General features: G+C 66.6%; 234 protein-coding genes and 2 tRNA genes (1 of these 236 running past the window's edge). 96 read left to right on the top strand and 140 right to left on the bottom strand.

Annotated features, from left to right (window positions below):
- The 21 genes from cysG to KUV38_RS01080 form a co-directional block, all read right to left on the bottom strand.
- A protein-coding gene (gene cysG / locus KUV38_RS01180; protein WP_222468306.1) for a siroheme synthase CysG crosses the window boundary here: on the bottom strand, window positions 1-562 show its beginning. The gene continues 848 nt to the left of window position 1, outside the view; only the first 562 of its 1,410 coding nucleotides appear in the window; its start codon is at window positions 560-562; its stop codon lies beyond the left edge, outside the window.
- A 10-nt stretch (window positions 563-572) separates the two neighbouring features.
- Window positions 573-1,538 carry a glycosyl transferase family protein gene (locus KUV38_RS01175; RefSeq protein ID WP_222468305.1) on the bottom strand — a complete coding sequence of 322 codons (966 nt, stop codon included), beginning with the start codon at window positions 1,536-1,538 and terminating at the stop codon, window positions 573-575.
- Window positions 1,535-4,165, bottom strand: a complete 2,631-nt coding sequence (locus KUV38_RS01170; RefSeq protein WP_222468304.1) for a nitrate reductase — start codon at window positions 4,163-4,165, stop codon at window positions 1,535-1,537. Before KUV38_RS01170 ends, KUV38_RS01175 begins: the two co-directional genes overlap by 4 nt.
- Window positions 4,165-4,500, bottom strand: coding sequence for a nitrite reductase small subunit NirD (gene nirD, locus KUV38_RS01165; RefSeq protein ID WP_222468303.1), 336 nt, complete (start codon window positions 4,498-4,500; stop codon window positions 4,165-4,167). Before nirD ends, KUV38_RS01170 begins: the two co-directional genes overlap by 1 nt.
- Complete coding sequence (gene nirB / locus KUV38_RS01160) at window positions 4,497-6,932, bottom strand: nitrite reductase large subunit NirB (RefSeq protein ID WP_222468302.1); 2,436 nt, start codon at window positions 6,930-6,932, stop codon at window positions 4,497-4,499. Before nirB ends, nirD begins: the two co-directional genes overlap by 4 nt.
- Window positions 6,933-7,035: 103 nt before the next feature.
- Window positions 7,036-7,977, bottom strand: a complete 942-nt coding sequence (locus KUV38_RS01155) for a GAF domain-containing protein (RefSeq protein ID WP_222468301.1) — start codon at window positions 7,975-7,977, stop codon at window positions 7,036-7,038.
- 74 nt (window positions 7,978-8,051) lie between these two features.
- Window positions 8,052-9,743 (bottom strand): ABC transporter ATP-binding protein, encoded by a 1,692-nt coding sequence (locus KUV38_RS01150; RefSeq protein ID WP_222468300.1) that lies wholly within the window; start codon window positions 9,741-9,743, stop codon window positions 8,052-8,054.
- Window positions 9,744-9,748: 5 nt separating this feature from the next.
- Entirely contained in the window at window positions 9,749-10,834 is a 1,086-nt protein-coding gene (locus KUV38_RS01145; protein WP_222468299.1) for an ABC transporter permease, read from the bottom strand.
- Window positions 10,835-11,072: 238 nt separating this feature from the next.
- Window positions 11,073-12,443 (bottom strand): CmpA/NrtA family ABC transporter substrate-binding protein, encoded by a 1,371-nt coding sequence (locus KUV38_RS01140; protein ID WP_222468298.1) that lies wholly within the window; start codon window positions 12,441-12,443, stop codon window positions 11,073-11,075.
- A gap of 270 nt (window positions 12,444-12,713) precedes the next feature.
- Window positions 12,714-13,889 carry a CmpA/NrtA family ABC transporter substrate-binding protein gene (locus KUV38_RS01135; protein ID WP_222468297.1) on the bottom strand — a complete coding sequence of 392 codons (1,176 nt, stop codon included), beginning with the start codon at window positions 13,887-13,889 and terminating at the stop codon, window positions 12,714-12,716.
- Window positions 13,886-14,470, bottom strand: coding sequence for an ANTAR domain-containing response regulator (locus KUV38_RS01130; protein WP_222468296.1), 585 nt, complete (start codon window positions 14,468-14,470; stop codon window positions 13,886-13,888). Before KUV38_RS01130 ends, KUV38_RS01135 begins: the two co-directional genes overlap by 4 nt.
- A 213-nt stretch (window positions 14,471-14,683) precedes the next feature.
- Window positions 14,684-15,457: an ABC transporter ATP-binding protein gene (locus tag KUV38_RS01125; protein ID WP_261385110.1), complete on the bottom strand. Its 774-nt coding sequence runs from the start codon at window positions 15,455-15,457 to the stop codon at window positions 14,684-14,686.
- On the bottom strand, window positions 15,454-16,311 hold the full coding sequence (locus tag KUV38_RS01120; protein ID WP_222468295.1) for an ABC transporter ATP-binding protein: 858 nt from the start codon (window positions 16,309-16,311) through the stop codon (window positions 15,454-15,456). Before KUV38_RS01120 ends, KUV38_RS01125 begins: the two co-directional genes overlap by 4 nt.
- Window positions 16,308-17,240, bottom strand: coding sequence for an ABC transporter permease (locus KUV38_RS01115; protein ID WP_222468294.1), 933 nt, complete (start codon window positions 17,238-17,240; stop codon window positions 16,308-16,310). Before KUV38_RS01115 ends, KUV38_RS01120 begins: the two co-directional genes overlap by 4 nt.
- A complete protein-coding gene (locus KUV38_RS01110) occupies window positions 17,237-18,295 on the bottom strand; it encodes an ABC transporter permease (RefSeq protein ID WP_410001012.1) in 1,059 nt (352 codons plus the stop codon). Before KUV38_RS01110 ends, KUV38_RS01115 begins: the two co-directional genes overlap by 4 nt.
- Window positions 18,296-18,305: 10 nt before the next feature.
- Entirely contained in the window at window positions 18,306-19,907 is a 1,602-nt protein-coding gene (locus KUV38_RS01105) for an ABC transporter substrate-binding protein (RefSeq protein WP_222468293.1), read from the bottom strand.
- A gap of 60 nt (window positions 19,908-19,967) precedes the next feature.
- Window positions 19,968-21,026, bottom strand: a complete 1,059-nt coding sequence (locus KUV38_RS01100) for a dipeptidase (protein WP_222468292.1) — start codon at window positions 21,024-21,026, stop codon at window positions 19,968-19,970.
- A gap of 172 nt (window positions 21,027-21,198) precedes the next feature.
- Window positions 21,199-21,969 carry an SDR family oxidoreductase gene (locus KUV38_RS01095; RefSeq protein ID WP_222468291.1) on the bottom strand — a complete coding sequence of 257 codons (771 nt, stop codon included), beginning with the start codon at window positions 21,967-21,969 and terminating at the stop codon, window positions 21,199-21,201.
- Between the two features lie 91 nt (window positions 21,970-22,060).
- Window positions 22,061-23,092 (bottom strand): Gfo/Idh/MocA family protein, encoded by a 1,032-nt coding sequence (locus KUV38_RS01090; RefSeq protein ID WP_222468290.1) that lies wholly within the window; start codon window positions 23,090-23,092, stop codon window positions 22,061-22,063.
- Window positions 23,089-24,093 (bottom strand): inositol 2-dehydrogenase, encoded by a 1,005-nt coding sequence (gene iolG / locus KUV38_RS01085; RefSeq protein WP_222468289.1) that lies wholly within the window; start codon window positions 24,091-24,093, stop codon window positions 23,089-23,091. The genes KUV38_RS01090 and iolG overlap by 4 nt, the downstream gene beginning before the upstream one ends.
- A 36-nt stretch (window positions 24,094-24,129) precedes the next feature.
- Window positions 24,130-24,948: a 3-methyl-2-oxobutanoate hydroxymethyltransferase gene (locus tag KUV38_RS01080; protein ID WP_222468288.1), complete on the bottom strand. Its 819-nt coding sequence runs from the start codon at window positions 24,946-24,948 to the stop codon at window positions 24,130-24,132.
- 261 nt (window positions 24,949-25,209) lie between these two features.
- Here KUV38_RS01080 and KUV38_RS01075 point away from each other — a divergent pair, with 261 nt between their 5' ends.
- The 6 genes from KUV38_RS01075 (at window position 25,210) to argE (ending at window position 31,585) form a co-directional block, all read left to right on the top strand.
- Window positions 25,210-26,133 carry a TAXI family TRAP transporter solute-binding subunit gene (locus KUV38_RS01075; RefSeq protein ID WP_222468287.1) on the top strand — a complete coding sequence of 308 codons (924 nt, stop codon included), beginning with the start codon at window positions 25,210-25,212 and terminating at the stop codon, window positions 26,131-26,133.
- Between the two features lie 76 nt (window positions 26,134-26,209).
- Window positions 26,210-28,108: a TRAP transporter permease gene (locus tag KUV38_RS01070; RefSeq protein ID WP_222468286.1), complete on the top strand. Its 1,899-nt coding sequence runs from the start codon at window positions 26,210-26,212 to the stop codon at window positions 28,106-28,108.
- A gap of 83 nt (window positions 28,109-28,191) precedes the next feature.
- On the top strand, window positions 28,192-29,322 hold the full coding sequence (locus tag KUV38_RS01065) for an aromatic ring-hydroxylating oxygenase subunit alpha (RefSeq protein WP_222468285.1): 1,131 nt from the start codon (window positions 28,192-28,194) through the stop codon (window positions 29,320-29,322).
- A 1-nt stretch (window position 29,323) separates the two neighbouring features.
- Entirely contained in the window at window positions 29,324-29,752 is a 429-nt protein-coding gene (locus tag KUV38_RS01060; RefSeq protein WP_222468284.1) for a RidA family protein, read from the top strand.
- On the top strand, window positions 29,749-30,423 hold the full coding sequence (locus KUV38_RS01055) for a DUF1028 domain-containing protein (protein WP_222468283.1): 675 nt from the start codon (window positions 29,749-29,751) through the stop codon (window positions 30,421-30,423). Before KUV38_RS01060 ends, KUV38_RS01055 begins: the two co-directional genes overlap by 4 nt.
- Entirely contained in the window at window positions 30,416-31,585 is a 1,170-nt protein-coding gene (gene argE, locus KUV38_RS01050) for an acetylornithine deacetylase (protein ID WP_261385109.1), read from the top strand. The genes KUV38_RS01055 and argE overlap by 8 nt, the downstream gene beginning before the upstream one ends.
- Window positions 31,586-31,606: 21 nt before the next feature.
- Here the strand turns inward: argE and KUV38_RS01045 are convergent, their stop codons facing one another.
- From KUV38_RS01045 to KUV38_RS01010, 8 genes are all read right to left on the bottom strand, one after another.
- Window positions 31,607-32,380, bottom strand: a complete 774-nt coding sequence (locus KUV38_RS01045; protein ID WP_222468282.1) for a TIM barrel protein — start codon at window positions 32,378-32,380, stop codon at window positions 31,607-31,609.
- Window positions 32,381-32,383: 3 nt separating this feature from the next.
- Complete coding sequence (locus KUV38_RS01040; RefSeq protein WP_222468281.1) at window positions 32,384-32,695, bottom strand: MocE family 2Fe-2S type ferredoxin; 312 nt, start codon at window positions 32,693-32,695, stop codon at window positions 32,384-32,386.
- Between the two features lie 10 nt (window positions 32,696-32,705).
- Window positions 32,706-33,665 carry a sugar phosphate isomerase/epimerase family protein gene (locus KUV38_RS01035; RefSeq protein ID WP_222468280.1) on the bottom strand — a complete coding sequence of 320 codons (960 nt, stop codon included), beginning with the start codon at window positions 33,663-33,665 and terminating at the stop codon, window positions 32,706-32,708.
- Window positions 33,662-34,666: a Gfo/Idh/MocA family oxidoreductase gene (locus KUV38_RS01030; protein ID WP_222468279.1), complete on the bottom strand. Its 1,005-nt coding sequence runs from the start codon at window positions 34,664-34,666 to the stop codon at window positions 33,662-33,664. Before KUV38_RS01030 ends, KUV38_RS01035 begins: the two co-directional genes overlap by 4 nt.
- A gap of 60 nt (window positions 34,667-34,726) precedes the next feature.
- Window positions 34,727-35,557: an ATP-binding cassette domain-containing protein gene (locus tag KUV38_RS01025; RefSeq protein WP_222468278.1), complete on the bottom strand. Its 831-nt coding sequence runs from the start codon at window positions 35,555-35,557 to the stop codon at window positions 34,727-34,729.
- A gap of 11 nt (window positions 35,558-35,568) precedes the next feature.
- On the bottom strand, window positions 35,569-36,606 hold the full coding sequence (locus KUV38_RS01020) for an ABC transporter permease (RefSeq protein WP_222468277.1): 1,038 nt from the start codon (window positions 36,604-36,606) through the stop codon (window positions 35,569-35,571).
- A 97-nt stretch (window positions 36,607-36,703) separates the two neighbouring features.
- Window positions 36,704-37,663 (bottom strand): substrate-binding domain-containing protein, encoded by a 960-nt coding sequence (locus KUV38_RS01015; protein WP_222468276.1) that lies wholly within the window; start codon window positions 37,661-37,663, stop codon window positions 36,704-36,706.
- A 108-nt stretch (window positions 37,664-37,771) separates the two neighbouring features.
- Window positions 37,772-38,800, bottom strand: a complete 1,029-nt coding sequence (locus KUV38_RS01010; protein ID WP_222468275.1) for a sterol desaturase family protein — start codon at window positions 38,798-38,800, stop codon at window positions 37,772-37,774.
- Between the two features lie 171 nt (window positions 38,801-38,971).
- On the opposite strand from KUV38_RS01010, the gene KUV38_RS01005 reads away from it, so the two are divergent.
- A complete protein-coding gene (locus tag KUV38_RS01005; protein WP_222468274.1) occupies window positions 38,972-40,003 on the top strand; it encodes a LacI family DNA-binding transcriptional regulator in 1,032 nt (343 codons plus the stop codon).
- 28 nt (window positions 40,004-40,031) lie between these two features.
- On the opposite strand, the gene KUV38_RS01000 is transcribed toward KUV38_RS01005, so the two are convergent.
- From KUV38_RS01000 to KUV38_RS00920, 17 genes are all read right to left on the bottom strand, one after another.
- Complete coding sequence (locus KUV38_RS01000) at window positions 40,032-40,217, bottom strand: DNA gyrase inhibitor YacG (RefSeq protein WP_222468273.1); 186 nt, start codon at window positions 40,215-40,217, stop codon at window positions 40,032-40,034.
- Entirely contained in the window at window positions 40,214-41,242 is a 1,029-nt protein-coding gene (locus tag KUV38_RS00995; protein ID WP_222468272.1) for a ribonuclease E/G, read from the bottom strand. The genes KUV38_RS01000 and KUV38_RS00995 overlap by 4 nt, the downstream gene beginning before the upstream one ends.
- Before the next feature lie 27 nt (window positions 41,243-41,269).
- Window positions 41,270-41,845, bottom strand: a complete 576-nt coding sequence (locus tag KUV38_RS00990; RefSeq protein WP_222468271.1) for a Maf family protein — start codon at window positions 41,843-41,845, stop codon at window positions 41,270-41,272.
- A 1-nt stretch (window position 41,846) separates the two neighbouring features.
- Window positions 41,847-42,065 (bottom strand): translation initiation factor IF-1, encoded by a 219-nt coding sequence (gene infA / locus KUV38_RS00985; RefSeq protein WP_074254530.1) that lies wholly within the window; start codon window positions 42,063-42,065, stop codon window positions 41,847-41,849.
- 157 nt (window positions 42,066-42,222) lie between these two features.
- Window positions 42,223-42,684, bottom strand: coding sequence for a low molecular weight phosphatase family protein (locus tag KUV38_RS00980; protein ID WP_222468270.1), 462 nt, complete (start codon window positions 42,682-42,684; stop codon window positions 42,223-42,225).
- 4 nt (window positions 42,685-42,688) lie between these two features.
- The gene (locus KUV38_RS00975) at window positions 42,689-43,168 is read right to left on the bottom strand and encodes a UPF0262 family protein (protein ID WP_222468269.1); all 480 of its coding nucleotides are present in this window, start codon (window positions 43,166-43,168) and stop codon (window positions 42,689-42,691) included.
- A gap of 65 nt (window positions 43,169-43,233) precedes the next feature.
- Entirely contained in the window at window positions 43,234-43,929 is a 696-nt protein-coding gene (locus KUV38_RS00970; protein WP_222468268.1) for a DUF4272 domain-containing protein, read from the bottom strand.
- Window positions 43,926-45,227 carry a histidinol dehydrogenase gene (gene hisD / locus KUV38_RS00965; protein WP_222468267.1) on the bottom strand — a complete coding sequence of 434 codons (1,302 nt, stop codon included), beginning with the start codon at window positions 45,225-45,227 and terminating at the stop codon, window positions 43,926-43,928. Before hisD ends, KUV38_RS00970 begins: the two co-directional genes overlap by 4 nt.
- Window positions 45,228-45,248: 21 nt before the next feature.
- Window positions 45,249-45,767, bottom strand: coding sequence for a GNAT family N-acetyltransferase (locus KUV38_RS00960; RefSeq protein ID WP_222468266.1), 519 nt, complete (start codon window positions 45,765-45,767; stop codon window positions 45,249-45,251).
- Window positions 45,764-46,246 carry a DUF2948 family protein gene (locus KUV38_RS00955; RefSeq protein ID WP_315898575.1) on the bottom strand — a complete coding sequence of 161 codons (483 nt, stop codon included), beginning with the start codon at window positions 46,244-46,246 and terminating at the stop codon, window positions 45,764-45,766. The genes KUV38_RS00960 and KUV38_RS00955 overlap by 4 nt, the downstream gene beginning before the upstream one ends.
- Window positions 46,247-46,452: 206 nt before the next feature.
- On the bottom strand, window positions 46,453-47,487 hold the full coding sequence (locus KUV38_RS00950; RefSeq protein ID WP_222468265.1) for an acyltransferase family protein: 1,035 nt from the start codon (window positions 47,485-47,487) through the stop codon (window positions 46,453-46,455).
- Window positions 47,488-47,575: 88 nt separating this feature from the next.
- Window positions 47,576-49,225 carry a flavin monoamine oxidase family protein gene (locus tag KUV38_RS00945; RefSeq protein WP_222468264.1) on the bottom strand — a complete coding sequence of 550 codons (1,650 nt, stop codon included), beginning with the start codon at window positions 49,223-49,225 and terminating at the stop codon, window positions 47,576-47,578.
- Window positions 49,222-50,013, bottom strand: a complete 792-nt coding sequence (locus KUV38_RS00940; protein WP_222468263.1) for a carbon-nitrogen hydrolase family protein — start codon at window positions 50,011-50,013, stop codon at window positions 49,222-49,224. Before KUV38_RS00940 ends, KUV38_RS00945 begins: the two co-directional genes overlap by 4 nt.
- 26 nt (window positions 50,014-50,039) lie before the next feature.
- Complete coding sequence (gene murA / locus KUV38_RS00935) at window positions 50,040-51,314, bottom strand: UDP-N-acetylglucosamine 1-carboxyvinyltransferase (protein ID WP_222468262.1); 1,275 nt, start codon at window positions 51,312-51,314, stop codon at window positions 50,040-50,042.
- Window positions 51,307-51,465: a hypothetical protein gene (locus KUV38_RS00930; RefSeq protein WP_222468261.1), complete on the bottom strand. Its 159-nt coding sequence runs from the start codon at window positions 51,463-51,465 to the stop codon at window positions 51,307-51,309. The genes murA and KUV38_RS00930 overlap by 8 nt, the downstream gene beginning before the upstream one ends.
- Window positions 51,466-51,513: 48 nt before the next feature.
- Window positions 51,514-52,485 (bottom strand): aKG-HExxH-type peptide beta-hydroxylase, encoded by a 972-nt coding sequence (locus tag KUV38_RS00925; protein WP_222468260.1) that lies wholly within the window; start codon window positions 52,483-52,485, stop codon window positions 51,514-51,516.
- A gap of 9 nt (window positions 52,486-52,494) precedes the next feature.
- Window positions 52,495-52,692 carry a hypothetical protein gene (locus KUV38_RS00920; protein WP_222468259.1) on the bottom strand — a complete coding sequence of 66 codons (198 nt, stop codon included), beginning with the start codon at window positions 52,690-52,692 and terminating at the stop codon, window positions 52,495-52,497.
- A gap of 73 nt (window positions 52,693-52,765) precedes the next feature.
- Here KUV38_RS00920 and KUV38_RS00915 point away from each other — a divergent pair, with 73 nt between their 5' ends.
- The 3 genes from KUV38_RS00915 to KUV38_RS00905 all read left to right on the top strand — a co-directional run bounded on the left by KUV38_RS00915 (window position 52,766) and on the right by KUV38_RS00905 (window position 54,706).
- Window positions 52,766-53,737, top strand: a complete 972-nt coding sequence (locus KUV38_RS00915) for a hypothetical protein (RefSeq protein WP_222468258.1) — start codon at window positions 52,766-52,768, stop codon at window positions 53,735-53,737.
- Between the two features lie 88 nt (window positions 53,738-53,825).
- Window positions 53,826-53,900 (top strand) — tRNA-Thr (locus KUV38_RS00910).
- Between the two features lie 314 nt (window positions 53,901-54,214).
- Entirely contained in the window at window positions 54,215-54,706 is a 492-nt protein-coding gene (locus tag KUV38_RS00905) for a fasciclin domain-containing protein (protein WP_222468257.1), read from the top strand.
- Window positions 54,707-54,782: 76 nt separating this feature from the next.
- Here KUV38_RS00905 and fdhF read toward each other — a convergent pair whose 3' ends face one another.
- The gene (gene fdhF, locus KUV38_RS00900; protein WP_222468256.1) at window positions 54,783-57,575 is read right to left on the bottom strand and encodes a formate dehydrogenase subunit alpha; all 2,793 of its coding nucleotides are present in this window, start codon (window positions 57,573-57,575) and stop codon (window positions 54,783-54,785) included.
- Between the two features lie 58 nt (window positions 57,576-57,633).
- Window positions 57,634-59,310: an NAD(P)H-dependent oxidoreductase subunit E gene (locus KUV38_RS00895; RefSeq protein WP_222468255.1), complete on the bottom strand. Its 1,677-nt coding sequence runs from the start codon at window positions 59,308-59,310 to the stop codon at window positions 57,634-57,636.
- A gap of 517 nt (window positions 59,311-59,827) precedes the next feature.
- On the opposite strand from KUV38_RS00895, the gene carB reads away from it, so the two are divergent.
- On the top strand, window positions 59,828-63,181 hold the full coding sequence (gene carB / locus KUV38_RS00890) for a carbamoyl-phosphate synthase large subunit (RefSeq protein ID WP_222468254.1): 3,354 nt from the start codon (window positions 59,828-59,830) through the stop codon (window positions 63,179-63,181).
- A gap of 176 nt (window positions 63,182-63,357) precedes the next feature.
- On the opposite strand, the gene KUV38_RS00885 is transcribed toward carB, so the two are convergent.
- Window positions 63,358-63,756, bottom strand: coding sequence for a BrnA antitoxin family protein (locus tag KUV38_RS00885; RefSeq protein WP_222468253.1), 399 nt, complete (start codon window positions 63,754-63,756; stop codon window positions 63,358-63,360).
- A gap of 135 nt (window positions 63,757-63,891) precedes the next feature.
- Here KUV38_RS00885 and KUV38_RS00880 point away from each other — a divergent pair, with 135 nt between their 5' ends.
- On the top strand, window positions 63,892-64,470 hold the full coding sequence (locus tag KUV38_RS00880; RefSeq protein WP_222468252.1) for a thymidine kinase: 579 nt from the start codon (window positions 63,892-63,894) through the stop codon (window positions 64,468-64,470).
- Window positions 64,471-64,479: 9 nt separating this feature from the next.
- Here KUV38_RS00880 and KUV38_RS00875 read toward each other — a convergent pair whose 3' ends face one another.
- The 4 genes from KUV38_RS00875 to KUV38_RS00860 form a co-directional block, all read right to left on the bottom strand.
- Window positions 64,480-64,818, bottom strand: coding sequence for a tRNA-binding protein (locus KUV38_RS00875; RefSeq protein ID WP_222468251.1), 339 nt, complete (start codon window positions 64,816-64,818; stop codon window positions 64,480-64,482).
- Entirely contained in the window at window positions 64,815-65,615 is an 801-nt protein-coding gene (gene proC, locus KUV38_RS00870) for a pyrroline-5-carboxylate reductase (RefSeq protein WP_222468250.1), read from the bottom strand. Before proC ends, KUV38_RS00875 begins: the two co-directional genes overlap by 4 nt.
- Before the next feature lie 134 nt (window positions 65,616-65,749).
- Window positions 65,750-66,253: a YbjN domain-containing protein gene (locus tag KUV38_RS00865; RefSeq protein WP_222468249.1), complete on the bottom strand. Its 504-nt coding sequence runs from the start codon at window positions 66,251-66,253 to the stop codon at window positions 65,750-65,752.
- Window positions 66,254-66,545: 292 nt separating this feature from the next.
- On the bottom strand, window positions 66,546-66,797 hold the full coding sequence (locus tag KUV38_RS00860) for an accessory factor UbiK family protein (RefSeq protein ID WP_222468248.1): 252 nt from the start codon (window positions 66,795-66,797) through the stop codon (window positions 66,546-66,548).
- Window positions 66,798-66,910: 113 nt separating this feature from the next.
- Here KUV38_RS00860 and lgt point away from each other — a divergent pair, with 113 nt between their 5' ends.
- The 5 genes from lgt to KUV38_RS00835 all read left to right on the top strand — a co-directional run bounded on the left by lgt (window position 66,911) and on the right by KUV38_RS00835 (window position 71,253).
- Window positions 66,911-67,840 carry a prolipoprotein diacylglyceryl transferase gene (gene lgt, locus KUV38_RS00855; protein WP_222468247.1) on the top strand — a complete coding sequence of 310 codons (930 nt, stop codon included), beginning with the start codon at window positions 66,911-66,913 and terminating at the stop codon, window positions 67,838-67,840.
- Window positions 67,837-68,895, top strand: coding sequence for a class I SAM-dependent methyltransferase (locus KUV38_RS00850; RefSeq protein WP_222468246.1), 1,059 nt, complete (start codon window positions 67,837-67,839; stop codon window positions 68,893-68,895). Before lgt ends, KUV38_RS00850 begins: the two co-directional genes overlap by 4 nt.
- An 18-nt stretch (window positions 68,896-68,913) precedes the next feature.
- Window positions 68,914-69,672 (top strand): peptidoglycan editing factor PgeF, encoded by a 759-nt coding sequence (pgeF, locus tag KUV38_RS00845; protein WP_222468245.1) that lies wholly within the window; start codon window positions 68,914-68,916, stop codon window positions 69,670-69,672.
- Window positions 69,673-69,968: 296 nt separating this feature from the next.
- Window positions 69,969-70,112 (top strand): hypothetical protein, encoded by a 144-nt coding sequence (locus KUV38_RS00840; RefSeq protein ID WP_222468244.1) that lies wholly within the window; start codon window positions 69,969-69,971, stop codon window positions 70,110-70,112.
- 436 nt (window positions 70,113-70,548) lie between these two features.
- Window positions 70,549-71,253 (top strand): Hint domain-containing protein, encoded by a 705-nt coding sequence (locus KUV38_RS00835; RefSeq protein WP_222468243.1) that lies wholly within the window; start codon window positions 70,549-70,551, stop codon window positions 71,251-71,253.
- Window positions 71,254-71,337: 84 nt separating this feature from the next.
- Here the strand turns inward: KUV38_RS00835 and KUV38_RS00830 are convergent, their stop codons facing one another.
- Window positions 71,338-71,838 carry an Lrp/AsnC family transcriptional regulator gene (locus tag KUV38_RS00830; RefSeq protein WP_222468242.1) on the bottom strand — a complete coding sequence of 167 codons (501 nt, stop codon included), beginning with the start codon at window positions 71,836-71,838 and terminating at the stop codon, window positions 71,338-71,340.
- Window positions 71,839-72,014: 176 nt separating this feature from the next.
- Here KUV38_RS00830 and trxB point away from each other — a divergent pair, with 176 nt between their 5' ends.
- The 3 genes from trxB to KUV38_RS00815 all read left to right on the top strand — a co-directional run bounded on the left by trxB (window position 72,015) and on the right by KUV38_RS00815 (window position 77,113).
- Entirely contained in the window at window positions 72,015-73,004 is a 990-nt protein-coding gene (trxB, locus tag KUV38_RS00825; RefSeq protein ID WP_222468241.1) for a thioredoxin-disulfide reductase, read from the top strand.
- A 122-nt stretch (window positions 73,005-73,126) separates the two neighbouring features.
- Window positions 73,127-74,908 carry an SLC13 family permease gene (locus tag KUV38_RS00820; RefSeq protein ID WP_222468240.1) on the top strand — a complete coding sequence of 594 codons (1,782 nt, stop codon included), beginning with the start codon at window positions 73,127-73,129 and terminating at the stop codon, window positions 74,906-74,908.
- A gap of 126 nt (window positions 74,909-75,034) precedes the next feature.
- Complete coding sequence (locus KUV38_RS00815; RefSeq protein WP_222468239.1) at window positions 75,035-77,113, top strand: bifunctional sulfate adenylyltransferase/adenylylsulfate kinase; 2,079 nt, start codon at window positions 75,035-75,037, stop codon at window positions 77,111-77,113.
- A gap of 64 nt (window positions 77,114-77,177) precedes the next feature.
- Here KUV38_RS00815 and KUV38_RS00810 read toward each other — a convergent pair whose 3' ends face one another.
- Both KUV38_RS00810 and KUV38_RS00805 read right to left on the bottom strand, forming a co-directional pair.
- On the bottom strand, window positions 77,178-77,414 hold the full coding sequence (locus KUV38_RS00810; RefSeq protein ID WP_222468238.1) for a DUF1150 family protein: 237 nt from the start codon (window positions 77,412-77,414) through the stop codon (window positions 77,178-77,180).
- An 84-nt stretch (window positions 77,415-77,498) separates the two neighbouring features.
- Window positions 77,499-77,912, bottom strand: coding sequence for an Hsp20 family protein (locus tag KUV38_RS00805; protein WP_222468237.1), 414 nt, complete (start codon window positions 77,910-77,912; stop codon window positions 77,499-77,501).
- 165 nt (window positions 77,913-78,077) lie between these two features.
- Between KUV38_RS00805 and KUV38_RS00800 the strand changes: the two genes are divergently transcribed.
- From KUV38_RS00800 to KUV38_RS00790, 3 genes are all read left to right on the top strand, one after another.
- Entirely contained in the window at window positions 78,078-78,296 is a 219-nt protein-coding gene (locus KUV38_RS00800; RefSeq protein ID WP_222468236.1) for a YdcH family protein, read from the top strand.
- Between the two features lie 64 nt (window positions 78,297-78,360).
- The gene (gene purE / locus KUV38_RS00795) at window positions 78,361-78,849 is read left to right on the top strand and encodes a 5-(carboxyamino)imidazole ribonucleotide mutase (protein WP_222468235.1); all 489 of its coding nucleotides are present in this window, start codon (window positions 78,361-78,363) and stop codon (window positions 78,847-78,849) included.
- Complete coding sequence (locus KUV38_RS00790) at window positions 78,842-79,915, top strand: 5-(carboxyamino)imidazole ribonucleotide synthase (protein WP_222468234.1); 1,074 nt, start codon at window positions 78,842-78,844, stop codon at window positions 79,913-79,915. Before purE ends, KUV38_RS00790 begins: the two co-directional genes overlap by 8 nt.
- Here KUV38_RS00790 and KUV38_RS00785 read toward each other — a convergent pair.
- Window positions 79,905-80,639 (bottom strand): esterase/lipase family protein, encoded by a 735-nt coding sequence (locus tag KUV38_RS00785; protein ID WP_222468233.1) that lies wholly within the window; start codon window positions 80,637-80,639, stop codon window positions 79,905-79,907. The genes KUV38_RS00790 and KUV38_RS00785 overlap by 11 nt on opposite strands.
- A gap of 64 nt (window positions 80,640-80,703) precedes the next feature.
- Here KUV38_RS00785 and KUV38_RS00780 point away from each other — a divergent pair, with 64 nt between their 5' ends.
- Window positions 80,704-81,141 carry an NUDIX domain-containing protein gene (locus KUV38_RS00780; RefSeq protein ID WP_222468232.1) on the top strand — a complete coding sequence of 146 codons (438 nt, stop codon included), beginning with the start codon at window positions 80,704-80,706 and terminating at the stop codon, window positions 81,139-81,141.
- Here KUV38_RS00780 and KUV38_RS00775 read toward each other — a convergent pair.
- Window positions 81,095-81,952, bottom strand: coding sequence for a DMT family transporter (locus tag KUV38_RS00775; protein WP_222468231.1), 858 nt, complete (start codon window positions 81,950-81,952; stop codon window positions 81,095-81,097). The two genes, KUV38_RS00780 and KUV38_RS00775, sit on opposite strands and share 47 nt — an antisense overlap.
- A 343-nt stretch (window positions 81,953-82,295) precedes the next feature.
- Here KUV38_RS00775 and KUV38_RS00770 point away from each other — a divergent pair, with 343 nt between their 5' ends.
- Both KUV38_RS00770 and KUV38_RS00765 read left to right on the top strand, forming a co-directional pair.
- Complete coding sequence (locus KUV38_RS00770; protein ID WP_222468230.1) at window positions 82,296-83,243, top strand: hypothetical protein; 948 nt, start codon at window positions 82,296-82,298, stop codon at window positions 83,241-83,243.
- On the top strand, window positions 83,244-84,146 hold the full coding sequence (locus KUV38_RS00765) for a RimK family alpha-L-glutamate ligase (RefSeq protein ID WP_222468229.1): 903 nt from the start codon (window positions 83,244-83,246) through the stop codon (window positions 84,144-84,146).
- Window positions 84,147-84,221: 75 nt separating this feature from the next.
- Here KUV38_RS00765 and groL read toward each other — a convergent pair whose 3' ends face one another.
- The 3 genes from groL to KUV38_RS00750 form a co-directional block, all read right to left on the bottom strand.
- The gene (groL, locus tag KUV38_RS00760) at window positions 84,222-85,865 is read right to left on the bottom strand and encodes a chaperonin GroEL (protein ID WP_222468228.1); all 1,644 of its coding nucleotides are present in this window, start codon (window positions 85,863-85,865) and stop codon (window positions 84,222-84,224) included.
- Window positions 85,866-85,914: 49 nt separating this feature from the next.
- On the bottom strand, window positions 85,915-86,205 hold the full coding sequence (locus KUV38_RS00755) for a co-chaperone GroES (protein WP_222468227.1): 291 nt from the start codon (window positions 86,203-86,205) through the stop codon (window positions 85,915-85,917).
- Between the two features lie 170 nt (window positions 86,206-86,375).
- Complete coding sequence (locus tag KUV38_RS00750; RefSeq protein WP_222468226.1) at window positions 86,376-86,828, bottom strand: Lrp/AsnC family transcriptional regulator; 453 nt, start codon at window positions 86,826-86,828, stop codon at window positions 86,376-86,378.
- A gap of 73 nt (window positions 86,829-86,901) precedes the next feature.
- Here KUV38_RS00750 and KUV38_RS00745 point away from each other — a divergent pair, with 73 nt between their 5' ends.
- From KUV38_RS00745 to KUV38_RS00735, 3 genes are all read left to right on the top strand, one after another.
- On the top strand, window positions 86,902-87,504 hold the full coding sequence (locus KUV38_RS00745; protein WP_222468225.1) for a LysE family translocator: 603 nt from the start codon (window positions 86,902-86,904) through the stop codon (window positions 87,502-87,504).
- A 515-nt stretch (window positions 87,505-88,019) separates the two neighbouring features.
- The gene (locus tag KUV38_RS00740) at window positions 88,020-88,940 is read left to right on the top strand and encodes a manganese-dependent inorganic pyrophosphatase (RefSeq protein WP_222468224.1); all 921 of its coding nucleotides are present in this window, start codon (window positions 88,020-88,022) and stop codon (window positions 88,938-88,940) included.
- 4 nt (window positions 88,941-88,944) lie between these two features.
- Entirely contained in the window at window positions 88,945-89,820 is an 876-nt protein-coding gene (locus KUV38_RS00735; protein ID WP_222468223.1) for a TIGR01459 family HAD-type hydrolase, read from the top strand.
- Here KUV38_RS00735 and KUV38_RS00730 read toward each other — a convergent pair.
- The 3 genes from KUV38_RS00730 to gloB all read right to left on the bottom strand — a co-directional run bounded on the left by KUV38_RS00730 (window position 89,817) and on the right by gloB (window position 94,178).
- Window positions 89,817-90,833 carry a M23 family metallopeptidase gene (locus KUV38_RS00730; protein WP_222468222.1) on the bottom strand — a complete coding sequence of 339 codons (1,017 nt, stop codon included), beginning with the start codon at window positions 90,831-90,833 and terminating at the stop codon, window positions 89,817-89,819. The genes KUV38_RS00735 and KUV38_RS00730 overlap by 4 nt on opposite strands.
- Window positions 90,834-90,868: 35 nt before the next feature.
- Window positions 90,869-93,205, bottom strand: a complete 2,337-nt coding sequence (clpA, locus tag KUV38_RS00725; RefSeq protein WP_222468221.1) for an ATP-dependent Clp protease ATP-binding subunit ClpA — start codon at window positions 93,203-93,205, stop codon at window positions 90,869-90,871.
- A 211-nt stretch (window positions 93,206-93,416) separates the two neighbouring features.
- Window positions 93,417-94,178 carry a hydroxyacylglutathione hydrolase gene (gene gloB / locus KUV38_RS00720; RefSeq protein ID WP_222468220.1) on the bottom strand — a complete coding sequence of 254 codons (762 nt, stop codon included), beginning with the start codon at window positions 94,176-94,178 and terminating at the stop codon, window positions 93,417-93,419.
- A 65-nt stretch (window positions 94,179-94,243) separates the two neighbouring features.
- On the opposite strand from gloB, the gene KUV38_RS00715 reads away from it, so the two are divergent.
- The 8 genes from KUV38_RS00715 to KUV38_RS00680 all read left to right on the top strand — a co-directional run bounded on the left by KUV38_RS00715 (window position 94,244) and on the right by KUV38_RS00680 (window position 102,263).
- Window positions 94,244-94,990 (top strand): methyltransferase domain-containing protein, encoded by a 747-nt coding sequence (locus tag KUV38_RS00715; RefSeq protein WP_222468219.1) that lies wholly within the window; start codon window positions 94,244-94,246, stop codon window positions 94,988-94,990.
- Between the two features lie 461 nt (window positions 94,991-95,451).
- A complete protein-coding gene (locus KUV38_RS00710; protein ID WP_222468218.1) occupies window positions 95,452-96,012 on the top strand; it encodes a F0F1 ATP synthase subunit delta in 561 nt (186 codons plus the stop codon).
- On the top strand, window positions 96,012-97,550 hold the full coding sequence (gene atpA / locus KUV38_RS00705; RefSeq protein ID WP_222468217.1) for a F0F1 ATP synthase subunit alpha: 1,539 nt from the start codon (window positions 96,012-96,014) through the stop codon (window positions 97,548-97,550). Before KUV38_RS00710 ends, atpA begins: the two co-directional genes overlap by 1 nt.
- A 21-nt stretch (window positions 97,551-97,571) precedes the next feature.
- Complete coding sequence (locus tag KUV38_RS00700) at window positions 97,572-98,453, top strand: F0F1 ATP synthase subunit gamma (RefSeq protein WP_222468216.1); 882 nt, start codon at window positions 97,572-97,574, stop codon at window positions 98,451-98,453.
- Between the two features lie 16 nt (window positions 98,454-98,469).
- A complete protein-coding gene (gene atpD / locus KUV38_RS00695; protein ID WP_222468215.1) occupies window positions 98,470-99,894 on the top strand; it encodes a F0F1 ATP synthase subunit beta in 1,425 nt (474 codons plus the stop codon).
- A gap of 62 nt (window positions 99,895-99,956) precedes the next feature.
- Window positions 99,957-100,376: a F0F1 ATP synthase subunit epsilon gene (locus KUV38_RS00690; RefSeq protein ID WP_222468214.1), complete on the top strand. Its 420-nt coding sequence runs from the start codon at window positions 99,957-99,959 to the stop codon at window positions 100,374-100,376.
- A gap of 127 nt (window positions 100,377-100,503) precedes the next feature.
- The gene (locus KUV38_RS00685) at window positions 100,504-100,854 is read left to right on the top strand and encodes an H-type lectin domain-containing protein (protein ID WP_222468213.1); all 351 of its coding nucleotides are present in this window, start codon (window positions 100,504-100,506) and stop codon (window positions 100,852-100,854) included.
- A gap of 191 nt (window positions 100,855-101,045) precedes the next feature.
- A complete protein-coding gene (locus KUV38_RS00680; RefSeq protein WP_222468212.1) occupies window positions 101,046-102,263 on the top strand; it encodes an MFS transporter in 1,218 nt (405 codons plus the stop codon).
- Here the strand turns inward: KUV38_RS00680 and KUV38_RS00675 are convergent.
- Together KUV38_RS00675 and KUV38_RS00670 are read right to left on the bottom strand one after the other, a co-directional pair.
- A complete protein-coding gene (locus tag KUV38_RS00675; protein ID WP_222468211.1) occupies window positions 102,260-102,607 on the bottom strand; it encodes a hypothetical protein in 348 nt (115 codons plus the stop codon). The two genes, KUV38_RS00680 and KUV38_RS00675, sit on opposite strands and share 4 nt — an antisense overlap.
- A 152-nt stretch (window positions 102,608-102,759) precedes the next feature.
- Complete coding sequence (locus tag KUV38_RS00670) at window positions 102,760-103,782, bottom strand: ribose-phosphate pyrophosphokinase (protein WP_222468210.1); 1,023 nt, start codon at window positions 103,780-103,782, stop codon at window positions 102,760-102,762.
- Window positions 103,783-103,877: 95 nt separating this feature from the next.
- On the opposite strand from KUV38_RS00670, the gene KUV38_RS00665 reads away from it, so the two are divergent.
- A complete protein-coding gene (locus KUV38_RS00665) occupies window positions 103,878-104,471 on the top strand; it encodes a 2-hydroxychromene-2-carboxylate isomerase (protein WP_222468209.1) in 594 nt (197 codons plus the stop codon).
- Between the two features lie 214 nt (window positions 104,472-104,685).
- Here KUV38_RS00665 and KUV38_RS00660 read toward each other — a convergent pair whose 3' ends face one another.
- The 3 genes from KUV38_RS00660 to KUV38_RS00650 form a co-directional block, all read right to left on the bottom strand.
- Window positions 104,686-106,149, bottom strand: coding sequence for an ABC transporter substrate-binding protein (locus KUV38_RS00660; protein WP_222468208.1), 1,464 nt, complete (start codon window positions 106,147-106,149; stop codon window positions 104,686-104,688).
- 65 nt (window positions 106,150-106,214) lie between these two features.
- On the bottom strand, window positions 106,215-107,501 hold the full coding sequence (locus KUV38_RS00655) for an acetylornithine deacetylase/succinyl-diaminopimelate desuccinylase family protein (protein WP_222468207.1): 1,287 nt from the start codon (window positions 107,499-107,501) through the stop codon (window positions 106,215-106,217).
- Window positions 107,502-107,547: 46 nt separating this feature from the next.
- Window positions 107,548-109,233: a BCCT family transporter gene (locus tag KUV38_RS00650; protein WP_222468206.1), complete on the bottom strand. Its 1,686-nt coding sequence runs from the start codon at window positions 109,231-109,233 to the stop codon at window positions 107,548-107,550.
- Window positions 109,234-109,421: 188 nt separating this feature from the next.
- On the opposite strand from KUV38_RS00650, the gene KUV38_RS00645 reads away from it, so the two are divergent.
- From KUV38_RS00645 to KUV38_RS00600, 10 genes are all read left to right on the top strand, one after another.
- Window positions 109,422-110,501 (top strand): hypothetical protein, encoded by a 1,080-nt coding sequence (locus KUV38_RS00645; protein ID WP_222468205.1) that lies wholly within the window; start codon window positions 109,422-109,424, stop codon window positions 110,499-110,501.
- A gap of 63 nt (window positions 110,502-110,564) precedes the next feature.
- A complete protein-coding gene (locus KUV38_RS00640; protein WP_222468204.1) occupies window positions 110,565-110,807 on the top strand; it encodes a type II toxin-antitoxin system Phd/YefM family antitoxin in 243 nt (80 codons plus the stop codon).
- The gene (locus tag KUV38_RS00635; protein ID WP_222468203.1) at window positions 110,800-111,222 is read left to right on the top strand and encodes a hypothetical protein; all 423 of its coding nucleotides are present in this window, start codon (window positions 110,800-110,802) and stop codon (window positions 111,220-111,222) included. Before KUV38_RS00640 ends, KUV38_RS00635 begins: the two co-directional genes overlap by 8 nt.
- Window positions 111,219-112,349 carry a hypothetical protein gene (locus tag KUV38_RS00630; protein ID WP_222468202.1) on the top strand — a complete coding sequence of 377 codons (1,131 nt, stop codon included), beginning with the start codon at window positions 111,219-111,221 and terminating at the stop codon, window positions 112,347-112,349. The genes KUV38_RS00635 and KUV38_RS00630 overlap by 4 nt, the downstream gene beginning before the upstream one ends.
- 67 nt (window positions 112,350-112,416) lie before the next feature.
- Window positions 112,417-114,351: an ATP-binding protein gene (locus KUV38_RS00625; RefSeq protein WP_222468201.1), complete on the top strand. Its 1,935-nt coding sequence runs from the start codon at window positions 112,417-112,419 to the stop codon at window positions 114,349-114,351.
- Window positions 114,348-115,229 carry an exonuclease domain-containing protein gene (locus KUV38_RS21065; protein WP_222468200.1) on the top strand — a complete coding sequence of 294 codons (882 nt, stop codon included), beginning with the start codon at window positions 114,348-114,350 and terminating at the stop codon, window positions 115,227-115,229. Before KUV38_RS00625 ends, KUV38_RS21065 begins: the two co-directional genes overlap by 4 nt.
- Window positions 115,226-116,590: a DUF6638 family protein gene (locus KUV38_RS00615; RefSeq protein WP_222468199.1), complete on the top strand. Its 1,365-nt coding sequence runs from the start codon at window positions 115,226-115,228 to the stop codon at window positions 116,588-116,590. The genes KUV38_RS21065 and KUV38_RS00615 overlap by 4 nt, the downstream gene beginning before the upstream one ends.
- 3 nt (window positions 116,591-116,593) lie before the next feature.
- Window positions 116,594-116,869: a hypothetical protein gene (locus tag KUV38_RS00610; RefSeq protein ID WP_222468198.1), complete on the top strand. Its 276-nt coding sequence runs from the start codon at window positions 116,594-116,596 to the stop codon at window positions 116,867-116,869.
- An 8-nt stretch (window positions 116,870-116,877) separates the two neighbouring features.
- Complete coding sequence (locus KUV38_RS00605) at window positions 116,878-117,567, top strand: DUF1523 family protein (RefSeq protein WP_222468197.1); 690 nt, start codon at window positions 116,878-116,880, stop codon at window positions 117,565-117,567.
- 70 nt (window positions 117,568-117,637) lie between these two features.
- The gene (locus tag KUV38_RS00600; RefSeq protein WP_222468196.1) at window positions 117,638-118,513 is read left to right on the top strand and encodes a DUF5655 domain-containing protein; all 876 of its coding nucleotides are present in this window, start codon (window positions 117,638-117,640) and stop codon (window positions 118,511-118,513) included.
- A 72-nt stretch (window positions 118,514-118,585) separates the two neighbouring features.
- Here the strand turns inward: KUV38_RS00600 and KUV38_RS00595 are convergent, their stop codons facing one another.
- The 6 genes from KUV38_RS00595 to KUV38_RS00570 form a co-directional block, all read right to left on the bottom strand.
- Window positions 118,586-119,053, bottom strand: coding sequence for an Hsp20 family protein (locus KUV38_RS00595; RefSeq protein WP_222468195.1), 468 nt, complete (start codon window positions 119,051-119,053; stop codon window positions 118,586-118,588).
- Between the two features lie 188 nt (window positions 119,054-119,241).
- The gene (locus KUV38_RS00590) at window positions 119,242-120,075 is read right to left on the bottom strand and encodes a trypsin-like serine peptidase (protein ID WP_222468194.1); all 834 of its coding nucleotides are present in this window, start codon (window positions 120,073-120,075) and stop codon (window positions 119,242-119,244) included.
- Window positions 120,072-120,896 carry a trypsin-like serine peptidase gene (locus tag KUV38_RS00585; protein WP_222468193.1) on the bottom strand — a complete coding sequence of 275 codons (825 nt, stop codon included), beginning with the start codon at window positions 120,894-120,896 and terminating at the stop codon, window positions 120,072-120,074. The genes KUV38_RS00590 and KUV38_RS00585 overlap by 4 nt, the downstream gene beginning before the upstream one ends.
- 144 nt (window positions 120,897-121,040) lie before the next feature.
- Complete coding sequence (gene glcF / locus KUV38_RS00580; RefSeq protein WP_222468192.1) at window positions 121,041-122,390, bottom strand: glycolate oxidase subunit GlcF; 1,350 nt, start codon at window positions 122,388-122,390, stop codon at window positions 121,041-121,043.
- The gene (locus tag KUV38_RS00575; RefSeq protein ID WP_222470902.1) at window positions 122,387-123,490 is read right to left on the bottom strand and encodes an FAD-binding protein; all 1,104 of its coding nucleotides are present in this window, start codon (window positions 123,488-123,490) and stop codon (window positions 122,387-122,389) included. The genes glcF and KUV38_RS00575 overlap by 4 nt, the downstream gene beginning before the upstream one ends.
- 56 nt (window positions 123,491-123,546) lie before the next feature.
- The gene (locus KUV38_RS00570) at window positions 123,547-124,992 is read right to left on the bottom strand and encodes an FAD-linked oxidase C-terminal domain-containing protein (RefSeq protein ID WP_222468191.1); all 1,446 of its coding nucleotides are present in this window, start codon (window positions 124,990-124,992) and stop codon (window positions 123,547-123,549) included.
- A gap of 90 nt (window positions 124,993-125,082) precedes the next feature.
- Here KUV38_RS00570 and KUV38_RS00565 point away from each other — a divergent pair, with 90 nt between their 5' ends.
- Window positions 125,083-125,790, top strand: coding sequence for a DUF599 domain-containing protein (locus KUV38_RS00565; RefSeq protein WP_222468190.1), 708 nt, complete (start codon window positions 125,083-125,085; stop codon window positions 125,788-125,790).
- 60 nt (window positions 125,791-125,850) lie between these two features.
- The gene (locus KUV38_RS00560) at window positions 125,851-126,195 is read left to right on the top strand and encodes a hypothetical protein (RefSeq protein ID WP_222468189.1); all 345 of its coding nucleotides are present in this window, start codon (window positions 125,851-125,853) and stop codon (window positions 126,193-126,195) included.
- Between the two features lie 60 nt (window positions 126,196-126,255).
- On the opposite strand, the gene KUV38_RS00555 is transcribed toward KUV38_RS00560, so the two are convergent.
- Genes KUV38_RS00555 through KUV38_RS00540 form a run of 4 tightly spaced genes read right to left on the bottom strand, consistent with a single transcriptional unit; the run spans window position 126,256 to window position 133,092 of the window.
- The gene (locus KUV38_RS00555; RefSeq protein ID WP_222468188.1) at window positions 126,256-128,349 is read right to left on the bottom strand and encodes a hypothetical protein; all 2,094 of its coding nucleotides are present in this window, start codon (window positions 128,347-128,349) and stop codon (window positions 126,256-126,258) included.
- The gene (locus tag KUV38_RS00550) at window positions 128,346-131,159 is read right to left on the bottom strand and encodes a DUF4159 domain-containing protein (protein WP_222468187.1); all 2,814 of its coding nucleotides are present in this window, start codon (window positions 131,157-131,159) and stop codon (window positions 128,346-128,348) included. The genes KUV38_RS00555 and KUV38_RS00550 overlap by 4 nt, the downstream gene beginning before the upstream one ends.
- The gene (locus KUV38_RS00545; protein ID WP_261385107.1) at window positions 131,159-132,088 is read right to left on the bottom strand and encodes a DUF58 domain-containing protein; all 930 of its coding nucleotides are present in this window, start codon (window positions 132,086-132,088) and stop codon (window positions 131,159-131,161) included. Before KUV38_RS00545 ends, KUV38_RS00550 begins: the two co-directional genes overlap by 1 nt.
- Window positions 132,085-133,092 carry an AAA family ATPase gene (locus KUV38_RS00540; RefSeq protein ID WP_222468186.1) on the bottom strand — a complete coding sequence of 336 codons (1,008 nt, stop codon included), beginning with the start codon at window positions 133,090-133,092 and terminating at the stop codon, window positions 132,085-132,087. Before KUV38_RS00540 ends, KUV38_RS00545 begins: the two co-directional genes overlap by 4 nt.
- A gap of 61 nt (window positions 133,093-133,153) precedes the next feature.
- Here KUV38_RS00540 and KUV38_RS00535 point away from each other — a divergent pair, with 61 nt between their 5' ends.
- The 3 genes from KUV38_RS00535 (at window position 133,154) to KUV38_RS00525 (ending at window position 135,047) form a co-directional block, all read left to right on the top strand.
- Entirely contained in the window at window positions 133,154-133,744 is a 591-nt protein-coding gene (locus KUV38_RS00535) for a DUF1285 domain-containing protein (RefSeq protein WP_222468185.1), read from the top strand.
- A 173-nt stretch (window positions 133,745-133,917) separates the two neighbouring features.
- Window positions 133,918-134,331 carry a VOC family protein gene (locus KUV38_RS00530; RefSeq protein ID WP_261385106.1) on the top strand — a complete coding sequence of 138 codons (414 nt, stop codon included), beginning with the start codon at window positions 133,918-133,920 and terminating at the stop codon, window positions 134,329-134,331.
- Window positions 134,331-135,047, top strand: a complete 717-nt coding sequence (locus KUV38_RS00525) for a helix-turn-helix transcriptional regulator (RefSeq protein WP_222468184.1) — start codon at window positions 134,331-134,333, stop codon at window positions 135,045-135,047. The genes KUV38_RS00530 and KUV38_RS00525 overlap by 1 nt, the downstream gene beginning before the upstream one ends.
- Here the strand turns inward: KUV38_RS00525 and KUV38_RS00520 are convergent.
- The 9 genes from KUV38_RS00520 to KUV38_RS00480 all read right to left on the bottom strand — a co-directional run bounded on the left by KUV38_RS00520 (window position 135,044) and on the right by KUV38_RS00480 (window position 142,790).
- Entirely contained in the window at window positions 135,044-135,628 is a 585-nt protein-coding gene (locus KUV38_RS00520; RefSeq protein WP_222468183.1) for a pseudouridine synthase, read from the bottom strand. The two genes, KUV38_RS00525 and KUV38_RS00520, sit on opposite strands and share 4 nt — an antisense overlap.
- Window positions 135,629-135,678: 50 nt before the next feature.
- Window positions 135,679-138,504 carry a DNA polymerase I gene (polA, locus tag KUV38_RS00515; RefSeq protein ID WP_222468182.1) on the bottom strand — a complete coding sequence of 942 codons (2,826 nt, stop codon included), beginning with the start codon at window positions 138,502-138,504 and terminating at the stop codon, window positions 135,679-135,681.
- A gap of 82 nt (window positions 138,505-138,586) precedes the next feature.
- Window positions 138,587-139,255, bottom strand: coding sequence for a TIGR02117 family protein (locus KUV38_RS00510; RefSeq protein ID WP_222468181.1), 669 nt, complete (start codon window positions 139,253-139,255; stop codon window positions 138,587-138,589).
- Between the two features lie 108 nt (window positions 139,256-139,363).
- A complete protein-coding gene (gene trhA, locus KUV38_RS00505; RefSeq protein WP_222468180.1) occupies window positions 139,364-140,038 on the bottom strand; it encodes a PAQR family membrane homeostasis protein TrhA in 675 nt (224 codons plus the stop codon).
- 129 nt (window positions 140,039-140,167) lie between these two features.
- On the bottom strand, window positions 140,168-140,734 hold the full coding sequence (locus tag KUV38_RS00500) for a F0F1 ATP synthase subunit B (protein WP_222468179.1): 567 nt from the start codon (window positions 140,732-140,734) through the stop codon (window positions 140,168-140,170).
- Window positions 140,734-141,315: a F0F1 ATP synthase subunit B' gene (locus tag KUV38_RS00495; RefSeq protein WP_222468178.1), complete on the bottom strand. Its 582-nt coding sequence runs from the start codon at window positions 141,313-141,315 to the stop codon at window positions 140,734-140,736. Before KUV38_RS00495 ends, KUV38_RS00500 begins: the two co-directional genes overlap by 1 nt.
- A gap of 80 nt (window positions 141,316-141,395) precedes the next feature.
- A complete protein-coding gene (locus KUV38_RS00490; protein WP_140015448.1) occupies window positions 141,396-141,632 on the bottom strand; it encodes a F0F1 ATP synthase subunit C in 237 nt (78 codons plus the stop codon).
- A gap of 53 nt (window positions 141,633-141,685) precedes the next feature.
- Entirely contained in the window at window positions 141,686-142,462 is a 777-nt protein-coding gene (locus KUV38_RS00485) for a F0F1 ATP synthase subunit A (protein ID WP_222468177.1), read from the bottom strand.
- Entirely contained in the window at window positions 142,452-142,790 is a 339-nt protein-coding gene (locus tag KUV38_RS00480; protein ID WP_222468176.1) for an AtpZ/AtpI family protein, read from the bottom strand. The genes KUV38_RS00485 and KUV38_RS00480 overlap by 11 nt, the downstream gene beginning before the upstream one ends.
- 206 nt (window positions 142,791-142,996) lie before the next feature.
- Between KUV38_RS00480 and KUV38_RS00475 the strand changes: the two genes are divergently transcribed.
- Genes KUV38_RS00475 through KUV38_RS00465 form a run of 3 tightly spaced genes read left to right on the top strand, consistent with a single transcriptional unit; the run spans window position 142,997 to window position 143,927 of the window.
- Window positions 142,997-143,344, top strand: a complete 348-nt coding sequence (locus KUV38_RS00475) for an ArsR/SmtB family transcription factor (RefSeq protein ID WP_222468175.1) — start codon at window positions 142,997-142,999, stop codon at window positions 143,342-143,344.
- A 56-nt stretch (window positions 143,345-143,400) separates the two neighbouring features.
- A complete protein-coding gene (locus KUV38_RS00470; RefSeq protein ID WP_222468174.1) occupies window positions 143,401-143,628 on the top strand; it encodes a type II toxin-antitoxin system CcdA family antitoxin in 228 nt (75 codons plus the stop codon).
- Window positions 143,628-143,927, top strand: a complete 300-nt coding sequence (locus KUV38_RS00465; RefSeq protein WP_222468173.1) for a CcdB family protein — start codon at window positions 143,628-143,630, stop codon at window positions 143,925-143,927. Before KUV38_RS00470 ends, KUV38_RS00465 begins: the two co-directional genes overlap by 1 nt.
- Window positions 143,928-143,933: 6 nt before the next feature.
- Here KUV38_RS00465 and KUV38_RS00460 read toward each other — a convergent pair whose 3' ends face one another.
- Window positions 143,934-144,818 (bottom strand): LysR family transcriptional regulator, encoded by an 885-nt coding sequence (locus KUV38_RS00460; RefSeq protein WP_222468172.1) that lies wholly within the window; start codon window positions 144,816-144,818, stop codon window positions 143,934-143,936.
- Window positions 144,819-145,170: 352 nt separating this feature from the next.
- Between KUV38_RS00460 and KUV38_RS00455 the strand changes: the two genes are divergently transcribed.
- The 20 genes from KUV38_RS00455 to rpmE all read left to right on the top strand — a co-directional run bounded on the left by KUV38_RS00455 (window position 145,171) and on the right by rpmE (window position 156,854).
- Window positions 145,171-145,650, top strand: a complete 480-nt coding sequence (locus KUV38_RS00455; RefSeq protein ID WP_222468171.1) for a hypothetical protein — start codon at window positions 145,171-145,173, stop codon at window positions 145,648-145,650.
- A complete protein-coding gene (locus KUV38_RS00450) occupies window positions 145,647-146,120 on the top strand; it encodes a hypothetical protein (RefSeq protein WP_222468170.1) in 474 nt (157 codons plus the stop codon). Before KUV38_RS00455 ends, KUV38_RS00450 begins: the two co-directional genes overlap by 4 nt.
- Window positions 146,121-146,182: 62 nt before the next feature.
- On the top strand, window positions 146,183-146,686 hold the full coding sequence (locus KUV38_RS00445) for a hypothetical protein (RefSeq protein WP_222468169.1): 504 nt from the start codon (window positions 146,183-146,185) through the stop codon (window positions 146,684-146,686).
- A 174-nt stretch (window positions 146,687-146,860) separates the two neighbouring features.
- Window positions 146,861-148,381, top strand: a complete 1,521-nt coding sequence (gene ffh / locus KUV38_RS00440) for a signal recognition particle protein (RefSeq protein ID WP_222468168.1) — start codon at window positions 146,861-146,863, stop codon at window positions 148,379-148,381.
- 3 nt (window positions 148,382-148,384) lie between these two features.
- The gene (locus KUV38_RS00435) at window positions 148,385-148,906 is read left to right on the top strand and encodes a GNAT family N-acetyltransferase (RefSeq protein ID WP_222468167.1); all 522 of its coding nucleotides are present in this window, start codon (window positions 148,385-148,387) and stop codon (window positions 148,904-148,906) included.
- A 1-nt stretch (window position 148,907) separates the two neighbouring features.
- Window positions 148,908-149,462 (top strand): GNAT family N-acetyltransferase, encoded by a 555-nt coding sequence (locus tag KUV38_RS00430; protein ID WP_222468166.1) that lies wholly within the window; start codon window positions 148,908-148,910, stop codon window positions 149,460-149,462.
- Window positions 149,459-150,001, top strand: coding sequence for a GNAT family N-acetyltransferase (locus KUV38_RS00425; RefSeq protein ID WP_222468165.1), 543 nt, complete (start codon window positions 149,459-149,461; stop codon window positions 149,999-150,001). The genes KUV38_RS00430 and KUV38_RS00425 overlap by 4 nt, the downstream gene beginning before the upstream one ends.
- Window positions 149,998-150,528 (top strand): GNAT family N-acetyltransferase, encoded by a 531-nt coding sequence (locus tag KUV38_RS00420; RefSeq protein WP_222468164.1) that lies wholly within the window; start codon window positions 149,998-150,000, stop codon window positions 150,526-150,528. The genes KUV38_RS00425 and KUV38_RS00420 overlap by 4 nt, the downstream gene beginning before the upstream one ends.
- On the top strand, window positions 150,525-151,193 hold the full coding sequence (locus tag KUV38_RS00415; protein ID WP_222468163.1) for a GNAT family N-acetyltransferase: 669 nt from the start codon (window positions 150,525-150,527) through the stop codon (window positions 151,191-151,193). The genes KUV38_RS00420 and KUV38_RS00415 overlap by 4 nt, the downstream gene beginning before the upstream one ends.
- A complete protein-coding gene (locus KUV38_RS00410) occupies window positions 151,186-151,482 on the top strand; it encodes a chorismate mutase (RefSeq protein ID WP_222468162.1) in 297 nt (98 codons plus the stop codon). Before KUV38_RS00415 ends, KUV38_RS00410 begins: the two co-directional genes overlap by 8 nt.
- 55 nt (window positions 151,483-151,537) lie before the next feature.
- The gene (rpsP, locus tag KUV38_RS00405) at window positions 151,538-151,948 is read left to right on the top strand and encodes a 30S ribosomal protein S16 (RefSeq protein WP_222468161.1); all 411 of its coding nucleotides are present in this window, start codon (window positions 151,538-151,540) and stop codon (window positions 151,946-151,948) included.
- 7 nt (window positions 151,949-151,955) lie between these two features.
- Window positions 151,956-152,765 (top strand): hypothetical protein, encoded by an 810-nt coding sequence (locus KUV38_RS00400; RefSeq protein ID WP_222468160.1) that lies wholly within the window; start codon window positions 151,956-151,958, stop codon window positions 152,763-152,765.
- Window positions 152,766-152,852: 87 nt separating this feature from the next.
- Window positions 152,853-152,996, top strand: coding sequence for a hypothetical protein (locus tag KUV38_RS00395; RefSeq protein ID WP_222468159.1), 144 nt, complete (start codon window positions 152,853-152,855; stop codon window positions 152,994-152,996).
- Window positions 152,993-153,508, top strand: coding sequence for a ribosome maturation factor RimM (rimM, locus tag KUV38_RS00390; protein ID WP_222468158.1), 516 nt, complete (start codon window positions 152,993-152,995; stop codon window positions 153,506-153,508). Before KUV38_RS00395 ends, rimM begins: the two co-directional genes overlap by 4 nt.
- Before the next feature lie 4 nt (window positions 153,509-153,512).
- Complete coding sequence (locus tag KUV38_RS00385) at window positions 153,513-154,412, top strand: hypothetical protein (RefSeq protein ID WP_222468157.1); 900 nt, start codon at window positions 153,513-153,515, stop codon at window positions 154,410-154,412.
- Window positions 154,405-154,839 carry a bleomycin resistance protein gene (locus tag KUV38_RS00380; protein WP_222468156.1) on the top strand — a complete coding sequence of 145 codons (435 nt, stop codon included), beginning with the start codon at window positions 154,405-154,407 and terminating at the stop codon, window positions 154,837-154,839. The genes KUV38_RS00385 and KUV38_RS00380 overlap by 8 nt, the downstream gene beginning before the upstream one ends.
- The gene (trmD, locus tag KUV38_RS00375; protein ID WP_222468155.1) at window positions 154,836-155,651 is read left to right on the top strand and encodes a tRNA (guanosine(37)-N1)-methyltransferase TrmD; all 816 of its coding nucleotides are present in this window, start codon (window positions 154,836-154,838) and stop codon (window positions 155,649-155,651) included. Before KUV38_RS00380 ends, trmD begins: the two co-directional genes overlap by 4 nt.
- 141 nt (window positions 155,652-155,792) lie before the next feature.
- A complete protein-coding gene (locus KUV38_RS00370; RefSeq protein WP_222468154.1) occupies window positions 155,793-155,987 on the top strand; it encodes a hypothetical protein in 195 nt (64 codons plus the stop codon).
- Window positions 155,988-156,236: 249 nt separating this feature from the next.
- Window positions 156,237-156,620, top strand: a complete 384-nt coding sequence (rplS, locus tag KUV38_RS00365) for a 50S ribosomal protein L19 (protein ID WP_222468153.1) — start codon at window positions 156,237-156,239, stop codon at window positions 156,618-156,620.
- A 12-nt stretch (window positions 156,621-156,632) separates the two neighbouring features.
- Window positions 156,633-156,854 (top strand): 50S ribosomal protein L31, encoded by a 222-nt coding sequence (rpmE, locus tag KUV38_RS00360; RefSeq protein WP_222468152.1) that lies wholly within the window; start codon window positions 156,633-156,635, stop codon window positions 156,852-156,854.
- A 55-nt stretch (window positions 156,855-156,909) separates the two neighbouring features.
- Here rpmE and KUV38_RS00355 read toward each other — a convergent pair whose 3' ends face one another.
- Window positions 156,910-157,434, bottom strand: coding sequence for a MarR family winged helix-turn-helix transcriptional regulator (locus KUV38_RS00355; protein ID WP_222468151.1), 525 nt, complete (start codon window positions 157,432-157,434; stop codon window positions 156,910-156,912).
- Window positions 157,435-157,667: 233 nt separating this feature from the next.
- Between KUV38_RS00355 and KUV38_RS00350 the strand changes: the two genes are divergently transcribed.
- Both KUV38_RS00350 and KUV38_RS00345 read left to right on the top strand, forming a co-directional pair.
- A complete protein-coding gene (locus tag KUV38_RS00350) occupies window positions 157,668-159,038 on the top strand; it encodes a sensor histidine kinase (protein ID WP_222468150.1) in 1,371 nt (456 codons plus the stop codon).
- A 54-nt stretch (window positions 159,039-159,092) separates the two neighbouring features.
- Complete coding sequence (locus KUV38_RS00345; protein ID WP_222468149.1) at window positions 159,093-159,566, top strand: hypothetical protein; 474 nt, start codon at window positions 159,093-159,095, stop codon at window positions 159,564-159,566.
- Window positions 159,567-159,588: 22 nt separating this feature from the next.
- Here KUV38_RS00345 and ybgC read toward each other — a convergent pair whose 3' ends face one another.
- The 7 genes from ybgC to ruvC all read right to left on the bottom strand — a co-directional run bounded on the left by ybgC (window position 159,589) and on the right by ruvC (window position 164,129).
- Window positions 159,589-159,987 carry a tol-pal system-associated acyl-CoA thioesterase gene (gene ybgC / locus KUV38_RS00340; protein WP_222468148.1) on the bottom strand — a complete coding sequence of 133 codons (399 nt, stop codon included), beginning with the start codon at window positions 159,985-159,987 and terminating at the stop codon, window positions 159,589-159,591.
- Complete coding sequence (locus KUV38_RS00335; protein ID WP_222468147.1) at window positions 159,984-160,601, bottom strand: hypothetical protein; 618 nt, start codon at window positions 160,599-160,601, stop codon at window positions 159,984-159,986. Before KUV38_RS00335 ends, ybgC begins: the two co-directional genes overlap by 4 nt.
- A 43-nt stretch (window positions 160,602-160,644) precedes the next feature.
- Window positions 160,645-161,028 carry a hypothetical protein gene (locus tag KUV38_RS00330; protein WP_222468146.1) on the bottom strand — a complete coding sequence of 128 codons (384 nt, stop codon included), beginning with the start codon at window positions 161,026-161,028 and terminating at the stop codon, window positions 160,645-160,647.
- Window positions 161,029-161,078: 50 nt separating this feature from the next.
- A complete protein-coding gene (ruvB, locus tag KUV38_RS00325; RefSeq protein ID WP_222468145.1) occupies window positions 161,079-162,101 on the bottom strand; it encodes a Holliday junction branch migration DNA helicase RuvB in 1,023 nt (340 codons plus the stop codon).
- The gene (locus KUV38_RS00320; RefSeq protein ID WP_222468144.1) at window positions 162,098-162,649 is read right to left on the bottom strand and encodes a GIY-YIG nuclease family protein; all 552 of its coding nucleotides are present in this window, start codon (window positions 162,647-162,649) and stop codon (window positions 162,098-162,100) included. Before KUV38_RS00320 ends, ruvB begins: the two co-directional genes overlap by 4 nt.
- Before the next feature lie 305 nt (window positions 162,650-162,954).
- Window positions 162,955-163,623 carry a Holliday junction branch migration protein RuvA gene (ruvA, locus tag KUV38_RS00315; protein WP_222468143.1) on the bottom strand — a complete coding sequence of 223 codons (669 nt, stop codon included), beginning with the start codon at window positions 163,621-163,623 and terminating at the stop codon, window positions 162,955-162,957.
- On the bottom strand, window positions 163,620-164,129 hold the full coding sequence (ruvC, locus tag KUV38_RS00310; protein ID WP_222468142.1) for a crossover junction endodeoxyribonuclease RuvC: 510 nt from the start codon (window positions 164,127-164,129) through the stop codon (window positions 163,620-163,622). The genes ruvA and ruvC overlap by 4 nt, the downstream gene beginning before the upstream one ends.
- Before the next feature lie 334 nt (window positions 164,130-164,463).
- On the opposite strand from ruvC, the gene KUV38_RS00305 reads away from it, so the two are divergent.
- Window positions 164,464-164,658, top strand: a complete 195-nt coding sequence (locus KUV38_RS00305) for a DUF1127 domain-containing protein (protein ID WP_222468141.1) — start codon at window positions 164,464-164,466, stop codon at window positions 164,656-164,658.
- Between the two features lie 109 nt (window positions 164,659-164,767).
- Here KUV38_RS00305 and KUV38_RS00300 read toward each other — a convergent pair whose 3' ends face one another.
- Window positions 164,768-165,454 carry an adenylate kinase gene (locus KUV38_RS00300; RefSeq protein ID WP_261385105.1) on the bottom strand — a complete coding sequence of 229 codons (687 nt, stop codon included), beginning with the start codon at window positions 165,452-165,454 and terminating at the stop codon, window positions 164,768-164,770.
- 154 nt (window positions 165,455-165,608) lie between these two features.
- Window positions 165,609-166,040, bottom strand: a complete 432-nt coding sequence (gene mscL, locus KUV38_RS00295) for a large conductance mechanosensitive channel protein MscL (protein WP_222468139.1) — start codon at window positions 166,038-166,040, stop codon at window positions 165,609-165,611.
- A 153-nt stretch (window positions 166,041-166,193) separates the two neighbouring features.
- Here mscL and KUV38_RS00290 point away from each other — a divergent pair, with 153 nt between their 5' ends.
- Complete coding sequence (locus tag KUV38_RS00290; RefSeq protein WP_222468138.1) at window positions 166,194-166,895, top strand: glutathione S-transferase family protein; 702 nt, start codon at window positions 166,194-166,196, stop codon at window positions 166,893-166,895.
- Between the two features lie 45 nt (window positions 166,896-166,940).
- On the opposite strand, the gene KUV38_RS00285 is transcribed toward KUV38_RS00290, so the two are convergent.
- From KUV38_RS00285 to KUV38_RS00275, 3 genes are all read right to left on the bottom strand, one after another.
- A complete protein-coding gene (locus tag KUV38_RS00285; protein ID WP_222468137.1) occupies window positions 166,941-167,429 on the bottom strand; it encodes a hypothetical protein in 489 nt (162 codons plus the stop codon).
- Window positions 167,430-167,531: 102 nt separating this feature from the next.
- Window positions 167,532-169,925: a phenylalanine--tRNA ligase subunit beta gene (gene pheT, locus KUV38_RS00280; protein WP_222468136.1), complete on the bottom strand. Its 2,394-nt coding sequence runs from the start codon at window positions 169,923-169,925 to the stop codon at window positions 167,532-167,534.
- A gap of 112 nt (window positions 169,926-170,037) precedes the next feature.
- Complete coding sequence (locus tag KUV38_RS00275; RefSeq protein WP_222468135.1) at window positions 170,038-170,319, bottom strand: YrhK family protein; 282 nt, start codon at window positions 170,317-170,319, stop codon at window positions 170,038-170,040.
- A 211-nt stretch (window positions 170,320-170,530) separates the two neighbouring features.
- Here KUV38_RS00275 and KUV38_RS00270 point away from each other — a divergent pair, with 211 nt between their 5' ends.
- Both KUV38_RS00270 and KUV38_RS00265 read left to right on the top strand, forming a co-directional pair.
- The gene (locus KUV38_RS00270) at window positions 170,531-170,740 is read left to right on the top strand and encodes a hypothetical protein (protein ID WP_222468134.1); all 210 of its coding nucleotides are present in this window, start codon (window positions 170,531-170,533) and stop codon (window positions 170,738-170,740) included.
- Between the two features lie 269 nt (window positions 170,741-171,009).
- Window positions 171,010-171,201, top strand: a complete 192-nt coding sequence (locus KUV38_RS00265) for a hypothetical protein (RefSeq protein WP_222468133.1) — start codon at window positions 171,010-171,012, stop codon at window positions 171,199-171,201.
- A gap of 132 nt (window positions 171,202-171,333) precedes the next feature.
- On the opposite strand, the gene pheS is transcribed toward KUV38_RS00265, so the two are convergent.
- Window positions 171,334-172,404, bottom strand: a complete 1,071-nt coding sequence (gene pheS, locus KUV38_RS00260) for a phenylalanine--tRNA ligase subunit alpha (RefSeq protein WP_222468132.1) — start codon at window positions 172,402-172,404, stop codon at window positions 171,334-171,336.
- Window positions 172,405-172,779: 375 nt separating this feature from the next.
- On the opposite strand from pheS, the gene KUV38_RS00255 reads away from it, so the two are divergent.
- Window positions 172,780-173,604: a MauE/DoxX family redox-associated membrane protein gene (locus KUV38_RS00255; RefSeq protein ID WP_410001011.1), complete on the top strand. Its 825-nt coding sequence runs from the start codon at window positions 172,780-172,782 to the stop codon at window positions 173,602-173,604.
- On the opposite strand, the gene KUV38_RS00250 is transcribed toward KUV38_RS00255, so the two are convergent.
- The 3 genes from KUV38_RS00250 to rpmI all read right to left on the bottom strand — a co-directional run bounded on the left by KUV38_RS00250 (window position 173,577) and on the right by rpmI (window position 175,355).
- Window positions 173,577-174,539, bottom strand: a complete 963-nt coding sequence (locus KUV38_RS00250) for a Hint domain-containing protein (protein WP_222468131.1) — start codon at window positions 174,537-174,539, stop codon at window positions 173,577-173,579. The genes KUV38_RS00255 and KUV38_RS00250 overlap by 28 nt on opposite strands.
- A 240-nt stretch (window positions 174,540-174,779) precedes the next feature.
- Window positions 174,780-175,142 carry a 50S ribosomal protein L20 gene (gene rplT, locus KUV38_RS00245; RefSeq protein WP_222468130.1) on the bottom strand — a complete coding sequence of 121 codons (363 nt, stop codon included), beginning with the start codon at window positions 175,140-175,142 and terminating at the stop codon, window positions 174,780-174,782.
- Between the two features lie 12 nt (window positions 175,143-175,154).
- The gene (gene rpmI, locus KUV38_RS00240; RefSeq protein ID WP_213545856.1) at window positions 175,155-175,355 is read right to left on the bottom strand and encodes a 50S ribosomal protein L35; all 201 of its coding nucleotides are present in this window, start codon (window positions 175,353-175,355) and stop codon (window positions 175,155-175,157) included.
- Between the two features lie 175 nt (window positions 175,356-175,530).
- On the opposite strand from rpmI, the gene KUV38_RS00235 reads away from it, so the two are divergent.
- A complete protein-coding gene (locus tag KUV38_RS00235) occupies window positions 175,531-176,235 on the top strand; it encodes a dienelactone hydrolase family protein (RefSeq protein ID WP_222468129.1) in 705 nt (234 codons plus the stop codon).
- On the opposite strand, the gene KUV38_RS00230 is transcribed toward KUV38_RS00235, so the two are convergent.
- The 3 genes from KUV38_RS00230 to pyk form a co-directional block, all read right to left on the bottom strand.
- Complete coding sequence (locus KUV38_RS00230; protein WP_315898518.1) at window positions 176,232-176,462, bottom strand: hypothetical protein; 231 nt, start codon at window positions 176,460-176,462, stop codon at window positions 176,232-176,234. The two genes, KUV38_RS00235 and KUV38_RS00230, sit on opposite strands and share 4 nt — an antisense overlap.
- 147 nt (window positions 176,463-176,609) lie before the next feature.
- On the bottom strand, window positions 176,610-177,239 hold the full coding sequence (locus tag KUV38_RS00225) for a LysE family translocator (protein ID WP_222468128.1): 630 nt from the start codon (window positions 177,237-177,239) through the stop codon (window positions 176,610-176,612).
- Window positions 177,240-177,246: 7 nt separating this feature from the next.
- Window positions 177,247-178,692, bottom strand: a complete 1,446-nt coding sequence (gene pyk, locus KUV38_RS00220) for a pyruvate kinase (RefSeq protein WP_222468127.1) — start codon at window positions 178,690-178,692, stop codon at window positions 177,247-177,249.
- Window positions 178,693-178,806: 114 nt separating this feature from the next.
- Between pyk and KUV38_RS00215 the strand changes: the two genes are divergently transcribed.
- Window positions 178,807-179,574 (top strand): N-formylglutamate amidohydrolase, encoded by a 768-nt coding sequence (locus tag KUV38_RS00215; protein ID WP_410001010.1) that lies wholly within the window; start codon window positions 178,807-178,809, stop codon window positions 179,572-179,574.
- A gap of 30 nt (window positions 179,575-179,604) precedes the next feature.
- Window positions 179,605-179,916: a DUF1244 domain-containing protein gene (locus tag KUV38_RS00210; protein ID WP_222468126.1), complete on the top strand. Its 312-nt coding sequence runs from the start codon at window positions 179,605-179,607 to the stop codon at window positions 179,914-179,916.
- 275 nt (window positions 179,917-180,191) lie between these two features.
- On the opposite strand, the gene KUV38_RS00205 is transcribed toward KUV38_RS00210, so the two are convergent.
- The 6 genes from KUV38_RS00205 to dgcN form a co-directional block, all read right to left on the bottom strand.
- Window positions 180,192-180,932, bottom strand: coding sequence for a hypothetical protein (locus KUV38_RS00205; RefSeq protein ID WP_222468125.1), 741 nt, complete (start codon window positions 180,930-180,932; stop codon window positions 180,192-180,194).
- A 13-nt stretch (window positions 180,933-180,945) separates the two neighbouring features.
- Window positions 180,946-183,465 carry an OmpA family protein gene (locus KUV38_RS21060; RefSeq protein WP_222468124.1) on the bottom strand — a complete coding sequence of 840 codons (2,520 nt, stop codon included), beginning with the start codon at window positions 183,463-183,465 and terminating at the stop codon, window positions 180,946-180,948.
- Between the two features lie 149 nt (window positions 183,466-183,614).
- On the bottom strand, window positions 183,615-184,469 hold the full coding sequence (locus KUV38_RS00195) for a D-amino-acid transaminase (RefSeq protein ID WP_222468123.1): 855 nt from the start codon (window positions 184,467-184,469) through the stop codon (window positions 183,615-183,617).
- A 139-nt stretch (window positions 184,470-184,608) separates the two neighbouring features.
- Complete coding sequence (locus KUV38_RS00190) at window positions 184,609-185,385, bottom strand: metallophosphoesterase family protein (RefSeq protein ID WP_222468122.1); 777 nt, start codon at window positions 185,383-185,385, stop codon at window positions 184,609-184,611.
- Entirely contained in the window at window positions 185,382-186,347 is a 966-nt protein-coding gene (dgcA, locus tag KUV38_RS00185; protein WP_222468121.1) for an N-acetyl-D-Glu racemase DgcA, read from the bottom strand. The genes KUV38_RS00190 and dgcA overlap by 4 nt, the downstream gene beginning before the upstream one ends.
- 209 nt (window positions 186,348-186,556) lie before the next feature.
- Window positions 186,557-187,564 (bottom strand): N-acetyltransferase DgcN, encoded by a 1,008-nt coding sequence (dgcN, locus tag KUV38_RS00180; RefSeq protein WP_222468120.1) that lies wholly within the window; start codon window positions 187,562-187,564, stop codon window positions 186,557-186,559.
- A 268-nt stretch (window positions 187,565-187,832) separates the two neighbouring features.
- On the opposite strand from dgcN, the gene KUV38_RS00175 reads away from it, so the two are divergent.
- The gene (locus KUV38_RS00175; protein WP_222468119.1) at window positions 187,833-188,789 is read left to right on the top strand and encodes an HpcH/HpaI aldolase/citrate lyase family protein; all 957 of its coding nucleotides are present in this window, start codon (window positions 187,833-187,835) and stop codon (window positions 188,787-188,789) included.
- A gap of 24 nt (window positions 188,790-188,813) precedes the next feature.
- On the opposite strand, the gene KUV38_RS00170 is transcribed toward KUV38_RS00175, so the two are convergent.
- Window positions 188,814-189,650 (bottom strand): GyrI-like domain-containing protein, encoded by an 837-nt coding sequence (locus KUV38_RS00170; RefSeq protein ID WP_222468118.1) that lies wholly within the window; start codon window positions 189,648-189,650, stop codon window positions 188,814-188,816.
- 119 nt (window positions 189,651-189,769) lie between these two features.
- Between KUV38_RS00170 and KUV38_RS00165 the strand changes: the two genes are divergently transcribed.
- Complete coding sequence (locus tag KUV38_RS00165; RefSeq protein WP_222468117.1) at window positions 189,770-190,732, top strand: acetyl-CoA carboxylase carboxyltransferase subunit alpha; 963 nt, start codon at window positions 189,770-189,772, stop codon at window positions 190,730-190,732.
- Window positions 190,733-190,757: 25 nt separating this feature from the next.
- Here the strand turns inward: KUV38_RS00165 and KUV38_RS00160 are convergent, their stop codons facing one another.
- From KUV38_RS00160 to KUV38_RS00145, 4 genes are read right to left on the bottom strand one after another with little or no spacing between them, the layout of a single operon-like run.
- Window positions 190,758-191,360, bottom strand: coding sequence for a pyridoxamine 5'-phosphate oxidase family protein (locus KUV38_RS00160; RefSeq protein WP_222468116.1), 603 nt, complete (start codon window positions 191,358-191,360; stop codon window positions 190,758-190,760).
- On the bottom strand, window positions 191,357-192,112 hold the full coding sequence (locus KUV38_RS00155) for a lysophospholipid acyltransferase family protein (protein WP_222468115.1): 756 nt from the start codon (window positions 192,110-192,112) through the stop codon (window positions 191,357-191,359). The genes KUV38_RS00160 and KUV38_RS00155 overlap by 4 nt, the downstream gene beginning before the upstream one ends.
- A complete protein-coding gene (locus KUV38_RS00150) occupies window positions 192,109-193,011 on the bottom strand; it encodes a cell division protein FtsX (protein WP_410001034.1) in 903 nt (300 codons plus the stop codon). Before KUV38_RS00150 ends, KUV38_RS00155 begins: the two co-directional genes overlap by 4 nt.
- 38 nt (window positions 193,012-193,049) lie before the next feature.
- The gene (locus KUV38_RS00145) at window positions 193,050-193,727 is read right to left on the bottom strand and encodes a cell division ATP-binding protein FtsE (protein WP_222470895.1); all 678 of its coding nucleotides are present in this window, start codon (window positions 193,725-193,727) and stop codon (window positions 193,050-193,052) included.
- Window positions 193,728-193,900: 173 nt separating this feature from the next.
- Here KUV38_RS00145 and KUV38_RS00140 point away from each other — a divergent pair, with 173 nt between their 5' ends.
- Window positions 193,901-194,800, top strand: coding sequence for a zinc-ribbon domain-containing protein (locus tag KUV38_RS00140; protein ID WP_222468114.1), 900 nt, complete (start codon window positions 193,901-193,903; stop codon window positions 194,798-194,800).
- 104 nt (window positions 194,801-194,904) lie between these two features.
- Here the strand turns inward: KUV38_RS00140 and KUV38_RS00135 are convergent, their stop codons facing one another.
- From KUV38_RS00135 to argH, 7 genes are all read right to left on the bottom strand, one after another.
- Window positions 194,905-197,544 (bottom strand): TIGR02302 family protein, encoded by a 2,640-nt coding sequence (locus KUV38_RS00135; RefSeq protein WP_222468113.1) that lies wholly within the window; start codon window positions 197,542-197,544, stop codon window positions 194,905-194,907.
- A 48-nt stretch (window positions 197,545-197,592) separates the two neighbouring features.
- Window positions 197,593-198,858 (bottom strand): diaminopimelate decarboxylase, encoded by a 1,266-nt coding sequence (gene lysA / locus KUV38_RS00130; protein WP_222468112.1) that lies wholly within the window; start codon window positions 198,856-198,858, stop codon window positions 197,593-197,595.
- A gap of 64 nt (window positions 198,859-198,922) precedes the next feature.
- The gene (locus tag KUV38_RS00125; RefSeq protein ID WP_222468111.1) at window positions 198,923-199,753 is read right to left on the bottom strand and encodes a hypothetical protein; all 831 of its coding nucleotides are present in this window, start codon (window positions 199,751-199,753) and stop codon (window positions 198,923-198,925) included.
- A gap of 41 nt (window positions 199,754-199,794) precedes the next feature.
- Window positions 199,795-199,980, bottom strand: a complete 186-nt coding sequence (locus KUV38_RS00120) for a hypothetical protein (RefSeq protein WP_222468110.1) — start codon at window positions 199,978-199,980, stop codon at window positions 199,795-199,797.
- On the bottom strand, window positions 199,958-200,161 hold the full coding sequence (locus tag KUV38_RS00115; RefSeq protein ID WP_222468109.1) for a hypothetical protein: 204 nt from the start codon (window positions 200,159-200,161) through the stop codon (window positions 199,958-199,960). The genes KUV38_RS00120 and KUV38_RS00115 overlap by 23 nt, the downstream gene beginning before the upstream one ends.
- Complete coding sequence (locus KUV38_RS00110) at window positions 200,161-200,298, bottom strand: argininosuccinate lyase (RefSeq protein WP_222468108.1); 138 nt, start codon at window positions 200,296-200,298, stop codon at window positions 200,161-200,163. The genes KUV38_RS00115 and KUV38_RS00110 overlap by 1 nt, the downstream gene beginning before the upstream one ends.
- Window positions 200,295-201,695, bottom strand: coding sequence for an argininosuccinate lyase (gene argH, locus KUV38_RS00105; protein WP_222468107.1), 1,401 nt, complete (start codon window positions 201,693-201,695; stop codon window positions 200,295-200,297). Before argH ends, KUV38_RS00110 begins: the two co-directional genes overlap by 4 nt.
- Before the next feature lie 22 nt (window positions 201,696-201,717).
- On the opposite strand from argH, the gene KUV38_RS00100 reads away from it, so the two are divergent.
- Window positions 201,718-202,269, top strand: a complete 552-nt coding sequence (locus KUV38_RS00100) for a TlpA family protein disulfide reductase (RefSeq protein ID WP_222468106.1) — start codon at window positions 201,718-201,720, stop codon at window positions 202,267-202,269.
- 24 nt (window positions 202,270-202,293) lie between these two features.
- Here KUV38_RS00100 and KUV38_RS00095 read toward each other — a convergent pair whose 3' ends face one another.
- Window positions 202,294-202,875, bottom strand: coding sequence for a DNA-3-methyladenine glycosylase I (locus KUV38_RS00095; protein WP_222468105.1), 582 nt, complete (start codon window positions 202,873-202,875; stop codon window positions 202,294-202,296).
- 98 nt (window positions 202,876-202,973) lie between these two features.
- Here KUV38_RS00095 and KUV38_RS00090 point away from each other — a divergent pair, with 98 nt between their 5' ends.
- From KUV38_RS00090 to phbB, 3 genes are all read left to right on the top strand, one after another.
- Window positions 202,974-203,816: an EAL domain-containing protein gene (locus KUV38_RS00090; protein WP_222468104.1), complete on the top strand. Its 843-nt coding sequence runs from the start codon at window positions 202,974-202,976 to the stop codon at window positions 203,814-203,816.
- Window positions 203,817-204,092: 276 nt separating this feature from the next.
- On the top strand, window positions 204,093-205,268 hold the full coding sequence (locus KUV38_RS00085; RefSeq protein WP_222468103.1) for an acetyl-CoA C-acetyltransferase: 1,176 nt from the start codon (window positions 204,093-204,095) through the stop codon (window positions 205,266-205,268).
- A gap of 92 nt (window positions 205,269-205,360) precedes the next feature.
- On the top strand, window positions 205,361-206,083 hold the full coding sequence (gene phbB, locus KUV38_RS00080; protein WP_222468102.1) for an acetoacetyl-CoA reductase: 723 nt from the start codon (window positions 205,361-205,363) through the stop codon (window positions 206,081-206,083).
- Here phbB and KUV38_RS00075 read toward each other — a convergent pair.
- Complete coding sequence (locus KUV38_RS00075) at window positions 206,080-206,331, bottom strand: hypothetical protein (protein WP_222468101.1); 252 nt, start codon at window positions 206,329-206,331, stop codon at window positions 206,080-206,082. The genes phbB and KUV38_RS00075 overlap by 4 nt on opposite strands.
- A 21-nt stretch (window positions 206,332-206,352) precedes the next feature.
- Here KUV38_RS00075 and gcvA point away from each other — a divergent pair, with 21 nt between their 5' ends.
- Together gcvA and KUV38_RS00065 are read left to right on the top strand one after the other, a co-directional pair.
- Entirely contained in the window at window positions 206,353-207,294 is a 942-nt protein-coding gene (gene gcvA / locus KUV38_RS00070) for a transcriptional regulator GcvA (protein WP_222468100.1), read from the top strand.
- Complete coding sequence (locus tag KUV38_RS00065) at window positions 207,291-208,202, top strand: DMT family transporter (protein WP_315898574.1); 912 nt, start codon at window positions 207,291-207,293, stop codon at window positions 208,200-208,202. Before gcvA ends, KUV38_RS00065 begins: the two co-directional genes overlap by 4 nt.
- On the opposite strand, the gene KUV38_RS00060 is transcribed toward KUV38_RS00065, so the two are convergent.
- The 3 genes from KUV38_RS00060 to KUV38_RS00050 all read right to left on the bottom strand — a co-directional run bounded on the left by KUV38_RS00060 (window position 208,183) and on the right by KUV38_RS00050 (window position 209,455).
- Complete coding sequence (locus tag KUV38_RS00060; RefSeq protein ID WP_222468098.1) at window positions 208,183-208,347, bottom strand: YdcH family protein; 165 nt, start codon at window positions 208,345-208,347, stop codon at window positions 208,183-208,185. The two genes, KUV38_RS00065 and KUV38_RS00060, sit on opposite strands and share 20 nt — an antisense overlap.
- A gap of 138 nt (window positions 208,348-208,485) precedes the next feature.
- On the bottom strand, window positions 208,486-209,205 hold the full coding sequence (locus KUV38_RS00055) for a tRNA1(Val) (adenine(37)-N6)-methyltransferase (protein ID WP_315898573.1): 720 nt from the start codon (window positions 209,203-209,205) through the stop codon (window positions 208,486-208,488).
- Window positions 209,206-209,236: 31 nt separating this feature from the next.
- Window positions 209,237-209,455, bottom strand: a complete 219-nt coding sequence (locus tag KUV38_RS00050; protein ID WP_222468096.1) for a DUF2007 domain-containing protein — start codon at window positions 209,453-209,455, stop codon at window positions 209,237-209,239.
- 130 nt (window positions 209,456-209,585) lie between these two features.
- Here KUV38_RS00050 and KUV38_RS00045 point away from each other — a divergent pair, with 130 nt between their 5' ends.
- Window positions 209,586-210,524, top strand: a complete 939-nt coding sequence (locus KUV38_RS00045; protein WP_261385255.1) for a polyprenyl synthetase family protein — start codon at window positions 209,586-209,588, stop codon at window positions 210,522-210,524.
- Window positions 210,525-210,540: 16 nt separating this feature from the next.
- Here the strand turns inward: KUV38_RS00045 and KUV38_RS00040 are convergent, their stop codons facing one another.
- The 8 genes from KUV38_RS00040 to KUV38_RS00005 form a co-directional block, all read right to left on the bottom strand.
- On the bottom strand, window positions 210,541-211,398 hold the full coding sequence (locus KUV38_RS00040; protein ID WP_222468094.1) for a 4-(cytidine 5'-diphospho)-2-C-methyl-D-erythritol kinase: 858 nt from the start codon (window positions 211,396-211,398) through the stop codon (window positions 210,541-210,543).
- On the bottom strand, window positions 211,385-213,100 hold the full coding sequence (locus KUV38_RS00035) for a tetratricopeptide repeat protein (protein ID WP_222468093.1): 1,716 nt from the start codon (window positions 213,098-213,100) through the stop codon (window positions 211,385-211,387). Before KUV38_RS00035 ends, KUV38_RS00040 begins: the two co-directional genes overlap by 14 nt.
- A gap of 132 nt (window positions 213,101-213,232) precedes the next feature.
- Window positions 213,233-214,879, bottom strand: a complete 1,647-nt coding sequence (locus KUV38_RS00030) for an electron transfer flavoprotein-ubiquinone oxidoreductase (RefSeq protein ID WP_222468092.1) — start codon at window positions 214,877-214,879, stop codon at window positions 213,233-213,235.
- Between the two features lie 107 nt (window positions 214,880-214,986).
- Window positions 214,987-215,062 (bottom strand) — tRNA-Trp (locus KUV38_RS00025).
- A 104-nt stretch (window positions 215,063-215,166) separates the two neighbouring features.
- Entirely contained in the window at window positions 215,167-216,138 is a 972-nt protein-coding gene (locus KUV38_RS00020; protein ID WP_222468091.1) for a zinc transporter ZntB, read from the bottom strand.
- A gap of 222 nt (window positions 216,139-216,360) precedes the next feature.
- Window positions 216,361-218,517, bottom strand: a complete 2,157-nt coding sequence (locus tag KUV38_RS00015; RefSeq protein WP_222468090.1) for a xanthine dehydrogenase family protein molybdopterin-binding subunit — start codon at window positions 218,515-218,517, stop codon at window positions 216,361-216,363.
- Window positions 218,518-218,521: 4 nt separating this feature from the next.
- Window positions 218,522-218,983: a (2Fe-2S)-binding protein gene (locus KUV38_RS00010; protein ID WP_222468089.1), complete on the bottom strand. Its 462-nt coding sequence runs from the start codon at window positions 218,981-218,983 to the stop codon at window positions 218,522-218,524.
- A gap of 177 nt (window positions 218,984-219,160) precedes the next feature.
- The coding region (locus KUV38_RS00005; protein ID WP_222470894.1) for a hypothetical protein at window positions 219,161-219,278 on the bottom strand (118 nt) is incomplete at its 5' end.

The raw sequence follows: 219,278 nt of genomic DNA, 5'->3' as shown, positions 1-219,278 counted from the left end.
GGCGGGGGGCATCGGAGAAGGCCCAGCGCCAGAAAGCGCGGCGGGCGCGCTTTGGAACCCGGCGGGCCACGGCCTCGCGCATCCGGCCCGCCATGGCGGTGAAGTCGCCGAGGCGGGGTTCGAGCATGGTTTCGATCTTGGTTTTTACCTGCCGGGCCAGCACCGGGGCCGCGCCCTCGGTGCCGATCGCAACCACCAGCGGGTCACGGTCGACGATGGAGGGCGTGTAGGCATCGCAGAGATCGGGCTGATCGACCACGTTTGTCGTGCATCCCGCCGCCTGTGCCAGCGCCGCGATGGCCGCGTCCCGCGCCGGGCAGCCGGTGGCGATGAAGGCGAGCGCGGCATCGGCGAAGTGGCTGGCGGTGGGCGCTTCGAAGCAGTGGGTTGCGCGGCCGACGGCAACGAGAGCCTCCAGTTCATCGTCCAGCACATCGGCCAACAGCACGATCTTGGCCTCGGTCTTCAGCACCAGCCGGGCCTTCTGCGCGGCCTGCTCGCCGCCCCCCGCGATCACCACGGTGCGGCCGGTCATGCGGAGGAACATGGGGAAGGTTTTCATCGGATGCTCCTCAGGCTGCGCGGGCGGTGTGGCGGGCGGCCCAAGCCTCTTGCGCAAGGCTCGGGGCAAGGCCGCAGGTTTCGAGCGCCAGCTCGGCGGTGCCGAGCACGATGGCGGTGGCGAAGGGGTCGGTCAGTTCGCCGGACCAGAGGCGGGCGAGGTCTGCCGGGTCGGGGCTTTCGTCGGCGAGACGGCGGTGGTCATCTTCCAACGCAGGGGCGGAGGCCTCCCAGCGGGTGCCGCCCCGAGTGCCATAGAGGGCGATGTCCTTGGACGGATGCCGCTCGAACTCACCACCGCCGCCCTTGAGCACGGTCATGGCGGGCTGGCCGAGCAGGTCGCAGGCATCGGCCTGCAGCTCGCGGTAGGGCGGGTGAAAGACCCCCTGCACGGCAGCGTGCGCCACTGATGGGTTGAGCGCGCGGAGGACGGTGTTGATGGTGGAGCGGAGGCCAAGCACATCGCGCAGGCGAAGGAGTTCGAGCAGGCGGGGGGCGAAAGCCTCAAGCGGCAGGTAGGCGATGCCATCGCGGGCGATGAGATCGGCGGCCTCCTCCATTGAGCCTGCCTGCGCAATCCCGGCTGCGGGCAGCGCGGCCCGGACCGAGGCCGCGGCCTTCTGATGCGAGTTCCAGCCATGCAGAAGCACCGGCGCACCGGCCTGCGCCACGAGGCGGGCGGAGAGCAGGAACCACGGCAGCCCCCTCGTGCGGCCAGCGGCGTAGCTGGGCCAGTCGAGCGCGGGGGCAGCGCCGGGCCATGTGTGAAGCGTTGCGCGGGCGGCTTCGACGAAGCCTGCCACCTCGCCTGCCGTCTCGCCGCGGAACCGCATGAGCATCAGGAGCGCGCCCACGGCCTCGGGCGCCGCCTCGCCGGAGAGGATGAGCGCCATCGCCTCGCGGGCCTCGTCCTGCGTGAGCGAGCGGGAGCGGCCAGGGCCGCGGCCAAGGATGCGGACATAGGGCGCAAGGCTCATTCGGCGGCCTCCCGGCGGGTGGCCGAGGCAAGCAGCGCGGCAAGTTCGGGGCGGCAGGAGCCGCAGTTCGTGCCCGCTTGAAGTGCTGCGCCGATGGCCTCGACGGAGGCAAGCTGCTGGCTCTCGATGGCCGCGAGGATCGTATTCACGCCTACGTCGAAACAGGCGCAAACCACGGCGCCCGGATCGGGCATGTCCTGCCCCGGCTGGCCAGAGAGGTGAGCGGGTGCGGGCGCCGCGCCCAGCTGACCGGCCATGAAGCTGCGTGAGGCGGCGACGGGCTCGGCGGCAATGAAGAGGGCGGCTTGCAAGCGGCCCCCTTCCACGAAGGCCAGCCGCGCGCCGCCGCGCGCCTTGTCACTCACAACCATCGCCTCGGCATCGGGCCCGAGGCCGAAAACGGTGCGGCCCCAATCCTCCCAGCTCTCCGGTGCCTCCGCCCCGGCCAGCTCCAGCCGCCAGCCGTCGCGCGCCCGTGCGAGCGCCCAATAGGGGGCGTCGGGGCGGGGCTTGCGGGTGGAGACGGCAAAGCCGAACCAGTTGGCGGCATAGGGCGCGATGCCCACCACTGCGCCCTTGCTGTCGGGCTGGCCGGAGACCGGATCGGTGACCGAGGCCACCAGCGCATCGGCCCGCCCTAGCGAGGCGGTCTCCCCCGTCCAGTGCATCGGCACGAAGACCTCGCCGGGGCGCACCCGTTCAGACACGATGACCCGGGCGAGGGCGCGGCCGGTGCGGCTCTCGATGTCGGCAATACCCGCCGGGCGCAGGCCGAGGCGCGAGGCGTCATCGGGGTGAATCTCTACGTAGGGCTCGGCCATGTGCTGGCTGAGGCGCGGTGATTTTCCGGTGCGGGTCATGGTGTGCCAATGGTCGCGCACGCGGCCCGTGTTGAGCCGGAAGGGGTAGCGCCGGTCGGTCGCGGCCACGGGGGCCGCGTTGTGGACAGGCAGCATCCGCCCCCGCCCGTCCGGGGTGAAGAACTTGCCATCGCCAAAGAACCGCCCGCCGCTGCGGGTTGCGCTCACCGGCCATTGCACGGGGGCGAGGGCGGCGTAACCCGCATCGGAGATCCCGGCGAGGCCGGAGATATCGAAGTCCTTGCCCATGGCAGCGGCGATGCCCGAGAGCGTGGCGTACTCGCGGAAGATCTCGGCGGGGGAGGAGTAATCAAAGGCGGCACGCCAGCCCATCGCGGAGGCGACCTCGGCGATGATCTGCCAGTCGTGCTTCACCTGCCCCGGCGGGGGCAGGACTGCGCGCTGGCGGCTGATCCGGCGCTCGGAGTTGGTCACGGTGCCGTCCTTCTCGCCCCAGCCGGTGGCCGGCAGCAGCACGTGGGCGAGGCGGGCGGTGTCTGTCTCGGCGGTGATGTCGGAGACCACGACGAAGTCGCAGCCGGCGATGGCAGAGCGGACGCGGTCGGCCTCGGGCATGGAGACAGCGGGGTTGGTGGCCATGATCCAGAGCGCCTTGATCTGGCCGCGCTCGACCGCGTCGAACATGTCGACAGCCTTGAGGCCCTGCGCCTCGGGCATCCGGGGCGCCTGCCAGAACTCCCGCACGGCCATGCGGTGGGCAGCATTCTCGATATCGAGGTGACAGGCGAGCATATTGGCCAGCCCGCCGACCTCGCGCCCGCCCATCGCGTTGGGCTGGCCGGTCACCGAGAAAGGCCCCATGCCGGGCTTGCCGATGCGGCCCGTGGCGAGGTGGCAATTGAGGATGGCGTTCACCTTGTCGGTCCCCTGCGACGACTGGTTCACGCCTTGGGAATAGACGGTGACGACCTTCTCGGTGCGCAGCCAGAGGTCGTAGAACCGGGTCAGCAGATCATCCGGCAGGCCTGTTGCCTCGCTGGTCTGGGAGGAAGCGGCGGCGATAGCGTCATCGAAACCGTCGACATGGCTCCGGACGAAAGCCTCATCGGTCGCGCCCATGTCGCGAATGCGGCGCAGCAGGCCATTGAACAGAGCCACATCGCTGCCAGCGGCCAGCGGCAGGTGCATGTCGGCGGCATCACAGGTGGCGGTGCGGCGGGGGTCGATGACCACGATCTGCATGGAAGGGCGCGCGGTCTTGGCGGCGACGATGCGCTGGTAAAGTACCGGGTGGCACCATGCGAGGTTGGAGCCGGTGAGCACCACGAGATCGGCCTCTTCGAGGTCTTCGTAGGTGCCGGGCACGGTATCGGTGCCGAAGGCCCGCTTGTGGCCGGCGACGGAACTGGCCATGCAGAGGCGGGAGTTGGTGTCGATGTTCGCCGAGCCGATGAAGCCTTTCATCAGCTTGTTGGCGACGTAGTAATCTTCGGTGAGGAGCTGGCCGGAGACGTAGAAGGCCACGCTGTCCGGGCCATGCTGTGCGATGGTCTCTGAGAAACGGAGGGCGACTTCTGCCGTGGCTTCATCCCAGCCCGCCTCTTTGCCATTGATTTGGGGTGCCAAAAGGCGGCCCTCCAGCCCCACCGTCTCACCCAGCGCGGAGCCCTTAGAGCAGAGCCGCCCGAGGTTGGCCGGGTGGCTTTTGTCACCGGTCACACTGAGGCCCCCTGCCCCGTCGGGCGTGGCCAGCACGCCGCAGCCTACGCCGCAATAGGGGCAGGTGGTGCAGATGGGGGCGGACACTACGCGGCGCTCCGGGCAGCGGCAACGGCCCCGGCGTCGAGCAACACGCGGCCCGCCTCGATCCGCACCGGGTAAGTGGCAATGCGACCCTCGTCGGCGCCTTGGGCCTCTCCGGTTTCGAGCGAAAACACCCAGTTGTGCAGCGGGCAGGTCACCTTGCGGCCATGCACAATGCCTTCAGAGAGCGGGCCGCCCTTGTGGGGGCAGGTGTTGGAGGCGGCGAACACCTCTTCCGGCCCGGTGCGGAACACGGCGATGCAGCCGACCTCGGTTTTCACGATACGCGCACCGCGTTCGGCTATTTCGGTGACGGCGCAGATGTCGATCCAGCTCATTCGGCGGCCTCCTGGGTGAGATCGGCGACAAGCTGGAAGCTCTTCGCCTTTTCGGGACGGGCATGATCGGCCCATGGGTCCTTGCGGTAGACCGATTGCGAGATTTCGAAACGCTCGTTCAGGGCGGTGCGTTCGGCGGGGTCGGCTAGGGTTTCCTTCACCCAGTCGAGACCAACCTTGGCGACCCATTTGTAGGGCCGGTCGAGATACTTGGCGTTCTCGCGGTAGAGCTGGATGAAGGCGGTGGTCCACTCGATGGCTTCCTCCTCCGTCTTAACATCGACGAGGCGCTCGGTCTCCTTCACGTCCATCCCCGCAGCGCCGCCGACGCCGACCTGATAGCCGGAGTCCACGCAGATGATGCCCACGTCCTTGCAGGTCGCCTCGGCGCAGTTTCGCGGGCAGCCGGAGACGGCGAGCTTGACCTTGTGCGGCGTCCACGAGCCCCAGAGCTTCTTCTCGAGCTTGATGCCGAGGCCGGTGCTGTCTTGCGTGCCGAAGCGGCACCAATCGGAGCCGACGCAGGTTTTGACGGTCCGCAGGCCCTTGGAATAGGCGTGGCCCGAGACCATGCCGGCCTCGTTGAGGTCGTACCAGATACCCGGCAGATCCTCTTTCTTCACGCCAAGCAGGTCGATCCGCTGGCCGCCGGTCACTTTGACCGCCGCGCCATACTTGTCAGCGGCATCCGCAATGGCGCGCAGCTCGTTCGCGTCGGTCATCCCGCCCCACATGCGGGGCATCACGGAATAAGTGCCATCCTTCTGGATGTTGGCGTGGTTGCGCTCGTTCACGAAGCGGCTTTGTGGGTCGTCCTGATAGTCGAGCGGCCAGTCGGCCAGCAGGTAGAAGTTGATCGCCGGGCGGCAGACGTGGCAGCCGTTCGGCGTTGTCCACCCCAGCTCCTGCCAGACGGCGGGCTGGCTTTTCAGCTCTTTCGCCTTGATCAGCCGGCGCACGTCTTCATGAGAGAGATCGGTGCAGCCGCAGACGTTCTGCGCCGCCGGAATCTCGAAGCCATCGCCCAGCATGACGGCCATGACCTGCTCGACCAGGCCCGTGCAGGTGCCGCAGGAGGCGCTGGCCTTCGTGGTGGATTTGATGTCAGCGAGGCTGCTTGCTCCGCCCTCGATCGCCGCAACGATCTGGCCCTTGCATACGCCGTTGCAGCCGCAGATTTCTGCGTCAGCCGGTAAGGCTGCAACGGCCGCCATAGGGTCCACGGCGGCACCTCCTTGGAAGGCGGGGCCGAAGATCAGCGTCTCGCGCATCTCCTCCACATCCGTGCCGTCCTTGATCAGGCCGAAGAACCAGTTGCTGTCGGCGGTGTCGCCGTACATCACCGCGCCGACGAGCTTGTCGCCCTCGATGACGAGGCGCTTGTAGATGCCGCGCGCCGGGTCGCGGAAGACGATGTCTTCGCGGCCCTCGCCCTCGGCGAAGTCGCCTGCGGAAAACAGATCGCAGCCGGTCACCTTCAGCTTGGTGGAAAGCTCCTTGGGGGTGAAACTGTCCGCCTCACCGGTCAGGGTCTTGGCGAGCACTTTGGCTTGGTCGTAGAGCGGCGCGACGAGGCCGAAGAGGTTGCCCTCGAACTCCACGCATTCGCCCACCGCAAAGATCGCAGGGTCGGAGGTGCGCATCTGGGCGTCGACCTTAACGGCGCGGCCCATCTCCAGCCCAGCCTCGGCTGCGACCGAGACGGCGGGGCGGATGCCCACGGCCATCACGACAATATCGGCCTCCAGCACGGTGCCATCTTCCAGCACCACCTTTTCGACCTTGCCCTCGCCCTGGATCGCCTTGGTGGAGGCGCGCGTGAGCACGGTGATGCCCCGCTTCTCAAGGTCTTTTTGCAGCAGGTAGCCTGCGCTCTCATCAAGCTGGCGCTCCATGAGGTGGCCCGCGAGGTGCAGCACCGTCACCTCCATGCCGCGCAGGCGCAGGGCCGCGGCGGCTTCGAGGCCAAGGAGCCCGCCGCCGATGACCACGGCCTTGGAGCCGGGGGCGCCGGAAGCCTCCAGCATTGCGGTGGTGTCCTCCAGATCGCGGAAGGCGACGACGCCGGGCAGGTCATGGCCCGGGCAAGGGATGATGAAGGCGGAGGAGCCGGTGCCGAGCACGAGCTTGTCGTAGGGCACCTCGCCGTTCAGGGCGATCACGACCTTGCGGTCGCGGTCAATCGCAGTGACGCGCTCACCGAAGCGGCAGGTCACGCCGTGCTGCTCATACCATGCCGCGTCGTGGGTCACGATCTCCTCATAGCTCTTTTCGCCCGAGAGCACGGGGGAGAGCATGATGCGGTTGTAGTTGCCGCGCGGCTCGGCGTTGAAGAGGGTCACATCAAAGGCGTCGGGCGCCAGCTCGAAGAGGTTTTCGAGCATCCGGCCTGAGGCCATGCCCGCGCCGATCACGACGAGTTTCTCGGTCATTTCAGGCCTCCTTTACAGGGGGTTACGCGGGCCACGCGCACAGCGGCGGGTGCGGGTTGCGGAAGGACGAAGAGGTCGAAGACAAACTGGATCATGGCGGGCCTCACACGTACCAGGCGACGATGTGGGACAGCTCTGTGCCGTGGTAGAGCGGCAGGGCGACCATGGAGCCGTAGCCCGCGGCGAGGCCGGGCTTGCCGCTTTCGACCACCGGAAGGCCGGAGCCGAGCACCTTGCCGATGCTGCCCTGCCAGGCCTCCGCGCGGCGCTCCTTGCCGGCATTCTCCGGGTCCCAGAGCGCGCCTTCGCGGGCGCAGATGCCATCGACCAATGCCGCCCCGCCGGACTTGCCCACCTTCGCGGCGCGGGCATCCCACAGCTCGAAACGGCGGGCGATGGGGGTGCCGCGGGCGGAGAGCAGGGTGAGCACGTAGGGCGCGGCGCCGGGCACCGGGATCGGCACGCCGAGGCCGGTGGTCAGCCCGGCCTTGCCCGCACTGTCGGCACGAATGAAGCGATAGCCGGAGCCCAGATCGCGCATCAGGATCGGCGTTTCGGAGGCCCAGACCCCGCCGGGCAGCCCCTGCCCCGCCGGAAAATGCGTGTGCTGGCTGACCCATTCGAAGTGCTTGGCGGCTCCGTAATAGCCATCGTCCAGCATCAGAAGGCCCTCGGCCTCCTTCCAGACTTCGATGGCGCCTGTGCGGTTTTCGTCATCGCCGCAGAGCACCACCAGCACGGCCTTGAGGGTCTTGCCAGCGAAAACCGGCACGGCGACGGCGCTTGTGAGCCCGGCCTCGGTGGCCACCTCGGTGCGCTTGAAGTAGCTGCCGTCGAAGCCCTTGAGCACCACGGGCCGCGCCTCTGCCCAGGCTTTGCCGGGCAGGCCCTCGCCCTTGGCGAAGCTCTCCCGGCGGGAGGCCTCCTCGAAGGCGGCCAGCTCGCCGTAGCTGCCCCCGCCGTGCACGAGGGTCTCGCCCTCGGGCACCCAGATTTCGGCCACCTGAATGAAGGTTTTGACCGGTGTGTCTACTGCGACATCCATGATGTCGTCTCCCTTTTGCTGCATCGGGCTGCTGCGTCCGCCCGGTATCACCTTGAGCTGAGCGGCCATGGCGCTCACGCGGCTTCCTTGTTCTTGGTATCGGCCTTCCCGGCCTCCGATTTGCCCTGCTTGCCGTGCTCGTATTCCTCAAGGAAATTAAGAACTTGCTCGCGATAGAGGTAATAATCGGGGTGCTCGAGCAGGGCCTTGCGGCTGCGCGGACGGGGCAGATCGACATCGACGATCTTGCCGATGGTCGCCTGCGGGCCGTTGGTCATCATCACCACGCGGTCGGCCAGCAGGATCGCCTCGTCGACATCGTGGGTGACACAGATCGCGGTGACCTTGGTGCGCTGCCAGACCTCCATCAGCACCTCCTGCAGCTCCCAGCGGGTGAGGCTGTCGAGCATGCCGAAGGGTTCATCGAGCAGGAGGAGTTTGGGGGAGAGCGAGAAGGCGCGGGCAATGCCGACCCGCTGCTTCATGCCGTTCGACATTTCAGACGCGGGCTTGTCCATCGCGTCGCCGAGGCCGACGCGCTCGAGGTAATAGTCGACCACATCCTGCCGCTCGGCCTGGCTGGCCTTGGGGTAGACCTTGTCGACCCCGATGGCGCAGTTTTCGCGCGCGGTGAGCCATGGAAAGAGCGAGGGCGCCTGAAACACCACCGCGCGCTCCGGGTCGGCCTCACGGACGTGGAAGCCATCGAGCTTGATCGAACCTTTCGAGATCTCGTTCAGGCCCGCGACCATTGTGAGCACAGTGGATTTGCCGCACCCCGAGTGGCCGATGAGCGAAATGAACTCGCCCTTGTTCATTTTGAGATTGAAGTCTTCAACAACCGTTAACGGCCCCTTCGGTGTGGGGTAGATCTTGTGGAGCTCGTCGAACTGCAGGAAGTTCAGGTCTTTCAGCCCTTCCTGCGCGGCGGCCTGCGCCTTAGGCAGGTTGTGGATGGGCTGGATGTCGGGCAGCTGGGTGGCACCCTCGGCCTGAGCTTCGATACCGGCGTCCATCAGGTAGTTGGTGACGCGTGCGCGGAGGGCCTTGAAGCCCTCGTGATGGTTCATCTCACCGCGCTCGCGGGGGCGCGGAATATCCACCCGGAACTCCTCGCCAAGGCTGCCATCGGGGTTGAGGGCGATGATGCGGTCGGCCAGAACGATGGCCTCGTCCACATCGTTGGTGATGAGTACGCAGGTCTTCTTGTCGGTGCTCCAGATGCCCTCGATCTCGTCGGCAAGGTTGGCGCGGGTGAGCGCGTCGAGCGCGCTAAGGGGTTCATCCAGAAGCAGAACTTCGGGGTTCATCGCCAGGGCGCGGGCCACGTTGACACGCTGGCGCATACCGCCGGACAGCTCGGCCGGGCGGCGGCTGGCGGCGTGGCTCAGGCCCACCATCTGCACGTAGTGGGCGACCTTGGCCTCCTTCTCCGCCTTGGGCAGGCCGGGGAAGACGGTATCGACCGCCAGCCCGACGTTGCCCGCCACGGTCAGCCAAGGCATCAGCGAGTAATTCTGGAAGATCACGCCGCGCTCGGGGCCGGGGCCGGTGACCGGCTTGCCCTTGAAGGTCACGCTCCCCTTGGAGGGCTTTTGCAGCCCGGCCATGAGGTTGATGAGGGTGGTCTTTCCTGTGCCGGAGAAGCCCAGAAGGACCAGAAATTCGCCTTCTTCCACGTCGAGGGTGATGTTCTTGAGAACCTCGGTGCGGTGAATGCCCTCACCGAAGCCCACGGAAACATTGTCAAAATTCAGGATACCCATGCCGATCACCGCTGGTTGGAGAAGGTGAAGAGCGACTGGAGGGCATACATCACCCGGTCCAGCAGGAAGCCGATGATCCCGATGGTCAGCACGGCGACCATGATCTTGGCGAGCGAGGAGGAAGAGCCGTTCTGGAACTCGTCCCAGACGAACTTTCCGAGCCCCGGGTTCTGCGCCAGCATTTCGGCAGCGATCAGAACCATCCAGCCGACACCGAGCGAGAGCCGCAGGCCGGTGAAGATGAGCGGCAGGGCAGAGGGCAGGACCAGCTTGGTGATCTTGGTCCAGGTGTTCATCTTCAATACCTTGGAAACGTTAACGAGATCCTTGTCGATCGAGGCGACACCGAGCGCGGTGTTGATCAGGGTGGGCCAGAGCGAGCAGAGGGTCACGGTAATGGCCGAGATGGTGAAGCTCTTCGGGAAGAGCCCGTCGCCGGTGGAGAGCGCCGAGACGACCATGGTGACGATCGGCAGCCAGGCCAGCGGGGAGACCGGCTTGAAGATCTGGATCAGCGGGTTGATGGCGGCGTTGGCGTAGGGCGAGAGGCCCGCAAGAATGCCCAGCGGAATGGCCACGGCGGAGCCGATCAGGAAGCCGAAGAACACGGTCTTGATCGAAGTCCAGATCTGCTCGTAGAAGCTGGGCGCCCCGGTGTAAGCCACGGTTTTCACTTGGTCTTCCTTGCCCGCGGCGATCAGCTTCTCGTTGCGGGCGGCGACCATCTCCTCGAACTTGGCTTTCTTCGCGGCCTTGGCGACGGCATCCTCATGCAGGTTCACAGCCTCGCCCCAGACCTGCACCGGGCCGGGGACGGCGCCTAGGGAGGTTTGGACCTTGGGGGCGAGGGTGCCCCAGAGCAGCAGGAAGCCGACGATGGCGAGCACGGGCACGCCGAGGAGGCGCCAGATTTCCTTGCCTTGCGCCTTCGGATTGTCACCGGCAACGGCCTTCAGGATCGGGGTGATCCAGGCGAGGCCGAGCACCGAAAACCACTTGTCGGCCTTGTTGATACGGGTGAACAGACGCGCCTTTCGGGCCTCTTTGGCGGCGGCGGCGTCGTTCAGCGACTGAGGGTCTATGGCGGTCATTTCAGGACTTTCAACTCTGTGCGTTTTTGCTGAGGCCACGCCGTTGCGGCCGATTAACCTTAGAATTTGCGGATGCACATCTGATGCACATCCCATGCACAACCGATGCATACGCAATCTGCCCTGCGGCTCGGTCGTGAACGGATCGCACGCACCCGGCGGGCGGGGACGTGCGGCGTTGCGGGATGGCGGGAGGGGCGTCGCGCTTCGGCGCGCGCGTCTCCCGCCATCCGGAGCATCAGCCCTGCACCTCGGTGCCGACGATGATCTGCGCGCCCTTCAGGCCGATGGGCAGGCTGTCGAGGTAGGCGTTGGGGGCCTTCCCGTCGTAGGGGATGCCGTCGATGATGTCGGCGGCGGGGGTCGGCGCCTTGTAGCCGTCGCTGTCCCAAGGGAAGTCGGCCTCGTTGGCGAGCCCTTCATCGACCAGCAGGCGGGCGGCCTCGAGGTAGATGTCGGGGCGATAGACGGAGGCCGCGGTCTCGGCATACCACTCGTCCGACTTGGCCTCGGGGATCTGGCCCCAGCGGCGCATCTGGGTCAGGTACCAGATTGCATCGGAGTAGAACGGGTAGGTCGCGTTGTAGCGGAAGAACACGTTGAAGTCGGGGACTTCGCGCACATCGCCCTTCTCGTACTCGAAGGTGCCGGTCATGGAGTTGGCGATCACCTCGGCATCGGCGCCCACGTATTCGGGCTTGGCGAGGATCTCGACCGCCTCCATGCGGTTGGCGTTGTCGTTCTCGTCGAGCCAGATGGCGGCGCGGATCAGCGCCTTCACCACGGCCTTGGTGGTGTTCGGGTACTGCTCGGCGAACTCGGCGGTGATGCCGAAGACCTTCTCGGGGTTGTTCTTCCACAGTTCATAGTCGGTGATCACCGGCACGCCGATGCCCTTGAACACGGCCTGCTGGTTCCACGGCTCACCCACGCAGTAGCCATAGATGGTGCCGGCCTCGAGGGTGGCGGGCATCTGCGGCGGAGGGGTCACGGAGAGCAGCACGTCGGCCGCGATCTGGCCTGAGATGTTCGCGGCGCTGTAGAAGCCCGGGTGCAGGCCACCGGCGGCGAGCCAGTAACGCAGTTCGTAGTTGTGGGTCGAGACCGGGAAGACCATGCCCATGTTGAAGGGCTTGCCCTCGGACTTGTACTGCTCGACCACCGGCGCCATGGCGGAGGCGGAGATCGGGTGGACCGGCTTGCCATCATCGCCGGTTGGGATGTTCGGCTTCATCGCCTCCCAGACCTCGTTGGAGACGGTGATGCCGTTACCGTTCAGATCCATGGAGAAGGGGGTGATGATATGGGCCTCGGTGCCGAAGCCGATGGTGGCGGCGAGCGGCTGACCGGCGAGCATGTGCGCGCCGTCGAGCTGGCCGTCGATCACGCCGTCGAGCAGCACTTTCCAGTTGGCCTGGGCCTCCAGCGTGACGAAGAGGCCTTCGTCAAGAAAGTAGCCCTGCTCATAGGCAACGGCGAGGGGGGCCATGTCTGTCAGCTTGATGAAGCCGAAGGTCAGTTCGTCCTTTTCCAGCTCCAGCGACTGGGCCATCGCCGTTCCGGTCAGAAGGGTCGCCGTTGTGGCAACGATTCCGAAGAGGGTTTTCATGTGGTCGTCCCTTAGGTTGGGGGCGTTTGCGAACGCCCAAAAACAAAAAAGCCGCTGACCAGCATCGCGCTTTTCTGGCGCAATGGGTCGAGCGGCTGTGCTCGGGTTTACCCGCATCTTCGTGGGTGAATTCGGTTCGACGAGACGCCCTTGCCTCATCTGGGATCATGAAATGCCGGGCGGGACGGCGTGGGTCAAGCGTGTGGGCGGATTTGCCTGCTGCGCTGCGGCAACTTGCGGGCGAGCGCCGGGAAACTGCACAAAAACTGATCAGGTTTTTCGCTGCGGATCAAAAATGAAGCCGTCGAAGAAGGAATCAGCGGCCAGCGTCAGGCGGCCCGAGGGGGAGGCGACGGGGGTGTCTTCGGCCAGTGCGCCCTCGAGCCGTTCGGAGGCGCCGGGCATGTCGGCGGTGGTCCGGGCGAGGTGGTGGCGGTAGAGGTCGGAGCGGAAGACGCGGCGGCCCTCGGCCTGGGCGGCGGGCCTGTCGAGCCCGGTGCGGGCGGCGATGCGGTCGGCAATGAGCGCCCCCGTGGAGCGCCACGGGAAGGTGGCGGCGCCTTCGAAGAATTCGAGGTAGCGCGGCACGGTGCGCATATCGCCCTTCTGGCTCACGATGAGGCGGCCCGAGAGCGCCCGCTCGATCAACTCGGCAGGGGTGTCGAGATAGGCGCTGCGGGCGAGGATCTCGGAGGCGGTGGTGCGGTTCTGCGGCTGGCCGAGCCAGCGGTTTGCGCGCCAGATCGCCCGCATCAGGCGGCCGGTCAGCTCCGGCTCGGCATCGGCCCAGTCGTGGCGGACGGCGAGCACCTTTTCGGGCGCGAAGCGGCGGATCGCCGTGCCGGGCAGCAGAAGCTCCCCTGCCCCGCTCTCGACCGCCAGCGTGCCCCAGGGCGCGCCGACGCAGAAGGCATCGACCTCGCCGGCGGCCAGCGCATCGGCCATCAGCGGCGGCGGCACGGTATGGACCGAGAGCGCCTGCGGCACGGCAAAGCCCAGCGCGCCGAGCCAGTGGTAGAGCAGTTCGGCATGGCCGGAGAAGGGGAAGGGCACGCCAATGCGCAGCCCCTCGGGCCGGGCGGCCAGCAAAGCGCGCCCTGCGGCGGCAGCATCGGCAAAGTCGAAGCTGTGACCGGCGGCGCGCATGACCTCGGCCAGCGCAGTGGAGACGCCGATGGCATTGCCGTTGACCGAGAGCACCTGCAGCACATCGAGCCGCACCCCTGCCCCGCCGAGGCCGAGCGCGGAAGCCACCGGCATCGGCGCAAGCATATGCGCCGCCTCGACCTGCCCGTGGGAGACCATGTCGCGCAGCGTGGCCCATGAGGCGGCGGGGCGCAGATCGAGCGCCAGCCCCTCCTCCTCGGCAAAGCCGATCTCTCGGGCGATCACCAGCGGAGCGGCATCGACAAGCGGGATGAAACCGGCGGAGAGCGGCGCACTCACGAGAGCAGCCCTGCCGCGGTGACGAGGCTCTGGGCGACATCGGCCAGCTTGACGCCCTGATCCATCGCGGCCTTGCGCAGCAGCGCATAGGCCTCATCTTCGTCCAGCCCCTTGGCCTTCATCAGCAGGCCCTTGGCGCGGTCGATGATCTTGCGCTCCTCCAGCGCCTGCCGGGTCGCCTTCAGCTCGGCGCGCATCTGGCTGAACATGTGAAAGCGCGCGATGGCGGCATCCATGATCGGTTTGATCCGGTCAGGGCGCAGCCCGTCGACGACATAGGCCGAGACGCCCGCCTCGATGGCCGAGCGGGTAAGCCCGGCATCGTCGTGGTCGACGAAGAGCGCCACGGGCCGGTCCATCGGGCCGGAGGCCAGCGCGAGTTCTTCCAGCATGTCGCGGGAGGGCGAGCTGATATCGATGAGCACGACATCGGGGTTCATCTCGGAGATCCGGCGCGAGAGGCCGGTGACCTCTGAGATTACTGCCACGTCGAAATCGCCTGCTTCGCGCAGGCTGTCGACGATCAGGAGCGCCCGCTCACGATCGGCCTCGACAACGATGATGGAGAGTTTCTCGGGCATATCCTGCCATGCTGACCGGGACGCCCCTGCCTATGCCGCGCTGCGGCACCGGGCAAGCGGATGCGCCGGGCTGGCGGGGCGGTGTGGCGGCGGGATCGGTGCTTGCGCAAAACTTGGGCGGGGAGCCGAATTTTGCGGCACACCAGAAACCGGCGTGTCCTGCCCCGTTTTCTGGCTGCAAATACCCCGTGCGCTCCACGCCGCCCGGAGGCGTCAGCGGATCGCGCCCAGCGAGCTTTCGAGCAGGTGCTTGGTGTAGGGGTGGTTGGCTTGCAGTTTGCGCATTTCGGCCACGCCGAGTTCTTCGACGATCTCGCCCTGCTGCATCACCGCGACCTGCCCGCACATGTGGCCCACAACGCCGAGGTCATGGCTGACCATCAGGTAGGTGAGGCCCATCTCGCTGCGCAGGTCGCTGAGCAGGTTGAGGATTTCGGCCTGCACTGACACGTCGAGCGCGGAGGTCGGCTCGTCCAGCAGCAGGATGCGGGGTTCTGGGGCGAGGGCGCGGGCGATGGCGACGCGCTGGCGCTGGCCGCCCGAAAGCTGGTGCGGGTAGCGGAAGCGGAAGCCGCCGCCGAGGCCGACCGAGTCGAGCAGGCGAGTGATGCGGGCGTCGATATCAGAGAAGCCGTGAAGTTGCAGGGTCTCGCCCAGAACCCGGTCGACCGTGTGGCGGGGGTGGAGCGAAGCGTAGGGGTCTTGGAAGACCATCTGTACGGTCTTGTAGAAGGCCTTCGAGCGGCCCTTCTGGCGCAGGCTCTCACCGCCGACGGTAATCGACCCGTCCCAGCTTTCGACCAGCCCGGCGATGGCGCGGAGCACGGTGGATTTGCCCGAGCCGCTCTCGCCCACGAGGCCGAAGCTCTCGCCTGCGCCGACGGCGAGGTTCACGCCCTTTACGGCGACGTTGCGGGCCGCGCCCTCGCCGAACCAGACGCGGAGGTTGCGAATGTCGATTGCGCCGTTGTCGTTTGCCATGTTCATCGTGCGCTCACCGAGGGTGCCTCGCGCCAAGCCGGATCGCGCTCCAGCACTTCCAGCCGGTCGCGGGGGTGTTCGAGGTCGGGCACCGCGTTGAGCAGGCCGCGGGTGTAGGGGTGCTGCGCCTCTTGCAGCTTGCCCGCCTCGCAGACCTCGACGATCCGGCCAGCGTACATAACAGCCACCCGGTCGCAGAAATTGGCAACGAGGTTGAGGTCGTGACTGATGAAGATGAGGCCCATGCCCCGGTCCTTCACCAGCTTGTCCATGATCTCCAGCACCTGAAGCTGCACCGACACGTCGAGCGCCGAGGTGGGCTCGTCGGCGATGAGGATCTCGGGGTCGGGGATCAGCATCATGGCGATCATGATGCGCTGGCCCATGCCGCCGGAGACCTCGTGGGGGTAGAGCTTGAGCACCCGTTCCGGCTCGCGGATCGCCACCGCGTCGAGCATCTCGAGGGCGCGGGATCGGGCTTCGCGGCGGCTCACCCTCTCATGGGTGGTCAGGGCCTCGACCATCTGCTGCTCGACCGTCATCACCGGGTTCAGCGAGAACTTGGGGTCTTGCATAATCATCGCGGCATGGCGGCCCCGAATTGCGCGCATGTCGCGCTCCGAGGCGGTGAGCAGGTCGGTCTCGCCCATCTGCATCTTGTCCGCTTCCACGAAGCCGGGCTTGCGAATGAGCTTGAGCACGGCGCGGCCGGTCATCGACTTGCCGGAGCCACTCTCGCCCACGATTCCGAGGCGCTCGCGCCCGAGCGAGAAGGAGATGCCGCGCACCGCATCGAAGATGCCGTTGCGGGTGGGGAAGCGGACCCAGAGATTTTCGACATCGAGGAGGGTATCGCTCACGATTTGCTCTCCTTCGGGTCCAGCACGTCGCGCAGCCCGTCGCCCAGCAGGTTGAAGGCGAGGGAGATGGCGAAGATGGCAAGGCCCGGGATGGTGGCGACCCACCAGTAGTCGAGGATGTACTTGCGGCCCTCCGAGACCATCGCGCCCCATTCCGGCGACGGCGGCTGGGCGCCGAGGCCGAGGAAGCCGAGGCCTGCGGCGGTGAGGATGATGCCCGCCATGTCGAGGGTGACGCGGATCACCAGCGAGCTGATGCAGAGCGGCCAGACGTGGCGGGTGATGATGCGCACGGCCCCTGCACCCTGCAGGCGGATGGCGTGGATATAGTCGGAGTTGCGGATCGTGAGCGTTTCGGCCCGCGCGATCCGGGCGTAGGGCGGCCATGCGGTGAGCGATATTGCCAGCACGGCATTCTCGATGCCCGCGCCCAGCGCCGCCACGAAGGCAAGCGCGAGGATCAGCCGGGGGAAGGCGAGGAAGATGTCGGTGAAGCGCATCAGCACCACATCGACCCAGCCGCCCATGTAGCCCGCGATGGTGCCGATGATCAGGCCCAGCAGGGGTGCCACGAGAGCGACCAGCGCGACGATGTAAAGCGAGATGCGCGCGCCGAAGAGCAGGCGGGAGTAGATATCACGCCCGAGCGAATCCGACCCGAGCAGAAAGCCCTCCTCCCCCGGTGCCTTCAGGCGCATGGCGAGATCCTGCGCGAAGGGGTCGTGGGTGGCGAGCCACGGCGCGAAGACGGCGGCGAGGATGAGCACGATCAGCACGATGAGGCCGGCCATCGCCAGCGTGTTGCCGCGGAAGGCGCACCAGCCGGCATACCATGCGGCGGCGCGGGCCTGACGGCGCGAGGCGGGCGCATCGGTCATCAGCCATTCGCGCCATGTGGGTTTGGGGGCAGGGTTGGGAAGCTCCGTCATTTCGCCCTCGGATCGAAGAAGCGGTAGAGCAGGTCGGAGAAGATGTTGAGCCCCACGAAGATGGTGCCGATCACGACCGTGCCGCCGAGCACCGAGTTCATGTCATTGGCCAGAAGCGAGGTGGTGATGTAGCTGCCGAGGCCGGGCCAGGCGAAGATGATCTCGGTCAGCACCGAGCCTTCGAGCAGGTTGGCATAGGCCAGCGCGATCACGGTGATGAGCTGGATGCGGATGTTGCGGAAGGCGTGGCGCCAGATGACCTTGCGCTCGGAGAGGCCCTTGACCCGCGCGGTGGTGACATACTCGGAGTTCAGCTGCTCCAGCATGAACGAGCGGGTCATCCGGCTGATGTAAGCCAGAGAGTAATAACCCAGCAGCGCGGCGGGCAGGATGATGTGGCCGAAGGCGTTTTTGAACACGGTCCAATCGCCATCGATGGCTGAATCCACCAGCAGCAGGCCGGTACGCTCGGTGACGAGGCCCTGATAGAACACGCCAAGGCGGCCCGGGCCTTCGACCCAGTCGAGGATGCCGTAGAAGATCAGCAGGCCGACGAGGCCGAGCCAGAAGATCGGCATGGAGTAGCCGATGAGGCCGACGAAGCGGGCGGTCTGGTCGATCCACGAGCCGCGATAGACGGCGGCCATGACGCCGAGCGGCACGCCCAGCACGATGCCGATGATTGTGCCCAGCGTCGCCAGCTCCAGCGTGGCGGGGAAGACGCGGGCGATGTCGGTGGTCACCTGCTGGCCGGTGCGGATGGATTTGCCGAAATCGCCCGAGAGCACATCGCGGACGTAGATGAAGAACTGCTCAAGCAGGCTCTTGTCGAGCCCCAGCTCGAGGTAGGCGGCATCGTATTGCGCCTGTGTCGCCCGCTCGCCGATGACGGCGAGGACCGGGTCGATCGGCATCACGCGGCCGATCATGAAGGTCACGAAGAGAAGACCCAACAAGGTGACGGCCACGGTGAGCAGCGTGGCGGCCAGCTTCTTGAGCCAAGGGGGGAGGACCGGCCCGCGCCGGTCCTCCGAGTGCTGTGTTACTTCTGTCACTGGGCGGCGCTTACTTGGTCACGACCCAGTAAGACACGGCGGTGGTGGCGCCACCGACGACCCAGTTCTCGACGTTGGAGCGCAGGCCGGACTGTTCGATCCGCTGGAACATGATCCCGAACGGGGACTCCTGCTGGAACTGCGCCTGGCTGTCGAGATACATCTGCTTGCGCGCCTCGGTGTCGTTCTCGACCACCGCGGCGAGAGTGCCGTCGTTGAAGGCGGCCGCATCCCAGGCGTTGCGCCATGCGAGGTAGCCGGTGTTGCCGGCCTCGTCGGCATTGTCGGGGTTGGCGGCGAAGGTGCCGGCGTTGGTGTTGGGGTCGGGATAGTCCGGGCCCCATGCGCCGACGTAGATGTCATGCTCGCGGGCGCGGTAGCGGTCGAGGGTTTGCGCGCCGGTGCCGACGATCAGCTCCACCTCGCAGCCGAGCTGGCCCCATGTGTTTTGCAGCGACTGGGCGATGTCCATCCGCTCCTGCGCCTCGCGGACCGAGATCTTGATCGGGCCGCAATCTGGGAAACCCGATTCAGCCAGTGCCGCCTTGGCCTTGTCCATGTCGAGGCCGAAGGGCTTGTCTTCCAGCGCGCCGAGGAAGGTGAGCGGCAGGTAGGCCTGATGCACGATCCACTGGCCCTTGAGGAAGCTGTCAGCCATGCCCTGATAGTCGACCGACCACTTGAGCGCTTCGAGCACCTTGGGGTCGGAGAGCATCTCGTTTTTCTGATTGGCGGCCCAGTACATGATCTGGCCGCGCTGCTCGTCGAGCACCTTCACGCCGTCGACTTCCATCGCGCCGGCCACGTCCTCGGGGGAGAGGTTGCGGGCGATGTCGATGTCACCGCGCTCGAGCTGGAGCCGCTGGGTGGCGCTCTCCTGGATGTGCTGGACGATGATCCGCTCCATCGCCGGCTTGTCGCCGTGATAGTTGGGGTTCAGGTCCATCAGCACGGACTCGTTGGGCTTCCAGTCGACCACCTTGTAGGGGCCGGAGCCGGCGGTGTTGGTGCGGAGCCACTCGTTGCCCATGTCACCGTCGACCTCGTTGGCCATTGCGGTTTCCATATCCACGATGCCGCCGATGGTGGCAGTCAGGCAGTTGAGCACGAAGGAGAGGGCATACTGCTTGTCGAGCGTGACCGAGACGGTCATGTCATCGGTCGCTTGCACCATCTCGTCCACGTTGTCGGCGGTCAGGCCGAACTGGGTGATGATGAAGGACGGCGTCTTGTCGAGCTTCACGGCGCGGCGCAGCGAGAACTCCACGTCCTTGGCGGTCACCGGGTTGCCGGAGGAGAAGACGTGGCCCTCGGCGATCTTGAAGGTGATGGTCTTGCCGTCCTCGGAGATCTCCCAGCTTTCAGCCAGCTGCGGGCCGAACCCGGCGTCAAGATCCATCGGGTCGAAGTTGACCAGCTTTTCGTAGACGTTGCGCGACACGTCGGCGCCGGCGAACTCGAAGCTCTCCTGCGGGTCGAAGGTTTTGATGTCGTCGATCCGGTTGGCGATCACCAGCATGTTGGGCGGTGTCTCGGCCAGAACCGGCGCGGCCATGCCGCCCATGAGGGCTGCCACAAGGGCCGTGGTTCGCAGAAGTTTGCGATGTGTCATTGATCAGAACTCCCTGTTGTTGACGCGGTCATTTGCCTGCCGCCTCATTTATGGATGGGGTCATTCTCCCCATGTCGCGCGCAACACGCGCAACCAGTTACCATGGGCCAGCTTGTGCATGAGCGCATCATCCACCCCATGTTTGCGCAGCGCTGCCCGAAGATTGGGCAGGCCGGCACAATCCGTGATCTCCTGCGGAACGAGGGCGCCGTCGAAATCGGAGCCGAAGCCGACGCCGTCCTCGCCGAGGAATTTTACCAGATGGTCAAGGTGACGCATCATCAGGTCAAGCGAAAAGTCCGCCAGCATCTTGCCGTCGGTCCGCAGGAAGGCGGAGGCGAAGTTGATGCCGACCATGCCGCCGGTCTCGGCGATCTGGGCGAGCTGGCGGTCGGTGAGGTTGCGCGAGTGGGGCGTGACGGCATGGGCGTTGGAGTGGGTGGCGACCAATGGCGCATCGGTCAGCGCGGCGATGTCATCGACGCCCTTCTCGTTGAGATGGCTGAGATCGAGCATGATTTTCAACCGGTTGCACTCCGCGACCAGCCGCTTGCCCGCCTCGGTCAGCCCGGGGCCGATATCGCCGGTGGAGGGAAAGCGGAAGGGCACGCCCTCGCCAAACACGGTGGGGCGCGACCAGACCGGGCCGAGCGACCGCAGGCCGCGGGCGTGGAGTTGCTCCAGCTCTTCGCAGCCTTCGGAGATGGCCTCGGCGCCTTCGATGTGGGCGACGGCGGCCATGCGCTCACCCTGCAGCGCGGCCTCGATCTCGGCGGCGGTGCGGCAGAGGGTGACGGCCCCGGCGGCCTCCAGCGCCTCCAGTTCGGCAAATTCGCGGGTGACGAAATCCCACGCCTCGGCCTGCGGAATCGGCGGCGGCAGGGGCAGGTCGTAGGGCGGGTTCTCCATCACCTCGTAGCGCACCGCCTTGTCGGCGGGGCTGGGGACGAACATGGCGAAGAAGCCGCCGCCGAAGCCGCCCTGCTTGGCACGGGGCAGGTCGATATGGCCATCGGGGAGGCCTGCGGCCACGTCTTGCGCGGTGATCTTGCCGGACATGATCCGCAGGAGCGTGTCGTTGTGTCCGTCGAAGATGCGGGGGGCGGGCCAGTCTGTCATTGGGGTATCCGAAGTGGTTTCGGAGAAAGGCTGACAGAGTCAAGCATCGGGCGCAAGGGGGCTGTCGGCGGGGCCGTAGCGGCCCTGCAACGGGCCCCTGCAGGCGCGCCTCAGGCGCGGCGCGGGAGTGAAGACGACAGGGCCGCGTAATTGCAGCAAGAAAATCCGGCGGTCACTCGGGATACATGCCGGGGACGACCTGATCGAAGTCGATGCAGGCGCCGGTCATGACGCCCGCGTTCTCGCTCAGCAGGTAGCTGGCGAGGTGGGCGACATGGGGCGTTTTGACCAGCATGCCGAAGGGCATGCGCGCCTCGGCCTTCTCGAGCCAGTCGTCGCCGCCGTCGTGATACTTGCGCTGAATCTCGTCTTCGCCGGGCGTATCCATCCAGCCGCAGTTGATGCCGTTCACCCGGATGCGGTGATGCGAGAGCGTGCTGGCCGCGTTCTTGGTGACGTTGACCATGAGCGCCTTGGAGGCGGCGTAGGGCGACAGGAAGGACTGGCCGCCGTGGACGACGATGGAGAGGATGTTGACGACCGAGGCCGGGTGGCCCGCCTCGATGGCGAGCTGGGCCATGCGCTGGAGGGCGAAGTAGGGCGAGCGGGCGTTGGCTGTCATCAGCCTGTCCCAAAGCTCGGGCGAGGTGTCGAGCACGGTGCCACGGTCGGTCAGGGCCGCCGAATTGACCAGTGCGTCGAGGCGGCCCATGTGGGCGGCGGCCTTTTCGACCAGCTCCACGGTGGCGGCAGTATCGAGCAGGTCGACCGGCATGAAGGTGGCACCGATCTCCTCGGCCACGGCCTCGCCGCGCGGCACGTTGCGGGAGGCGATGACGAGTTTGGTGCAGCCCTCGGCCACCAGTTGCTCGGCGATGGCACGGCCAAGGCCCTGCGTGCCGCCGATGATGAGGGCGTGGGTATTGGCGTGGGTCTTGGTCATGGTGTCCTCCCGGTGTTCGGGGCGACCGTAATCCGCCGCTGCGCCGGGGGCCAGAGGGGCGGAGCAGGTGGGTGCCGGGGCAAGGCGCGGCTTAGAGCGCGACCGACGTGCCGCGCTCGTGGCTGAGGCGGGCGGCGTCGAGCACATCGAGCACCGCGGCCCCCTCGGCGGCGCTGACGGGCAGCGGGCCGCCGGTGGCGACGGCCTGGGCGAAGGCGCTGTAGTAGTCGTGGTAGCGGCCCTGCTCGGAGGACAGGCGCTCGGCCCCGGCCTCGGTGTGGAGCGTGCCCCATGCGTGCTCGGGCTCATGGCCCCAGGCGGCCATGTCATCCCACGGACGCTGGCCTGCGAAGATGGCCTGCGCCTGCACATCGGTGCCGTGCTGGAGCCATGCGCCCTTGTCGCCGTAGGCGCGCAGCTCACGGGTGTTCATCCGGTTCAGCTTGGAGGCGGAGACCACGGAGAACACGCCGCTCTGGTGCTTCAGGGTGATGTGGAAGGCGGCGTCGGTCAGACCCTCGGGCATATCGACATGGTCGAGATGGGCCGACACGTGCGCAACCGGGCCGAGGAGCCAGAGCATCTGGTCGACAAGGTGGGAGCCGAGATCGCGCAGCAGGCCGCCCTCGGGGCCGTGCTCCAGCGTGGCGGGGTCGTCAAAATCCATCCGGTTGTGGACGCGCCAGAGGGTGCCGAGGCGGCCTGTCTCGATCACCGCGGCGAGGGTGCGCAGGTCGGCATCCCAGCGGCGATTTTGGAAGACGCCGAGGCGAACGCCCTTGGCCTCTGCTGCCTGCGCCAGTTCGCGGGCATCGGCAGCGGAGGGGGCAAAGGGCTTGTCGGCCACCACATGCAGCCCGGCAGCGATGGCCTCCAGCACCAGCGCGCGCCGGGTGGCGGGCGGCGTGGTGATGGTGACGGCATCGCAGGTGCCAGCCGCGATCAGATCGGTGAGCGAGGCATAGACGGGCACATCGGGCCAATCGGCGCGGACCTTGGCGACGGTGGCAGGCGCGCGGGCGACCACGCCGGCCAGCGTGACCCCCTCGGCCGAGTGGACGAAGGGGCTGTGAAAGTGCTGGCCGCCGGTGCCGTAGCCGACGACGCCAAGGCGCAGGGTCATGCCAGCACGTCCGCGAGCTTGACCGGGGCGCCGCCCTGGGCCTGGCTGCGGGTGGCGGCCTCGGCGCAGGCGAGCGCGTCGACGCCTTCGGCAAGGGTCACCGGCACAGCGCCGCCGCTCTCCACCGCCTCGACAAAGGCGGCCCATTCGGCCTCGTAGGCGGGCATGTAGCGCTCGAGGAAGAAAAAGGTGGGCTTGGCGCCGGTTACGCCTGCGGTGGTGCTTTTGACCACGGTGTTCTCGAGCATGTTGCCCGCTTGCAGGAGGCCTTCCGAGCCGAGCAGCTCGACCCGTTGGTCATAGCCGTAGCCTGCGCGACGGGAGTTCTTGATCACGCAGATCGCGCCGCTGGCGTAGGTCATGGTGACGACGGCGGTATCGACATCGCCCGCTGCGCCGATGGCTTCATCGACGATGGAGCTGCCGGTGGCGGATATGCTCACCGGGGCCTCGCCCATGATGAAGCGGGCCATGTCGAAATCGTGGATCATCATGTCGCGGTAGAGGCCGCCGGAGACCTTCACGTATTCGACCGGCGGGGGGGCCGGGTCGAAGGAGGTGATGGCGAGCAGTTCGGCCTTGCCGATTTCGCCCGCGGCAAGCGCCTTTTGCAGGGTGCCGAAGTTGGGATCGAACCGGCGGTTGAAGCCGATCATCACCGGCTTGCCGGTGGCCTCTGCGGCGGCGAGGCAGGCCTGCGCGCGCTCCAGCGAGAGATCGACGGGCTTTTCGCAGAGCACAGCCTTGCCAGCGGCGGTGGCCGCCTCGATCAGATCGGAGTGGGTATCGGTGGAGGTGGCGACCAGCACGGCATCAATGGCCGGGTCGGCGATGATCTCTTCCGAGGAGCGGGCCTCGCAGCCATAGGCGGCGGCGAGCTTTTCGGCGTTTGCGGTCATCACGTCGGAGACGGCGACGAGCTGGCTGCCGGGGTGGGCGGTGATGGCGCGGGCATGGACGTTTCCGATCCGGCCGGCGCCGAGAAGACCAACTTTGAGCATCTTGTGTTTCCTGTCGTTTTTCGCAGTCGGCGGGCCTCAGCCCTCTGCCTGCTTGAGAAAGGTTTCGAAGGCGTCGTCCTTCATCGGGACGACATGTTCGGGCGCGGGGTAGGCGCCGGAATTCACATCGGCGATGAACTCGCGGAAGGCGGCGATGCGCTCCTGCTGGAGGCGGTCGAACTCGGCCTTGAAGTTGCGGTATTGCTTGCCGTGGCGGGGCTTCTTGTTGGCGCCGTGGCCGAGCACATCCTCGGTGAAGAGGTATTGCGCATCGGCTCCGGGCCCCGCGCCCATGCCGAGCATGATCATCGAGGTATTGGCCGAAAGCCACGCGCCGAGGCGGTCGGGCACGACCTCAAGCTCGGCGCCGAAACAGCCGATCTCCTCGAGCCGCTGGACCTGACGCCAGATCCGCAGCGCCTCATCGGCCTCCTTGCCGACGGCGCGCCAGCCGGTCCAGGTGATGTAGGAGGGGATCAGGCCGACATGGGCGACGATGGGGATGTGGTTGTCGCACATCGCCTTCTGGATATCGAAGGAGGCGGCGCAGTAGTAGCAATCGCCCCCCATCGCGCCGAAGGTGTAGGCGGCGCGGATGTAATCCTCCGCCGTGACAAGGTGCTGGCCGTTTACGGTGCCCTTGTCGCCGTAGGGAAGGCCGACCTGCACGAAGCAGCTGCCCGCCGCCTCGCGCATCTCGGGGGACCAGTATTTACCTTCGATGGAGAGCATGTGGATGCCGGCCGCATCGGCGGCGGCGGCTTCTTCCAGCGTGGTCACGTAGAGCATGGATATCTTCTCGCCGCGTGCCTTCATGGCGCGGATATCTTCCACGTGCGGACGGTTGTGATACATCGCCGCTCCTCCCTCTTGTTCCGGCCCGTTACGCTTACTGAAAGCGGGGCTTCAGGCACAGATGGGAGGCCGCATTTTGCATCATTTGGTGAGAGATTCCGCGGGCCGGAATGATGGTTTTATGTCATCGCCCGCAGACGGGTTTTGAATGGCCCGTTCGCAAAAACTATTGGCCGCTCGGGCCCCAAGTTTCGCTAAGTGTAGGGCACCGCGCCGCAAGCCACTCTTGACGGCCGGACCAACATTGACGGGAGGGTCATCATGATCAAGTCAATCGGCCTCGCGGCCGCACTCATCGGAGCCACCGCCTTTGGCGCGGCGGCGCAGGACAGGGTTTCTATCGGGACCGGTGGCACCGGCGGCGTGTTCTACGCCGTGGGCGCGGGCATGGCAGACCTGCTGACCCGCAAGCTCGACGGGGTGAGCGCCAATGCCGAGGTGACAGGTGCCTCGATCGAGAACATCCGCCGCGTTTCGGCGGGCGAGATGACCATCGGCTTCTCTTCGGCCTCGACGCTCTATGAAGCCAAGAGCGGGACTGGCGCCTTTGACGGCGACGCGCAGAACGTGGCGGCGATTGCCTACCTCTACCCCGCCGTGCTGCAGATCGCCGCGACCGACGCCAGCGGCGCCGCCGGCGTGGCCGATCTGGCCGACCTGAAGATCTCGGTGGGCCCTCCGGGCTCCAACTCTTCGGTCTTCGCCGAGCGGCTGCTGACCTCGCAGGACGCCTTCAACATCGGCAACATCAGCTTTCTGAGCTACGGCGAGGCGACGGCGGCGATCAAGAACGGCCAGCTGGACGGGTCGATGATTCTGGCGGGCACCCCTGCCTCGGCCTTCATCGAGCTGTTCACCACCGAGGATGTGGCGCTGGTGCCGGTCGTAGCAGACAACGTGACCGGGCTGATCGAGGAATTCCCCTTCTACGAGGTGATCGAGATCCCCGGCGGCACCTATGAGGGCGAAGCCGAGGCGGTGGTGGCCGTGGGTGACCCGGCGATCCTCTTTGCCGCAGCCGATGCCGACCCGGCGCTGATCGAGGGCATCACCTCGACCCTCTTCGACAACCTCGAAGAGCTGGGCGCGGTGCATCCGGCGGCCAAGAAGATCACGATGGAGAAGGCCACCTCCACCCCGATCGACCTGCACCCCGGCGCGCAGGCCTATTTCGACGGGCAGTAGGCCCCTTCGGCGGGGCTGACCGGCCCCGCCCAACTCCGCCCTCGGCCCCAACGCCGCAAGGGCGACAGGACAGACAATGACCCCGATCACCGATATCCTCCCCGCCCCTGCCCTGCCCCGCTGGGAGCGGCTCGCCGCCACCGCCGCGCTGGCGGCGCTTTCGATTGCCGTGACCGCGCTGTGCATCTGGTCGGCGTGGTATGGATCGATCACCGCGCTGGTGCTGCGCTCGACCTTCTTTTCGCTGATGGTCGCCGCCGGGTTGATCGTGGTGGCGAGCGAGCGACCGGGATGGCTGCGGCCCGTGATCTACGCGCTGGCCGCAGGGGTGCTGATTCCCGGGCCTTACCTGTGGGTGAACTACCTTTCCATCGTGCGCTCGGGCGGGATCGCCAGCGAGCTCGATGTGGCGCTGTTCGTGGTCTGCACCGCTTCCGTGCTGGTGCTGGCGCGTTATCTCATTGGCTGGGTGATGGTCGGCCTTGGCGTGGCGGCGCTGGCCTATGCCTTCTTTGGCGACATGATCCCCGGCACATACGGCCATGCGGGCTACTCGCTGAGCCGCGTGACCTCCAACCTCTTCCTGCGCACCGAGGGGCTGTTTGGCCTGCCGATGGGTGTGGCGGTGCAATACATCCTGCTGTTCTCGCTGCTCGGCACGCTGCTGCTGAAGACCGGGCTGGGGCAGGTGTTCGTGGACCTTGCCCATGCGGCGACGGGCCGGGTGCAGGGCGGGCCTGCGCTGACGGCTGTGGTCTCCTCCACCATGTTCTCTTCGATCAACGGGTCGGCTGTGGCGGGGGTCGTGACCACCGGCACCTTCACCATTCCGCTGATGAAGCGCACGGGATACCGGCCCAAGGTGGCGGGCGCGATTGAGGCGGCGGCCTCTTCGGCGGGGCAGATCATGCCCCCTGTCATGGGCGCAGCGGCCTTCCTCATGGCCGAAATCACCCAGACGCCTTATGCCACCATCGCCGCCGCCGCGCTGATCCCGGCGCTGCTTTACGTGTTTGCCCTGCTGGTGGGCGTGCGCGAAGAGGCGGGCAAGTATGACCTTGGCCGCGCCGACCCGAGCGAAATTCCGGCGCTGAAGGACGTGCTGCTGAAGCGGGGGCATCTGCTGATCCCGCTGGTCGGGCTGATCGTGTTTCTGGCCATGGGCTACACGCCCTCCGCCGCTGCCGTGCTCTGCCTTGCGACCACGCTGGTGGTTTCGGTCTTTGGCAAGGCCACGCGGATCGGGCCGGTGGGCCTTGTGGCGGTGATGATGGAAACGGTGAAGAACGTGCTGCCCATCGTCGCCGCAGTGGGTATCGCGGGGATGCTGATTGGCGTGCTGACGCTGACCGGCATGGCGCTGAAGCTATCGTCGCTGATCCTCACCGCCGGGGCGGGCTCGCTGCTGCTGACGCTGCTGCTGACGATGGTCGCCAGCTTTGTGCTGGGCCTCGGCATGCCGACCTCGGCCGCCTACCTGCTGCTGGCGATCCTGATCGCCCCGGCGCTTGAGCAGTTCGGCCTGCCGGTGATCGCGGCACATATGTTCATTTTCTACTACGGGCTGCTCTCGGCCATCACTCCACCGGTCGCGCTTGCGGCTTATGCGGGGGCGTCGATTGCCGGGGCGGAGCCGAATGAGACGGCGATGGAATCGATCCGGCTGGGGTTCGTGAAGGTGGTTGCGCCCTTCCTCTTTGTCTACGCGCCGGAATTGCTGCTGATCGGCACACCGGGCAACATCGCGCTGGCGACCGTGGCGGCTTTTGCGGGCACCTTCGCGGCGGGCACGGCGCTGACGGGCTGGATGATCCGCCCGCTGACGGCGGCGCACAGGGCCGGGTTTGTGGCCGTGGCGGCGCTGGAGACGGTGGCGTTGGTGATGCCGGTGGGCGGGGCGGTGAGCCTCGGGGCCGAAGTGGCGGGGCTGGCCCTGCTCGGCGCAGTGGTGATGGTGCTGCGGCGGACGGCTTAGGGGCGGCCTAAGCGGCACCTAGGAGAAGCCGACTTTCACCTGCCTCAACCGGTGGTAAGCTCGGGCCGAAAGGAGCCCCTGCCATGCCAAAGGACACCTCCCCCCCCGACGGGTTGCGCGCGGCTGCCGAAGCCCCCTTCGAGCAGGCCCGTGCGATGCCGCCTTCGGTCTATACCTCGGAGGCGTTTCTGGAGCTGGAGCTTGAGCACATCTTCAAGCGCGAGTGGTTCTGCGTGGGCCGGGCCTCGGCGCTGTCGGAGCCGGGGGACTACCTGACCTGCGAGTTGGCGGGGCAGCCGGTGGTGGTGGTGCGCGACGGCGCGGACATCCGGGCGATGAGCAATGTTTGCCTGCACCGGATGTCGACCCTGCTGGAAGGGCGCGGGCGGGTGCGGAGCATCGTCTGCCCCTACCACGCGTGGACCTACAACCTCGATGGCTCCCTGCGCGGCGCGCCCGCGATGGGGCAGAACGAGGGGTTCTGCAAAGGTGACTACCGGCTGCCGGAGCTGCGCTGCGAGGTGTGGCTGGGGTGGGTCTTCGTGACCCTCGACCCCGAGGCCGCGCCGGTGGCGGAACGGCTGGCGGAGGTGAAGGCGCTGATCGCGGGCTATGACATGGCCCGCTACACCGAGAGCTTCTTCGAAGAGCATGTCTGGGACACCAACTGGAAGGTGCTCGCCGAGAACTTTATGGAGAGCTACCACCTGCCGGTCTGCCATGCGGGCACCATCGGCGGGTTGTCGCGGTTGGACGAGATGATCTGCCCGCCGGGGCGCGCGGCGTTCAACTACCACACGATCCTGAAGGACGACTCGCTGCAGATTGCCATGGCGCACCCGTCGAACGACCGGCTGGAAGGGGATGCGCGGCGCACGACCTTTCTGCTGGCGCTCTACCCCTCGCTGCTGATCACGCTGACGCCGGGATATTTCTGGTATCTGTCGTTGCACCCCAAGGGGCCGGGGCAGGTTTCGATCCGCTTTGGTGGCGGAATGTCGGACGATTACGCGGGCGATGCGGATGCGGCGGAGAACTTCACCGCGCTGAAGACCCTGCTCGACGATGTGAACGTGGAGGACCGGGGCTGCACCGAGAAGGTCTATCGCGGACTTTCATCGCAAGCCGCCCGGCCCGGGCACCTGAGCCACCTAGAACGGCCCAACTACGATTTCGCCCGCTATCTGCTGGCCCGCATCACGGAGAGCGCCTGACATGGCCCATACCCGCATTCGCCCGTTCAACACCGCCGAGACCTACCCGGAGCAGCGGCTCGACAATGACCTCGCGCAGGCGGTGGTCACGGAAGGCGGCCGGATCATCTGGCTGCGGGGGCAATGCCCGCAGGAGCTTGATACGGCGGTGAACCTGCCAAGCCACGACCCGGCGGAGCAGGCGCATAAGGTGATGAGCAACATCAAGCAGTTGATCGAGGAGGCCGGGGGGCGGATGGAGCACCTCGTCAAGCTGGTGGTCTATCTAACGGACGTACGGCACCGCGAGGCCGTCTATCGGGTGATGGGCGAATACATCAAGGGTGTGCATCCGGTCTGCACCGGGCTGGTGGTGGTGGCGCTGGCGCGGCCCGAGTGGCTGGTGGAGATCGACGCGACGGCGGTGATCCCCGAAGGGGGTGAGGGATGACCTTTTCGCTGGTGGCGCGCTGCGCGGAGACGGGGATGTTTGGCGTGGCGATCTCGTCGTCCTCCCCTGCGGTGGCGGCGCGGTGCAGCCATGCGCGGGCGGGCGTGGGGGCGGTGGCCTCCCAGAATATCACCGATCCGATGCTGGGACCTATGGCGCTGGACCTGATGGAGAACGGTATGGGCGCGGCGGAGGCGGTGGCCGAGGTAAAGCGGCGCGGCGCCTTCATCGAGTATCGGCAGGTGCTGGCGGTGGACAAGGCGGGCGGCACGGCGATCCACTCCGGCCCGAAGGCGCTTGGTATCTGGACGCAGGCCGAGGGCGAGAACGTGGCGGCGGGCGGAAACCTTTTGGAGAATGACGGCGTGCCGGGTGCGATCGTGGAGGGGTTCCTTGCCGCCGAGGGTCATTTGGGCGACCGGCTGGTGGCGGCGCTCAAGGCTGGGCTCGCGGCGGGCGGCGAGGCCGGGCCAGTGCATTCGGCCGGGCTGCTGCTGGTGGACCGCCAGCCGTGGCCGCTGGCGGAGCTGCGCTGCGACTGGACGGAGGAGTGCCCGGTGGAGGCGGTAGCCACGGCCTGGGAGGTCTACAAACCGCAGATGGAGGCCTATGTGCAACGCGCGCTCGACCCGAGGGACGCGCCGAGCTACGGGGTGCCGGGCGATGAGTGAGGCGCAGGCAGCCGCCGCTGGCGTGATGAGCACCGTTGATATTCTGGACCGGCTGATCGCCTTCGACACGGTAAGCGCCAAGAGCAATCTTGCGCTGATCGACTGGGTGGAGGCGTTTCTGCGTGAGCACGGCGCGCGGGTGACGCGCGTGACCGACCCGGATGCGCCCAAGGCCGGGCTGATTGCCGAGATCGGGCCGGAGGGCGCGGGGGTGATGCTCTCGGCCCATACAGATGTGGTGCCGGTTGAAGGGCAGGCGTGGAGCCGCGACCCGTTTCGGCTGACGCGCGAGGGCAGCAGGCTTTATGGGCGCGGCACGACCGACATGAAGGGCTATCTGGCCGCCATGCTAAGTGCGGCGAGCCGCGCCTCGGGCATGGCGCTGCGCGAGCCTTTGAAACTTTCGATCTCCTGGGACGAGGAGGTGGGCTGCCTCGGCATCGCCAAGATGCGCGATGTGCTGGCCGGGGCCACCCCCCTGCCCCGGCTCTGCCTCGTGGGCGAGCCAACCGAGATGCAGGTGGCCACGGGCCACAAGGGCAAGCGGGCGATCCGGGCTGTGTGCCACGGCGAGGCGGGCCATTCGGCGCTGGCCCCGCGGTTCGTGAACGCACTGCATCTGGCCGCCGGGCTGGTGCACGGAGTGCAGGCGCTTCAGGCGGACTATGCCACCAAAGGCGCGCGCGATCCGGGTTACGGGGTGCCTTACACCACGCTGCATGTGGGCCGGGTCACGGGCGGCACGGCGCTGAATATCGTGCCCGACCGGGCGGAGGTGATCTTCGAGTTCCGGCACCTGGCCGCCGATGCGCCGGAGACTCTGATGGGCCGGATCGAGGCAATGGCCGCAGAGGTCGAACAGGCCAATCCCGGCGGGCGGATCGAGCTGGAGTCGATGGTCAGCTACCCCGGCCTCGACACCCCAGCGGACAGTGCCGCCACCGGGTTGGTGCAGCGGCTGGCGCAGGTGAACGGCACGACGAAGGTGGCCTTCGGCACCGAGGCGGGCACCTTCGACGGACTCGGCATCCCCACGCTGGTCTGCGGGCCGGGCTCGATGGAGGGACAGGGGCACAAGCCCGATGAGTATGTGGAGGAGGCCCAGCTTGCGGCCTGCGATGCGATGCTGGGCCGGGTGCTGGAGGAGTTGCGCGGGGCCTGAGCGGCCCCGGCGCGGGAGCGGTCAGAGGGTGAAGGCGGCGCGGAAGGCTTGCAGCGCGGCCTCGGGATCGCCCTTGGCGAAGGCCTCCATACCCACGGGGCCAGCGTAGCCCATCGCATCCAGCGCACGGGCGATGGCGGGCCAGTTCATCTCGCCGGTACCCGGCTCGCAGCGGCCCGGATTGTCGGCCACCTGCACTTCACCGATCCACGGCAGGCAGGCCTCGGCGTGGCGGATCACGTCACCCTCGCCGATCTGGGTGTGGTAGAGGTCTAGGTTGATCCGCAATTGCGGACGGTCGACCGCCGCGACGAGGCTGAGCACATCGGCGGTGGAGTTGAACGGGCAGCCGGGGTGCTCGCGCAGGTTGAGGTTTTCGAGCGTGAAGGTCACGCCCTCCTCCTCGGCCATGTCGCAGATGCGGTGCAGGGTATCGCGGGCCTTCAGCCACATGCCGGGGGCGACATGGGCAAGCTGCTGGATCGGCAGGCCCTGATCGCCCAGCCCGGTGCCGTGCAGGTTGAGGCGGGCCACGCCAAGGCGCTTGCCGATCTGCGCGGTTTCGCGGGCGGACTTCAGCAACATGTCAGCGCCCGCGTCATCGGCCAGACGGCCCTCGAGGTAGCCGTTCATGATGGTGAAATTCGCGCCGGTCTTCTCCAGCGCGTCCAAGTCCCACGCTGGCCAGTTCCAGAGGCCGACGCCGAAGCCCATCTCGTGCAGGCGCGCGGCGCGCCAGTGGATCGGCTTGTCCTGCCAGAGCATCTCGGCGCAGGCGGCGAGTTGGAAGGCCATGGCTCAGAGCTCCACGAAGACGCGGCCACCTTCGACCTTGGTGGCGTAGGTGTGCAGGTTCTCGCAGGCCGGGGGCGTTTCGACCTCGCCATTGGAGCAATCGAAGATCGAAGAGTGCTTGGGGCACTCGATTGTGGCCTCGACGACCAGCCCGTCGGCGAGGTGCACATCTTCGTGGGTGCAGAGCCCGTCGGTGCAGTAGTAGTTATCTTCGTGGTCGCGGACGATGATGAAGGTGCGCGCGCCGTGATCGAAGCGGATCACGTCTTCGGCGTCGATGTCATCGGTGGAGCAGGCGTCGATCCATTCTGCCATGGGGGTGTCCTCAGATGTCTTGTGGTTTGAAGTCGGAAGGGGCGGAAGGCATGACGGCTTTCAAGAGCGCCACGGATTTTTCGAGCCCTTCCAGCGAGTTGAGCAGCACGTCCTCGTGTTCGATGGAGAGCCAGCCATCGTAGCCCGCCATCAGACAGCGGTAGCAGAACTGGCGCCACCATTCCTCGCCATGACCGAAGCCGAGGGTGATGTAGGACCAGCTGCGCGCCGGGATATCCATGAGCGAGCCATTCTCCAGCAGGGACGTGGTGGCCTGCACGGGGGCATTGAGAAGCGTGTCCTTGGCGTGGACGTGGTAGAGCGCGGGGCCGAGAGCCTCGGCGGCGACCAGCGGGTCGGCGCCCATCCAGAAGAGGTGCGACGGGTCGAGGTTGGCGCCGATCACCGGGCCGACGGCCTCGCGTAGTTTGAGCAGCGAGGGCACGTTGTAGACGCATTGGTTGCCGTGGAGTTCGAGGGCGATGCGGTGGACTCCGTTTTCGGCGCAGAGGGCGGCGATCTCGGTCCAGAAGGGGATGAGCTTTTGCTCCCACTGGTAGTGCAGGATCGTCTGGGTCTCGGGCGGCCAGCTCGAAACCACCCAGTTGGGCATGGTGTCGGTGGCGCTTCCGGCGGGCAGGCCGGACATGGTGCAGACGGTCTTGATGCCGAGGGCGCCGGCGACGCGGATTGTGTTTTTCAGCCCCTCGCCCTGCTTTGGGTCGGTCGGGTGGAGGGGGTTGCCGTTGGCGTTGAGGCTGATGACCTCGAGGTCGCGGCTCTCGAAGGCGGAGCGGAAGGCGGCGCGCTTGTCGGCGCTTTCCAGCATGGCGGCGAGGTCGAAGTGGGGGGCGGTGGACCAGCCGCAGGTGTTGACCTCGACGCCATCGCAGCCGAGCCGGGCGGTGTGGTCGAGCATCTCCTCGAAGGGCAAGGCCCCGAGACTGTCGGAGACGAAGCCGAGTTTCATGCGTAGAACTCCGGTTTGGCGATCAGGGTGACGGGCTGGCGGGTGCCGGTTTCAAGCGCTTTTGCCCCGGCCTGAGCGGTAATGGCGGCGCAGTAGCCATCCCAGCAGCTTGAGGCGACTTCGGGGAAAGTGCCGGTTTGGGCGAAGGCGAGGAAGGCGCGGTTTTGCCGGACGTAGGCCTCGTGGTAGCGAGCGCGCCAGTCGGCATCGTAGCGGGTGGCGGAGGCGAGTTTGGCGTCAGTCCGGGTGTAGGCGACGTTGTTCATCGCGATAGAGCCTGCCTCGCCGACCAGTTCGGCGCGGACATCGTAGCCATAGGCGGCGTTGTTGTTGACCTCGATGGTAACGAGCTGGCCATCAGTCGTTTCCAGCACCATCACCACGGGGGCCACGCGCGCATCAGACCGGCGGGGCTGGTGGGCGGTGATGGAGGCGTATTCGCAGCCGAGGACATGGCGGACCACGTCAAACTCATGCGGGGCGGAGTTGGTGATGGCCATGGCGCCGGTGAAGTCGGCGGCGGGCGTTTCGACGTTGCGATGGAAGTTGTGCATCATCAGCGGACGGCCGATCTGGCCCGAGGCGAGCGCCTGCTTCATCTCCACGTAGGACTGGTCGTAGCGACGCATGAAGCCGAGCATGACGAAGCGGCGGCCGGCGGCCTCTTCGGCCTGCATGACGGTGAGGCATTCATCAGGATGCTGCGACAGGGGCTTTTCACAGAGCACGGGCTTGCCGGCCGCGATGCAGGCGAGTGAGAGCGGCGCGTGGGTGAAGTCGGGGGAGGCGATGATGACGGCGTCCACGTCATCCCGGGCGATCACGGCCTCGGGGTCGCTGGCGGCGTCTGTGGCGCCAAGCTCATCGGCCACGGCGCGGGCGCGGGCCTCGTCCATGTCGCAGACCACCTGAAGGGTGGCGCCGGGGAGATCCTCGGCCACGATGCGGGCGTGGTCGGCGCCCATGAGGCCTGCGCCGATGACAGCGATGCGGGTGGTCATCAGGGTAATCCTTGAGAAATGTGGCGGCCCGGGAAGAGGCCCGGACCGCCGGGGGAGAAACTACTGCGCCGGGGTGACCTGCGGCGGGTGGCCATCATGGGTTTCCATGTAGCCTTCGATGTTGGCCTCCAGATCGGCCATGCTCTCGCCGCCTGCCATGAGGTCGGCGATCTCCTCGCGGGTCTTCTCGCCCTTGCGGAAATCGGCGGCGATGGCACCGCGGATCAGCACGGCGAAATGGTCGCCCACGGCCATCGCGTGCATGACCTGGTGGGTGATGAAGATCACCGCCAGCCCGCGCCGCTTGGCCTCGTTGACGATGCGAAGCACGTGGGCCGCCTGCTTGACGCCCAGCGCGGCGGTCGGCTCGTCGAGGATCAGCACGCGGGCACCGAAGTAAACCGCGCGGGCAATGGCGAGCGACTGACGCTCACCGCCGGAGAGGCCACCGACGAGACGGTCGCCATCGGTGATGCGGGTGATGCCCATTTTCTGGACTTCGGAGACCGCGATGCGGTTTGCGGTGGCCCGGTCGTAAACCTTGAACGGGCCGAACCCCTTGGTGGGCTCGGCGCCCATGAAGAAATTGTGGCCCACCGACATGAGGGGATAGGTGCCGCCGAACTGGTGCACGGTGGCGATGCCGCGCTCCTGCGCCTCGCGCGGGTTGGCAAAGCTGACCGCGTGGCCGTCCATCAGGATTTCGCCGCGGGTGGGCTGGTGAACGCCCGCGAGGGTCTTGATGAGGGTGGACTTGCCGGCGCCGTTGTCGCCCAGCAGGCAGAGCACTTCGCCCTCGCCCACCTTCAGGCTGATTTCGTGGAGCACGTCGATCGGGCCGAAGGACTTGTCGACGTTGCGAAGCTCGAGAACGGGGGTCTTGTCGGACATGGGGGTTCTCCTCACTTCTTCTTCGAGGTCGACCAGCTGGTCGCCAGGTTGCGGAAGGTGTCGTTCATCAGGACCGCGATCAGGAGCATGACGCCGATGATCAGGAACGAGAGGTTGCGGTCGATCTCGGTAAAGCCGATCGCCTGGGTGACGATGGCCAGCGTCAGGACGCCGAAGACGATGCCCATGACGGTGCCGAAGCCCCCGGTCAGCAGCACGCCGCCGACCACGACCGAGATGATGGTGTTGAAGATCAGGCCGAAGTTGGCCTGGCTGGTGGCCGAGTTGAAGGTGATAACCTGGAGCGCACCGGCGAAGGAGGCGCAGGTCGAGCAGAGCATGAAGAGGCCGATCTTCAGCTTGCGCACCGGGATGCCGGCGTTGCGCGCGCTCTCCTGGTCGCCGCCCAGCGCGAAGACCCAGGGCCCCTTGGGCGACTTGTGCAGGAAGTAGTAGAACCCGACGATCAGCGCCGCCCACCAAAACACCGAGGAGTTGAAGCCGTAGACCTTGCCGCCGAAGAGCGACTTGGCCCAGGCGGGGGCCTGGTAGAAGGAGTTGGTGTTGTTGATGAAGAGGATGGAGAGATAGAGCGTCAGCCCGGCGACGGCGAAGAGCGTGGCCAGCGTGACGATGAACGACGGCACCTGGGTGCGGGTGACGATGGTGCCGTTGATGAAGCCGACCAGCGCGCCGATGGCGAGCGCGGCGGCAATGCCCACGAGGACCGGAAGCTCGTAGTGGCCCGAGACGATGGCCACCGTCATCGCGCCCGCCGGGAGCACGGCTCCGGTCGAGATGTCGAGCTCGCCCGCGATCATCAGGAAGCCCACGGGAATGGCGATGATGCCGACGAGGGAGGCAAAGTTGACCCAGGTGGTGATGCCAGGGATCGAAAGGAAGTTGCGGCTGAACCCGAAGATCGCGAAGACCACGAAGACCACCACGAAGCCCATGAATGCCCCTGCTGCAGGGCTGCGGAAGAAGGCAGCCAGCGAGAAGCCCTCAGAGGCCGTTTCCGCGCTGGTGCTTGAAGTCGTATCGGTCATTTGTGCCGCCTCCGGGAGGGTTGCGCGGAGGGGTCTGGCCCCAGCCGCCGTAGTCGGGTCCGGCCAGCCTGGCCGGACCCCTTTGCTCTGGATGGGCTCAGCGAGCGCCGAGCTTCACGCCCTCGATGGCCGACTCGACGTTTTCGGCGTCGACGATGGCCGGGCCGGTGAGCACGGGCTGGGTGGCAAGCTCGGTGCCGAACTTCAGGTTGGCGAAGAGCATCGAGGTGGCCAGGAAGCCCTGCAGGTAGGGCTGCTGGTCGATGGCCATGGTCTGGGTGCCGTTCGAGATGCGGTCCAGCACGGAGGCGGACATGTCGAAGGTGCCCAGCATGACGGTGTCGCCCTTGCCCAGCTGCTCGATGGCCGAAGCGGAGGCATCGGCGGCCCAAGCGGCCAGGTTGATGACGGCGTCGATGGAGTCATCGGCGATCAGCTCGGCCTTGATGGCCTCGGAGGTGCCGACCATGTCGCCGTCGAGGTTGGCGGGAACGCGGACAATGTAGACTTCGGCGCCCGCTTCCTTGGCACCGTCCACCACGCCTTCGCAGCGGGTTTCGAGGTTGATCGCGCCGGGAATCTGGATGTGGCACATGATCTTCTTGGCGCCCTTCTCGGCAAGATAATTGCCGCCCGCGACACCGGCGAGATACTCGTCGGAGCCGAAGTAGTTGAGCGCACCGTACTTGTCCATTTCGGACTGGCCGGCGTTGTAAGAGGTGATGACCACACCGGCCTCGGCAGCGGCGATCAGGGCCGGGGTCTCGGACTCGGGGAGCCAGTTGGGGATGGCGATGCCATCGACGCCCTGCGCCACGGCCTGCTCGATCAGGGTCACCAGATCAGGGCCGAAGTTGTCGTAGTTCTGGGTCAGCAGGTAGTTCACGGTGCCGCCGTTGGCCTCGACCATCAGGGTGGCGTCGTCCACGCCCTTCTTGATCAGGTTCCAGAAGCCGTCCTGGGCGGAGCCGCCGATCACGGCGATATCCTGCGCCGAAGCAGCGGTGGACATGGTTGCGGCCACGGCGGTGGCGAGAAGGGTCTTGGTCAGTTTCACTTGGGTTTCCTCCCTTGAAGTGTGCCGCGCCTCCGCGGCGGATAGTGCAGGTTCGGGTGCGCGGGCCGGGGCCTCTTTCCTCCCCCCTGGCCTGCGCGACTGCTCGGTTCATTCGGCGGGTGTGGCGCCTTGCTGTTTGGCCTTCATCCGCTCTTTCTTCTTGCGGAAGCGCTCTTTCATCACGGCGTCGGATTCCTTGGTGCCGTCGTGCCAGGTGCCAAAGAGCTTATCCATCGGGACCAGCCCGTCGCCGCCGTAGTTCACCTCGAAGTACTTGTGGTGCAGGTAGTGAAGGTAGGCGTGGCTATCGAGCGTGGCGTTCTCGGTGATCTCGAACTTCTCGAAGCCGAGGTGCCCGTTGACCGCGCCGAAGCCGACCGAATGCAGCGTGAAGTAGGCGCAGACCGGGTTGGACGGGATCAGCAGGTGAAGCCAGGCCTCGGCCATGTAGGGAAAGCCCTCGCCCGGGTGCATGGAGAGCGACGACCAGGGGCTGGGGTTGATCGAGTTGTGATGCACCGAGTGGATGTGCTTGTAGAGCACCGGCACGTGGATCAGGCGGTGCAGGCAGAAGAAGTAGATCTCGTGAATGGCGGGCGAGATCAGGACGATGAAGCTGAGCCAGAGCCAGTGGGTCGTCCACGGCAGCCAGGTCGCCCAGGTGTTGGCATAGGCCCAGAGCATCACGATCTCGACCACGGTCCAGAGCGGGATGGTGATGAAGAAGCTGCGCAGGAAGTTGTCGAGGTTCTGGCTCTTGAACCAGAACACGTCAGACGGATTGTCGGCCGGGAACTTGCCGTTGTACTTGAACCGGTTCTCCTGCTTGCGCTTGACGTAGAAGAAAAACTCGAAGGCGCCGAGGAAGAGGAACATCCCCACCGCGTTCAGGCCGTAGAGCCAAAGGAAGTTGCCGATGGAGAGGGTGGCGAGACTCTCCCAGCTCGGGATCAGGAACAGCACCCAGATCAGCGCGGTGGCGAGGTGAAAGGCGTTCCACGGCCAGAGATACTCGGGCACCCAGGCCAGCACTTTCTTGGGCGAGAAGGGACGCTGCCAGATCGGCGCGGGCTGGGCAGGCGTGTTGGGTGCCCAGTTGCCACGCTTGTCACGGGTGCCGTATTGCAGATCGTCCATGTCGGGCCTCCTCCCAGAGCCTGAGACGGGCCGGTGTGCCAGCCGCTCCAGACGCGAGCACTGTTGACAAATTGACATGGATCAAATCAATAGCTGTCATGTCAGCGCAGCAATTTCGCACCATTTCGTTCCAATAGCGCGCTAAATGAGATGAAATGAGATGAGAAGCCGATGAAAACCCGCCCCACCATCCCCGATCTTGCCAGCGCTGCCGGTGTTTCCGTTTCAACCGTGAATCGGGTCATCTCAGACGCGGGATCGGTGCGGCAACCCACCCGCGAGCGGGTGCTGGAGGCCGCGCAGGAGATTGGATTTTACGGGCTGGGCACCATCGAACACTCGGTTCGGAGTCGGCGGGAGACGCATCGGCTGGGTGTGATCCTGCAGGCGAGGAGCCGCGTGTTCTATCGCGACCTCGGCGCCGCGCTGGAGGCCGCCGCGCGCAGCCACCCCGATGCCAACGTCGAACTCGTGATCGACCACCTCGACGATCTCTCGCCCGACAACGTGGCCGCCCGCATCCGGCGGCTGGGGCAGAGCTGCGAGACGGTGGCCGTCGTCTCGGCCGAGCACCCGCTGGTCTCGGAGGCGATCGACGAGGTGCTGGCGGGTGGCACCCCGGTCTGCGGGCTGATCGGGCCGCTCTCGGCGCGGGGCAACGTGGGCTACATCGGGCTCGACAACTGGAAGGTCGGGCGCACCGCGGCATGGGCGTTTCACCGGATGTGCCGGGAGCCGGGCAAGATCGGAATTCTGGTGGGCAACCACCGCTACCGGAATCAGGAACTGAACGAGACCGGCTTTCGCAGCTATTTCCGCGAGCATGATGCGGGCTTCACCGTGCTGGAGCCGCAGAACACCTATGAGAGCGCCGCCGTGGCCCGCGAGTTGACGGAGAAGCTCTTCCATGACCACCCGGACCTCTGCGGGCTCTACATCTCGGGCGGCGGGGTGACCGGCGCGCTGGCCGCCGCGCGGGAGGCGAAGCGGCGCGAGGATTTCATTGGCGTGGGTTACGAGATGATCGAGCCAACGCGGGCCGCGCTGATCGACGGCACGTTGGCGATGGTCATCGCCCACCCCTTCGAGCCCTTCGCCCGGCAGACGGTGGCGACGATGATCAAGGCTAAGCTGGCGGGGCCGGATGCGGGCGCGCAGCGGGTAACGCTGGGGTTTGATATTTTCACGTCAGAAAACATCTGAGCCGCGCGGCCGTGCCGGCGCGGCCCCCTTAGTGAGGCTTGGGCGGCTCCTCTTCGCCGGTCAGGCGAAAAGCCTCTTCCATGTCGTCCGGGTCATCCGAGGGCACCGCATAGGCGCCGGTGAGCCACTTGCCGAGGTCAAGGTCGGCGCAGCGGCCCGAGCAGAAGGGGCGATACTTGGCCTCGGGGGCCTTGCCGCAAATCGGGCAGGTCATAGAGCCTCCTCGGGCAGGGTCAGGGAGAGCGGCAGGCGCTCGCGCTTCCTTTGCATCTCATACTGGCCCAGCGGCGTCCACCCGGCGAGGACGGTCTCGATCGGGTCGGCGCGGAAGGCGGCCTTGAGGCTCTGCTCCAGCTGCTTGCGTTGGCCCTTAGGCATGGGGGCGAAATCCACCACCACGCGCCCGCCGAGGCCGCGCAGGCGCAGCGCGCGGGGCAGCGCCTTGGCCGCCGCGATATTGGCCTTGAGCGCGGCTGCGGGAGACATGTCGCCGCCGGTGTTCACATCCACCGCGACCAGCGCGCGCGTCGGCTCGACATAGAGCGTGGCCTCCCCTGCCCGCTCGCGCGGCCCTTGCAGCTCGGCCAGCGCATCGAGCACGCCGTGGGTCTCGAAGCCGCCGGGCTCGGTGATGACCTCGGCGGGCGAGGTCCACTCGCGCCATGCGGTGATGTGGGGGCCGTCGCCGGGGTGAATCTCGCCCACCTCGCCCTCGGAGAGCGCGGCCTCGGCGGTGTCGATCATGGTGGCGATGTCTTCGCTGATCGCCGCCTCCTCGGCGCCCATGCAGGAGGAGCGCAGGATCAGCCCCCAGTCGCGGCCATCGAGGGCCTCCAGCGCGGCGAGCTTCAGCCTGTCGCGCTCGTCGTCGTCGCGGATCGAGCGGGCCACGTTGACCCCCGGCGCATCGGGGGTGACGATCACGTAGCGCGATTTGAAGGTGAGGGCGCGGGTGACCGGCGGGGCCTTCTCGACCTCGGCATAGCCGGTGACCTGCACCACCAGCGCCTCGCCGGGCGCCACGCCCTTGGCCTGCCGGAACCAGAAGCGCTGGTCGCCCGCCGCCAGAAAGATGCCGCCTTGCCCCTTGGCCTGCCGCTCCGCCTTGGCGCGCCAGATCGCGCCGGGGCGCAGGATGCCGGGAGCGTCGATCAGCAGGTCATCGAGCCGGCCATCGACCATGCGTGCGGCGGCCTCGCGGCCGGCGACATGATCGAGGATGATTTGCGTGCCTTTCATCGCATCTCTCCGCGCGTGTGGGTCAGGTCAGGCCGCCTTGTAGAGCGGGTAGCCCGCCGCGACCAGCAGCTGCGCCGTCTCGGCCACGGGCAGGCCCATGACGGCGGAGTAGCTGCCAGATATCCAGGGAATGAACGCGCCCGCCGGGCCCTGAATGGCATAGCCACCGGCCTTGCCCTCCCAGTCGCCGGTTTCGAGATAGGCGAAGAGCTCGCTCTCGCTCAGGCGCTTCATCTTCACCGAGGTCACCACGTCGCGCTGCCAGAAGCCCGCCTCGGTGCGCACGGCAAGCGCGGTGATCACGCGGTGGCGACGGCCGGCCAGCGACCTCAGGAACTCCCCCGCCTCGGCGCGATTCTCGGGTTTGCCAAGGATGCGGCGGCCAAGGGCGACGGTGGTATCGGCAGTGAGCACCAGCTCGCCCGGACCGGGCGGCAGCGCCTGCGCCTTCTCCACCGCCATGCGGGTGCAATAGGGGCGCGGAAGCTCCCCCTTGGCGGGCGTTTCATCGATGTCGGCGGCGCGGATTTCGTCGGGCGTCAGCCCGAGTTGGCCCAGCAGCTCGCGACGACGCGGGCTGCCGGATCCGAGGATGAGTCGCATCTTACCGGAAGCGGTAGTTGATGCGGCCCTTGGTCAGGTCATAGGGCGTCATCTCAACCTGCACCTTGTCGCCGGTGAGGACGCGGATCCGGTTCTTCCGGAGCTTGCCTGCCGTATGCGCAATGATTTCATGGCCGTTTTCCAGCTCGACCCTGAACGTCGCATTGGGCAGGAGCTCCTTCACGACACCGGGAAATTCGAGCAGTTCTTCCTTGGCCATGGTCACTCCGTTGTTGCATGCGTGCCGCACTGTGGCGGACGCGGCACTAGATGCGCCGCTATGGGCAACAAATCAAGCGGAAATCGTGCGCGCTCCGGCGCTTGTGACCTTTTTGACCGGGCGGCCCTGTGAAGGTCAGCCCCGGCTCGGCCCTGCATCATCGCTGGCTTGGCGGGCCGAAGCGCTGTTTCATCCGGTCCATCAGCTGGTCGCGGACCTGCCGGTAGACGCCCATCTTGGCCTCGCGGGTCTCGCCAAGGCCGGAGGGGTCCATGATGGGCCAGTATTCGACCTCAAGATGGAACACGCGGGTCAGCTCCAGCGCCTGCCGCTGGGAGGCGGGCGAGAGCGCGACGATCAGGTCGAAGCCCGAGAGATCATCGCCCCATTGCTGCATTTCCTCAAAGCTGCGGGAGCGGTGGCGGTGCAGCTCCACCCCGATCTCCTCGCAGACGGCAATGGCGAAGCCGTCGATATCCAAGTCATTGTAAACACCCGCAGATTGCACGTAGGCGTCATGGCCATAGAGCTTTTTCATCAGCCCTTCGGCCATTGGCGAGCGCACTGCGTTATGGTCGCAGCAGAACAGCACCGAGGAGGGGAAGCTCTTTTTTCCCAAGTCCTTACCCCCCGAAGTGCAGCACGCAGATGAGGGTGAAGAGGCGCCGGGCGGTATCGGTATCCACTGCCGCCTTGCCCTCCAGCCGCTCCTGAAGCACGCGGGCCCCCTCGTTGTGGATGCCCCGGCGGGCCATGTCGATAGCCTCGATCTGGTGGGGCGGAAGCTTTTTGACCGCGTCGTAATAGCTTTCGCAGATCTGCCAGTAGTCCTTCACCACCTGCTTGAAGGGAGAGAGGGAAAGGTGGAAGGCCCCGATTTCATTGGATTTCTCGTCGGAAATGTCAAACACCAGCCGCCGGTCGCGAATGCAGAGGTGCAGCCGGTAGGGGCCGGGGGGCATCTCGTAGCCGTCGCGCCCGGTGGGATCGAAGCTGTTGCTTTCCAGCAGGTCGAAGACGGCCACCTTGCGCTCCTGCTCGATCTCCGGCGTGGGGGGCGGCAGATTGGCGTCGTCTATCTCGATATGGCAGATGCGGCTCATGCGCTCGTCTCCGTGGCTGCCGAACGCTAGCCTGCGGGGGCGGATACTGCAATGCAGCGAAATCCTCAGGTGTCGGTGCTGACCTCGTCCCACCGCTGGCCGCCGTGGGCGCCGATCAGCCAGTTCAGCGCATGGTGCCGCTCCCAGATCACATCGGGGTAGAGCCCTGCGGGCGGCGGGGCGCCATCGAGCCGGGCCTGACGGGTGGCCCAGTGGTAGCGGTAGATCCGGTCAGCCGCGTCCAGCAGTTCGGCCTGCGGGCGGAGGCTGGCCTGCGCCCGAAGCCCTTCGGTGCCCAGGCCACGGAGGGTATCGGCCATGCGGGGCACATCCATGATTTCACTGGGATATTTCAGCTCGTCGTAGATACCCAGCGCCCAGAGCATCACCTCAACGGTTTCGTAGCGCCACGCGAACTGGGCGCGCATCTGCTGGTCGGGATCCGCGGTATCGAGGAAGGCCTGCTCGGCGGGGCTGAACCAGCTTTCATCGGCCTCGAACTGGGTGATCAGGTTGCGGGCGAGGTCGCTGTCGCCGGTCTCGCCTTTTACCGCGACGATGGCCAGTGCGATGGTGCGGCGGATGACCTCCTCCTCGGTGCGGCGCAGGCTTTGGGCCTCGGTCTCGATGGTGGGGAGCGTGGGCAGCACGGGCACGCCCTGCTCTTGCAGCAGCGCGATGGAGGCGGCCTTGCGATCCTCGGCCTCGCCCGCATGGAGCGGCGTGGCAAGGAGGAGAGCCAGAAGGGCGGCGCGGATCATCGGTTGAGCTTGTCCAGCCGGGCGCGGACGGAGAGGCCGTGGGCCTGCAAACTCTCTGATTTCGCAAGGGTTTCTGCCGCCGGGCCAATGGCGCGGAGGGCCTCGGGGGTCATCTTTGCGAGGGTGGTGCGCTTGAGGAAATCCATCACCGAGAGGCCCGAGGAGAAGCGGGCGGAACGGGCGGTGGGGAGCACGTGGTTGGGGCCGCCGATGTAATCGCCGATGGCTTCGGGGGTCCATTGGCCGAGGAAAATGGCTCCGGCGTGGTGGATTTTCTCGGAGAGCGCCTCGGGGTTTTCGACGCAAAGCTCGAGGTGCTCGGGCGCGATCCGGTCGGAGAGTTCTGCCGCTTCATCAAGGCCTTGCACGGTGATTACCGCCCCAAAGTCGCGCCAGCTTTCGCCCGCGATCTGCGCCCGTTCGAGGCTTTGCAGACGGGTCTCGACGGCATCGGCCACGGCCTGCCCGAAGGCGGCGTCGGTGGTGATCAGGATGGACTGGGCGGAGGCGTCGTGCTCGGCCTGAGAAAGCAGGTCGAGGGCGATGAAATCGGGGTCGTTGGCGGCGTCGGCGATAACCAAGATTTCCGAGGGGCCGGCTATCATGTCGATGCCGACCTTGCCGAAGACGCGACGCTTGGCGGCGGCGACGAAGGCATTGCCGGGGCCTGTGATTTTATCAACCGGGGCAATGGTTTGGGTGCCGTAGGCCAAGGCGGCCACGGCCTGCGCGCCGCCGATGCGGTAGACGGTTTTGACCCCGGCGAGGCGGGCGGCGTAGAGCACGAGGGGGTTGGCCTCGCCGCCGGGGGTGGGGCAGGCGATAACGAGGCGTTCGACGCCTGCGACCTGAGCGGGAATGGCGTTCATCAGCACCGAGGAGGGGTAGCTGGCCAGCCCGCCGGGCACGTAGAGACCGGCGGCAGAGACCGGGCTCCAGCGCCAGCCAAGGGTGGCGCCGTCCGGGTCTGTCCACATGGCGTCTTCGGGCATCTGGCGGACGTGGTAGGCGCGGATACGCTCTGCCGCCAGCTCCAGCGCGGCGGCCTCTTCGGGCGGCACGCGGGCGCAGTGCTCGTCGATCTCGGCTTCGGAAAAGGCAATGGTTTCAGAGGTTAGCGAGAGGAGGTCGAACTTTTCTGTCAGTTCGATCACGGCCGCGTCGCCCCGGGTGCGGACATCGGCGATGATGCCGGCGACGGCCTCGTCGACATCGGGCGAATCCTCGCGCTTGGCGCTCAGGAGCGCCTGAAAACGGGCCTCGAAATCGGGGTCGGTGCTGCTGAGAAAGACGGGCATGGGCTCTCCTTTGCGGGCCTCTTACCCGGCTGCGGGGGCGCTCTCAAGCGGGTCGAGATAGCGGATCATGTGGCGTTCGTCGTGGTAACACCCGTTAACGCACAGTGCGCGTGGGCTGCACCCCACCTCGGCAAAGCCCTCGCGGAGGTAGAAGGCATGGGCGCGGGGGGCGGCGGAGGAGACATAGAGCTCCACCTGACCTACCCCGGTTTCACGGGCCAGATCGAGGGCGGCGGCAACCAGTGCGGAGCCCGCGCCCGTGCCGCGGTGGGCGGGCTGGACATAGACCGACATCACGAAAGCGCGGTGGCTGATCTTGGGGCCATGCTCGCGCATGTAGAGCAGGATGCCAACTAGCGCCCCCCCGGCGAAAGCGCCGAAATTATCGCCCATTTCCAGACGGTTGGCATAGTCGAGATCGGTCTTGTCGAGCGCGTCGGAGAGATCTTCGCCAAAGGCCTCCGGGCTCTCTGTCAGCGCCTCAAGCCGCAGGGCGCGGAAGGCCTGCGCATCCTCCGGGCCGAGGCGGCGGATGCTCACTCTTCGGGGTGCTCCGGCGCGTGGCGGGAGGGGGCGAGATAGGGGCGTGTCACATCTTTCAGCACCACGTCGAGGCATTCGACCTTGAGGCGGATCGCGCCATCGCCCGCGAGGGTGAAGGTGAGCGTGCCGGTGCCGTCCTCGCCCTCGTCCCACGAAATTGCCAGTAAAGACAGGATGGTATCGGCATCTGAGCGGTCGATTCCCATGGTCGAGACGCCCATGACATCACCCACCCGCAGCACCGATTGAACCCGCTCGTAGGGGCGGCCGCGGGACTCGGCACGCTCTTTGTCTTCCCAGCGAAAGCGGTTGACCAGCAAGGCAAATTCGCGCGCGGCCTTGTCGAACTTCATCTCGGTGATGGGAAAGACGGCGTCCTGCACCAGCGAGGAGACGATGGGCAGGGAGCCATCATCCATTGCGGCGAGGTAGATCGGGCGCTCTGCGCCATCTTCAAACTTGGCGTCTTCAGCCACGATGCGCCTCCGGGGCCGGTTTTACTGAGTATTCTTGCATTGCATGAAAGACATAGGGGGTTCGGCACAGGCTCACAAGCGGCAGTTGCCGCGGCGTCCCGGGCGGTTAACAGGCAGCGGGCTGTTAAGGTTGGTTACCGATGCACAACTGATGCACATCCGATGCACATTCCATACATACGCGATTTTCGCACAGAAATGGGTGGTTAAGCGATCGCACTGTGCACCGGTGTGCGCACCCGGGCGGAGGCAGGCGCCGGCGCCCGCTGGCCCCTGCCCCGGTTGCGCATCGGCTGCTCCAGCCAGCGGAAGCTCGCCGCCGCCAGTGCGAGGGACACGGCGAAGGTGACGACGAAGGCTGGGACCGGTGGCAGGGTATCGCGCAGCAGGACGGCGACCGGGTAGTGCCAGAGGTAGAGGCCGTAGGAGAGTTGGCCGAGCCAGACGAGGGGGCCGAAGCCGAGCCAGCGCCCTGCCAGCCCGGATTGCCCGGTGCGGAGGCCCAGCAGCAGCAACACGGTGGCCAGCTCGGTCGCGCCGATCCAGAGCATGAGCGCCCCGAAGGTGCGGAACTGCGCCACACTCAGGACGGCAGCGAGCGCGACGAGGGCGACGCCCACCATCATCCCCGGATAGCGGATGCGGGGCGGCGGCAGGGTGGCGACGAGACCACCGAGAAAGAGGCCGGAGCTGTGCGCGAAGGGGCTGTAGAAGCCTTCGCGCCAGTCGGCCACGCTGGCCACGCCGAGCCGGTAGAGGGTGACGCCGACGAACCCGGCCAGCAGCGCGTAGCGCAGTCGCCGGGCGGAGCGCAGCAGCAGCGCCAGCAGGCCGATCAGGATGTAGAACTGCATCTCGGCGGCGAGCGACCACGTGTGGACGGAATAGCTGGCATACCCCAGCACCGCGCGGTCGGTGTTGCCTATGAAGAGCGCGCCATGCAGCGGCGCGGCCGGGTAGCGGTCGCCCGCCAGCCACATGGCCAGCGCCACCGCGCCGCAGAAGGTGATGAGCAGCGGCCAGAGCCGCCAGAGCCTGCGGGAGAGAAAACGGCGGAAGGCGCCGGGGCTGAAGCCCTCGATCTGGTGGAGGATCAGCGAGGTGGTCAGATAGCCCGACAGCACGAAGAACAGGTCGACCCCGAGGAAGCCGCCGCCAAAGCCTGGCAGGCGGGTGTGAAAGGCCAGCACGGCGATTGCCGCGAGTGCCCTTAGCCCATCTAATTCGCGTTGGTAGGTCATCGGCTGCCCGTTCTGCCCGCGATTTATTTTGCGGGGGTGTATCAGGCAATCATGGCGCTGAGATGGCGGCCCTGAGGCGGGCCGCCGGTCAGGGCTCCAGCGGCACAGGGCCGTTTGCCGGGTACTCGTCGGCGGGCATCGGGTTGCCGGGAGCGGAGGTGCCGCCGAAGTGGCGGATGAGGCCGGACACGGCGTTGAGCGAGGTCTGCACCGCGCCCTCGACCCAGGCCGGTGTCCAGCTGATGCCATCTCCGGCGAGGAAGATGCCGCGCTCTTCGGGGGGCATGTCCTCCTGCATGAAATGGCAGAACATGCGGTGGTTGTAGCGGTAGTGGCCGGGCAGCGCGCCCTTGAAGGCGCCGAGAAAGTTCTGATCGGCCTCCCAGCTCACGGTGATCGGGTCACCGAGGATATGGGAGCGGATATCGACGCCGGGATAGATCTTGGCGAGCGAGGTGAGCGCCAGTTCGACCCGCTGCTCGGCGGGCAGGGGCAGCACCTTGAGGGCGTCGGTCATCCAGGCGTAGCTGAGGCAGATGACCGAGGGTTTGTCTGGCCCGTTGTCGAAGAGGTAGGTGCCGCGGGTGAGCCGATCAGTCAGGGTCATCGACATCACGTCGCGGCCTGTGTGCGGGTCTTTGTCTTTCCAGAACGGGCGGTCGACCATGACGAAGGTTTTAGCCGACTGCATGTAGCGGGTGCGGTCGAGGGCCATCCAGAGATCTTGCGCGAAGAGGCTCTCTTCGGTGTCGATCATGGTGGTGAGCAGGTGGGTCTGGCAGGTGACGAGCACGGCGTCGAAGGCCTCGGCCCGGCCCCATGCGTCGGTGACGGTGATCTGCTCGGGGCTCGTCCGGCGCAGGCGGCGGGCCCCGGCGCGGGGGGCGCCGTCGTTGAGGGCGGCGAGGGTGGTGCCGGCGGGCCAGTGGGTGCTGTGCTCGGGCGCATGCTTCCAGAGGCGGCGCGGCATCTGCTCGACCCCGCCGGAAAAGTAACGCTGGTTGCTGTCGCATTCGGTGAGGTTGACGCGGAGGATCTCGAGCATCGAGTTGGGGAAGTCGCTATCCCAGCCGCCGGTGCCGAAGCCGACCTGCCCGAAGACCTCGCGGTGGTGGAACGAGAGCTTCTGGAAGGCGTCGGAGGAGGCGATGAAATCGTAGAAGGTGCGCTCGTCCCATGCGGCGACGAGCGGGTTCCACAACTCCTTGATGCGGGCGGTGTCGCGGTCGCGGATGGCCTGTTGCAGCGCGGTGAAGCTGGCGCCCTCTTCGAGCGCGGCGTCATAGGCCTGCGCGACCTCCTGAAACAGCGGCGGCAGGTCGGCGAGGGTGCGGGCGTAGTGGGTTTGGCCCAGAAGGTCGATGACGGTGGAGCCTGCGGCGGGGGTCAGCGGGTTGGGGAAGGGGCGGCTCTCGAGGCCGAGCATGTTGGCGTAGTGGTAGAAGCCGGTGCCGGAGACCGGGAAGCGCATGCCGCCCAGCTCGGCGATGACCCCCTCGGCCCCCTCGAAGGCGCGGGAGCGGAGCCGCCCGCCGAACTGGCCGGATTCGAAGAGGATGGGGCGGAGGCCCAGTTTCATCAGCTCGTAGCCTGCCACCACCCCGGCGGCGCCGGAGCCGATGATCGCCACCCGCTTGCCGTGGCTCTCGGCAGGAAGCTGGCCGAGGCCAGCGGGGTGTGTGACCCAGCGGTCGTAGGCGAAGGGGAAATCGGGTCCGAAGACGGTGACGGGGTTCATGGCTGGCCTTGGTAGAGATCGGCGCGGCGCGCGGAGAGATAGGGCTGGGCGCGGCGGGCTTGGGCAAGGGCGGCGCGGTCGAGCGTGGCGGTGAGCAGGGCCTCCTGCGCGGCGGGGGCTCGGGCGATATCCGCGCCATCGGCCCCGCAGGCGCAGGAGAGGCCGTTGTAGGTGAACTCCCCTTCGGCGCCCACGTAGTTGCAGTAGGCGATGCAGGTGGTGTTCTCCTCAGCGCGGGCGGGCACAAGGCGGGTGTTGACGCTGCTGAAGGGCACCATGTTGGCGGTGGGGGTGACGATCAGCTCGGCGCCGCGGAGGGCGAGGCCGCGGGCCAGCTCGGGGAACTCGATGTCGTAGCAGATCGCCAGCGCCAGCTTCCATCCGCAGAGGTCGAAGACGGGGGAGAGCGCGTCGCCCGGGGTGAACTGGGCGGCATCGACCTCGCCAAAGAGCTGGACCTTGTGGTAGCGGGCCAGCTCACGGCCCGTGGCGTCAAGCGTGACGCAGGCGTTGTAGGGGCGCGGGCCGGGAGACGGCAGGGCCAGACCGGCGGTGAGGGCAGTGCCGTGGCGGCGGGCGATGGCGGAGAGCGCCTCGGCCACCTCCCCTGCCCGCTCGGCGTTCGCTGCCACCTCAGCGGCGCCGATGTTATAGCCGCCCAGCGCCATCTCGGGGGTGACCAGCAGGTCGGCCCCGGCCTGTGCAGCGGCGCGGGCAGCCTCGTCCAGCGCGGAGAGGGCCGGGTCGATGCCGGGCTGCGGGCGGGTTTGCCAGAGGGCGATCTGCATGGCCTCTCTCCCGGCGTGCCTGCGGCCTAGCCCTCTTCGTGGACCCGTTCGATATGGGCGCCGACGCCGGAGAGCTTGCGCACCACATGCTCGTAGCCGCGATCGAGGTGGTAGACCCGGCTGACCACGGTTTCGCCCTCTGCCGCCAGACCGGCGAGGATGAGCGAGACGGAGGCGCGCAGGTCGGTCGCCATGACCGGGGCGCCCTTGAGCTTGTCGACGCCGGTGACGGTGGCGTGGCCGCCGTGCACGTCGATCTTGGCGCCCATGCGCATCAGCTCGGGGGCGTGCATGAAGCGGTTCTCGAAGATCTTCTCTTCGAGCACGGAGGTGCCCTCGGCGGTGCACATCAGGGCCATCATCTGGGCCTGCAGGTCGGTCGGGAAGCCGGGGAAGGGCTCGGTGACCACATCGACGGCGCGGACGCGGCCGTTCTTGCGCTTCACCTTCAGGCCGCGGTTGGTTTGGGTGACCTCAATGTCGGCCTGTTCGAGCTTGTCGGCAAAAGCGCCGACCAGTTCGCGGGAGCCGCCCAGAAGCTCGACCTCGCCGCCCGCGATGGCGGGGGCGAGCATGTAGGTGCCCAGCTCGATCCGGTCGGTGACGACAGGGTGGGTCGCGCCATTGAGGCGGTCGACCCCCTGAATGGTGATGGTGCCGGTCTCGGCCCCCTCGACCTGCGCGCCCATCTTGTTGAGGCAGTTCGCCAGATCGACGATTTCAGGCTCGCGGGCCGCGCCCTTGAGCACGGTCGTGCCCTTGGCCAGCACGGCGGCGAGCAGGGCGTTTTCGGTCGCGCCGACGGAAACGAGCGGAAACTCGAATTCGGCGCCCTTCAGCCGCCCGCCGGGGGCCTTGGCGTGGACGTAGCCGTCTTTCAGCTCCAGCTCCGCGCCCATGGCTTCGAGCGCCTTCAGGTGCAGATCGACCGGGCGGGCGCCGATGGCGCAGCCGCCGGGCAGCGAGACGACGGCGTGACCGTCACGCGCCAGCATGGGCCCGAGCACGAGGATCGAGGCGCGCATCTTGCGGACGATGTCGTAATCGGCGGTGTGGTTGTTGATGTCATGCGAGGACATCGCCAGCACCTGACCATCCTGCAGCGAGGTGACCTCGGCCCCCAGCGATTGCAGCAGCTGGGTCATGGTGCGGATGTCGGAGAGGCGCGGCGCGTTGGTCAGCGTCAGCGGCTCCTCGGAGAGCAGCGTGGCCGGCATGAGGGTCAGGCAGGCGTTCTTGGCCCCCGAGATCGGAATTTCACCAGAAAGGGCGCCGTTGCCCCGCACCACGATTCTATCCATTGTCGCCCTCTTTACCGCTCGATACTGCCGTTTCGCTTGTTGTCTTGCCGGCGCGCGCTTTTGCCTGCGCCTTGCGCCGTGCCATGTTGGCCTTGAGCGCCTGCTTCAGCCGCTCCTCGCGCGGCGCTGCCGGTTTGTCGCTTTTGCTCATGGAAATGCAATAGGGGATGGGGCGCGCGGCGTCCATCCCCGCGAAGGCTCAGGCGGCGATCCAGTCGCGGGCGCGGGCCAGCACGGCGGCGCCGGTGGGCGAGAGGTCGCCGTGGGCGTCGACGGTGGAGAGGCCGGAGGCGAAGTTGGCGCGGTCGCTGGCGGCGGCCTCGCGGGCGGCCTCGGTCTCTTCAGGGGAAAGCAGTCCAGAGGCGACTAGCCCCTCCATTGCCCAGGCCATGCGGGCGGAGACGAAGGTGGCGTGGTAGATGCCATCCATCGGGCGCGGGTCGGGCCGCAGCGGCGAGGTGAATCGCGCATCGCCCGGGTTCAGGGTGAGCGGCTCGTCGATGGTGAGGCCGAAGAGCAGGGAGTGGGCGCATTCGTGCGCCAGCACCTCGGCCATAGCGAGCCGATTGGTGTGAAAGCTGGGGTTGAGCAGGAGCAGGCCCCAGAACTGGTAGTGCGATGCGCCGTCAAACTGCATCTGCGCGCCGGGTGGGGCGGTGGCGCAGATGACGTGGTGGGTGATGGTGGTAATTTCGGCGTGGAGTGCTGGCAGCCCCTCTTTCAGCAGCTCAAGACCTTCGGCGAGGCGGGCGGCGAAGGCCTCGGCGGTTGCGGGCTGGACGGGGGCGAAGTTGGTTGCCTCCTCGCCCATGAGCGCATCCATCAGCCCGTCGAGCGCCCCGGCTCCGCCGCGGGGCGAGACGGTGAAGGGCGCGCGCCCGGCGGTGACATCGGCCAGCAGGGCATCCGCCTCGGCCTCCAGTCCGGCCTCATCGCCCGACAGCAGGGCAGAAGCGATCAGGTAGTAGCGGGCAAAAGCCTCAGGCCCGACCCGGCGGTTCTCAAGGCGGCGGGAAGCCTCGAAGAGCGGCGCAGAGGCATTATGGCCTGCATCATCACAGGCCTGCGCGATGTGAGCGAGACTGGCGGCCAGCTCGCGATGCATCCGCTCATCGACATAACCCGCCCGAGCGGACTCGGGCGGGAAAGCAAGCAATGACTCAGGAGTCATCTTTAGAGGTCAGGCAATGGACCCTGCGGGCGGCTGAACGCCCCCACCTTTGGTGCCCATCTTCAGGCTCATCGGGCCGGTGACCTTGCCGCCCATCTTCAAGCCGTCAATTGCATTGCCGCCCTTGCCGCCCATTTTCAGGCCGTCGGATCCCTCTGCCTGAAGGCGGAAGCCGAGAAGCTTTGTCTCATCAAGTTTGATCGTCATCGAAACGTCCTTTCCCAATCTGGATGGCCGAATTAACCTTTAGGTCAACTCGACTGTCAAGAAGCTCTATCGAATGCCCAGCCTGCCCCGCCTCGTCATCTATGCCACCGCGCGGCGGCTCAACACTTTCAGGGAAGTGCGCAGGAAGGCGCGGGCGACGGGATTTGCGGTCAAGCTCATGGCATATGAGACAGCGGCGCGGCGGCGCAGATTGCCCGCAGGGAGCGCGATCTTTACCGATTTCGAGCGGATGTCGCCGCCATGGCTGGAGGTGGCCGCCACCCTGCGCGCCCGCACGTTGGAGGCCGGGGGGCCGGTGCTGAATGATCCGGCGCGGTTTTTGCCCCGAGCGGCTCTGCTACGGGCGCTACAAGCGGAGGGGATCAACCGGTTTGGCTGCTGGCTGCCGGCACTGGGGGAGCGGCCCGAGCGGTTTCCGTGCTTTCTGCGGACCGGCTGGGCGCATCGCGGGGTGCTAGGCGACCTGCTGCAGAATGCGCAGGAGGCCGAAGCGGCGCTGGAGGCTGCCTTGAAGGCCGGGCACACCTTGAGCGATCTGATGTTCATCGAATACGCCGGGCTGGCGCGGGAAGGCGGGGTATTTCGAAAGCGCGCGGCCTATGCGGTGGCGGGCGAGGTGGTGCCTGCCCTCACTGTAAGCCAGCGCCACTGGGTGGCAAAATCGGGCGAGGTGGGTGCGGCCAGCGCGGCGCAATACGCCGCTGATGAGGCCGAAATGCACGCCTATCCCCATGTGCAGACGGTGCGCCGGGTCATGGCACTGGCGGGACAGCAGTTTGGCCGGGTGGACTTTGGCCTGACCGAAGGCGGCGTGGCGGTGTTTGAGCTCAACACCAACCCCTACATCCGTTTCGGCAGCGGCCACCCGGACCCGGAACGCGTGAAAACGCAGGAAGGCGTCGAGGCGCGGCTGATGCAAAGCCTGCACGCTCTGGCCGAGCAAGGGCGGGGCGCTCCGGCGCCAGACCTCGCCGGGGCCTTCGGATGGCGCGGCCTGATGAAATTGTCGCCGAAAATGCCGTGAGAGGGGCTTGCATGTGCGCGCAAGAGATGTAAAACGCCCCTCACGCTGCGCCGGGCCTCAAAGAAGGCACGGAACGCAGGTTGAGAATGCTGTGGTAGCTCAGTGGTAGAGCACACCCTTGGTAAGGGTGAGGTCGAGAGTTCAATCCTCTCTCACAGCACCATCTCCCCCTAGACACGCCAGAAACATCAGCTGCCGCCTTGCGTGGAAGCGCGCCTGATTCCGCCTCCCCCAAATCAGCGAGTGGTTCGGCGGCGGCGCTCGGCTTAGGGTTGAGCTTGTCGGAACTCCCTCCCGCACCGCGGCCTTGCCGACAGCGCCCGTCTTCCCCTGAGACGGGCGCATTCGGTTTTGGGGCACGCGCGCCGGACGGGGGCTGATCCCTTCGCAAAAGTGAACCGAGCCGTGGCCTCACCCGTATTGGGTTCAACTCCGCACATAGGGCGGGGCTGATATCTGATCAGGGAGGACTGACCCATGAACATCTTCACACTCACCAAGGCAGCCACCGTTGCGCTGGCGCTGGCCGTTTCGGGCTGCACCGCGCCGAGCAGCAACAGCGGGCCGGATATCGTGGAGGTCGCGCAATCGGCCGGGAGCTTCGAGACGCTGGTGGCGGCGGTTTCGGCGGCGGGGCTCGTGGAAACGCTGCAAGGCCCGGGGCCCTACACCGTGTTCGCGCCCACCGATGAGGCCTTTGCCGCGCTGCCGCCGGGCACCGTGGAAGACCTGCTGAAGCCCGAGAACCGCGACACGCTGACCGCGATCCTGACCTATCACGTGGTGCCGGGCCGGGCCGAAGCGGCCGATCTGGCCGGGCGCCGTGTGAGCGTGCTGACGGCCAATGGCGGGAAGCTGCGGATCAACGGCACCCACGGTGTGCGGGTGAATGATGCCCGCGTGGTGACTGCCGATGTGGCGGCCTCCAACGGCGTGATCCACGTGATCGACAAGGTGCTGCTGCCCTGAACCTACCCAGTGAAGCCCGGGGTAGCCACGGGAAGGGTGGGGGCCGAGGCCCCTGCCCTTTTCTTTTGGCCCGGCCCTATTCCGCCGCGCGGATGCGGGCGGCGGCGAATTTGAACTCGGGGATCTTGCCGAAGGGGTCGAGCTGCGGGTTGGTCAGGAAGTTGGCCGGCGCGTCGCGGAAGCAGAAGGGGATGAAGAGCATGCCCTGTGTCACGTCACGGTCAGCCCTCAGTGTGAGGGTAATGTCGCCGCGCCGGGTTTCGACCGTCACCTGCTGGCCCCGCTCGAAGCCCATGCGGCCGATGTCGCGCGGATGCATCGAGACCACCGGCTCCGGCTCCTGCGCGTTGAGCGCGTGGCTGGTGCGGGTCATCGCGCCCGTGTGCCAGTGCTCCAGCATCCGGCCAGTGGTGAGCACCAGTGGGAACTCGTCATCGGGCAGTTCGTCGGGCGGCACCAGATCGGTGGGCACGATGCGGGCTCGGCCATCTTCGGTGGGGAAGCCCTCGGTGAAGATGACCTCCTGCCCCGGCTCGTCCTCTGCCGCCGCCGGGTAGGTGACGGAGCCTTCGCGCTCGATCCGCTCCCAGCTGATGTGGTCGAGCGAGGGCATGAGGGCGGCCATTTCGGCGTAGACCTCGGGGACGTCGGTGTAGCTCCAGCCGCAGCCGATGCCATTGGCGACATCGCGGATCAGCTCCCAGTCCTGCCGGGCCTCGCCGGGCGGGTCGAGCACCGGGCGACCGATCTGCACCTGGCGGTTTGAGTTGGTGTAGGTGCCCAGCTTCTCGGCCTGGGAGGAGGCGGGGAGGATCACGTCGGCGTGCCATGCGGTCTCAGTGAAGAAGATATCCTGCACCACGAGGTGTTCGAGGCTGGCGAGGGCGGCGCGGGCGTGGTGCTGGTCGGGGTCGGACATGGCCGGGTTTTCGCCCTGCACATACATGCCCTTGATTTCGCCGTCATGGATGGCGTGCATGATCTCGACCACGGTGAGGCCGCGCACGTGGTCGAGCGGGCGGCCCCATGCGTCTTCGTATTTCTCGATGAGGGCTTCGGATTCCACCGATTTGTAATCGGGGTAAAACATGGGGATGAGGCCTGCGTCGGAGGCGCCTTGCACGTTGTTTTGCCCGCGCAGGGGGTGCAGCCCGGTGCCGGGGCGGCCGACGTGGCCGGTGATGAGCGAGAGCGCGATCAGGCAGCGGGAATTGTCGGTGCCGTGGACGTGCTGGGAGATGCCCATGCCCCAGAAGATGATGCCGCGCTCGGCCTTGCCGAAGGCGCGGGCGATGGCCTTGATCTCGTCGGCGGGGACGCCGCAGATCGGGGCCATCTCTTCGGGCGTGAAGCCTTTGACCTTTTCTTTCAGAGCCTCGAAGCCGGAGGTATTGGCCTGGATGTATTGCTCGTCGGTCAGCCCCTCCTCGATGATCGTGTGGATCATCGCGTTGAGCAGGGCCACGTCGCGGCCCGGCTCGAAGACGACCGAGTGGGTGGCATGGCGCATCAGGCCCTGTTTGCGCGGGTCCATCACGATGAGGGTCGCGCCATTTTTGGCGGCCTGTTTGAAGTAGGTCGCGGCGACCGGGTGGTTTTGCTCAGGCCGCGCGCCGATGATGATGATGCAGTCGGATTTCTCGGCATCGGTGAAGGGGGCGGAGACGGCGCCGGAGCCGACGCCCTCCATCAGCGCGGCGACCGAGGAGGCGTGGCAGAGGCGGGTGCAATGGTCGACGTTGTTGGTGCCGAAGCCTTGGCGCACGAGCTTCTGGAAGAGGTATGCCTCTTCATTGGTGCCCTTGGCGGAGCCGAAGCCGGCGAGGGCGTGGCCGCCGTCGCGGTCGATGATGGTTTTGAGGCCGCCGGAGGCTTTTTGCAGCGCCTCTTCCCATGTGGCTTCGCGGAAGACCTCGTGGATGCGGTCGGTTGAGAGCTTGGCGTGAGCGTCCTTGGGGGCGTCGTCGCGGCGGATCAGCGGCTTGGTCAGGCGCTCTGGGGAGAGGACGTAATCATAGCCGAAGCGGCCCTTGATGCAGAGCTTGCCCCGGTTGGCGGGGCCTTTGCGGCCTTCGACCTGGATGATCTTGCCGTCCTTCACGGAAAGCTCGGTCTGGCAGCCGACGCCGCAGAAGGGGCAGACGCTCTCGACCTTCTTCTCGGCGTATTCGGTGCGCTTGGTGGCCTCGTCGTTCAGCAAGGTCTTTTCCATCAGCGCGCCGGTGGGGCAGGCCTGTACGCATTCGCCGCAGGCGACGCAGGAGGAAAGGCCCATCGGGTCGTTCTGGTCGAAGACGGGCAGGTTGCCGGTGCCGCGCGAGGCCATGCCGATCACGTCGTTGACCTGCACGTCACGGCAGGCACGCTCGCAGAGGGTGCAGGAGATGCAGGCGTCGAGGTTGACGGCGATGGAGGGGTGGGAGGCGTCGTGGAAGATGCTGTCCACCGGGATTTCGGCGCGGGCGCCGGGGCGGGTGGAGGGGAAGTGGGTTTCGGTCAGGCCGGCGAGGTCGGCCTGGCGCCAGAAGCGGGCGTCCGGGTTTGGGGACTGGTCGCGGGCGGGCATGTCGGAGGCCAGCAGGTCGAAGACGAGGCGGCGGTTGGTGGTGACGCGGTCGGTGGCGGTGGAAACCTTGAGGCCCTCGGAGACGCGGCGTTTGCAGGAGGCGGCAAGGGTGCGCTCGCCCTCGATCTCGACCATGCAGGCGCGGCAGTTGCCATCGGAGCGATACTCGGGGTCGTCCTTGTAGCACAGGTGCGGGATGGCGGTGCCCTCCCGCTTGGCGACCTGCCAGATGGTTTCATCCGGGGAGGCGGTGACTTCCTTGCCGTCGAGCAGGAAGGTGACGGAGGTGGGTAGGTCTTTCATTGCGGGGTCTCCATAGGGGAGCAGGTGGTGGGCAGATTGCCCACCCTACGGGGCGTAGTCATGCCAGCTCCTCCGGGAAGTAGCGGATGAGGTGGCGGATCGGGTTGCCCGCCGCCTGGCCGAGGCCGCAGATCGAGCTGTCGGTCATCACGGTGATGAGGTCGTTCAGCAGGTCGGTCGAGGGGGTGTCGCCCGCGAGGATCGCCGCCGCCTTGGCGGTGCCGGAGCGGCAGGGGGTGCATTGGCCGCAGCTCTCGTGCTCGAAGAAATGCGTCAGGTTCAGCACCGCCTCGCGCACCGAATCGTCCTGGGAAAGGATCATCACCGCATGGGAGCCCATGAAGCCGCCGTCCTTCTCGAATTCGCCGAAGTCGAGCGGGCGGTGGGCCTCGGAGGCGGGGAACACGCCGCCCGAGGCGCCGCCGGGGAGAAAGGCCTTGAGGGTGTGGCCCTCCGCCATGCCGCCGCAGTGGTCGTCGATCAGCTCCTGCAGGGGGATGCCGGCGGGGGCGAGCTTGACGCCCGGCTCGGCCACGCGGCCCGAGACGGAATAGCTTCGCAGGCCCTTGTTGTCGGGCGTCTGGCCCTTGGCGGCGAACCACTCCGCGCCGTTGGCGAGGATATCGGGCACCCAAGAAAGGGTTTCGACATTGTGGTTCAGCGTGGGCCGCCCGAACAGGCCGACCTCGGCGATATAGGGCGGGCGGTGTCGCGGGAGGCCGCGCTTGCCCTCGATGCTCTCGATCATCGCGCTCTCTTCGCCGCAGATGTAGGCCCCTGCCCCGCGGCGGATCTCGATGGGCACATGGGCGAGGCCCGCGTGCTCCAGCGCCTCGACCTCGGCGCGCAGGATCTCCAGCACCGCCGGATACTCGTCGCGCATGTAGATGTAGATGCGGTCGCAGCCGACGACATGTGCAGCGATCAGCGCGCCCTCCAGCATGCGGTGCGGTTTGCGCTCGAGCCACCAGCGATCCTTGAAGGTGCCGGGTTCGCCCTCGTCGCCATTGACGGTCATCAGCCGGGGCGCCTCGTAGCCGCGCACGAAGCCCCATTTCTTGCCTGCCGGAAAGCCCGCGCCGCCGAGGCCGCGCAGGCCTGCGTCCGACATGGTGTCAATCGCGGCGTCGGGGGTGATCTCGCCTGCGCGAATCTTCTCGTAGATGCCGTAGCCGCCGCCCGCGCGGTAGGCCTCCAGCCCCTCGTAATCGGGAATCACCGGGGCGAGCGGGCCGGTGGCGGCCTCGGTGAGGCTCTGGGGGGTGGCGCGATCGACCGCGCGTTTGCCGACCTGACCGGCGGGCGCGCGGTCACAGGCGCCGATGCAGGGCACGGGCTGGATGCGGACGCGCTCGGGGTCGGTGGAGGCCTTCAGGGTCTCGATCAGCTTGGCGCTGCCCGCGAGGCTGCAGGTGAGAGATTCGCAGACGCGGATGGTCACCGGGGCGGGCGCGGCCTCGCCCTCCTTCACCACGTCGAAGTGGTGATAGAAAGTGGCAACCTCGTAGACCTCGGCCTGCGCGAGGCGGAAAAGCTCGGCCAGCGCGGCGAGATGGGCGGCGGAGAGATGGCCCTTGGCGTCCTGAATCAGGTGCAGCGCCTCGATCAGAAGATCGCGGCGGCGGGGCAGATCGCCCAACAGCCGGGTGACCTCGTCCAGCGCCGCCTCATCGACCTGCCGGCCCTTGGGCTGGCTGGCATCCCGGCGGGTAAACTCTTTGCTCGCCTTGTTCATTCTGGCTGGCTCTCCTCCTGCTGCCCCGACCTTATGGCATGCCCCCCGATGAGGCAAAACGCCCGGCACGACCATGGAAGCGGCGGAAACGTCATGCCGGGGACGCGATCGGAAACCTGCGCCGCGGGCCGGAAACCCTTGCGCGGGGGGAAGGTGGGGTCAATGCAGCCGATGGTATGGGGGCGACCGTTGGAGTGGGGGCGCTGCCCCCACACCCCCGGGGATATTTGGAGCAAGAAAATGGACAAGGTAGAGCACAGGGGCCGAAAGAGTGGCGCGCGCGGTGGCGGGCATTTGAGTCAAATTTTAGGCTGTCGGAGCACGCCCCGGTTGGTGGCCTTGCCGACCCTGCTGCATTTTCTTGCTGCAGATCCTCAATCCGCCAGTGCAGCCGGGCGCGAGGGCCGGAAAAGGAGCGGCATCGGGAGCAATCTGCGCCTTCTGGCCTTGACCCCCTTGCCCTCGCCCGCCCCATCCCTATAACGCACGACAATTTGCGCCGACCCGGGGAACGACCATGCCTAAGAGAACCGATATCAATTCCATCATGATCATCGGCGCAGGGCCCATTGTGATCGGGCAGGCCTGCGAGTTCGACTACTCCGGCGCACAGGCCTGCAAGGCGCTGCGCGAAGAGGGCTACCGGGTGATCCTCGTCAACTCCAACCCGGCCACCATCATGACCGACCCGGAGCTGGCCGACGCGACCTATATCGAGCCGATCACCCCCGAGGTCGTGGCCCGGATCATCGAGAAGGAACGCCCCGACGCGCTGCTGCCCACGATGGGCGGCCAGACCGGGCTGAACACCTCGCTGAAGCTCGAAGAGATGGGCGTGCTCGACAAGTTCGGCGTGGAGATGATCGGCGCCAAGCGCGAGGCCATCGAGATGGCCGAGGACCGCAAGCTCTTCCGCGAGGCGATGGACCGGATCGGGCTGGAGAACCCAAAGGCGACCATCATCACCGCACCCAAGAAGGGCAACGGCGATGCCGATCTGGATGCGGGCGTGCAGATGGCGCTCGACGAGCTGGAAGAGATCGGCCTGCCCGCCATCATTCGCCCTGCCTTTACCCTTGGCGGCACCGGCGGCGGCGTGGCCTACAACCGCGAGGATTACATCCATTACTGCCGCACCGGCATGGATGCCTCGCCGGTGAACCAGATCCTCGTCGACGAGTCGCTGCTGGGCTGGAAAGAGTTCGAGATGGAGGTTGTCCGCGACAAGGCGGACAACGCGATCATCATCTGCTCGATCGAGAACGTCGACCCGATGGGCGTGCACACCGGCGACTCGATCACCGTGGCCCCTGCCCTCACGCTGACCGACAAGGAATACCAGATCATGCGCAACGGCAGCATTGCCGTGCTGCGCGAGATCGGGGTGGAGACCGGCGGCTCCAACGTGCAGTGGGCGGTGAACCCTGCCGATGGCCGCATGGTGGTGATCGAGATGAACCCGCGGGTGAGCCGCTCTTCGGCGCTGGCCTCCAAGGCGACCGGCTTCCCGATTGCCAAGATCGCCGCCAAGCTGGCCGTGGGCTACACGCTGGACGAGCTGGACAATGACATCACCAAGGTGACGCCCGCCAGCTTTGAGCCGACCATCGACTACGTGGTCACCAAGATCCCGCGCTTTGCCTTTGAGAAGTTCCCGGGCGCCAAGCCCGAGCTGACCACCGCGATGAAGTCGGTCGGCGAGGCGATGAGCATTGGCCGCACGATCCACGAATCGATGCAGAAGGCGCTGGCCTCGATGGAGACCGGCCTGACCGGCTTTGACGAGATCGAGATTCCCGGCGCGCCGGAGAAGGCCGCCGTGACCAAGGCGCTCTCGGAGAAGACCCCCGACCGGCTGCGGGTGATCGCCCAGGCGATGCGCCACGGGCTTTCGGACGACGACATTCAGGCCGCCACGGCGTTTGACCCGTGGTTCCTCGCCCGCATCCGCGAGATCGTGGAGACCGAGGCCGAGCTGCGCAAGAACGGGCTTCCGATTGAGGAAGAGGGGCTGCGGCACGTCAAGATGATGGGCTTTACCGATGCGCGCCTCGCCAAGCTGACGGGCCGCGACGAGGCCAACATCCGCCGGGCGCGGCTGAACCTCGGCGTGGTTGCCAGCTTCAAGCGGATCGACACCTGCGCGGCCGAGTTCGAGGCGCAGACGCCTTACATGTATTCGACCTACGAGCACCCGGCGATGGGCGAGGTGGAATGCGAGGCGCGGCCTTCGACTGCGAAGAAAGTGGTGATCCTCGGCGGCGGGCCGAACCGGATCGGCCAGGGCATCGAGTTCGATTACTGCTGCTGCCACGCCTGCTTTGCGCTCACCGGGCAGGGCTATGAGACGATCATGGTCAACTGCAACCCGGAGACGGTTTCGACCGACTATGACACCTCGGACCGCCTCTACTTCGAGCCGCTGACCTTTGAGCATGTGATGGAGATCCTGCGGGTGGAGCAGGAGGCGGGCACGCTGCATGGGGTGATCGTGCAATTTGGCGGGCAGACGCCGCTGAAACTGGCCAATGCGCTGGAAGCCGAGGGTATTCCGATCCTCGGGACCACGCCTGATGCGATCGACCTTGCCGAAGACCGCGAGCGGTTTCAGGACCTCGTCAACCGGCTGGGGCTGAAGCAGCCTAAGAACGGGATCGCCCATTCGGACGCAGAAGCGCTGAGCATTGCCGCCGACATCGGCTTTCCGCTGGTGATCCGCCCCTCCTACGTGCTGGGCGGCCGGGCTATGGAGATCGTCCGCGATATGGCCGGGCTGGAGCGCTACATCCGCGAGGCTGTGGTGGTGTCGGGCGACAGCCCGGTGCTGCTCGACAGCTACCTCTCCGGTGCGACCGAGGTGGACGTGGATGCGCTCTGCGACGGCGAGAACGTGCATGTGGCGGGCATCATGCAGCACATCGAGGAGGCGGGCGTCCACTCGGGCGATTCTGCCTGCTCGCTGCCGCCGCACACGCTGCCGAAAGAGACGGTGGATGCGCTCATCGAGCAGACCAAGGCGCTGGCCGTAGCGCTGCATGTGGTCGGGCTGATGAACGTGCAGTTCGCGGTCAAACCCAACGCGGCGGGCGAGAACGAGATTTACCTCATCGAGGTGAACCCGCGGGCCTCGCGCACCGTGCCCTTCGTCGCCAAGGCGACCGACAGCGCCATTGCCTCCATCGCCGCGCGGCTGATGGCGGGCGAAAAGCTCTCGGATTTCCCGGTGGCCGCGCCGCATGTGCCGGTGGACGAGAACACCCCGATCCCGATGGGCGACCCGCTGGCGCTGGCCGATTTCCGCACGCCGTGGTTCTCGGTGAAAGAGGCGGTGATGCCCTTTGGCCGCTTCCCCGGCGTCGACACGCTGCTGGGGCCGGAGATGCGCTCCACCGGTGAGGTGATGGGCTGGGACCGCAGCTTTGCGCGGGCCTTCCTGAAGGCGCAGCTCGGGGCGGGGACGATCCTGCCGAAGCCGGGGGCGGGCAAGGTGTTCTTGTCGATCAAGGAAGACGACAAGGGCGCGCAACTGGTGGAAACGGCGCAGGTGCTCACCGGCCTCGGCTTTCCGCTGATCGCCACGCGCGGCACCGCCAGCTTCCTCGCGGAGCACGGGATCGAGGCGGAAGTGGTGAACAAGGCCTACGAGGGCCGGCCCCATGTGGTGGACGCCATGAAGAACGGCGACATCTGCCTGGTGATGAACTCGACCGAGGGTGCGCAATCGGTGGAGGACTCGCGGAGCATGCGGGCGGTCTGCCTGAGCGACCGCATCCCCTATTTCACCACGCTGGCGGCCAGCCATGCGGCGGCGCTGGCGATGAAGTCGCGGGACGAGGGAGAGCTTGTGGTGCGGTCGCTCCAGCAGGCGTGACGCGCCCCGTGTGAGCGCCTGCGGCGGGCGTTGCTGGCGCAAGAAGATGAACAGCTGCGGCTGCATTTTCTTGCCCTAAATACTCCCGCCGGAGGCTCAAAAGCCCTAGCGCGGCGCTGCACCCCGCGCCGCGGTGGAGCGGGCGCTTTGCCGGTGCCGCAGCCGAAAAGGCGGTGCTAGACCCCCTCCTCACTATCGCCGTATTCCGCCCGGCGGCGGCGTTTGGAGGCGAGGTCTTCGGGGCGGAGGATGTAGTCGTTCACATCCGGGCCTTCGATCACCTTTGCCAGCCGCATGTGCATGAAGGCGCGGAGCACGCGGTTGATGCGGGGCTGGTAGCCGGGGCCGAGGGCGCGGAAGAATTTGAGCACATCGGCGTCGAGCGACATCGTCACCCGCGCGCGTTTCACGTCGCGCCGGTCATCGTCGCGCCAGATGTCGTGCCAGTCGGGCGGGCAGCCCTTGAGATCCCACAGGCGGTCGTGGATATCGTGCTCGATCATCCGCAGGGCATCGACGCCATACATGAAGTGCTGGCGCTCGATCTTGGTCATCTTCTCGGGGTCGACGGGCATGGGGCGCGCTCCTCGGCTTGGCTGCCGGATTCTGCGCCGGAAGGGTTAACCGGGCGCGGACGGGGCGTGCGGCGGTTGTGCCGGGGCGGGGCTTGTGCTCTTAGACCCGCAGATCGCTGAGGGGATGGGTGGCGGATGGCCAAGCTCTATTTTCACTACTCCACGATGAATGCGGGCAAGAGCACCATTCTGCTTCAGGCCTCGCACAACTACCGTGAGCGCGGGATGGAGACCTACCTGCTGAACGTGGCCTTCGACGATCGCGCCGGCGAGGGCACCATCGGCAGCCGGATCGGGCTGGAAGCGGCGGCGGATACCTTCACCGACTGCGATGACCTCTTTGACAAGATCGACGCGCGGATGAAGCGCGGCCCCTGCGCCTGCGTGTTCATCGACGAGGCGCAGTTTTTGACCAAGGCACAGGTCTGGCAATTGGCGAAGGTGGTCGATGACCTCGGCGTGCCGGTGATGTGCTACGGCCTGCGGGTGGATTTCATGGGGGAGCTGTTCCCCGGCTCTGCCGCCCTGCTGGCGCTGGCCGACGAGATGCGCGAGGTGCGCACCATCTGCCATTGCGGCAAGAAGGCCACGATGGTGGTGCGGATGGGCGAGGACGGCGAGGTGCTGCGCGAGGGGGCGCAGGTGCAGATCGGCGGCAACGAGACCTATCTCAGCCTGTGCCGCCGTCACTGGCGTGAGGCGATGGGGCGGTAGGCGCGCGGCTCAGAACATCCGCCCGCCGATGGGCACCGCCTGCCCGGGGCCGAGCAGCACGACTTCGCCGTTTTCATCCGGCACGCCCAGCACAAGCGCCTCGGACATGAACGGGCCGATCTGGCGGGGCGGGAAGTTGACCACGCCCATCACCTGCCGCCCGACCAACTCTTCGAGCGTGTAGTGCACGGTGATCTGGGCGGAGGATTTCTTGACGCCGATCTCATCGCCGTAGTCGACCCAGAGCTTGTAGGCGGGCTTGCGGGCCTCGGGGAAGGGCTCGACCTTGGTGATGGTGCCGACGCGGATATCGACCTTCATGAAGTCGTCGAATGTGATCTCGCTCATGAGCGCAGTTCCTTTGCTCGGTTGGTGGCGGCCTCGACCGTGCGGCGCATCAGGTCGGGCAGTTCGGGCATAAGAACCTCCAGCCCGGCCTGCGTGGTGCCATTGGGGGAGGTGACGTTTTTGCGGAGTTGGGCGACGGAGGTTTCGGCATCGCTATGGGCCAATTCCCCTGCCCCGCAGACAGTGGCGCGGGCGAGTTGCATGGCAAGCTCGGGGGCGAGACCCTGCGCTTCGCCAGCCTGCGCCAGCGCCTCGATCATGTGGAACACATAGGCCGGGCCGGAGCCGCTGACGCCGGTGACCGCGTCGATCTGGTCTTCGTTCTCAAGCCGCACGACCTCGCCCACGGCGGAGAGCAGGTCGCAGGCCATGTCGAGCTGTTCGGGCGTGACCGCGCTGTTGCCGATGACGGCAGAGATGCCCCGGCCCACGGCGGCTGGGGTGTTGGGCATAGCGCGGACCACCGGCACCGCGCCTAGCGCCTCCTCGAAGGCGGCGATGGGTGTGCCTGCGGCGATGGAGACGAAGGTGGTGGCGGCGCCGAGGGCGCGCAGGGCGGGCAGCGCATCGCCCATCATCTGCGGTTTCACGGCGATGATGGCGACGGCGGGGCTTTCGGGCAGATCCGTGTTGATGCGCACGCCGGTCTGGGCCTTGAGCCAGTCGGAGGGGTGCGGGTCGAGCACGGTGACGGCCTCGGGCTTCAGCCCGCCCGCGAGCCAGCCTGCGAGCATGGCGCCGCCCATCTTGCCGCAGCCAAGGAGCACAAGCCCGCGTGTGTTGAGTTCATCCATCATGGTTCCGGCCTCGCTGAAATCTCGGGCGAGACTACTGCGGCGCGGCGGGGGTGCAACCCGATAACCGGAGGGCCAAACGGCAGCGGGCGCCCCGTGGTGGGACGCCCGCTGAAAACTGTGCGCTGCGCGGTGCGTCAGGCGCGGCCGTAGGCCTCGGCGATGGCGACCTGCATGGCATCCTTGGCGGTGCGGTCGCCCCAGACGACCAGCTGCATCGCCGGGTAGAAGCGCTCGGCGGCGGACACCGCGGCGCCGATCAGCTTGTCGATCTGTTCGGGGTGGGCCATCTGGCCGCCGCCCATCACCAGCCCGTAGCGGTAGACCATGAGCTTTTGCTCGGCCCAGTAGGTGAAGGCCCCGGCCCAGCACATATCGTTGACCGAGTTCAGCACCTCGTAGAGAGCGCCGTGCTTGTCTTCCGGCGGCTCCATCTCGAAGGTGCAGATCAGGCGCAGGGTCTCGTCGTAGCCGGACCATGCGAGGGTGATCGAGTAGGTGCGCCACTGGCCTTCGACCGCCATTGCGATCTGGTCATCCGCGATACGGTCGAAATCCCACGCGTGGTGCTCCGCCAAGTTCTCGACGATGTCGATCGGGTGAAGATCCTCGGATTCCAAGTAAGATTCGGAAAGTGACATGCCCGGCCCCTTTGTTGCTCGTTCCGCTGGCTCTGCGGCCGCCAGAACTTGTTGCCTGCTCTAGGAACGGTGGGTTTTCCATCCGCCCTTACTAGATATCGTGCGCGTAGAGGGGTGCGTGTGTAAAGCCAAATCTTGCCGCATACCGCAATAAGTTGTGGAGAAAGAATAGGCACCCACGAAATCCGGCTTGGCGGGTTTTGGCGGGGCGGGCGCGGGCAGAGGGGCAGAGGGGCAGAGACGAAAACGGCGCCCGAGGGGACGCCGCTTGCTGGGTTGGAGGAAGGCGGGCCTACTTCTTGGCGGCGGCGGCCTCCAGCGCGTCGAGCCGGGCCTTGAGCGCCTCGTTCTCCTCGCGGGCCTTCTGGGCCATCGCGCGGACCGCGTCGAACTCTTCGCGGGTCACGAAATCACGGTCGACAAGCCATCGGTCCATCCAGCCGCGCAGTGCCGTCTCGGCCTCGTCCTTTGCGCCCTGGGCCACGCCCATGGCGTTGGTCATCAGCTGGGAGAGATCGTCGAAAAGCTTGTTGCGGGTCTGCATGGGGCCTCCGTTCGGGCTGGCTCGCAGGGGTGCTCACCTTGGCCGTTCATATGGGGCTTCGCGGGCAAATGTGCAAGGTTGACACCACCCCGCACTCGCGGCCAATTGCGCCCATGCAGGCACTCATCCCCTTCCCCGAGATCGACCCCGCGATCTTTACGCTGCCGCTCTTCGGCATGGAGTTTTCGCTGCGCTGGTATGCGCTGGCCTATATCGCGGGCATCATCGCCGGGTGGCGGATGGGCGTGGCGCTTTCAGGCAAGGCGCGGCTGTGGCCGGGCAACCAGGTGCCGATGAGCCGCGAGAAGGCGGATGACATGCTCACCTGGATCGTGCTGGGCATCATCCTTGGCGGGCGGCTGGGCTACGTGCTGTTCTACAAGCCGGGGCATTACCTCGAAAACCCCGGCGATATCCTGCGGCTGTGGGATGGCGGCATGGCCTTTCATGGCGGGCTCTTGGGCGTGATCATCGGGGTGTGGATCTTTTGCGCCCGCAACGCGATCAACAAGATGAACATCGCCGATCTGCTCGCCGTTTGCGTGCCGCCGGGGCTGTTTTTTGGCCGGATCGCCAACTTCATCAACGCCGAGCTTTATGGCCGCCCGACCGATGTGGCCTGGGGCGTGAAGTTCCCTTCCATGTGCTTTGACCCGGTGGCACAGGGCTGCGCGGTGGCGGGGCAGTGGTTTTACACCGGCGCCGAGGTGGCCCGCCATCCGAGCCAGCTTTACGAGGCGGGTCTGGAGGGGCTGCTGTTGGGGGTGATCGTGCTGGTGATGGCGCTGCGCGGCAGCTTCAAGGTGCCGGGGCTGACGGTGGGCGTGTTCTTCCTCGGTTACGGGGTGTCGCGCTTCATCGTGGAGTTCTACCGGCTGGCGGATGACCAGTTCATCACCGCGGAAAACCCGGCGGGCTATGTGATGCGGCTCGGCGAGTGGGGGATCACCAAGGGCCAGCAGTTGAGCCTGCCGATGGTGGCGCTGGGGATCGCGCTGATCGCCTATGCGCTGATCCGCAGGCGCCGTGCCGCGGTGGCATGACCGCGCTTGAAGAGAAGCTGAAGGCGCGGATCGCGGCAGAGGGGCCGATGGGCATGGATGGCTGGATGGCCGCCTGCCTGACCGACCCCGAGCACGGCTATTATACCACGCGCGACCCGCTGGGCGCGGCGGGCGATTTCATAACCGCGCCGGAGATCAGCCAGATGTTCGGCGAGATGATCGGGCTGTGGCTGGCGCAGGTCTGGATGGATCAGGGTGGGCCGGCACCCTTTGTGCTGGCCGAAGTGGGGCCGGGGCGCGGGACGTTGATGGCGGATATCTTGCGGGCTGCGGGCAAGGCACCCGGCTTTGCGGAGGCGGCGCAGGTGGTGCTGGTGGAGACTTCGCCCGCGCTGAAGGCGGTGCAGGCCGAGGCGCTCGAAGGTTTTGCCCCGCGCTGGGTCGAGCGGGTGGAGCAGTTGCCTGAGGGGCCGCTTTACCTCGTAGCCAATGAGTTCTTCGATGCTCTGCCGGTGCGGCAGTTCATCCGGGTGGAGGGTGGCTGGCACGAGCGCTGCGTGGGTCTGGAGGGCGAGGGCTTTGGCTTTGCCACGCGGCCGGTGCAGGCGCCGGAGCTGGACTACCGGCTGGAAGACACCGCGCCGGGCGACTTGGTGGAAACCTGCGCGGAGGCGGCCAAGGTTGCGGGCGAGATCGGGCAGCGGCTGGCGCGGCACCGGGCGGGCGTGGCGCTGATCGTGGATTATGGCGATGTGCTCTCGAAAGGCGACACGGTGCAGGCGCTGCGGGCCCATGCGCCGGTGGGCGTGTTGGAGACGCCGGGCGAGGCGGACCTGACGGCGCATGTGGATTTCGGCGCGCTGGCCGCCGCGCGCGGCCCGGCGGAGGCGGCACCGCTCACGCCGCAGGGGGTGTTCCTCGAACGGCTGGGCATCACCGCGCGGGCGCAGGCGCTGGCGGGGCGGCTGACCGGCGCGGCGCTGAGCGAACATATCGCCGCCCATCGCCGCTTGACCCACCCCGAGGAAATGGGGAGGCTCTTCAAGTGTCTTGCCCTTCATCCCTCCAACACGGCAACGCCGCCCGGCTTTTGACCCCCGGAACCTGAACAGTTGACCCTAGAGATCATCACTTCCCCGGCCCTCGCCCCCGTGTCGCACGGGTTCTTCACCCGCAAGGGTGGAGCCTCCTCGGGCGTGTTCGAGGGGCTGAACTGCGGCGGCGGGTCGAGCGACCTGAGCGATGCGGTGGCGCTGAACCGGGTGCGGGTGGCGGGCGCGATGGACGTGGCCCCCGACGCGCTGGTGACGGTGCATCAGGTGCATTCGCCCGATGTGGTCACGGTGACGGGGCCGCTGGGCGATGCGAAGCCGAAGGCCGATGCGCTGGTGAGCGCCACGAAGGGCGTGGCGCTGGGCATCCTCACCGCAGATTGCCAGCCGGTGCTGTTTGCCGATGCGGAGGCGGGCGTGGTCGGCGCGGCCCATGCGGGCTGGCGCGGCGCGCTGGCGGGGGTGCTGGCGCGGACGGTGGAGGCGATGGAGGCGCTGGGCGCGCGGCGCGAGAACATCGCCGCCGTGATCGGCCCCTCGATCAGCCAGCGGGCCTATGAGGTTGGCCCGGAGTTCTTTGAGGACTTCATGGCCGAGGACCCGGAGTTTGCCCGTTTCTTTGCCGGGGGCGAGGGCGACCGGATGCAATTTGACCTGCCGGGCTTCGGGCTGCACATGCTGCGCGAGGCGGGTGTGGGCACGGCGGAATGGACCGGGCATTGCACCTATTCGGACCCCACGCGATTCTACTCTTTCCGGCGCACCACCCACCGGGGCGAGGCGGACTACGGGCGGCTGATTTCGGTGATCCGGCTGTAGAATCCGGCACCAATGCGGCAGGCCCTGCCGCCCCCCTGCCCCATTGCCCGCCCGAAACAATGCTGACCGCCCTGCGCGATTGTTTCTGCCGCATTTGATCGGCCTTGTTTTGAAGGGGTGCGGCGGCGCGGCATGGTTCTGCCGCAATCGATGACAGGGACTGCGCAAATTTTCTGAAAATTCTCGGCGATTGCCAAAACAGCGCCGCGTTCCGGGGGGAGATTGTGCATCAACGGGCAACGAAGCCCAGTGCCACAGAACACATGCCACAGAGCAGAAGAGCAGGAGCTGGAGATATGAAGACGCGCTGGATCAAGAAAGCCGCCAAGGCCACCGAGGCTGCGAAGGTCGAGATGCCTTGGGCACGGGGCGCCCGCCGCGAGGCGATGATTGCCCGCCGGGAAGCCCGGCTGGCCTCGTTGAACCTACTGTCGGCCTGAGGCGGGCCAGCGCCGCAGGCGCGCCTGAAGATCGAAATTCCCTCGCCGGGGCCTCTCCTCCCCGGCATCAAAGCGCAGCCCGCCGGTCCTCCCCCGGCGGGCTGTCTGATTCCGGGGCGCGGGAATCAGAATGTGGCACCGGGGGCCACGGGCGAGAAACAGTTTGCGCCGATTTGCCCGGATTGACGCCGGGGCGGCGGCGAATGGCACCGGAATTTTGACAGTCCGGGCGCTTGGCCGCCATTTTCTTCCTCAAGACAAATCCTTCTGCGCTCTTTGGTGGGGGCCCAGCAGATGTGATCGAACCGAAAGGTGGTATCGCATGGTGTATCCTCGCCATCCCGTCGCTGGCCTCGCGACGGAAACAATTCGCCCCGCAGAGGGGCAGACCTCCTGGACGTCTCGCTCGGACGTTCGCTCGAAACCTCGGCGGGTGATGCCTCTCACCCGCCGCTACGAGGTTTCATACCTCGCTTCAAACGGTGACATAGATGAGTTTCAGCGGGTGGCTCCGGCCACTCCGCTGTTCGAGGATGCGTTCTCGGCCCTTGGCCGGGGCGCCCTCATTTCCACGGTCGATGGCCTCACGGCCGTGGAAGATATTCTGCCCGGCACCCTCGTGGAAACCTCGACCGGCCCCAAGCCGCTGCTCTGGATCGGCTCGATGATGGTGTTTCCCGACAGCGGCGAACTCTCCGCGCGGGCGCCGGGGCACGAGCCGCAGAAGATGCTGCGGATCGCCACCGATTCCTTCGGCCTCGGCCGCCCTGCCCCCGACCTGATGCTCGGCCCGCGCGCCCGGCTGCTCTACCGGAACGCGGCCTGCGTGCATGCGGTGGGTGCCGAAGAGGCCTTTGCCCCGGCCCGCGCCTTTGTGGACGGTGTCAGCGTGATCGAGATTTCGCCTGTCTCGCCGCAGAAGGTCTGGCAGCTCTGCTTCGAGGGGCAGCAGACGTTTTACGTGAACGGCGTGGAGGTGGAGAGCTTTCACCCTGGCCTGCAGGCGGAGACGATCCACGACCGGGAGATGTCGGCGCTGTTCCTCGCGCTCTTCCCGCATATCGAGCAGTTCGAGGATTTCGGGCCGATGGATGTGCCGCGGCTCACCGCCTTCGAGCTGGACAACCTGCGCGCCGCCTGAGGCGGAGCGCCAAACCCACAGACATATGCAGCACGGCGGCCCCGCTCCCTCGGCGGGGCCGTTTGCCGTTTGCGGGTGAGGTGTTCAGGCGGTCTTGGCGAGGCGCGCTTCGAGCACGTCGAAGGGCACGCCGGGGTCATCCTTGGCGCAGCGGATCACCAGCGAGGTCTTGACCGAGGCCACGTTGGGCGCGGTCAGCAACTGGCCGGTCAGGAAGCTCTGGAAGCTGGAGAGATCGGGCGCGACGCATTTCAGGATGAAGTCGATCTCGCCGTTCAGCATGTGGCACTCACGCACGAGCGACCACTCGCGGCAGCGCTGCTCGAAGGCGGCCAGATCGCTCTCGGCCTGGCTGTTGAGGCCGACCATCGCAAAGACCTGCACCTCGAAGCCGAGCTCGCGGCTGTCGACATCGGCGTGGTAGCCCTTGATGTACCCGGCCTCCTCGAGCGCGCGCACGCGGCGCAGGCAGGGCGGGGCCGAGATGCCGACCTTTTCGGCCAGCGCGACATTGGTCATCCGCCCGTCGGCCTGAAGCTCCGCGAGGATGTTCCGATCAATTTCGTCGAGCTTCGATGTGGCCATTTGCCCCCTCCGATTTGCCGTTTTGTACGCCGGAGCGCCGCCACGCGCAAGAATGTTTCGCATTTGCGCAAGAAACAGAATGCGCATCCCTGCCATGCAAGGGCGCCCTTTCTCTCACCCGTCCGGGGGCCTATATGGCCTGACACAATCGATTCCAGCGAGGCAAGGGGGCCGCCATGAGCGAGACGCGCCACACCAAGACCCTGATCATCGGCTCCGGCCCTGCCGGCTACACGGCGGGCGTTTATGCCAGCCGCGCGATGCTGAACCCGATTCTGGTGCAGGGCATCGAGCCGGGCGGTCAGCTGACCACCACCACCGAGGTGGAAAACTGGCCGGGCGATACAGAGGTGCAGGGCCCCGACCTGATGGTGCGGATGGAGGCCCACGCCAAGGCGATGGGCTGCGAGATCATCGGCGATATCATCGTGGAGCTGGACACCGAGAGCCGCCCCTTCGTGGCCAAGGGCGACAGCGGCACCACCTACACCGCCGACGCGGTGATCCTCGCGACCGGTGCGCGGGCCAAGTGGCTCGGGCTGGACAGCGAAGAGAAGTTCAAGGGCTTCGGCGTGTCGGCCTGTGCGACCTGCGACGGCTTCTTTTATCGCGGTCAGGAGATCGTGGTGATCGGCGGCGGCAACACCGCCGTGGAAGAGGCGCTGTTCCTGACCAACTTCGCCAGCAAGGTGACGCTGATCCACCGGCGTGACGAGCTGCGCGCGGAGAAGATCCTGCAGGACCGGCTGCTGAAGAACCCCAAGATTGAGCCGCTGTGGTTCCACGAGCTTGAGGAAGTGGTGGGCGAAGACAACCCACTGGGCGTGGAAGCCGTGCGGGTGAAGCACACCAAGACCGGCGAGATCACCGAGATCCCCTGCAAGGGCGTGTTCGTGGCCATCGGCCATGCCCCCGCGACCGAGCTGGTGAAGGACAAGCTGGAGCTGCACAACGGCGGCTACGTGAAGGTGAAGCCCGGCACCACCGAGACCTCGATCCCCGGGATCTTCGCCGCGGGTGACCTGACCGACCACAAGTACCGGCAGGCGGTGACCTCCGCCGGCATGGGCTGCATGGCCGCGCTCGACGCCGAGCGCTGGCTGGCCGAGCAGGATGCGGCGGCCGAGCCCGACCCGAGCGCGGCGGTCGAGCCCGCAGAGGCCTGATACCGGCCCTGCCCCCGGTTTTATTTTGCACCGGCGCCTTCCCGCCCCTTCACGGGCGGGCGGCGCAACTTATCTGAGATATGCGGCGTTGATCGCCGGGTGTTTCTTGCGCGCGGTGCAACATGGCGGTGATCGCTGAATTCGTCTCGACATGGCAGGTGGCGATTGCGCTTTCGCTGATCGCGCTGCTGGTTCTGCTTTTCGTGCTGGAGCTTTACCCGCCCGAGGTGCCCGCCGCCGGGGTGGCGGCGCTGTTCGTGGCGCTGGGCTATGTGGACGGCAAGGAGATGCTCGGGGTCTTCTCCAACTCCGCCCCGCTGACGGTGGCGGCGATGTTCGTGCTCTCGGGCGCGCTGGTGCGGACGGGGGTGCTGGAGGCGGTCTCGGATGCGGTGATCGCCCGCTCGGCCAGCCACCCGCGGCGGGCGCTGGTGCTGATGGTGCTGGTCACGCTCTTGGCCTCGGCCTTCGTCAACAACACGCCGGTGGTGCTGGTGCTGATCCCGGTGGTGATCCGGCTGGCGGGGGCGCTTGGGCTTGCCTCCACCCGGCTGCTGATTCCGCTCAGCTACATCGCCATCCTCGGCGGCACCTGCACGCTGATCGGCACCTCGACCAACCTCGTGGTCGACGGCGTGGCGCAGGAGGCGGGGCTGGCGGGGTTCTCGATTTTCGAGATCACCCCGGTGGGGCTGATCGTGGCGGCGACGGGGCTGGGCTACCTGTTTCTTGCCGGGCGCTTCGCCCTGCCCTCGCGGCCCGACAGCGACCCTGAGGACCTGATGGGCGAGGTGCGCTACATCACCGAGGTCGCGGTGCTCGACAACGGCCTTGTCGGTAAGCCGCTGGGCCAAGTGCCCGCGCTGAACCGCGCCGGGATGAAGGTGACCGGCCTGAAGCGCCGGGGCGAGACCCGCCGGTCGGCGCTGGCCGAGGAGGTGCTGGAGGCGGGCGACCGGCTGATCGTGACCGCCACCACATCGGAATTGCTGACCCTGCATGAGGCGGCGGGCCTGCGGGTGGGCCTGCGCCGGGGCGACCGTTACCAGGGCGAGGTGGCGCAGGTGGAGGTGGTGGTGGCGCCGCAAAAGTCGCACGCCGGGCGGAGCCTGCGGGAGATGTCGCTTGGGCGGCGCTACGGGGTGCGGGTGCTGGGGGTGCATCGGCACGGGCATGTGGCAGGGCCGGATCTGGGCTCTGTGCGGCTGCGGGCCGCCGACAAGCTGCTGCTGGAAGGCCCACCCGAGGCGTTTTCGACGCTGGAGGAGGAGGCACAGCTGATCTCGGTCAACCGGCCAGTGGGCAGAGCCTTTCGGCGGGGACGCGCGCCGCTGTCGCTGGTGGCGCTCACCGCCGTTGTGGCGCTGGCGGCCTTCGGGGTCATGGATATCGCCACCCTCTCGATGCTCGCGGTCGCGGCGATGCTGATCCTGCGCTGTATTGATGCGGACGAGGCATGGGGCGCGCTGGACGGGGCGATCCTAGTGCTGATCTTCGCCATGCTGATCATCGGGATCGGGTTGCAGAACACCGGTGCGGTGGCGGCCATCGTGGGCGCGGTCTCGCCGCTCTTGGAGCAGATGCCGCCGGTGGTGGCGCTGGCCCTAGTCTACCTGCTGGCGTCGGTGCTGACGGAACTGGTGACCAACAACGCGGTGGCGGTGCTGCTCACCCCCATCGCCATCGGTCTTGCCACGGCGCTGGGGATCGACGCGCGGGCGATGGTGATCATCGTGATGTTCGGCGCCTCGGCCAGCTTTGCCACGCCCATCGGCTACCAGACCAACACGCTGGTGTACGGCGCGGGCAACTACCGGTTCACCGACTTCCTGAAGGTGGGCGTGCCGATGAACATCATCGCCGGGCTGGCAACGGTGGCGGCGGTCTGGGCGCTTTATCTCTGAGGCGGCGCGGGCGGGCGCGGATTTTTGGCAACATCCCGCCTGCCAACCCACCTTTGGGGTTTTCTTTACGGCCCGGATGGCAGATGTGTTCAACATTGAACACACATTGAGTCGCCCTGCCCGCCCATGCCTGCCCAAGCCGAAAAGACCCAGCTGCCCGGAGAGGACCAGCTCTTCATGCTGCTGCGCCAGCTGGAGCGGGCACCGGAGGCAACGCAGCGCAGCCTTGCGGGGGCCCTGAAGGTCTCGCTCGGCACGCTCAACACCCAGCTCCGCGCGGCCAGCGCCGCCGGGCTGATCGAAACCACCGCCCGCCCCGGCCCGGACAAGCGCCAGCGCTTCGCCTATGCGCTGACCGAGGCCGGGCTGGCCGAGAAGGACCGGCTGATCGACGCCTTCCTCGCCCGGAAATTCACCGAATACACCAACCTTTTCGCCGAGTTGACCGGCTCGGCGAGCGACCTCATGCCTTTGAAGTACAGGAGCAGCCTGATGCAGAACAACCTCGCCCCGATCCCGGAGCTCTATGTCTCTTACGAGAGCGCCCAGAAGCTGAAGGTGGAGGCCGCTGACCTCACCTCGCACGACCTCTCGCCGCGCCAGATCTGCGATCTGGAACTGCTGATGAACGGCGGCTTCAACCCGCTGAAGGGGTTCCTGAGCGAAGAGGATTACAACGGCGTCGTCGAGAACATGCGGCTGGCCGACGGCTCGCTCTGGCCGATGCCGATCACCCTCGATGTGAGCGACAAGTTCGCCGAGAGCATCGAGCTGGGTCAGGACATTGCCCTGCGCGATCAGGAGGGCGTGATCCTCGCCACCATGACCGTCACCGACAAATGGGTGCCCAATAAGGCCCGCGAGGCGGAGAAGGTCTTTGGCGCCGACGACAGCGCCCACCCGGCAGTGAACTACCTGCACAATCAGGCGGGCAACGTTTATCTCGGTGGCCCGGTGACCGGCATCCAGCAGCCGGTGCATTACGACTTCCGCGCCCGCCGCGACACGCCCAACGAGCTGCGCGCCTACTTCCGCAAGCTGGGCTGGCGCCGTGTGGTGGCCTTCCAGACCCGCAACCCGCTGCACCGCGCGCACCAGGAGCTGACCTTCCGCGCCGCCAAGGAAGCGCAGGCCAACCTGCTGATCCATCCGGTCGTGGGCATGACCAAGCCGGGCGACGTGGATCACTTTACCCGCGTGCGCTGCTACGAGGCGGTGCTCGACAAGTACCCGGGCGCGACGACCACGATGAGCCTGCTGAACCTCGCCATGCGAATGGCCGGCCCGCGTGAGGCCGTCTGGCACGGGCTGATCCGCAAGAACCACGGCTGCACCCACTTCATCGTTGGCCGTGACCACGCCGGCCCCGGCAAGAACTCCGCCGGCGAAGACTTCTACGGCCCCTATGACGCGCAGGAACTGTTCCGCGAGCATCAGGACGAGATCGGCATCGAGATGGTCGATTTCAAACACATGGTCTGGGTGCAGGAGCGCGCGCAATACGAGCCGATGGACGAGATCGCCGACAAGGACAAGGTGACGATCCTCAACATCTCCGGCACCGAGCTGCGCCGCCGTTTGGCCGAGGGGCTGGAAATTCCGGAGTGGTTCTCCTTCCCCGAGGTGGTGAAGGAGCTGCGCCGCACCCGCCCGCCGCGGGCCAAGCAGGGCTTTACCGTGTTCTTCACCGGCTTCTCCGGCTCGGGCAAGAGCACCATCGCCAACGCGCTGATGGTCAAGCTGATGGAGATGGGCGGCCGCCCGGTGACGCTGCTCGACGGCGATATCGTGCGGAAGAACCTCTCCAGCGAGCTGGGCTTCTCCAAGGAGCACCGTGACCTGAACATCCGCCGCATCGGCTATGTTGCCAGCGAGATCACCAAGAACGGCGGCATCGCGATTTGCGCCCCGATCGCGCCCTATGCGACCACCCGCCGTGCAGTGCGCGAGGATATCGAGAGCTACGGCGCCTTTGTGGAGATCCACGTGGCGACCAGCATCGAAGAGTGCGAACGGCGCGACCGCAAGGGGCTCTACAAGCTGGCGCGTGAAGGCAAGATCAAGGAGTTCACCGGCATCTCCGACCCCTATGACGTGCCCGAAAGCCCCGAGCTGCGGGTCGAGACCGAGGGCACCGACGTGGACAACTGCGCCCACCAGGTGCTGCTGAAGCTGGAGCAGATGGGGCTGGTTGCCGCCGTCTGAGCAGGTTCAGACCTTCAAGACACATGCAAAGCCCCGGTTCGCGCCGGGGCTTTCACGTTCCGGTTCAGTGCACCGTCACCGGCGACATGTCGTGCTGGCGGGCGAGGACGAAGGCCAGTTCGCGGCCTTGCACCAGGGCGAGGCGCTCGCCTTCGTCGTTGTGGACGGCGTAGATATCGCCTGCGGCCTCGGCCTGAGCGCGCACCTCGTCGGGGAGGTCGTCGACCTCGACCTTGCGGACGTAGACGATGGGGCGCTCGCCTTCGGCGGTCATCATGTCTTCAGCAAACTTCGTGTTCATCACACGTCTCCTTTTCAGATTACCCGTCCCTCGGGTTGCCCGCACGTTGGCGGGGTGCTTGCGCGGGTACGTTTGAAGCCCGGCTCAGGCGCGATCGATCCTGATCGTCTGAACGACAGTTTCGGGCTCGGCGCGGGTCAGGTGCACATGCAGAAGCCCGTTCTCCAGTTTCGCCCCGGCCACCTCGACGCCATCGGCCAACACGAAGCTGCGCTGGAACTGGCGGGCGGCGATGCCCCGGTGCAGGAACACCCTGCCGTCATCCTCATCCGACTGGCGGCCGCGAATGACGAGCTGTGAATCCTCAACCGTGATCGAGAGATCGGGTTCCGCAAAACCTGCCACCGCGAGGGTTATGCGATAGGCGTTCTCGCCAGATTGCTCGATGTTGAAGGGGGGATAGCCCTCGTTGCCCGACTTGGCGGTGCGCTCGACCAGCCTTTCAAGCTGCTCGAAACCGAGGAGAAACGGGTGGGACCCGAGTGTGAGTTTGCTCATCTGGCACAGCCCTTTGCGTAAGCGACAATGCGGAATGCGGCCCCGTGCTGGCGACCACCCTTGCAATATGGGGCCTCAGGCGGCCTGCGGCAAGGGCTGGGCATTGAGCGGGCGCGGAAAATGCATATGATCTGAGCACTTGCCACCGATCCGAAGACCGCAGCCATGAATGCTCCCGGCGAAATGAGCCACGAAGAGGTGCTCCGCGTGAAGCTGGAGGTGCTCAAGCGCGAGCACCGCGAGCTGGACGAGGCGATCCATGCGATCATGGAGCGGGCAACGGGCGACAGTTTCACCCTGCAGCGGCTGAAGAAGAAAAAGCTGGCGCTGAAGGACGAGATCGCCCGGGTCGAGGACGAGCTTTACCCCGACATCATCGCGTAACATTGCAGCGGGCCACGGCGCGGCTATAAAGGCCGCTCTTTGATGGCGGAGAGGAGCCTTGAGCATGGCAGAGCCGATTGTGGGCATCATCATGGGCAGCCAGTCGGACTGGCCGACGATGAAGCATGCCGCCGATGTGCTGGACGAGCTGGGCGTGGCCTGGGAGGCGAAGATCGTTTCGGCCCACCGCACGCCAGACCGGCTTTGGAGCTATGGCAAGGCAGCCGCCGGCCGGGGGCTGAAGGTGATCATCGCGGGCGCGGGCGGCGCGGCGCATTTGCCGGGCATGATGGCCAGCAAGACGCGGGTGCCGGTGGTGGGCGTGCCGGTGCAGACGCGGGCGCTGAGCGGGGTCGACAGCCTCTATTCCATCGTGCAGATGCCGCGCGGCTTTCCGGTCGCCACGATGGCGATTGGCGAGGCGGGCGCGGTGAACGCGGGGCTGATGGCTGCGGGCATTCTCGCAGTCTCCGACGACGCGCTGGCCGAGCGGCTGGATGCGTGGCGTGATGCGCTCTCGGCCTCGATCCCGGAGGAGCCTTCCGATGTCTGAGCCTCTCGCACCGGGATCGGTGATCGGCATTCTGGGCGGCGGGCAGCTGGGGCGGATGCTCTCGGTGGCCGCCGCGCGGCTGGGCTATAAGGCGCATATCTTCGAGCCGGGCGCGGCCCCTGCGGGCGATGTGGCGGCACGGGTGACGACAGCGGGCTATGACGACGTGGAGGCGCTGATGGCCTTTGCCGAGAGCGTGGACGTGATCACCTATGAGTTCGAGAACATCCCGACCGCCGCGCTCGACACGCTGGAAGCGATCCGCCCGATCCGCCCCGGGCGCGAGGCGCTGCGGGTCAGCCAGGACCGGCTGACAGAGAAGGAGTTCCTGCGCGGGCTGGGGCTGGAGACGGCCCCCTTTGCCCCGGTGGCCTCGGAGGCCGAGATGGCCGAAGCGGTGGCCGAAATCGGCGCGCCCTCGATCCTCAAGACCCGGCGGCTGGGCTATGACGGCAAGGGGCAGGCCCGGCTGGCGAGCGCCGAGGATGCGCCGGTGGCCTGGGCCGCGATGGAGGGCGCGGAAGCCGTTCTGGAGGGCTTCGTGAACTTCAGCCTCGAGGTTTCGGTGATCGCCGCGCGCGGGCTGACGGGCGAGGTGGTGTGCTTCGACCTTGGCGAGAACGTGCACAAATCCGGCATTCTGGCCACGACGACCGTGCCCGCCAAGATCCCGCCGCGACTTTCAACCGATGCGGCACTTATGGCCGGCAAGATCCTGAATGCGCTGGATTACGTGGGTGTCATGGGCGTGGAGCTTTTTGTCACCCCCGGCGCGCTCATCGTGAACGAAATCGCCCCGCGTGTGCACAATTCCGGCCATTGGACGCAGAACGGCTGTGCGGTGGACCAGTTTGAGCAGCATATCCGCGCCGTGGCGGGCTGGCCGTTGGGCGATGGCAAGCGGCACTCGGATGTGGAGATGGAAAACCTCATTGGAGACGACATCGACCGCGTGCCGCAGATCGCGCGGGAGCCGCATGCGGCGGTGCATCTCTACGGCAAGGCGGAGGCGCGACCGGGCCGGAAGATGGGGCATGTGAACCGGGTGAAACCGGCTACTCGGTGATCTCTTTCAGCCCCATCGCCACGGCGTCGGCATAGCTCAGCTCTGGGTCGAAGGCGCCGCTTTCGAGAAAGGTCAGCACCTGTGCCATGACGACCGGGTTGGTCATCATGAAGGTGTGGGTCACGGGCAGCGCGATCCAGTCGGCCTCGCCCGCGACGTGGGTGTTTTCGACCGCAACCTTGCTGTCATCGGGGCCGGGGATGATCGAGGAATACACCGGGTTGAAGCTGAGGGTGCCGGCGATGATCCCGGGGCCAAACCACGCCGGGCCGAGCTGTTGCGGCACGGAGGCCGGGTCGGTGCCGAGCTGGTCGCCCGCGGGGCCGTTGACGGCATCGAAGATCGCCCAGTCGGAGAGGGTGTCGACCAACTCGCTGCCCTCGTTGGGCGGGCCCATCATCACCACATGGCCAAGGCGCTCGGGGCGGGCCTCTTCCAGCCACATGCGCAGCAGGATGCCGCCCATCGAGTGGGTGACGAAATGCACGCGCTCGCCCTCGCAGACGGCGTAGGCGGCGGGGACGGCGGCCACAAGCTCCTCCACCGGCGCGCGGGTGGAGGGGTAGCCCTTGTTCACCGTGGCATAGCCCGCCTCGGAGAGCGCCAGCTCGAGCGGAGCCATCGAGCCGGTGCCGCGGGCAAGACCGTGCAGAAGCACGACGCAATCCTTCGCCGCGGCGGGTGCGGCGAGCAGGGTGAGGCAGAGGGCGAGCATCAAGCGCATGGCAGGCATGTAGGGGCCGCCGCGGGGCCTTGCCAGTGGCGCGCCGCAGCGTCACGGTGCGGCCATGCCCATTCGCCTCGCCACCCGCGCCGTGATCGTGAAAGACGACCGACTGCTCATCGTCAATGCCTGGGCCGACCCGATGGTGCAGCTTTGGTGCGCACCGGGCGGCGGGGCGGAGATGCACAGCTCCCTGCCGGATAACCTTGCGCGGGAGGTGCATGAAGAGACCGGGCTGGTGGTGAAGGTCGGGCCGCCCTGCCTTGTGAACGAGTATCACGAGGAGGAGACGGGCTTTCATCAGGTTGAAATCTTCTTTCGCTGCAAGGTGTTGGAGGGAAAGTTGCGGGAGGATTGGGTGGACCCGGAGCGGGTGGTGACGCGCCGCCGCTGGGTGACGGCGGAGGAGTTGGCCGCCCTGCCCCACAAGCCCGACAGCCTTGGCGCGGTCGCCTTTAGCCGCGGGTTTGGCTACGACCCGCTGGAGCCGCTGGCGCGGTGACGGCCAGCGCGATGCCGCCCACCACCACGGCCCCGGCGATTATCAGCTTCCACGTGAGGGCCTCGCCCAGCAGCAGCGCCCCGGCGGCCACGGCGATCACCGGCACCGAGAGCTGCACCACGGCGGCGGTGGTTGTTTCGATCTTCGGCAGCACCGCGTACCAGAGCGCATAGCCGAGGCCGGAGGTGACGGCCCCGCCGACCACCGCGAGCAGCGCCCCGCCCGGTGCGGGCCAGCTCGGCAGCGCGGCGAGCGTGGCGAGCACCATCAGCGGAAGGCACCAGAGGAAGTTGGAGGCCGTGGCCGCCAGCGGGTTGGCCGCGCCGCGACCGTCGAGGGTGTAAAACGCCCAGCCGACGCCCGCAGCCGTCATCAGCGCGGCGCCGGTGAGGTCGACCGAGAAGCCGCCGCCGGGCCAGAGCAGCGAGGCCAGCCCGGCAAAGGCCAGCGCGGCACCGGCAAGCCGCTGCGGCCCGAGCGCCGCGCCGCGCAGGGCGGCCACGGCGAACATGGTGACCTGAATCACCCCGAAGAGGATGAGCGCCCCCAGCCCCGCGCCGAGGGTGAGGTAGGCCAGCGAGAAGCCCAGCATGTAGGTGGCGAGCGAGAGCGCCCCGACCCATGGGATGCGGCGAGGCATGGCGGTGCGGCGCAGGGCGAGCAGGAGCCAGAGCATCGCCGCGCCAGAGGCCACGCGGATCAGCGCGTAGCCCAGCGGGTCGATCAGCCCGGCCTCCACCGCGGCGCGGTTCAGCAGGGAGTTGGCGGCGAAGGCCACCATGGTGACGGTGATCAGAAGGGCGAGGCGCATGGCCAAGGCTTAGCGGCACGGGCGGGCGGTGCAAAGCGATCGCGGCTCACGAGCACGCGATTCGGCGGGGCGCGGGGCGTGAAATTGTGGCTGAGGCGGGCGGTTCGGCGCGGGCGGAGGGCGGCGGGAATGGACGTGTGGCTGCGTGGGGCGGCCCTGTAACCTGCCTTGCGGTGATGAAAATTCGGGCCGCGTGAAAGGGCCGTGAAGGTGGGGCGGCACCGTCACGGATTATTCACTCAGGTAGAAACGGCAGGGCGGCGTTACCCTTAAGGGTGTGGCGCCCCGGTGCCCGCATTATTTGCAAGACCCATTTTCAATGACACGAGCCAAGGAGGTTTCCATGGCCAAGATGAAGATATTCCGCATCAACTCGATCCAGCTCAATGTGCTTGAAAGCGAACCTCCGCAGCTTTCGATCAGCGTCACCGGCGATACCACCACCGCAGGGTGGACGGCGCCGGAGCTGAAGCCGCTGGAGAAGAAACTCTCTGCCGATGGCATCCTCGATCTGGAGTTCGTGGCCGAGCCGCCCGACGGGATCGTGGCGCAGGTGATCTCGCCCACCGCTGCCTCCTTTGTCTGGAAGGATGACGTGGAGCGGATCGTTGGCGTGCGCGTTGTCTCGCGCAGCAATGACCCGATCCAGTTGCTGCGGCCTGGCGGCGAGTTTACGACGCTGGCGATTGGCGAAGAGGGGCCGCCCACCCTGCCCATCGGTGAGGATTTCACCACGCGGGCACTGGGCGAGGAAGGCCCGCCGACGACCCCGTTCCTTGGCGAGGAAGGCCCCGAGACAAGCCCGTTCAAGGGTGAGGAAGGCCCCGGCACCACCCCATTTGTTGGGGAAGAAGGGCCGGGCACTTCGCCCTTTGTGGGCGAGGAAGATCCGGGCACCACGCCGTTCGTGGGAGAAGAGGGCCCCGGCACCACGCCGATCTTCGGCGAGGAAGACCCGAAGACAGCCGCTATCGGCGAAGAGGGGCCGAAGACTGTCTTTGTGGGCGAGGAAGGCCCGAAGACCGCCGCGCTGGGAGAGGAAGGGCCGCCCACGACCTTGGCCCTTGGCGAAGAGGGCGGCACCGGCTTTGTTGGCGAGGGCGGGCCGGGGGGCAGCCCGGTGATTGCCGAGAGCGGTGCCTCGACAGCCGCCACCGGCGAGGAGCCGGGGGGCGATCCGAGCACGGCGGCCACCGGCGAAGAGACCGGCGGCTTCAAGGGGGTGACCGGCGAGACCATGCTCGACCCGTTCACGGCGCTGGGCAACCGCAATCCCTTCGGTCGCCGCTAAGTGGCCGACGCAACCCCGTTTCACGCCGATCTGCTCATCGCAGGCGGCGCGAATGACCCCAATCTCCACGCGCTCGCCGCGGCGGCCCGGAGGCTTGGGGTTTCGATTGCGGGCATCTTTCACGGGCCGGACCATGAGCCGCCGATCAGCTGGGATTTTGCCAGCGGCGTCCTCTCGATCGACGGGCACCCGCTGGAGGTGACGGGCGGCTTTTTGCGCTACGACGTGTTCAACCCCACCACCGGCGACCCGATGCGGGTGGACCGCTCGATGGCGTGGTACTCCACGCTGGATGGCTGGCTTCAGAGCACGGAGACGGTGGCCAGCTTCAACCCGGAGCCTGCGGCGGCGGCGGGCAACAAGAGCGCCTTTCTGGTGCGGGCCGCGCAGGCCGGGTTGCAGGTGCCACGCACGCTCGTCACCAATGATCGCCGGGCGATAGCGGCTTTTGGCGATGGCTGCGTGGTGAAGCCGGCGGCGGGCGGCGCGCATTGTGCCACCTTCGGTGAGGTCGATGCCGAGACCGAGTGGAAGGACGAGGCCGCGCCCAACCCGGTGTTCGTGCAGGAGCGGCTGGTTTACCCGGAGTTCCGCGCCTTCGTAGTTGGCGGCGCGCTGCATATGTTCGAGCTGGACAGCCCCGCGCTGGACCATCGATCGACCCGGGAGAGCAGCCTCGACTACCGGCCCGACCTGACCCTGCCGGATGGCATTGGCGATAAGCTCCTTGGGCTGGCCGACGACCTTGGCCTCAGCTTTTGCGCCTATGACCTGAAGACCCGCCCGGATGACGGAAGCCTTTGCGTGCTCGAGGTCAACTCCGGCCCGATGTTCGCCGGGTTCGACCGCAAGGCGGGCGGCAAGCTGACCGAGGCGATGGTGCGGGCGCTGGTGCCCGGCTGAACCCCGCAGGGCCGCGCACAAAAGAAAAGGGGCCGCGAGATGCGGCCCCTTCCCTGATTTCAAAGCCGGGCTGGCTTACATCATGCCGCCCATGCCGCCCATGCCGCCCATGTCGGGGGCACCGCCGCCGGCGCCTTCTTTGGCGGGCTTGTCAGCCACCATGGCTTCGGTGGTGATGAGCAGGCCGGCCACGGAAGCGGCGTCTTCGAGCGCGGTGCGGACCACCTTGGCGGGGTCGATCACGCCGAAGGAGAACATGTCGCCATATTCTTCGGTCTGGGCGTTGAAGCCGAACTTCACGTCGTCGCTTTCGCGGATCTTGCCAGCCACGACCGAACCGTCAACGCCGGCGTTCTCGGCGATCTGGCGCAGCGGAGCCTCGAGGGCACGGGCCACGATGGCGATACCGGCGTTCTGGTCGGAGTTGGCACCGGTCAGACCGGCGAGCACCTTGGCACCCTGCACGAGGGCCACGCCGCCACCGACGACCACGCCTTCCTGCACGGCAGCGCGGGTCGCGTTGAGCGCATCGTCCACACGGTCCTTGCGCTCTTTCACTTCCACTTCGGTCATGCCGCCGACGCGGATCACGGCAACACCGCCGGCCAGCTTGGCCACGCGCTCTTGCAGCTTCTCACGGTCGTAGTCCGAGGAGGTCTCTTCGATCTGCTGACGGATCTGCGAAACGCGGGCCTCGATCTCGGCCTTCTCACCAGCGCCGTCGACCACGGTGGTCTCGTCTTTGGTGATGGTGACCTTCTTGGCGGTGCCGAGCATGTCCATGGTGACGTTCTCGAGCTTCATGCCCAGATCTTCGGAGATCACCTGACCGCCGGTCAGGATGCCGATGTCTTGCAGCATGGCCTTGCGGCGATCGCCGAAGCCCGGCGCCTTCACGGCAGCGATCTTCAGGCCGCCACGCAACTTGTTGACCACGAGGGTGGCCAGCGCTTCGCCTTCCACGTCTTCGGCGATGATCAGCAGCGGCTTCTGCGACTGGATCACGGACTCGAGCAGCGGAACCATCGGCTGGAGCGAGGAGAGCTTCTTCTCGTGCAGCAGGATGAGGCAGTCTTCCAGCTCGGCGACCATCTTGTCGGGGTTGGTCACGAAGTAGGGGGAGAGGTAGCCACGGTCGAACTGCATGCCCTCGACCACTTCGGTCTCGGTCTCGAGGCCTTTGTTCTCTTCGACGGTGATGACACCCTCGTTGCCGACCTTCTGCATCGCGTCAGCGATCTGCTGGCCGATCTCGGCTTCGCCGTTGGCGGAGATGGTGCCGACCTGAGCCACTTCGGCGCTGTCGTTCACTTCACGGGCGGCGTCCTTGATGGCCTGCACCACTTTGGAGGTCGCGAGGTCGATGCCGCGCTTGAGGTCCATCGGGTTCATGCCCGCTGCGACCGACTTCATGCCTTCTTTGATGATGGCTTGGGCAAGCACGGTGGCGGTGGTGGTGCCGTCGCCGGCCTCGTCATTGGTGCGAGAGGCAACCTCTTTCACCATCTGGGCGCCCATGTTCTCGAACTTGTCTTCCAGTTCGATTTCCTTGGCGACCGAGACACCGTCTTTGGTGATGCGGGGCGCGCCGAAGGATTTGTCGAGCACAACGTTGCGGCCTTTGGGGCCGAGGGTCACCTTCACCGCGTCGGCGAGGATGTTGACACCCTTCAGCATGCGGTTGCGGGCGTCGGTATCAAACTTGACGTCTTTTGCCATGTTCAGTTCTCCTGAATTAGCGTTGGATTTTCAGGGGGTTCGCAGCCGATCAGGCAGCGATCACACCCATGATGTCGGACTCTTTCATGATCAGCAGCTCTTCGCCGTCGATCTGAACTTCGGTGCCGGACCACTTGCCGAAGAGCACGCGGTCGCCTGCTTTCACATCGGGGGTGATGCGGTTGCCGGCGTCGTCACGCGCACCGGCGCCAACCGACACGATTTCGCCCTCGGCGGGCTTTTCCTTGGCGCTGTCGGGGATGATGAGGCCACCGGCGGTCTTTTCGTCGGATGCCACGCGGCGGACGACAACGCGGTCATGAAGCGGGGTAAAAGCCATCTCTGAACGCTCCTTCGTTCGAGGTTAATCTTGCTGTTAGCACTCACCAAGGGAGAGTGATAACGCAGCCGATGTAAGGAGGTGTCGGGAGTGAGTCAACCAGAGGCTTGCGGAAAATTTGCTTCGCTCTCCACCCCGCAGGCCCGGCGCCAAGCCTGTTGGCGGGCGCCCTAGCCGCGCTCGTCCTTGGGCGAGCCCATGACGACATAGGTGGTGATCGAGTTCACCTGAGGCAAGGCCCCGAGAATCTCGGTGTGAAAGAGCTTGAAGGCGGCAATATCCTCTACCTCCACCCGCAGCAAGTATTCGATCACCCCGGTGATGTTGTGGCACTCGCGGACCTGCGGCGCGCGGGCCATCGCCTTCTCGAAGTCTTCCTGGCTCTTCTTGGTATGCACGGAGAGGCCCACACCGAGCATGGCGACAAACCCCTGCCCCATCGCCTGCGGGTCCAGCACCGCGCGGTAACCCTTGATCACGCCCGTGCGCTCCAGCTCCTGCACCCGGCGCAGGCAGGCCGAGGGTGAGAGGCCCACGCGCTCGGCCAGCGCGGTGTTGCTGATGCGGCCATCGCGGGAGAGCTCGCGCAATATTCGGCGGTTGATGTCATCTATCTTCGTCATTTGTTGCGCATTTTTGGCCCGCGCACCGCAGAACGCAAGCACATTGCGCCGGATATGGCGCACAAATTGCGCCATGACCTACGCTCTCCTCACCGCGCTCCTCGCCTTCTGCATCGTCAGCACCGTTACGCCGGGGCCGAACAACATGATGCTGATGGCGAGCGGGGCCAACTTTGGCTACCGCCGGACAGTGCCGCATATGCTGGGCATCTCGATCGGCGTGGCGGTGCTGGTGCTGGGGGTCGGCGCGGGTCTGATGGCGCTCTTCGATCTCTGGCCCCTGAGCTACACCCTGCTGAAGGTCGCCGCCGTGCTCTACATGCTCTGGCTGGCGTGGAAGATCGCCCATGCGGCGGCACCGGACGGGGCCAGCGCGGGCGGCAAGCCGCTGACCTTCTTGCAGGGCGCGGGCTTTCAATGGGTCAACCCGAAGGCCTGGAGCATGGCGCTGACCGCGATCACGGTTTACGCGCCCGACCGGACGCTGGCCTCGGTGGCCCTCGTCGGCGCGGCCTTTGCGCTGGTGTCGGTGCCGCTCATCAGCCTTTGGGTGGTGGCCGGGCAACAGCTGAAACGCTGGCTCACCTCCCCGGCCCGGCTGCGCGGCTTCAACTGGACTATGGCGCTGCTGCTGGTGGCTTCGCTCTACCCTGTGCTCCTGACCGGCACAGAGTAACGCCGCCCGACCGAAGCAGGCCGGGCGGCGCGCTGGAATTTACCGCCCTCCGGTGCGACCCGGAAAGAGCGGTGGTCGTCCGCCCCGCTGTTTGGGCGCGGGGTGCGGGGCCTCGCGCTCTGGTGGGCGGCGTAGTGCCGGCCGCGCGGAGGAACGGGGATTGCGGGCGCCGGCCTTGGCGGCCCGGCGGGATTTACGGTTCTGGGGCATGTCGTGCCTCGCTTGATCTGACAAAAGGGAAATGGCGGCGGACCGCCGCGGCGGTGTCAGCTTGCGTTGTCCATTGTCAGGGCACTCCGAAAGGAAGGGCACTCCCCAGCGGGGGAGGCGGTCAGGGATGGCAGCGGTTTCGGCCCGTGTTGCGCATTGGTCCAGTCTCCTCTTCGGTAGGCGCACCCTAGCGATGGGTCGGCCTGCGGTCAAATGCCCCTCGCTCTGGCCGCCTCGACAGGTGACATCACCCGAACACCCCGCTACAAGGCCCGCGACTCCTCCCTAGGCAACGCAGGCACGACATGACGATCAAGGTTTTTGGCCACAAGTCCCCCGACACCGACAGCACCGGCTCCCCGCTCATCTGGGCGTGGTACATGTCCGAGCACCGTGGCCAGAAGGCCGAGGCCGTGCTGCTGGGCGAGCCCAACACCGAGGCCGCCTTCGTGCTGAAGAAATGGGGCTATGAGCAGCCCGCGATCATCGAGGGCGTCAAGGCCGGTGAGCAGGTTGTCATCGTCGACACCAACAACCCCGCCGAACTGCCGGACGCGATCAACGAGGCCGACATTCTGCAGATCATCGACCACCACAAACTGACCGGCGGGATCGAGACCAAGGGGCCGATCGACATCACCATCAAGCCGCTGGCCTGCACCGCGACCATCATGCACAACCTGATGGGCGAGAATGCCGCCAAGATGCCCGAGGGGATCAAGGGGCTGATGCTGTCGTGCATCCTGTCTGACACGCTGGAGTTCCGCTCGCCCACCACCACCGAGCAAGACAAGGCGCTGGCCGAGGAGCTTGCCGCCGATCTGGGGCTCGACCTGAGCGCCTATGCCTCGGAGATGTTCGAAGCCAAGAGCGACGTGTCGGCCTTTTCGGATGCCGAGCTGCTGCGGATGGACTCCAAGGAGTACCCGGTGGACGGCACCAAGTTCCGCGTGTCGGTTCTGGAAACCACCGCGCCCAAGATCGTGCTCGACCGCAAGGACAGCCTGATGGAGAGCATGAAGGCCGTGGCCGCCGAGGATGGCGTGGACCAGGTGCTGCTCTTCGTGATCGACATCCTCGCCGAAGAAGCCACGCTGCTGGTGCCGAACGATCTGGTGAAGACCGTGGCCGAAAAGAGCTTTGGCGCGTCGGTCAGCGGTGACACCGTGGTTCTGCCCGGGGTGATGAGCCGCAAGAAGCAGATCATCCCTTCGCTCAAGGTTTGATCTGTTGAGCCGGGTCATCGGATCGCTCTCGGAGGTCGCGCATCAGTATGACGCGGCCTTCGTCGACCTTTGGGGCTGCGTCCACAACGGGGTGACGGCCTTCCCCGAGGCGGTGGCGGCGCTGCAGGAGCTCCGCGCGGCGGGCAAGAAGGTGGTGCTGCTGACCAATGCGCCCCGCGCCCGCGCCGAGGTGCAAAAGCAGCTGGGCCAGTGGGGCGTGCCCGATGACGCATGGGACGTGATCGCCACCTCGGGCGACTCCGCCCGCGCGGCGATGTTCCGGGGCGCGGTGGGCCGCAAGGTCTGGTTCATCGGCCAGCCGTTCGACCTGACCTTCTTCGAGCCGCTGAATCTGGTGAAAGACCCGGTGGAGATTGAACGGGTGGAGATGGAAGAGGCCGAGGGCATCGTCTGCACCGGCCCGTTCGACCCGCATGCCGACCCCGAGGAGATGCGCGGCCCGTTCCTTTATGCCAAGCAGAAGGGGCTGAAACTGCTCTGCGCCAACCCCGATATCGTGGTGGACCGGGGCGAGAGCCGGGAATGGTGCGCAGGCGCGCTGGCCAAGCTTTACACCGAGATGGGGGGCGAGAGCCTTTACTTCGGCAAACCGCATCCGCCGATCTACGATCTTGCCCGCGCCCGTCTGGCCGAGGTGGGGGGCGACCCGGCTGGGCCGATCCTCTGCATTGGTGACGGGGTGCTGACCGATGTGAAGGGGGCGATGGGCGAGGGCCTCGATTGCCTGTTCATCTCCGGCGGCCTTGGCGCGCTGGAGACCGGCACCGCGCCGGGCGGCCAGCCGGTGCAGGAAAAGCTCGACGAATACCTCGCGCATCACCAGATGGCGACGACCTACGCGATCGGGTTTCTGCGCTAGTTCACTTCGGTCTGGATGTAGCGGCGCCCCAGTTCGGCGCCGTCCCGGCGGTGGATCACCGTGCCGGTGTAGGTGCCCCATGACCAGCCCGCGGCGGGCGTGCGCTTGCCGTAGGCCCGCAGCACGAAAGGCTGGGCCTTGTCCAGCACATCGGTATGGCGGCCGATCTCGCCCTCGGGACCTTCGAAGATGATCTCGATCTCGTCGCCCGGCGCGCCGGCAAAGCTGTAGGCCCAGATCACCATCGCCGGTGTCTTGGGCGGGGTGACGGGCGCGGTGCGCAGCCCGGCGCGGACCTCTTCGATGCTCGGCACCTCGGTGGTGAGGCCCACGGCGATGAGACCGCCGGGCACATAGGGCGGGGCCTCGAGCCAGAGGCTGGTGCGGCCTCCGGGACTGGCTGTGGTGGGCGCGGCATCTGCCGCGGCGGCGCCGGGAAGGGCGCAGGCGGCTGCGGCATCGGGGGCGAAAGGATCAACCTTTTCAGCACCTTGCCGGAGGGTCAGATGCAGGTGCGGAAAGGAGGCGCGGCCCGACATGCCGACGAGGCCGAGCGGCGTGCCCATGGCCACACGCTGGCCGGTCTCCACCACCACGGAGCCTTGGCGCAGGTGGCAATACTGCGTGGTCCAGCCATCGCCATGGTCGATCATCACGCCATTGCCGCAATCGCGCCCGGCAAGATCAGGGGCATCCTCTGCGAGCGAGGAGACATCGGCCATGCCGTCGCGGGTGCCCAGCACGGTGCCGGGTGCGGCGGCGACCACGGTGACGCCTGCGGCCACGGCCTCCAGCGTGGGCACGGCAAAATCGGTGCCGCCGTGGCCATCGTTGGCGAGGGTGCCGCAGTTGAAATCCTGCACCTCACCGGCATCAGGATCACGGTCGAAATATTGCTGGATGTAGCAGTCGCGGCCCAAGGTGCAGTCCACCGGTTGGCCGAGCAGCGGCGGGCCTGCGGTGAGGGGTGTGGCGGCGAGAGTGAGGGCCAAAAAGGCGAAAGGGAGCGCCAAACGGCGCTCCCTTTGTTTGTCTTCCGGCTTTGCCGTCATTCCGCAGTGAGCAGTGGCGGCTTCTTGCGCGACCCGATGCGGGCCTTGGCCGGCTCCTCGATGCGCAGATCGATCTCGCCATCCTTGATGCCGACCTTGACGATACCGCCCTTCATCAGCCTGCCGAACAAGAGCTCCTCGGCCAGCGGCTTCTTGATGTTTTCCTGGATCACGCGACCCAGCGGGCGGGCGCCCATCTTGTCGTCATAGCCCTTGTCGGCGAGCCATTCGGCGGCCTTGGGGGTCAGCTCGATGGTCACGTCACGATCCATCAGCTGGGCCTCCAGCTGGAGCACGAACTTTTCGACCACCGAGAGGATGGTGGATTTGCCCAGCGGCGCGAAGCTGATGACCGCATCCAGACGGTTGCGGAATTCCGGCGTGAAGGTTCGCTCGATGGCGGCCTGATCCTCGCCCTCGCGGCGGTCCCGCCCGAAGCCGATGGCCTCCTTGGCCTGCTCGGCAGCGCCCGCGTTGGAGGTCATGATCAGGATCACGTTGCGGAAATCGGTCGTCCGGCCGTTGTGATCGGTCAGCTTGCCGTGGTCCATCACCTGCAGGAGGATGTTGTAGACATCCGGGTGCGCCTTTTCGATCTCGTCGAGCAGGAGCACGCAATGCGGGTTCTGGTCGACGCCATCGGTCAGCATGCCGCCTTGGTCGAAGCCCACGTAGCCCGGAGGGGCGCCGATGAGCCGCGAAACCGCGTGCTTCTCCATGTATTCCGACATGTCGAAGCGCAGCAGCTCCACGCCGAGCTGGCTGGCGAGCTGCTTGGCGACCTCGGTCTTACCCACACCGGTCGGGCCGGCGAAGAGGTAGTTGCCGATCGGCTTTTCGGGCTCGCGCAGACCCGCACGGGCCAGCTTGATGGCGGAGGACAGGGCCATGATCGCCTTGTCCTGCCCGAAGACCACGCGCTTGAGAGAGGCCTCCAGATCCTTCAGCACCTCGGCATCGTCCTTGGAGACGTTCTTGGGCGGGATGCGGGCGATCTTGGCCACCACGGCCTCGATCTCCTTGGCGCCGATGGTCTTGCGGCGCTTGCTCTCGGCCACCAGATGCTGGGCCGCACCGGCCTCGTCGATCACGTCGATCGCCTTGTCAGGCAGCTTACGGTCGTTGATGTAACGGGCCGAAAGCTCCACCGCGGATTTGATCGCCTCGGCGGTGTATTTGATGTCGTGATGCTCCTCGAAATAGGGCTTGAGGCCCTTGAGGATCTTGACGCTGTCTTCCACCGAAGGCTCGGTCACGTCGATCTTCTGGAACCGGCGGCTCAGCGCGCGGTCCTTCTCGAAGTGCTGGCGGAACTCCTTGTAGGTGGTGGACCCCATGCAGCGCAGTTTGCCGCCCTGAAGCGCGGGCTTCAGCAGGTTGGAGGCATCCATCGCACCGCCGGAGGTGGCACCTGCGCCGATGACGGTGTGGATCTCGTCGATGAAAAGCACCGCGTCGGGGTGCTTTTCAAGGTCGGTCACCACAGCCTTAAGCCGCTCCTCGAAGTCGCCCCGGTAGCGGGTGCCCGCCAGCAGCGCGCCCATGTCGAGCGAGTAGATGGTGGAGTGGGCCAGCACCTCAGGGGTTTCACCCTGCACGATCTTGCGGGCGAGGCCCTCGGCGATGGCGGTTTTGCCGACGCCCGGATCACCCACCAGCAGCGGGTTGTTCTTGCGGCGGCGGCAAAGCACCTGGATGCAGCGCTCGACCTCGGACTCGCGGCCGATCAGCGGGTCGACATCGCCCGACTTGGCCTTGGCGTTCAGGTCGACGCAATACTTGGAGAGCGCGCTCTCTTTCTCTTCCGGCTCGGCGTTGACGGTTTCGGCGGAGGCAGCCTCCTCCTCCATGTCGGTCGCGCCGGAAACCGAGCGGGTCTCGCCGAATGCCGGATCCTTGGCCACGCCGTGGGCGATGAAGTTCACCGCGTCATAGCGGGTCATGTCCTGCTCCTGCAGGAAGAAGGCGGCGTTGCTCTCGCGCTCGGCGAAGATCGCGACCAGCACGTTGGCGCCGGTCACCTCGGTACGGCCGGAGCTTTGAACATGGATCGCAGCGCGCTGGATCACGCGCTGGAAGGCGGCCGTTGGCACGGCCTCGGATCCCTCGATCTCGGTGACGAGAGTCGAGAGGTCCTCATCGATAAAATCATTGAGCGTGCTGCGCAGCTCGTCGAGATCGACAGAGCACGCCTGCATGACCTTGGCGGCATCGGGCTCGTCGATCAGCGCCAGCAGCAGATGCTCCAGCGTTGCGAGCTCGTGACGGCGCGCATTGGCCAGCGCCAGCGCGGCGTGGATTGCTTGCTCGAGGGTGTTCGAAAACGATGGCACGCGATGTGCTCCTTTCCCTTGTGGCCGAGGAGGGTTTGGCCCGTCCCTGACCGTGGCCTCATAAGATTAAAGTTCGGTGGAAAACCCGAACCTTCAAGTCTTTTGTGAGAGTTTTTTCGCCCAAGGCCCGGATTTGCCCGAATTGTGATCGGGATGCCCGGGTGCCGTGAAGTGCCCTTGGGAGCGCCCGCGGCATTATAGGGCGGTGGCGTCAAAAAGCATCCTTTCTCCGCCGGATTTCGGCGAAAACCTCGGCGTCGGATGCGTTTTCCATGGCGAGTGTGGCGCGTATGCCTGCATCGCCGCAGCGCAGAAACGGGTTGGTGGCCAGTTCCTCGGCGAGGGTGACCTGAGCGGTGGGCTCCCCTGCCTCGCGCAGAGTTGCCACTTTTTTCACCCTTTCCTGAAGCGCCGTGTTCTCCGGGTCGATGGTGAGGGCGAATTTGGCGTTGCCGAGCGTATATTCGTGCCCGGAATAGACCATTGTTTCCGGCGGGAGCGCGGCGAGCTTCTGGAGCGAGTCGTGCATCTGCTCCATCGTCCCCTCAAAGACCCGCCCGCAGCCGAGGGCCATCAGGCTGTCGGCCGTGAAGAGTGCGCCGCCGTTCGGGAAGTGGAAGGCCATGTGGCCCAGGGTGTGGCCGGGCACGTCGAGCGGCTCGGTGTAGCCCTCGCCCTCGCCGCCGTTCATCCCCTCGGTCAGCGCCATGTCGAGCGGGGGCAGCTTGGCCTCCTCCGCCTTGGGGCCCATGACCTTGAGGCCATACTTCTCCCGCAGATCCTCCACGCCGCCCACGTGATCGTTGTGGTGGTGGGTGATCATCAGCACGCCCGGCGTCCAGCCCTTCTGCTCCAGCGCGGCGATGATCGGCCCGGCCTCGGGCGCGTCGATCAGGCACACACCGTCCGGCCCCTTCACCACATAGGCGTAGTTGTCGGAGAGGCAGGGGACAGTGAGGATTTCGAGGGGCATGGCGTTTCCCTTTCGCGCTGGTATGGTCTGGCCAGACTGACCGAAGCGAGGGCCACCGGCAACCGATGCATCTGGACGTTCTCGATCTGAGAAACTTCTATTATCGCACCCAGCTAGGGCGCGTGGCGCAGCGGGCAATCCGGGATCAGGTTGTCAGCCTCTGGCCCGAGGCCAAGGCACAGACGGTGGTGGGCTATGGCTTTGCGGTGCCGCTGCTGCGCCCCTACCTCGCCGATGCCCGGCGGGTGATGGCGCTGATGCCGGGCGCGCAGGGTGTCGCTCCTTGGCCCGCGGGCGCCCCCAACCACTCGGTACTTGTAGAAGAGGCGCTCTGGCCGCTGACCACGGGAATGGTCGACAAGCTGGTGTGCCTCCACGGGCTGGATACCTCCGACAACCCGGGCCGCCTGTTGGAAGAGGTGCACCGGGTGCTCGGCCCCGGCGGGCGTGCGATCTTCATCGTGCCCAACCGCGCCGGGCTCTGGGCGCGGCGGGATGTGACCCCCTTCGGCTTTGGCCGCCCCTATTCGCTGAGCCAGCTGGAGGCGCTGCTGCGCAACAACGGGTTCGTGCCCGAGCGCCACCTCGCCGCCCTGTTCAGCCCGCCGAGCCATCGGCGGTTCTGGGTGAAGTCCTCGAACTTCTGGGAGAAGAGCGGGCGGCGGATTTCGAGCTATCTGGCCGGAGGCGTCTTCATTCTGGAAGCGAGCAAGCGGGTCTATGCGCCGGGAGGTGATGTGCAGAAGGTGCGGTCACGCCAGCGCAGGCCGGTTCTGGAGGGCGCAGTGCAGCCGGGGGCGGAGCCGGCGTGATCGGGGGCTGAGGGTCTTGTCCGTCGCGTGCGCTGGCGCGGAACTCCGGTGAGGTGGCGACAGGCCGAGCCGCGGACGATGAAGCGTCTCGCGACCGAAATGCCGCAGGTGCAAAATGAGCCCGGCGCGCTTGCCGCCCCCTCCCCCGCGCACCCATCTTGCCGCAAGCCTCTGGCAACGCTGACAAAACCGCCACGCAGGGCACGGTATACAATGGCATCCCGCCGGTGCAGAGATTCCCTCCCCTGCCCTGTGTCGAAATGACACCAATGTGTCGCACCATTTTCAACCCACTGAAATCGCTGGATTTTACAGTCACGTAAACGCGATTTAAACCTGTTGCGAGCCCATAAACCGTCTGCTAGACACCCCTCGACTTCGGGGGGTGCCGGGAACGGCAGCACCCGATCTATGCCCAGAGCCCACTTACAACCGGGCCAAACCGACAACGAGGGGTGGACGTGTCCGAGACGGCTTCGATATCCGCAAGCATCGCCGCGCGCTACGCATCAGCGCTCTTCGACCTCGCCAAGAGCGACAAGAAACTCAAAGCCTTGGAATCCGACGCCGAGACCCTCGGCGCGGCACTCGACGAGAGTGAGGATTTCCGGGATCTCATCTCCAACCCTGTCTACACCCGCGCCCAGCAGGAAGCCGGTGTGACGGCGGTGGCCAAGAAGATGGGGCTGGACGGGCTGACAGGCTCGACCCTGGGCCTGATGGCGCAAAAGCGCCGTCTGTTCGCCCTGCCCCAGCTGGTGAAGGCTCTCAAGGCGATGATCGCCGAGGAGAAGGGTGAAGTGACCGCCGAGATCACCTCGGCCAAGGCGCTCACCGCGACCCAGCAGAAGAAACTCGCCGATACCCTCGCTAAGAAGGTCGGCAAGGACGTGAAACTCGAGATGCACGTCGATGAAGCCCTGATTGGCGGCCTCGTCGTGAAGCTCGGCTCGCAGATGATCGACAGCTCGATCCGCTCGAAGCTGTCTTCCCTCCAGAACGCAATGAAAGAGGTCGGCTAATGGCTCTCCAAGCTGCGGAAATCTCCGCAATCCTCAAGGACCAGATCAAGAATTTTGGCCAGGAGGCCGAAGTTGCCGAAGTCGGCCGCGTGCTCTCCGTCGGTGACGGTATCGCCCGTGTGCACGGCCTCGACAACATCCAGGCCGGCGAGATGGTCGAATTCCCCGGTGGTATCCGCGGGATGGCGCTGAACCTCGAGATCGACAACGTCGGTGTCGTGATCTTCGGCTCCGACCGGGACATCAAGGAAGGCGACACCGTCAAGCGGACCAAGGCCATCGTGGACGTGCCCGTGGGCGACGCCATGCTCGGCCGCGTGGTTGACGCGCTGGGTGCTCCGGTTGACGGCAAAGGCGCCATCGAGGCCGCCGAGCGCCGCGTGGCCGACGTGAAGGCCCCCGGCATCATCCCCCGTAAATCGGTGCACGAGCCGATGGCGACCGGCCTCAAGTCGGTGGACGCGATGATCCCGATCGGCCGTGGCCAGCGCGAGCTGATCATTGGCGACCGTCAGACCGGCAAGACCGCTGTGGCGCTCGACGCGATCCTGAACCAGAAGAGCTACAACGACGCCGCCGGCGATGACGAGAGCAAGAAGCTCTACTGCATCTACGTGGCCGTGGGCCAGAAGCGCTCCACCGTTGCCCAGCTGGTGAAGAAGCTCGAAGAGACCGGCGCGATCGAATACACCACCATCGTGGCCGCGACCGCTTCGGACCCGGCGCCGATGCAGTATCTCGCCCCCTACACCGCGACCTCGATCGCCGAATTCTACCGCGACAACGGCCGCCATGCGCTGATCATCTACGATGACCTGTCCAAGCAGGCCGTGTCTTACCGCCAGATGTCGCTGCTGCTCCGCCGCCCGCCCGGGCGCGAAGCCTACCCCGGCGACGTGTTCTACCTGCACTCCCGCCTGCTCGAGCGTTCGGCCAAGCTGAACGAAGATCACGGCGCTGGCTCGCTGACCGCTCTGCCGATCATCGAAACCCAGGGCGGCGACGTTTCGGCCTTTATTCCGACCAACGTGATCTCGATCACCGACGGCCAGATCTTCCTTGAGACCGAACTGTTCTACCAGGGCATCCGCCCCGCCGTGAACACCGGCCTCTCGGTGTCGCGCGTTGGCTCCTCGGCCCAGACCAAAGCCATGTCTTCGGTCGCCGGTCCGGTGAAACTGTCGCTCGCTCAGTACCGCGAGATGGCCGCCTTCGCCCAGTTCGGCTCCGACCTCGACGCCGCCACCCAGCGCCTGCTGAACCGTGGTGCCCGTCTGACCGAGCTGATGAAGCAGCCGCAGTACTCGCCGCTGACCAACGCCGAGATCGTCTGCGTGATCTACGCTGGCACCAACGGCTACCTCGACAAGGTTGCCGTCTCCGACGTGGGCCGCTTCGAAGCCGGTCTGCTGGCCCACCTGCGCGGCAAGCACGAAGATCTCCTCGCCGACATCACCAACAACGACCGCAAGGTCAAAGGTGAGCTCGAGGACAAGATCAAGGCGGCTCTGGACGAATTCGCCAAAGATTTCGCTTAAGGCTGGCCGGGGAGATAGCTCATGCCGAGCCTCAAGGATCTTAAAAACAGGATCGAGAGTGTCAAAAGCACTCGGAAGATCACAAAGGCCATGCAGATGGTCGCGGCGGCCAAGCTCCGCCGCGCCCAGGAAGCTGCCGAAGCCGGGCGCCCCTATGCCGAGCGGATGAATGCCGTGATGGCCGGGCTGGCCGGGGCCTCTGCCGGGTCTGACTCCGCGCCGCGCCTTCTGGCCGGAACGGGCGACGACAAGGTGCATCTGCTGGTGGTCATGACCGCCGAGCGGGGCCTTTGCGGCGGCTTCAACAGCTCGATCGTCAAGCTCGCGCGCACCCGCGCGAACGAGTTGGTCAAAGCTGGCAAAGAGGTGAAAATCCTCACTGTCGGCAAGAAGGGCCGCGAACAGCTGAAGCGCGACCTGTCGAGCCATTTCGTCGGTCATGTGGACCTGAGCGGGGTGAAGAACCTCGGCTATACTGATGCACAGGGCGTTGCCCGCGACGTGCTCACCCGCTTCGACGCGGGCGAGTTCGACGTGGCCACGATCTTCTACGCCGAGTTCCAGAGCGTCATCAGCCAGATCCCGACGGCCAAGCAGGTCATCCCCGCCGATTTCGAGGCGACGGAAGAAGCTGCTGACGAAGCCGCGACGGTCTATGACTACGAGCCGGAAGAGGAGGCCATTCTGGCCGACCTGCTGCCGCGCGCCGTGGCCACGCAGATCTTCTCGGCGCTGCTCGAGAACGGCGCCTCTGAACAGGGTGCCCGGATGAGCGCCATGGACAACGCCACGCGCAACGCGGGCGAGATGATCGACAAGCTGACGATCCAGTACAACCGCAGCCGTCAGGCCGTGATCACCAACGAGCTGATCGAGATTATTTCGGGCGCCGAGGCGCTCTGACGAGAGGGAAACGATAATGGCAAACGCAAAAGGCAAAGTGACCCAGGTCATCGGCGCCGTCGTGGACGTGCAGTTCGACGACGCCCTGCCCGAGATCCTGAACGCGCTTGAAACCGAAAACAACGGCAAGAAGCTGGTGCTCGAAGTGGCCCAGCACCTTGGCGAGAACACCGTGCGCACGATCGCCATGGACGCGACCGAAGGTCTCGTGCGTGGTCAGGCCGTGACCGACACCGGTGACGCGATCCAGGTTCCGGTGGGCAACGCCACCCTGGGCCGGATCCTCAACGTGATCGGCGAGCCGGTTGACGAAAAAGGCCCGGTGGACGCCAGCGAAACCCGCGCCATCCACCAGCCCGCACCCGAGTTCGACGAGCAGTCGACCGAATCCGAAGTGCTCGTGACCGGCATCAAGGTGATCGACCTGCTGGCCCCCTACGCGAAGGGCGGCAAGATCGGCCTCTTCGGCGGTGCCGGCGTGGGCAAGACCGTGCTCATCATGGAGCTGATCAACAACATCGCGAAGGTGCACTCGGGTTACTCCGTGTTCGCCGGTGTGGGCGAGCGGACCCGTGAGGGCAACGACCTCTACCACGAGATGATCGAATCCAACGTCATCAAGCCCGACAACCTCGAAGACTCCCAGGTGGCTCTGGTTTACGGCCAGATGAACGAGCCTCCGGGGGCCCGTGCCCGCGTGGCGCTGACCGGCCTGACGCTGGCCGAGCAGTTCCGCGACCAGTCGGGGACCGACGTGCTCTTCTTCGTCGACAACATCTTCCGCTTCACGCAGGCGGGTTCCGAGGTGTCGGCGCTTCTGGGCCGTATCCCCTCCGCTGTGGGCTACCAGCCGACGCTCGCGACCGACATGGGCGCGATGCAGGAGCGGATCACCTCGACCAAGCAGGGCTCGATCACCTCGATCCAGGCCGTGTACGTGCCCGCGGACGACCTTACCGACCCCGCGCCCGCCACGACCTTTGCCCACCTCGACGCAACCACCGTGCTGTCGCGCGCCATCTCCGAGCTGGGCATCTACCCGGCCGTGGACCCGCTCGACTCCTCCTCGCGCCTGATGGACCCCTCGGTTCTGGGTGAGGAGCACTACAAGGTGGCCCGCGACGTGCAGGGGATCCTGCAGCGCTACAAGTCGCTTCAGGACATCATCGCCATTCTCGGCATGGACGAACTCAGCGAAGAGGACAAACTGACCGTGGCCCGCGCCCGGAAGATCCAGCGCTTCCTCTCGCAGCCGTTCGACGTGGCCAAGGTGTTCACCGGTTCCGACGGCGTTCAGGTGCCGCTGGAAGACACCATCTCCTCCTTCAAGGCGGTTGTGGCCGGCGAGTACGACCACCTGCCCGAGGGCGCCTTCTACATGGTTGGCGGCATCGAAGAGGTGAAGGCCAAGGCCCAGAAAATGGCTGCCGAAGCCGCCTAAGAGCTAACGCCCCCTGCCCCGCCACGGCGGCGGGGGGCGATTTCAACTGACAGGAGCCTGTAATGGCCGACACCATGCAATTCGATCTGGTTTCGCCCGAGCGTCGGCTCGCGTCCCTCGCGGCCAAGGCCGTGCAGATCCCGGGTGCCGAAGGCGACCTGACGGCGATGCCCGACCATAGCCCGACGATCACCACCCTGCGCCCAGGCCTGCTGACCGTAACCGCAGAGGATGGCGCCGAGAGCAAATATGCCGTGATCGGCGGCTTTGCCGAGATCACCGCCGAGGGCACCACCGTTCTGGCCGAGCACGCCGTGCCCGCCGACGAGATGACCTCGGAGCTGCTCGAAGAGTTCCTCTCCGACGCTGCCGCCGCCCGTGACAACGCGAGCGCCGAAGATCTCGACGCGCTGGCCAAGACCGCCGCAGACATCGCCGCGCTCGGCAATGAGCTGGGCGTCTCGGTTCGCACCAACGCCTGAGCCTGATCTGGCAGAAATTTCAAAGGCCCCGCCGGGAAATCGGCGGGGCCTTTTACGTTTCGGTTCCAATTTCCGCCCAAATCCTCTTTTATCGATGTTCCTAGGAATCCGGATTGTGATCAACTGAATGAAACGCCTGCGCAACCACCTTGTTGGGGTCGACGAAGGATCTGTGGTGCTGTTCTCCGACTTCGAGGACGGCGGCGAGATGTGGACGGGCACAGGCCCGCGTCAGGCCCGCCGGGCCGTGAGCTTTTCGGAGAGCTACCGGGGGGTTCCCACGGTCATGGTGAACCTCGCCATGTGGGACATGGACCAGAAGACCAACCCGCGCGCCGACATCTCCGCCGAGAACATCACCAACGACGGGTTCGAGCTGGTGTTCCGCACATGGGGCGATACCCGCGTGGCCCGCGTGCGGGCGAGCTGGATGGCCATTGGCGAGCTGCGGCACGAGGACGATTGGGAGCTGTCCTGAGGCGGCTTTGCGCCTCGGGGTCGGGCGGAAAGAATTGGCGGGCGGGCATCGCGGCTCTTTGAACGGTGGGCGATGCAGGCGGCCTGACCCAGCCTACACCCTGATCCGAAACAGGCACCGCAGGCACGCCAGCCCTGACCTGTTACCGAAATTTCGCTTGCCGGAAGGCCTGCACGGGGCCAGAAGCCCGCATGACCCGCCTCAACGGCCCTCTGTTCTTCATCCTCGCCACCCTGATGCTGGACGCAATCGGGATCGGAATCGTGTTTCCGATCATGCCGGAACTGATGGCGCGCGTGGGCGCGGGGGACGTGGGCGAAGGCTCGTTCTGGGCCGGGGTGCTGATGGCGGCCTATGCGGGGGCGCAGTTTGTTTGCGGGCCGATCGTTGGCTCGATCTCGGATGCGTGGGGCCGCAAGCCGGTGCTGCTGGCCGCCCTCGCCTGCCTCGTGCTCGACTACATTCTGATGGCGCTGGCGGGCAGCTTCTGGCTGCTGCTGCTCGGGCGCACGCTCGCCGGGGTGGCCGGGGCGACCTATATTACCGCCACCGCATATGTGTCGGACATCACGCCGAAAGAGCAGCGCGCGGCCCGGTTCGGGCTGATCGGCGCGGCCTTTGGCGTGGGCTTCGTGCTCGGCCCGGCACTTGGCGGCCTCGTCGCGGGCTGGCATGTGACCGCGCCCTTCTGGGTGGCCGCCGCGCTCGCCGCCGCCAACCTTGCGCTCGGCCTATTCGTGCTGCCGGAGTCGCTGCGCGAGGAGAACCGCCGGCCCTTTGGCGCGCGGCAGATCAACCCCTTCGCCAGCTTCCGCCGGGCCTTCGCCCTGCCCGGCCTCACCGTGCCGCTCATCGCGCTCGCGCTCTTCGAGTTCGCCAACATGGTCTACCCGGTGCTCTGGGCCTTCTGGGGCAAGGCGGCGCTGGGGTGGAGCACGCTGACCATCGGCCTCTCGCTCTCGGCCTACGGCGTGCTGATGGCACTGGCGCAGGCTGTTGTGATGCCCTTTGCTGTGGTGCGGCTGGGCGAGCGGCGTCTGGTCATCTTCGGGCTGGCGGTCTCGGCCTTTGCGATGGCGGTCTACGGGGTGACGACGGCCACGTGGCTGGTGCTGCTGGTGATGCCGCTGGCCGCGCTGTCAGACCTTGTGCCGCCCACGCTCACAGCCATTGCCGCCAACGGGGCGGGGGAGGATGAGCAGGGCATGGTGCAGGGGGTCATCGCGGCGCTGGCCGCGCTGGCGGCTGTGGCGGCACCGCTGATTTTTACCCCGCTTTTCCGGCTCTTCACCGATGGGAGCGGCCTCTACTGGCCCGGTGCGCCGTTCATGCTGGGCGCGGTGCTGGTGCTGGCAATCCTGCCGCTGGTGATACGTCGGGAGCGCGCGAGCGCCGCCGCACCGCGCTAGTAGGTGAACGCGGCCCCCAAGCCGATGATCGCAGACATGATGGCGATGAACGCGACCCAGTTGAGCGATGTCACCAAGCCTTGATGGGAAGGCGCCGCGGCCTTGCGAGCACAGAGCGGGCAAATGGTCTGCCCGCCCGGGATCGGGCTGGCGCAAACCTCGCAGGCGGCATCGGGCAGCGTGCTCTGGAGCCGGGCTGAAGGACGCGGCGGAGCAGGCACCTCCTTGGGCTGCGGCGGCACGTAGCGCTCCCGCCCGCGCTTGGCCCGGAGCCGCGCGATGCCTTTCACGATCACCATGAAGGCACCGATCAGCGGCAGCAGAAGGGCGATCTGGCCCGGCATGGCATCCCTCTTCCAACAGGATCGGGCTGTGTTGGCCCCTGCCCTGCAATCTGCATCGCGCAGGGGACGCACCCCGCACACAGATTGGGCGGCCCTGCCGGGCGTTCAAGGGCGCGGCAGGGCGGGCGCGAGAATTATTATCTCAGCGCCGCTCAGACATCGGTGCCGTAGAAGCCCTCGTAGATCGGCACCAGCGTGTTGTGATCGAAGAGCGACGACACCGAGGTGCCCGACCAGATGTTGAGGATCGCCTGAGCGAACATCGGCGCGGTGGGCACGATGCGGATGTTGGGGCAGGCCTTGACCGGGTCGGTCGGCTCGATGCTGTCGGTGATCACGAGGCTCTTCATCACCGATTTGGTGATACGCTCCACGGCGGGGCCGGAGAGCACGCCGTGGGAGATGTAGCTGTGCACCTCGGTCGCGCCATTCTCCATCAGGATCTCGGCGGCTTTGCAGAGCGTGCCGGCGGTGTCGCAGATGTCATCTACGATGATGCAGACCTTGTCCTTCACATCGCCAATCACGGTCATCTCGGCCACTTCGCCGGGCTTCTCGCGGCGCTTGTCGACGATGGAGAGCGGCGCACCGATGCGTTGGGCCAACTCGCGGGCACGGGCCACGCCGCCGACATCGGGGCTCACCACCATCACGTCCGAGAGTTTGTCCTTCATGTGGTGCTTGATATCGAGTGCGAAGATCGGGCTGGCGTAGAGGTTATCGACCGGGATATCGAAGAAGCCCTGGATCTGGGCAGCGTGCAGATCCATCGTCAGCACCCGCTCGATGCCCGCCTCGTGGATGAGGTTGGCCACCAGCTTGGCCGAAATCGGCGTGCGGGCCTTGGTGCGCCGGTCCTGCCGGGCGTAGCCGAAGTAGGGGATCACCGCAGTGGTGCGGGCAGCCGAAGAGCGCTTGAGCGCATCGGCCATGATCAGCAGCTCCATCAGGTTGTCGTTCGCCGGGTTCGAGGTGGGCTGGATGATGAACATGTCCTCGCCGCGGACGTTCTCGTAGACCTCGACGAAGATCTCCTGATCGTTGAACCGCTCCACCCGCGCATCCACCAGCCCCACGGTCATGCCGCGATGCATCGACATGCGCCGGCAGATCGACTTGGCCAGCGGCAGGTTGGCATTGCCGGACATCAGTTTGGGTTCGGTCGGATTGGGCATCGCGTATCCCCTCGCGCGTGGCAGAATCGTAACGTTGACACCCCATAGCACCGGCCTACCGTCAGGGCCAGAAAGCCGCGCACAGGGAGGTGCAAATGCCGCATATCGACTACTTTTTCTCCACCATTTCCCCCTTCACCTATCTCGCGGGCACGCGGCTGGAGGAGATCGCAGGCGCGGCGGGGGCGAGCATTGCCTACAAGCCGGTCGATATAATGGCGCTTTTCGCCCGCACCGGCGGCACGCCGCCCGGCGAGCGGCACGAGAACCGCAAGGCCTACCGGATGCAGGAGCTGAAGCGCGCGGCGGCCAAGACCGGCCTGCCGATGAACTTCACGCCCGCCCACTTTCCGACCAACGCGGCACCGTCGAGCTACGCGCTGATCGCGGCGCAGGTCGAGGGCGGCGGCGATGTGGGCGCGCTGGCCCACGCGCTGCTGCGGGCAGTCTGGGCGGAGGAAAAGGACATCGCGCAGGACGATGTGATCAAGGCCTGCCTCGAAGGCGCCGGGTTTGACCCGGGGCTGGCCGACCGCGGCCTGCTGGCCGGGGCGGAGACCTATGGCCGCAACCTTGACGAGGCGGTGGAGAAAGGCGCCTTCGGCGCGCCGTTCTACGTGGTCGACGATGGGGCGCTGTTTTGGGGTCACGACCGGCTCGATGACCTTGAGGCGCATCTGAAGGGGTGAGGGGAGAGTACGTCCCGACCTACCGGGGTGGCACAGGCGCATACCACCCCGTCGTCATGCTGTCTGGCTGGCGGACCGTATGAGTATATTCAGCAAGAAAATAAAGATCGGCGCACCCCGCCCCATTCTCTTGCCTCAAACACTATCTACGCCTCTCTCCCGCGCGACCGTCCTAGGCCGGCTGACCGACGGTCGATCGGCGCGAAGGTGACGGTCACTCCGCCCAGCGCACCCCAGTCAGATCATTCGCCTGCGTCGGCGCGTTCTCCCAGAGGCCCTCGATCTTGGCGTTCGCAACGCCGGTCTTTGGCAATTGGAAGAGGTAGCCGTTCACGAAATCACCGGCGATCTTCTCTTGCGCCGATTTCAGGATCTCCGAGCGCGCCGCCGGGTCGGAGGTGCCTTCGAGCAGGGTCATCATGCTTTTGAAGTCCGGGTCGGCGTATTGGAAGTAGTAGTCATCCCGGGCGTAGATGTTGATATCCATCGGCTCGGTGTGGCTGACGATCGTGAGGTCGAAGTCGCGGCCCTTGAACACCTGTTCGAGCCATTGCGCCCATTCCATGTTGGTGATCTCGGTCTCGATCCCCACGTCGCGGAGCTGGGCGGCGATGATCTCGCCGCCGCGGCGGGCGTAGGCGGGGGGCGGCAGGGCGAGGCGGAGCTTCAGGCCCTCCACCCCGGCCTCAGCCAGCAGCGCCTTTGAGCGCTCCGGGTCGAAGCCCGACATCTGCGTCAGGTCCACGTAGTCGGGGTTATGGGGGGCGAAGTGGGTGCCGATGGGCGTGCCATAGCCGTTCATCGCGCCGTCGATGATATCCTGCCGGTTCACCGCATGGGCAATCGCCTCGCGCACCTGCACGTTGTCGAGCGGCGGCTGGGCGTTGTTCATCGCCAGAATCGTCTCGCCTTCGGTCGAGCCGATAATGACCTTGAACTGCGGGTTGCCCTCGAACTGCGGCAGGGTCTCCTGCGCCGGGAAGTTGGGGAAGGCATCGACATCGCCCGCCATCATCGCCGCAAACGCGGCGTTGGGGTCGGTGATGAACTTGAAGGTCGCAGTCGCCAGCGCCGGGGCCTCACCCCAGTAGCTCTCGTTGCGGGCAAGCGTCACCCGGTCGCCCTGCACCCATTCGGTGAAGGTGAAAGGGCCGGTGCCAATGGGCTTGGTGGCCAGATCGGCGGCGCTCTCGGAGCCGACCATCACCGCATCGCCCCAGGCCATCTTGAACGGAAAGGCACCGTCGGCCTGCCCGAGGGTGACCTTCACCGTGGTCGGGTTCATCGCCTCGACGCTCTCGATCCCGGCAAAGAGCGCCTTTTGCGCGTTGGTCGAGTCTTCGGCGCGGGCGCGGTCGAGCGAAAACACCACATCCTCGGCGTTAAAGTCGGTGCCATCGTGGAAGGTGACCCCCTCCTGCAGGGTGAAGGTATAGGTGCGGCCATCGTCGGAGACCTCCCAGCCGGAGGCCAGCGCGGGCTGCACCGAGCCATCGGCGGCAAAGCGGGTGAGCCCTTCGAAGACGTTGGCATAGACCACCTCATCGATGGCCGCCGCCGCGCCGCCCGTTGGGTCGAGATTGGGCGGCTCGAGCACCATGCCGAGGGTGATGCTGTCTTGCGCCAGCGCGGGCGTGGCAAGGAACGCGGTGGCAAGAAGGGTTGCGCGAAGGGTCATGGGGCTGGGCCTCCCTGAGTGGTTTCTCTCAGGTTAACGGCACCCTGCCCCCCTGCATAGGCGTTTCAGCGGGCGAGCAATTCGGCCAGCACGAGGGCCATGACGGTGGCGCTGTCGACCATGTCCTGAACGCCGACCCATTCGTCGGGCTGGTGGGCGAGGTCCAGTATCCCCGGGCCGTAGGCGATGCAGTTGGAGAGCTTGCCGATCCGGTCGATGTGTTTCTGATCGTAGGTGCCGGGGCTGACCACGTAATCAGGCTGACGGGCGAGCACCTTTTCGATCGCGGCGGCGGTGGTGCGGACGATGGGGGCATCCTCCGGCGCCATCGTGGGCTGCACCTCGAAGAGATCGCGGACCTCGTAGGTGAAACTGGGGCGCGCGGCCTTCACCTTTTCCAGCAGCGCGGTGACCTCGCCCTTCACCTCGGCCGGCTCCTCCTCGATCAGAAAGCGCCGGTCGATCACGATGCGGCAGCTGTCGGGCACGCAGGGGGCGGGCAGGCCGGTGTACTCCGGCGGGTGATCGGGCTCGCCGCCGTGGATTGAGTTGATGTTGAGGGTGCTTTGCTTGGCGCCCTCGGGCACGACCGGCATCTCGGTGCGCTTGGTGGACAGGAGGGGGAAGAGCGTGGCCTCCATCTCCGCCAGCACGGCGCCCATGTGGCGCACGGCAGAGTCGCCCAGAAACGGCATGGAGCCGTGGGCGATGCGCCCGAAGGTCTCGATCTCGGCCCACCAGACACCGCGATGGCCAAGGCAGATGCGGTCCTTGTTCAGCGGCTCGGGGATGATGACATGCTGCACACGGCTTGGCGCGAACCAGCCGCGCTCGGCGAGGTAGGCGACGCCCCCGTAGCCGCCCGATTCCTCATCGGCGGTGGCAGAGATTTCCACCGCGCCAGAGAACTCGGGGCAGACCTCCAGAAAGGCCTCGACGGCGATGATGGAGGCCGCAAGGCCACCCTTCATGTCACACGAGCCGCGGCCATAGAGCTTGCCGTCCTTCACCTCGCCGCCGAAGGGGTCGAAGGTCCAGCCGCGGCCGACCTCGACCACGTCATGGTGGGAGTTGAAGTGGACGCACTCCCCTGCCCGCTCGCCCTCGCGGCGGGCGACCACGTTCCAGCGCGGATACTCGGTGCTGTCGGCAGGCGCGCCCTCGGCGCGGATCATCTCGACCTCGAACCCCTGCTTGCCTAGCCGCTCGGCGATAAAGGCGCAGATCGCCCGGTAGTGCTGGCCCGGCGGGTTCAGCGTGGGGATCTGCACGAGATCGCGGCAGAGCGCCACCAGCTCGCCCTCGCGGGCGCGGATGGCATCGGAGAGGCGGGCGTCGAGATCGGGAGACATGGCGGCAGGTTAGGCAGATCGACCTGCCGCCACAACGCCTGATCGGTCACTCCGCCGGGGCGGTCCGCTCCGGGGTGCGCCCGGCGGTGCTGCGGGCATCGAGTTCCACATCATCGTCCGAATGAAACGCCTCCAGCTCAGGCCGGGTGCCGATGGTGATATGGTCGATATCTTCCTCGGCAAAGCCCCGGATCAGCGAGGGGATCATCATGCAGACCAGCACGAAGATCGGCAGGCCGACCACGGTGATGACCTGTTGCAGCGCCGTCAGCCCGGCCTCGCCGGCAAGGATGATGAGCATGGCAGCCACCAGCCCCTCGGCAGCACCCCAGAACACCCGCTGGCCAACCGGGCCAGGGGTGGGCTTGCCGGTGCAGAGCATGTCGACCACCAGCGAAGCGGAGTCAGACGAGGTGGCGAAGAAGATCGCCACGATCACCACGGCAAAGCCCTGGATGAACTCGGTGAAGGGGAAATGTTCGAAGAAGGCGAACATGGCGAGCGGTACGCTCTCGGCCACCGCGGCGCTGATCTCGCCCGCCGCGTCGCCCATCGAGGCGCGGGCGGCAAGGCCCAGCCCGTCGAACTCCATCGCCTGCCAGCCGAAGATGGCGAACCAGACGAGGGTGAAGAGCGAAGGCGCCAGAAGCACCCCGAAGACGAACTCGCGGATCGTGCGGCCGCGCGAGATGCGCGCGACGAACAGGCCGATGAAGGGCGACCATGTGACCGTCCAGGCCCAGTAGAACACCGTCCAGCTGCCCTGCCAGCCCCAGGGCGGGTTGTCGGGGTTCTCGTTGGCGAGCATGTCGTTCCAGAACATCAGGTGCGGAAGGTTCTCGAAGTAGAGGCCGAAGGTTTCGACCACGCCGCGCAGCAAAAACAGCGTGGAGCCAAAGACGAGGACAAAGATCATCAGCGCGACGGCCATGCCGATGTTGATGTTCGACAGAACCTTCACGCCTTTGTCGAGCCCGACGACGATGGAGCCGATGGCGACCACGGTGAGCACGGCAAGGATCATCACCTGCACGCCCGGGCCGGTGCCCGACCCGGTCAGCGCATTGAGGCCAGCCGCGATCTGGCTGGAGCCGAGGCCGAGCGACACGGCCACGCCGAAGAGCGTGCCGAGGATCGAGGCGATGTCGATCGCCTTGCCGATGGGGCCGTGAATACCCTCGCGCAGCAGCGGGTAGAACACGGAGCTCACCCGCACGGGCAACTCATAGCGGTTGATGAAATAGGCAAAGGCCAGCCCTGGCAGTGCGAAGATCGCCCACGTATGCAGGCCGAGGTGATAGATCGCGATAGAGATCGCGTCCTGCGCCGCCTCCTCGCTGTGCGGTGCCACGCCGGGCAGCGGCGGGTTGGCGAAATGCGAGATCGGCTCGGCCACGCCCCAGAACATCAGCACCGTGCCGATACCGCCGGCAAAGAGCATGGTGAACCAGCTGAGGTTGGTGTACTCGGGCCGCGAGCCCTTTGGCCCGAGCCGGATATGGCCGTGGCGCGAGCAGGCCGCCCAGATCAAAAAGCCGAGCCAGACGTTGACGCCGAGGATGAAGAACCAGCCGAGATTGGTCACGATCCACGCCCGCCCGGCGGCGAAGGCATCTCCGATGGGCTCGGGCGCGATGACCAGCGCAAGCACGAAGAGCAGGGTCAGCCCCGCCGAAATGAAAAAGATGGTCGGATCGGTGCGCAGGCCAAGGCGGCTGGCGAGCTGATGCAAGGAAATCTCCCCCGTTTGTGTTCACGCGTCATGCAACCAACGGGAGAGCGGCGGGGATGTTCCGAATTTCTTGGCCATTCGCCGCCGAAAAGGCCCGGAAATGACCGCATTTGGCACGTGACGATTCTTAACAAATCGCGCTAAAACCCCCACATATGCTCCAGCACCATATGATTTGAGGACGCGAAATGGCTGATTTTGACGCGATGATCGAGAAATCCCAGGCCCAGGTGGCCGAGACCCAGGGCAAGATTCAGGAGCTTTCGAGCCGGATCGAGAGCGCCCGCCAGAAGATGGCCGAGGGGCAGGATATCCAGCTCGACATCGAGAACGCCACGCTGGAAGACGTGCATCAGCACACCGAGCTGATGAACGCCAACATCGCCGAGCTGATCATGGGCCTCGATGATGTGACCGCCGGGTTCTCCGAAGACTTCAGCGAGATGCGCGACAAGACCGGCTGGGAAAGCTTTGTCGGCATCTTCTCGGCGGGCAAATCCGAGAGCCTGCGGCAGGAGCGCATCCGCACCGCCAACATCGACGACAAGCTCCAGGACCTGATCAGCAAGTCCGACATCATCGTGAAACTGCTGGAGAACCAGCTGACCATCCTGAACGGCGAGAAGGTGAAGGTGGAGGCCAACCTCTCCACCACGCTTGACGAGCGTGAGGCCACGGTGGGCGAACTCGAAGCGCTGCGCGCCGAGATCACCGCGATGGACCCGAAGATCATCGAGCTGGAAAACAAGATCTCGGTCGAGCAGGACGCCGCCGCGCGCACCAAGCTCGAGACCGAGCTGGCCGAGCTGAACGCGCAGTACAACGAGAAGGTGCAGCAGGAGCAGGTGAAGCTGGCCAAGAGCCAGACCCTCGAGCGCTACATCGAGAAGGGCAAGACCTGGGTGGACTCGCTGCAAAACCAGGCCGCGACCCAGATGGTGCTGATCAACAAGCTCCAGACAGACACCAAGCAGCGCGTGGTGCTCTACGACGCGCTCACCAAGTCGCTGAAGACCGCCCAGCAGCAGGACGTGGCCCACCGGATCAACGAGATCGGGGTGAAGACCGATCAGGAGGCGCAGGCCGCCATGGCGGGCATCGGCGCGGCGACCAACCAGCGGATGGCCGACATGATGGAAGCCCACGAGGATCACATGGTCTTCGCCCGCAAGGTGCTTGAGCAGAAGGCCAAGGCCGACGAACGCTTCGCCCGCCGCTTCGAGAAGATCGTCGAGAAGCACGACAAGAACATCTACGGGGACGTGTGAGGCTGGATTGCAGAAAATCCCCAAGTTAGCTATATTAGCTAAATTAGGGAAAGGAGCCCCGTGATGCGCGAGTATTCTGCGACCGATCTGGCTAACAAAACTGGCGACGTGCTGGCCGCAGCCGCTCGCGAAGAGGTGGAGATCACTCGCCACGGCAAGCCGCGCTACGTGATCATGAGCCACGAGCGCTTCGAGCGGTTGATTGCGCGAGGCGATACCCGGCAGGCCATCCGCAACGAAGACCTCTCCGAGGAAGCGGCTGCCGAGATCATCGCAGCGCTGGAAGAGTCCCTGAAGGATGAGTGAGGGACCACAGCCGGGAGAGGTCTGGGATTACCCCTACCTCTGGGCACGTCAGGCGGACCACGGCGAGACGGAGGGACGCAAACCGCGCCCCTGCGCGGTTGCGGTTCTGGTCAGGCTCCAAAGCGGGCAGACGGCGATCCTGTTTCTGGCAATCACATCTCAGCGCCCGGCCTCAAACCGACGCGCCGTAGAGGTGCCCGAGACCGAGCGCAGACGAGCCGGGCTTTCCACCGATCAACCGCTGTGGATCATTCTGGATGAGCACAATACAGACCGGTTGGAAGCGTCTTTTTACCTGCACCCGGAGGCCCGTATCGGGGCGTTCAGCCCGAGGTACTTCACCCAGATCAAACAGGCCTTCTTGACGGCAATGAAGCAACGACACTCCCGTAGCGTTCGGCGGGACGACCAATGACCGACACCAAGAAAGCCCTTACCGCCGATCACAAGCAGCTCACCGACGAGTTCGCGGCGCGGCGGTATTTCACCAAGTTCGAGGCGATCACCGGGCATCTGGCCAAGGTGGCGGCGGCGATGGAGGTGGAGGGCAGCCTCAGCAAGACCGAGGTCACCATCCTCGGGCGCTACATCGGCGCGCTGGCCAATGCCTTCGCCGCGCTCGGCAACAAGTACCTGCTCACGGGCCGTGACGGCACGCCTGTGGGCAAGCTGGATTTCGACAGCCACGAAAGCGGCTTTCCGGTGTTTCAGGAAATGCTCACCATGGCCGTCGATGCCCAGCAGGCCGGGCGGCACCTTGATAACATGCCCTCCGAGCCCGAGCTGAAGGATGAGATGATCCGCCAGATCGTCGGTGAGCTGGCGATCCCGACCAAGCTGCAATACGCCATGGCCCAGCGGCTCTACTACGAGGCGCTGGCGGGGGGCGATATCTTCTGGGCGCGCAACGACCCACAGGCGCTCTGGCAGCGCAGCGAGGGCGAGCGGCGGGTGTTCCTGATCCACTGGGCGATCTTCGACAGCCAGACCAACCTGCCGGTGATCTACCTGATGGAATGCGAGGACTCGGGCCGCACCAGCCTGCCCAAGGACGAGCGCCGCTGGCCCGCCGCGCAGGCGCACCTGATGGCGCAGAGCATGTCAGGGCTTAAGCTGCTGACCATTGCGCAGGGCTTCGATGAAGACTTCGACGACCTCCACCCCAAGCGCATCCGGCGCTTCCACGTGGGGCCGATGTATTCCTCTGCCTACACCGTGCAATCCGGCCCGCTCTGCGAGGTGCTGCGCGAGGCCCGCGCTCCCGAAGGGCAGGATTGGGCCTTGGCCTGGACCGAGGAAGAGCTGGTGAGCGAGCGGGTGCGCAGCGAAAAGGCGGGCTGGTTCTCGAGCGTGGAGCGCGAGGTCTTCACCCTCGACCCGTTCTCGGGCCGCGGCGTGGACACCGGCGCCACCCGGCAGGAGCGCGCCATCATCATGCCCGAGCGCCCCTACCAAGTGCTGGCCGAAAAGAACCCGCCGGGCTTTTCCGGCGTGCGCAAGTTCGTCGTCAGCCCGGGCGGCAGGGTGTTTGGCTACAGATAGATTTTGAGCCTCCGGCGGGGATATTTCTCGCAAGAAAATGAGGCGGGTTTCGAGAAGGAATTGAGAGATGAGCCTTTCCAGCGACGAGATGGAGCTTCGCGAAGAAGAGATCCGCAAGCATTACGAGGCGGCAGCGGCGATGCTGGAGGGGGTCGATCACACCCCCCGGATTGCCGCGCCCAAAGCCGAGCCTGCGCCTGAGCGCTCGTCCGGCATCGGCACGCGGCGGCGGTTTCGCTCGACGACCCCGGGGCTGGTGACGCGCAGCACCGCGCGGCCCGAGGGCGTGCGGCTGGTGGAACGGATCGAGGGCGCGGACGAGGGCGACCCGCTGGTCTCCCCAACGCAGGCCACCGTGCTGCACGGGCTGCGCCGCGCAATTGCCGTGGCGCTGGCGGTGGGCGAGGGCTTTGCCGAAGCCACCGGGCTGGTGGAGCTGAAAAAGGAAAACCTCGAAGGCCGCCTGCCCGAGACCCGCAAGGCCGAGTTCTCCGAGCTGCTGGCCGCCGAGGCGCTGGCGGTGATGTATTCCTTCGGCAACGCGACCTCCTTCCTGCTGGCCCCCTCGGCCAGCGAAGCGAGCGTGGAGATCGGCGCGGTGGAAGAGGTGCTGACCGACAACGCCCCCCTCGCCCTCCACGGCTGCCTCTGGGAGCTGGATCAGGAGCTGGCCACCTTCGCCGACGAGGAACCCAAGCTGGTGGCCACCGTCATGGCCTATGCCGAGCAGCTGATGGAAAAGGTCGCCCTGCGCGGCCAGACCGCCCCGCGCGTCGGCGCCTTCACCGGCGCCAAGTATCGCGTCGAGGCCGACGATCTCACCATCGCGGGCTTCACCCCGGCGCGGAAGGCCAAGGGCAGCACGCTGGTGATGCAGTTCAAGAAACCTAACGAGGTGGTGGGCAACCATATCGCCAAGTACCAGTCGATGCGGCTGGCCAAGATGATCATGGCCTATGACTTTGACCGCAAGCTCAACCCCTTCGTCGAGCTGGGCGGCTTCATCTTCACCTTCATGGGCGATGGCGCGCCGGGCACCGGCAAGACAACCCTGATCCAGATGATGGCAGGGCTGGTGAGCGAATATTGCGGCAACGCGGGCTACCCCTTCCGCTACCAGAACTTCGGCATCGACAATATCGACAGCTATCAGGGCAAATCCGGCCAGAACGCGAAGGCCTTCATCAACAATGTGCTCGACCCGGGCGTGATCGGCTTTGGCACGGTGGATGATATCGACCAGATCGCGGGCAAGCGGGGCGACCGGCAGTCGAGCGCGGGCCAGCAGGAGGTGACGGCGGTGCTGATGGAGGCCTTCGCCGGCGCCAACACCGTGGTGCGCGGCAACTGCACCTTCGGGATGTTCTCCAACTACCCCGAAAACGTGGACGACGCCCTGCGGCAGCGGGCCGGGGCGCGGTTCCTGGTGGACGGGCCGCAGACGCGGGATGACTACATCGACATTCTCTACCTGCTGATGGGCAAGAACCACTCGCTGCCCTTGGGTGACCACGAGGCCTATGCGGCGCAGGAGATCAAGAAGGCGGTGGCGGCGAGCTTCGAGGGGCACGGCAAGCCCCATGAGGCGGGGCTGCTGGAGGTCTACGACCGGGTGATCGGGCAGGTCGGCGAGCTGGATACCATCGCCAAGGTCGGCACCTATCTGAAGGCGATCCAGGAGGCGGACGAGCGCTTTACCGGCCGGGCGATCAAGAACATCACCGATGCGGTGAAGGTGCGCGCGATGGACTTCGAGCTGCCCGACGAGTGGATGGAAGAGCCGGAGCTGTTCCTGTTCAAGCCCTATGAGGAGAAGCTGGGGATGGTCGGCGAGCTGCGCCAGCCGATCACCATGGAGATGGTGATCCAAGAGGTGAACCGCTACGCGGATAGTGAGTTCCGCTATGCCGACAAGTCGGACGAGGTGGCCATCGAGGGGATGGTGCGCGACTTCGGGCGTCAGGAAGAGGCGAAGCGGCGGTATTTGGAGGGTAAGGGGTGACTGAGTTCTTTGTAATTGATGTTGAGACTGCCAACCCGGATTACTCATCGATCTGCCAAATAGGCGTCGTGAAGTTCAGTGGGGAAGAAGTTGTAGAGACGTGGTCTACTTTGATAAATCCGCGCACATTCTTCGATAGCTTCAACGTCTCAATTCATGGCATCGATGAGTCCGATGTTAGACACGCCCCTATTCTGCCGACAATTTTTCCGAATCTTTCGCAACGCCTAGATGGAGCACTGCTTCTTCATCACGGGCATTTCGACAGAACTGCTATGCAACGTTGCTATGTGAAGCACGGTTTGACCCCGATCAACAGTCGCTGGCTGGACAACACAAAAGTGGTCCGTCGGGCATGGCCAGAGTTTCAGAAGAGCGGCTACGGCCTAGGAAACCTTACCAAGCATTTTGGGATCACGTTCACGCATCATGATGCATTATCCGATGCCCAAGCTGCCGGCCGCATATTTGCACTCGCGTTGAAAAAAACTCTGACTTCGGCAGAGGAATGGCTCGACAGGGTGAACCTGCCGATCTCCGGCTCGGCTTCAGGCGGAAAAAGTATTTCTAGAGACGGGGCGGATAACGCTCCATTCAGCGGCGATTCAATAGTCTTTACAGGGACTCTAAGCGTGCCCCGAAAAGAGGCCGCTGATTTGGCGCAGTCAATTGGCTTCGATGTAACCCCAAATGTAACGAGAAAGACGACTTACCTTTGCGTGGGTGTTCAAGATCAGGAGCGCTTGGTGGGCTACGCGAAATCGTCAAAGCACCGAAAAGCAGAAGAGTTGGCGCAAAGGGGGCAGGAGATCGCCTTTTTGACCGAGGAGGACTTCAGGATTCTCTTTGAAACCGAAAGGGACAAACAAACCCAATGAAACGCCTCATCTCCCGCGGCCTGATGTTCGGCAACCTCATCGAGGTGGCCTCCCCGGCCCTGATTGACCGCTACAACCGCGCGCTCTTCAAGCTCACCGGCAAGCGCACCGAGCTGCCCGACTTCCACGTCGATATCTCCGGCTTCTCCCCCGAGATCGCCTTCGAGTTCGATGACCTGCTCTATCTCAACCCCAACGGGGTGAACCGGCAGTTCATCCTCCTCACAACCGCCCAGAAGACCGCGCCACTGCTCAACGCCAAGTTCTCCATGAGCCGCGGCATCCTGCGGCAGTTCATCGAGGAGAACGAGAGCCAGCTTTTTGCGCTCACCTCCCGCGATGCGGTGCTGGGCGAGTTGGATAATACCGTTTTCGAGGTCAACACCCCCGCCCGGCTCTTCGATATCAAGAAGATCACCGTGCGGGCCGATACCACCTCGGGCCATATCGAGCAGGCGCAAGACCTCGCGGAAAAGATCGCAACCTTCAAGACCAAGCCCGATGCGTGGTGGGATGACGTGCTGATCGCCGAGATGATCACCCTCGCCAAGCAGACCGGCGATGTCACCCGCAACCCGGTGACCTTCAAGGCGCCCAGTTTCACGCAGGGCAATTTCTGGACGGCGCATTTTGGCGGGCTCTACATCTTCCGCGATGTCGAGCACCCGGCGACCATCTCCTGCGGGCCGAAGGAGAAGCTGGGCAAAGTCCCCTCGCCCTATGTTTTTGACCTGCAGGACCGCGCCGGCATTGCCAAGTTCCTCGAGTTGAACGGGCTGGTCGAGCCGATCGTGAAGGCCAAGGGCACCGATGCAACGGCGATCCTGAAACAGAAAATGGATTTCATCCTCGTCGACGTAGCCGCCACGCTGGGCCGCGATGTGCCCTCGCGCTCGCGGGGCGATTTGCGCAAGCTGGCCCAGACCCTCGGCTCCGCCCTGCCCCCCGAGTTCCACGCGCTCAACGAGCTGGTGCGCTGGTCCGAGCAGGGCGGCAAATGGCCGACGATCACCTCGAGCCACCCCGCCTATTTTTACACCCTGCGCGCCACGAACCATCCCGACCGCGACTTGATCAACCAGCTCCTCGCCGAGCTCTCCACGCTCGACGTGCGGCAGCTCTTCATCTGCCACAAGGAGCTGTTCTACGCGCTCTACCGGGGCTGGCCGGACGGCAAGAAGGAGTTCGTGGCCGATTTTCTCGCCCGTGAATACGCGGTGGACAAGGAGGGGGCCCGGGCGGCACTCTTCGGAACCGGGGAAGAAGCGATGGAAGAGCCAGCCCCCCCGCCCGAGCCGAAAGCGCGCGTCTCCGAAGAGCGCATCCGGATCGTCGGGCCTTGGGGCGCGGTCAGGAGGTAAGGCATGGGGTTGATACGGCTGGTCGTGGTGGGGTTCATCGTGTTGACGGTGATCTACTTCTGCATCTCGATCTACTCCCGCTCCGTCCGCCGCGAAAAGCTGGAGGACGCATGGGCCGCGGATCACCCGGACGGGGGTGACCCCACGGCCCGGAGTGCCTATATCGAGGGCGGGATGGCCCAGTATCACAGCGGGCTTCGCAAGAAGCTGATCCTGCTGGTCTATGTCATCCCGGTGATCGCCGTCGGCGTGATTCTCTACCTGACCAACGCCAACTGAGGGGCGACATGCGGATTTTGTGGCGAGCGATCAAATGGGCCTTCCTGACGATGATCGCGCTGATCTTCCTTTATGTGCTGCCCCAGCATGATGTGGCACGGATCACCGGCACCGAGGTGATCCGGCAGGACTTTTCCGGCTTCAACCGGATGTTCTACGCGCAGGCGGATTCGGGCGCCAACGAGCTGGCCACCCGCGACGTGCGTTTCATCCAGACCGTGCGGCAAAAGGCGTTTCTGCTCGGCTTCATCCCGCGTGACAGCTACGGTGTGATGGTGTTCCGGAATGAAGACTCGGGCTGGATCTGGCCGCCCTACTTCAAGTTCGACAGCTCCGATTTGCAGGCCGATGCAGCCGAATACATCTCGACCCAGGCCGAGCCGCAATGGGTGCTGATCACACACTACGGCTTCCGCAACAGGTTCTTCTCGATCTACCCCAACGCCATCGGCATCAAGCCGATCGACGGGCCGGACCACTACTCGATCCCGTGGTTCAACATCAGCTTCTTCGTGCTGCTGGGCATCGGGCTGCTCTTCGCCCGGGCGATGTGGCGCCAGTTCCGCGAGCGGGCGCTGGACCCGACGCTGGACGCCGCCGAGGACCGGTGGGACCGGGTTGAGGCGGCGGCGAATGAGAAGAAGGCCGGGTGGCGGAAGTGGCTGGGGACGTGGAAGTCGAAGCCGCCGCGGTATTGATGATATCAACAACCATTCTTTACTACCGCAGTCATTCGGCGGCGGATTGTTAGTCTATAGAGAGGTTCGCATGGCCCTAATGTATAAAAAGCCGAAACGCCTTTGGCTCAGATCGAATCCAGATTTCACTGAAAAGTGGGTACAAACCAAGATAGCCGAAGACCCGTCGATACTCGGGCTTGGAGACCTCGTTCTCCGTGACCAAGAACGCATCCAACCACGCGCTGGCAGGCTAGATCTTCTGCTGCAAGACCCAGACACAAAGTGCCGCTACGAGGTTGAGTTGCAGCTCGGTGCCACAGACGAAGCACACATTATTAGAACGATTGAGTACTGGGACATTGAGCGAAAACGCTACCCCCAGTACGATCACTGCGCTGTGCTAGTCGCGGAAGATATTACCAGCAGATTCCTTAACGTCATTTCTCTCTTTAATGGTACAGTCCCACTAGTCGCGCTGCAGATGCAGGCGATTCAAGTTGGAGACAACATCTCTTTAATTTTTTCCACTGTCATGGATGAACTTACCCGGGGTGTCGTCGACGAAGATGAGGATGCCGAAGCAGCGCCAACGGACAGAGCGTTTTGGGAAGCAAAGGCGACTAAGGGTACTGTCAGCCTGGCAGACCAACTTCTTAGGGTTGCACAAGAATTTGAACCCTCGCTGGAGCTTAAGTTCAACAAGTTCTACATAGGTCTTTCAAAGGACGGACAGCCCTTTAACTTCGTTTCCTTCCGCCCAAAGAAGAACCAAATTAATCTCGAAGTAAAGATTCCAGAGACGGAAGAAATGGATGCTAAGATTGAGTCTTCCGGTATTGAAACGCTTGAATACAATAAGCGATGGGGACTGTATCGCCTTCGACTGACGAAGGATGACGTTGCAAAAAAGCCGGACGTGCTTAGGGAGCTGATCGGCGCCGCTTACGAACGCCGCGCTGGATAAGGACTAGCTTCCACCGTAGGAAGGCGCGCAGGTTTCCCCGCGCGCCGCTGTAACTACATCGAAACCGAAGGCTTAAGCCTCGACGGTCTCTTTCTTCGCTTCGATGGTCTTCTGCGACCCACCGGCAATCTCGATGCGGCGGGGCTTCAGGGCCTCGGGGATCTCGCGCACGAGGTCGATGTGCAGCATGCCGTCGGCGTGGGTGGCACCCGTCACCTTCACGTGGTCGGCGAGGGTGAAGCGGCGCTCGAAGGCGCGGGTGGCGATGCCACGGTGCAGGTAGGTCTTGCCCTCGTCGGAGTCGGCTTTCTTTGCCGAGACGATGAGCGCGCCGTCCTTGACCTCGACCGAGAGTTCCTCATCGGCAAAGCCCGCCACGGCGACCGAGATGCGATAGTCGTTCTCGTCGACTTTCTCGATGTTGTAGGGCGGGTAGGTCGGCTGGGCGACATCGGTGGTCAGCACGCGGTCCATCAGGTCGGCAAAGCGGTCGAAGCCGACGGTGGCGCGATACAGGGGGGAAAGGTCGTAGTTACGCATGGGTATCCTCCATTGAGCGATATATTTAGCGTTTTCAGTCACATGCGCCTTCCTCAGAGGACAGGCGCGGGGTCATGCACAGGCCCGTTTGGCGCCGGTGCAAGGCTTATGTGGGGAGGGGTTTTGGGGGTTTCAAGGGGGTTTGCGCCCCCCCGTGAGTGGCTTGCCCGCACGGCTTGTGCCAGGTCTCAGGGCCGCACGAACTTTGCCCCATTGCCCGGCCGCACGAACCGCGCCCCGGTAGAGGACGACGCCCCGACGCGCAGGTGCTTGGCCGCGCCCACCACCTTGGGGAACACGCCGCGCCCGGCCCGCAGATCGGCCTTGAGTTGGCGCACGGCAGGCTCCACCCGCATCCCGAGCGAGAGCACCTTGCCATCTTCCCGCGCGCCCTTGGAGATGATCGAAACGATCTCGGGCCGCCCGCGCGACAGGTCGAAGACCGGCGCGCCGGAGGAGCCGAAGGTCACATCGCAGGAGAAGGCCAGCGCCCCGACGCGCTCGCCCAACACGCCGCAGGAGCGTTGCAGCGACAGCGCCTCTTCCCGGCCCTGACCGTAGGAGGCGACCGCCACGCTCTCACCCGCGCGCACGTTGGCCGAAATCCCGTAGGGCTCGGCATTGGCGGCGGCAATCGGTCGGTCGAGCTGGATAAGCGCGACATCCGCCATGAGTTGGCCGATCACATCGGTGCTCACCGGCGCATAGCCCGCCATCACCACGGCGCGCGCGCCCCGGCGGGAGGCAATGTCGAGCCCGTCGCGGTATCCGGCGCGGAAGGTGATGGCCCGCGGGTCGAGCCGGTTGCCGTTCCGGTCAAAGAGGCAATGCGCGGCGGTGAGCACGAGGTCGGTGGCAATGAGCGCGCCCGAGCAGAACGAGCCGCGGCCAAGGTCAAGCCGGCCCACGGCCTCCCAGCCGAGCCCCTCGGAGCGCAGCGACAGGCGGCGCAGGGCGCTGTCGGCCAGTGCGGGGGTGGCGATGGCCAGCGCGAGCGCGGCAAAGAGGGCGCGGCGGATCATGGCTTCACGAAGCGGGCGCCGATCTCGCGCCGCTCTCCGTTCATCCCGCCGCCCAGAAAGCGCACCGAGCCGCCCGGGTTCAGCGCCCCGCCGCCCCGCGCGATCTCAGCCATCAGAACCTCCAGCACCGGCCCAAGCTCGGTGCCCAGCGCCACCGGACGCCCCTGCATGGTCGCCTTGGCCGAAACCACGGAGGTCACCTGCGGCCCCTTGGCCCCGATGGTGAAGACCGGCGCGCCGGACGAGCCAAAATCGACCGAGCAGGTCAGCATCACCACCCCACCCCGGCGCTCCATCACCTCGCATCCGCTCTCGTAAGAGGGCGCCTCGGCCCGGTCCTGCGCGTAGGAGACAACGCCCACCGCCGCGCCCTCACCGGGCGTCTCGGCTGTGTCGAACGGGGTCACGCGGATGGTTCGGATCGGCCGGTCAAGCTGAAGCAGCGCCACGTCGAGCGCCACTCGGTCCAGCTGATCACGGCCCTTGTACACGTAGTCAGGGTGGGTCACTGCGCGGCGCACGCCGCGATAGGCTTCAGCCCGGCCTTCGCGCCAGCCTGCGCGAAACTCGATCTCGTCAATCTCAACCGGCGCGCCGCTATCCATGTGATACAGGCAATGAGCCGCCGTCAGCACCAGATCGGGCGCAATCAGCGCCCCGGTGCAAAAGCTCTTGCGCCCCATCTCGAGCCGCCCTACGGCCTCCCAGCCGCGCCCCTGATCGCTGGTGGACATGCGGGTCAGCCCGCTCTCCTGCGCCGCAAGCGGCAGCCCGGCAAGGCAGAGCGCCCCGGCGAGGGCAGAAAGAATGGCGTGGCGCATCGGCACTCCCGGACTGGTCGCTCGTCTGATCTCAGAAGGCGGGTCTAGAGGCCGGGTGGGGCGACAATATGGCAAAGCCGCCGCCGCGGCTCCAAACGTTGCACGAAAGCACCGTCAGAAGACATGCCTCTGGCGCGGCGTGCCTCAGCCCAGCGCAGGCGGCTTCGGCCCGCCGGTCGCCCAGTCGAGCAGTTCCACGGTGTGGACGATGGGGGTCTGCGTGCCCGAGCCGATCTGCATCATGCAGCCGATATTGCCTGCGGCGATGATATCGGGCGCCTTTGCTTCCAACGTGCGGACCTTGCGCGCCTTCAGCTGGCCCGAGATCTCCGGCTGCATCAGGTTGTAGGTGCCCGCCGAGCCGCAGCACAGGTGGCTGTCGGCCGGCTCCACCACCTCGAAGCCCGCCGCCTTCAAGAGCGCCTTGGGGTGGTCCTTGATCTTCTGGCCGTGCTGAAGCGAGCAAGCGGCGTGATAGGCCACGCGGATCGGCCCGCTGCCCTCGGGCGCGTGGCCCTCGGCCTGCGTTCCGGCGATCTCCGCCTTGGCAAGATTGCGCGCCTCCACCGGCGCCTCCGGCATCAATTCCGCCAGCACCTCGGAGATATCCTTGGCGATCCCCGCCACCTTCGCCGCCTCCTCGGCCAAGTCGGTCTGGCGGAACATGTGGCCATAGTCCTTCACCGTCGTGCCGCAGCCCGAGGTGTTGATGACGATGGCATCCAGCCCTGCTCCCTCCATCTCCGCCGCCCAGGCGCGGATGTTCCTGGCCGCCGTGCCGTGCGCCTCGCTCTCGCGGCCCATGTGGTGCGTGAGCGCCCCACAGCAGCCCGCGCCCTCGGCCACCACCACCTCGCAGCCCAGCCGGGTGAGCAGCCGGATGGTGGCATCGTTGATATCGGTGTTCAGCGCCTTCTGCGCGCAGCCCGTCATCAGCGCCACCCGCTTGCGGCGCGGCGCAACCGGCGCAAAGCTCTGCGGGTCGTCATTGCGGCTCACCGGCGGAATGCGCTTTGGCGCCATCTCCAGCATCGCCCTCAGCCGCGCCGAAGGGATCAGCCCGCGAAACGGCCGCCCGATCTTGGCCCCCAGCAGCGCCAGCCGAAACCGCCCCGGATAGGGCAGGATGCGCGCAAGGATCCACCGCAGCGCCCGGTCGGAGACAGGCCGCTTGTAGTTCTCTTCGATATAGGCGCGCGCGTGGTCGACCAGATGCATGTAATGAACGCCGGAGGGGCAGGTCGTCATGCAGGCAAGGCAGCTCAGGCAGCGGTCGATGTGCTTGACGGTTTTCTCATCCGGCACCCGCTCGTTCTCGAGCATGTCCTTGATCAGGTAAATCCGCCCGCGCGGGCTGTCGAGTTCGTCGCCCAGCACTTGGTAGGTCGGGCAGGTCGCGGTGCAAAAGCCGCAATGGACGCAGGCGCGCAGGATCTCGTTGGCCCGCGCCGTGCCCGGATCGGCCAGCTGCGCTTCGGTGAATTCGGTCTTCATGCCATCAGGCCCCTGTTCAGAATGCCCCTCGGGTCGAACCTGGCCCGCAGGCCCGCCGTGAGCGCCGCCAGCTCGGGCCGCTCGGGGTGAAACCGCGCAATCCCGCCGCCCTGCCCCCGCACCCGCGTTGCATGGCCGTCGAAGGCGCCCAGCGCCGCCCGCAGATCGGTGCCAGCAGGCACCGCGGCCCACACCAGCGCGCCGCCCCAATCGAGCATCACCTTCGCCCCCTCAGGCAACCGAGCCACGAGGCCCGGCGCATCGGAGGGGCGACAATGCAGCCGCCAGACATCTTCCGCCCCGCCCGCAAAGCGCGCCACATCGCGGAACCACGGCCAATCGTGGCTGTCGCTCACCGCAGTCTCGACCTCGCCATAGCGGCCAAGCGCCTCCTTCAACCGCCCGAGCCGGTAGTCGACCGACCCGGCCATGCCTTCGATCCGCAATTGCGTCGAGGGCCGGTCATTGGCCGCAAGGTCAGTGTGGCAGGCCGCCGTCACCTCCCACGGCGTTCCCAGCGCCGCGCTCATCGCCGCCACGGCGTCTTCGACGGAAAGCCCGTCGATTGAAAGCACACCCGCCACCTCTGGCTTCGGCAGCACCTTCAGCGACACCTCGGTCAGCACCCCCAGCGTGCCATGACTGCCCGCCACCAGCTTCACAAGGTCATAGCCGGTGACATTCTTCATCACCCGCCCGCCATTCTGCACGACGCGCCCCACGCCATCCACGAAGCGCACGCCAAGGCAGAAGTCCCGCGCCGCCCCGACAGACACCCGCCTCGGCCCGCTCGCGTTGCTGGCGACCACGCCGCCAATGGTGCTCTCGCCCTCGGTGCTCAGCAGCCCGCGCATATCGGGCACCTCGAAGGCCAGTCTCTGCCCCTCGGCCTCCAGCGCCGCCTCGATCTCTGCCACCGGCGTGCCCGCCTGCGCCACCAGCGTCAGCGCGCCCGGCTCGTAAAGTGAAATTCCGGCCCCGCCAAAGCGCAGCGCCTCCCCGTCGGCCACAACGCCCCGCGTGCCGCCGCCCCGCACCGAGACAGGCCCCTCCGCGCCCGCAAGCGCCTCCGAAAGTTCCGCCTCGTTCTGCGGCTCCATGATGCTCAACCCGTTCATTTTCTTGCTCTAAATACTCAATTCCAAGCTCGCCACCGTCACGCCGCCCGATCCGGCGCGCGCCGCCGCCCGGCGGAGACCGTGAGCGGAAAGACTTTGGCCGGGTTCAGGATCCAGCCCGCATCGAACACGTCCTTCACATCCATCTGCGCGGCCAGATCGTCAGGCCGATACTGCACCTCCATCAGGTCGCGCTTCTCGATGCCCACGCCATGCTCGCCCGTCAGGCAGCCGCCGACCTCGACGCAGAGCTTGAGGATCTCGGCGCCGAATTGCTCGCAGAGCTCCAACTGCCCCTCCTCATTGGCGTTAAACAGGATCAGCGGGTGCATGTTGCCATCGCCCGCGTGGAACACGTTCGCGACCTCCAGCCCGAACTCCTCGCTCATCTCCCCGATCCGCCGCAGCACACGCGGCAGCTCGCTCACCGGGATCGTGCCGTCGAGGCACATGTAATCGTTGATCTGCCCCATCGCCCCGAAGGCGCTCTTGCGGCCCAGCCAGATGCGGGCGCTTTCGTCCGCGCTGCCGCTCTGGCGCACCTCCACCGGGTTCAACTCCTCTGCGATGCCGCAGATCAGCCCAAGCTGGTGGTCGATCTCCGCTTCCGAGCCTTCCACCTCCACGATCAGCAGCGCCTCGCAATCGGGGTAGCCCGCCCCGGCAAAGGCCTCGGTCGCGCGAATGCAAGGGCGGTCCATGAACTCGATGGCCACCGGCAGCACGCCCGCCTTGATGATGTTGGTCACGCATTGCCCAGCCACCTCGGAGCTGTCGAAGCCGATGAGCACCGGCCGCGCGCCCTCGGGCTTGGGCAAAATCCGCAGCCAGGCCTCCGTCACCACGCCCAACTGCCCCTCAGAGCCGCAGATCAGACCGAGCAGGTCGAGGCCGTTCGCATCCATCCACGGCCCGCCCAACTTGGTGATGGTCCCATCGGGCAGCACCATCGTCACGCCCAGCAGGTTGTTGGTGGTCACGCCATACTTCAGGCAATGCGCCCCGCCGGAGTTCATCGCTATATTGCCCGCAATCGCGCAGGCCAGTTGGCTCGACGGGTCGGGCGCATAGAAGAACCCATCCGCCTCCACCGCGCCGGTCACGCTCAGGTTGGTGCGCCCGGTCTGCACATGCACGTAGCGGTCGGGGTAATTTGTTTCCAGCACCTCGGCCATGCGGGCGACCCCGAGGATCACGCAATCGGCGGTGGGCAGCGCCCCGCCCGCGAGCGAGGTGCCCGCCCCTCGCGGCACCACGGGCACGCCTTCCGCGTGGCAGACCTTCAACGCCGCCGAGACCTCCTCGGTCGTCGACGGCAGCACCACGGCAAGCGGCGGGCATTTGTAGGCGGTCAGCGCGTCGCACTCGTAGGCCCGCACCTCTTCTTCCGCGTCGATCACCCCGCCGGGCAGAGCATCGCGCAGACGGGCCACGATCCGGGCCTTGCGGGCAAGAATTTGCGGGTCTGGCTTGGGCATTTCCATGGCGGCGGCACCTCCCTTGCTAAATTGGTCAGAAAATATAACCAATTTTGCCATCTGGCAACCGGCGCTGGCGCGACATAGGGTCCGCCCATGGATCTGATGCCGCTTCTTGCCCCTTTCTCCACCGCCGACGGCGTGGCCGTGGCGCTCATTCTCGGCCTCTGGGCGGTGCTCGGCTGGGTCGTGGAGCATCCGCCAGCGGGCAAGCCCTCGGTCTCGGTGCTGATGCAGGATTACCGCCGCGACTGGCTGCGTGAGCATGTTACCCGTCAGCCGCGCATCTTCGATGCCACCATCCTTGGCAACCTGCGGCAGGGCACCACCTTCTTCGCCTCCGCCTGCATGATCTCCATCGGCGGCGGGCTGGCGGTGATCGGCAACCCCGAGCAGCTCACCGGGCTGGCCGAAGACCTCTCGCTCGGCACCACCACCACGCTGGCCTTCGAGATCAAGATCGTGCTGATACTCTTCTTCCTCGCCAACGCCTTCCTCAAGTTCGTCTGGGCGCACCGGCTCTTCGGCTACTCCTCGGTGGTCATGGGCGCGATCCCGAATGACGTGGAAGACCCAGCCACCTACCCGCGCGCCGCCAAGGCCGCCGAGATCAACATCACCGCCGCCAAGAGCTTCAACCGCGGCATGCGGTCAATCTACTTCGCCCTCGGGGCGCTTGGCTGGCTGGTCGGGCCCTGGGGGCTGATGCTGGGCGCCATCGTCAGCGCCGTAGTGATCTGGCGGCGCGAGTTCTGGAGCCAGTCGCGCGTGGTGCTGATGCAGCCCGATACGGCCGCCGAGTAACCGGCCTCTCTGACGGTTTTGTGACCCGCTGTAATGCCCTGCCATGCCATCTTGCCGGCCATGCGCTGGCTCATCTTTACCCTCCTCGCCCTTCCCGCAACGGCAGATCCGGCAAAGGTCGAGGCCGTCAAGGCCGCGCCCTCCGGCGGGGCATGGCGGTTTGAGGTGACGCTCTCGCACGGCGATACCGGCTGGGACGATTACGCCAACGGCTGGCGGGTCACCAATGAGACCGGCCGCGTGCTCGGCACCCGCGAATTGCTGCATCCTCATGTCGATGAGCAGCCCTTCACCCGCAGCCTCTCCGGCGTAAAAATCCCGCAGGGGGTCAAGCGTGTCTGGATCGAAACCAGCACCCTCCCCGAGGGCTGGGGCGGCCCGCGCGTTCAGGTCGATCTTCCGTAGGTCCGCGCGAGTCCCGCCGACAGCGCGCGGGTTTTGAAACCGAGCCGGAAACGTCCCGCCCTAAGCCGCCTTCGCGCCGCGCCGCCCTTCCACCAGCCATGCACCGAGCGTCAACAAAGCCGCCAGCACGAGGAACAGCAGAGGGTTCACCAGCGGAATCACGGTAACATCCGCCGTCACATAGGCCTCGCGCGGGGTGATGCCGATCCAGCCGCGCCCGGCGGCCACGCGGCCCTCGCGCACTTCGCGAATGTCGGGCGCGCCATCTTCCAGTGGCACCACCCCGCCGCGCCGCGCGCCGATCGCGGCTTCCAGTACCGCGCCCGTGGCAATGGTCTCCTCGAACTCCTTCGGCGCCGAAGGCCCAAGCGCGACGACTGCCGTGCGCTCGCCCTCCACCAGCCGATAGAGTCCAAGGTCCGGCCCTTCGAACACGCCCTGATACAGCCCGGGCGAAACCTCTTCGAGCGGCACAACGTAAACCGAGCCATCCGGGCCGGTGACCTCCACCTCGTCGGGCGCATCGCCCAGCGTGCGGCGCGTCACCGTCATCTCCTGCCCCACCGCCTCGGCGGTCAGGCTCTCTTCTTCGAGGTCCGGCTCCTTCATCATCCAATGCGCCAGCCGCCGCAGCAGCTCGAGCTGCGGCCCGCCGCCCTCGAACCCGCGCGACCAGAGCCATGCGTGGTCGGAGGCCATCAGCGCCACACGCCCCTCGCCCTGCCGTTGCAGCACCAGCAGCGGGCGCTCCTCCAGCCCCTGCATCACCACCTGCCCCTCACCGGGGATCAGGTCCACCAGCCGGAACCAGCGGCCCCAGCCCGGCACGCCCTCCTCCTCCGAGGGATAGAGCGCCTCAAGCCCCTCGGTGACCGGGTGTTTCTCGCCCAGTTCGGTCACTTCGGGCAGGAACCCTTCCTCCATGACCCGGGCCGAAGGCGAGGCGGGCATGATGTCACCCAGCGGCGAGCGGTAGATGCTGTCGGCGCTGGCAAAATCCGGTCCCGCCGCCACCAGCACCGCCCCGCCGCGCTCCACATAGTCGCGGATGTTGTCGAGGTAGAGCGTGGGCAGGATGCCGCGCCGCTTGTAGCGGTCGAAGATGATGAGATCGAACTCGTCGATCTTCTCGATGAAGAGCTCGCGGGTCGGGAAGGCGATGAGCGACAACTCGGAAACCGGCACGCCATCCTGCTTTTCGGGCGGGCGCAGAATGGTGAAATGCACAAGGTCCACCGAAGAGTCCGACTTCAGCAGGTTGCGCCATGTCCGCTCGCCGGGGTGTGGCTCACCGCTCACCAGCAGCACCCGCAGCCGGTCTCGCACGCCGTTGATCTGCACCACGGCGGCGTTGTTCCGGTCGGTCAGCTCGCCCTCGGCGGTGGGGGTGATGAACTGGATCACGTTCTTGCCGCCGTGGCTCAGCGTCACGGGCAGCGAAAGCTCCTCGCCGACCGGCACATCATAGGTGCGCGGCTCCTCGCCATCGATGGCGATGGAAAGCGGCACCGTGGCCCCCCGCCCCGCGCCGGAGGGCAGATCGCCCTGATCCTCGATCATTAGCGTCAGCTCGATCTCTTCCCCGAGGATGCCGAAGGCGGGGGCGTTCTGCACCACAAGGCGGCGGTCCCAATCGGTGGCGTGGCCGGTCATCAACAGGTGCAACGGCGCGGGCAGATCGGGCGTGCGCTCCATGTCATGCACGCGCCCGTCCGAGATCAGGATCGCTCCAGCCACCCGTGCGCGCGGCTCTTCGGCCAGCGCCTCGGAGAGCGCCGCCATTGCGCGGGTGCCCTCGTCGCCCTCGCCATCGCCCACCACGGCCACGCGGGCCTCGGTATTGGGCATCGCGGCGATCTGCGCCAGCACCCGGCCCAGCGCGGCCTGGGTCTGCTCGGCGCGGTCCGAGAGGCCCTGCGACGAGCTTTCATCCACCACCACCAGCACGATGTCGGAGAGCGGGTTGCGCTCTTCCTGCTGCAGCGAGGGGTTGGCCAGCGCCACCAGAAGGGCCACAGCGGCGAGCGCCCGCAGCCACCAGCCCGCCAGCCCGCGCCAGATCGCCAGCGCGATGAAGAGCACCGCCAGCGCCACCGCGGCATAGAGCGCGATCCACGGCAGATGCGGGTCGAAGATGATGCTGTCTGCGTTCATTGGCCCAGCCTGTCGAGCAGGGCCGGCACGTGGACCTGGTCGCTTTTGTAGTTGCCGGTGAGCACGTGCATGATCAGGTTCACGCCAAAGCGATAGGCGATCTCACGCTGCTGCTCGCCCGCGTAGCCGCGCCCCACCGGGAACATCGCCGCGCCGTTGTTTTCAACCGCCCAAGCCGCCGCCCAGTCGTTGCCGCCGATCACCACTGGCGTCACCCCGTCATTGAGGTTGCGGAAGGGCATGCCCTCCACCACCTCGGCATCGGGCGGCGCCGCCTCGACCCAGACATCCCGGCTCGCCCAGCGGCCGGGGAAATCCTGCAACAGGTAGAAGGTGCGGGTGAGCACGTGATCCATCGGGATCGGCTCGAGCGGCGGAATGTCGAGCGGGCGGGCCAGCTCCTGCAGCTTGCGGCCCTCGGGCGTGCCCGCGCCAAAGCCGCCGATATCGGCATCGCGGGTGTCGAACAGGATCATCCCGCCGGTGCGCAGGTAGCGGTTCAGCTTGGAATAGGCTTCTTCCGAAGGGATCGGCTGGTTCGGGTTCACCGGCCAGTAGAGGAAGGGGAAGAAGGCGAGCTCATCGGTCTCGAGGTTCACCGCAATCGGCTCGGCAGGCTCGATGGAGGTGCGGCGGAAGAGCGTGTCGGAGAGGCCGCGCAGCCCGGCCTGGGCCACCTCGTCGAGCCGCGTGTCACCGGTGACGACATGGGCCAGCACAACTTCGGTGGTCGCCTCTAGCGCCAGCAGGTCAAGGTCTTCTTCTTGCGCCTGCGCACCGTCCGGCGCTGCGGCCAAGAGCGCAGCGATGAGCAGCGCCCCCGCCGCAGACGAGCCCCGCGCCACGCCCTTGGCACGCGGCGCGATGAGGCGGCCGCCAAGCCAGAGCGATGCGAGAATATCCAGTGCCAGCGCCACCAGCGCGGCGGTCAGCACAAAGCCCTTCAGCGCGGTCTCCCGGCTCACGGCCAGCCCCTCCACCGGCACCCGCGCGGGCCAGCTCACCGGCTCCAGCACGGCCTCGCTGCCCAGCACGTTGAGCGCGATCAGCCGGTCCTCGCCGGCATAGAGCCCGGGCCGAAGCTCCGGCCCGATGGGCGCCTCACCGGCCAGAGCGGCGCCAAGGTCGGCGCCCTCCACACCCGGCAATGTGCCTGCATCCTGCACCCCGCCGAAACCATCCAGCACGCGTTCCGGCGTCCAGACGGTGCCTTCCAGCTCACTCGCCTCCGGGCTTGCGGGCCGAGTCGAGATCGCCAGCCGTTCCAGCATCTGCACGAAGAGGCCCGAGAGCGGCAGAGAGGACCACTCGGCATTGGCGGTCACGTGAAAGAGCACCACGCTCCCCTGCCCCACCCGCTTGCGGGTGACCAGCGGCGTGCCATCGGCCAGCGAAGCAATCACCCGCTCGGCCAGCTCCGGATCCGGCTGGGCCATCACCTGCGCGGTCACGGTCACATCGTCGGGCAGCGCGAGGCCGTAGAAGGGCGAGGCCTCGGGGAAGGGCCGCAGCGCCTTCGGCTCGCCCCAGCTCATCGCGCCGCCCACCGAGCGCCCGCCTTCGCGCAGGCGCACCGGCATCAGCGGGTCTTCATCGCGGCGGCTCACATCGGAGGCGGCCAGTTGCGGCCCGGCGAAACGCAGCAGCATCCCGCCCTCCTCCACCCACGCCAGCAGGTCGTCCTTCTCGGCCTGCGGCAGGTCGGCCACATCGGCAAAAACGATCGCGTCGGGGTTGGCCAGCAGAATGTCGGGCAGCGTGCCCTCCACGAGGTCGGCGGTCGGCTCCAGCGCGCGCTCAAGGTAATGCAGAGGCGAGAGCAGCTCCAGCCCCTCGCGGTCTTCACGGCCCGCGATCAGGGCCACCTCGCGGCGGCGCAACCCATCGTCGGTCAGCGTCACCGCACCAGCCCCCCGCGCGGCCTGAAGCTCGAACCGGGTGATCCGGTTGCGCAACTCGGCGGGCAGCACGAGCGCCACTTCGGCCTCGGTCGCCTGCGGTTCAAACGCGGCCTCGGCCCGCGCCAGCACCCGCTCAGTGCCCGAGGGGTCGCGGCCATAGGCCAGCACCGTGGCGGTCTGCGCGGCGGTCTCATCGGGCCGCAGCACCGTCAGCCGCACCTGCCCGTCTTCGAACCGCGCGGGGCGCAGGCCGAGCGGGCGGCGCGGGCTTTCGAACACCGTCACCGGGCCTTTCTCTTCGAGCGCGGCCAGCACCTCGTCGCGGCCCTCGTGGGCCAGCCCGTCAGAGAGCCAATAGGTCTCGAAGCTGCCCTCGACACTTTCGGCCCAGTCCACCGCCGCTCCGCTCTCGGGCGGCCAGGCCGTGGGCTCCAGCCCGGCAAGGCGCGGGCCCCAGGCGGCGGCGGCCAGCATCGGCAGTTCTCCCGGCGCGGGCAACGCGGTGAGCGAGACCACGGCCACCGGCCGGTCGGTTGCGGCGGCATCGGCCAGCAGCCCCTCGATCCGGGCCATCCGCCCGGGCCAGTCGCGGGCATCGGCCCAGCCACCGTCGAGTGCGATCAGCAACGGGCCGGTGCCCTCGCGGCGCTCCTCGGGGTTCAGCACCGGGCCGGCAAAGCCGATGATGATCGCGGCCACTGCGAGCATCCGCAGCAGCAGCAGCCACCACGGGGTGCGGTCGGTCTGGCTGTCTTCATCCTCCAGCCCCAGCAGCAGCGCCACGCCGGGAAAGCGGCGGCGGATCGGCGCGGGCGGCACGGCGCGCAGCAGCAGCCAGAGCAGCGGCAGCACAACGAGCGCCCAGAGCAGCAGCGGCGCGGTAAAGCCTATGGGACCGATCGCAAACATCAGCGGCCATGCTCCAATGCGCCGTAGAGCCAGAGCAGCGCGCCCTGCGCCGGGGTGTCGGTGTGATGGGTCGAGAACTGCCAGCCGGTGGTGCGGGCCAGTTGCTCCAGCCGGTCCTTGCGGGCGGCCAGACGGTCGAGGTAGCGGGCACGCAGATCACCGGCCTTGCGGGTCTCATGCGCGAGGCTGCCGCCCATGCTCTCGAAAATCGTGCGCCCGTCGAAGGGGAACTCCTCTTCCTGCGGGTCGAGCACCATCAGCAGGGTGCCGCGCACGCCCCGATCGGCGGCGCGGGCAAGGGCGTTTTCGGCGGCATCGATCTCACCCATGAAGTCGCTCAGAAACACCGCGCGGGAATGCAGCGGCAGGGTATCCCCCCTCGGCGCACCATAATCGGGGCCGGGCAAGTTTTGCTCCTCGGCCTCCATCGCGCCGCCCAGCGCATCGGCGATGCGGATCAGTTGCAGCGGGCCGGAACGCGGCGGCTGGTCGAGCCGGGCAAGCCCCACGCGCTCGCCACCGCGCACCAGAAGCACGGCAATCGCGAGGCTCAGCAGCCTTGCGCGTTCAGCCTTGGTCGGCCGTTTGCCCGGCGCGCCGGAAAAGCGCATCGACATCGCCTCGTCGCACCAGAGCATGACCGATTGCGCTGCCTGCCACTCCTTCTCACGTACGAAGTGCTGATCGGACTTGGCCGAGCGGCGCCAGTCGATGCTGCGCGCCTCGTCGCCCACCGCCAGCGGGCGGTATTGCCAGAACTCATCACCCATGCCGCTGCGGCGGCGCCCGTGGGCGCCCAGTAGCACGGTCTGGGCCAGATGCTCGGCATCGGCCAAAAGCGGGGGCAGCGCGGCGGCCAGCCCCTCGGCCTTGGAGCGCAGCCCGCGCCCGACGCCGGCATGAAGAGCAACTGGACCGGCGTCGCTCAAGCGGCAGCCTCCACGCGGGTCACGGTTTCGGCGACCGCGCGGATCACGGCGGAAAGTTCCTCACCCCGCGCACGGGCCGCGAAAGAGAGCGCCATGCGGTGGGTCAGCACCGGGGCGGCCATCGCCAGCACATCCTCGGCGGAGGGCACGAGGCGGCCCTCCAGAAGGGCGCGGGCCCGCACGGTCATCATCAGAGCCTGCGCGGCACGCGGGCCGGGGCCCCAACTGACCGAGCGCTGCACCTGCTCGGGCGCGGTCGGATCATCGGGGCGGCAGGCGCGCACCAGATCGAGGATCAGCTCGACCACGCTATCGCCGACCGGCATCCGCCGCAGCAGCGCCTGCGCGGCGATCAGTTCTTCGGCGCTGAAGATCTGGTGGCTCTGCGCCTCCTCCGAACCAGTGGTGGCTAGGATGATGTCGCGCTCGGTATCGCGGTCAGGATATTCTACGTCGATTTGCACGAGGAAGCGGTCGAGCTGCGCCTCGGGGAGCGGATAGGTGCCCTCCTGCTCAATCGGGTTCTGCGTGGCGAGCACATGGAAGGGCTTGTCGAGCGTCCGGTGCTGTCCGCCCACGGTGACCTCCTTCTCCTGCATCGCCTGAAGCAGGGCCGACTGGGTCCGCGGCGAGGCGCGGTTGATCTCGTCGGCCATCAGAAGCTGGCAGAAGATCGGCCCCTCGATGAACCGGAAGGCGCGGGTGCCGTCCTCAGCCGTCTCCAGCACCTCGGAGCCGAGGATATCGGCAGGCATCAGATCGGGGGTGAACTGGATACGGCTGCCATTCAGGCCCATCACCGTGGAGAGCGTGTCGACCAGCCGGGTCTTGCCGAGACCGGGAAGGCCGATCAGCAGCCCGTGCCCGCCGCAGACCAGCGAGGAGAGAACGAGGTCCACCACCTTCTCCTGCCCGATGAACCGGCGGCTGATGGAGGCCCTCGCCTGCCCCAGCTTTTCGGCCAGCGCCTCGATTTCTGGCACGAGGCCCGCGTCGTCGGACATGACATTTCTCCTTGGTCGGCTAGGTTATGGCCCAGTAAGCCATCTATCGCATGTGAGACCAATGGCGAAATCGAAGGCCAGACAAGATATTGTGACCCCGGACGCAGGAAGCCTCGAATCCGCGGCCCGCAGTGCTGCCAAAAAGGGCGGCCTGCCGCCCGTTCACCTGTGGAACCCCGACTTTTGCGGCGACCTCGACATGCGGATCGCCCGCGATGGCACATGGTTCTACCTCGGCACGCCCATCGGCCGCCCCGAGCTGGTGCGGCTGTTCTCGACCATCCTCAAGAAGGAGGGAGAAGATTACTTTCTCGTTACCCCGGTCGAGAAAGTCGGCATCACGGTCGATGACGCCCCCTTCGTGGCGGTGGATTTCACCGCAGAGGGCGCGGGCGAGGACCAGCTACTGCGGTTCGAGACCAACGTAGGCGATGTGACAGAGGCCGGGGAGGAAAACCCGATTCGCGTGGAGCGCGACCCGGAGACCGGCGAGCCCTCGCCCTACGTGCACGTGCGCGCCGGGCTGGAGGCACTGATCGACCGCAAGAGCTTTTATCGGCTGGTCGAGATCGGCAGCACGGTGGACGGCTGGTTCGGCCTCTGGTCCGGCGGGCAGTTCTTCCGCATCATTCCGGCCAGCGAGCTGCCGTGACTCCTGCCAAATTGTGCGCCTTGCGGCGCATTCCTTTTGTTTGGGTGGATATTTTCAGCAAGAAAATGAACAGGATGCGCAAAACCTGCGGGCCACTGACGGGCTCCTGACAGGTAGCTGTCAGGAGGGGGCTGCGATGATGGAGCATCGAAACCCTTCTGAGGATGCCTGCCATGACCGACACGATGATTAACCCCGCCGATACCAAGAGCCTGCCCAAGGATGCGCTTGTCTGGTGCGAGATCCCGGTGCGCGATCTCGATGCCGCCATCAGCTACTACGGCAAGGTGCTGGGCAACCCGCTCACCAAGGATGAGAGCGGCCCCAACCCGATGGCCATGTTGCCGGTGAAATCGCCGATGGATGGCACCGCCGGCCACCTCTACCCCGGCACCCCGGCCAGCGACGGCGATGGCGTGACCGTGCATCTGGCCGTGGCCTCGCTCGAGCCCGCGCTGGAGCGGGTGATGGAGGCCGGCGGGCGGGTGCTGCCGGGCATTATCCCCATTCCTTCCGGGCGGTTTGCCTATACGGTCGACCCCGATGGCAACTCCATCGGGTTGTTCGAGTTCAACAAGGCTGAGTGATGCGCCGCGCTGATCGCCTCTTCCAGATCGTCCAGCTGCTCCGAGGGGGGCGGCTGGTCACTGCGCGGATGCTGGCCGAACGGCTGGAGGTGTCCGAGCGCACCATCTACCGCGACATTGCCGATCTGCAGGGCTCCGGCGTGCCGATCGAGGGCGAGGCAGGCGTGGGCTACCTGATGCGCGCGGGCTTCGACCTGCCGCCGCTGATGTTCAACCGCTCCGAGATCGTGGCGCTGGTGGCCGGGGCGCGGCTGATCCGGGCCTGGGGCGGGCTGGAGATGGCCGAGGCCGCCGAGGAAGCGCTGGTGAAGATCGCCGCCGTGCTGCCCGAGGCCGAGCGCGATAAGGCGGCTGGCCTGCAGATTCACGCCTTTTCAATGCCTTACCTCATGGATGACGACACGCGGCGGCGTCTCGACGGGATCGAGCGGGCGGTCGATGCGCGCGAGCGGCTGGTGCTGGATTACGGCGATGCCGAGGGCGCGCAGACCGCACGGGTGGTGCGGCCCCTGAGCCTGATTTTCTGGGGCCGGACCTGGACGCTGATTGGCTGGTGCGAGTTGCGCGACGATTTCCGGATGTTCCGGGTGGACCGGGTGAAAGGCATGGAAACGGGCGAGCGGTTCAGGATCGAACCGGGCAAGAGCCTGCAGGATTTCTACCGGCAGGAACGGCACCGCGGCGGGTTCGACGCGCGGCGCGAGGGCGCCTGCTAGCGCTTCAGCCGCAGGGTCTTGCGGCGCGGGGCGCGCGGCTCCGGCGGGGTCGCATTGAGCTCGCGCCACGCACCGGGGGCGAGGTCTTCCAACGCCCAAGGGCCGATCTGCGCCCGGATCAGCCGCAGGGTCGGATGGCCCACCGCCGCCGTCATCCGCCGCACCTGCCGGTTGCGCCCCTCGCGGATGGTGAGCGAAAGCCATGTGTCGGGCGCCTTGCGAATGCGCACCGGCGGGTCGCGCTCCCACAGCCCGTCCGGCGGCGCGATCACCGCCACCTCGGCGCGCTTGGTGGGGCCGTCCTTCAGCGTCACGCCCATCTTCAGCGCCTCCAGAGCGGCAGCATCCGGCGTGCCCTCGACCAGCACCCAATAGGTCTTGGCCATCTTGAACTTCGGAGACGAAATCCGGGCCTGCAGCTTGCCGTCATCGGTGAGCAGCAGCAGCCCCTCGCTGTCGCGATCAAGCCTGCCCGCCGGGTACACGCCCTTGGGCAGCCCAAGCCCGGAAAGCCCCTGCCATTTGCCCTCGTCGGTGAATTGCGAGAGCAGGTTCATCGGTTTGTTGAGGGCGAGAAGCATGGGCGTTTATGCAGGCTCATCGAGAGTTGGGACAAGTCCCGACCTACCGATCAATGCGCCTCCGCCCAGCTGTCGCCCTGCCCGGCGTCCACCTCCAGCGGCACGTCGAGATGCACTGCCGGATCGGCGGCGCCTTCCATGACCCGCTTCACCACCGCGATGGTCTCCTCCACCGCGCCTTCCTCGACCTCGAAGATCAACTCGTCGTGGACCTGCAGCAGCATCTTCGCGGGCAACCCTTCGATCGCCTTCGGCATCCGGACCATCGCGCGGCGGATCACATCGGCCGCCGTGCCCTGAATCGGCGCGTTGATCGCCGCGCGCTTGGCGAAGCCCGCGCCCGGCCCCTTTGCGTTGATCTCCGGCGTATGGATCTTGCGGCCGAAGAGGGTTTGCACGAAGCCGTTTTCCTTGGCGAAGCCCACGGTCTCGTCCATGTATTTCCGAATGCCGGGGAAGCGCTCGAAATACCGGTCGATGAAGGCCTGCGCCTCGGCGCGGGGGATGCGCAGGTTGCGGGCAAGGCCGAAGCCGCTAATCCCGTAGATCACCCCGAAGTTGATCGCCTTGGCCTGACGGCGGATATCCGGCGTCATCTCCTCCAGCGGCACATCGAACATCTCCGACGCCGTCATCGCGTGAATGTCCTGCCCCTCGCGGAACGCCTCCTTCAGCGCGTCGATCCCGGCGATATGGGCGAGGATGCGCAGCTCGATCTGCGAATAGTCGAGCGATACCAGCTTGTTGCCCTTCTCCGCCACGAAGGCCTCGCGGATGCGGCGGCCTTCCTCGCTGCGCACCGGGATGTTCTGCAGGTTGGGGTCGGTCGAAGCCAGCCGCCCAGTGTTGGCGCCGGTGATCGCATAGCTGGTGTGCACCCGGCCCGTCTCGGCATTGATATGCGTCTGCAGCGCATCGGTGTAGGTGCTCTTCAGCTTCGAAAGTTGCCGCCAGTCCAGCACCCGCGCGGGCAGATCATGCTCCGTGGCCAGATCCTCCAGCACATCTGCGGGGGTGGAATACTTGCCCGTCTTTCCCTTCTTGCCGCCCTCCAGCCCCATCTTCTCGAAGAGGATCTCGCCAAGCTGCGCCGGGGAGCCGACATTGAAGCTCTCGCCCGCCAGCTCATGAATCTCGGCCTCCAGCCCGGCCATCTTCTGGGCGAAGGCGTTGGACATGCGGCTCAGCGTATCCCGGTCCACCTTCACGCCGTGGCGCTCCATCTGGGCCAGCACCGGCACCAGCGGGCGCTCCAGCGTTTCGTAGACCGTCGTCACCTTGGCGCGGTGCAGCCGCGGCTTGAAGGTCTGCCAGAGCCGCAGGGTGATGTCGGCATCCTCGGCGGCATATTTTACTGCCTCCTCCAGCGGCACCTTGTCGAAGGTGATCGCGCTCTTGCCCGAGCCGATCAGCTCCTTGATCGGGATCGGATTGTGCCCGAGATAGCGCTCCGAAAGCGCATCCATCCCGTGGCCGTGCAGCCCGCCATGCATGGCATAGCTGAGCAGCATGGTGTCGTCGAAGGGGGCCACCTCCACGCCGTAGCGGTGGAAGATCTTGGCGTCATACTTGATGTTCTGGCCGATCTTCAGGATCTGCGGGTCTTCCAGCATCGGCTTCAGCGCCGCCAGCGCCTCCTCCAGCGGCAATTGCCCCTCGGCCAGCGTGTCATCGGCAAAGAGGTCGTCACCGGTGCCCTGTACGTGAGCGAGCGGAATGTAGCAGGCCTCGCCCGGGGTGACCGAGAGCGAGATGCCCACCAGATCGGCGGTCATCTCATCGAGGCCGGTCGTCTCGGTATCCACGGCCACGTGCCCCGCATTGGCCACGCGCATCAGCCAGTCGTCCAGCGCTTTGCGGGTGGCGACATGCTCGTATTTGCCGTGGTCGAAGGGAATTTCGGAGGCCGTCGGGTCCGGCATGTCCGAGGCCTCGGCGCCGTCGCTACCACCGGCGCTACCCGGCGTGTCGTCGATCACCGGCGCCTCGACCTGGAACTGCTCCGCCACCCGCTTGGCCAGCGTGCGGAACTCCATCTCCGCGAGGAAGGCCAGCAGCGCCTCCGGGTCCGGGTCTTTCACCTCCAGATCGTCGAGGGTGAAGTCGAGCGGGGTATTGCAATCGAGCTGAACCAACCGCCGTGAAATGCGGATCAGCTCGGCATTCTCCTGCAGACTCTCGCGGCGCTTGGGCTGCTTGATCTCGTCGGCCCGCTCCAGCAGCGTATCGAGATCGCCGTATTCGTTGATCAGCAGTGCCGCCGTCTTGATGCCGATGCCGGGCGCGCCCGGCACGTTGTCCACACTGTCGCCCGCCAGCGCCTGCACGTCGACCACCCGCTCGGGTTTGACCCCGAACTTTTCGATCACGCCCTCTTCGTCAATCCGCTTGTTCTTCATCGCGTCCAGCATCTCGACGCCGCCGCCGACCAGCTGCATCAGGTCCTTGTCGGAGCTGATGATCGTCACCCGCCCACCGGCCTCGCGGGCCTGGCACGACAGGGTCGCGATGATGTCATCGGCCTCGTATCCCTCGATCTCCTCGCAGGCCACGTTGAAGGCGCGGGTCGCCTCGCGGGTCAGCGGGAATTGCGGCACAAGGTCTTCCGGCGCGGGTGGGCGGTTGGCCTTGTACTGGTCATAAATCTCGTTGCGGAACGATTTGCCCGAGTAGTCGAAGATCACCGCCGCATGGGTCGGCGCATCGGGGCCTGTGTTGGCCTCGATGTACTTGTGCAGCATGTTGCAGAACCCCGCGACCGCGCCAATCGGCAGCCCGTCCGACTTGCGGGTGAGCGGCGGCAGCGCGTGATAGGCGCGGAAGATGAAGGCCGATCCGTCGATCAGGTGAAGGTGGCAGCCCTTGCCAAAAGCCATTGTGTGCGCCTCCCGTATGCGTTGCGGTTTACATGCCACGGGCGGCGCGCGGGGGCCAGCGGGTTGCTGACAGCTTCGGCCCTCAACCGTGCCACCAGAGCGAGAGGGTCACCGCGTAGGGCGTGGGCGTCCAAGCGCCTGCGGGGTGGCCCGCGGAACGCAGCGCGTCGGTGATCCAGGTGTTGCAGGTGCGCAGGAGGTGGAAGCGCCCGCGCGCCGCAAAGAACGCGTCCGTATCGCTGAAGCCCGCTCCCTCCACGACCGGGCCGCTGCGGCTGGCGACGATGAAGGCGAGCAGCGCGCGATACTGCCCGGGCGACAGGCTCAGGCGTGGGTAGTCCAGCGACGCCGGGAGAGGGCCATAGACCTCGAAGCGAAGTACCGAAGTATCGCCAGTGGCGGCCCTCAGCACGGTGGAGGCCGCCACATCGGCATAGCTGCCTGCCGTGGTGTAGAACCCGGCGGAGCCCCACCCGACGAGCACATGCGCCACGCCGGGCGCGTCGATGGGCACGCCGCCCTCCGCCGCGAAGGCGAGCGCTGCGCGGGTCTCTGGCGTGGCGGGCAGGATGAAGTCGTAATGGATCGGCCCGGCAATCAGCCCAATCTCAACCGGCGCGCCCTCGCCCGGCGCGACCTCGAACACCCGGCCCGGAATGAGCCCACCGAGCGCCGCTGCGGCGAGGTAGAGCAGCACCGCAACAAGCGGCCAGATCAGCGCATGTTTCACCATACGCCCGAACCGTCTCATACCGCGTGTTCTCCATGGCGCTATCCGTCGGGCAAAGGTGCCACGGCGGAACGGCAGAGCCAATCGACAAAAGGCCTGCGCCCGCTAGGGCGCGCGATTGCTCAGCAGTCACACCGCCGATTGCGCGGCGTGCATGAAGACGGCAATGAAGAAGATGATCGAGGCGGCGGCGACAAAGAGGTGCCAGATCGCGTTATGAAACCGCATCCGCCCCAGCAGCAAAAACAGCGTGCCTGCCGAGTAGAGCCCGCCGCCCACCGCCATCAGCACGATCACAGGGGTGGAAGTGACGGCCAGCAGATCCTGCCCGCCAAAGAGCACCGCCCAGCCCATGCCGAGGCAAAGCCCGATGCCCACCGCCGTCGGGCGGCGCGGCAGGGCGAAGTTGGCCACCGTGCCCACCACCGCCAGCACCCAGATGAACACCAGCAGCCCCTGCCCCGCCCCGGCCAGCAGGGCGAAAGGCGTGTAGGTGCCCGCGATCTTGAGGTAGATGGCCGATTGGTCGAAACGCAGCAGCATGGCCCGCCACTCGGGGCGCGGCAGGTGGTTGTAGAGCAGCGAACAGGTGAGCATAGCGATCAGCGTCGCACCATAGACCGAGACACCCACGATCCCCATCGCATCGCCGCGCCAGACGGCCGTGAGGGTGATCAGCACCGGCACCGCACCCACCGCCAGCGCAAGGGCGGCGAGGTGAACGATCGCATCCGTCAACAGCTCTGCCCGACTGTAGGGGCGGGAGGCGTGAGGCAGGATCGCAGGGTCTGTGGCGTGAATCATGGTTCAAACCTATGCCCCCGGCTCGCCCCTGCAACAATAATTCGCCACCCCTAAGAAAACGTGACCGCCAAAACGAAGCGGCCGCCCCCTCTTCGGGAGCGGCCGCTCGAAACTTCATCAAGGCGCGGATCAGTGCAGCTTGGCACCGGCCTCTTCGATGGCGCTATCGATCAGCTTGTTGGCCTCGGTCGCGCCCATCTGCTTGGCGATCACGTCACCGGCAGCGGCCACGGCCACCTGCACGGCGCGGTCGCGCACGGAGCGGACGGCAGCCGCCTCGGCAGAGGCGATCTGGTCATCGGCAGCCGCAAGACGGCGGGCGATGGATTTTTCCAGATCGGCCTTGGCCACGTCAGCGGCGATCTTCGCCTCTTCCTTGGCATGGGCCACGATGCGCTCGGCCTGCTCGGCCACTTCGGCCTGCTTGCGCTCGAAGCTGGCCAGAACGGTCTGAGCCTCTTCGCGCAGGGCACGGGCCTCTTCAAGCTCGGTGCGGATCGCGTCGGAGCGCTTGTCGAGCATGCCAGCGATCATCGAGGGCACCTTGAAGAACAGGAGCACGCCGATGAACAGCACGAAGGCGACGAGCACAACGAAGTTGGTGTTGCGCAGCGAGAAGAACGGGCCGGATGCGGCCAGCGCCGGGCTGGCAGCGAGGGTCACGGCGGCGGTAGTGAGCCAGTAACGCAGGTTCATCACGAGGCTCCTTTCAGCCGGGCTTCCACGGCATCGGTCACCGCCTTGGCGTCGGCCTTGCCACCGAGCGCCGCGACGATCTCACCGGCGGTCTCCTTGGCAACGGCTTCCACGTTGGCCATGGCCCCTTCGCGGATTTCGCTGATCGCCTTTTCCGCCTCGGCGGTGCGGGCGGCAATCTCGGCATCGGCCTTGGCGATTGCAGCGTCCACGTCCTTCTGGACTTCGGCCTTGGCTTCGGCAGCGATGGCCTGCGCCTCGGAGCGGGCATCAGCCAGCGCCTTCTCATAGGCCTTCTCGGCCTCGGCGGCCTTCATCTTGAATTCTTCTGCCGCAGCGATGTCATTGGTGATCGTGCCAGAGCGCTCGGCCAGAACCGCGGCGATGCGCGGCAGGGCGATACGGCTCAGCACGAAGTAGATCGCGGCGAGCGTGACGAGGAGCCAGAAGATCTGGTTCGGGAACCAGTCAAAGCATAGCTGCGGCATGCCGATGGCACCGCCATCGGGCCCGACACAGCGACCGGCCGCTTCGAGGTCGGCTGGGCTGACGTGCTCGGCTACAGAGTTTTCAGTTGCCATGGGCTCTCTCCGGAAACCTTTCAGGGACACCGGGGGACGCGGATCGCTGCCCCCCGGCCGTAAGGATCAGAAGGTTTGCCTCAGACGGCGAACATCAGCAGAAGCGCGACGAGGAACGAGAAGATCCCCAGGGCTTCGGCGAATGCGATGCCGATGAACATGGTGGCCGTCTGGCCGCCGGCGGCGGAGGGGTTGCGCAGAGCGCCGCTGAGGAAGTTGCCCACAACATTGCCCACACCGATGGCAGCGCCGCCCATGCCCACAGAGGCAAGGCCTGCACCGATGAAAGCACCCATTTGAACGATATCGCCTTCCATGTCGAATTCTCCTTACGTTGGAATTGGCTAGAAACTTGGTCCTGTGCCCCGGCTCAGTGTGCCGGGTGCAGCGCGTCCTTCAGGTACACGCAGGTCAGGATGGTGAACACATAGGCCTGGATGAAGGCCACGAGCAGCTCGAGCGCGTAGATCGCGGTAATCGCCAGGATCGACAGCGGCGTGACCGCGATGCCGACGGCAGAAAACAGGACCAGCGGCGCGAAGGCTGCAAAGACTTTGATCACGGCGTGACCGGCCATCATGTTGCCCATCAGACGGATGGAGTGGCTGACGGGACGCACGAAGTAGGAGATCACCTCGATCAGCGCGAGGATCGGCCGCAGCGCCAGCGGCGCGGAGGAGACCCAGAAGAGCTCAAGGAAGTGCGCGCCGTTCTTCACGAAGCCGATCACGGTGACCGAGATGAAGACGAAAAGCGCCAGCACGACCGTCACAGCGAGGTGCGAGGTGGTGGTGAAGGCACCGGGCAGCAGGCCCAGCATGTTCGCCAGCAGGATGAACATGAACAGCGTCATGATGTAGGGGAAGTACTTCAGCCCGTCCTTGCCGCTGACATCCTCGATCATCTTGTGCACGAGGCCATAGGCCATTTCGGCGATCGACTGGCTGCGCGAAGGGATCACCGCACGGCGGCGTGTGCCGATCACGAGCAGCAGGATCACGGCGAGAACGGTGAGCGCCATCCAGAGCGTCACGTTCGTTGGGGTGTACCACGCCACCGGCCCGTCTCCGAAGAGCGGCTTGACCATGAACTGGTCCATCGGGTGGAATGCGAGGCTGTCCTCTGCGCCGTGGGCTTCAGTCGCCATCTTCGTCCCTCTTCTCGTCCTCTGCCCGCGCTTTCGGGGCGTTTTGAAACTCTGCTGCCGTGCGCATCATCACGCGGACACCGGCGGCAAAGCCCAGCAATGTGAACACCACCAGGAAGAGGGGCAGCGTGCCGAACAGCACGTCGAGCCCATACCCGACAGCAACGCCGATCCCGAGGCCCGAGACCAGCTCGATCACCATCCGCCAGCCCTGCGAGGCGGCGTGGTAGTGATCGTCCTTCGGAGGGGGCGGCGCGTATTTGGCTTTATGCGCCGCGAGCTTAGCGTCCAGCTCGTCAAGTCGCTGCTCGTCACCCGAGCCGGCCATGCAAATGCCCCCTTCGACAGTTGCGCGGAAATTAGGGAGCGGGGCGGGCAGAGTCAATTGCGTGTTAATCCGGGTAAGATGCTGAAATTGCTTCGATTTGCCAAACCGCCGCAGGCTTGATCGCGGGCGATTGGCCCCATTTCCGGCCCCGCAGCATATTCAACCAGATGGTTGACGATCCCTTGCCCGGGCCCTATCGCCGCGCAATGGCACCCCGCGTCAAACCCTCGCTCGATACGGTCTTCGCCGCCCTCGCCGACCCCACCCGGCGGGCGATCCTCGCCATGCTGCTGGAGGACGACATGGCCGTCACCGATGTGGCCGACCCCTTCGAGATGAGCCTCGCCGCGATCTCCAAGCACCTCACCATCCTCGCCAGCGCCGGGTTGATCACCCAAGAGAAGCGCGGGCGGGTGAAGTGGTGCAAGCTGGAGCCCGACGCCATGAAGGGCGCCTCCGTCTGGATGCAGGGCTTCGGCCAGTTCGAGCCGGTCAACCTCGACGCCTTCGAGCGGTTTCTGGGCGAGGAACTGCGGATGGAGGAAGAGGAATAGGGGCAGGCTTGCCGACTGCACAGCATGCGCATAGATTATGCGCATAGGAGGCGTACATGGAGTCTGCACGCAAAGCCACCAACCTCTCCCTCGACGCGGCACTGCTCGCCGAGGCCCGCGCGCTCGGCGTCAACCTCAGCAGAGCCGCTGAAGATGGCCTCAGCCGAGCGGTGCAATCTCTCAAGGAAGAGGCTTGGAAGCGCGAGAACGCAAAGGCGATATCGGCCGCCAACGACTGGGTCGAGGAAAACGGCCTGCCGCTCGCGCATCACCGCATGTTCTGATGGCCCGCTTCGATGTCTACCGGGGAGATACCGGCAGCACGCTCCTGCTCGACATACAGTCCGACCTTCTGAGTGGTCTGAACACCCGGCTGGTCGTACCGCTCCTGCCCGCAGACAACGCCCCACCGCCGATCCGCTACCTCAATCCGCTGTTTGAGGTGAAAGGCGAAAGATATCTGATGGCAACCCAGCTCATGGCCGCCGTGCCGCAACGCATTCTCTCCGCGCCCATCGCCTCGCTCTCCGAAAGCGCCGACGAGATCACCCGCGCAACGGACACATTGATGCAGGGGGTTTGACCCGGATCAAAAACTGCCCGGATCAAAATCCTCTTTCAGATGGGTCAGGATCGATTGCACCTTGGCCGTGCGGTGCAGGTCCACGTGGGTCACAAGCCACACCGTGGCCGTCCACTCTTCCCGCGTCGGCATCATCTGCACCAGATCGGGCGCGCGCTCACCCACGTCCACCGGCAAGAAGCCCACGCCCGCCCCGGCCCGGATCGCATCCACCACAGAGCGCTGCGCCGAGGCGCGGTAGCTGATGCAGCGGTCGGGCACCATGTCGTGCAGCCAACGATAGAACGGCGCCCGGCTCTCGCGGTCGTCTTCGCTGACAAACCGGTGCCGCGCCATGTCGCCCTCGTCGAGCGCGCCCATCTCTTCCACGTAATCCTGCGTGGCATAGAGCGCGTGGCTCAGTTCGAAGAACTTCTGCACCACGTTGTCGGGCTGGTCGGGCCGCTTGCCCGCGCGAATGGCCACATGGGCCTCGCCATATTCCAGCCGGAACAGCCGCTCGTCGGTCATGAAGCGCAGCACCACCTGCGGGTTCGCCCGCGAGTAGCGCGCCAGCGTGGCCGACAGCGAGGGTGAGAGCGAGGGGATCGAGGTCACGATCAGCTCGCCGGTCACCTCCTCGCCCCGACCCTTGATCCGGCCCGCTAGCTGGCTGAACTGGTCGTCGGTCGCCTTGGCCACCTGCAACAGGTCCAGCCCGGCCTCAGTGGCGGTGTAGCCCCGCGCGTGGCGCTGAAAGAGCTTTGTGCCGAGCCGCTGTTCCAGCGCGTCGATGTGGCGGATCACCGTGGCATGGTGCACGCCCAGCGCATCCGCCGCGCCAGAGACGGTGCCGACCCGCGCCACGTGGTAAGCCGTGCGCACCTCGTCCCAGGCATCAAGGCTGTTCATCCGTCGACCTCCGGCCGAAAATTGTTCACCATCCAACATAGAGACACGACCTTCCTGTTTTCTGTGCGCCAGCGCAAGGGGCGGACACCAAAATGTGTTCTGAACCGTTCAGTATAGATTAGCATCTCTGACGCCCGCCGCAAGAAGCCTCGCCGCATTTTCCCCAGGCTCAAGCCAGATCCTGCCAAACCGCTCAAATGTGAGGCCGCGTGAACGGCGCTCGGGGGTGATACGCACCAGCCGCCGGTTTTCGTCGCAAGCATCCCAAACTTCCTGCACAGCATTGACGGCGGCACCTTGACCTTGCGTCCCACGCGGGCGGTAATGGCTGCATGGGAGAGGACACCCAAGCATGACAGCGCGCGGCCCCCGGCTCACCCTGCGCCCCCACCCGGCGCCGCAGCCTTGGGCGGTGTGGCTCTCGGTCGCAGGCGGCGCTCTGGTGCTCGCCGGGGCGCTCACCCCGCTGCCGCTCTGGCTCGGCGCGTCGGGCATCCTGCTGGTGCTCCCCCTGCTCTGGCACCTCCGCCCCGCCCCCTTCACGGTGATCGACCGTGCCGCTGGCCGGGTCGAGGAGCGCAGCGCGCTCGGCCGCCTGCGCCATTCCACACCCTTTAGCCGGATCGAGGGCGTCACCTGCGACCGTGTCAGCCTGCCCTCCCGCACCCCGGACAGCACCGACCTCACAATCCACCGCACACTCCTGCTCACCGGAGACGCGCCCATCGCGCTGCGCGGCTTCGGCGCGCCCGGCCCGGCGCGAGACCTGCGGGCCGAGGTTGAGGCCTGGCTCGCGGCGGGCGCCCGGCCATCCGCCGACCCCGCCGAATGAGGCAGAAGGAGCGCACCGCCGACAGGCTCGTGCTGCGCGCCAGCGGTGTCTGGCCCGGGCTGATCCTGCTCGCCCTCGCCCTGCTCTGCCTCGGCTTCGCCCTGGCCGATATCCTCACCGAGCGCGGCGAGAACGGCGGCTGGTTCGTGCTGCCGGTGGGCCTCGTTCTGGCTCCGCTCGCCGTCCTGCTCCTGCTCAGCCCGGTCGAATACGTGCTCAACCGCACCGATGGCACCCTGCTCCATATTCGCCGCGGCCCGTGGGAGCGTGTGCTGAAACGCCACGAGGTGCCGGGCCTGCACCGCGCCTCCGCCTCAAAGATCGCGCGCCGCTCCGGGCCGGGCGGCTCCACGTGGCGGATGCAGCTGCTCTCCGAGGGCCGCCCCGTCACTCTGCAAGCGGCCGGCTCGCGCCGCAGCGCCGAGCGCCTCGCCACACGAGTGAACGACTGGCTCGGGGCAGAGCGGTAAAAACCCTGACTGAAACCCCCGAGCTATTGGTGCTGCAACAAGGCGCAGGCCGGGCGCCGCTGGTGATCTTTCTCATCACCCTCGCGGTGCTGCTCGCCGGCTTCATCCTCATCGCCCTCGCCCCCTCCAGCGGCGTGCCCCTGCTGCTCGCCCCCGGCGGCGCACTGCTGGTGCTCTTCGCCCTCGTGTGGAGCTACATCCTCGCCGTGGCCACCCACACCACCGAGATCAGCTTCGACCGGCGCAGCGACACCGTGACCTTCCGCCACCGCGCCGTGCTGCGGGCGCGGCACGAGACCCTGCCGCTGGCGCAGGTCATCGGCGTTGCCGTCGAACGCACCGAGCGCCGCTTTCGCCAGAAAGACCCGGCCACCGGCAAGCGCCGCATGGTCACCGATGTCGCCTTCCGCCCCACCCTGCTCACCCCCGCCGGGCCGCACCCGCTGCTGACCACCTACACCAACCAGCCCACCGCCACGGAGCCCGCCCGCGCCGTGCTGCGCTGGCTGCTGCAAGACCCTACGGCAGAGCCCACGATGGTTGACTCAAGCCCACCGCAGGCGTAAAGCCGCCCCAAATCTCCGGGAGTCTCCAACGCTTCCGGTCCTGCGGCCACCAGGATCGCCCCCCGTCAGCGAGTTTCGCCCACGGGGGCATCTGTGCATTGAAGGTTGCGTTTCGAGCCGTCCGACCCATCTGGGGAGGGCATGTCACCAAGGGGCCTAAGGAGGGCCGAGAGCATGTTTGAAAATCTGTCCGAACGTCTCTCCGGCGTATTCGATCGGCTGACCAAGCAGGGCGCCCTCTCCGAGGATGACGTAAAAACAGCCCTCCGCGAGGTCCGCGTCGCGCTGCTGGAGGCCGACGTCTCCCTGCCTGTGGCCCGCGACTTCGTGAAAGCGGTGCAGGAAAAGGCTACCGGCCAGGCCGTGACAAAATCGGTCACCCCCGGCCAGCAAGTGGTGAAGATCGTCCATGACGAGCTGGTGCATGTGCTGGAGGGCGAAGGCGAGCCCGGCGAGCTGAAGGTCGATAACGCCCCTGCCCCGATCCTGATGGTCGGTCTGCAGGGCGGCGGTAAAACCACCACCACCGCCAAGATCGCCAAGCGGCTGAAGGAGAAGCAGGGCAAGCGCGTGCTGATGGCCTCGCTCGACATCTACCGCCCCGCCGCCATGCAGCAGCTCGAGGTGCTGGGCCGCCAGATCGGGGTCGATACCCTCCCCATCGTCGAAGGCCAGACCGCCGTGCAGATCGCCAAGCGCGCCCAGCAGCAGGCGACGATGGGCGGCTATGACGTCTACATGCTCGACACCGCCGGTCGCCTCCAGATCGACGAAAAGCTGATGGGCGAGGTCGAAGACGTCCGCAACGCCGTCAAGCCGCGCGAAACGCTCCTCGTGGTCGATGGCCTCACCGGCCAGGTCGCCGTCGAGGTGGCCGAGGAGTTCGACGGCAAGATCGGCATCTCCGGCGTGGTCCTCACCCGGATGGACGGCGACGGTCGCGGCGGCGCGGCGCTTTCCATGCGCGCCGTCACCGGCAAGCCGATCAAGTTCGTCGGCCTCGGCGAGAAGATGGAGGCGCTCGAGGAGTTCCGCCCCGAGCAGATCGCCGGCCGGATCCTCGGCATGGGCGATATCGTGGCCCTCGTCGAAAAGGCGCAGGAGACCATCGAGGCCGAGCAGGCCGAGCGCATGATGAAGCGTTTCCAGAAAGGTCAGTTCAACATGAACGACCTGCGCATGCAGCTCGAGCAGATGCTCAAGATGGGCGGCATGGAAGGCATGATGAAGATGATGCCTGGCATGGGCAAAATGGCCAAGCAGGTCGAAGAGAGCGGCTTTGATGACACCATCTTCCGCCACCAGATCGCGCTGATCCAGTCGATGACCAAGAAGGAGCGGGCCAACCCCGGCCTGCTTCAGGCCTCCCGCAAGAAGCGCATCGCGGCAGGCGCCGGGCAGGAAGTCAGCGAGCTGAACAAGCTGCTGAAGATGCACCGGCAGATGGCCGACATGATGAAGAAGATGGGCAAGGGCGGCATGCTGAAACAGGCCATGAAAGGCATGTTCGGCAAAGGCGGCCCCTCGGAGGCCGAGATGGAGGCCGCGCGCGCCCAGATGGCTGGGGGCAAAATGCCCGCCGGTCTCGGCAAGGCCTTGGGTGGCATGGGCGGCGGTGGCCTGCCCGGCGGCCTCCCCGGCCTCGGCGGCGGCGCCCTTCCCCCCGGTCTCTCCGGCTTCGGCAAGAAGAAGTAAGCCATGACCACCGCCCCCACCCTGACCACCGAGCGCCTGCGCCTGCGCCCCTATCGGATCGAGGATTTCGAGACGATCGCGGCGCTCATGGCCAGCGACTGGTCGGTGCATATGGGCGGCCCGTTCACCCACGAGCAGACATGGGCCTATTTCGCCTCCGAGGTCGCCAACTGGCCGCTCCGGGGCCACGGCGGCTGGTCGGTCGAGCTGGCCGACGGCACCTTTGCCGGGCAGGTCTCGGTCAACCGCATGGCCCATTGGCCCGAGACCGAGTTGGGCTGGACGGTCTGGCCAGCCCATGAGGGCAAGGGCATCGCCTTCGAGGCCGCGCAGGCCGCGCGTGATTGGGCCTTCGGGCCGGGCGGCCTCTCTACCCTCGTCAGCTACATCGCCCCCGGCAACGCCCGCTCCGTCGCCCTCGCCCGCCGTCTTGGCGCCGTGGATGACGCCGAGGCCCCCCTCCCCGAGGGCGAAACCCGCGCAGACACCCACGTCTACCGCCACCCAAAGCCGGAGCACGCCTGACATGCCCGCGCCCCACGAAACCCCGATCCCCGGCGCCGCCGCCCGGCTGGCCGCGCAGGTCTCGGCCATGCTGCCGGTGGCCGACACCGCCCGCACCCGGCTGCGCCCGGCCACGCTGACCGACTTCGACACCTACGCCGAGATCGCCTGCGACCCGGTGCGCGGGCGCGGTCTCGGCGGGCCGGTGGGCCGTAACGAGGCCTTCCGCGACTTCGCCGCAATGGTCGGCTGCTGGCTGCTGCGCGGCCACGGCCTTTGGGCGGTGATGCACGAGGGCGCGCTGGCCGGTTTCGTCCAGATCGGTTTCGAGCCGGGTGACGAGGAGCCCGAGCTGGGCTGGTTCTTCACCGAGGCGCATGAGGGCAAGGGCCTTGCACGCGAGGCCGCCGAGGCCGCGCGCGAGATCGGCTTCTGCCTGCTCGGCCTGCCCTCGATGGTCAGCTACGTCGACAGCTTCAACAGCCGCTCCAATTCGCTGGCCAAGCGACTGGGTGCCGACCGCATCCCCTCGCCCAACCCGGATCTCTTCATCTGGCGTCACCGGAGGCCGGAATGACCGATATCCCGACGCTGGAAACCGAGCGCCTCATCCTGCGCGCGCCCGACATGGGCGATTTCGAGCCCTTCGCGGCCTTCTACGCCTCCGACCGCGCCAAGTATGTCGGCGGCCCGCTGAACCGCGAAGGCAGCTGGCGTATGCTCGCCATGGAAATCGGCCACTGGACGCTGGCAGGCTTCGGCCGCTGGATCGTCGATGTGAAAGGCGGCGCCAAGACGGCAGGCCTCGTCGGCCTCTTCGCCCCCGAAGGCTGGCCCGAGCCGGAGATCGGCTGGGATCTCTTCGCAGGCCACGAGGGCCGCGGCTATGCCACCGAGGCCGCGCTGGCCGCCCGCGCCTATGCCTACGACGTGCTGGGCTGGCAAACCGCCATCAGCCTCGTGAAGCCCGGCAACCAGGCCTCCGCCCGTGTCGCCGAGCGCATGGGTGCCCGCCCCGATGGCGACTTCGCCCACGAGCGCCACGGCACCGTGCACATCTGGCGCCACCCCGGCCCGGGAAGCTCCACCGAGGGCGGCATGGAGGCCTACGCATGAGCCTCGCCACCGTGAACATCCCGGTCGTCGAGACCGAGCGCCTCCTGCTGCGCGCCAACCGCGAGAGCGACTTCGAGGCCTATCTGGCCTTTGACGCCTCCGAGCGCTCGCACTGGGTTGGCGGGCCGATCGACCGCTGGACATCTTGGCGCAAGTTCCTGAGCACGCTCGGCCACTGGGCACTGCACGGCTACGGCCTCTGGACCGTCGAGATCAAGGACACCGGCGCGGTCGCCGGGCGCGTCGGCTTCAACAACCACGACGGCTGGCTTGAGCCCGAGATCGGCTGGTCGATCTTCGACGGCTTCGAGGGGCAGGGCATCGCCCGCGAGGCGGCAGAGGCGGCGCTGGCCTACGGCGCCCGCCACTTCGGCATCGACGGCCCGATCAGCTACATCCACCCCGACAACACCCGCTCCGCCGCCCTGGCCGAACGGCTGGGCGCGCACCGCGAGCGCGAGGTGGAGTTTTTCAACGCCCCCTGCGTGGTCTGGCGCCACCCCCGTCGCACGGAGGCCGCCGCATGACCGACGCTGCAACCTTCTCCGGCAACCCGCTGGAAAACCCGCTCACCATCCCCGGCCCCCGCCCGGTGACGATCCCCACGCTGGAGACGACCCGCCTCCGGCTGGAGCCGCCCGCGCCCGAGGATTACCCGAACTTCAAGGCCACCTTCGCCTCCTACCGGTCGCGCTTCATGGGTGGCCCGCTCAATCCTTACGAAAGCTGGATGCTCTACGCCGCCGAGATCGGCCACTGGCAGATCCGCGGCTTCGGCATGTGGATGATCCACCTGAAGGACACCGGCGAAACCGTCGGAATGGCCGGCGGCTGGGCGCCCGCAGGCTGGCCCGAGCGCGAGATCGCATGGATCATCTGGCCCGAGAAGGCCGGCAAGGGCTTTGCGCTGGAGGCGACCGACCGGGCGCGCCGCTACTTCTACCACGATCAGGGCTGGGACGGCGCCGTGAGCTACCTCGACCCGCATGACCTCTCCTCGATCAAGCTGGCCGAACGGCTGGGCTGCAAGAAAGACAAGGAAGCGCCCTCCATCGGCAACGACGAGGCCGCCGTCTACCGCCACCCCAGCCTCGAAGCGCTGCGCACCACCCAGTTGGGCGACGGCATCGCGCTGGAAATCGAACACCACATCAACCCCATCTTCAAACCCAAGGGAGGCACCGTTGACTGATGACGCAACCCGCGCGGCAGAGCTGCTGAAAGGCCACCGCGAAAGCATCGACCGGCTCGACGCCATCCTCGTCTACACCCTTGGCGAGCGCTTCAAGCACACCCAGGCCGTGGGCGTGCTGAAGGCGCAGCACGACCTTCCCGCGTCCGATCCCGCCCGCGAGGCGGTGCAGATCGCACGGCTCGAAGACCTGGCAAAACGGGCAGACCTCGACCCCGAATTCGCCAAGAAATTCCTGGAGTTCATCATCCGGGAAGTCATCAAACACCACGAGGAACACCAATCGTAGGTCGGGGCCTGTCCCGCACCTCACTCCCCATGCCATTCCAAAGGAGAACACCCCAATGGCCATGAAAATTCGTCTCGCACGCGGCGGCTCCAAGAAGCGCCCGTTCTACTCCATCGTCGCCGCCGACAGCCGGATGCCCCGCGACGGCCGCTTCAAGGAGAAGCTCGGCACCTACAACCCGCTCCTGCCCAAAGACAGCGAAGAGCGCGTCAAAATGAACATGGAGCGCGTGCAGTACTGGCTCGACCAGGGCGCCGAGCCGACCGACCGCATCAGCCGCTTCCTCGAAGCCGCTGGCGTTGTCGAGAAGAAAGAGCGCAACAACCCCAACAAGGGCAAGCCGGGCAAAGCCGCCACCGAGCGCGCTGAAGAGAAGGCCGCCAAGGCCGCTGCTGCCGCCGAGGCCGCCGCTGCTCCGGCCGAAGAGCCTGCCGAAGAGGCTGCTGCCGAAGAAAGCGCCGAGTAATCCGGCGATGGCCGCCGCGCCGCGCGACACGCCCGTGCGGGTGCCAGTGCGGGTGGTCGTCCACATGGGCTTTCACAAGACCGGGACGACCTCCGCCCAGCGGTTCCTGCGACGCAGCGGCAAACACCTCTGGCCAGTGATGGCCCTCGGGCTCCGGCAACAGCTGGAGCCCGTTCTCTTTGCAACCCGCGCCTTCTCCACATGGCGCGACCCGCTCTCGCTCGAAAAGCTGCGCCTGCGCTTCACCGCCTATCTCGACGGGCTGGAGCTGGGCCGCAAACGCGACCTGCTGCTCTCCTCCGAGGAGCTTGCAGGCCACATGGCGGGCCGCACCGCACTGCCCGACTATTCCGCCGTGCCCGAGATCGCCGAGGTGATCGAGGCCTGCCTGCTGGCGCAGTTTCCCGATGCCCGCATCACCTTCTTCTTCTCGCTCCGCGCCCCGGGCCCTTGGATGCAGAGCGCATGGGCGGAGCACGTGAAAAGCTCGCGAATGGTGCTCGATTTCGAGGAATTCTGCGCCGCCAATCCCGCCGCCGCCGATTTCGCGCCAGTGATCGAGGCCACCCGCGCCGTGCTGAATAGCCCGGTCGAAACCGCATCGCTCGAAGACACCGCCGCCACCCCCTTCGGCCCCGCCACCCCGCTGCTCGACCTCATGAATGTGCCGCAGGAGCGCCGCGCCCTGCTCGATCCGCCCCAGCACATGAACCAGCGCCGCGACCCCGCGCTGCTGCAGGCCCTGCTGGAGCTGAATCGCTCCGACATGGACGACACCGCGCTGAAGGCCGCCAAGGCCAAACTTCTGGGCCGCTGACCCGCCCGCGCCGCAGATCTGCCCAAGTGGCCCCGCCCGCAGCTTCCCCATTGCCCCGCCCTGCCCTTATCCACTAACTACCGCCCCATGTTCTGGCTTCTGCGCAAACTCCTCATCCCCGCCGCCGCCTTCGCCTTCGGCTATGCGGCCCATTGGCAACTCGCCGTCGATGCTTGCGATGCGGTGGGCGGCAACTACGGCGGCCACCTCTGCGCCGGAGACGGCAGATGAGCGCGGCCAAGGAGGCCGGGATGGTCTGCGTCGGCGCCATCGGCGGCGCATTCGGCGTGCAGGGCGAGGTGCGGCTCAAGAGCTTCTGCGCCGAGCCCACCGACATTGCCGAATACGGCCCCCTGTCCACCGAGGACGGCAAGCGCCAGTTCACCGTGTCGCTCACCCGCCCGCTCAAGGGCGCACTCGGAGCGCGGCTCACCGGCATCGCCAGCAAGGAAGAGGCCGACGCGCTCAAGGGCACCCGCCTTTACGTGGCGCGCACCCGTCTGCCAGCCCTGCCCGATGACGAGTTCTACTACTCCGACCTCATCGGCCTCACCGTCACCGACACAGGCGGCGAGGTGCTGGGCAAGGTGCTGGCGGTGCATGACCACGGCGCAGGCGACCTGCTGGAAATCCGCAGCGCAGGCGGCAGCGACAGCTTCCTGCTGCCCTTCACCCGCGAGGCCGTGCCCACCGTCGACCTCACCGCAGGCCGCCTCGTCGTCGACCCGCCCGAGGAAAGCTGAGGCCATGCGCCTCCGCCTCTTCTGGCTCGCCATCGCCGCGCTCTATGCCGCCCCCGTGGTGGCCGGCCTCTACGGCGCGGGCTGGGGCGCTGTGGCAGGCTTTGCGCTCATCTTCACCGGCTTCAACGCCCTGATGGAGCGTATCCCCCCGCAACTGCCCCTCGCCGCGGCCTCCATCGCCGTGGTCGCCCTGCTGGCGCTGGTCACCGTCTCCGCCGGATGGGGTCTGCGCGCGCTCACCGGCTTCGGCGGCACCCTCCCCGCCTGGCCATGGCTCGCGCTGGGAGCTGGGGCCACCGCCCTCGCCCGCGCCGCCTTTCCGCCCCGGCTGACCCGCGAGATGGACCAGTTCCTCGATGAGGCCACCGACCAACTCGAAACCATGGCCGAGGAGCTTGGCGCGCTCGACGCCGCCGCCCCCGCCACCACGCTCGACGACGAGGCCGTGGCGCGGATGGAGGCCGCGCTCGATGCCCTGCCCCCCGATGCCGGGTCCGATAGCGTCGCCCGCGTCGTGCTCCCCCTCACCGATCAGGCCGCCCCCGCCGCGCTCTTCGACGCCGCCCTCGCCCGCGCCCAGGCCGCGCCCTGCCCGCGAGACCACGCCGCGCTGCACTGGGCCGCCGTGGCCGATGAGGCCATCGACCTTTGCACTGGCCAGCAGCAACTCGCCCGCGCCTTCGCCCACTTCACCGAGGCCGGGGATCACGAGGCGCTCTACCGCTTCTCCGGCGCTGCGATCCGCCTCATCCATGATGACCCCCACGCCTGGCGCGACATGCCCGAAAGCGGCGAGATCATCCGCGTGGCGCTGGCGGTTGAGGCCGACAACCCCGCGCTGGGCGAGGAACTGGCCGGGCTGGGCCGTGCGATGATGGAGCTGGAGCGCGAGGCCGATGGCTAGCCTCACCCCCGAGCTGGGCTGCACCGATGCCGCCGCCTCCGCGGCCTTCTACACTGATCACCTCGGCTTCAACCTCGACTACGCCCGCCCCGGCCAGGGCTTCTACCACCTCTCCCGCGAGGGCAGCGCCGTGATGCTCGAACAGCTTTCCCCCGAAAGCTGGGCGCTGGCCCCGCCCGAGCCGCCCCTAGGCCGCGGCATGCACCTGCAAATCCTCATCGCCGATGCCCCTGCGCTCGCCGCCCGCCTCACCGCGCAGGGCCTGCCGCTCTTTCGCCCGCTGGAAGAAGCGTGGTATCGGGACGGCGCCCGCTTTCACGGGCAAACCCAATTCGTGGTGGCCGATCCCGACGGCTACCTGCTGCGCTTCGCCTCTTCGCTTGGCACCACCCACGAGCGCCCGACCACAGGCAGGATCGTCGAATGAGCGACACACCCAAAAGTCACGGCGCAAAATCCCACGGCCGCCTCTCCATCTCCGCCTCCCGCACCCCGCGTGACCTGATGGGCCCCGGCCCGCGCCTCGCCACGGCCTGGACCGCCAAGATCATCACCCTCTTCCCCGAGGCCTTCCCCGGCGTGCTCGGCCACTCGCTCACCGGGCGGGCGCTGGAAGAGGGCAAATGGGCGCTGGAGACCCTGCGCCTGCGCGACTACGGCAAGGGCAAGCACCGCAACGTCGATGACACGCCCGCAGGCGGCGGCGCGGGCATGGTGCTGCGCGCCGACGTGGTGGGCGAGGCGCTGGAGGATGCCGCCCGCGGCACCCCGCCTGACCGCGGCGAATGGCCGGTGCTCTACGCTTCCCCGCGCGGCAAGCCCTTCGATCAGGCGATGGCCCGCCGCCTCGCCGCCGGGCGCGGCCTCACCCTGCTCTGCGGTCGCTTCGAGGGGGTGGACGAACGGGCGCTGGAGGAGTTCGGCGTCGAAGAGGTCAGCCTTGGTGACTTCGTGCTGACCGGCGGCGAGATCGCCGCGCAAGCGATGCTCGATGCCACCATCCGCCTGCTCCCCGGCGTGCTCGGCAACGAGGCCTCCACCGAAGAGGAGAGCCACTCGAACGGCCTGCTCGAACACCCGCAATACACCAAGCCCGCCACATGGCGCGGGCGCGAGATTCCGCAGGTGCTGCTCTCGGGCCACCACGGGCGCATCGCCGACTGGCGCCGCGAGACGAGCGAGGCCCTCACCGCCGCGCGCCGCCCCGACCTGTGGCGAAAGTACCGGGGCGAGGGCTGACGGCCCGGCCGTCCGGGCCGCAACCCAAACCGGCTGAACAGAGCGTTTCCGCCTTCAGGCCCTGACGCCCCATGGCTGCCACCCTCTTGCCGCCTTTCACGGGCAAAAAATCCGGTGAAAGAACCGGAAGACCTGAAGACAGTGAAAGACAAACTCGCCCAACTGCCCCTTGCCACCAAAGCGGTGCTGATCACGCCCGCCGCGCTGCTGCTGGTGTTGCTCGTCATCACCACGCCCGCCCTCGGCATCCCCCTCGTGCTGGCCCTGCTGGCCTTCGCCTGCCCGCACCTCTTCAGCCCCCGCTGGTGGAAAAGCCTCGCCCGGCCACCGCGGTGAGCCGCCCGCCCCACGCGGGCCACGAAACCCCTTGATCCAAAGCCCCCAAGCCCCTAAACAGCGCCGGTCTGCGGGCGGAATCGCCTGTCGGACCGTTTGGGCATTGGCAAAGGCCAAACCGGACGACCTGCAAGTAACAGTGGCTGAACCCTTCGGCGGGCGCATATCGGCGGACCCGGCATAAAACCCGAAGCTCTGAGGCACGCCAAACCTCCGTGGCATACCACGGGCAACATAGGAGTGGATCAGATGGACCTGATCGCTGAACTGGAGGCCGAACAGGTTGCCTCCCTCGGGAAGGACATTCCCGATTTCAAAGCCGGCGACACTGTGCGCGTCGGCTACAAGGTGACCGAGGGCACCCGTACCCGCGTTCAGAACTACGAAGGCGTGTGCATCTCCCGCAAGAACGGCGCGGGCATTGCCGGCTCGTTCACCGTGCGCAAGATTTCCTTTGGCGAAGGCGTCGAGCGGGTCTTCCCGCTGCACTCGACCAACATCGACAGCATCGAAGTGGTGCGTCGTGGTCGCGTCCGCCGCGCCAAGCTCTACTACCTCCGCACCCGCCGCGGTAAGTCCGCGCGGATCGCCGAGGTGACCAACTACAAGCCGCTCGGCGGCGCCGAGGCTTAAGGAGCAGAGACCATGAAAAAAGACCTGCATCCCGAGTATCACACCATCGACGTCAAGCTGACCAACGGCGACGTGGTGCAGATGAAATCGACCTGGGGCGCCGAGGGCGACACCCTGTCGCTCGACATCGACCCCTCCGTTCACCCGGCCTGGACCGGCGGCAACGCCCGCCTGATGGACACCGGTGGCCGCGTGTCGAAGTTCAAGAAAAAATACGAGGGCCTCGGCTTCTGAGCCACCTCCCCTCTGTAAGATCAAACGCCGCCCCGGACCTCCGCGGGCGGCGTTTTCATTTTCTGAACTCGTTGCGCCAGTCGACCCCGCCGTCGATCTCGTCGACCCGCGCCTCCACCGGGCAGCCCGCCGCGCTGCACCGGTCGTAGTCGCACAGCCGGCACAGGTGCCGCCCGTGAGCGCGGGAGCGCAGGGCACCGGCCAGCATCTTGTCCATCAGATCGGCAAGTTGCGCCTGCTCCTCCGGCGCGAGTGGCGCCACCAGCTGCTCCATCGCCGCCCGCCGCGCTTCCAGCACCCGCTCCACAGTGGCCTCCCCCGCCTCGGTCAGCCCCAACGGCACCGTCCGCCCCCGCGCTGGCCCGCGCCGAACCAGCCTCCGGTTCTCCAGCCCGCGCAGGAGGCGTGCCACCGCCGGTTGCGAGAGGCCGAGGATGCCATGCAGCGCATGGGCGATAACGCCGGGCCGAAACCGGATCGCCGAGAGCACCGCCGCCTCATGGGCGCTGACATTGCCCAAGGCGGTGCTCGCCCGGTCTTCGACCAGGCTCACAAAGGCTCCGATCCGGTTGCTGTCCATTGGCCTGTCCCGGCCCATTCGCAAGGTGACTGATCCGCAATCAATAACAGATGCATGTTTTGCAAGATAGTTGCCAGAATTACTTCTTCGGGAAAATTAATGTGCGCAACACAGCTTTGGATTGAAATTCATTTCGTCGCCCCGTAACTTTGTTTGAAGGGCAAACAATTTCGGGTGCCTGCAGCCTGGCACAAATGCTGGAGCCTCCGGCTGCACCACACCCGACGGGAAGCATGACGGAAGAGGACGATTTCAGCGCACGCCTGGACGTGTTGCGCCGCGCCGAACGTGTGCGCAGCCCGGAGTTCGTGGCACGCATCCTCCTGATGCTCATCGGGACGGCAGCCGGAACGCTGCTCCTCGATCTGACCTTCCTGCCCTACTGGCTCGCCAGCTACTACAGCATCGTCGCGCTCGAAAAGACCGTCCTCGGCCTCTGGCCCCACGCCCAATCCCGCCGGTTCTTCTACTTCATGGTCGCCATCTCGGCGCTGATCGCTACGGCCTATGCCACCCTGCCGGTCTACCTCTGGCTTCACCCCGACCCGACCCTGAAGTTCGGCGCCATGGTGCTGCTGGTCGGCGCGGTGCTGAACGTCTTCTTGGTCCGCGCCCGGGTCTGGCAGATCTCGGCGGCCTACATGGTGCCCCTCGGCCTCGCCTTCCTGATCATCGCCGCCTCCACATGGCAAAGCCCCGGCGGCGGCGCGCTGTTCTACACCTCGGTCATCCTCGCCTTCTCGATCATCGGCTACCTGCTCGTCGCCGTGTACGAGGCCAATCAGGCCTATGCCAAGTTTCTGGAAACACAGCGACAATTCTTTCAGGCCCAGAAGATGGAGGCCATCGGCACCCTCGCGGGCGGCATCGCGCATGACTTCAACAACCTGCTCAGCGTGGTGCAGGGCAACCTCGAACTGATGGACATCACCGAGGAAGAAGAGGCGCGCCACGCCTGCGCCCGCGAGGCGCTCACCGCCTGCTGGCGCGGGGCGGCGCTGACCCGCCACTTGCTCGCCCTCGGGCGCACCTCCATGCTGGAGCCCCGGCGGATCGACCCGGCCCACGCGCTCTTCGAGGTCGAGCGTCTGGTGCGCCGTGTGGTGCCCGCCTCCATCGGCCTGAGCGCGGAGGCCGAACCAGACCTGCCGCAGATCCTCGCCGATGAAACCACCCTGCAAGCGGCGCTGCTGAACCTCGCCATCAACGCCCGCGATGCCATGCCCGAGGGCGGCTCAATGCACTTCGAGGCCCGGCACCTGCCCACCTCCGCCGCCCGCCCGGCCTTCCTGCCGCCCAAGGATTTCGTCGCCCTCTCGGTGACCGACAGCGGCGGCGGCATCCCGCCCGACGCGATCGACAAGATCTTCGATCCCTTCTTCTCCACCAAGCCCAAGGGGCGCGGCACCGGGCTGGGGCTGGCGATGGTCGAGGGCTTCGCCCGCCAATCCTCCGGCCACGCCCATGCCGAATCGCAGCCCGGCAAGGGCAGCCGCTTCACCCTCTACCTGCCCGCCCGCAGCCAAACGACCGTGCCGCCGACCGCGCAAAAGGCTCAAACTGCTGAACGCGCCCAGCCCGTGGGCAAGCGCGCCGCCGTCTGAGCACGGCGGCAATCCGCAGCTTGCGCCGCCCGCGCACGGCGCTACCCTCCGGCCATGCGCCCCGCCCGCTCCCTCACCCTCGCCCTTGTGCTCTCCGCCCTCGCCCTGCCCGGCGCAGGCCAGAGCGGCCCGCCCGCACTGCCCGCCGACATCTTCGCCCATCTCACCGCCAACCGCTGGGCCTTCCCCGATGTGGCCGAGATGCACTGCGACGAGAACCCCCACACGATCACCTTCAACGAGGAGCGCACCAAGAGCTGGTTCGACTGGCAGGGACCGATGATCAACTACCTCGGCGAGACCGACCAGCAAGGCAGTTACGACGTGCTGGAGAGTGATCCCGAGGAGGGCACGATCACCATGTATCTGCACGGCGAACAGCGGGTGACAGACGAGGGCAGCCCGGTGGTCTGGATTCTGCGGCTGATCGACGGCGGCGAGGCCTATTGCTGGGACCGGACCGATTGGTCACCCCCGCGCTGCACCCACCTGCACATCCGCTGCCAGCCCCCCGCACCGATCAGCTAATCCAGCTCTCGAAATTCCCGTCTCAGGCCTGACCCGCGTCCACCGCACCGCGCAGCGCCTCCGGCAACCGCACAGGCCGCCCGCCCGTGCCCATTGCCACCAGCGTCACCTGCGCCTCGAACAGCGCCACACCATCCTTCATCACGCTCTGCGCCAGCACCATCCGCGCCGCCGTCCGGCTGGCCACCTCGGTCTGCACCTCCAGCGCATCGCCCAGCCGCGCGGGCGCCAGAAAATCCGCCTCGATCCGCCGCACGGCAAAGACCAGCCCGGCCTCGCGCATCGCGTTCTGATCCACCCCCAGTCCGGCCACCCAGTCCGAGCGGGCGCGTTCGATGAACTTCAGGTAATTGGCGTGATAGACAAAGCCCGAAAGGTCGGTGTCTTCGTAGTAGACTTCGCAGGCAAACCGATGGCTCATCGCCCCAGCCTCGCCGCCAGCCGCAGCGCATGGCTCGGGTCGCTCGCCGCCACCGGCATCACCGGGTCATAGCCCGCCACGATCACCTCCGCGATCTCCGGGCGCAGCACCGCCCGCCCGTCCACCAGCCCCAGCGGCGAGGCGCCCGCAAAGGCGCCCTCGCCCCAGTCCAGCATCACCTGCACCATCTGCGACAGCGCCAGCGCCTCCGCCGACATGGCCGAATTCTCCGCATCCATCCGCACAAAGACAAACCCGGCCCGAATGGCCCCCTCCGCCTCAAAGCGGAACGCGCGGTAGCTTGAAGCCCCTGCCCGCTCCAGCCGCTCCACCAGCCCGTCCAGCCCGGGGATCATCCCGCCAAGGTCCGGCACGGCCAGCAGCTCGTCCCACTCCCGGAAGAAGAAGAAAAACAGGTTCGCGCCCTGGTCATGGTCCATCTCGGCCATCTTGTGGCCCGCCATCGCCACCACAGCCTCGCAGGCGCCTTTCACCACCGCCAGCGTCTCGTCCTCGACGCCAAAGACGATCGGCACGATGGGCCGCTGCCAGCGGGCAAAGTGGTAGGTTCCGTCTGCGCGGGTGAAGAGGCGGGCGATGTCATCGGGGCTCATGGCCCGGTTGTGCCAAAGCAGGCGCGTCGCGGCAAGCCGGGGCTTATCCGCAGCGCGTGTACTTCAGCGGCCCCGGCAGGTCGGTGTTGCCATAGGTCCGGCGGATCAGCGTGTCGCCGCCATCCTGCCCGTCCAGCACCATGTCGCTCTGCCAAGTCTGTCCTTCGCCTTCAAAGGCAAAACTCGCGCGGATCCGCGAGGCATCGCGCTCATGCACCTCGCCCAGCACCGCCCGGCTTTCGTAAAACTGCACCGTGGTCTCGCCCACCCGCATCAGCCCCTTGGCGGCTGCGCCACCCTCGCAATCCAGCGCCGTCAGCGCCCAATTGCCCTGCAGGCGCGTGGGGATGCCCGCCTCCTCCTCGCCCACAACGGGCACGCAGGCGGCAAGGCCCAAGAGGGCGGTGGCAAGAAGGGTGTCGCGCATGGGGTCTCTCCGTCAGGCGCAGGTCAACGCCGCGCGCGGGCGGAGGTTCCTCAGGTAAACAGGTCGCCCGGCCCGCTCGGCGGCGCAAGGCCAAGATGGCTCCACGCCCGGCTCGCCAGCGCCCGCCCGCGCGGGGTGCGCTGGATCAGCCCCTGTTGCAGCAAATAGGGCTCGATCACTTCCTCGATCGCGTCCCGGCTCTCCGAGAGCGCCGCCGAGAGCGTTTCCACCCCCACAGGCCCGCCCTGATAGGCCTCCGCGATGAGGCTCAGGTAGCGCCGGTCTGCGCCGTCGAGCCCCAGCTTGTCCACCCCCAGCCGGGTCAGCGCCCCGTCTGCGATGGCCCGCGTGATCCGCCCGTCGCCCTCGACCAGCGCAAAATCCACCACCCGCCGCAGCAGCCGCCCGGCAATCCGCGGCGTGCCCCGCGAGCGGGCCGCGATCTCATGCGCGCCGTCCTCGTCGCAGGGAATGTTCAACAGCCGCGCGCCCCGCATGGTGATGCTATGCAGCTCTTCCACCGTGTAAAACTGCAACCGCGTCGGAATGCCAAAGCGGTCGCGCAGCGGCGTTTGCAACAGCCCCAGCCGTGTGGTCGCCCCCACCAGCGTGAACGGCTCCAGCTCGATCCGCACCGACCTTGCCGCCGGTCCCTCACCGATCACCAGATCGAGCGCGAAGTCCTCCATCGCCGGGTAGAGCACCTCTTCCACCACCGGGTTCATCCGGTGGATCTCGTCGATGAAGAGCACATCGCGCGGCTCGAGGTTTGTGAGGATCGCCGCCAGGTCGCCCGCCCGCGCCAGCACCGGGCCGGAGGTCATCCGAAAGCCCACACCAAGCTCCTTGGCCATGATCTGCGCCAGCGTCGTCTTGCCGAGGCCAGGGGGGCCATGAAACAGCGTATGGTCCATCGCCTGCCCGCGCCGCTTGGCGCTTTCGATGAACACCTTCAGGTTCGCCCGCGCCTCCGCCTGCCCGGTGAAATCATCGAGCGTTTCGGGCCGGAGCGCGCCGGAGGCCGTATCCTCTTCGCGCGGCTCTGGGCGCAGGGTTGGGTCTGGCTCGCTCATGTGTTCAATCCAAACCGCTTGGTGTGCAATCTGTGCATCCACGTTTGCTCAAGCGCTGTGATCTCCTCGATAGGTGTGTCGGGAGAAACGCGCTCCAATATTGAGAACCGAAAGTTCGCCGGGTTGCGTTGTTGGAGCTGGACAGTAACGCCATGATCCCTCCTTACATGCGACCTCCAGCGGCTCAGGAGGTTTTCTGCTCCATACGCAGAACCCACGTAACGAGCTCCGTCGGTTTCGTCGACGATAAGGTAGATCCCTCTCCACTCCCGTAAACGTGCTTCTTGATTAGGGCTGATCACACGCAACTCGGGTCCAGTCATACACCATTCCCGCCATGCCGGCGGAAGCGGGTCGAACATTGAGATGGATGAAAGCTCAACAATCTCGGGATCGAGGTTCTCCGCCAACCGCACATAGCTTTGAGTGCGGCGAGGCGAGATCATCAGCCGACCAACAAGATCACTCATATGATCGGTAAGTGAGAAGTCGAACACCGAGTAATCCGCGCGCAATTTGTAGTCCAAGCCCAAATCGTCGGACAGCACCCGAACATGGTCCTTCGCGGTATCCCAGAAGGCACTCGGAGACCCCTCGGTCTCGACTCGATATACCCCGGCAAGCGCAGAGCGTTCATCGTGGAGGCCCACGAAGGAGACTGCAAAGTTCCGGTTCCGAAGCGTGGCAGCGGCATTTCCCTTGTGCGTACGCTGATAGGTTTCGAAGAGTGCACGTTGATTGCCAACGAGGCCGGGCAGGAGCCTCCGGAAATTTGGTTCGCGTGGCGTATGTAGAATGACCGCGCAGTCTGAAGGGTCTATCCCGCAAGAACGCAGTATGTCGTTGAGCTTAATCACCCCTTCGGTGCCAGCAGCTTCAGCGCGGCCCGGATCAGCGCGCCGGAGTCCTCGCCCTCCGCCTGCGCCACCGCTTGCGCGGCCTCGCTCTGCCCGTAACCAAGATTCACCAGCGCCGAGAGCGCATCGGCCTGGGCCTCGGCTCGTCCGCCCGCCGCTGGTGCCGGGGCGGCCGCGCGGGTTGGCGGGGGCGCATCAGCCTCAACCACCTCCACCGGCTCCGGCTGGAGCGCGCCGCCCCCGAAGGACCCCATCGCCATGACGCCCGCCGCCTTCTCCTTCAACTCGTTCACCACGCGCGCGGCCAGCTTCGGCCCCACGCCGGGTGCCGATTTCACCGCCGCCGCATCACCCAGTGTGATCGCCCGGCCCACGCCCTCCGGCCCCAGCGTGCCGAGGATCGCGAGCGATACCTTGGCTCCCACGCCCTGCACGGAGGTCAGCAGCCGGTGCCACTCCTTTTCCAGCAAGGTCGGAAAGCCGAAGAGTTGCAGGTTGTCTTCCCGCACCAGCAGGTCGGTATAGAGCGCCACCGCCTCACCCGGCCCGGGCAGCGCGGCCAGCGTCCGCTCTGAGACGTAAACAAGATAGCCCACGCCGCGCACGTCGATCAGCACATGGTCGGAAGCGCGGTAATCCAGCCGCCCGGCGATCCGCCCGATCATCCTGCCGCCCTCAGCGCGGCGGCGAGCTTCGAAGCGCCCGGCCCGGAATGATGCGAATGACAGATCGCAATCGCCAGCGCATCGGCGGCATCCGCGCCCGCGACCTTCGCACCCGGAAAGTAATGCGCGACCATATGGGCAATCTGCCCCTTGGCCGCGTGGCCGGTGCCCACCACCGCCTTCTTCACCGTGTTCGGCGCGTATTCGCCCGGCGCCAGCCCGGCCTCTGCCAGTGCCAGCAGGGCCACGCCGCGGGCCTGCCCCAGCTTCAAGGTGCTCTGCCCATCCCGGTTGACGAAGGTTTCCTCGATCGCCGCCGCTTCCGGCGCGAACTCCGCGATCACCTCGCTGAGCGCCCGAAAGAGCGATTGCAGCCGCAACGCCAGCGGCGCGGCAGAATCACTGTGGCAAATCCCGTTGGCAACATGGCGCATCCGGCTTCCTTCGGCCTCGATCACGCCCCAGCCAAGGTTCCGCAGGCCCGGATCGACCCCGATGATACGCATGCTCGCCCTCTCGAATGCCCGCAATTCACGGCGCTTTTGAACGAGTTAGCACGAAACGTGAACAATCCCAAGCGCCAATGCATGCGGCCCGCCCCTCCACATGGCCCGTTTCCGACACCCCGCAGGCCGGAAACGGCACTTTCCGCAGGCCCGCGTCACGGAAATTTCACAATAGTTTCCAGTCGGTTACGAGATACATGACCCATGCATAAATTGCATGGCGGGCATGTTTTAACTGCGCTTGTTAATTGTGCAGCCCGCTTCTAATTGAGCCTCAGAATGCAGCGGTAACAGAACCGCCCCTCCCCTATCCGCGCCTAGAAGGACTGACCCGATGGCATATTTTGACCCGACCACCCGCGCCTCCGGCAGCACCCTCGCCGGCAAGATCACCGCTTTCCTGACCCGCCCCGCCGGCGCTTTCGCCGACTGGAACGATCGCCGCGTGACCCGCAAGGCCCTTTCCAAGCTCACCGACCGCGAGCTGGATGACATCGGCCTGAGCCGCTCCGAGATCGCAGACATCTGAACTCTCCCTGTCATTGTGACAGAACTTGAAAGGGCGGCTCCCTGTGGGCCGCCCTCTTTTTGTCTGCGATGTGATGGCCCGTCTCGGGCCGCCGTCTCGGGCCGTCGTCTCAGGCCGGTTCGCGCAACCGCTCGACCAGCACCACCAGCGCGCCAGTCACCGCGTCGATCTCGCCCATCGCGTCCACCCGGTCCAGCAGGCCCTTGCCCTCGTAGTAGCCGATGAGCGGCGCGGTCTGGGCGTGGTAGGCCTCCAGCCGTGCGGCCACCGTCTCCGCTTTGTCATCGGCGCGGCGCTTCATCTCGGTGCCGCCACAGGCATCGCACACGCCCTCCACCGCAGTCGGCTTGAAGCTGTCGTGGTAGCCCTCGCCGCAGGCACCGCAGGTGAAGCGACCGGCGATCCGCTCGACCATCGCGGCATCGTCCACCTCCATCGAGATCGCGCCCGTCACCCGCTCGCCGTGGGCCGCCAGCATCTCGTCCAGCGCCTCGGCCTGCACCGTGGTGCGCGGGAACCCGTCAAGGATCACCCCGCCCGCCACATCCGGCTCGGCCAGCCGGTCGGCGAGAATATCCAGCACGATCTGGTCGCTGACGAGGCCGCCCGCCTCCATCACAGCCTTCGCCGCACGGCCCGCCTCGGTGCCAGCGGCCACAGCCGCGCGCAGCAGGTCGCCGGTCGAAAGCTGCACAAGGCCAAAGCGCTCCTCCAGCCGCCGCGCCTGCGTGCCCTTGCCCGCGCCCGGCGGGCCGAGCAAAATCAGCACCGGCCGTGTGTTCTTGTCTGCGCCCATGGTGTCCTCCATTGCCGTGGTTGACCTTTGGTTAACACGAAAGCGTGAGCGCCCCGCTGCGGCAAAACCGCCCCACGGCATACCATTGCACACCGTTCACCCGGGCACGAAAAAGGGCGCCCCGCAGAGCGCCCTTTCCCAAAATCCGGTCCGATCAGGCCTTTTTCAGGCTGTCGCGGATCTCCAGCAGCACGTCCAGTTCGGAGGGGCCGGTTTCCACCTCGGGGGCCACCTCTTCCGGCTTCTCGGCCAGCGCCTTCACCTTGTTGACGTAGCGCACCAGCATGAACACCACGAAAGCGATGATCAGGAAGTTGATCACGGCCATCGCGAAGGAGCCCCATGCAAACACGTTGGCCCCGCCTTCGCGGGCGGCCTCCAGCGAGGTGCCCTCGGCCACGTCGCCGCTCAGCACCACGTAGTTGTTGGTAAAGTCCAGACCGCCGGTGAACAGGCCGATGATCGGGTTGATCAGGTCAGCCACCATCGAGCTGACGATTGCCGTGAAGGCGGCACCGATGATGATACCCACCGCCATGTCCATCACATTGCCCTTGGCAATGAAATCCTTGAATTCTTTCATCATGTGACTGTCCCTCTCTTACTCATTTTCCGCACTGTTTTGCTTGGCCCCCTCCGAGGCTGTGCGGCTTTTAACGCTTATCCTGCATTTTTGAAGCTTTTTTTCGCAATCGTTGACGCTACGTAGCCAGAAACTGAACAATCAGGGACCCACTCGATGACAGACCTTTCCGAATTCGCCGTCACCAAACGTTGGCCGGTGGAAGACCCTTCCAAGCTGCAACTCTTTTCCTTCCCCACGCCCAACGGCCGCAAGATCGGCATCGCGCTGGAGGAGATGAGCCTGCCCTACGAGGCACACCGCGTCACCGTGTCGGACGCCGATGTGAAAAGCCCCGAGTTTCTCAGCCTGAATCCCAACAACAAGATCCCCGCGATCATCGACCCTGATGGCCCGGGCGGCAAGCCGCTGGCGCTCTGGGAGAGCGGCGCGATCCTGACCTATCTCGCTGAAAAGACAGGCAAGTTCTACGGCGAGAGCGGCACCGGAAAGCACGTGGTCAACCAATGGCTGATGTGGCAGATGGGCGGCCTCGGCCCGATGCTCGGCCAGCTCGGCTTCTTCTACAAGTTCGCCGGCAGCAAGATCGAAGATCCCCGCCCCCGCGAGCGTTACGTCGGCGAGGCCAAGCGCCTGCTCGGCGTGCTCGATGGCCAGCTCGAGGGCAAAGACTGGATCGCCGGTGACTACTCCATCGCCGACATGGCCATCGTGCCCTGGCTGATGGGGCTGGAGTTCTACGGCGCCGAGGAGGTCGTGGGGCTGAACGACCTCAAGCGGGTCACCGCCTATATCGAGCGCTTCAAGGCCCGCCCCGCCGTTCAGGCCGGGCTCAACGTGCCGCCGCGCGAGGGCTGATCGCTCCCTGCTGCGCTTCGGGCCCCGGTCCGGGGCGCAGCCCGCCTAGCGGTGCATCCACGTGCGGCGAAAGCTGTCGACCGATTTCATCAGGTTGCAGGCCGCGATCGTGCGGGTCGCGGCGGGCCGCGGAAAGATCCGCACATGCCGCCTCCCCTCCACCATCAGCAGCCGGTAACGATAGCGCGTCACCGCGCCCGCCACCTCCCGTGCCACGGTGATCTTGCCAAAGCGCGTCTCGCTCTGCGCCACCACCCGGCAACTCCGCCCCGCGCCGGGCCGGGCGCAGGTCGCTGCCGTGTTCTTGGCCGTCCAGGCAAAGGTCTTGCCGTCATGGGTGAGATGCACCGTGGCGAGGTAATTCTCGTTCAGATACTCGAACGCTCCGCTGCCCCCCGGCAGGCTCGTCAACTGCCCGGCAGGCGCGTCGAGCGCGGCGAACATGCCTTCTGACATGGGCAGGGAAATATCGCAGGCGAGCGCGGGCCATGCGAGCAGCGCGGCGCAAATCGACGCCACTGACGTGCGGGCCATAAAGGGCCTCCTTGAAACCAATCGGGTTTCAAACGCACAGGCCCGGCACCGGGTTCCGTGTCTTTCTCACATTTTTGCGTGCGTCACGCAGGTGCCGCAGGGTCAGCCCCGCAGCACCCCACCCGTGGCCTTGGTGACCTTCTCCACCACCTTGGCGGCGACACCGGCGATATCCTCGTCGGTCAAGGTCTTTTCCGAGGGCTGCATCCGCACCGTGATCGCAAGGCTCTTCTTGCCTTCGCCAAGGCTGCCGCCGATGAACTGGTCGAACAGGCGCACATCCTCGATCAGCGCCTTGTCGGCCCCGCGGGCGGCGTTCATCAGGTCCATCGCGGCCACATCCGCATCGACGACAAAGGCAAAGTCGCGCTCGACGGCCTGAAGATCGGCCATCACTACCGCGCCCCGCGAGGCGCCCTTGGCCTTCTTCGCCGGCACCGCCTGCGGCCAGATGGTGAAGCCCACAGCCGGGCCCTTCACATCCATCTCCCGCAGGATGCGCGGGTGGATCTCGCCAAACACGGCCAACACGTTTTTGCCCAGCGCCATTACCGAGGAGCGGCCCGGATGCCACCAGTCGCTCGCCTCCCGGCGAAACTGCACCCGCTCCGGCGCGCCCAGCGCCGCCAGCACGGCCTCGCAATCGGCTTTGGCGTCGTACACATCCACGTCCCGGCGGGCGCCGAAGCTGTCCCGCGGGCCGGTCGCGCCCACCAGCAGCCCGGTCGCCAGCATGTGCTGCTCGCCCGGCTCGCCCCCGTGGAAGGCCGCGCCAACCTCGAACAGCGCCATATCGCCCAGCCCCCGCGCCTGATTGCGCGCGGCGGCCTGCAGCAGGCCCGGCAGCAGTGCGGGCCGCATATGGCTCATCTCGCTCGAAATCGGGTTCTCCAGCCGGGTCGCCTCATCGCCGCCGTTGAAGAGCTTGGCCGTCGCCTCGTCGATGAAGCTGTAGGTCACGCATTCATTGTAGCCCAGCGCCGCAATCGTGCGCCGCGCGATCCGCTCGCGCTGCTGGCTCTCGGTCAGGATCGGCTTCGGCACGCCCGGCGCAACCCGCGCCATCGGCTTCCCGACAAGCCCGGTGAGCGAGGCAATCCGCGCGACCTCTTCCACAAGGTCCGCCTCGCCCTTCACGTCAGGCCGCCAGCTCGGCACCTGTGCCATGTCACCGTCCATGACAAAGCCCAGCGCTTCCAGCGAGGCCCGCTGCGTGGCTTCGAGGATGTCCATGCCCACGAGCGACGAGCAGCGCGCGGCATCCAGCTTGTAGGCACGGCTAACATCCGGCACCGCGCCCGCCTCGATCAGCTCGCTCGGCTCACCGCCGCACAGCTCGAGGATCATCGCCGTGGCATCATCCACTGCCTGCCGGTTGTAGCCCGGATCAATCCCGCGCTCGTTCCGATACCGCGCGTCCGAGTTGATCTTCAGCGCCCGCCCGGTCATCGCGATCTGCACGAAATCCCAATAGGCCGCCTCGAGGATCACATCCGTGGTCTCCTCGGTGCAGCCGGACTCCTCGCCGCCCATGATCCCGGCCACGCTCTCAACGCCATTGTCGTCGGAGAACACCAGCGCCCCCTCGGGCATGGCATAGGTCTTGCCGTCCAGCGCCAGCAGTTCCTCACCGCCCTTGGCGCGGTGAATGAGCAGATCGCCCTTCACCTTGCCGCCGTCGAACACGTGCAGCGGGCGGTTGCGGTCGTAGGTGAAGTAGTTGGTGATATCGACCAGCGCCGAGATCGGTCGCAGCCCGATGGCCCGCAGCTTCTTCTGCAGCCATTCCGGCGAGGGGCCGTTCTTCACGCCCTTGATGTAGCGGCCCTGAAACACGTGGCAGCCGTCTGCCGCGTCCTCGGCGATGGTCACATTCACCGGGCTGGCGAACGTGCCCTCGATCTCGTGCTGCTCCAACGGCTTCAGTTGGCCGAGCCCCCGCGCTGCGAGGTCGCGGGCAATGCCATGCACGCCCAACGCATCGGGCCGGTTGGGGGTGATCGCAATCTCGATCACCGGGTCCACCGCCTCGGGGCGGTTGGCCGCGAGCCAGTCGGTAAAACGGTCGCCCACCTCGCCGCTGTCCAGCTCGATGATCCCGTCATGCTCGTCGGAAAGCTCCATCTCGCGCTCCGAGGCCATCATGCCGTGGCTCTCGATCCCGCGGATCTTGCCCACCTGAATCGTGGTGTCGATCCCCGGCACGTAAGTCCCCGGCTTGGCCACCACCACGGTGATCCCCTCCCGCGCATTCGGCGCACCGCAGATGATCTGCGTCTCGCCCTCGTCGGTCAGCACCTTGCACACCTTCAGCCGGTCGGCATCGGGGTGCTTCTCGGCGGCGATCACCTTGCCGATGGTAAAGGCCGTGAGCCGGGAGGCCGGGTCTTCGACCCCCTCCACCTCGAGGCCGAGATCGGTCAGCGCGTCGAGAATGTCGTCAAGGCTCGCATCCGTCTCCAGGTGCTCCTTGAGCCAGCTCAGGGTGAATTTCATCGGGTCGTCCTCAAGAGTTTCGCGCGCGGTTTAGCGCATTGCCGGGAGGGGGGAAAGGGCGCGGCGGCGGTGGGTCCGTTTCCCGGCCCGCTGCGCGCCGCGGGCGCCCTCGCTACCGCTCCACCCGTTCCGCCAGCTCCTCGTAGCGCCCCATCCGCAGCAGCTTCACCTCCCGCGCCAGCCGGATCGCCGGCTTGGCAAGGAACAACCCCGACCCGATGGTGAAGAGCCACACAGCCGGGGTTTCCGCCGCCGGCCAGAAGAACAGCACCGACCCGACCAAAAAGCAGATCGCCGCGCCAAAATCGACCGCCGTATAGGCCAGCTCATACAGCGCATAAACCCGCCGCGTGGCGTGGCTTCTCTCCCGGTTCTCATGGCGAAACAGCTTCATTCCAAGGCTCCATTCCTGTGTCGCGCCCGGGTCTACCCTCCGGCCCGCGGCAACACAAATCCGCCGCCTTTGCCCCACTTTCGCCACAATTGCGCCCTATCAAGGGCGTGAACCGGTGGGGGCCGATTCATCGACGGATACCTGGGGGTTTCCTATGCTGTCGTCTGTACTCGACTCCCTCGGCGGTTTTCTCCGCCCACTTGCGATTGCCGTGCTCGTTCTCATCGGGCTGGGGTTTATTTCAAACGCCCCTGATGGCGCCGGTGGCACGACCTGTCGCCAGTTCACCAACAATATCGAGTTGAACCGCGCACTCTGCCGGATGAACCCGGCCCGGATCTGGAATACGCCTGTGGCCGACCTGATCCCCGGCCTGCGCCCCGAAAGCGCAGAGCCCGGGCAAAAGGCCGCCACCAACTAGGCGTCGCTGCCCGCCCCGCCCTGCCTTCGCCCTCCGCCGATTTCCTCGTTTCCGGCCGTGTGCGATACGCAGGGCGGGGCGGTGTTTGCCTGTGGCGAAACAATGCGCCGCCCGGCGCCCTGACTGTTTCCAGAAAAATTCCATCAACCTGCCCGCATTCTGCCCTTTTCCCGAGGCTAGATGACGCTGCGACACCCGGAAAACCGGGGCGCGCCCATGAGACCGTGGAAGCCGGAAAACCGGCACACGAACAGTGCGAGAACGAGCAGATGCAACATTTCCTGAAGACCGTCGCAGGCGGTGCACGTTTCCCCGTGCTCGTCGTGCTGGCAACAACCGCCGCGGCCATGCTGGCCGTGCCGGTCCTCGACGCCAAGGCCGTTGCCCTGGCGCGCGGAACCATCATGGACGTGATCGACCAAGGCTCGGTCGCCTTCGTGAAGGGGGTGCTCCCCGAATAGGGAGCAAAGCCGCCTGAAACCAGTTTCGGGTGGGGGCAAAAGCGCGGGCGCGGCGATGGCTCAGGGGGCTGGGTATCGCCGCGCCCACTTTGATTGTCGCAGGGTGGGCCGCTTGCCCACCAGCCGGTTTGATTAGCGCGAAACGCCCGCGTGCAAAGTCGGCACGTCCAGCGCGGCAAACCCGTAGTGCCGCAGCCAGCGCAGGTCGCTCTCGAAGAAGGCCCGCAGGTCGGGGATGCCGTATTTCAGCATCGCGATCCGGTCGATCCCCATGCCAAAGGCAAAGCCCTGCCACTCGTCGGGGTCAATCTTGCCCGCGCGCAGCACATCAGGGTGGACCATGCCGCTGCCCAGCACCTCGAGCCAGTCGTCGCCCTCGCCCACCTTCACCGTGCCGCCCTCAAAGCTGCACTGAATGTCCACCTCCGCCGAAGGCTCGGTGAAGGGGAAATGGCTGGCGCGGAACCGGGTTTTCACGTTGGTCCCGAAGTAGGCGGTAAAGAACCCTTCGAGCACCCACTTCAGGTTGGCCATCGAGATGTCGCGGTCAATCGCCAACCCCTCGACTTGGTGGAACATCGGGGTGTGCGTCTGGTCGTAATCGGCGCGATAGACACGGCCAGGGCAGATGATCCGCGTCGGCGCGCCGCCCGCTTCCATCGACCGGATCTGCACCGGCGAAGTGTGGGTGCGCAGCACATGCGGCGGGCGATTGTCGCCCTCGCCGCGGGCCATGTAGAAAGTGTCCATCTCGGCGCGGGCCGGGTGATGGCCGGGGATGTTCAGCGCATCGAAGTTGTACCAATCGGTCTCGATCTGCGGGCCCTCGGCCACGGCAAAGCCCATGTCGGCAAAAATGGCCGTCACTTCCTCGGTCACCTGGCTCACCGGGTGGATCGTGCCCTGACGGCGCGGACGGCTCGGCAGCGTCACATCCAGCCATTCGGTCTTCAGCCGCTCGTCGAGCGCGGCATCGGCCAGCGCCACCTTGCGGGCAGTGAGCGCGGTGTTGATCTCGTCCTTCAGCGCGTTCAGTGCGGGGCCGGCCACCTGCCGCTCTTCCGGGCTCATCTTGCCCAGCTCGCGCATCTTCAGGCTCACCTCGCCCTTCTTGCCCACGGCCGCGAGGCGCAGCTCCTCCAGCGCCGCCTCATCGGCAGCTCCGGCGATTGCCTCGATGTATTTTCCGCGCAGCTCGTCCATCAGCGGGGCCTCCTATGCAACGCCGCTTGCCTATAGCGGGGCGCGGCAGGGTGCAAGACGGGATGGGGGCGTGGCGCCTCAAGCAGGGCAGCGCCGTCCCGCGGGGTGGCGCAAGCAACAGCTGCGCATGCCACTTTATGGTTCAACCGTCATCTTCCCTCTGAGGTCGCCCCCAACCTCACCGAAGCGCCGCCCCGGGGGGGGGCGGCGCTACCCGGCGCCTTACGGCGCGCACCGGGCAAAGCACGTCGTTTCACCGTCCCCCCCAATCGGCTCGGAGTCATGTGCCCACCTACCGCGATGTCCTGCCTCTTCGTTGCCCCACACCGGAACCCCTCCCCCACCACGCCCGTTGTCTCCCTGAAAGGACCGCCCATGCACGTCGAAGCCAGCCCCCCAGCCCTCACCCCCGACCCCGCCGATCGCCGCCCTTCGACCCGCACCAAGGCCAAGGCCCGGCTCTACCGCATGGCCCCCCCCGATCACCTCTGCCCCTTCGGCCTCAAGTCCAAGGCCCTGCTCACCCGCTGGGGCTACGATGTCGAAGACCACCTGCTCACCACCCGCGAAGAGACCGATGCCTTCATGGCCGAGCACGGCGTCGAGACCACCCCGCAAACCTGGATCGGCTCCGAGCGGATCGGCGGCTATGACGATCTGCGCGCCTTCTTCGGCATCCCGCTCCGCGACGAGGAGGAAGAAACCTACCAGCCCGTCATTGCCACCTTCTCCATGGCCGCCGCGATGGGCCTCGCCGTCTCATGGCTGACCCACGGCGCGATCACCGGCGCGGCGCTGATCTACATCGTCGCCATCGCCATGTGCATCCTCGCCTTCCAGAAGCTGCGCGATGTCGAGAGCTTCTCCACCATGTTCCTCGGCTACGACCTGCTGGCCCGCCGCCACGTGGAATACGCCTATGCCTACCCCCTGCTGGAGGCCGCCGCGGGGGTGCTCATGCTCGCCGGCGTGGCCACATGGCTCTCCGCCCCCATCGCCATCGTCATCGGCGGCATCGGCGCAGTGTCGGTGATCAAGGCGGTCTACATCGACAAACGCGAGCTGAAATGCGCCTGCATGGGCGGCGGCTCCAACGTGCCGCTGGGTTTCGTGTCACTGACCGAAAACCTGATGATGCTCGGCATGGGCCTCTACATGGGCGCGCGGGCGGTTCAGGCCGCCATCACCGCCGCCTCGTAACGCCGCAGCTCGGGCCGGGCGAGCGCTCCATAGGGTCGCCGGCCCTCCAGTAGGCCGGGGAAGATCTTTTCGATACCGGCCCGCGCTGCCGGGCCAAGGGTCTCCGCGCCCACTTCGCCGGGGTAGAAGCTCTCGGTCTCCGCCCCCTCGGCATAGATCACCTCATGGGCATCCAGCAGCACATGGTAGTAGGTCACCTCCCGGCAGGGCGCAAAACGGATCGCGCCGCCGTCCACCAACGCCTTGGCTGCCACCAGCGCCTCTTCCACGCCAAACAGCAGCTCGGCCCGCCAGCCGCCCACCAGCATCCGGTGGTTGGGCGAAACCAGCAGCCGCCCGTGCGGTCCCAGCGTGCCCGCCTCGATCGCCACCGGCGCCAGCTCGCCCCGGCCTTCCACCCGGCTGCCGCCCACCCAACGGATCGGCTGCCAGCCGTGATCGCGCGTTTTCAGCCGCATCCCCGCTTGCAGAAACTCCACCTCGCAGGGCCCGGCCTCCGTCAGCAGCCGCATGCCCTCGGCAAAACAGGGCACACCGGGAAAGCCCACGCCATCGTCGGTGTCGAGGTCGGAAACCGTGAGCTTGGTCGACCCGTTTGGCAGGCTGGGATAGCCCGGCGCCTCCGGGTCGCTTAGGTCGACCGCAAAAGTCGAGCCCACGCCATATTGCGCCCCCGACGGGCCGCCAGTGATCCGGATGAAAGCCGCCGGCTCATAGGGGTTTCCACGTACATCGGCCCAGCCGAGATACTCGTACTGATAGGTCACGCCATTGATGACCAAGGTGTCATTCGTCGCCACCGTCGAGAGTGAGAACTCCCCCGACGGTTCATCGAAGACCGCGTTCGGCTCCTGCTGCGTCGTCAGGTTGATACCCTTGCCCGACGTGGCCGGATCACCGTTCACGAACTGTAGAGTCAGCGATAGCTGTGCCATCCGCCTCGTTCAGCCTGCCCATGGTTCACAGCGGCTCTTGCGGCCGCCCGAACCTTAATTTCGCCGGAGAACCGTCGGATTTAAAACAAATTCTCGGATTTCCCACAGGTTCGCGCGCGCCTGTTGCCGCACAACACCGGCGAGCCTCACGGCCTGCTGCCCGGCCCCTCGCCCCTCCAAATCCCAAAAACAAAAAGGCCGCCCCGAAGGACGGCCCTTCCAAATTTCTCTTAGCGACCCTCAGGCCAGCGCGGCTTTCGCCTTTTCGACGATACCGCCAAAGGCCTCCGGCTCGTGCACGGCGAGGTCGGCCAGCACCTTGCGGTCCACCTCGATGCCGGCCAGCGACAGGCCGTTGATGAAGCGCGAATAGGTCAGGCTCTCATCGTGGCTGCGCACGGCGGCGTTGATCCGCTGAATCCACAGCGCGCGGAACTGGCGCTTACGGTTCTTGCGGTCTCGCGTGGCGTACTGATTGGCCTTGTCGACAGCCTGCGTGGCGGTCTTGAAGTTGGTGCTGCGGCGACCGTAATAGCCTTTCGCGGCCTTGATCACCTTCTTGTGGCGGGCGTGGGTGGTCGTTCCACCTTTGACTCGGGACATCTCAGGCTCTCCTTAGCGGGCGTAGGGCATGAATTTCTTGACGATCTTCTCGTCGGCGTCACACAGCACCGTGGTGCCGCGGGCATTGCGGATGAACTTGTTGGTCCGCTTGATCATGCCGTGACGCTTGCCCGCCTGGGCCACCTTGATGCGGCCCTTGGCCGTCACCTTGAAGCGCTTCTTGGCGCTCGATTTTGTCTTCATCTTGGGCATTTGCCATCTCCATGAGTTGGTCGTATTTGCGCGGAAAGGCATGCCACTGTCGGCCCGCCCGCGCGGATGAGAGGTGGCGTATAGGGGCGAATCCCGCATCTGGCAAGGGGGTTTGTGCCTTTCGGCACTTCCTGCGCACCATGGCCCCACCTGCGCGATTCGAGGAGGGCCGACCATGCAGCATCAAGACCAGACCTACGAGGGCTTTTCCGGCACCCTCGTCACCGATCCGGCCCTCTCCGGCCCCCGCCCCGGCGTGCTGGTGTTCCATTCCATCGCATGGCGCGGCCCCATCGAGATGGATGCCGCCGAGCGCCTCGCCGCCATGGGCTACGCCGCCTTCGTGGCCGATACCTATGGCCGCGCGCCCGAGGGTCCGGAAGACTGCCGCGAAATGATGAACGCGCTCAACGCCGACCGCACGGAGCTGCGCCGCCGGATCGAAGCCGCGCTAAACTGGATGCGCGGCTCCGGCGCCACCAACGGCCAGCACGGCGCCATCGGTTTCTGCTTCGGCGGCAAATGCGTGCTCGATCTGGCCCGTCTGGGCGAGGCCGATGTGAAGGCCGTCGCCAGCTTCCACGGCCTCTTCGACCGCCCCACATGGGAAACCGCCGCAACCATCCCCACCTCAGTCCTCGCCCTCCACGGCTGGGATGACCCGCTCGCCAAGCCGGATGAGGTGCTGGCACTGGCCGAGGAACTCGACGCGGCGCAGGCCGACTGGCAGATCCTCGCGATGGGCGGCGTCAGCCACGCCTTCACCAATCCGGGCGCGAAAGACAAGGCAGGCGGCAAAAACTACGACGCCCGCGCCACCGAACGGGCCTGGGCCGCGACCGAAAGCCTCTTTGCCGAGGCCTTCCGGGCAGAGGCCTAATTCACGATATCGCCGATCACCCGCATGAAGACCTCCGGCGCGCCGCTCACGGTGTAGCCACCCGGCTTGCGCAGCACGGCAACAGAGATCAGCCCTGCCGAGATCAGCACCATGATCGCCGCCGCCCGTGGCGGTCGGCTTTCCGAGAACGCCCCGATTAGCGCGGGGATCGCCAGAAGCCCCACCACCATGCCGATGACAAAAATAACATCCGGATCGATCGTCACCCTGCCACTCCTGAACTGCCCAAGTGCTTCTTGCCTTTGCGTCAACTATTCGGGCAGGTCGGGCAAAAATCAATCTTTTCGGCCAGCAGCCGCTGAATGTGCGCCGCCGCGCGGCCCCGTGGCATCAGTCGGCAAACCCAGCACGGCCTAGCGCTGGCCGATGGTCTTCAGGCCAAGCAGCACCGCCGCCCCGATCATGAAGCCGCCGCCGACTCGCTCGATCCAAAGCCGGGCCGTCCCCTTGAACCGCGCCGCAATCCAACCCGCACTGCCGCCATAGGCCGACAGAAAGCACCCGTCGATCACGATGTAGGTGGCCGAAAGGATCAAGAGCTGCGGCCAGAAGGCCGCCTCAGCCGAGATGAACTGCGGAAAGAGCGCGGCAAAGAACACCACCGCCTTGGGGTTGGCCGCCGAGGTCAGAAAGCCCTGCAACCAGAGCGCCTTCAGCGAGGCCCTGCTGCGCGCCTGTGCCAGCCCCGGGTCCGCCGCCTGCGCCCGGCGGATCATCCTGACCCCGAGCCAGACCAGATAGGCCACCCCGGCCCATTTGATCACCGAGAGCGCCGTGGCCGAGGCCGCGATCAGCGCCGCAAGCCCAAGCCCGGCGGCCAGCATCTGAAGCGCGTTTGCGGTCAGGTCGCCCGCCGCCGTGGCCAGAGCGCGGCCAAAGCCGTGGGTCGCGCTGTTGGAGAGCATCAGCAACTGGCTGGGGCCGGGGGTGCTCATCAGCGCCAGCACCGTGGCCACATAGAGCGTCCAGACCTCCAGCGTCATCGCCGGGTTACTCCGGGTCGGAGGCGTAGATCAGCCGCTCGGCGCAGGGCGCGACGCGCAGGATGTTGGTGGAGCCGGGCACGTTGAAGGGCACACCGGCGGTCACAACGATCTGGTCGTCCTCGGTCGCCAGCCCCAGCTCGCGTGCGGCGCGGGCGCCGCTGACAACCGCCTGCTTGAACCGCTCCAGCCGCGCCGTGACCGCACAGGTCACGCCCCATGTCAGGGCAAGGCGGCGGGCGGTGCCGATGTGGTTGGTCAGCGCAAGGATCGGCACCTCGGGCCGCTCGCGGGCCACGAGGCCGGCGGTGGTGCCGGTCTGGGTGAAACAGGCAATCGCCTTGATGTCGGTCGCCTCGGCGATCTCGCGGGCCGCCGACACGATGCCATCGGCCACGGTCGAGCGCTCGATCCGGCGGGCCGCTTCGATCACGTCGCGATAGGTCGGGTCGCTCTCCACCTCCTCGGCCACGGCATTCATCGTCATGACCGCCTCCACCGGGTAGTCACCCGCCGCGCTCTCCGCCGAGAGCATGATCGCATCGGTGCCCTCGTAAATCGCGTTCGACACGTCAGAAACTTCGGCGCGCGTGGGCATCGGGCTCTCGATCATGCTCTCCAGCATCTGGGTCGCCACGATCACCGGCTTTGCCGCCGAGCGGGTGGTGCGCACCAGCCGCTTCTGGATCGGCGGCACCGCCTGCACCGGCAGCTCCACACCCAGATCGCCGCGCGCCACCATGATGCCATCGGAGGCGTCGAGGATCTCGGCAAAGGCCTTCACCGCCGCCGGCTTCTCGATCTTCGAGAGGATCGCGGCGCGCCCCTTGGCCAGCTCCCGGGCCTGCTCCACGTCTTCCTTGCGCTGCACGAAGCTCAGCGCCAGCCAGTCCACGCCAAGGGCGCAAACGAATTCGAGATCCTTCAGGTCCTTCTCGCTCAGCGCCGCCAGCGGCAGCACCACATCAGGCACGTTCACCCCCTTGCGGTTGCTGATCGTCCCGCCCGCGATCACCTCGCAATCGGCATAATCGGAGCCGCAGGCAGTCACCTTCAGGCGGATCTTGCCATCGTTGACGAGCAGGCTGGAGCCCGGCTCCAGCGCGTCGAAAATCTCCTTGTGCGGCAGGCAGACCCGGCTGGCATCGCCCTCCGCAGGGTCCAGATCGAGCCGGAAGCTCGCGCCCTCCACCAGCTCCTCGCTGTCGCCCGCAAAGGTGCCAACCCGCAGCTTCGGCCCCTGAAGGTCGGCCAGAATCGCAATCGGGCGGCCCACGTCCTTCTCCACCTGCCGGATCATCCCGTGCCGCGCCTTGATCTCCTCATGGGAGCCGTGGCTCATGTTCAGGCGGAACACGTCGGCCCCGGCCTCATGCAGCTTGCGGATCATCTCGTAGGTGTCAGAGGCCGGCCCCAGCGTGGCCACGATCTTGACGTTGCGGTTCCGTTTCATGTCGTGGCTCTCCTCTGGGCGTTTGCGCCCTCGTGTTAGCGCTAAACCCGCGCGACGGGAAGGGGGAGGAGGTGACTTCCACTGGCATCCCCCGCGCCTCTTGCCTATCAGAGCATGACCCGAAATCAAAACACCGCCATGACATATCACCCCTATTCCCTGCACGGGCGCGACCGACCGGGGCGCTGGTGCGTAACCTGTGACCACGCAACAAACGTCGTGCCGCCCTCGGTGAACGGCGGCAGCCTCGGCCTGCCCGCCGCCGAGATGGCCCGCCACATCGCCTTCGACCCGGGCGCGGCAGGCGTTGCGCTGGGTCTGGCCGAGCGATTGGGCGGCCCCGCAATCTGCTCCAATTTCTCCCGTCTGGTGATCGACCCCAACCGCGGGGAGGATGACCCGACCCTGCTGATGAAGCTCTATGACGGCACGATCATCCCCGGCAACCGCACCGCCGGGCCGGAGGAGCTGGAGCGCCGCAAGGCGCTCTGCTACCGCCCCTACCACGACGCGCTGACCGACCTGCTCGCCGCCCGCGAGGCCCCCGTGCTCTGCTCGGTCCACAGCTTCACCCCAAAGCTCAAGGGCCGCCCGGCCCGCCCCTGGCAGATCGGCGTGTTGCACTCCCACGTCGACCCGACGCTGGCCCACGCCCTGATCGCCCGCCTCCGCCGTGAGCCCGACCTCGTGGTGGGCGACAACGAGCCCTACGGCGGCCACCTCCCCGGCGACGCGGTCGACCGCCACGCCCTGCAACACGGCCGCCCCAACGTGCTCATCGAACTCCGCCAGGACCTGATCGAAACAGACGCCCAGCAGAACGCCTGGGCCGACCGTCTGGCGCCGATGCTCGAAGAGGCACTGGCGGCAAGCGGGCTGTAACCTAGCTTTACCCCGAAAAGGAGGACCACCATGGACGACGCGACCCGCACCGAGCTTGAAGCCGCCGCCTTCCGGACGCTGCAGAAGCACCTGATGGAAAAGCGCACCGACGTGCAGAACATCGACCTGATGAACCTCGCCGGCTTCTGCCGCAATTGCCTCTCCCGCTGGATGCAGGAAGCCGCCGCCGAGCGGGGCATCGAGATGGACAAGGAAGAGGCCCGCGAGTTGTTCTACGGCATGCCCTACGACGCGTGGAAAGCGCAGAACCAGACCGAAGCCACCGACGCCCAGAACGAGGCCTTCAAGACCGCCTTTGAGGAAAACGTCACCAAGGGCTGACTCCGCCGCGCAGCCTCGCTGCGCTCGTCACCCCCAATGGCCTCGCTTCGCTCGGTAAGCGCCCGCGTCGAGGGCAGGCGCTTCCCACTGAAGCTCCGCAAGGCCTCAGCCGAACGCCAAAGAGATTTCAGGCCTCCGGCGGGGATATTTCACGCAAGAAAATGCACAATTCGTCTCAAATTGTCCGCTCCCTGCCCGCATTTTCTTGCTGCAAATACTCCCGGGGGTGCGGGGGCAGCGCCCCCGCTGCATGACGGCTCGGCCAAGCGCCTCGCTCAGTCGTAAACCCCGCCGCGATCCACCCGCTTCGAAAACGCCGTTTCTTCGCCAGACGCCAGCACTTTGGCCTGTTCCACCCAGTTGTCGCGCGTCACCCGGCCCTTGAAGCCCTTCAGGTTAGCGTTGACCCAGGCGATCTCCTCCGCCGTCCAACCGGCGATCTGATCGTAGTGGAAAAAGCCCATCTCGTGCAGCAGCGCTTCCAGCTTCTTGCCCACGCCCTTGATCTTCTTCAGGTCGTCCGGCCCGCCCTCGCGGGGGGAATCCAGCTTGGCAGGCTCCGTGCCCTCACCGGTGCCTTCGGCCACCCCGTCGCCATCGAAGTCGGGCGTGGTCTCTTCCGCGGGCTCCACTGGGGCCGCAGGGGTGCCCGAGGTCTCGTCGAAGGCGCGGAGCTGGTCATCCTCTGCCTCGAAGGCAGGCAGCGGCGCGGTAAAGGCCGCCTCGCCGCGCAGCTCGTCGAGCTCCGCCTCCATCTCCTTCATCCGCGCGTCCTTCTTCTCGCCGTCCGAGCGGCAGCGGTCCAGCCGGGCGAGCAGCTCGTCGCGCTCGCCGCGCAGCCGGTGCTCGTTGCTTCGCGCCTGCTCGTAAGCCACAGGGTCGATCGCCTCGTCATCGCTCTCGGCGACCCCCTCCGACTTGCCCCAGAAGATCCAGCCCGCCAGCAGGCCGATCAGCGCCGCAAGGATCAGCAGAAACCAGATTTCGGTGAGCAGAAAGCCCCAGTTCTGAAACATCTCGCGTCCTTCTCTAGTCTCGCCACTCGAGCGTGGTGCGCCGGTTCTGCGCCCGGCCCTCTTCGGTCTCGTTATCGGCCACCGGCTGATCGGCGCCGTAGCCCACGGCCACCAGTGCCGCCTCCGGCACACCGCGCGCGCCCAGCGCGGCGGCGACCACCTCGGCCCGCCGCTGGCTCAGCGCCTTGTTGCTCTCCGCATTTCCGGTGGAATCGGTGTGCCCGCCCAGCTCCAGCGTCAGCTCGGCCTCGGCGCAGGCCAGCGCCACCGCGGCCACCTTGTTCACCGCGCTGAACGAGGCCGCATCCAGCCGGAACGCCCCGGTCACAAATCCAATCCGCTCGCCCTCCAGCGCGCTGGCCGTGGCCGCGTCGCAGCCCGCCACCGTGGTCTCGATCCCCTCGATGACCGGCAGCCAGACCCCGCCCGAAAGCCGCTGCTGCGCCCCCGTCGCCGGGTTGTCACGCAGATCGCCCTCCGCGCCCTCGGCCTCTGCCACCGCAAGGGTCACAGCCCCGCCCAGCGCCTCGGCCAGACGGGCGCGCATCAGCTCGCCATCCACGCCCGGGCTGGCGGTGACATCGGCACTCACGCTGCCATCCTCGGCCAGCACCAGCTCCAACGCCTCGATCTCACCCATCCACGGGCCGAGCGCCGCCATCGCGCTGCGCATCCCCTCCGCGCCGGTCTCGTCGTCGCGCGACTGGCCCGGCGTGCCGCTGAGCTGGCCCAGCCCGGTCAGCTCGGCGATCTCAGGTGGGATCATCCCGGCAGGCAACTTGCCGCTGAGGCTGCCGCCTTCGGTCACCGAATAGGCAAAGGTAAAGGCCGGCGGCGTGCCGTCATCCACGAGGTCCAGCGCCAGCGTCGGGGCAAATCCCTCGGGCAGCGCGCCCAGCGCCGCCTCGGCCTCGGCGGCCACCTCCGGGTCATCGGCCTCGCCCTCCAGCTCCACCGCGCCCTCGCGCACCGTGAGGCGGCCCGAGTTCAGCACCGTCAGCGCCGCAAGGCCCGGCGGCACCGCATCGGCAAAGCCGTGGGCCTCGCCGCCGATCCGTGCCACGGCCACCTCGCCCGCTTCCAGCGCCTCGACCCCCGCCGCGGCGGCATAGTCGAAGCCTTCCAGCACGGCGGGCACCTTGCCGCTGGCGCTCCATGCACCCTCGGGGGATTTTTCGACCACGAGGGCGAAGGGTTGGCCATCGTCTTCCACGTCGATCTGGGTCGACACCGGCAGGCTGCCCGTCACCGGGGCCAGCGCCGCCTCGGCCTCTGCGGCCTCCGCCGGGGTGGGGGCCAGGGCGACAAAGCTCAGCCCCTCCTCGCCCAGCGTCACATCGGCACTCTTCATCGGCGCCACGGCGCGCAGGGCGGCACGGGCCGCGAGGGTGAACACCTCCTCCTCCGCGCCGATCCGGGCCACCGCAAGGTCGCCATGCGGGGTCTGGCCGGTGACGGCGGCAATGTCATCCTCCGCCATCGAGGCGGGCAGCTTGCCGCTGGCCTGCAATCCGCTGGCGGATTTTTTCAGGGCGAGGGTGAAAGGCTTGCCGTCGTCATGCAGCTCCAGTTCCACCAGCGGGGTAAAGCCCTCGGGTAGCCCCTCCAACTCGGCGCGGGCCGCAGCGGCTGCGCCCGGATCGGCGGCAAGCCCGGTCAGCGCCAGCGTCTGCCCTTCGATCCTGAGCCGCCCGCGCATCAGCTGCGCCAGCGCGGCCATGCCCGATTGGGTGGCCCCGGCAAAATCTTCCTGCTCCTCGCCAATCTGCGCCACGGCGATATCCCCCGCCACCGGCGCGCCATAAGCGGTGTCGAGATCCAGCGGATCGACCGCGCGCGGCAGCTTGCCGCCGCGCCATGTCACGTTGCCGTCCACCGCCTCGATATCGAGGGCAAAGGGCTTGCCATCATCCAGCGTGGTCAGCTCGGTCTCGGCGCTCCAGCCCTCGGGCAACGCGGCCAGCGCCTCCTCTGCGGCAGCCTGCTCGCGCGGGGTCATCACCACGCCCGAAAGCCGCACCGCCTGCCCCTCCAGTGAAACCTCGCCGCGTACCAGCTGGCGCCGGGCCTCCAGCGCCGCGCCCAGGGCGCCGGACCAACCGGCAGGCGCGCCGGAGGCCAGCGCAAGGCCCGCCGCCGCCTCTTCTCCGATGTTCTCCGCCAGCCCGACCCGCGCGGCCTCGCTCGGCACGTTGCCTTCCCAGACGGGGCCGCCGGGGCCGAATGCGCCGCGCAATCTGTAGGGGTTTGCCGCCGCGAGAATCTCGGCCTCCGATCGCACCACCCGGCGGCCCGGCACCTCGTCCAGCGCCACGATCACCCGGGTATATTCCGCCTCGCCATCGGCAAGGCCCGTGAGCACGATGTCGCGGCCCTTCACCTCGGCACTAAGCGCATGCACCGAGCCCTGCACCGCCGCAGCGGCCTGCTCCCGCACCCGATCCTCGATGTCATGAGCGGGCCGTGCGCCGGCATAAAGCCCCAGCACCAGCACGCCTCCCACCAGAACTGCCCCGCCCCAGAGCCTGCGCACGTCTGAAAATCTCCCGGTTCTCAAATCTGGCTGCATGGTGCCCGCAAGCCGGGCCGGAGTGCAAGGCCAAAGCCCCCCGCGCGGGGAGCCGTGCGTGGCGGGCGGTCTGCCACGCAGCCGCCCCGGTCAGCCCGTCAGCCGGGAAGCCCTCAAACAGCCGCCTTGCGCATCTCGTCGATGTAGATCTCCCGCAGCCGCGTGGCCACCGGCCCCGGCGTGCCGCCGCCCAGCTTGGCGCCGTCGATCTCGACCACCGGCATCACGAAGGCCGAGGCCGAGGTGATGAAGGCCTCATCCGCCCCCTGCGCCTCTTCGATGGTGAAGGGCCGCTCCTCCACCTTCATCTGCGCCTCGCGGGCAAAGCGCAGCACGGCGGCGCGGGTGATCCCGTGCAGGATCTCGGTGCCCAGCTGGCGCGTCACGATCACGCCATCCTTCACGATATAAGCGTTGTTCGACGTGCCCTCGGTCACCACGCCCTCTTCCACCATCCACGCATCGTCGGCGCCCGCCTTCTTGGCCGCCATCTTGCCCATCGACGGGTAAAGCAGCTGCACCGTCTTGATATCCCGCCGCCCCCAGCGCTCGTCGGGGATCGAGACAATCCGCATCCCCTTGCCCGCCGCCGGGCTGTCGGCCACCTGCTTCTCCTGATGGAACAGCACCAGCGTCGGCGCCGTGCCCTCCGCCGGATAGGCAAAATCCCGGTCCGCCGCGCCGCGGGTGACCTGCAGGTAGATCAGCCCCTCGTCAAAGCCGTTCTTCTCGATCAGCGCCCGGTGGATGCCCAGCAACTCTTCCTCGGTGCAGGGCGGCGTCATCTCCAGCTCGCCCATCGAGCGCCACAGCCGCTTCGCGTGGCCGTCGAAATCCACCAGCTTGCCGCCCATCACGGTCGTCACCTCGTAGACGCCATCGGCAAAGAGAAACCCGCGGTCGAAGACAGAGACCTTGGCCTCCTCTTCCGGCAGATATTCCCCGTTCACATAGACGATCCGGCTCATGTGCATTCTCCTTTGCCTCTGCGGGCTTCATCCTTCGCGCCGCCCCGCGCGTCAAGCCGCTCATCGACCGCGCCGCAGTCTCTTCGTATGGGCACCGCCCCCGCGAAGACGCCTCGAAGGGCGGATGAGCGGAACCGCCCTATCCTCTGATCCAGCCGGTCTCCACCGCCCGCGCCCAGTCGTCCCGGCCATAGGCCCGCGCCATCGCGACCATCCGGGTGGTGTCATATGGCGTGGCCCTGAATTCCGCCTCCCAGCCCGCGCGGCCCCGCGCCACCACGGCCCATTTCGCATCAGGCGAGCCGTTCTCCACCGCGTGGGGGGCAGGCTCGGCATCGGTATAGGCCGGGCAGCCCACGGAGCCGGGATTCACCACCAGCCGCCCGCCAACCTCCAGCGCGCCCTGCAAATGCGAATGCCCGCAGAGCACCAGCGCGGCGTCGACACCCTCCAGATCGGCGGCCACATCATCCGCCGCCCGCCGCGCCACGCCCTCGCCGTCGATCACTTCCATCAGATATTCATCATCCACCGCAGGCCGCGCATGGCAAAGATACACATCCTCCCCAAGCCACGCCGTCACCGGCAGCGCCCGCAGCCAGCCCATCTCGGCCGCGCCCAGCGCCTCACGGCTCACCCGGTCGGTCGCGCTCATCTGCTCCAGCGGGTCTTCCAGCAGGTAGCGGTCATGATTGCCCCGGATGCACACCATCCCGGGCCGCGCCATCAACTGCGCCGCCACCCCCGCAGGGTCCATCGGCCCGCTCAGGTGGTCGCCGAGGTTCACGATAAAGCGCAGCCCCTCCCGGTCGATCTCCGCCAGCACCGCCTCCAGCGCATCGGCATTGCCGTGAATGTCGGCAATCACCGCAAAGCGGCCCGGCGGTGCGGGCAGGCGGCGGGCAGGCAGGCTCATCCCCAGAGCGCCGCTTGGCTCGGATGCACCCCGCGCCCGTCATAGGCCAGCGGCGGCATCCGGTCTTCCTTCAGCAAGAGCGGCCCGTCGAGGTCGGTGAACCCCACGCCCTGCGCCACCAGCACAGCCGGCGCCATGCCGAGGCTCGTGCCCACCATGCAGCCCACCATGATGCCGTAGCCCTCTTCCATCGCCGCCCGCTTCAGCGCCAGCGCCTCGGTCAGCCCGCCGGTCTTGTCGAGCTTGATGTTGATCACATCGTATTTGCCCTTCAGGTGCTTCAGGCTTCCCCGGTCATGGCAACTCTCATCGGCGCAGATCGGCACCGGCTTGATGAGGCCCACGAGGCTCTCGTCCTGATCGGCAGGCACCGGCTGCTCCACGAGGTTCACGCCGAGCCGCAGCAGATGCGGGGCCAGATCGCTGTAAATCTCCGCCGACCAGCCCTCATTGGCATCCACGATCAACCGCGAGCGCGGCGCACCCCGGCGCACCGCCTCCAGCCGGGGCATATCCTCCGGCGTGCCGAGCTTGATCTTCAGCAGCGGGCGATGCGCGTTCTCCCGCGCCGCCAGTTCCATCTCCTCCGGCTCCCCGAGCGACAGCGTGTAGGCGCAAATCTCCGGCCCCGGCTCCTTGAGGCTCGCCAAGGCCCACACCCGCTCGCCGCGCTGCTTGGCCTCCAGATCCCAGAGCGCGCAATCCACGGCGTTGCGGGCCGCGCCGCTCGGCAGCAGCCGGGGCAGATCACCGCGTGAGACCTTCTCGGGCAGCCCCTTGATCTGGTCCATCACGCTGGAGAGGCTTTCGCCGTAGCGGGCATAGGGCACGCATTCGCCGCGCCCGACCGCGCCGCCCTCACGCACCTCCACCGTCACCACATCGGCGGCCACCTTGGTGCCGCGCGAGATGGTGAAGGGCACGCTCAGCGCAAATTGTTCGGTTCTGGCGGTGATCTCCATGAAGGCTCTCCAAACTTGCCGTCCCGCAAGGTTAACGCAGGTTTTCTGCGAGTGCGATATGCATCGGATGTGCATGGGATGTGCATCACTTGTGTATGTGCGGATCTCCGCACACCTCCAAACCGTTACCCCACCGTCACCGCACGCCGCGTTAAGGTTTGCCAGGGCGCCGGGCGGGCGTGTTGCCCACCCCTGCGCCCGTGGCCGGCTCAGGCTTTTGGTGCCGGAAGGGCATCTACCAGACGGCCCGCACCCTGGCGGAACGGGTCCACCGTGGGCAGGCCCATCTGCGCCTCGACCTCGGCCAGATAGGCCTCGGCCTCCGCCTCGCTCATGTGCTGGGTGTTGATCGAAATGCCGATCACCTCGCAACCGGGGTTCACCACCCGCGCCATCGTCAGCGACACATCCCGCAGCGCCTCCAGCGTCGGTAGCTCGTAGCCCGGCAGGCCGCGCATATGGGGCCGCGTCGGCTCGTGGCAGAGCACCAGCGCATCGGGCGCGCCGCCATGCACCAGCGCCAGCGTCACGCCGCTGTAGCTGGGGTGAAACAGGCTGCCCTGCCCTTCGATCATGTCCCAATGATCGGCGTCGTTGTCGGGGGTCAGCCACTCGATGGAGCCAGCCATGAAGTCGGCGATCACCGCGTCGAGCGGCACGCCGTTGCCGGTGATGAGGATGCCCGTCTGCCCCGTTGCGCGGAAATTCGACTTCATTCCCCGTGCCTTGGCCTCGGCGTCCATCGCGATGGTGGTATACATCTTGCCCACCGAGCAATCGGTGCCCACCGCCAGCAGGCGCATGCCCTTGCGCGGCTCGCCGTTGGCGATCGGGTATTTCACGCTGGGGATGCGCACGTCATGCAACTGGCGGCCATGCTCCTCGGCCAGCGCCACGAGCGTCGGCTCGTGCTTGAGCAGGTTGTGCAGGCCAGAGGCAAGGTCCATCCCGGCGATCAGTGCCTTTTCCAGCACGTCCATCCACGCCTGGCTGATGGTGCCGCCCCGGTTGGCCACGCCGATCACCAGCGTCTTTGCGCCGGCGGCAACGGCCTCTTCGATGGTCATGTCGGTGAGCTTCATGTCGGCCTTGCAGCCGTCGAGCCTCAGCTGGCCCACTGCATTGTCCGGCCGCCAGTCCTTGATGCCTTGGGCCACCTTGGCGGCCAGCGCATCCGGGGCGTCTCCGAGGAAAAGAAGATAGGGGGTCTCGATCATGGGGCAGCTCCTTGGTTTGGCGCGATGCTACCGTGCGCCGTTAAGGAATTTGTGGCATTCTTGAGGGGCGGTTAAGGATTGCGCGCAAGATTCTCGCCCCGCGCCGCAATACAGCGCAAATATCTCGCGCTGCGGCGAAGCCTTGGGCAAAATGATGTGCAAGGACCGGAATCGCTGCACTGCGGCACAATCGGGCTTGCAGGTAGCGGCGCAATAATCTACCAACCAAGCCGAACGAAACGAAATATCCTTACCCGGAGCCCTGCCGATGTCTTTCCGCCTCCAGCCCACGCCGCCTGCCCGCCCCAACCGCTGTCAGCTCTTCGGCCCCGGCTCCCGCCCGGCGATCTTCGAGAAGATGGCAGGCTCTGCGGCGGATGTGATCAACATCGACCTCGAAGATTCGGTCGCCCCTGATGACAAGGCAGAGGCCCGCCGCAACGTGATCCAAGCCATCGGCGATATCGACTGGGGCAACAAGCGCCTTTCCGTGCGTATCAACGGGCTCGATACCACCTATTGGTATCGCGACGTGGTCGATCTGCTTGAAAACGCGTCAGAAAGGCTCGACCAGATCATGATCCCCAAGGTCGGCTGCGCGGGCGATATCTATGCCGTCGACGCTCTGGTGACCGCCGTTGAGGCCGCCATGGGCCGCAGCAAGCGCATCGGTTTCGAGGTCATCATCGAGAGCGCCGCGGGCATCGCCCATGTCGAAGAAATCGCCGCCGCCTCGCCCCGGATGGAGGCGATGAGCCTCGGCGCCGCCGACTTTGCCGCCAGCATGGGCATGCAGACCACCGGCATCGGCGGGACGCAGGAAAATTACTATATGCTCCATGGGGATACCCGGCACTACTCCGACCCGTGGCACTGGGCGCAAACCGCCATCGTCGCCGCCTGCCGCACCCACGGCGTGCTGCCGGTCGATGGCCCCTTCGGTGACTTCTCCGACGATGAGGGCTTCCGCGCCCAGGCCCGCCGCTCGGCCACCCTCGGGATGGTCGGCAAATGGGCGATCCACCCCAAGCAGGTGGCCCTCTCCAACGAGGTCTTCACCCCCTCCGAAGAGGCCGTTGCCGAGGCCCGCGAGATCCTCGCCGCGATGGAAAAGGCCAAGGCCGAGGGTGCAGGCGCAACCGTTTACAAGGGCCGCCTCGTGGATATCGCCTCGATCAAACAGGCCGAGGTGATCGTGAAGCAATCCGAGCTGATCGCCTCGTAACCCACTGACCAATAACCAAAGACCTCACCGCGCCAAGGGCATGACCACCTCGGTCAGCAGCTCTTCCGGCGCGGTGTCCATCGCGTTGTTCAGGTAGCGCTCAAAGGGCGGCTCCTCCTCCGAGGGCGCCCGCCCGCTCTCGGCCAGCGCCTTGCCATACATGAAGCCCCAAGCCTCCGGCAGCCCGGAGTATGGCCCCTTGTGGGTCACCACCAGCACCTCGCAGGGCTTCACATCCACCGGGTCCAAGCCCTCCGGCACCGGCGTGCCCTCAGGCAGGATCACCCCGGCATGGGAGCGCAGCTGATCGGCCGGCACCGCCGTCGGATCGTCCCAGAAATAGGCCACCAGCAGGCCCAGCTTCCCGCCCAGCCCGGCCGCAAGGCAGCGCTGGATAAGCCCTTCATAAGCCTGCCCGATTTCCTGATAGGGGCCGGAGTGGGCAAGGGCCGCACCGTGAAAGCCCGGCTCCTGCCGGATGTCGACATCATACATGGGTATCTCTCCTTGGTTTTCGGGCAGCAGCAGCACGGGGGCCACCCGGCTGCGACGTGTCTGCGAGGGGGCCTCGCCAAAAGCCGCGCGGTAGGCCCGCGCAAAGCTCTGCGTATTCGGGTAGCCGCACAGCTCGGCCACCTGCGCCATCTCCTGCCGTGTGGTCGCCAGCATCACCGCCGCGCGGTTCAGCCGGGTGCGCCGCACCGTCTCGGCCACGCTCTCTCCCATCATCTTCAGATAGACCCGATGAAAGTGAAACCGCGAGAAGGCGGCCACATCGGCGAGCGCATCGAGGCTCAGGTCTTCGTCCAGATGGGTCAGGATGTGGCGCTCCACCCGCTCCATCCGTTTTTTGTAATCCATTGCCCTGCCTCGCCTTTTGCCCGGCCTGCCTAACATGGCCCAAGCTGACAAATCTTGCTTTGTTGCAAGCCCGGCCACGCTGCGCCATATGAGGGGGTGCAGCCACTCTGCGAGGATAAATGACCAACTACCTGGAATTCGAGAAGCCGCTTGCCGAGATCGAGGGCAAGGCCGAAGAGCTGCGTGCGATGGCACGCTCGAACCCCGAGATGAAGGTCGAGGACGAGGCCCGCGGGCTCGACAAGAAGGCCAGCGACCTGCTCGCCGAGCTCTATGGCGACCTTTCCGCATGGCGCAAATGCCAGGTCGCGCGGCACCCCGACCGCCCGCACTGCAAGGATTACATCGAGGCGCTCTTCACCGAATACACGCCGCTCGCCGGCGACAGGAACTTTGCCGATGACCACGCCGTCATGGGCGGCATGGCGCGGCTCGAAGGGCGCCCGGTGGTCGTGATCGGCCACGAGAAGGGCCATGACACCAAAACCCGCATCGAGCGCAACTTCGGCATGGCCCGCCCCGAGGGCTACCGCAAGGCGATCCGCCTGATGGACCTCGCAGACCGCTTCGATCTGCCCGTGGTCACACTGGTCGACACTCCCGGAGCCTATCCCGGCAAGGGCGCCGAAGAGCGCGGCCAGTCCGAGGCCATCGCCCGCTCGACCGAGAAGTGCCTCAACCTCGGCGTGCCGATGGTATCGGTGGTGATCGGCGAGGGCGGCTCCGGCGGCGCGGTGGCCTTTGCCTCCTCCAACCGCTTGGCAATGCTCGAACATTCGATCTACTCGGTGATCTCCCCCGAGGGCTGTGCCTCGATCCTGTGGAAGGATGCCGAGAAGATGCGCGAGGCGGCTGAGGCCCTGCGGCTCACCGCACAGGATCTCAAGCAGCTCGGCATCTGCGACCACATCATCCAGGAGCCACTGGGCGGCGCACAGCGTCACCGTGCCGAGGTGATCAAGCGCGTCGGCGGCGCGGTGCAGAGCCTGCTGAAGGATCTTGAGGGCAAGAACCGCAAGCAGCTCCGCAAGGACCGCCGCGAGAAGTTCCTGAAGATGGGCAGCAAGGGGCTGGCGGCGTAACCTCCGGCCCTATTTGCCCTGCGCCTCACCACATCCGCGGCTTGGCATACTCCGCATAGCCGTCGTCGTAGCTTTCGGCGTCAAAGCCCGCATCGGCCTCGCGCACCAGCTCACCCGCCGTGGGCACCTTGCCGCTTTCATCCTCGCCGCGCCACAGGCCCGAGCGCAGGATCGCCTTGGCGCATTGAAAGTAGATCTCGCCCAGCGTCACCACGACCACCGAGCGCGGCAGCTTGCCTGCCCGCTCGAACCGGCCCCGCAGCGCCTCGTCGACCGAAACCACAGCCGTGCCGTTCACCCGCACCACGTTGGTTGATCCGGGCACCATGAACATCAGGCTCACCCGCCCGTCCCGCACGATATTGCGCAGCGAATCCATGCGGTTGTTGCCCATCCAGTCAGGCAGCGCGAGCGTGGTCTCGTCCAGCTCCAGCACCACCGGGCCATCGTCCCCGCGCGGCGAGCCATCGGTGCCCTCCGGCCCCACGGTGGAGAGCACGCAAAACCGCGAGGCGGCGATCCATTGGCGATAGAGCGGGGTGATCCGCTGCGCCACCTTGTCGAGCGAGCGCTGCCCCGGCGCGCCATAAAGCGCCTCGAGCTCGGCCACATCCCGGATTTCGCTCATCCCTTTGCCCTCCCCCTTGCCGCCGGTGCATCGAACCCGGCCTCCAGCATCAGCGCATCCGAGCGTTCCTCGACCACGCTGCGCAGCCGCTCGGAGAACTCCTGCGGCGTCAGTCCCGGCGGGATTGGCGGCAGAAACTCCACCACCGCCACGCCCGGCTTGCGCATGATCCCCTTGCGCGGCCAGAACACGCCCACGTTGGTCGCCGCTGGCACACAGGTTTGCCCAAGCTCGCGGTAGAGCACCGCGCTGCCCACCTTGTAGGGCAGGTCCGAGCCGGGCGCGGTGCGGGTGCCCTGCGGATAGATGATCAGCTGTCCGGGCCGCTGCGCCCCGCTGGCGACATCGGCCACCATCTTCTGAATCGCCTGCGCCCGCTTGCCCCGGTCCACCGGTACACAGCCGATCCGCAGCGCGTATTGCCCGAGGATCGGCGCGAACATCAGCTCGCGTTTCATGATGAACTTCGGGCGCGGCAGCACCGAGACCAGCATGATGATATCAAGGAAACTTTGGTGCTTGGAGGCGACCAGCACCTCGCCGGAGGGCACCTCGCCGCGCACCTCCGTCTTCAGCCCCACCATCCACGAGGCAGACCATCGCACCCAGCGGCAATAGGTATGCACCCCGGCAAAGGCCCCGCGCCGGTCCACCAGCATCCACGGGGTGAAGAACACCGCCAGTACCGCCATCGCCAGATACATCTGCCCGACAAAGATCAGGCTGCGGACCCATTGCACCGCGTCTCTCATGTGACTTGCCTCAATGTCCGAAAGGCCGAAGCCCGCGTGGCCCAGAAGGCGGTGATCGCAGCAAGCATAGGCACGATGAGCGGCAGCAGCCAGCCCGCGCCGGTAAAGCCAAGCCCGGTCAAAAAGCCCCCGGTCGTCTCCGCCCGCGGCAGAAGCGCCAGCGCCAGCATCGCCAGCGAGGTGCCCACCGCCGCGCCCAGAAGCGCCCGCTGGGTGAAGCGCCGCACGAAGGCGCGGGCAATGTAGGTATCGGTCGCGCCCACCAGCCGCAGGGTCGCGATCACCCGGGCATTGGCCGCCAGCGCCGAGCCCGCAGCCAGCGTGATCATCGCCGCCGTCGAGGCCGCGATCAGCCCCAGCGCCACCCAGCCCAGCAAACGCAGGCGCGAGGCCGCGCGGATCAGCGGCTCCCGCCACCGCGAATGGTCGTCATAGACAGCGCCCGGCACCTCGCCCGCCAACCGCGCCTTCAGCCCGGCCACGTCCAGCCCTTCGCCCTCGACCACCTCGATCAGCACCGGCACCGGCAAGTCTTCCATCGGAAGGTCAACGCCCAGCCACGGCGCCAGAAGGTCGCGCTGCTCGTCGTCGCTCAGCCTGCGGGCAGAGGCGACGCCGGGCGTGCTCTCCAGCACCTCAAGCGCCTTGGCGGCCTGCGCCTCGCGCTGCTCCATCGGGGCCGAAATCCGCAGCGTCGCCGAGCGCGCCAGTTCCTCGCTCCACCGGCTGGCCACCCGGCCCGTGGCGAGCGACAGCGCAAGGGCGAACACGGCCAGAAAGGCCATCGCCCCGGCGGTGAACAGCGTCAGGTTTGCGGTAAACCCCGTGGGCGGCACCACCCGGTCGGCCTGCCCGTCGCCCTGAAGCAGTGCCAGCGCCTTGCCCGTCCGCCCCCGCAGGGCCGAGAGCACGCCCGCCGCCTTGCCACCGATGCCGCTCACAGGTCGGCCCCCGCAAGCTGGAGCCGCCGCTTGGCGATCCGCAGCACCCGCGCCGCCACCTTGCTCTTGGCAGTGCGGATCAGGTTCAGATCATGGGTAGCGATCACGATGGTCTTGCCCATCTTGTTCAGCTCCACGAGCAATTGCAGCAACCGCTGCCCCATCTCCCAATCCACGTTGCCCGTCGGCTCATCGGCCAGCACGATATCGGGAGACATCACAACCGCCCGCGCCAGCGCCGCCCGCTGCCGCTCACCACCCGAGAGCGAGGGCGGCAGCGCATCGGCGTGCTTTTCCAGCCCGACCCAGCGCAGCAGCTCTTCAATATTGCCCTTCTCCTCCGCCACGTTCCGCCCTGCGACGGTGAGCGGCAGCGCGATGTTCTCGGCCAGCGGCAGATGGTCGAGAAAATGGCAATCCTGATGCACCACACCAATCCGCCGACGGGCGCGCGCCACCTCGTTTCGGCTGAACCCGGTCGCCGGCTTGTCGAACAGCTGAACCCGGCCCGATGTGGGCGCCAGCTCAAGGTAGCAGAGCTTCAAAAACGTGGTCTTCCCCGCGCCGGACGGCCCGGTCAGAAAGTGGAACGACCCGGGCGCGAGCCGGAGCGATATGTCGCTCAACAACTCCCCGCCGCCATAGCTGTACGCCACATTTTCCAGCTCGATCACGCGCCAGCCCCTACCCAATCCTGCGGCTCCTTTTGCCGCAGCGAGGCCTCACTTGCAATTGCCGCACCTGCACGGCCGCCGCAATTTCTTTGCTTCCGGGGGTTTGGGTGATAGTTTGCATGTCAAATAACAGAGGCAATCAACCGAACCGGGTTGAAATCGAGGGGGCGCCTATGCGGCTGGTATGCCCGAATTGCGGTGCGCAATACGCCGTGGATGACAGTGTCATTCCCGAGGCGGGGCGCGATGTGCAGTGCTCCAACTGCGGTCACGGCTGGTTTCAGCTGCCCGATGGCGCGCGCGAGCGGCAGAGCGAGGCGGTGCGCAAGGCCAGCCAGCCCGGCCCCCGCCACGAGACCACGAATATCTCCACCGGGGAGCCGGATCACTCCGAACCAACGCCAGACCGCCCGGCCCGCCGCGCGCTCGATGCCGCGGTGATGGACGTGCTCCGCGAGGAGGCCGAGCGTGAAAAGGCCGCCCGCGCCGCCGAGGCGCCGCCGCCACCCGCGCCCGCCCCGGAGCCTGTGCCAGCGCCCGAGGTCCAGCCCGAGACCACCCGCATCGCAGAGCCTCTGCCCGAGCCGCAGCCGGAGCCCCCAGCACCGGATCCTGCCCCAGCCCCGCAGCCCGAGCCGGAATACGAGCCTGAGCCCGAGTTTGCGCCCGACGAGCGTCAGGTGGCCAGCGAGACCCACAAGGCCCGCATGCGCGGCGAGCACCCCGCCGCCGCCGTCGCGGCCCTCTCGGGCCGCGCGGCCCAGCGCAGCGAGATGCTGCCCGATATCGAAGAAATCAACTCCACTCTCCGCGCCAGCGCCGACCCGAGCCGTCAGGCCGAGGAGCCGGGCAACACCGAAGAGGTCCAGAAACGCAAGGCCAAACGCGGCTTCCGCCTCGGCTTCGGCCTCGTCACCCTGCTCGCCCTGCTGGCATTTCTGGCCTACACGCAGGCCCCGCAGATCGCCGCCGCCGTGCCCGCGCTGGAAGGCCCGCTCACCGCTTACGTCGACACCGTCAACACCGCCCGCCTCTGGCTCGACGGTCTCCTGCGCGGTGCAGGAAGCGACTAACCCCCGGCTGCATTTTCTTGCCGAGAAAGTTCACCTCCGACGGCGCTCCAGAATAGCGCGTCCGCAAGGCCGCGCCGCTGGATCGCGTCAGGTTTCGCTGGTGATCAGAACCGCTCAAGCAGACGCTTGAGGTATTCCAGTTCCACGTCCGGGCGTCCCTGCTCCGAAGAGCGGCGGCGGATTTCGTCGAGCAGGTCGCGCGCACGGCGATACACGTCTTCGCCCTGCAGCATGTGCTCTTCGGTGCCCAGCGGGCCGGTGGAGCCACGGTCGCGGCCCAGCGGGTCGCGGCGGCCGTTCGGGTCGGCCCGGCCCACGTTCTCGCCCTGCCCGCCCTGCTGCTGCCGGCGCTCTTCTGCCATGGCCTCGCCGAGGTTGCGCATCCCCTCGCGGAGCCGCTCCATCGCTTGGCTCTGGTTGTCGATCGCGTCGGCCAGGTCGCCCTGGTTCAGGCTCTCTTCAGCCCGGTCCATCGCCCGGCCCGCCTCGTCGAGCGAGCGGCGGGCGGCATCGCCCTGCTCGGTGCCCGCGCCGGGCAGCTGCCCGCGCTGGCGCTCCAACTCGCGGCGCAGCTCGCGCTGGCGCTGCGCAAGGCTGCGCTGATCCGGCTCGCCGCCCTCGCCGGGGCGGCCATCGGGGTTGTTGCCCTGGCCCTGCTGGTTCTGCCCTTGCTCATGGCTCTCGCCCTGACCCTGGTTGCCGTTACGGCCCTGGTTCTGCCCACTCTCGCCCTGCTGGGCGTTGGGGTTGAACTGTTCCTGCAGGTCTCGGAAGGCCTCGTCGCTCAGGCCCTGCTGGTCGCGGAGGGTCTCGGCCAGCCCCTCCATGGCCTGCTCGCCGGGGCTCTGCTGCCCCTGCCCGCCCTGGCCCTGGGTGACCTGCATGTTCTGCATCATCTCCATGAGCTGGTTCAGCAGCTCCTGCGCCTCGGCGGTGCGGCCCTGCTGCATCAGCTCCTCGAGCTTGTCGAGCATGTCCTGCAGATCTTGCTGGCTGAGCTCCATCGTCTCGCCCTGCTGGCCCTGCTGCTGCTGGTTCGGGTCCTGCTGTTGCTGCTGGGCCAGTTGCCGCATGTAGTCCTGCATCGCCTGCCGCATCTCATCCATCAGCCGGGCGATCTCTTCGTCCGACGCGCCGTTGCGGATTGCCTCGTTCAGCCGCTCCTGCGCCTGCCGCAACCGTTCCAGCGCGTTCGAGAGCGTGCCCTCCTCGATCCGCACGGCAATTTCCCAGAGCGCCTCGGCCAGCTCGTCGCGGGTCGCTTCGGGCAACTCGGGGCGGGAGGCCTCCAGCCGCTTCAGCACCATCCGCACCTGCAGGTAGTTGCGCGGCTGGTCCATCGCCGAGGCGGGCTTCCACGTCAGCGTCCGCAGGATCTGCGCCGTGCGCGGGCCGTTCTCGCGGCTCCAGAGCAGGTCACGCCGCAACTCGATCAGCGCCGCCGCCGCCGGGTCAAAAAAGCGCCGCCCGGGCAGCACCATGGCCACCGCCTCGCTGCGCCCCTCCTGCCCGTTGGCATCTTCCACGCGCATCTGCATACGCACCGGCAGGTTGGCCCAGGCGTGCTTGCTGAGGTCGTCGATCAGCGTTTCCTCAAAGGCCGCCCGATCGCCCGAAATGGTCATCGGCAGGTCCAGCATAACCGGGTCGCGCGGCTCGGGCTCGACCGCAAGGCCATAGCGCCGCTCAAGCGCGCCCTCGTCCAGCGTGATTTGGGCCGACCCGGCAACAACGCCGTAGTCATCCTCTGCGCGGAACCGCTGTTGCAACTCGCCCATGGCCGAGCGATCCACCTCGCCGACCAGTTCCACGCGGGGCGCGGTGTCGGGGGAGATCAGCACGGTCCACATCCGCCCGCCCGCGCCATCGATCTCGATCTCGCCGGAGCCGGTCACTTCAAAGCTGCGCACGCCGTCGTCGGGCTGCGCGGGGGTGGCCTCATCGCCCGCCTCCACGGCGGCGGCCTCTTCGCCCTCCTCGGCCGGGGCCACAGGCGAGGTGCCCGAAACCGTCTCACGGACAGAAAGCGCACCAACCTCACCATAAAGCCGGATCGTCACCTCCGAGCCTTCCGGCACGGTGAACTCGGCCTGGGTGATGTCATTGAGGTAGAGCGAGGGCTTGCCGGTGTAGGCGGGCGGCTCAATCCAGCCCTCCCAGCTCGGCCCGGCGGCCAGAGCGGCACCGGGGCCAGCGCCTGCGGCATCATCCAGCGAAGTGATCCGCCACAGCGAGCCAAAGAGCAGCGCCGTCACCAGCGCGCCCAGCGCGGCATAGCGCAGCGCATAGGGGTCACGGTCGGCAATCCGCAGGTCGGGGCGCACGGCCTTGGCGCCTTCGATCCGCGCCGCCATCCGCTCCACATGGGCGTTCCACACCGCTTCGGAGCCAAAATCGCCCGCGCCAATCGCCTGCTTGTCCGAAAGCGCCCGGATCGGGCGGCCCGGCAAGGTGGCATCGAGCCGTGCGACCACCTCCTTGCCCGAAGGCCGGGCATAGGCACGGACGCCAAGGCCAATGGCCACGATAAAGGCGATGATCCAGAGACCGCCCACGGCCCACACGCCCTCTGGCGGCAGCGCATCATGCGCACCAAAGGCCAGTGCGGCGGCAAGGGCAAAAACCAGTGTCCAGACCGGCCAGAAGCAGCGCACCACCCGTTCGGCGATCATCCCCATCCGCGTCAGCTGGAGGGGCTTCATCAGGCGCTTCAGGGCGCGGGAGCGGGCGGCATTCGGGTCCATGACCCTCCGGCTACGGTCGGGATTCGGCGCAAGTGCGGCCAGAATGGCCTACACCCATGAAGGAACCTTATCGCGCGCAATCATTTCGTCAAAGGTCGGTCGCTCGCGAATGACGGCAAAGTTATCTCCGCTCACCAGCACCTCCGGAATGAGCGGCCGCGAGTTGTATTCGCTCGACATCACAGCACCATATGCACCGGCGGAGCGGAAGCCGACCAGCTCACCGGGCTTCACCGGCGGCATGGTGCGGCGCTTGGCAAAGGTATCGCCGGATTCGCAGACCGGGCCGACGATGTCATAGGTCCGCTGCTCCACCCCCGGCGCGGCCTCGGTGACCGGCACGATATCGTGGTGCGCGCCATACATCGCGGGCCGCAGCAGGTCGTTCATCGCCGCATCGAGGATGAGAAAATCGGTGCCATCCCCGTCCTTCTCGTAGATCACGCTCGCCACCAGCATGCCCGCATTGCCCGAAATCAGCCGCCCCGGCTCGATTTCGACCTCCACGCCAAGCCCCTCGGTCACGCGCTTGATCATCGCGCCGTACTCAATGGGCAGCGGCGGGGCGGAGTTGCTGCGCTCGTAGGGGATGCCGAGCCCTCCGCCCAGATCGAGCCGCTCGATCTGGTGGCCCTCTGCGCGGAGTGCATGGGTCAGCTCCACCACCTTCAGAAAGGCCGTCTCGAAGGGGGCAAGGTCGGTCAGCTGCGAGCCGATGTGCACGTCGATCCCCACCACCCGCAGGCCGGGCAGCGCGGCGGCGCGGGCATAGGCCTCCTTCGCGCGGCTGATCGGGATGCCGAACTTGTCGCCCTTCTTGCCGGTCGAGATCTTCTCGTGGGTCTTGGCATCCACATCCGGGTTCACCCGGATCGTCACCGGCGCCTCGGCCCCCATCGCGCAGGCAACCTCGCTCAGCGCCTCCATCTCCGGTTCGCTCTCGATATTGAACTGGCGGATCCCGCTCTCGAGCGCCATCGCCATCTCGGCGCGGGTCTTGCCGACGCCCGAAAACACGATCCGCTCGCCCGGAATGCCCGCCGCAATGGCGCGGGCATATTCGCCACCAGAAACCACATCCATCCCCGCGCCCAGCTTGCCCAGAAGCGTCAGCACCGCCTGGTTGGCGAGGGACTTCATCGCAAAGCAGATGCAATGCGGCACGCCCTCCAGCGCCTCGGCAAAGAGGTTGTAATGCCGGGTCAGCGTGGCCGCGGAATACACGTAAAACGGTGTGCCCACCTGCGCCGCGATCTCGGGGATCGGCACATCCTCGGCATGGAGCACGCCGCCCTTGTAAAGAAAATGGTCCATCGCGCCCTCGCTTGCCTTCCGGGCGTTCCTACTGCCCCGCGCCGCGCAGTTCAATCGGCCCCATTCAATCGGTCAGCAGCCCCGCCGCCCCCAGCTGCGCCCGTGTCGGATGCCAAAGCTCCTCCGGCGGCACGGCATAGGCGCGGGCAATGAACCCTTCGGCCACGCCGCGCGCCGCCAGATAGGCCCTGTCCCGCGCCTCCTCCTGCGCCGCATCCACATGCCGCACCGCGCCGTAGCTCGAACTCTCCCGCAGCGCATAGCGATGAAATCCCAGCGCCCCTGCCTGCCCCATTGTCCGGCGCGCGCCCGCAGCAAACACCAGCGTGCAGGCCGAAAAGCACCGCGCCTCGGCATGGGTCGCCAGCCCGGCCTCACCAATGAGCCGCGCCAGCCCCCGCGCGGCAAAGATGTTTCCTCCCGGGCTGTCCAACTCGACCGCGCTTACCCCGCCGCGCGCCAGCCTTGCCTCCAGCGCCGCAAAATGCGCAAAGCCAATCTCCCCCTCAATCCGCACCCGGCCGCCCGCCTCGGGCAGGGCCACGGCCGCCACCTCGGGCACCATATCTGCGGTGAAAGTGCGCACCGGGGTCTGCCGCGCCACCAGCGTCGTGCCCGCCGCCAGCAGCACCGCCCCGGCCCCGGCGTAGGCGGCAAAGCCGGCCACAAAGCCTGCCCCTTCGCGCAGCGCTCTGTCCGCCGTGCGGAACGCGCCCACCACGGACCAGACAACCAGCGGCGCATTGAGCAGCACGAGACAGATCACCGGCCACTCCGCCAACGCCCGGTTCACCGCCCACAGCAGCAGCGCGGACCCGGCCACAGGCCCGGCGAGCGCCTGCCACAGCGGAAGCGCCCCGCGCCAGTGATCTGCCAGAAATCGGGTGAGGGTCATGGGCCCAGCCTACAGCGGCACGGGGCCCCGGCCAAACCGCCTCAGTCGGTGATCCGGGTCACCATGCGCAGGTTGCCGTCCGGCCCCCGGGCCACGCCCATCTGCGCCTTGCCGGTAAAGTGGATGCCCGGCGGATAGGGCGGTTCATTGGTGCTCGCGTCGCACCCGGCGAGCAGGGCCAGCGCCGCGCCCAGCAGGGCCAGCCTAGAAGGCAAGCGTGCGGTCATCTTCATCGGCTCCGATCAGGATGTAGGGCTCGTTGTCGGTCACCCGCTGGATCAGTTCCACATCGCCCGAGCTCGACCCGCCTACACCGGCCTGCACCTTGGTCGGCAGTTCCACGCCCACCTTCATCCCGCCGTCGCATCCGGCAAGCACCAGCAAGGCAATTGCGGCCAGCGCGCGCATCAGTTGCTCCCGCCCCGGATGCCCACCTTCACCGTGCCGCTCACATGCACCCCCGGCTCGACCGGCGGCTCCGGCTCGCCGTCCACACCGCAGGCGGCCAGGGTCAGGAGCAGGGCAAGGGCGGCGTATGGCTTCACGACAGGGCATCCTTCCAGCGGGCAATCTGCGCCCGCACATTCGCGGGGGCCGTTCCGCCGTAGGATGTGCGCGAGGCCACCGAGTTGTCCACCGACAACACCGTGAAGACATCTTCGGTGATCTCCGGCTTGACCGACTGCATCTCTTCCAGCGTCAGCTCCGGCAGGTCGCGCCCGGTCTTCTCCGCCAGCGCCACGAGGCTGCCGGTCACATGATGCGCATCGCGGAACGGCAGGTTCAGCACCCGCACGCACCAGTCGGCAAGGTCCGTCGCGGTCGAAAACCCGGTGCCCGCCGCCTCGGCCAGCTTTTCGCGATTGGGGCTCATGGTCTCGACCATCCCCGCCATCGCGGCCAGCGCCAGCATCAGCGTGTCGGCGGCGTCGAACACGCCCTCTTTGTCCTCCTGCATGTCCTTCGAATAGGTCAGCGGAAGCCCCTTCATCACCGTCAGCAGCCCCAAATTGGCCCCCAGAATCCGTCCGATCTTGCCCCGGATTAGCTCGGCGGCATCGGGGTTCTTCTTCTGCGGCATGATCGACGAGCCGGTGCTCCACGTGTCGCTCATCGTCACAAAGCGGAACTGCGCGGAAGACCAAATCACCAGCTCCTCGGCCAGCCGCGACAGATGCATCGCACAGATGCTCGCCGCCCCCAGAAACTCCAGCGCAAAATCCCGATCCGCCACCGCGTCGAGGCTGTTCGCCATCGGCCGGTCGAACCCCAGCGCCTTGGCCGTCGCCTCCCGATCAATGGGAAACGAAGTCCCCGCCAGCGCCGCCGCACCCAACGGCGACTCATTCATCCGCTTGCGGGCATCCTCAAACCGCGACACATCCCGTCCCAGCATCTCAACATAGGCCAGCATGTGGTGGCCCCAGGTCACCGGCTGGGCCACCTGCAAATGCGTGTACCCCGGCATCACCCAGTCGGCCCCGCGCTCGGCCTGGCTCAGCAGCGCCTTCTGCACCGCCCGGATCGCCGGAACCGCCGCATCGCACTGGTCCCGCACCCAGAGCCGGAAGTCCGTCGCCACCTGGTCATTCCGCGAGCGCCCGGTGTGCAGCCGCTTGCCCGGCTCCCCGATCAACTCCACCAGCCGCGCCTCGACATTCATGTGAATGTCCTCCAGCGCCGCCGAAAACTGAAACGTCCCGCCCTCGATCTCTGACAACACCGTGAGCAGCCCTTCCCGGATCGCTTCGGCATCGCTATCCGAGATGATGCCGGCCTCGGCCAGCATGGCGGCATGGGCGCGGCTGCCCGCGATGTCCTGTTGCGCCATCCGCTGGTCGAACCCGATCGAGGCATTGATCGCCTCCATGATCGCGTCCACACCGGCGGAGAACCGCCCGCCCCACATGGCATTGGCGGCTTTGTTCTGGGTCTCTGTCATGACGGGCCTGAAGGAGTTGGGAATGAAAAGACTGATTGCCGCGGTTCTCTACACGGCGCTGGCTGCCACTGCAAACGCGGGCGACATGAGCATCATCGAGGCCCTGCGCGATGGCTCAATGAAAAAGCTCGCGCTCCACTCCGAGCCGCGCGACGTGCCGGGCGAGTCCATCACCGGCCCCGATGGCGAGGTCACCCTCGCCGAGTTCCAGGGCGAGGTCACGGTGGTCAACTTCTGGGCCACGTGGTGCGCCCCCTGCCGCAAGGAGATGCCCGCCCTCTCCGAGTTGCAAAGCGCACTTGCCGGCAACGGCGCCCGCGTCATCACCGTCGCCACGGGCCGCAACCCCGACGGGGCGATCGACCGGTTCCTCTCCGAGATCGAAGTCACCAACCTGCCGGTCTACCTCGACCCCAAGCAAAAGCTGGCCCGCAACATGGGCATCCTCGGGCTGCCGGTGACCGTGATCCTCGATGCCGAAGGCCGCGAGGTCGCCCGCCTCACCGGCGATGCCGAGTGGAACTCCGAAAGCGCCCGCGCGATCCTCGCCGCGCTGGTGGAAGAGGGCGCTTAACCGCTCATTTTCTTGCTGAAACTCTCAGCCCGGCTTCTGCCCGAGGGCGGCGCATTCGGCATGGCGCGGGCATCCCGCCACGTGGTCGTTCACCATCCCCACCGCCTGCATGAAGGCATAAACGATGGTCGGCCCGACAAAGCGGAAGCCCCGCTTCTTCAGGTCTTTCGAGATCGCCTCCGAGACCGGCGTCTTTGCGGGCACCTCCGCCAGCGAGGCCCAGTGATTCTGCACCGGTTCGCCGCCCACGTAGCCCCAGAGGTAATTCGAGAAACCCTCGCGCGCCTCGATCTCCAGCCAGCCCCGCGCATTGCCGATGGCCGCCTCGATCTTGCCCCGGTGCCGCACGATCCCCGGGTCGGCAAGGCACCGCTCGATCTCCGCCTCGCCCCATTCGGCAATCCGCGCCGGAACGAACCCCTCAAAGGCCGCGCGAAAATTCTCTCGCTTTTTCAAGATGGTGATCCAGCTCAACCCGGCCTGAAACCCGTCGAGCATGAGCTTTTCATAAAGCGCCCGACCGTCCCACTCGGGCACGCCCCACTCCTCGTCGTGGTAGTCGATATAGATCTGGTCCTGCCCGACCCAGCCGCAGCGTTCACCCATCGCGCCAGTTCCTCTAAATTTAGAACAAAACCCGAATATTCAGCATTTCTTAAGGAAACAACCCACATTCTGCGCCCACCTGACAAACGGAGCAAGCGATGGCCGGTGCAGAACCACGGCGGCACACCTTCGAGGCCAATGATTCCTCTCCCCTCGGCGCGGCGGTCCGGCAGAGGGATGCTGACATTCTCAAGATGGTCCGCGCCGCGCTCGACCGGCGCGATGTCATGCTCGCCTTCCAGCCCATCGTCCGCGCCAGCGACACCGGCAAAACCGCCTTCTACGAGGGGCTGATCCGCGTGCTCGATGATACCGGCCGGGTGATTCCCGCCCGCGAGTTCATCGGCGCCTGCGAGACCAACGAGATCGGCCGCATCATCGACTGTCTCGCGCTCGAGATGGGGCTGACCGCCTTGCACAAGGCCCCCGCCCTGCGGCTCGCCATCAACATGTCGGCCCGCTCCATCGGCTATCCCCGCTGGATGCAAACGCTGGAGCGCGGCCTCGCCATGGATGACACGCTGGCCGAGCGTCTCATCATCGAGATCACCGAAGCCTCGGCGATGATCATGCCCGATATCACCTCGGTCTTCATGCTGGATCTGCAAACCCGGGGCGTTGCCTTCGCTCTCGATGATTTCGGCGCGGGCTATACCGCCTTCCGCTACTTCAAGGATTTCTTCTTCGACATCCTCAAGATCGACGGGCAATTCGTGAGAGGCGTCGCAACCGACCCTGACAACCGCGTGCTCATCGCCGCCATGGTCGCCATCGCGCGGCATTTCGACATGTTCACCGTGGCCGAGTTCGTCGAAAATGAGGAGGACGCCGAGGTTCTGACAGAGCTCGGAGTCGATTGCCTTCAGGGCTATCTCTACGGCGCGCCAACCACCGCCCCGGGGTGGAAGGAGTTTTCGCACGGAATGCGCCGCGCCGGGTGACGTTCGCGCATTCGGCGGCCCGCGTTGGCTGCACCAACACCGCGCCATCATCGCCGATGCCCCAGCGCCTCCACTGCCCTATAGCGCGAGCGCACCCTATCAACTCGCCCAACCCGCTACGCCGCACCGCAGCATTTCGCCGCAGCGCAGCAACCGCGCCCTTGCGTCACCCCGCGCAAAACTCTACCCATGGCTGTGATCCGGGCGGGGTGGAGTCGGGTCGCAAAGGCACGCAACATCAGACACCTCGCCCAAGCCATCGGGAAAGGATGTCTCATGACCAACGTCGTTATCGCCTCAGCCGCGCGGACCCCAGTGGGCTCCTTCCTCGGCTCTTTCGCCAACACCCCCGCCCATGATCTGGGCAAGGCCGTTCTGGAGGCGATCGTCGAGCGCGCTGGCGTCGACAAGGCCGACGTGTCCGAAACCATCCTCGGTCAGGTGCTCACCGCCGGTCAGGGCCAAAACCCGGCCCGCCAGGCGCACATCAACGCCGGCCTGCCGATGGAATCCGCCGCCTGGGGCATCAACCAGGTCTGCGGTTCCGGCCTGCGTGCCGTGGCGCTCGGCGCCCAGCACATCCAGCTTGGCGATGCTTCCATCGTCGCCGCCGGTGGGCAGGAGAACATGTCGATGTCGCCCCATTGCGCCACGCTGCGCCAAGGCCAGAAGATGGGCGACATGTCCTATATCGACACGATGATCCGCGATGGCCTCTGGGATGCCTTCAACGGCTACCACATGGGCCAGACCGCCGAAAACGTCGCCGAGAAGTGGCAGATCTCCCGCGACCAGCAGGACGAGTTCGCCGTCGCCTCGCAGAACAAGGCCGAAGCCGCGCAGAAGGCCGGCAAGTTCGACGACGAGATCGCCGCCTACACGATCAGCACCCGCAAGGGCGACATCGTGGTCGACAAGGACGAATACATCCGCCACGGCGCGACCATCGAAGCGATGCAAAAGCTGCGCCCCGCCTTCGCCAAGGACGGCTCCGTAACCGCCGCCAACGCCTCCGGCCTCAATGACGGCGCCGCCGCCGTGCTGCTTATGAGTGCCGATGAGGCCGAGAAGCGTGGCATCGAGCCGCTGGCCCGTATCGCCTCCTACGCCACCGCCGGTCTCGACCCCAAGGTGATGGGCGTCGGCCCGATCTACGCCTCCCGCAAGGCGCTCGACAAGGCCGGCTGGTCGGTCTCCGATCTGGATCTCGTGGAGGCCAACGAGGCCTTCGCCGCGCAGGCCTGCGCCGTGAACAAGGACATGGGCTGGGATCCCTCCATCGTCAACGTGAACGGCGGCGCCATCGCCATCGGCCACCCCATCGGCGCCTCGGGCTGCCGGGTGCTCAACACCCTGCTCTTCGAGATGAAGCGCCGCGACGCCAAGAAGGGCCTCGCCACGCTCTGCATCGGTGGCGGCATGGGCGTGGCCATGTGCCTCGAGCGCCCCTGAGCCTGACAGCATCGCAGAACGGTCGCGCAATATAGTTGCGCGACCGATTTCAACTGCGTAACAAGATTACCAATACGGAGGAGGAGAATCATATGACCCGCGTTGCACTCGTCACCGGCGGCTCCCGAGGGATCGGGGAAGCCATTTCCAAGCAGCTCAAATCCGAGGGCTACGAAGTGGCCGCCACCTATGCTGGCAATGACGAGAAGGCCGCCGCCTTCACCGCCGAGACCGGCATCAAGACCTACAAGTGGAACGTGGCCGATTACGCCGCCTCCAAGGCCGGGATCGACAAGATCACCGAAGAGATCGGCCCGATCGACACCGTGGTCGCCAACGCCGGGATCACCCGTGACGCCATGTTCCACCGGATGACCCCGGAGCAGTGGAACGAGGTCATCGGCACCAACCTCACCGGCGTGTTCAACACCGTCCACCCCTGCTGGCCCGGCATGCGCGAGCGCAAGTTCGGCCGGGTGATCGTGATTTCCTCGATCAACGGCCAGAAGGGCCAGGCCGGTCAGGTCAACTACGCCGCCACCAAGGCCGGCGACCTCGGCATCGTGAAAAGCCTCGCGCAGGAAGGCGCCCGCGCCGGGATTACCGCCAACGCGATCTGCCCGGGCTACATCGGCACCGAGATGGTCATGGCGATCGACGAGTCGGTGCGCGAGAAGATCATCGCCGGCATCCCCGCGGGCCGCCTCGGCACGCCCGAGGAAATCGCCCGCTGCGTGAGCTTCCTCGCCTCCGAGGACTCGGGCTTCATCAACGGCTCGACCATCTCGGCCAACGGCGCGCAGTTCTTCGTTTAAGCCGCGCAGCCGCAGCTTTCGGGGGCCGTGGAGCGATCCGCGGCCCCTTTTCCTTTGCCGAACAGCCAGCGCAACGCGTTGCTGAACGCTTCGGCCCGCAACTGACGGGCATGGCTCACGGCGGCTTCATGGGCGGATGTGGCGTAGTAGGGAAGCATGGCTGGGCACTCCATTTGATCAAGACATTCTGAACTGTCATCACTATGATCCTCGATATCAAAGCCGACAAACCAGAACCCTTCGCCCATCAGACAAGTATTCCTTACCTCATGCCTGCCACGCTCCCCCCGCTCACCGCCCTCCGCGCCTTCGACGCCGCCGCGCGGCACATGTCCTTTGCCCGGGCGGCGGAGGAGCTGAACGTCACGCCGCAGGCGCTCTCGCTCCAGATCAAATCGCTCGAGGAGCATCTTGGCGCGCCGCTCTTTCACCGGCTCAACCGCGCCGTCGAGCTGACCGAGGCGGGCCGCGCACTTGTGCCGGGCGCGCGCGACGGGTTCACCGCCCTCACCCGAGGCTGGGCCGCCGCCCGCCGCGCCACCGACCCGGCCCGCCTCACCGTCACCGCCGGCCCTGCCTTCACCGCAAAATGGCTCGCCCCGCGCCTGCCCGACTTCGCCCGCGCCCACCCCGAGATCGAGCTGAGCTTTTCCGCCTCGCTCCGCCGTATGGATATGGCCACCGACGGTGTCGACGTGGCCGTGCGCTTCTCGGATCATGACGAGCCGGGCCTCTACAACGGCGCCCTCATCGAAGAATGGGTCATGCCGATGATGAGCCCCGCGCTGGCCCGCGCGCACCCCACGCCCGACGCGCTCGCCGCCGCCCCGCTGGTCCATACCGAGAGCTACCCGTTCGGCCCCGATACGCTGGACTGGCCGCGCATCTTTGCCGCCTTCGGCCTCGCCGCGCCCGCCAAGGGCGGCCCCCGCTTCTCCCATGCCGACCACGCCGCCGATGCCGCCGCCTCCGGCACCGGCGTCATCCTCGGGCGGTGGTCGCTGTCTCATGGTGAGCTCACCTCGGGCGCGCTGGTGGCCCCCTACCCGCTTGCGGTCCGGCTGCCGCATCAGTATCGGCTCCTCTGCCGGGAGGGAGACGAGACCCGCCCCCAAGTCGCGGCCTTCCTCGCATGGATGGAGGCCCGCATCACCGAGATGCCCCGGCCCGGGCCGGCGTTCGAGATCGTGGAGCTGAAAGACCTGCCGTGAGCATCGCCCCAAGCCGCACAACCGCCACCGCCATCGGCTTCGTCGCCATCCTGCTCTGGGCGCTTCTGGCGCTCTTCACCGTGGGCTCCGAGCCGGTGCCGCCGCTTCAGCTGAATGCAATCTGCTTCACCATCGGCGGGCTGATCGGCCTTGGCTGGTGCGCAGCGCGGCCCGGCGGCTTTGCCCGCATGGTGCAGCCCGGCTGGAAGGTCATCACCTTCGGCACCCTCGGGCTCTTCGGCTACCACCTGCTCTACTTCTCCGCCCTCCGCGTCGCCCCGCCCGCGCAGGCCGGGCTTATCGCCTACCTCTGGCCTCTGTTCATCGTGCTCTTCTCCGGCCTCCTGCCGGGCGAGAAGCTGCGGCCCGGTCACATCCTCGGTGCCCTCATCGGCTTTGCCGGGGCGGCGCTGCTTATCTCCAAGGGCGGCGGCGGGTTCACCCGCGAGTGGGCCTTGGGCTACGCGCTGGCCTTCGCCTGCGCGCTCACATGGTCAGGCTACTCGGTGCTGTCGCGCCGTCTGGGAGAGGCGCCGTCAGAGGTCGTCACCCTCTTCTGCCTCGCCTCCGCGCTGCTCTCCGGTGTGGCCCACCTCGCGCTGGAGCAAACCGCATGGCCAGAGGGCGGCCTCGGCTGGGTCAGCCTGCTCGCGCTCGGCCTCGGCCCCGTGGGGCTGGCCTTTTATACATGGGATATCGGCATGAAGCGCGGCAACATCCAGCTGCTGGGCACCGCCTCCTATGCGGCCCCTCTGCTCTCCACGCTTGCGCTTGTGCTTGCCGGTGTGGCGAAGCCGACCGAGTGGCTGGCCGCCTCCGCCCTCCTGATCACGCTGGGCGCGGTGCTGGCCGCTCTGGCCAGCCGCCGCGCCGCAAAACTCGCGAAGCTTACGTCGCCAGTCGGCTGATCTCTTCTTTCAGCTTGAGCTTCTGCTTCTTCATCTCCGCGATGGCTAGGTCACTCACCCCGGGGCTTCGTTGCGCTTCTTCCACTTCGGCCGAGAGTACCTGGTGTTTGCGACGGAGCTCCTGAAGATGGGCAGTCACGGACATGAGTATCTCCTCTCTTGTGATGGTTCAGCCGGGCCAGTGCAGCACACAATCCGAGTCGTGTCACGTGGGCTGCGCAAATCGGCTGGGGGTAAAGGTCAAGTGCAAAGCTTACCAAAGGGTTAAAACTTCACAGTCCTGTCACAGAAACCGGGTGAGCGGGGCGCCCTCGCGCAGGATCGCTCGAACCTCCGCGGTGTAGTCCTCGCCGTCGCGCTCGTGCAGCGGCCCCTCGTGCAGCACCATCGGCGCCAGCAGCCGCGCCTCGGCCCGCCCGCCCTTGCGGGCCTGCACGATCACCCGGCTCGCAGTCCGGCCTGCTCGCGCCACGAGCGGCAGCACTGCCGCCCCGCCAAAGCCGCCCCGGTTCACCAGTGCGGCCAGCAGTTCGGGCATCCGCTCGGCGCTGTGAATCACCGTGAGCCAGCCTCCCGGCGCCAGCCTGCGGGCGGCGACATCGACCCAAATCTCCATCGGCGTCTCTTCGCCCATCGCCATCTCGCGCGCGGCATCGGGCGAGGCGGGGCCGCGGGTCCGGTCAAAATAGGGCGGGTTGAAGAGCACATGGGTGAATCGCCGGGCCTTCACCACCTCAGGCAGCGCGGCAAGGTCGGCCTCCACAACTTCCAGCTTGTCGCCGTGAGCCGCGCCGTTGCGGCGGGCGAGCCCGGCATAGCCCGGGTCGCGCTCCACCGCCGTCACCGCCACCCCGGGCACCCGCGCGGCAAGGCAGAGGCTCGCCACCCCGGCGCCCGCGCCCAGCTCCAGCGCCGTCTCCCCCGGCAGTCCCGGCACCGATGCGGCCAGCAGCACCGCGTCCACCCCGGCCCGATAGCCCCCCGCCGGCTGCCAGGCCTGCACCCGACCGCCAAGGAAGCCATCGCAGCGCGGCTCAGTCGACAACACCTTCAACACCGTTGTCGCGCAGCACCTCGGCTGCCTCCTCGTGGTCGGCATCCGCCACCATCAGCCGCCGCGGCAATACGCCTATGGAGCCTTCCAGCACGCTCATATGGACGTCCATTTCGAAGCAAGTTATATCCTCGCCGGTCAGGAGCGCCTTGGCGAATGCGAGTTGTGTCGGGTCGGTGGTGCGTAGAACGGCCTTCATGGACAAAGACTTAAGCGCAGCGGCACGAGCTGTCGAGCGGGGTGACGAGAGGGTGAACGTGCTGAACGCAGCTCAGAAGACGGCAGAGACCAAACCACACGAGCGGCTGGCCGATGCGCTCTCGGGCGAGATGGAGGCGGTCAACGCCCTGATCGCCGAGCGCATGGCCTCCGAGCACGCGCCCCGCATCCCCGAGGTTTCGGCCCATCTGATCGATGCAGGCGGCAAACGGCTGCGGCCCATGCTGGTGCTCGCCGCCGCGCGGCTGTGCAACTACGCCGGCCCCTATCACGTGCACCTCGCCGCAACCGTCGAGTTCATCCACACCGCCACGCTGCTGCATGACGACGTGGTCGATGAAAGCGCCCAGCGCCGGGGCCGCCCCACCGCCAACCTGCTCTGGGACAACAAGAGTTCGGTGCTGGTGGGCGACTATCTCTTCGCTCGCGCCTTCCAGCTGATGGTCGAGCCGGGCAACCTGCGTGTGCTCTCGATCCTGTCGAACGCGGCAGCCACCATTGCCGAGGGCGAGGTGCTGCAACTCTCGGCGGCGCAAGATCTGCGCACCGACGAGAGCATCTATCTCAAGGTCATTCGCGGCAAGACGGCGGCGCTTTTCTCGGCGGCCACCGAGGCTGGCGGGGTGATCGCCGGGGCCTCCGATGATGTGACCCGCGCACTCTTCGACTATGGCGACGCGCTCGGCATCGCCTTTCAGATCGTCGACGACTACCTCGATTACGCGGGCGACGCCGGTGCGACCGGCAAGAACGTGGGTGACGATTTCCGCGAGCGCAAGCTGACCCTGCCGGTAATCAAGGCGGTGGCGCTGGCCGACGAGGGCGAGCGCGACTTCTGGAAGCGCTGCATCGAGCGCGGCCGTCAGGAAGAGGGTGATCTGGAAACGGCGCTCAGCTTGCTCGCCAAGCACGGCACGCTGGAGGCCACCCGCGCCGAGGCAACCGCTTGGGCCGACCGCGCCAAGGCCGCCCTCGCCCCCATGCCCGGCGGCGAGATGCGCGACATGCTGATCGACCTCGCCGATTACGTGGTGGCCCGCATCCGCTGAGCCCTAGCGGCTGCGCTCAGCCCTCGGCCACCCACCACTCCGGCCAGTCCTCGCGCAGCACACCGGCTGCCCGGTCGCGGGCCTCATTGTCTTCGAAGATGGCGAAGCACGAGGCGCCCGAGCCTGACATCCGTGCCAGCATCGCGCCCTCCTGCGCCCGCAGTTCCTCCAGCACCTCGCCGATCTCCGGCGCGAGCGAGCAGGCCGGGGCTTCGAGGTCATTGCGTTGCCAAGCCAGCCATTCCACCAGCTCGCGGCGGCTGGGGGCCTCGGGCGGCTCCGGCATGGGGGCATTGTCGCGCTGCTCCATCCGGCCAAACACCGCCGCCGTCGAGACCGGCACGCGCGGGTTGACCAGCAGCAGGTTCAGCTGCGGCATCCGCTCCAGACGGGTCAGCTCCTCGCCGATCCCGCGCATCCGCCAAGACGCGCCCGGATCGAGGCACACCGGCACATCCGCGCCCAGCTCCTTGGCCAGACGGTGAACGCCCGGCACCGGCACGCCCCAGAGGTCAGAGAGCGCGCGGAGCGCCGCCGCCGCATCGGCAGAGCCGCCGCCCAGCCCCGAGGAGATCGGCAGGTGCTTTTCCAGCTGGATGGAAACGCCGCCCACCGCCACGCCGAGCCGCTCGGCCTCGGCCTCCATCAGCTCGGCGGCCCGCAGCACGAGGTTGCTCGGCCCCGGCGGCACGCTGGCGCCGAACGGGCCGGAGGCGCCAAGGCTCATCCCCGGCGCATCGGTCAGTGTCAGGTGGTCGCCCACATTGGCAAAGCACACGAGGCTGTCGAGCAGGTGATACCCGTCGCTGCGGCGGCCTGTAACGTGGAGGGCGAGGTTGATCTTGGCCGGGGCGAAGGCCTCAACCTTCGTCATTGACCACCGCAAGCGGCTCCGCGCCCTCTTCCGAGAGCACCGCATCCAGACCCTTCTCAAGCTTGCGGCGGATGCGGTCGGCGTCTTCCTCTTCGGGGTCGAAGGAGAGCGCCCGCTTCCACTGGAACTGCGCCTCGAGCTGGCGACCCACGGCCCAATACACATCGCCCAGATGGTCATTCACGATCGGGTCCACCGGCAGCAGCTCGGTCGCCCGCTCCATGTGGCTCACGGCCTCCTCGTAGCGACCAAGGCGGTAGAGCACCCAGCCGAGGCTGTCGGTTATATGCCCGCTGTCGGGCCGCTCGGCCACCGCGCGCTCGATCATGTCGAGCGCCTCGTCGAGGTTCTCGCCCATCTCCACGTAGGAGTAACCGAGGTAGTTCAGCACCTGCGGCTGGTTGGGCCGAAGCTCCAGCGCCTTGCGGAAGTCGGTCTCTGCCAAATCCCACGTCTTCAGCCGCTCACGGGTAATCCCGCGCGCGTAGTAAACGATCCAATGGGTCTCCAGATCCTCCTCGAAGAGCGCGATTGCCTTGTCATAGGCCTCCTCGCTCTCCTTCCATTTCTCCTGCCCGCGCAGCACGTCGCCCAGCGCGATGTGGACGCCCAGAATGTCGGGGCGGGCCTTGGCGAGCTGGCTCAGCACCTCGGTCGCGGCCTCCACCTTGTCATCCTTGCGCAGCGCCTCGGCGCGGCCCATCTCGGCGGCGTGGAAGGCCGGGTCGCTCCGCTGCACGCGGTCATAGGTGCGCACGGCTAGTTCGTATTGCTCCATCTGGTCGAGCAACTGGGCCGAGAGCAGCAGCGCCTCGGTGTTGTCATCCGGGCGCAGATACTCGGAGCTGCGCGAGTAGAGCAGCGTGTAGCTGTCGCTGGTCTCGCCGTTCAGCGCTCCGGCGACCGAAAGGAAGACCTCGGCCAGCCCGTCATCCGCCGAGCGGATCACGTCGAACGCAAGGGTCTCGTCGGCCTCCAGCTGATCGCGGATCGCGGCAAGCTCCGGGTCCAGATCGCGGGTGAAGGCCTTTTCCATCAGCTCGATGGCATCGGCATTGCGGCCCAGCTGGCTGAGCACCTGCACATGGGCAATCACGCCCCGGCGGGTCAGCCGCAGCGGCCCGGCCTCCCGGCCAGAGAAGATCTCGTCGGAGGCCTCGAAATCTCCGGCCACGGCAAAGGCCAGCGCCTTGTGATAGAGGCCAAAAGCCTTCAGCCCGGTGTCATCGGCAGCGGCATCGAAGCTCTCCACCGCATTGTCCATGTTGCCCAGCGCCAGTTCGGACCACGCCCGCACCAGCCCGTCCACCAGCGGCCCCACCGTCTGGCCCTCGGCCAGCCCGTCCAGAACCTCCTGGTATTGCTGACGGCTCAGCTGATCGCTCATCAGCACCAGCCGCGCGATCTGGCTCTCGCCCACAGTGTCGACCATCTGCCGCGCGATCGGCACGGCGGCGTTGAAGTCGGCCAGCCCGGCGAAGGCCAAGATGGCGTTTTCCATCAGCAGCGCATTCTCGCGATCCCGCACGAGGGCACGGGTGTAATAGTCGGCGGCAGCGCGGAAATCGTTGTTGAAGCTCGCCACGCGGGCGGCGAGGTAGGAGCCTGCAAGCCCCCGGTCGGCCTGCTGTGCAGCGGCGGGAAGGGCAGTGCTCACGGCCAGCGCAATCGCGGCAGCCGAACGAAGCAGGGAGGGGATCATCACGGGGCTCTTTGACCTCTGTTCTTCGGGTTGCGCGCAGCGTAGTCCTCCGCGCTTACCAAAACAATACGATCCCGCCGCGCGACAGGCCTTGTCACGCGGAATCTCGCGCCATCGTGACGCCCCGTCAGCCTACATATTCGGGTAGTTCGGCCCGTCGCCGCCCTGCGGCACCGTCCAGTGGATGTTCTGCGGCGGGTCCTTGATGTCGCAGGTCTTGCAGTGCACGCAGTTCTGGAAGTTGATGACGAACTCCGGCGTGCCGTCCTTCTCCACCACCTCGTACACCCCCGCCGGGCAGTAGCGCTGCGCGGGTTCGGCATATTTCGGCAGGGTGAACTGGATCGGAACGCTGGGGTCTTTCAGCGTCAGGTGGCAGGGCTGGCTTTCCTCGTGGTTGGTCATCGAGAAAGACACGTTGGTCAGCCGGTCGAAGCTCAGCTTGCCGTCCGGCTTGGGGTAGTCGATGGCCGGGTAATCGGCGGCAAGGCCAGTGGCGTCCGCGTCGTTCTTGCCGTGCTTGAGCGTGCCGAACAGGCTGAACCCGAAGAGATTGTTGGTCCACATGTCCAGCCCGCCGAGACCGAGCGACGGCCACAGCCCCCACTTGCTCCACATCGGCTTCACGTTGCGCACCTTCTTGAGGTCTTTGCCGATGGCCCCGCCGCGCACCTCATCCTCGTAGGCGCTCAGCTCGTCACCCTCGCGCCCGGCCTTGATCGCCTCAAAGGCGGCCTCTGCGGCAGCCTTGCCCGAAAGCATCGCGTTATGGTTGCCCTTGATCCGCGGCACGTTGACCATGCCCACCGAGCAGCCCAGCAGCGCCACGCCGGGCGCGACCATCTTGGGCATCGACTGGTAGCCCCCCTCGCTGATCGCCCGCGCGCCATAGGCAACCCGTTTGCCGCCCTCGAGCAGCTCCGCCACCATCGGATGATGCTTGAACCGCTGGAACTCCATGTAGGGGAAGAGATGCGGGTTCTTGTAGTTCAGGTGAACCACGAAGCCCACGTAAACCTGATTGTTCTCAAGGTGATAGATGAAGGAACCGCCACCCGCATTGCCGCCCAGCGGCCAGCCCATCGTGTGGGTCACGGTGCCCTCGCGGTGCTTGGCCGGGTCGATCTCCCAGATCTCCTTCATGCCAAGGCCGAACTTCTGCGGCTCATGCCCGTCCGAGAGCCCGTATTTGCCGATCACTTCCTTGGCGAGCGAACCGCGCACACCTTCGCTGAGGAACACGTATTTGCCGTTCAGCACCATGCCCGGCTCATAGCCGTCGCCCGGCGTGCCATCGGGGTTCTTGCCGAACTCCCCGGCCACCACGCCCTTCACCCGGTCGCTCTCGTAGATCAGCTCCGAGCAGGCCATGCCGGGGAATACCTCGACGCCAAGCTCTTCGGCCTGCTCCGCCATCCAGCGGCAGACGTTGCCCATCGAGACAATGTAGTTGCCGTGGTTGTTCATCAGCGGCGGCATCGGGAAGTTCGGCACCCGGAGCTTGCCCTCTTCCCCGAGGATGTAAAAATTGTCCTTGGTGACCGGCGTGTTGAGCGGCGCGCCCTTGTCTTTCCAGTCCGGAATGAGCGCATCAAGGCCGCAGGGGTCCAGCACCGCGCCGGAGAGAATATGCGCGCCCACTTCCGAGCCCTTCTCCAGCACCACAACGTCGAGATCGGCATCAAGCTGCTTGAGCCGGATCGCCGCCGAAAGCCCCGCAGGCCCGGCCCCCACGATCACCACATCGTAGTCCATCGATTCCCGTTCGATCTCGGCCATCGGGCTCATCCTCCGCGCAACATAAATTCGTCCGGCCTTGGTTACCGGAGGGGCAAGCCCAAGTCCATCGCTACGCTGCGGCGCAAAAGGTCGTATCTGGAAGGGCCTGGCAGGGGCAGCAGGGCTTGAACCCGCGACCTACGGTTTTGGAGACCGTCGCTCTACCAACTGAGCTATACCCCTAAGGCCGGGCCGATGGATAAGAGAGGCGCTGCCGGTTGGCAAGAGGCAAATGTTTCATGTGCCGGTCGCTCCGCCAATAGGGCGGGCAATCTGCCTGCCATGCGTCAGATCCACCTCAACCGCCGCAGCACCCAGACTTGCAGGATACCCACCACAACCAGCCCGCCGGTAAATGCCCAGAAGGCCCAAGGGCTCTCTGCCCCCGGCATGCCGCCAAGGTTGATCCCCATCAGCCCGGTCAAAAAGCCAAGCGGCAGGAAGATCGCGCTGAGAATCGACAGCAGGTAGAGGTTGCGGTTCAGCTTGTCCTGCACCGCGGAGTCGATCTCGTCCTTCAGCACGATCAGCCGGTCGCGCATGGCGTCCAGTTCTTCGACGCCGCGCACCAGCCTGTCATGGGCCTCCGCCAGCCGCCGCCTGTCGTGCTTCGTGAGCATCGGGTGGCCGCCGCTGGTCAACTGGCCGATCGCATCGCGTTGCGGGCCAAGATAGCGGCGCAGGTCGATCACCTCCTGCCGCTCGTCCACCACCTGGCTCCGCTGCGCAGGGTCGGGGCTGGCGATCACCGCATCCTCCAGAACGTCCACCCGCTCGGCCAGTTCAAAGAGCACCTCGTCGATCCGCCCGCCCATGCGCTCGACCACGCCGGTCAGAAAGCCGCCCACGCTCTGCGGCCCCTCGCCCGCCTCCACCGCCTCCTGCATCTCGGTCAGCGACTTCAGCCGCCGCCGCGAGAGGGTGATGATCCGGGCCGGGTTCAGGAACACCCGGAGCGAGACCATGTCTTCGACCTCCTCGCCGGGGTTCAGGTTGACGCCCCGGAGGATCACCACCAACCCGTCCTCCTGCACCGAGCTGCGCGGGCGGGTCGATTTGGCGGTGAGCGCGGCGCGGGTCGGGGCCTCCACGAAGTCGAGCACCTCTTCCATCCACGGGTCGGTCTCGGGGTGGTCCGCAACCAGATGGACCCATGCCAGCTCATCGGCCCTCAGCCGGGCGACGATGTGGTCTTCATGGTCAATCCGCTGGCCCGCCTCGGGGCCGTTCAGACAGTAGGCAAACTCGATATGTTCCATGCGCCGGAGGCTAGCCGCATCCGCGCGTCCCGCAAGCGCAAACGCGCCCAGGCCGCGCGCGCCGCGTTAACCTCCGGGCCGGGCCTGCATTCGCGTATGGATGGAATGTGCATGGGATGTGCATCAGTTGTGCATCGGCCCGTTCGCAGGGTTAACGCCCCGCCGCACCGCAGCGCAACACCCGGCCGCGCCCCTGCTGGAGCGCGGCCAAGCCATTGTTAATCAGGCAAATTCAATGCCCGCATCCACCATCGGCAGGCGCAGCACCCGCGTGCCGGTGGCATTGTAGATCGCATTCGCCACCGCAGGCGCCGCCGGCGGCAATCCCGGCTCCCCCACACCCGTAGGCGCCTCTGCGGAGGGCACGATATGCACCTCGATTTCGGGCATATCCGTGATCCGCAGCGGCTCGTAATCGGGGAAGTTGCTCTGCACCACTTCGCCGCCATCAAAGGTGATCTTCTGGCGCATCGCATGACCGAGGCCAAAGCCGATGCCACCCTCGATCTGGGCGCGGATCACGTCGGGGTTCACCGCCACGCCGCAATCCACCGCCGCCACGATCCGCTCCAGCTTCACCCGGCCATCGGCATCGGTCGAGACCTCCGCCACCTGCGCCACATAGCTGTTGAACGAGAAATGCGCGGCCACGCCCCGGCCCCAGCCTTCGGGCAAGTCATTGCCCCATCCGGCTTTTTCGGTGGCGAGCTTGAGCACGCCCAGCAGGCGCGGGCTGCCGCCCAGCAAACCCTCGCGGAAGGCAACGGGGTCCGCCCCGGCGGCCTCGGCGGCCATGTCCATGCCCACTTCCATGGCATAGGCGGTGTGGCTGTTGCCCACCGCGCGCCACCAGAGCACCGGCACCGGCGTCTCCATGTTGCGGACAGAAACCTGCATCGCGGGGATGGCGTATTGCGTGTCCGTCACGCCCTCCACCGAGGCATGGTCGACCCCTTCGTGCACCATCATCTGCTCCATCGGCGTGCCGGTGAAGATCGACTTCGAGGCCACATCCGAGCGCCAGGCTGCAAGGGCACCGTCCGCGCCGACCGCAACCTTTACCCGATGCTTAACCATTGGCCGGTAGTATCCGCCCGTCACGTCGTCTTCCCGGGTCCAGACCAGCTTCACCGGCTGATCGGTGCCAAGGGCGACGGCAGCCATCGCGGCTTCCACGTGGTAGTCGCTGTCCATATTCGCGCGGCGGCCAAAGGAGCCGCCGGCATAGACGGTTTCGATCGTGGTGTTCTCCTGGCCCACGCCGGTGACGGCACCTACCGCCATTTGCGTGACGGTCGGGAACTGGGAGCCATCCCAGATATGCGCCTTTCCGTCCTTGATCTGGATGGTGCAGGTCATCGGCTCCATCGGCGCATGCGCAAGGAACGGGAAGTCGAACTCCGCCTCCACGGTGTTGTCACCGGCCAGCGCCTCCTCCACGCCCGCGTCATTGCGGGCCACCGGGCCATCGCCATCAAGGGCGGCGGCATATTCGGCCTCCATCTCCTCGGTGGAGCGGCCTTCGGCGTTGGAGAAATCCCACTCCACGCTCAGCGCGTCGCGGCCCTGGATCGCGGACCACGTGTCCTCGGCGAAAACAGCGATGCCCTTGGGCGTCTGCTTCACCGCCGTCACGCCGGGCACTTCCAGCGCGGCGCTGTCATCAAAGCTGGCGACCGTTCCGCCAAAGCGCGGCGCGCGCGCCATGACCGCATAGATCGTGCCCTCGGGGGCCACGTCCATCGCGAAGATCGCGGTACCATCGGTCTTGGAGGGCGTGTCTTTGCGCGGTAGCAGGTCTTTGCCGATGAGTTTGAAATCCTTGGCTTCTTTCAGGATCGGCTCGGTCGGCGGCTCGGCGGTGTCCTTCACCTTGGCGACCAGTTCTCCAAACGTGGCCGACACGTCGCCGTGGCTCACAACGCCCCTGTCGATGGTGATCTCGCTGGCGCGCACGGCCCATTCGAGGCTCGCCGCCTCCATCAGCATCGCCCGCGCCGCCGCACCGGCCTGACGGTACTGCATGTAGCTGTTGGCCATCGCCGTGGAGCCGCCGGTGCCCTGCATCCCAAAGAGGGTGTTGGCATATTTGCTGGCATCAGCCGGCGCAAACTCGATCTGCACGGCGTCCCAATCGGCGTCCATCTCTTCGGCCACCAAGGTGGCAAGGCCGGTCGTCGTGCCCTGCCCCATCTCGAAGTGCTTGAGGATCACCGTGACCGTGCCATCGGGCGCGATCTTGACGAAGGGGTTGGGCATCAGCCCGCCCTCATGGCCCGCAGCAAGCGCGCCCTTGGCGTTGAACCCGATGACCAGTGCCGCGCCCGCAGCAGCGGAGCCGGCAAGGAAGGAACGGCGGGAAGGTGTGAAATCTTTCATGGTCTTAGCCCTCCATCCGCTTGGCCGCATCATGGATCGCGGCCCTGATCCGCACGTAGGTCGCACAACGGCAAACGTTGCCACCCATTGCGGCGTCGATGTCGTCATCCGTGGGGGTGGCGTTCTCGCTCAGCAGGCCGATGGCCTGCATCATCTGGCCGGATTGGCAGTAGCCGCATTGCACCACGTCATTGGCGCGCCACGCCGCCTGCACCGCCTCTGCGGCCGTGCCGTTGATGCCTTCGATGGTGGTCACTTCCAGACCTTCCACATCGGAGATCCATGTCTGGCAGGAGCGCATCGGCTCGCCATCCACATGCACGGTGCAGGCCCCGCAAGAGGCCACGCCGCAGCCGAATTTGGTGCCGGTGAGCTTGAGCTTGTCGCGGATCACCCAGAGGAGCGGCATCTCCTCGGGCGCGTCGACCGTGACCGCCTCACCGTTGAGTTTGAACGAAATGGACATGGGTGCTGGCCTCCCTGAGCTGGCGTAGTGAACCGAAGCGTTCATCTTGGCAGGGGAGATAGGGCCGGATCCGGGCTTGTCTCGCCCTTCCCCGCAAAAAGAAAGGGCCGCCCCGCTAAGGGACGGCCCTGTAATGCTTTTTCGCTCAGGCGGGCAGCAGCCCGGCCCAGCCGATCATCACTCGATGATCTTGGAGACGACGCCTGCGCCGACGGTGCGGCCGCCTTCGCGGATGGCGAAGCGGAGGCCGTCTTCCATGGCGATCGGGGCGATCAGCTCAACGGTGAACGACACG

Source organism: Vannielia litorea, assembly GCF_019801175.1.
Classification (GTDB): Bacteria; Pseudomonadota; Alphaproteobacteria; order Rhodobacterales; family Rhodobacteraceae; genus Vannielia; species Vannielia litorea_B.
This window is presented reverse-complemented; position numbering and strand designations above follow the sequence as displayed.

Coding starts and splice junctions, on each gene's coding strand:
- ruvB (WP_222468145.1), bottom strand. CDS start 162,101: ATGAGCGAGCCAGACCCAACCCTGCGCCCAGAGCCGCGCGAAGAGGAT.
- ybgC (WP_222468148.1), bottom strand. CDS start 159,987: ATGAGCCATCGGTTTGCCTGCGAAGTCTACTACGAAGACACCGACCTT.
- KUV38_RS00555 (WP_222468188.1), bottom strand. CDS start 128,349: ATGAACGCAGACAGCATCATCTTCGACCCGCATCTGCCGTGGATCGCG.
- KUV38_RS01045 (WP_222468282.1), bottom strand. CDS start 32,380: ATGGCCTTCCAACTCGCCGCCTGCGCCGAGATGCTCTGGCAGGACAAG.
- KUV38_RS00085 (WP_222468103.1), top strand. CDS start 204,093: ATGACCAACGTCGTTATCGCCTCAGCCGCGCGGACCCCAGTGGGCTCC.
- trxB (WP_222468241.1), top strand. CDS start 72,015: ATGAGCGAGACGCGCCACACCAAGACCCTGATCATCGGCTCCGGCCCT.
- KUV38_RS00830 (WP_222468242.1), bottom strand. CDS start 71,838: ATGGCCACATCGAAGCTCGACGAAATTGATCGGAACATCCTCGCGGAG.
- KUV38_RS00715 (WP_222468219.1), top strand. CDS start 94,244: ATGCATCTGGACGTTCTCGATCTGAGAAACTTCTATTATCGCACCCAG.
- KUV38_RS00485 (WP_222468177.1), bottom strand. CDS start 142,462: ATGGCGACTGAAGCCCACGGCGCAGAGGACAGCCTCGCATTCCACCCG.
- KUV38_RS00225 (WP_222468128.1), bottom strand. CDS start 177,239: ATGACGCTGGAGGTCTGGACGCTCTATGTGGCCACGGTGCTGGCGCTG.
- KUV38_RS00745 (WP_222468225.1), top strand. CDS start 86,902: ATGACCTACGCTCTCCTCACCGCGCTCCTCGCCTTCTGCATCGTCAGC.
- KUV38_RS00880 (WP_222468252.1), top strand. CDS start 63,892: ATGGCCAAGCTCTATTTTCACTACTCCACGATGAATGCGGGCAAGAGC.
- KUV38_RS00465 (WP_222468173.1), top strand. CDS start 143,628: ATGGCCCGCTTCGATGTCTACCGGGGAGATACCGGCAGCACGCTCCTG.
- KUV38_RS00885 (WP_222468253.1), bottom strand. CDS start 63,756: ATGCCCGTCGACCCCGAGAAGATGACCAAGATCGAGCGCCAGCACTTC.
- KUV38_RS01125 (WP_261385110.1), bottom strand. CDS start 15,457: ATGAACATGGCAAACGACAACGGCGCAATCGACATTCGCAACCTCCGC.
- KUV38_RS00670 (WP_222468210.1), bottom strand. CDS start 103,782: ATGCCCAATCCGACCGAACCCAAACTGATGTCCGGCAATGCCAACCTG.
- ffh (WP_222468168.1), top strand. CDS start 146,861: ATGTTTGAAAATCTGTCCGAACGTCTCTCCGGCGTATTCGATCGGCTG.
- KUV38_RS00665 (WP_222468209.1), top strand. CDS start 103,878: ATGCCGCATATCGACTACTTTTTCTCCACCATTTCCCCCTTCACCTAT.
- KUV38_RS00970 (WP_222468268.1), bottom strand. CDS start 43,929: ATGATCCGCGCCGCCCTTCTGGCTCTCCTCCTTGCCACGCCGCTCCAT.
- KUV38_RS00835 (WP_222468243.1), top strand. CDS start 70,549: ATGCCTCTCACCCGCCGCTACGAGGTTTCATACCTCGCTTCAAACGGT.
- KUV38_RS00780 (WP_222468232.1), top strand. CDS start 80,704: ATGCCCATTCGCCTCGCCACCCGCGCCGTGATCGTGAAAGACGACCGA.
- KUV38_RS00815 (WP_222468239.1), top strand. CDS start 75,035: ATGCCTGCCCAAGCCGAAAAGACCCAGCTGCCCGGAGAGGACCAGCTC.
- KUV38_RS00785 (WP_222468233.1), bottom strand. CDS start 80,639: ATGCGCTTGATGCTCGCCCTCTGCCTCACCCTGCTCGCCGCACCCGCC.
- KUV38_RS00895 (WP_222468255.1), bottom strand. CDS start 59,310: ATGAACAAGGCGAGCAAAGAGTTTACCCGCCGGGATGCCAGCCAGCCC.
- KUV38_RS00425 (WP_222468165.1), top strand. CDS start 149,459: ATGACCGATATCCCGACGCTGGAAACCGAGCGCCTCATCCTGCGCGCG.
- KUV38_RS00300 (WP_261385105.1), bottom strand. CDS start 165,454: ATGGGCGCAGACAAGAACACACGGCCGGTGCTGATTTTGCTCGGCCCG.
- atpD (WP_222468215.1), top strand. CDS start 98,470: ATGGCAAACGCAAAAGGCAAAGTGACCCAGGTCATCGGCGCCGTCGTG.
- KUV38_RS00840 (WP_222468244.1), top strand. CDS start 69,969: ATGAAGACGCGCTGGATCAAGAAAGCCGCCAAGGCCACCGAGGCTGCG.
- KUV38_RS00490 (WP_140015448.1), bottom strand. CDS start 141,632: ATGGAAGGCGATATCGTTCAAATGGGTGCTTTCATCGGTGCAGGCCTT.
- KUV38_RS00265 (WP_222468133.1), top strand. CDS start 171,010: ATGCAACATTTCCTGAAGACCGTCGCAGGCGGTGCACGTTTCCCCGTG.
- KUV38_RS00120 (WP_222468110.1), bottom strand. CDS start 199,980: ATGACCGCACGCTTGCCTTCTAGGCTGGCCCTGCTGGGCGCGGCGCTG.
- KUV38_RS00740 (WP_222468224.1), top strand. CDS start 88,020: ATGACGATCAAGGTTTTTGGCCACAAGTCCCCCGACACCGACAGCACC.
- KUV38_RS00285 (WP_222468137.1), bottom strand. CDS start 167,429: ATGGCCCGCACGTCAGTGGCGTCGATTTGCGCCGCGCTGCTCGCATGG.
- KUV38_RS00755 (WP_222468227.1), bottom strand. CDS start 86,205: ATGGCTTTTACCCCGCTTCATGACCGCGTTGTCGTCCGCCGCGTGGCA.
- gloB (WP_222468220.1), bottom strand. CDS start 94,178: ATGCCCCTCGAAATCCTCACTGTCCCCTGCCTCTCCGACAACTACGCC.
- KUV38_RS00400 (WP_222468160.1), top strand. CDS start 151,956: ATGGCCGCCGCGCCGCGCGACACGCCCGTGCGGGTGCCAGTGCGGGTG.
- KUV38_RS00395 (WP_222468159.1), top strand. CDS start 152,853: ATGTTCTGGCTTCTGCGCAAACTCCTCATCCCCGCCGCCGCCTTCGCC.
- KUV38_RS01105 (WP_222468293.1), bottom strand. CDS start 19,907: ATGACACATCGCAAACTTCTGCGAACCACGGCCCTTGTGGCAGCCCTC.
- KUV38_RS00660 (WP_222468208.1), bottom strand. CDS start 106,149: ATGACCCTTCGCGCAACCCTTCTTGCCACCGCGTTCCTTGCCACGCCC.
- rplS (WP_222468153.1), top strand. CDS start 156,237: ATGGACCTGATCGCTGAACTGGAGGCCGAACAGGTTGCCTCCCTCGGG.
- mscL (WP_222468139.1), bottom strand. CDS start 166,040: ATGATGAAAGAATTCAAGGATTTCATTGCCAAGGGCAATGTGATGGAC.
- KUV38_RS00520 (WP_222468183.1), bottom strand. CDS start 135,628: ATGCTTCTCGCCCTCAACAAACCGATGAACCTGCTCTCGCAATTCACC.
- atpA (WP_222468217.1), top strand. CDS start 96,012: ATGGCTCTCCAAGCTGCGGAAATCTCCGCAATCCTCAAGGACCAGATC.
- KUV38_RS00550 (WP_222468187.1), bottom strand. CDS start 131,159: ATGTTTGCGATCGGTCCCATAGGCTTTACCGCGCCGCTGCTGCTCTGG.
- KUV38_RS01145 (WP_222468299.1), bottom strand. CDS start 10,834: ATGACCGCCATAGACCCTCAGTCGCTGAACGACGCCGCCGCCGCCAAA.
- rpsP (WP_222468161.1), top strand. CDS start 151,538: ATGGCCATGAAAATTCGTCTCGCACGCGGCGGCTCCAAGAAGCGCCCG.
- KUV38_RS00235 (WP_222468129.1), top strand. CDS start 175,531: ATGCAGCATCAAGACCAGACCTACGAGGGCTTTTCCGGCACCCTCGTC.
- rimM (WP_222468158.1), top strand. CDS start 152,993: ATGAGCGCGGCCAAGGAGGCCGGGATGGTCTGCGTCGGCGCCATCGGC.
- KUV38_RS00950 (WP_222468265.1), bottom strand. CDS start 47,487: ATGACCTACCAACGCGAATTAGATGGGCTAAGGGCACTCGCGGCAATC.
- KUV38_RS00525 (WP_222468184.1), top strand. CDS start 134,331: ATGCGCCGCGCTGATCGCCTCTTCCAGATCGTCCAGCTGCTCCGAGGG.
- KUV38_RS00430 (WP_222468166.1), top strand. CDS start 148,908: ATGCCCGCGCCCCACGAAACCCCGATCCCCGGCGCCGCCGCCCGGCTG.
- KUV38_RS01060 (WP_222468284.1), top strand. CDS start 29,324: ATGGCCCATACCCGCATTCGCCCGTTCAACACCGCCGAGACCTACCCG.
- lysA (WP_222468112.1), bottom strand. CDS start 198,858: ATGGACCATTTTCTTTACAAGGGCGGCGTGCTCCATGCCGAGGATGTG.
- KUV38_RS00305 (WP_222468141.1), top strand. CDS start 164,464: ATGGCATATTTTGACCCGACCACCCGCGCCTCCGGCAGCACCCTCGCC.
- KUV38_RS00940 (WP_222468263.1), bottom strand. CDS start 50,013: ATGCAGATCGCCCTCTGGCAAACCCGCCCGCAGCCCGGCATCGACCCG.
- hisD (WP_222468267.1), bottom strand. CDS start 45,227: ATGCCCGTCTTTCTCAGCAGCACCGACCCCGATTTCGAGGCCCGTTTT.
- KUV38_RS00010 (WP_222468089.1), bottom strand. CDS start 218,983: ATGTCCATTTCGTTCAAACTCAACGGTGAGGCGGTCACGGTCGACGCG.
- argH (WP_222468107.1), bottom strand. CDS start 201,695: ATGACAGAGACCCAGAACAAAGCCGCCAATGCCATGTGGGGCGGGCGG.
- KUV38_RS00510 (WP_222468181.1), bottom strand. CDS start 139,255: ATGAGACGGTTCGGGCGTATGGTGAAACATGCGCTGATCTGGCCGCTT.
- KUV38_RS00530 (WP_261385106.1), top strand. CDS start 133,918: ATGACCGACACGATGATTAACCCCGCCGATACCAAGAGCCTGCCCAAG.
- pheT (WP_222468136.1), bottom strand. CDS start 169,925: ATGAAATTCACCCTGAGCTGGCTCAAGGAGCACCTGGAGACGGATGCG.
- KUV38_RS00930 (WP_222468261.1), bottom strand. CDS start 51,465: ATGAGCAAAAGCGACAAACCGGCAGCGCCGCGCGAGGAGCGGCTGAAG.
- KUV38_RS00140 (WP_222468114.1), top strand. CDS start 193,901: ATGCGGCTGGTATGCCCGAATTGCGGTGCGCAATACGCCGTGGATGAC.
- KUV38_RS00585 (WP_222468193.1), bottom strand. CDS start 120,896: ATGCGCCACGCCATTCTTTCTGCCCTCGCCGGGGCGCTCTGCCTTGCC.
- KUV38_RS00610 (WP_222468198.1), top strand. CDS start 116,594: ATGGGGTTGATACGGCTGGTCGTGGTGGGGTTCATCGTGTTGACGGTG.
- KUV38_RS01140 (WP_222468298.1), bottom strand. CDS start 12,443: ATGAAAACCCTCTTCGGAATCGTTGCCACAACGGCGACCCTTCTGACC.
- KUV38_RS00345 (WP_222468149.1), top strand. CDS start 159,093: ATGCGCCCCGCCCGCTCCCTCACCCTCGCCCTTGTGCTCTCCGCCCTC.
- KUV38_RS00645 (WP_222468205.1), top strand. CDS start 109,422: ATGGCTGATTTTGACGCGATGATCGAGAAATCCCAGGCCCAGGTGGCC.
- KUV38_RS01065 (WP_222468285.1), top strand. CDS start 28,192: ATGCCAAAGGACACCTCCCCCCCCGACGGGTTGCGCGCGGCTGCCGAA.
- KUV38_RS00790 (WP_222468234.1), top strand. CDS start 78,842: ATGTCTGAGCCTCTCGCACCGGGATCGGTGATCGGCATTCTGGGCGGC.
- ruvC (WP_222468142.1), bottom strand. CDS start 164,129: ATGCGTATCATCGGGGTCGATCCGGGCCTGCGGAACCTTGGCTGGGGC.
- KUV38_RS00860 (WP_222468248.1), bottom strand. CDS start 66,797: ATGCAGACCCGCAACAAGCTTTTCGACGATCTCTCCCAGCTGATGACC.
- rplT (WP_222468130.1), bottom strand. CDS start 175,142: ATGTCCCGAGTCAAAGGTGGAACGACCACCCACGCCCGCCACAAGAAG.
- KUV38_RS01000 (WP_222468273.1), bottom strand. CDS start 40,217: ATGACCTGCCCGATTTGCGGCAAGGCCCCCGAGGCCAAGTATCGCCCC.
- KUV38_RS00680 (WP_222468212.1), top strand. CDS start 101,046: ATGACCCGCCTCAACGGCCCTCTGTTCTTCATCCTCGCCACCCTGATG.
- iolG (WP_222468289.1), bottom strand. CDS start 24,093: ATGCTCAAAGTTGGTCTTCTCGGCGCCGGCCGGATCGGAAACGTCCAT.
- KUV38_RS01115 (WP_222468294.1), bottom strand. CDS start 17,240: ATGACGGAGCTTCCCAACCCTGCCCCCAAACCCACATGGCGCGAATGG.
- rpmI (WP_213545856.1), bottom strand. CDS start 175,355: ATGCCCAAGATGAAGACAAAATCGAGCGCCAAGAAGCGCTTCAAGGTG.
- KUV38_RS00195 (WP_222468123.1), bottom strand. CDS start 184,469: ATGAGCCGGATCGTCTATGTGAACGGGGAATATCTGCCGGAAGAGGAG.
- polA (WP_222468182.1), bottom strand. CDS start 138,504: ATGGCTTTTGGCAAGGGCTGCCACCTTCACCTGATCGACGGATCGGCC.
- proC (WP_222468250.1), bottom strand. CDS start 65,615: ATGATGGATGAACTCAACACACGCGGGCTTGTGCTCCTTGGCTGCGGC.
- KUV38_RS00685 (WP_222468213.1), top strand. CDS start 100,504: ATGAAACGCCTGCGCAACCACCTTGTTGGGGTCGACGAAGGATCTGTG.
- KUV38_RS00035 (WP_222468093.1), bottom strand. CDS start 213,100: ATGATCCCCTCCCTGCTTCGTTCGGCTGCCGCGATTGCGCTGGCCGTG.
- KUV38_RS00040 (WP_222468094.1), bottom strand. CDS start 211,398: ATGACGAAGGTTGAGGCCTTCGCCCCGGCCAAGATCAACCTCGCCCTC.
- KUV38_RS00775 (WP_222468231.1), bottom strand. CDS start 81,952: ATGCGCCTCGCCCTTCTGATCACCGTCACCATGGTGGCCTTCGCCGCC.
- KUV38_RS00495 (WP_222468178.1), bottom strand. CDS start 141,315: ATGGCAACTGAAAACTCTGTAGCCGAGCACGTCAGCCCAGCCGACCTC.
- KUV38_RS00500 (WP_222468179.1), bottom strand. CDS start 140,734: ATGAACCTGCGTTACTGGCTCACTACCGCCGCCGTGACCCTCGCTGCC.
- KUV38_RS00635 (WP_222468203.1), top strand. CDS start 110,800: ATGAGTGAGGGACCACAGCCGGGAGAGGTCTGGGATTACCCCTACCTC.
- KUV38_RS00750 (WP_222468226.1), bottom strand. CDS start 86,828: ATGACGAAGATAGATGACATCAACCGCCGAATATTGCGCGAGCTCTCC.
- murA (WP_222468262.1), bottom strand. CDS start 51,314: ATGGATAGAATCGTGGTGCGGGGCAACGGCGCCCTTTCTGGTGAAATT.
- KUV38_RS00570 (WP_222468191.1), bottom strand. CDS start 124,992: ATGGAAATGCCCAAGCCAGACCCGCAAATTCTTGCCCGCAAGGCCCGG.
- KUV38_RS00160 (WP_222468116.1), bottom strand. CDS start 191,360: ATGAGCGAAATCCGGGATGTGGCCGAGCTCGAGGCGCTTTATGGCGCG.
- KUV38_RS00865 (WP_222468249.1), bottom strand. CDS start 66,253: ATGTCACTTTCCGAATCTTACTTGGAATCCGAGGATCTTCACCCGATC.
- pheS (WP_222468132.1), bottom strand. CDS start 172,404: ATGGACGAGCTGCGCGGAAAATACATCGAGGCAATCGCCGGAGCTGCC.
- KUV38_RS00990 (WP_222468271.1), bottom strand. CDS start 41,845: ATGCGACTCATCCTCGGATCCGGCAGCCCGCGTCGTCGCGAGCTGCTG.
- KUV38_RS00250 (WP_222468131.1), bottom strand. CDS start 174,539: ATGGCACAGCTATCGCTGACTCTACAGTTCGTGAACGGTGATCCGGCC.
- KUV38_RS00335 (WP_222468147.1), bottom strand. CDS start 160,601: ATGAGCCCCGATGACATCGCCCGCCTCTTCACCCGCGCAGACGGAACC.
- KUV38_RS00355 (WP_222468151.1), bottom strand. CDS start 157,434: ATGGACAGCAACCGGATCGGAGCCTTTGTGAGCCTGGTCGAAGACCGG.
- KUV38_RS01005 (WP_222468274.1), top strand. CDS start 38,972: ATGAAAACCCGCCCCACCATCCCCGATCTTGCCAGCGCTGCCGGTGTT.
- KUV38_RS00655 (WP_222468207.1), bottom strand. CDS start 107,501: ATGTCTCCCGATCTCGACGCCCGCCTCTCCGATGCCATCCGCGCCCGC.
- carB (WP_222468254.1), top strand. CDS start 59,828: ATGCCTAAGAGAACCGATATCAATTCCATCATGATCATCGGCGCAGGG.
- KUV38_RS00850 (WP_222468246.1), top strand. CDS start 67,837: ATGACCGCGCTTGAAGAGAAGCTGAAGGCGCGGATCGCGGCAGAGGGG.
- KUV38_RS00920 (WP_222468259.1), bottom strand. CDS start 52,692: ATGACGATCAAACTTGATGAGACAAAGCTTCTCGGCTTCCGCCTTCAG.
- KUV38_RS00600 (WP_222468196.1), top strand. CDS start 117,638: ATGGCCCTAATGTATAAAAAGCCGAAACGCCTTTGGCTCAGATCGAAT.
- KUV38_RS01155 (WP_222468301.1), bottom strand. CDS start 7,977: ATGGATGTCGCAGTAGACACACCGGTCAAAACCTTCATTCAGGTGGCC.
- KUV38_RS00625 (WP_222468201.1), top strand. CDS start 112,417: ATGAGCCTTTCCAGCGACGAGATGGAGCTTCGCGAAGAAGAGATCCGC.
- pyk (WP_222468127.1), bottom strand. CDS start 178,692: ATGAAACGGAACCGCAACGTCAAGATCGTGGCCACGCTGGGGCCGGCC.
- KUV38_RS00190 (WP_222468122.1), bottom strand. CDS start 185,385: ATGAGCCTGCCTGCCCGCCGCCTGCCCGCACCGCCGGGCCGCTTTGCG.
- KUV38_RS00290 (WP_222468138.1), top strand. CDS start 166,194: ATGACAGACCTTTCCGAATTCGCCGTCACCAAACGTTGGCCGGTGGAA.
- infA (WP_074254530.1), bottom strand. CDS start 42,065: ATGGCCAAGGAAGAACTGCTCGAATTTCCCGGTGTCGTGAAGGAGCTC.
- KUV38_RS00800 (WP_222468236.1), top strand. CDS start 78,078: ATGAATGCTCCCGGCGAAATGAGCCACGAAGAGGTGCTCCGCGTGAAG.
- KUV38_RS00945 (WP_222468264.1), bottom strand. CDS start 49,225: ATGAACCCCGTCACCGTCTTCGGACCCGATTTCCCCTTCGCCTACGAC.
- KUV38_RS01030 (WP_222468279.1), bottom strand. CDS start 34,666: ATGACCACCCGCATCGCTGTCATCGGCGCAGGCCTCATGGGCGCCGAC.
- KUV38_RS00015 (WP_222468090.1), bottom strand. CDS start 218,517: ATGAAAGATTTCACACCTTCCCGCCGTTCCTTCCTTGCCGGCTCCGCT.
- KUV38_RS01070 (WP_222468286.1), top strand. CDS start 26,210: ATGACCCCGATCACCGATATCCTCCCCGCCCCTGCCCTGCCCCGCTGG.
- KUV38_RS00975 (WP_222468269.1), bottom strand. CDS start 43,168: ATGAGCCGCATCTGCCATATCGAGATAGACGACGCCAATCTGCCGCCC.
- groL (WP_222468228.1), bottom strand. CDS start 85,865: ATGGCAAAAGACGTCAAGTTTGATACCGACGCCCGCAACCGCATGCTG.
- KUV38_RS00995 (WP_222468272.1), bottom strand. CDS start 41,242: ATGAAAGGCACGCAAATCATCCTCGATCATGTCGCCGGCCGCGAGGCC.
- KUV38_RS01095 (WP_222468291.1), bottom strand. CDS start 21,969: ATGACCAAGACCCACGCCAATACCCACGCCCTCATCATCGGCGGCACG.
- trmD (WP_222468155.1), top strand. CDS start 154,836: ATGAGCGACACACCCAAAAGTCACGGCGCAAAATCCCACGGCCGCCTC.
- KUV38_RS00420 (WP_222468164.1), top strand. CDS start 149,998: ATGAGCCTCGCCACCGTGAACATCCCGGTCGTCGAGACCGAGCGCCTC.
- KUV38_RS00125 (WP_222468111.1), bottom strand. CDS start 199,753: ATGACCCTCACCCGATTTCTGGCAGATCACTGGCGCGGGGCGCTTCCG.
- KUV38_RS00210 (WP_222468126.1), top strand. CDS start 179,605: ATGGACGACGCGACCCGCACCGAGCTTGAAGCCGCCGCCTTCCGGACG.
- KUV38_RS01175 (WP_222468305.1), bottom strand. CDS start 1,538: ATGAGCCTTGCGCCCTATGTCCGCATCCTTGGCCGCGGCCCTGGCCGC.
- KUV38_RS00805 (WP_222468237.1), bottom strand. CDS start 77,912: ATGAGCAAACTCACACTCGGGTCCCACCCGTTTCTCCTCGGTTTCGAG.
- KUV38_RS00330 (WP_222468146.1), bottom strand. CDS start 161,028: ATGCGCGACACCCTTCTTGCCACCGCCCTCTTGGGCCTTGCCGCCTGC.
- KUV38_RS00475 (WP_222468175.1), top strand. CDS start 142,997: ATGGCACCCCGCGTCAAACCCTCGCTCGATACGGTCTTCGCCGCCCTC.
- KUV38_RS00615 (WP_222468199.1), top strand. CDS start 115,226: ATGAAACGCCTCATCTCCCGCGGCCTGATGTTCGGCAACCTCATCGAG.
- KUV38_RS00415 (WP_222468163.1), top strand. CDS start 150,525: ATGACCGACGCTGCAACCTTCTCCGGCAACCCGCTGGAAAACCCGCTC.
- KUV38_RS01040 (WP_222468281.1), bottom strand. CDS start 32,695: ATGGCAGAATGGATCGACGCCTGCTCCACCGATGACATCGACGCCGAA.
- KUV38_RS00020 (WP_222468091.1), bottom strand. CDS start 216,138: ATGGAACATATCGAGTTTGCCTACTGTCTGAACGGCCCCGAGGCGGGC.
- KUV38_RS00205 (WP_222468125.1), bottom strand. CDS start 180,932: ATGTTTCAGAACTGGGGCTTTCTGCTCACCGAAATCTGGTTTCTGCTG.
- KUV38_RS00175 (WP_222468119.1), top strand. CDS start 187,833: ATGTCTTTCCGCCTCCAGCCCACGCCGCCTGCCCGCCCCAACCGCTGT.
- KUV38_RS00100 (WP_222468106.1), top strand. CDS start 201,718: ATGAAAAGACTGATTGCCGCGGTTCTCTACACGGCGCTGGCTGCCACT.
- KUV38_RS00435 (WP_222468167.1), top strand. CDS start 148,385: ATGACCACCGCCCCCACCCTGACCACCGAGCGCCTGCGCCTGCGCCCC.
- KUV38_RS01100 (WP_222468292.1), bottom strand. CDS start 21,026: ATGACAGACTGGCCCGCCCCCCGCATCTTCGACGGACACAACGACACG.
- KUV38_RS00455 (WP_222468171.1), top strand. CDS start 145,171: ATGACAGCGCGCGGCCCCCGGCTCACCCTGCGCCCCCACCCGGCGCCG.
- KUV38_RS00060 (WP_222468098.1), bottom strand. CDS start 208,347: ATGTCCGTGACTGCCCATCTTCAGGAGCTCCGTCGCAAACACCAGGTA.
- KUV38_RS00540 (WP_222468186.1), bottom strand. CDS start 133,092: ATGTCCGACGACGCGGGCCTCGTGCCAGAAATCGAGGCGCTGGCCGAA.
- KUV38_RS00480 (WP_222468176.1), bottom strand. CDS start 142,790: ATGGCCGGCTCGGGTGACGAGCAGCGACTTGACGAGCTGGACGCTAAG.
- KUV38_RS00595 (WP_222468195.1), bottom strand. CDS start 119,053: ATGCGTAACTACGACCTTTCCCCCCTGTATCGCGCCACCGTCGGCTTC.
- KUV38_RS00095 (WP_222468105.1), bottom strand. CDS start 202,875: ATGGGTGAACGCTGCGGCTGGGTCGGGCAGGACCAGATCTATATCGAC.
- KUV38_RS00770 (WP_222468230.1), top strand. CDS start 82,296: ATGGCCAAGATGAAGATATTCCGCATCAACTCGATCCAGCTCAATGTG.
- dgcA (WP_222468121.1), bottom strand. CDS start 186,347: ATGGAGATCACCGCCAGAACCGAACAATTTGCGCTGAGCGTGCCCTTC.
- KUV38_RS00470 (WP_222468174.1), top strand. CDS start 143,401: ATGGAGTCTGCACGCAAAGCCACCAACCTCTCCCTCGACGCGGCACTG.
- KUV38_RS00535 (WP_222468185.1), top strand. CDS start 133,154: ATGGCGAAATCGAAGGCCAGACAAGATATTGTGACCCCGGACGCAGGA.
- KUV38_RS00565 (WP_222468190.1), top strand. CDS start 125,083: ATGGATCTGATGCCGCTTCTTGCCCCTTTCTCCACCGCCGACGGCGTG.
- KUV38_RS00925 (WP_222468260.1), bottom strand. CDS start 52,485: ATGACTCCTGAGTCATTGCTTGCTTTCCCGCCCGAGTCCGCTCGGGCG.
- KUV38_RS01090 (WP_222468290.1), bottom strand. CDS start 23,092: ATGACCCTGCGCCTTGGCGTCGTCGGCTACGGCACCGGCGGCCAGCAC.
- KUV38_RS00560 (WP_222468189.1), top strand. CDS start 125,851: ATGCGCTGGCTCATCTTTACCCTCCTCGCCCTTCCCGCAACGGCAGAT.
- argE (WP_261385109.1), top strand. CDS start 30,416: ATGAGTGAGGCGCAGGCAGCCGCCGCTGGCGTGATGAGCACCGTTGAT.
- KUV38_RS00460 (WP_222468172.1), bottom strand. CDS start 144,818: ATGAACAGCCTTGATGCCTGGGACGAGGTGCGCACGGCTTACCACGTG.
- KUV38_RS00050 (WP_222468096.1), bottom strand. CDS start 209,455: ATGAAGGCCGTTCTACGCACCACCGACCCGACACAACTCGCATTCGCC.
- KUV38_RS01025 (WP_222468278.1), bottom strand. CDS start 35,557: ATGTCCGACAAGACCCCCGTTCTCGAGCTTCGCAACGTCGACAAGTCC.
- KUV38_RS00575 (WP_222470902.1), bottom strand. CDS start 123,490: ATGGAGCCGCAGAACGAGGCGGAACTTTCGGAGGCGCTTGCGGGCGCG.
- KUV38_RS00155 (WP_222468115.1), bottom strand. CDS start 192,112: ATGAGAGACGCGGTGCAATGGGTCCGCAGCCTGATCTTTGTCGGGCAG.
- KUV38_RS00630 (WP_222468202.1), top strand. CDS start 111,219: ATGACCGACACCAAGAAAGCCCTTACCGCCGATCACAAGCAGCTCACC.
- KUV38_RS00170 (WP_222468118.1), bottom strand. CDS start 189,650: ATGGATTACAAAAAACGGATGGAGCGGGTGGAGCGCCACATCCTGACC.
- KUV38_RS00640 (WP_222468204.1), top strand. CDS start 110,565: ATGCGCGAGTATTCTGCGACCGATCTGGCTAACAAAACTGGCGACGTG.
- KUV38_RS00075 (WP_222468101.1), bottom strand. CDS start 206,331: ATGGGCGAAGGGTTCTGGTTTGTCGGCTTTGATATCGAGGATCATAGT.
- fdhF (WP_222468256.1), bottom strand. CDS start 57,575: ATGAAAGACCTACCCACCTCCGTCACCTTCCTGCTCGACGGCAAGGAA.
- KUV38_RS00350 (WP_222468150.1), top strand. CDS start 157,668: ATGACGGAAGAGGACGATTTCAGCGCACGCCTGGACGTGTTGCGCCGC.
- dgcN (WP_222468120.1), bottom strand. CDS start 187,564: ATGATCGAGACCCCCTATCTTCTTTTCCTCGGAGACGCCCCGGATGCG.
- KUV38_RS00450 (WP_222468170.1), top strand. CDS start 145,647: ATGAGGCAGAAGGAGCGCACCGCCGACAGGCTCGTGCTGCGCGCCAGC.
- trhA (WP_222468180.1), bottom strand. CDS start 140,038: ATGATTCACGCCACAGACCCTGCGATCCTGCCTCACGCCTCCCGCCCC.
- KUV38_RS00030 (WP_222468092.1), bottom strand. CDS start 214,879: ATGGCCGAGATCGAACGGGAATCGATGGACTACGATGTGGTGATCGTG.
- KUV38_RS01130 (WP_222468296.1), bottom strand. CDS start 14,470: ATGCCCGAGAAACTCTCCATCATCGTTGTCGAGGCCGATCGTGAGCGG.
- lgt (WP_222468247.1), top strand. CDS start 66,911: ATGCAGGCACTCATCCCCTTCCCCGAGATCGACCCCGCGATCTTTACG.
- nirB (WP_222468302.1), bottom strand. CDS start 6,932: ATGACCGAGAAACTCGTCGTGATCGGCGCGGGCATGGCCTCAGGCCGG.
- KUV38_RS00810 (WP_222468238.1), bottom strand. CDS start 77,414: ATGAACACGAAGTTTGCTGAAGACATGATGACCGCCGAAGGCGAGCGC.
- KUV38_RS00875 (WP_222468251.1), bottom strand. CDS start 64,818: ATGAGCGAGATCACATTCGACGACTTCATGAAGGTCGATATCCGCGTC.
- KUV38_RS00215 (WP_410001010.1), top strand. CDS start 178,807: ATGACCCGAAATCAAAACACCGCCATGACATATCACCCCTATTCCCTG.
- KUV38_RS00045 (WP_261385255.1), top strand. CDS start 209,586: ATGGAGGCGGTCAACGCCCTGATCGCCGAGCGCATGGCCTCCGAGCAC.
- KUV38_RS00385 (WP_222468157.1), top strand. CDS start 153,513: ATGCGCCTCCGCCTCTTCTGGCTCGCCATCGCCGCGCTCTATGCCGCC.
- KUV38_RS01055 (WP_222468283.1), top strand. CDS start 29,749: ATGACCTTTTCGCTGGTGGCGCGCTGCGCGGAGACGGGGATGTTTGGC.
- KUV38_RS00915 (WP_222468258.1), top strand. CDS start 52,766: ATGCCCAGCCTGCCCCGCCTCGTCATCTATGCCACCGCGCGGCGGCTC.
- purE (WP_222468235.1), top strand. CDS start 78,361: ATGGCAGAGCCGATTGTGGGCATCATCATGGGCAGCCAGTCGGACTGG.
- KUV38_RS00135 (WP_222468113.1), bottom strand. CDS start 197,544: ATGGACCCGAATGCCGCCCGCTCCCGCGCCCTGAAGCGCCTGATGAAG.
- KUV38_RS00255 (WP_410001011.1), top strand. CDS start 172,780: ATGCACGTCGAAGCCAGCCCCCCAGCCCTCACCCCCGACCCCGCCGAT.
- KUV38_RS00905 (WP_222468257.1), top strand. CDS start 54,215: ATGAACATCTTCACACTCACCAAGGCAGCCACCGTTGCGCTGGCGCTG.
- ruvA (WP_222468143.1), bottom strand. CDS start 163,623: ATGATCGGGCGGATCGCCGGGCGGCTGGATTACCGCGCTTCCGACCAT.
- KUV38_RS01010 (WP_222468275.1), bottom strand. CDS start 38,800: ATGGACGATCTGCAATACGGCACCCGTGACAAGCGTGGCAACTGGGCA.
- gcvA (WP_222468100.1), top strand. CDS start 206,353: ATGCCTGCCACGCTCCCCCCGCTCACCGCCCTCCGCGCCTTCGACGCC.
- KUV38_RS00700 (WP_222468216.1), top strand. CDS start 97,572: ATGCCGAGCCTCAAGGATCTTAAAAACAGGATCGAGAGTGTCAAAAGC.
- nirD (WP_222468303.1), bottom strand. CDS start 4,500: ATGAGCTGGATCGACATCTGCGCCGTCACCGAAATAGCCGAACGCGGT.
- KUV38_RS01020 (WP_222468277.1), bottom strand. CDS start 36,606: ATGACCGATACGACTTCAAGCACCAGCGCGGAAACGGCCTCTGAGGGC.
- KUV38_RS00590 (WP_222468194.1), bottom strand. CDS start 120,075: ATGATCCGCCGCGCCCTCTTTGCCGCGCTCGCGCTGGCCATCGCCACC.
- rpmE (WP_222468152.1), top strand. CDS start 156,633: ATGAAAAAAGACCTGCATCCCGAGTATCACACCATCGACGTCAAGCTG.
- KUV38_RS00165 (WP_222468117.1), top strand. CDS start 189,770: ATGACCAACTACCTGGAATTCGAGAAGCCGCTTGCCGAGATCGAGGGC.
- KUV38_RS00690 (WP_222468214.1), top strand. CDS start 99,957: ATGGCCGACACCATGCAATTCGATCTGGTTTCGCCCGAGCGTCGGCTC.
- KUV38_RS00115 (WP_222468109.1), bottom strand. CDS start 200,161: ATGCGCGCGCTGGCCGCAATTGCCTTGCTGGTGCTTGCCGGATGCGAC.
- KUV38_RS01075 (WP_222468287.1), top strand. CDS start 25,210: ATGATCAAGTCAATCGGCCTCGCGGCCGCACTCATCGGAGCCACCGCC.
- phbB (WP_222468102.1), top strand. CDS start 205,361: ATGACCCGCGTTGCACTCGTCACCGGCGGCTCCCGAGGGATCGGGGAA.
- KUV38_RS01080 (WP_222468288.1), bottom strand. CDS start 24,948: ATGTATCACAACCGTCCGCACGTGGAAGATATCCGCGCCATGAAGGCA.
- KUV38_RS01035 (WP_222468280.1), bottom strand. CDS start 33,665: ATGAAACTCGGCTTCGTCTCCGACAGTCTCGGGGCCTTGCCCTTCGAG.
- KUV38_RS01150 (WP_222468300.1), bottom strand. CDS start 9,743: ATGGGTATCCTGAATTTTGACAATGTTTCCGTGGGCTTCGGTGAGGGC.
- KUV38_RS00380 (WP_222468156.1), top strand. CDS start 154,405: ATGGCTAGCCTCACCCCCGAGCTGGGCTGCACCGATGCCGCCGCCTCC.
- glcF (WP_222468192.1), bottom strand. CDS start 122,390: ATGAAGACCGAATTCACCGAAGCGCAGCTGGCCGATCCGGGCACGGCG.
- KUV38_RS00675 (WP_222468211.1), bottom strand. CDS start 102,607: ATGCCGGGCCAGATCGCCCTTCTGCTGCCGCTGATCGGTGCCTTCATG.
- KUV38_RS00090 (WP_222468104.1), top strand. CDS start 202,974: ATGGCCGGTGCAGAACCACGGCGGCACACCTTCGAGGCCAATGATTCC.
- KUV38_RS00605 (WP_222468197.1), top strand. CDS start 116,878: ATGCGGATTTTGTGGCGAGCGATCAAATGGGCCTTCCTGACGATGATC.
- KUV38_RS00275 (WP_222468135.1), bottom strand. CDS start 170,319: ATGAAGCTGTTTCGCCATGAGAACCGGGAGAGAAGCCACGCCACGCGG.
- KUV38_RS00820 (WP_222468240.1), top strand. CDS start 73,127: ATGGCGGTGATCGCTGAATTCGTCTCGACATGGCAGGTGGCGATTGCG.